General features: G+C 37.7%; 236 protein-coding genes, 5 pseudogenes and 4 riboswitches (1 of these 245 cut by a window edge). Of the genes and pseudogenes, 186 read left to right on the top strand and 55 right to left on the bottom strand.

Annotation, left to right across the window (positions count from 1 at the left end; translation table 11 throughout):
- Nucleotides 1–404: the 5' portion of a spore coat protein gene (locus AB7942_RS09235; RefSeq protein WP_369446710.1), read on the bottom strand. Its footprint begins 247 nt before the window's first position; 404 of the gene's 651 nt are visible here — the first part of the coding sequence; its start codon is at nt 402–404; its stop codon lies beyond the left edge, outside the window.
- Between the two features lie 196 nt (nt 405–600).
- Here AB7942_RS09235 and AB7942_RS09230 point away from each other — a divergent pair, with 196 nt between their 5' ends.
- The 3 genes from AB7942_RS09230 (at nt 601) to AB7942_RS09220 (ending at nt 2,734) form a co-directional block, all read left to right on the top strand.
- Nucleotides 601–1,173, top strand: a complete 573-nt coding sequence (locus AB7942_RS09230; RefSeq protein ID WP_369446604.1) for an IMEF encapsulin system ferritin-like cargo protein — start codon at nt 601–603, stop codon at nt 1,171–1,173.
- 322 nt (nt 1,174–1,495) lie between these two features.
- Entirely contained in the window at nt 1,496–2,344 is an 849-nt protein-coding gene (locus AB7942_RS09225; protein WP_168245639.1) for a family 1 encapsulin nanocompartment shell protein, read from the top strand.
- Between the two features lie 3 nt (nt 2,345–2,347).
- A complete protein-coding gene (locus tag AB7942_RS09220; protein ID WP_369446603.1) occupies nt 2,348–2,734 on the top strand; it encodes a 2Fe-2S iron-sulfur cluster-binding protein in 387 nt (128 codons plus the stop codon).
- 41 nt (nt 2,735–2,775) lie between these two features.
- Here AB7942_RS09220 and AB7942_RS09215 read toward each other — a convergent pair whose 3' ends face one another.
- Nucleotides 2,776–3,243, bottom strand: coding sequence for a hypothetical protein (locus AB7942_RS09215; RefSeq protein WP_088089541.1), 468 nt, complete (start codon nt 3,241–3,243; stop codon nt 2,776–2,778).
- 533 nt (nt 3,244–3,776) lie between these two features.
- On the opposite strand from AB7942_RS09215, the gene AB7942_RS09210 reads away from it, so the two are divergent.
- From AB7942_RS09210 to AB7942_RS09200, 3 genes are all read left to right on the top strand, one after another.
- Nucleotides 3,777–4,796 carry a polysaccharide deacetylase family protein gene (locus AB7942_RS09210; protein WP_369446602.1) on the top strand — a complete coding sequence of 340 codons (1,020 nt, stop codon included), beginning with the start codon at nt 3,777–3,779 and terminating at the stop codon, nt 4,794–4,796.
- Between the two features lie 96 nt (nt 4,797–4,892).
- Nucleotides 4,893–5,894 (top strand): AI-2E family transporter, encoded by a 1,002-nt coding sequence (locus tag AB7942_RS09205; protein ID WP_088089539.1) that lies wholly within the window; start codon nt 4,893–4,895, stop codon nt 5,892–5,894.
- 63 nt (nt 5,895–5,957) lie between these two features.
- A complete protein-coding gene (locus tag AB7942_RS09200; RefSeq protein WP_088089538.1) occupies nt 5,958–6,191 on the top strand; it encodes a group-specific protein in 234 nt (77 codons plus the stop codon).
- Between the two features lie 36 nt (nt 6,192–6,227).
- Here the strand turns inward: AB7942_RS09200 and AB7942_RS09195 are convergent, their stop codons facing one another.
- Complete coding sequence (locus tag AB7942_RS09195) at nt 6,228–6,935, bottom strand: DNA alkylation repair protein (protein WP_369446601.1); 708 nt, start codon at nt 6,933–6,935, stop codon at nt 6,228–6,230.
- Nucleotides 6,936–7,093: 158 nt separating this feature from the next.
- On the opposite strand from AB7942_RS09195, the gene AB7942_RS09190 reads away from it, so the two are divergent.
- Nucleotides 7,094–8,068: a cation diffusion facilitator family transporter gene (locus AB7942_RS09190; protein ID WP_369446600.1), complete on the top strand. Its 975-nt coding sequence runs from the start codon at nt 7,094–7,096 to the stop codon at nt 8,066–8,068.
- A gap of 113 nt (nt 8,069–8,181) precedes the next feature.
- Here the strand turns inward: AB7942_RS09190 and AB7942_RS09185 are convergent, their stop codons facing one another.
- The gene (locus AB7942_RS09185) at nt 8,182–8,694 is read right to left on the bottom strand and encodes an acyl-CoA thioesterase (protein WP_369446599.1); all 513 of its coding nucleotides are present in this window, start codon (nt 8,692–8,694) and stop codon (nt 8,182–8,184) included.
- A gap of 127 nt (nt 8,695–8,821) precedes the next feature.
- Between AB7942_RS09185 and nadE the strand changes: the two genes are divergently transcribed.
- The 7 genes and pseudogenes from nadE (at nt 8,822) to AB7942_RS09155 (ending at nt 14,749) form a co-directional block, all read left to right on the top strand.
- Nucleotides 8,822–9,643, top strand: coding sequence for an ammonia-dependent NAD(+) synthetase (gene nadE / locus AB7942_RS09180; RefSeq protein ID WP_369446598.1), 822 nt, complete (start codon nt 8,822–8,824; stop codon nt 9,641–9,643).
- A gap of 86 nt (nt 9,644–9,729) precedes the next feature.
- Nucleotides 9,730–9,962 (top strand): annotated as a pseudogene (locus AB7942_RS30535) (hypothetical protein); the annotation flags it as partial.
- Nucleotides 9,963–10,141: 179 nt separating this feature from the next.
- Nucleotides 10,142–10,972, top strand: a complete 831-nt coding sequence (locus tag AB7942_RS09175) for an amino acid ABC transporter substrate-binding protein (protein ID WP_306298972.1) — start codon at nt 10,142–10,144, stop codon at nt 10,970–10,972.
- Entirely contained in the window at nt 10,959–11,657 is a 699-nt protein-coding gene (locus AB7942_RS09170) for an amino acid ABC transporter permease (protein ID WP_369446597.1), read from the top strand. The genes AB7942_RS09175 and AB7942_RS09170 overlap by 14 nt, the downstream gene beginning before the upstream one ends.
- 15 nt (nt 11,658–11,672) lie before the next feature.
- Entirely contained in the window at nt 11,673–12,407 is a 735-nt protein-coding gene (locus AB7942_RS09165; protein WP_369446596.1) for an amino acid ABC transporter ATP-binding protein, read from the top strand.
- 267 nt (nt 12,408–12,674) lie between these two features.
- Complete coding sequence (locus tag AB7942_RS09160; RefSeq protein ID WP_369446595.1) at nt 12,675–13,217, top strand: NfeD family protein; 543 nt, start codon at nt 12,675–12,677, stop codon at nt 13,215–13,217.
- Nucleotides 13,218–13,231: 14 nt separating this feature from the next.
- Nucleotides 13,232–14,749, top strand: a complete 1,518-nt coding sequence (locus AB7942_RS09155; RefSeq protein ID WP_335399163.1) for a flotillin lipid rafts scaffold protein FloT — start codon at nt 13,232–13,234, stop codon at nt 14,747–14,749.
- Nucleotides 14,750–14,784: 35 nt separating this feature from the next.
- Here AB7942_RS09155 and AB7942_RS09150 read toward each other — a convergent pair whose 3' ends face one another.
- Entirely contained in the window at nt 14,785–16,146 is a 1,362-nt protein-coding gene (locus AB7942_RS09150; RefSeq protein ID WP_369446594.1) for a HAMP domain-containing sensor histidine kinase, read from the bottom strand.
- Nucleotides 16,147–16,494: 348 nt separating this feature from the next.
- Between AB7942_RS09150 and AB7942_RS09145 the strand changes: the two genes are divergently transcribed.
- Together AB7942_RS09145 and AB7942_RS09140 are read left to right on the top strand one after the other, a co-directional pair.
- Nucleotides 16,495–17,205 carry a response regulator transcription factor gene (locus tag AB7942_RS09145; RefSeq protein ID WP_369446593.1) on the top strand — a complete coding sequence of 237 codons (711 nt, stop codon included), beginning with the start codon at nt 16,495–16,497 and terminating at the stop codon, nt 17,203–17,205.
- On the top strand, nt 17,183–18,556 hold the full coding sequence (locus AB7942_RS09140) for a HAMP domain-containing sensor histidine kinase (RefSeq protein WP_369446591.1): 1,374 nt from the start codon (nt 17,183–17,185) through the stop codon (nt 18,554–18,556). The genes AB7942_RS09145 and AB7942_RS09140 overlap by 23 nt, the downstream gene beginning before the upstream one ends.
- A gap of 287 nt (nt 18,557–18,843) precedes the next feature.
- On the opposite strand, the gene AB7942_RS09135 is transcribed toward AB7942_RS09140, so the two are convergent.
- From AB7942_RS09135 to AB7942_RS09120, 4 genes are all read right to left on the bottom strand, one after another.
- Nucleotides 18,844–19,587 carry an ABC transporter ATP-binding protein gene (locus AB7942_RS09135; protein ID WP_369446590.1) on the bottom strand — a complete coding sequence of 248 codons (744 nt, stop codon included), beginning with the start codon at nt 19,585–19,587 and terminating at the stop codon, nt 18,844–18,846.
- The gene (locus tag AB7942_RS09130) at nt 19,584–20,282 is read right to left on the bottom strand and encodes an ABC transporter permease (protein ID WP_369446589.1); all 699 of its coding nucleotides are present in this window, start codon (nt 20,280–20,282) and stop codon (nt 19,584–19,586) included. The genes AB7942_RS09135 and AB7942_RS09130 overlap by 4 nt, the downstream gene beginning before the upstream one ends.
- 68 nt (nt 20,283–20,350) lie before the next feature.
- Nucleotides 20,351–21,217, bottom strand: coding sequence for an ABC transporter substrate-binding protein (locus AB7942_RS09125; protein ID WP_369446588.1), 867 nt, complete (start codon nt 21,215–21,217; stop codon nt 20,351–20,353).
- Nucleotides 21,211–22,158 carry a substrate-binding domain-containing protein gene (locus tag AB7942_RS09120; RefSeq protein WP_369446587.1) on the bottom strand — a complete coding sequence of 316 codons (948 nt, stop codon included), beginning with the start codon at nt 22,156–22,158 and terminating at the stop codon, nt 21,211–21,213. Before AB7942_RS09120 ends, AB7942_RS09125 begins: the two co-directional genes overlap by 7 nt.
- A gap of 229 nt (nt 22,159–22,387) precedes the next feature.
- On the opposite strand from AB7942_RS09120, the gene AB7942_RS09115 reads away from it, so the two are divergent.
- Nucleotides 22,388–23,050, top strand: a complete 663-nt coding sequence (locus AB7942_RS09115) for an FMN-dependent NADH-azoreductase (RefSeq protein WP_369446586.1) — start codon at nt 22,388–22,390, stop codon at nt 23,048–23,050.
- Between the two features lie 127 nt (nt 23,051–23,177).
- On the opposite strand, the gene AB7942_RS09110 is transcribed toward AB7942_RS09115, so the two are convergent.
- Entirely contained in the window at nt 23,178–23,960 is a 783-nt protein-coding gene (locus tag AB7942_RS09110) for an undecaprenyl-diphosphate phosphatase (protein ID WP_369446585.1), read from the bottom strand.
- 204 nt (nt 23,961–24,164) lie between these two features.
- Between AB7942_RS09110 and AB7942_RS09105 the strand changes: the two genes are divergently transcribed.
- Together AB7942_RS09105 and AB7942_RS09100 are read left to right on the top strand one after the other, a co-directional pair.
- Nucleotides 24,165–24,929, top strand: a complete 765-nt coding sequence (locus AB7942_RS09105) for a DUF4931 domain-containing protein (protein WP_369446584.1) — start codon at nt 24,165–24,167, stop codon at nt 24,927–24,929.
- Between the two features lie 132 nt (nt 24,930–25,061).
- Nucleotides 25,062–26,231, top strand: coding sequence for an FtsW/RodA/SpoVE family cell cycle protein (locus tag AB7942_RS09100; protein WP_088089520.1), 1,170 nt, complete (start codon nt 25,062–25,064; stop codon nt 26,229–26,231).
- Nucleotides 26,232–26,902: 671 nt separating this feature from the next.
- Here AB7942_RS09100 and AB7942_RS09095 read toward each other — a convergent pair.
- A complete protein-coding gene (locus AB7942_RS09095) occupies nt 26,903–27,898 on the bottom strand; it encodes an ABC transporter substrate-binding protein (protein ID WP_369446583.1) in 996 nt (331 codons plus the stop codon).
- A gap of 245 nt (nt 27,899–28,143) precedes the next feature.
- Here AB7942_RS09095 and AB7942_RS09090 point away from each other — a divergent pair, with 245 nt between their 5' ends.
- From AB7942_RS09090 to AB7942_RS09070, 5 genes are all read left to right on the top strand, one after another.
- Nucleotides 28,144–29,148 carry a FecCD family ABC transporter permease gene (locus tag AB7942_RS09090; RefSeq protein ID WP_098930884.1) on the top strand — a complete coding sequence of 335 codons (1,005 nt, stop codon included), beginning with the start codon at nt 28,144–28,146 and terminating at the stop codon, nt 29,146–29,148.
- The gene (locus AB7942_RS09085) at nt 29,145–30,200 is read left to right on the top strand and encodes a FecCD family ABC transporter permease (RefSeq protein WP_369446582.1); all 1,056 of its coding nucleotides are present in this window, start codon (nt 29,145–29,147) and stop codon (nt 30,198–30,200) included. Before AB7942_RS09090 ends, AB7942_RS09085 begins: the two co-directional genes overlap by 4 nt.
- Nucleotides 30,201–30,296: 96 nt before the next feature.
- Nucleotides 30,297–31,115: an ABC transporter ATP-binding protein gene (locus AB7942_RS09080; RefSeq protein WP_369446709.1), complete on the top strand. Its 819-nt coding sequence runs from the start codon at nt 30,297–30,299 to the stop codon at nt 31,113–31,115.
- Nucleotides 31,108–31,887, top strand: a complete 780-nt coding sequence (fhuF, locus tag AB7942_RS09075; RefSeq protein ID WP_369446581.1) for a siderophore-iron reductase FhuF — start codon at nt 31,108–31,110, stop codon at nt 31,885–31,887. The genes AB7942_RS09080 and fhuF overlap by 8 nt, the downstream gene beginning before the upstream one ends.
- Nucleotides 31,847–32,098, top strand: coding sequence for a YusU family protein (locus AB7942_RS09070; protein ID WP_098930878.1), 252 nt, complete (start codon nt 31,847–31,849; stop codon nt 32,096–32,098). Before fhuF ends, AB7942_RS09070 begins: the two co-directional genes overlap by 41 nt.
- 45 nt (nt 32,099–32,143) lie before the next feature.
- Here AB7942_RS09070 and AB7942_RS09065 read toward each other — a convergent pair whose 3' ends face one another.
- From AB7942_RS09065 to AB7942_RS09055, 3 genes are all read right to left on the bottom strand, one after another.
- The gene (locus AB7942_RS09065; protein ID WP_214715609.1) at nt 32,144–32,491 is read right to left on the bottom strand and encodes a spore coat protein; all 348 of its coding nucleotides are present in this window, start codon (nt 32,489–32,491) and stop codon (nt 32,144–32,146) included.
- A 30-nt stretch (nt 32,492–32,521) separates the two neighbouring features.
- Nucleotides 32,522–32,812: a hypothetical protein gene (locus AB7942_RS09060; RefSeq protein WP_483310857.1), complete on the bottom strand. Its 291-nt coding sequence runs from the start codon at nt 32,810–32,812 to the stop codon at nt 32,522–32,524.
- Nucleotides 32,813–32,917: 105 nt separating this feature from the next.
- Nucleotides 32,918–33,052 (bottom strand): YuzL family protein, encoded by a 135-nt coding sequence (locus AB7942_RS09055; protein WP_214715611.1) that lies wholly within the window; start codon nt 33,050–33,052, stop codon nt 32,918–32,920.
- A gap of 204 nt (nt 33,053–33,256) precedes the next feature.
- On the opposite strand from AB7942_RS09055, the gene AB7942_RS09050 reads away from it, so the two are divergent.
- The 8 genes from AB7942_RS09050 (at nt 33,257) to AB7942_RS09015 (ending at nt 41,007) form a co-directional block, all read left to right on the top strand.
- Nucleotides 33,257–35,644, top strand: coding sequence for a 3-hydroxyacyl-CoA dehydrogenase/enoyl-CoA hydratase family protein (locus AB7942_RS09050; protein ID WP_369446580.1), 2,388 nt, complete (start codon nt 33,257–33,259; stop codon nt 35,642–35,644).
- A gap of 126 nt (nt 35,645–35,770) precedes the next feature.
- Complete coding sequence (locus AB7942_RS09045) at nt 35,771–36,946, top strand: acetyl-CoA C-acetyltransferase (RefSeq protein ID WP_369446579.1); 1,176 nt, start codon at nt 35,771–35,773, stop codon at nt 36,944–36,946.
- A gap of 95 nt (nt 36,947–37,041) precedes the next feature.
- Nucleotides 37,042–38,826 (top strand): acyl-CoA dehydrogenase family protein, encoded by a 1,785-nt coding sequence (locus AB7942_RS09040; protein ID WP_369446578.1) that lies wholly within the window; start codon nt 37,042–37,044, stop codon nt 38,824–38,826.
- Nucleotides 38,827–39,019: 193 nt separating this feature from the next.
- On the top strand, nt 39,020–39,376 hold the full coding sequence (locus tag AB7942_RS09035) for an arsenate reductase family protein (RefSeq protein ID WP_369446577.1): 357 nt from the start codon (nt 39,020–39,022) through the stop codon (nt 39,374–39,376).
- 80 nt (nt 39,377–39,456) lie between these two features.
- Entirely contained in the window at nt 39,457–39,840 is a 384-nt protein-coding gene (gene gcvH / locus AB7942_RS09030; RefSeq protein WP_088089508.1) for a glycine cleavage system protein GcvH, read from the top strand.
- A gap of 108 nt (nt 39,841–39,948) precedes the next feature.
- On the top strand, nt 39,949–40,188 hold the full coding sequence (locus AB7942_RS09025) for a YusG family protein (RefSeq protein ID WP_369446576.1): 240 nt from the start codon (nt 39,949–39,951) through the stop codon (nt 40,186–40,188).
- Nucleotides 40,189–40,334: 146 nt separating this feature from the next.
- On the top strand, nt 40,335–40,691 hold the full coding sequence (locus AB7942_RS09020) for a toprim domain-containing protein (RefSeq protein WP_088089506.1): 357 nt from the start codon (nt 40,335–40,337) through the stop codon (nt 40,689–40,691).
- Between the two features lie 7 nt (nt 40,692–40,698).
- The gene (locus AB7942_RS09015) at nt 40,699–41,007 is read left to right on the top strand and encodes a thioredoxin family protein (protein ID WP_088089505.1); all 309 of its coding nucleotides are present in this window, start codon (nt 40,699–40,701) and stop codon (nt 41,005–41,007) included.
- A gap of 386 nt (nt 41,008–41,393) precedes the next feature.
- On the opposite strand, the gene AB7942_RS09010 is transcribed toward AB7942_RS09015, so the two are convergent.
- Nucleotides 41,394–42,320, bottom strand: coding sequence for a nuclease-related domain-containing protein (locus AB7942_RS09010; RefSeq protein ID WP_369446575.1), 927 nt, complete (start codon nt 42,318–42,320; stop codon nt 41,394–41,396).
- A 238-nt stretch (nt 42,321–42,558) separates the two neighbouring features.
- Between AB7942_RS09010 and AB7942_RS09005 the strand changes: the two genes are divergently transcribed.
- The 16 genes from AB7942_RS09005 (at nt 42,559) to yunB (ending at nt 57,945) form a co-directional block, all read left to right on the top strand.
- Entirely contained in the window at nt 42,559–42,918 is a 360-nt protein-coding gene (locus AB7942_RS09005) for an SCP2 sterol-binding domain-containing protein (protein ID WP_369446574.1), read from the top strand.
- Between the two features lie 79 nt (nt 42,919–42,997).
- A riboswitch (SAM riboswitch) is annotated at nt 42,998–43,108 on the top strand.
- Between the two features lie 65 nt (nt 43,109–43,173).
- On the top strand, nt 43,174–44,490 hold the full coding sequence (locus AB7942_RS09000; RefSeq protein ID WP_369446573.1) for an O-acetylhomoserine aminocarboxypropyltransferase/cysteine synthase family protein: 1,317 nt from the start codon (nt 43,174–43,176) through the stop codon (nt 44,488–44,490).
- Nucleotides 44,491–44,623: 133 nt separating this feature from the next.
- Nucleotides 44,624–44,733, top strand: a riboswitch (SAM riboswitch).
- A gap of 165 nt (nt 44,734–44,898) precedes the next feature.
- Nucleotides 44,899–45,924 carry a methionine ABC transporter ATP-binding protein gene (locus tag AB7942_RS08995; RefSeq protein ID WP_369446572.1) on the top strand — a complete coding sequence of 342 codons (1,026 nt, stop codon included), beginning with the start codon at nt 44,899–44,901 and terminating at the stop codon, nt 45,922–45,924.
- Nucleotides 45,917–46,582, top strand: coding sequence for a methionine ABC transporter permease (locus AB7942_RS08990; RefSeq protein WP_088089499.1), 666 nt, complete (start codon nt 45,917–45,919; stop codon nt 46,580–46,582). Before AB7942_RS08995 ends, AB7942_RS08990 begins: the two co-directional genes overlap by 8 nt.
- Before the next feature lie 16 nt (nt 46,583–46,598).
- Nucleotides 46,599–47,438, top strand: coding sequence for a MetQ/NlpA family ABC transporter substrate-binding protein (locus AB7942_RS08985; RefSeq protein ID WP_369446571.1), 840 nt, complete (start codon nt 46,599–46,601; stop codon nt 47,436–47,438).
- Between the two features lie 394 nt (nt 47,439–47,832).
- Complete coding sequence (sufC, locus tag AB7942_RS08980) at nt 47,833–48,618, top strand: Fe-S cluster assembly ATPase SufC (protein ID WP_088089497.1); 786 nt, start codon at nt 47,833–47,835, stop codon at nt 48,616–48,618.
- Between the two features lie 21 nt (nt 48,619–48,639).
- Nucleotides 48,640–49,950, top strand: coding sequence for a Fe-S cluster assembly protein SufD (gene sufD / locus AB7942_RS08975; protein WP_168245597.1), 1,311 nt, complete (start codon nt 48,640–48,642; stop codon nt 49,948–49,950).
- Complete coding sequence (locus tag AB7942_RS08970) at nt 49,950–51,179, top strand: cysteine desulfurase (RefSeq protein WP_369446570.1); 1,230 nt, start codon at nt 49,950–49,952, stop codon at nt 51,177–51,179. The genes sufD and AB7942_RS08970 overlap by 1 nt, the downstream gene beginning before the upstream one ends.
- Nucleotides 51,169–51,612 (top strand): Fe-S cluster assembly sulfur transfer protein SufU, encoded by a 444-nt coding sequence (gene sufU, locus AB7942_RS08965; RefSeq protein ID WP_088089494.1) that lies wholly within the window; start codon nt 51,169–51,171, stop codon nt 51,610–51,612. The genes AB7942_RS08970 and sufU overlap by 11 nt, the downstream gene beginning before the upstream one ends.
- A 91-nt stretch (nt 51,613–51,703) precedes the next feature.
- A complete protein-coding gene (sufB, locus tag AB7942_RS08960; protein WP_088089493.1) occupies nt 51,704–53,101 on the top strand; it encodes a Fe-S cluster assembly protein SufB in 1,398 nt (465 codons plus the stop codon).
- Nucleotides 53,102–53,182: 81 nt separating this feature from the next.
- The gene (locus tag AB7942_RS08955) at nt 53,183–53,500 is read left to right on the top strand and encodes a hypothetical protein (RefSeq protein WP_369446569.1); all 318 of its coding nucleotides are present in this window, start codon (nt 53,183–53,185) and stop codon (nt 53,498–53,500) included.
- Complete coding sequence (locus tag AB7942_RS08950; RefSeq protein WP_369446568.1) at nt 53,460–54,305, top strand: DUF72 domain-containing protein; 846 nt, start codon at nt 53,460–53,462, stop codon at nt 54,303–54,305. The genes AB7942_RS08955 and AB7942_RS08950 overlap by 41 nt, the downstream gene beginning before the upstream one ends.
- Nucleotides 54,306–54,344: 39 nt before the next feature.
- Nucleotides 54,345–55,172 (top strand): sulfite exporter TauE/SafE family protein, encoded by an 828-nt coding sequence (locus tag AB7942_RS08945; protein WP_369446567.1) that lies wholly within the window; start codon nt 54,345–54,347, stop codon nt 55,170–55,172.
- Between the two features lies 1 nt (nt 55,173).
- Entirely contained in the window at nt 55,174–56,526 is a 1,353-nt protein-coding gene (locus AB7942_RS08940; protein ID WP_369446566.1) for a bifunctional metallophosphatase/5'-nucleotidase, read from the top strand.
- A gap of 64 nt (nt 56,527–56,590) precedes the next feature.
- A complete protein-coding gene (locus AB7942_RS08935) occupies nt 56,591–56,893 on the top strand; it encodes a YunC family protein (RefSeq protein ID WP_088089488.1) in 303 nt (100 codons plus the stop codon).
- A 266-nt stretch (nt 56,894–57,159) separates the two neighbouring features.
- Nucleotides 57,160–57,945 carry a sporulation protein YunB gene (yunB, locus tag AB7942_RS08930; RefSeq protein WP_088089487.1) on the top strand — a complete coding sequence of 262 codons (786 nt, stop codon included), beginning with the start codon at nt 57,160–57,162 and terminating at the stop codon, nt 57,943–57,945.
- Nucleotides 57,946–57,972: 27 nt separating this feature from the next.
- Here yunB and AB7942_RS08925 read toward each other — a convergent pair whose 3' ends face one another.
- Nucleotides 57,973–58,971: a M23 family metallopeptidase gene (locus tag AB7942_RS08925; RefSeq protein WP_369446565.1), complete on the bottom strand. Its 999-nt coding sequence runs from the start codon at nt 58,969–58,971 to the stop codon at nt 57,973–57,975.
- Nucleotides 58,972–59,178: 207 nt separating this feature from the next.
- Here AB7942_RS08925 and lipA point away from each other — a divergent pair, with 207 nt between their 5' ends.
- Nucleotides 59,179–60,096: a lipoyl synthase gene (lipA, locus tag AB7942_RS08920; protein ID WP_088089486.1), complete on the top strand. Its 918-nt coding sequence runs from the start codon at nt 59,179–59,181 to the stop codon at nt 60,094–60,096.
- A 155-nt stretch (nt 60,097–60,251) separates the two neighbouring features.
- Here lipA and AB7942_RS08915 read toward each other — a convergent pair whose 3' ends face one another.
- Nucleotides 60,252–60,872 carry a YhcN/YlaJ family sporulation lipoprotein gene (locus AB7942_RS08915; RefSeq protein WP_098930835.1) on the bottom strand — a complete coding sequence of 207 codons (621 nt, stop codon included), beginning with the start codon at nt 60,870–60,872 and terminating at the stop codon, nt 60,252–60,254.
- A gap of 115 nt (nt 60,873–60,987) precedes the next feature.
- On the opposite strand from AB7942_RS08915, the gene AB7942_RS08910 reads away from it, so the two are divergent.
- Nucleotides 60,988–61,263, top strand: a complete 276-nt coding sequence (locus AB7942_RS08910) for a YutD family protein (RefSeq protein WP_066258581.1) — start codon at nt 60,988–60,990, stop codon at nt 61,261–61,263.
- 29 nt (nt 61,264–61,292) lie between these two features.
- Here the strand turns inward: AB7942_RS08910 and AB7942_RS08905 are convergent, their stop codons facing one another.
- A complete protein-coding gene (locus tag AB7942_RS08905; protein WP_088089484.1) occupies nt 61,293–61,583 on the bottom strand; it encodes a cytosolic protein in 291 nt (96 codons plus the stop codon).
- 58 nt (nt 61,584–61,641) lie between these two features.
- Nucleotides 61,642–61,908: a DUF3055 domain-containing protein gene (locus AB7942_RS08900; protein WP_369446564.1), complete on the bottom strand. Its 267-nt coding sequence runs from the start codon at nt 61,906–61,908 to the stop codon at nt 61,642–61,644.
- A 268-nt stretch (nt 61,909–62,176) separates the two neighbouring features.
- Between AB7942_RS08900 and AB7942_RS08895 the strand changes: the two genes are divergently transcribed.
- The 3 genes from AB7942_RS08895 to AB7942_RS08885 all read left to right on the top strand — a co-directional run bounded on the left by AB7942_RS08895 (nt 62,177) and on the right by AB7942_RS08885 (nt 63,812).
- Nucleotides 62,177–62,521: an EAL domain-containing protein gene (locus AB7942_RS08895; protein ID WP_369446563.1), complete on the top strand. Its 345-nt coding sequence runs from the start codon at nt 62,177–62,179 to the stop codon at nt 62,519–62,521.
- 21 nt (nt 62,522–62,542) lie between these two features.
- Nucleotides 62,543–62,980, top strand: coding sequence for a DUF86 domain-containing protein (locus tag AB7942_RS08890; protein WP_369446562.1), 438 nt, complete (start codon nt 62,543–62,545; stop codon nt 62,978–62,980).
- A gap of 67 nt (nt 62,981–63,047) precedes the next feature.
- A complete protein-coding gene (locus AB7942_RS08885) occupies nt 63,048–63,812 on the top strand; it encodes a TIGR01457 family HAD-type hydrolase (protein WP_369446561.1) in 765 nt (254 codons plus the stop codon).
- Nucleotides 63,813–63,843: 31 nt separating this feature from the next.
- On the opposite strand, the gene AB7942_RS08880 is transcribed toward AB7942_RS08885, so the two are convergent.
- Entirely contained in the window at nt 63,844–64,356 is a 513-nt protein-coding gene (locus tag AB7942_RS08880) for a phosphatidylglycerophosphatase A family protein (RefSeq protein WP_088089479.1), read from the bottom strand.
- 197 nt (nt 64,357–64,553) lie between these two features.
- Between AB7942_RS08880 and yutH the strand changes: the two genes are divergently transcribed.
- Nucleotides 64,554–65,564, top strand: coding sequence for a spore coat putative kinase YutH (gene yutH / locus AB7942_RS08875; protein WP_369446560.1), 1,011 nt, complete (start codon nt 64,554–64,556; stop codon nt 65,562–65,564).
- 73 nt (nt 65,565–65,637) lie between these two features.
- Here the strand turns inward: yutH and AB7942_RS08870 are convergent, their stop codons facing one another.
- Nucleotides 65,638–65,898, bottom strand: coding sequence for a NifU family protein (locus AB7942_RS08870; protein WP_256942591.1), 261 nt, complete (start codon nt 65,896–65,898; stop codon nt 65,638–65,640).
- Nucleotides 65,899–66,030: 132 nt separating this feature from the next.
- Between AB7942_RS08870 and AB7942_RS08865 the strand changes: the two genes are divergently transcribed.
- Nucleotides 66,031–66,357, top strand: coding sequence for a YuzD family protein (locus tag AB7942_RS08865; RefSeq protein WP_369446707.1), 327 nt, complete (start codon nt 66,031–66,033; stop codon nt 66,355–66,357).
- Nucleotides 66,358–66,582: 225 nt separating this feature from the next.
- Here AB7942_RS08865 and AB7942_RS08860 read toward each other — a convergent pair whose 3' ends face one another.
- On the bottom strand, nt 66,583–67,650 hold the full coding sequence (locus AB7942_RS08860) for an NAD(P)/FAD-dependent oxidoreductase (protein ID WP_369446559.1): 1,068 nt from the start codon (nt 67,648–67,650) through the stop codon (nt 66,583–66,585).
- A 225-nt stretch (nt 67,651–67,875) separates the two neighbouring features.
- Here AB7942_RS08860 and AB7942_RS08855 point away from each other — a divergent pair, with 225 nt between their 5' ends.
- Together AB7942_RS08855 and AB7942_RS08850 are read left to right on the top strand one after the other, a co-directional pair.
- Entirely contained in the window at nt 67,876–68,115 is a 240-nt protein-coding gene (locus tag AB7942_RS08855) for a YuzB family protein (RefSeq protein WP_088089474.1), read from the top strand.
- Between the two features lie 165 nt (nt 68,116–68,280).
- Nucleotides 68,281–68,646: a HesB/IscA family protein gene (locus AB7942_RS08850; protein ID WP_088089473.1), complete on the top strand. Its 366-nt coding sequence runs from the start codon at nt 68,281–68,283 to the stop codon at nt 68,644–68,646.
- 366 nt (nt 68,647–69,012) lie between these two features.
- On the opposite strand, the gene AB7942_RS08845 is transcribed toward AB7942_RS08850, so the two are convergent.
- Entirely contained in the window at nt 69,013–69,135 is a 123-nt protein-coding gene (locus tag AB7942_RS08845) for an anti-repressor SinI family protein (RefSeq protein WP_369446558.1), read from the bottom strand.
- 32 nt (nt 69,136–69,167) lie between these two features.
- A riboswitch (cyclic di-GMP riboswitch) is annotated at nt 69,168–69,251 on the bottom strand.
- 206 nt (nt 69,252–69,457) lie between these two features.
- Between AB7942_RS08845 and AB7942_RS08840 the strand changes: the two genes are divergently transcribed.
- Nucleotides 69,458–69,709 (top strand): YolD-like family protein, encoded by a 252-nt coding sequence (locus AB7942_RS08840; RefSeq protein WP_369446557.1) that lies wholly within the window; start codon nt 69,458–69,460, stop codon nt 69,707–69,709.
- A gap of 154 nt (nt 69,710–69,863) precedes the next feature.
- Here AB7942_RS08840 and sinI read toward each other — a convergent pair whose 3' ends face one another.
- Both sinI and AB7942_RS08830 read right to left on the bottom strand, forming a co-directional pair.
- Entirely contained in the window at nt 69,864–70,001 is a 138-nt protein-coding gene (sinI, locus tag AB7942_RS08835; protein WP_369446556.1) for a DNA-binding anti-repressor SinI, read from the bottom strand.
- A 601-nt stretch (nt 70,002–70,602) separates the two neighbouring features.
- A complete protein-coding gene (locus tag AB7942_RS08830) occupies nt 70,603–71,601 on the bottom strand; it encodes an NAD(P)/FAD-dependent oxidoreductase (protein WP_369446555.1) in 999 nt (332 codons plus the stop codon).
- Nucleotides 71,602–72,068: 467 nt separating this feature from the next.
- Between AB7942_RS08830 and AB7942_RS08825 the strand changes: the two genes are divergently transcribed.
- The 9 genes from AB7942_RS08825 (at nt 72,069) to kapD (ending at nt 78,971) form a co-directional block, all read left to right on the top strand.
- Nucleotides 72,069–73,286, top strand: coding sequence for an NAD(P)/FAD-dependent oxidoreductase (locus tag AB7942_RS08825; RefSeq protein ID WP_088089471.1), 1,218 nt, complete (start codon nt 72,069–72,071; stop codon nt 73,284–73,286).
- Between the two features lie 256 nt (nt 73,287–73,542).
- Nucleotides 73,543–74,034 carry an NUDIX domain-containing protein gene (locus tag AB7942_RS08820; protein WP_369446554.1) on the top strand — a complete coding sequence of 164 codons (492 nt, stop codon included), beginning with the start codon at nt 73,543–73,545 and terminating at the stop codon, nt 74,032–74,034.
- Nucleotides 74,035–74,191: 157 nt separating this feature from the next.
- A complete protein-coding gene (locus tag AB7942_RS08815; protein WP_168245575.1) occupies nt 74,192–74,317 on the top strand; it encodes a YuiA family protein in 126 nt (41 codons plus the stop codon).
- Between the two features lie 174 nt (nt 74,318–74,491).
- Nucleotides 74,492–74,815, top strand: a complete 324-nt coding sequence (locus tag AB7942_RS08810; RefSeq protein ID WP_369446553.1) for a YuiB family protein — start codon at nt 74,492–74,494, stop codon at nt 74,813–74,815.
- A gap of 175 nt (nt 74,816–74,990) precedes the next feature.
- On the top strand, nt 74,991–75,599 hold the full coding sequence (locus tag AB7942_RS08805; RefSeq protein WP_369446552.1) for a 3D domain-containing protein: 609 nt from the start codon (nt 74,991–74,993) through the stop codon (nt 75,597–75,599).
- A 112-nt stretch (nt 75,600–75,711) separates the two neighbouring features.
- The gene (locus AB7942_RS08800; protein WP_369446551.1) at nt 75,712–77,220 is read left to right on the top strand and encodes a leucyl aminopeptidase; all 1,509 of its coding nucleotides are present in this window, start codon (nt 75,712–75,714) and stop codon (nt 77,218–77,220) included.
- A 188-nt stretch (nt 77,221–77,408) separates the two neighbouring features.
- The gene (locus AB7942_RS08795; protein WP_369446550.1) at nt 77,409–77,645 is read left to right on the top strand and encodes a hypothetical protein; all 237 of its coding nucleotides are present in this window, start codon (nt 77,409–77,411) and stop codon (nt 77,643–77,645) included.
- Nucleotides 77,646–77,763: 118 nt separating this feature from the next.
- Nucleotides 77,764–78,147, top strand: coding sequence for a hotdog fold thioesterase (locus tag AB7942_RS08790; RefSeq protein WP_098930825.1), 384 nt, complete (start codon nt 77,764–77,766; stop codon nt 78,145–78,147).
- Nucleotides 78,148–78,347: 200 nt separating this feature from the next.
- Nucleotides 78,348–78,971, top strand: a complete 624-nt coding sequence (gene kapD, locus AB7942_RS08785; protein ID WP_088089465.1) for a 3'-5' exonuclease KapD — start codon at nt 78,348–78,350, stop codon at nt 78,969–78,971.
- Between the two features lie 39 nt (nt 78,972–79,010).
- Here kapD and kapB read toward each other — a convergent pair whose 3' ends face one another.
- On the bottom strand, nt 79,011–79,391 hold the full coding sequence (kapB, locus tag AB7942_RS08780) for a kinase-associated lipoprotein KapB (RefSeq protein ID WP_369446549.1): 381 nt from the start codon (nt 79,389–79,391) through the stop codon (nt 79,011–79,013).
- Nucleotides 79,392–79,502: 111 nt separating this feature from the next.
- On the opposite strand from kapB, the gene AB7942_RS08775 reads away from it, so the two are divergent.
- The 7 genes from AB7942_RS08775 to AB7942_RS08745 all read left to right on the top strand — a co-directional run bounded on the left by AB7942_RS08775 (nt 79,503) and on the right by AB7942_RS08745 (nt 84,112).
- Nucleotides 79,503–80,243, top strand: coding sequence for a peptidylprolyl isomerase (locus tag AB7942_RS08775; protein ID WP_369446548.1), 741 nt, complete (start codon nt 79,503–79,505; stop codon nt 80,241–80,243).
- Between the two features lie 93 nt (nt 80,244–80,336).
- Complete coding sequence (locus tag AB7942_RS08770; RefSeq protein WP_088089462.1) at nt 80,337–80,546, top strand: hypothetical protein; 210 nt, start codon at nt 80,337–80,339, stop codon at nt 80,544–80,546.
- 96 nt (nt 80,547–80,642) lie between these two features.
- On the top strand, nt 80,643–81,191 hold the full coding sequence (locus AB7942_RS08765) for a superoxide dismutase family protein (RefSeq protein WP_369446547.1): 549 nt from the start codon (nt 80,643–80,645) through the stop codon (nt 81,189–81,191).
- Nucleotides 81,192–81,346: 155 nt separating this feature from the next.
- Nucleotides 81,347–81,904, top strand: coding sequence for a hypothetical protein (locus AB7942_RS08760; protein WP_369446546.1), 558 nt, complete (start codon nt 81,347–81,349; stop codon nt 81,902–81,904).
- 140 nt (nt 81,905–82,044) lie between these two features.
- Nucleotides 82,045–83,241, top strand: coding sequence for an alanyl-tRNA editing protein (locus AB7942_RS08755; RefSeq protein WP_369446545.1), 1,197 nt, complete (start codon nt 82,045–82,047; stop codon nt 83,239–83,241).
- Nucleotides 83,242–83,414: 173 nt separating this feature from the next.
- Complete coding sequence (locus AB7942_RS08750; protein ID WP_369446544.1) at nt 83,415–83,792, top strand: PH domain-containing protein; 378 nt, start codon at nt 83,415–83,417, stop codon at nt 83,790–83,792.
- Nucleotides 83,793–83,848: 56 nt separating this feature from the next.
- A complete protein-coding gene (locus tag AB7942_RS08745; RefSeq protein ID WP_088089457.1) occupies nt 83,849–84,112 on the top strand; it encodes a DUF1871 family protein in 264 nt (87 codons plus the stop codon).
- A 181-nt stretch (nt 84,113–84,293) separates the two neighbouring features.
- Here AB7942_RS08745 and AB7942_RS08740 read toward each other — a convergent pair.
- A pseudogene (locus tag AB7942_RS08740) lies at nt 84,294–84,563 on the bottom strand (helix-turn-helix domain-containing protein); the annotation flags it as partial.
- 145 nt (nt 84,564–84,708) lie between these two features.
- On the opposite strand from AB7942_RS08740, the gene yugI reads away from it, so the two are divergent.
- The 6 genes from yugI to AB7942_RS08710 all read left to right on the top strand — a co-directional run bounded on the left by yugI (nt 84,709) and on the right by AB7942_RS08710 (nt 91,093).
- Entirely contained in the window at nt 84,709–85,116 is a 408-nt protein-coding gene (yugI, locus tag AB7942_RS08735; RefSeq protein WP_088089455.1) for a S1 domain-containing post-transcriptional regulator GSP13, read from the top strand.
- A gap of 197 nt (nt 85,117–85,313) precedes the next feature.
- Nucleotides 85,314–86,513, top strand: a complete 1,200-nt coding sequence (locus AB7942_RS08730; RefSeq protein ID WP_369446543.1) for an ornithine--oxo-acid transaminase — start codon at nt 85,314–85,316, stop codon at nt 86,511–86,513.
- Between the two features lie 25 nt (nt 86,514–86,538).
- Nucleotides 86,539–87,822 (top strand): Glu/Leu/Phe/Val family dehydrogenase, encoded by a 1,284-nt coding sequence (locus AB7942_RS08725; RefSeq protein WP_369446542.1) that lies wholly within the window; start codon nt 86,539–86,541, stop codon nt 87,820–87,822.
- A gap of 118 nt (nt 87,823–87,940) precedes the next feature.
- A complete protein-coding gene (locus tag AB7942_RS08720; RefSeq protein ID WP_369446541.1) occupies nt 87,941–89,104 on the top strand; it encodes an iron-containing alcohol dehydrogenase in 1,164 nt (387 codons plus the stop codon).
- Nucleotides 89,105–89,225: 121 nt separating this feature from the next.
- A complete protein-coding gene (locus tag AB7942_RS08715) occupies nt 89,226–90,572 on the top strand; it encodes a glucose-6-phosphate isomerase (RefSeq protein ID WP_214714966.1) in 1,347 nt (448 codons plus the stop codon).
- A 107-nt stretch (nt 90,573–90,679) separates the two neighbouring features.
- A complete protein-coding gene (locus AB7942_RS08710; RefSeq protein ID WP_369446540.1) occupies nt 90,680–91,093 on the top strand; it encodes a YugN-like family protein in 414 nt (137 codons plus the stop codon).
- 1 nt (nt 91,094) lies between these two features.
- On the opposite strand, the gene AB7942_RS08705 is transcribed toward AB7942_RS08710, so the two are convergent.
- Nucleotides 91,095–92,081 (bottom strand): potassium channel family protein, encoded by a 987-nt coding sequence (locus tag AB7942_RS08705; protein ID WP_369446539.1) that lies wholly within the window; start codon nt 92,079–92,081, stop codon nt 91,095–91,097.
- Between the two features lie 247 nt (nt 92,082–92,328).
- Between AB7942_RS08705 and AB7942_RS08700 the strand changes: the two genes are divergently transcribed.
- The 4 genes from AB7942_RS08700 (at nt 92,329) to AB7942_RS08685 (ending at nt 96,117) form a co-directional block, all read left to right on the top strand.
- Nucleotides 92,329–92,490, top strand: a complete 162-nt coding sequence (locus AB7942_RS08700; protein WP_088089448.1) for an aspartyl-phosphate phosphatase Spo0E family protein — start codon at nt 92,329–92,331, stop codon at nt 92,488–92,490.
- Between the two features lie 135 nt (nt 92,491–92,625).
- Nucleotides 92,626–94,302: a DUF6044 family protein gene (locus AB7942_RS08695; RefSeq protein WP_369446538.1), complete on the top strand. Its 1,677-nt coding sequence runs from the start codon at nt 92,626–92,628 to the stop codon at nt 94,300–94,302.
- Nucleotides 94,303–94,322: 20 nt separating this feature from the next.
- A complete protein-coding gene (locus AB7942_RS08690; protein WP_369446537.1) occupies nt 94,323–95,363 on the top strand; it encodes a glycosyltransferase family 2 protein in 1,041 nt (346 codons plus the stop codon).
- A gap of 127 nt (nt 95,364–95,490) precedes the next feature.
- Nucleotides 95,491–96,117, top strand: coding sequence for a LysE family transporter (locus tag AB7942_RS08685; protein ID WP_088089444.1), 627 nt, complete (start codon nt 95,491–95,493; stop codon nt 96,115–96,117).
- Nucleotides 96,118–96,151: 34 nt separating this feature from the next.
- Here AB7942_RS08685 and AB7942_RS08680 read toward each other — a convergent pair whose 3' ends face one another.
- Both AB7942_RS08680 and AB7942_RS08675 read right to left on the bottom strand, forming a co-directional pair.
- On the bottom strand, nt 96,152–97,507 hold the full coding sequence (locus AB7942_RS08680; protein WP_369446536.1) for an amino acid permease: 1,356 nt from the start codon (nt 97,505–97,507) through the stop codon (nt 96,152–96,154).
- A 17-nt stretch (nt 97,508–97,524) separates the two neighbouring features.
- Complete coding sequence (locus tag AB7942_RS08675; RefSeq protein ID WP_179195943.1) at nt 97,525–97,686, bottom strand: hypothetical protein; 162 nt, start codon at nt 97,684–97,686, stop codon at nt 97,525–97,527.
- A gap of 230 nt (nt 97,687–97,916) precedes the next feature.
- Between AB7942_RS08675 and AB7942_RS08670 the strand changes: the two genes are divergently transcribed.
- On the top strand, nt 97,917–98,675 hold the full coding sequence (locus tag AB7942_RS08670) for a yteA family sporulation protein (RefSeq protein WP_369446535.1): 759 nt from the start codon (nt 97,917–97,919) through the stop codon (nt 98,673–98,675).
- Between the two features lie 50 nt (nt 98,676–98,725).
- Here the strand turns inward: AB7942_RS08670 and AB7942_RS08665 are convergent, their stop codons facing one another.
- On the bottom strand, nt 98,726–98,944 hold the full coding sequence (locus tag AB7942_RS08665; protein ID WP_335711836.1) for a YozQ family protein: 219 nt from the start codon (nt 98,942–98,944) through the stop codon (nt 98,726–98,728).
- A 99-nt stretch (nt 98,945–99,043) separates the two neighbouring features.
- On the opposite strand from AB7942_RS08665, the gene AB7942_RS08660 reads away from it, so the two are divergent.
- From AB7942_RS08660 to AB7942_RS08630, 7 genes are all read left to right on the top strand, one after another.
- Nucleotides 99,044–99,184: a hypothetical protein gene (locus AB7942_RS08660; protein WP_179195942.1), complete on the top strand. Its 141-nt coding sequence runs from the start codon at nt 99,044–99,046 to the stop codon at nt 99,182–99,184.
- Between the two features lie 107 nt (nt 99,185–99,291).
- Nucleotides 99,292–100,188 carry a cation diffusion facilitator family transporter gene (locus AB7942_RS08655; protein WP_369446534.1) on the top strand — a complete coding sequence of 299 codons (897 nt, stop codon included), beginning with the start codon at nt 99,292–99,294 and terminating at the stop codon, nt 100,186–100,188.
- 226 nt (nt 100,189–100,414) lie between these two features.
- A complete protein-coding gene (locus AB7942_RS08650) occupies nt 100,415–101,353 on the top strand; it encodes a magnesium transporter CorA family protein (protein WP_088089439.1) in 939 nt (312 codons plus the stop codon).
- 168 nt (nt 101,354–101,521) lie between these two features.
- Nucleotides 101,522–102,742 (top strand): tetratricopeptide repeat protein, encoded by a 1,221-nt coding sequence (locus AB7942_RS08645; RefSeq protein WP_369446533.1) that lies wholly within the window; start codon nt 101,522–101,524, stop codon nt 102,740–102,742.
- A gap of 18 nt (nt 102,743–102,760) precedes the next feature.
- Entirely contained in the window at nt 102,761–102,910 is a 150-nt protein-coding gene (locus AB7942_RS08640; protein ID WP_335713007.1) for a hypothetical protein, read from the top strand.
- Between the two features lie 115 nt (nt 102,911–103,025).
- Nucleotides 103,026–103,187, top strand: coding sequence for a hypothetical protein (locus AB7942_RS08635; protein WP_179195941.1), 162 nt, complete (start codon nt 103,026–103,028; stop codon nt 103,185–103,187).
- A gap of 110 nt (nt 103,188–103,297) precedes the next feature.
- Nucleotides 103,298–103,696 carry a cytosolic protein gene (locus AB7942_RS08630; protein ID WP_098930793.1) on the top strand — a complete coding sequence of 133 codons (399 nt, stop codon included), beginning with the start codon at nt 103,298–103,300 and terminating at the stop codon, nt 103,694–103,696.
- A 264-nt stretch (nt 103,697–103,960) separates the two neighbouring features.
- On the opposite strand, the gene AB7942_RS08625 is transcribed toward AB7942_RS08630, so the two are convergent.
- On the bottom strand, nt 103,961–104,842 hold the full coding sequence (locus tag AB7942_RS08625; protein WP_369446706.1) for a nuclease-related domain-containing protein: 882 nt from the start codon (nt 104,840–104,842) through the stop codon (nt 103,961–103,963).
- Nucleotides 104,843–105,220: 378 nt separating this feature from the next.
- Between AB7942_RS08625 and AB7942_RS08620 the strand changes: the two genes are divergently transcribed.
- Nucleotides 105,221–106,060: a pirin family protein gene (locus AB7942_RS08620; RefSeq protein ID WP_369446532.1), complete on the top strand. Its 840-nt coding sequence runs from the start codon at nt 105,221–105,223 to the stop codon at nt 106,058–106,060.
- A 48-nt stretch (nt 106,061–106,108) separates the two neighbouring features.
- On the opposite strand, the gene AB7942_RS08615 is transcribed toward AB7942_RS08620, so the two are convergent.
- The 3 genes from AB7942_RS08615 to AB7942_RS08605 form a co-directional block, all read right to left on the bottom strand.
- Nucleotides 106,109–107,620 carry an MDR family MFS transporter gene (locus AB7942_RS08615; protein WP_369446531.1) on the bottom strand — a complete coding sequence of 504 codons (1,512 nt, stop codon included), beginning with the start codon at nt 107,618–107,620 and terminating at the stop codon, nt 106,109–106,111.
- 213 nt (nt 107,621–107,833) lie between these two features.
- Entirely contained in the window at nt 107,834–108,217 is a 384-nt protein-coding gene (locus AB7942_RS08610) for a VOC family protein (RefSeq protein ID WP_369446530.1), read from the bottom strand.
- A 27-nt stretch (nt 108,218–108,244) separates the two neighbouring features.
- On the bottom strand, nt 108,245–108,808 hold the full coding sequence (locus AB7942_RS08605) for an NAD(P)/FAD-dependent oxidoreductase (protein ID WP_369446529.1): 564 nt from the start codon (nt 108,806–108,808) through the stop codon (nt 108,245–108,247).
- Between the two features lie 263 nt (nt 108,809–109,071).
- Between AB7942_RS08605 and AB7942_RS08600 the strand changes: the two genes are divergently transcribed.
- The 6 genes from AB7942_RS08600 (at nt 109,072) to AB7942_RS08575 (ending at nt 115,106) form a co-directional block, all read left to right on the top strand.
- Nucleotides 109,072–110,649: an ABC transporter substrate-binding protein gene (locus AB7942_RS08600; RefSeq protein ID WP_369446528.1), complete on the top strand. Its 1,578-nt coding sequence runs from the start codon at nt 109,072–109,074 to the stop codon at nt 110,647–110,649.
- A gap of 162 nt (nt 110,650–110,811) precedes the next feature.
- Nucleotides 110,812–111,768, top strand: a complete 957-nt coding sequence (locus AB7942_RS08595; protein ID WP_369446527.1) for an ABC transporter permease — start codon at nt 110,812–110,814, stop codon at nt 111,766–111,768.
- Nucleotides 111,769–111,795: 27 nt separating this feature from the next.
- Nucleotides 111,796–112,626 (top strand): ABC transporter permease, encoded by an 831-nt coding sequence (locus AB7942_RS08590; protein WP_369446705.1) that lies wholly within the window; start codon nt 111,796–111,798, stop codon nt 112,624–112,626.
- A gap of 18 nt (nt 112,627–112,644) precedes the next feature.
- Nucleotides 112,645–113,649 carry an ABC transporter ATP-binding protein gene (locus tag AB7942_RS08585; RefSeq protein ID WP_369446526.1) on the top strand — a complete coding sequence of 335 codons (1,005 nt, stop codon included), beginning with the start codon at nt 112,645–112,647 and terminating at the stop codon, nt 113,647–113,649.
- Nucleotides 113,642–114,622 (top strand): ABC transporter ATP-binding protein, encoded by a 981-nt coding sequence (locus tag AB7942_RS08580; RefSeq protein ID WP_369446525.1) that lies wholly within the window; start codon nt 113,642–113,644, stop codon nt 114,620–114,622. Before AB7942_RS08585 ends, AB7942_RS08580 begins: the two co-directional genes overlap by 8 nt.
- 19 nt (nt 114,623–114,641) lie before the next feature.
- The gene (locus AB7942_RS08575) at nt 114,642–115,106 is read left to right on the top strand and encodes a hypothetical protein (RefSeq protein ID WP_142292200.1); all 465 of its coding nucleotides are present in this window, start codon (nt 114,642–114,644) and stop codon (nt 115,104–115,106) included.
- Here AB7942_RS08575 and AB7942_RS08570 read toward each other — a convergent pair.
- From AB7942_RS08570 to AB7942_RS08540, 7 genes are all read right to left on the bottom strand, one after another.
- Entirely contained in the window at nt 115,103–115,306 is a 204-nt protein-coding gene (locus tag AB7942_RS08570) for a hypothetical protein (RefSeq protein ID WP_088089425.1), read from the bottom strand. The genes AB7942_RS08575 and AB7942_RS08570 overlap by 4 nt on opposite strands.
- Nucleotides 115,307–115,389: 83 nt before the next feature.
- Nucleotides 115,390–116,586, bottom strand: coding sequence for an MFS transporter (locus AB7942_RS08565; RefSeq protein ID WP_369446524.1), 1,197 nt, complete (start codon nt 116,584–116,586; stop codon nt 115,390–115,392).
- 14 nt (nt 116,587–116,600) lie between these two features.
- The gene (locus AB7942_RS08560) at nt 116,601–117,014 is read right to left on the bottom strand and encodes a MarR family winged helix-turn-helix transcriptional regulator (RefSeq protein WP_369446523.1); all 414 of its coding nucleotides are present in this window, start codon (nt 117,012–117,014) and stop codon (nt 116,601–116,603) included.
- 296 nt (nt 117,015–117,310) lie between these two features.
- On the bottom strand, nt 117,311–120,760 hold the full coding sequence (gene metH, locus AB7942_RS08555) for a methionine synthase (protein ID WP_369446522.1): 3,450 nt from the start codon (nt 120,758–120,760) through the stop codon (nt 117,311–117,313).
- Nucleotides 120,738–122,600 carry a bifunctional homocysteine S-methyltransferase/methylenetetrahydrofolate reductase gene (locus AB7942_RS08550; protein ID WP_369446521.1) on the bottom strand — a complete coding sequence of 621 codons (1,863 nt, stop codon included), beginning with the start codon at nt 122,598–122,600 and terminating at the stop codon, nt 120,738–120,740. The genes metH and AB7942_RS08550 overlap by 23 nt, the downstream gene beginning before the upstream one ends.
- The gene (metC, locus tag AB7942_RS08545) at nt 122,597–123,790 is read right to left on the bottom strand and encodes a cystathionine beta-lyase (protein WP_369446520.1); all 1,194 of its coding nucleotides are present in this window, start codon (nt 123,788–123,790) and stop codon (nt 122,597–122,599) included. Before metC ends, AB7942_RS08550 begins: the two co-directional genes overlap by 4 nt.
- Nucleotides 123,790–124,902 (bottom strand): methionine biosynthesis PLP-dependent protein, encoded by a 1,113-nt coding sequence (locus AB7942_RS08540; protein WP_369446519.1) that lies wholly within the window; start codon nt 124,900–124,902, stop codon nt 123,790–123,792. The genes metC and AB7942_RS08540 overlap by 1 nt, the downstream gene beginning before the upstream one ends.
- 81 nt (nt 124,903–124,983) lie before the next feature.
- Nucleotides 124,984–125,098, bottom strand: a riboswitch (SAM riboswitch).
- 400 nt (nt 125,099–125,498) lie between these two features.
- On the opposite strand from AB7942_RS08540, the gene AB7942_RS08535 reads away from it, so the two are divergent.
- The 34 genes from AB7942_RS08535 to AB7942_RS08370 all read left to right on the top strand — a co-directional run bounded on the left by AB7942_RS08535 (nt 125,499) and on the right by AB7942_RS08370 (nt 159,414).
- Complete coding sequence (locus AB7942_RS08535; protein WP_369446518.1) at nt 125,499–127,436, top strand: lasso peptide isopeptide bond-forming cyclase; 1,938 nt, start codon at nt 125,499–125,501, stop codon at nt 127,434–127,436.
- Between the two features lie 16 nt (nt 127,437–127,452).
- Complete coding sequence (locus AB7942_RS08530; protein ID WP_369446517.1) at nt 127,453–127,584, top strand: paeninodin family lasso peptide; 132 nt, start codon at nt 127,453–127,455, stop codon at nt 127,582–127,584.
- A gap of 151 nt (nt 127,585–127,735) precedes the next feature.
- Complete coding sequence (locus AB7942_RS08525) at nt 127,736–128,662, top strand: aldolase (protein ID WP_369446516.1); 927 nt, start codon at nt 127,736–127,738, stop codon at nt 128,660–128,662.
- A 3-nt stretch (nt 128,663–128,665) separates the two neighbouring features.
- Nucleotides 128,666–128,962: a lasso peptide biosynthesis PqqD family chaperone gene (locus AB7942_RS08520; RefSeq protein WP_369446515.1), complete on the top strand. Its 297-nt coding sequence runs from the start codon at nt 128,666–128,668 to the stop codon at nt 128,960–128,962.
- 41 nt (nt 128,963–129,003) lie between these two features.
- Nucleotides 129,004–129,462 (top strand): lasso peptide biosynthesis B2 protein, encoded by a 459-nt coding sequence (locus tag AB7942_RS08515; RefSeq protein ID WP_369446514.1) that lies wholly within the window; start codon nt 129,004–129,006, stop codon nt 129,460–129,462.
- 11 nt (nt 129,463–129,473) lie between these two features.
- Nucleotides 129,474–130,661, top strand: a complete 1,188-nt coding sequence (locus AB7942_RS08510) for a nucleotidyltransferase domain-containing protein (RefSeq protein WP_369446513.1) — start codon at nt 129,474–129,476, stop codon at nt 130,659–130,661.
- Between the two features lie 12 nt (nt 130,662–130,673).
- Nucleotides 130,674–132,473 carry an ABC transporter ATP-binding protein gene (locus tag AB7942_RS08505; protein WP_369446512.1) on the top strand — a complete coding sequence of 600 codons (1,800 nt, stop codon included), beginning with the start codon at nt 130,674–130,676 and terminating at the stop codon, nt 132,471–132,473.
- Nucleotides 132,474–132,690: 217 nt separating this feature from the next.
- Nucleotides 132,691–133,422: a YveK family protein gene (locus tag AB7942_RS08500; protein WP_369446511.1), complete on the top strand. Its 732-nt coding sequence runs from the start codon at nt 132,691–132,693 to the stop codon at nt 133,420–133,422.
- Entirely contained in the window at nt 133,403–134,068 is a 666-nt protein-coding gene (locus AB7942_RS08495) for a CpsD/CapB family tyrosine-protein kinase (RefSeq protein ID WP_369446704.1), read from the top strand. Before AB7942_RS08500 ends, AB7942_RS08495 begins: the two co-directional genes overlap by 20 nt.
- Before the next feature lie 429 nt (nt 134,069–134,497).
- A complete protein-coding gene (locus tag AB7942_RS08490) occupies nt 134,498–136,324 on the top strand; it encodes a polysaccharide biosynthesis protein (RefSeq protein ID WP_369446510.1) in 1,827 nt (608 codons plus the stop codon).
- 13 nt (nt 136,325–136,337) lie between these two features.
- Entirely contained in the window at nt 136,338–137,216 is an 879-nt protein-coding gene (galU, locus tag AB7942_RS08485; protein ID WP_369446509.1) for a UTP--glucose-1-phosphate uridylyltransferase GalU, read from the top strand.
- 26 nt (nt 137,217–137,242) lie between these two features.
- Nucleotides 137,243–138,394, top strand: a complete 1,152-nt coding sequence (locus AB7942_RS08480) for a glycosyltransferase family 4 protein (RefSeq protein ID WP_369446508.1) — start codon at nt 137,243–137,245, stop codon at nt 138,392–138,394.
- The gene (locus AB7942_RS08475) at nt 138,379–139,545 is read left to right on the top strand and encodes a glycosyltransferase family 1 protein (protein ID WP_369446507.1); all 1,167 of its coding nucleotides are present in this window, start codon (nt 138,379–138,381) and stop codon (nt 139,543–139,545) included. The genes AB7942_RS08480 and AB7942_RS08475 overlap by 16 nt, the downstream gene beginning before the upstream one ends.
- A 12-nt stretch (nt 139,546–139,557) precedes the next feature.
- Nucleotides 139,558–140,685: a glycosyltransferase family 1 protein gene (locus tag AB7942_RS08470; RefSeq protein WP_369446506.1), complete on the top strand. Its 1,128-nt coding sequence runs from the start codon at nt 139,558–139,560 to the stop codon at nt 140,683–140,685.
- A complete protein-coding gene (locus AB7942_RS08465; protein ID WP_369446505.1) occupies nt 140,648–141,550 on the top strand; it encodes a glycosyltransferase family A protein in 903 nt (300 codons plus the stop codon). Before AB7942_RS08470 ends, AB7942_RS08465 begins: the two co-directional genes overlap by 38 nt.
- 36 nt (nt 141,551–141,586) lie before the next feature.
- The gene (locus AB7942_RS08460; protein ID WP_369446504.1) at nt 141,587–142,654 is read left to right on the top strand and encodes an EpsG family protein; all 1,068 of its coding nucleotides are present in this window, start codon (nt 141,587–141,589) and stop codon (nt 142,652–142,654) included.
- A gap of 75 nt (nt 142,655–142,729) precedes the next feature.
- On the top strand, nt 142,730–142,891 hold the full coding sequence (locus AB7942_RS08455) for a YwzD family small protein (RefSeq protein WP_369446503.1): 162 nt from the start codon (nt 142,730–142,732) through the stop codon (nt 142,889–142,891).
- Nucleotides 142,888–143,502: a sugar transferase gene (locus tag AB7942_RS08450; RefSeq protein ID WP_369446502.1), complete on the top strand. Its 615-nt coding sequence runs from the start codon at nt 142,888–142,890 to the stop codon at nt 143,500–143,502. The genes AB7942_RS08455 and AB7942_RS08450 overlap by 4 nt, the downstream gene beginning before the upstream one ends.
- On the top strand, nt 143,499–144,149 hold the full coding sequence (locus tag AB7942_RS08445; RefSeq protein WP_369446501.1) for an acetyltransferase: 651 nt from the start codon (nt 143,499–143,501) through the stop codon (nt 144,147–144,149). Before AB7942_RS08450 ends, AB7942_RS08445 begins: the two co-directional genes overlap by 4 nt.
- Before the next feature lie 48 nt (nt 144,150–144,197).
- Nucleotides 144,198–145,355: a DegT/DnrJ/EryC1/StrS family aminotransferase gene (locus AB7942_RS08440; RefSeq protein ID WP_369446703.1), complete on the top strand. Its 1,158-nt coding sequence runs from the start codon at nt 144,198–144,200 to the stop codon at nt 145,353–145,355.
- Between the two features lie 16 nt (nt 145,356–145,371).
- Nucleotides 145,372–145,713, top strand: a complete 342-nt coding sequence (locus AB7942_RS08435; RefSeq protein WP_369446500.1) for a helix-turn-helix domain-containing protein — start codon at nt 145,372–145,374, stop codon at nt 145,711–145,713.
- A gap of 29 nt (nt 145,714–145,742) precedes the next feature.
- The gene (locus tag AB7942_RS08430; protein WP_369446499.1) at nt 145,743–146,468 is read left to right on the top strand and encodes a glycosyltransferase family 32 protein; all 726 of its coding nucleotides are present in this window, start codon (nt 145,743–145,745) and stop codon (nt 146,466–146,468) included.
- Nucleotides 146,469–146,493: 25 nt separating this feature from the next.
- Nucleotides 146,494–147,141, top strand: coding sequence for an acyltransferase (locus AB7942_RS08425; protein ID WP_369446498.1), 648 nt, complete (start codon nt 146,494–146,496; stop codon nt 147,139–147,141).
- Between the two features lie 12 nt (nt 147,142–147,153).
- A complete protein-coding gene (locus tag AB7942_RS08420; protein ID WP_369446497.1) occupies nt 147,154–148,353 on the top strand; it encodes a glycosyltransferase in 1,200 nt (399 codons plus the stop codon).
- Between the two features lie 18 nt (nt 148,354–148,371).
- Nucleotides 148,372–149,424 carry a glycosyltransferase gene (locus AB7942_RS08415; protein ID WP_369446496.1) on the top strand — a complete coding sequence of 351 codons (1,053 nt, stop codon included), beginning with the start codon at nt 148,372–148,374 and terminating at the stop codon, nt 149,422–149,424.
- Nucleotides 149,421–150,581 carry a polysaccharide pyruvyl transferase family protein gene (locus tag AB7942_RS08410; protein ID WP_369446495.1) on the top strand — a complete coding sequence of 387 codons (1,161 nt, stop codon included), beginning with the start codon at nt 149,421–149,423 and terminating at the stop codon, nt 150,579–150,581. The genes AB7942_RS08415 and AB7942_RS08410 overlap by 4 nt, the downstream gene beginning before the upstream one ends.
- Before the next feature lie 12 nt (nt 150,582–150,593).
- Nucleotides 150,594–151,802 (top strand): glycosyltransferase, encoded by a 1,209-nt coding sequence (locus tag AB7942_RS08405; protein WP_369446494.1) that lies wholly within the window; start codon nt 150,594–150,596, stop codon nt 151,800–151,802.
- A complete protein-coding gene (locus AB7942_RS08400; protein ID WP_369446493.1) occupies nt 151,799–152,980 on the top strand; it encodes a glycosyltransferase in 1,182 nt (393 codons plus the stop codon). Before AB7942_RS08405 ends, AB7942_RS08400 begins: the two co-directional genes overlap by 4 nt.
- Nucleotides 152,981–153,001: 21 nt before the next feature.
- Nucleotides 153,002–154,213: a glycoside hydrolase family 88 protein gene (locus AB7942_RS08395; protein ID WP_369446492.1), complete on the top strand. Its 1,212-nt coding sequence runs from the start codon at nt 153,002–153,004 to the stop codon at nt 154,211–154,213.
- A 126-nt stretch (nt 154,214–154,339) separates the two neighbouring features.
- A complete protein-coding gene (locus tag AB7942_RS08390) occupies nt 154,340–154,996 on the top strand; it encodes an acyltransferase family protein (RefSeq protein WP_369446491.1) in 657 nt (218 codons plus the stop codon).
- Nucleotides 154,993–155,505, top strand: coding sequence for an acyltransferase family protein (locus AB7942_RS08385; RefSeq protein ID WP_369446490.1), 513 nt, complete (start codon nt 154,993–154,995; stop codon nt 155,503–155,505). The genes AB7942_RS08390 and AB7942_RS08385 overlap by 4 nt, the downstream gene beginning before the upstream one ends.
- A 95-nt stretch (nt 155,506–155,600) precedes the next feature.
- A complete protein-coding gene (locus AB7942_RS08380) occupies nt 155,601–156,620 on the top strand; it encodes a glycosyltransferase (RefSeq protein ID WP_369446489.1) in 1,020 nt (339 codons plus the stop codon).
- Between the two features lie 102 nt (nt 156,621–156,722).
- Nucleotides 156,723–157,643: an SP_1767 family glycosyltransferase gene (locus tag AB7942_RS08375; RefSeq protein WP_369446488.1), complete on the top strand. Its 921-nt coding sequence runs from the start codon at nt 156,723–156,725 to the stop codon at nt 157,641–157,643.
- Nucleotides 157,644–157,863: 220 nt separating this feature from the next.
- Complete coding sequence (locus tag AB7942_RS08370; protein WP_369446487.1) at nt 157,864–159,414, top strand: lipopolysaccharide biosynthesis protein; 1,551 nt, start codon at nt 157,864–157,866, stop codon at nt 159,412–159,414.
- Nucleotides 159,415–159,936: 522 nt separating this feature from the next.
- Here AB7942_RS08370 and AB7942_RS08365 read toward each other — a convergent pair.
- Complete coding sequence (locus tag AB7942_RS08365) at nt 159,937–162,258, bottom strand: right-handed parallel beta-helix repeat-containing protein (RefSeq protein WP_369446486.1); 2,322 nt, start codon at nt 162,256–162,258, stop codon at nt 159,937–159,939.
- 319 nt (nt 162,259–162,577) lie between these two features.
- The gene (locus AB7942_RS08360) at nt 162,578–164,698 is read right to left on the bottom strand and encodes a right-handed parallel beta-helix repeat-containing protein (protein ID WP_369446485.1); all 2,121 of its coding nucleotides are present in this window, start codon (nt 164,696–164,698) and stop codon (nt 162,578–162,580) included.
- A 281-nt stretch (nt 164,699–164,979) separates the two neighbouring features.
- On the opposite strand from AB7942_RS08360, the gene galE reads away from it, so the two are divergent.
- The 7 genes from galE (at nt 164,980) to AB7942_RS08325 (ending at nt 171,074) form a co-directional block, all read left to right on the top strand.
- Entirely contained in the window at nt 164,980–166,026 is a 1,047-nt protein-coding gene (gene galE, locus AB7942_RS08355; RefSeq protein WP_369446484.1) for a UDP-glucose 4-epimerase GalE, read from the top strand.
- Nucleotides 166,027–166,293: 267 nt separating this feature from the next.
- A complete protein-coding gene (locus AB7942_RS08350; protein ID WP_369446483.1) occupies nt 166,294–166,557 on the top strand; it encodes a hypothetical protein in 264 nt (87 codons plus the stop codon).
- Nucleotides 166,558–166,641: 84 nt separating this feature from the next.
- Nucleotides 166,642–167,427, top strand: coding sequence for a hypothetical protein (locus AB7942_RS08345; RefSeq protein WP_369446482.1), 786 nt, complete (start codon nt 166,642–166,644; stop codon nt 167,425–167,427).
- Nucleotides 167,424–167,699 (top strand): PqqD family protein, encoded by a 276-nt coding sequence (locus tag AB7942_RS08340; RefSeq protein ID WP_369446481.1) that lies wholly within the window; start codon nt 167,424–167,426, stop codon nt 167,697–167,699. Before AB7942_RS08345 ends, AB7942_RS08340 begins: the two co-directional genes overlap by 4 nt.
- Complete coding sequence (locus AB7942_RS08335; protein WP_369446480.1) at nt 167,689–168,144, top strand: signal peptidase I; 456 nt, start codon at nt 167,689–167,691, stop codon at nt 168,142–168,144. The genes AB7942_RS08340 and AB7942_RS08335 overlap by 11 nt, the downstream gene beginning before the upstream one ends.
- 19 nt (nt 168,145–168,163) lie before the next feature.
- Complete coding sequence (locus tag AB7942_RS08330) at nt 168,164–169,972, top strand: ABC transporter ATP-binding protein (protein WP_369446479.1); 1,809 nt, start codon at nt 168,164–168,166, stop codon at nt 169,970–169,972.
- A 25-nt stretch (nt 169,973–169,997) separates the two neighbouring features.
- Nucleotides 169,998–171,074, top strand: a complete 1,077-nt coding sequence (locus AB7942_RS08325) for a nucleotidyltransferase family protein (protein WP_369446702.1) — start codon at nt 169,998–170,000, stop codon at nt 171,072–171,074.
- Nucleotides 171,075–171,237: 163 nt separating this feature from the next.
- On the opposite strand, the gene AB7942_RS08320 is transcribed toward AB7942_RS08325, so the two are convergent.
- From AB7942_RS08320 to AB7942_RS08310, 3 genes are all read right to left on the bottom strand, one after another.
- Nucleotides 171,238–172,104: a metallophosphoesterase gene (locus AB7942_RS08320; protein WP_369446478.1), complete on the bottom strand. Its 867-nt coding sequence runs from the start codon at nt 172,102–172,104 to the stop codon at nt 171,238–171,240.
- A gap of 221 nt (nt 172,105–172,325) precedes the next feature.
- Nucleotides 172,326–173,030, bottom strand: a complete 705-nt coding sequence (locus tag AB7942_RS08315; RefSeq protein ID WP_369446477.1) for a DUF421 domain-containing protein — start codon at nt 173,028–173,030, stop codon at nt 172,326–172,328.
- Between the two features lie 128 nt (nt 173,031–173,158).
- Nucleotides 173,159–174,217, bottom strand: coding sequence for a lactonase family protein (locus tag AB7942_RS08310; RefSeq protein WP_369446476.1), 1,059 nt, complete (start codon nt 174,215–174,217; stop codon nt 173,159–173,161).
- 202 nt (nt 174,218–174,419) lie between these two features.
- On the opposite strand from AB7942_RS08310, the gene manA reads away from it, so the two are divergent.
- The 8 genes from manA (at nt 174,420) to AB7942_RS08270 (ending at nt 185,248) form a co-directional block, all read left to right on the top strand.
- Nucleotides 174,420–175,367, top strand: coding sequence for a mannose-6-phosphate isomerase, class I (manA, locus tag AB7942_RS08305; protein ID WP_369446701.1), 948 nt, complete (start codon nt 174,420–174,422; stop codon nt 175,365–175,367).
- 156 nt (nt 175,368–175,523) lie between these two features.
- Complete coding sequence (locus tag AB7942_RS08300; RefSeq protein ID WP_369446475.1) at nt 175,524–177,335, top strand: sensor histidine kinase; 1,812 nt, start codon at nt 175,524–175,526, stop codon at nt 177,333–177,335.
- Nucleotides 177,335–178,408, top strand: coding sequence for a response regulator (locus AB7942_RS08295; RefSeq protein WP_369446474.1), 1,074 nt, complete (start codon nt 177,335–177,337; stop codon nt 178,406–178,408). Before AB7942_RS08300 ends, AB7942_RS08295 begins: the two co-directional genes overlap by 1 nt.
- Nucleotides 178,409–178,509: 101 nt before the next feature.
- The gene (locus AB7942_RS08290; RefSeq protein WP_098930748.1) at nt 178,510–179,787 is read left to right on the top strand and encodes an ABC transporter substrate-binding protein; all 1,278 of its coding nucleotides are present in this window, start codon (nt 178,510–178,512) and stop codon (nt 179,785–179,787) included.
- Nucleotides 179,788–179,901: 114 nt separating this feature from the next.
- The gene (locus tag AB7942_RS08285) at nt 179,902–180,831 is read left to right on the top strand and encodes a carbohydrate ABC transporter permease (RefSeq protein WP_369446700.1); all 930 of its coding nucleotides are present in this window, start codon (nt 179,902–179,904) and stop codon (nt 180,829–180,831) included.
- On the top strand, nt 180,828–181,652 hold the full coding sequence (locus tag AB7942_RS08280) for a carbohydrate ABC transporter permease (protein ID WP_098930746.1): 825 nt from the start codon (nt 180,828–180,830) through the stop codon (nt 181,650–181,652). The genes AB7942_RS08285 and AB7942_RS08280 overlap by 4 nt, the downstream gene beginning before the upstream one ends.
- Nucleotides 181,653–181,886: 234 nt before the next feature.
- On the top strand, nt 181,887–183,923 hold the full coding sequence (locus tag AB7942_RS08275) for a beta-galactosidase (RefSeq protein WP_369446473.1): 2,037 nt from the start codon (nt 181,887–181,889) through the stop codon (nt 183,921–183,923).
- Complete coding sequence (locus AB7942_RS08270) at nt 183,920–185,248, top strand: glycoside hydrolase family 30 protein (RefSeq protein WP_369446472.1); 1,329 nt, start codon at nt 183,920–183,922, stop codon at nt 185,246–185,248. The genes AB7942_RS08275 and AB7942_RS08270 overlap by 4 nt, the downstream gene beginning before the upstream one ends.
- A 196-nt stretch (nt 185,249–185,444) precedes the next feature.
- Here the strand turns inward: AB7942_RS08270 and AB7942_RS08265 are convergent, their stop codons facing one another.
- Nucleotides 185,445–185,636, bottom strand: coding sequence for a hypothetical protein (locus tag AB7942_RS08265; RefSeq protein ID WP_369446471.1), 192 nt, complete (start codon nt 185,634–185,636; stop codon nt 185,445–185,447).
- A 250-nt stretch (nt 185,637–185,886) separates the two neighbouring features.
- Between AB7942_RS08265 and AB7942_RS08260 the strand changes: the two genes are divergently transcribed.
- The 4 genes from AB7942_RS08260 to AB7942_RS08245 all read left to right on the top strand — a co-directional run bounded on the left by AB7942_RS08260 (nt 185,887) and on the right by AB7942_RS08245 (nt 190,307).
- Nucleotides 185,887–186,843, top strand: coding sequence for an NAD-dependent epimerase/dehydratase family protein (locus tag AB7942_RS08260; protein ID WP_369446470.1), 957 nt, complete (start codon nt 185,887–185,889; stop codon nt 186,841–186,843).
- A gap of 53 nt (nt 186,844–186,896) precedes the next feature.
- A complete protein-coding gene (locus AB7942_RS08255; protein WP_369446469.1) occupies nt 186,897–187,868 on the top strand; it encodes an aldo/keto reductase in 972 nt (323 codons plus the stop codon).
- A gap of 78 nt (nt 187,869–187,946) precedes the next feature.
- Nucleotides 187,947–188,165 carry a helix-turn-helix domain-containing protein gene (locus tag AB7942_RS08250; RefSeq protein WP_369446468.1) on the top strand — a complete coding sequence of 73 codons (219 nt, stop codon included), beginning with the start codon at nt 187,947–187,949 and terminating at the stop codon, nt 188,163–188,165.
- Between the two features lie 171 nt (nt 188,166–188,336).
- Nucleotides 188,337–190,307: a glycoside hydrolase family 127 protein gene (locus tag AB7942_RS08245; RefSeq protein ID WP_369446467.1), complete on the top strand. Its 1,971-nt coding sequence runs from the start codon at nt 188,337–188,339 to the stop codon at nt 190,305–190,307.
- A 93-nt stretch (nt 190,308–190,400) separates the two neighbouring features.
- Here the strand turns inward: AB7942_RS08245 and AB7942_RS08240 are convergent, their stop codons facing one another.
- Complete coding sequence (locus tag AB7942_RS08240) at nt 190,401–191,318, bottom strand: ArsR/SmtB family transcription factor (RefSeq protein WP_369446466.1); 918 nt, start codon at nt 191,316–191,318, stop codon at nt 190,401–190,403.
- A 369-nt stretch (nt 191,319–191,687) separates the two neighbouring features.
- Between AB7942_RS08240 and arfA (AB7942_RS08235) the strand changes: the two genes are divergently transcribed.
- On the top strand, nt 191,688–193,196 hold the full coding sequence (gene arfA, locus AB7942_RS08235; RefSeq protein WP_369446465.1) for an arabinosylfuranosidase ArfA: 1,509 nt from the start codon (nt 191,688–191,690) through the stop codon (nt 193,194–193,196).
- Between the two features lie 251 nt (nt 193,197–193,447).
- The gene (locus AB7942_RS08230; RefSeq protein WP_369446464.1) at nt 193,448–194,728 is read left to right on the top strand and encodes a glycoside hydrolase family 27 protein; all 1,281 of its coding nucleotides are present in this window, start codon (nt 193,448–193,450) and stop codon (nt 194,726–194,728) included.
- Between the two features lie 108 nt (nt 194,729–194,836).
- Here AB7942_RS08230 and AB7942_RS08225 read toward each other — a convergent pair whose 3' ends face one another.
- Entirely contained in the window at nt 194,837–195,973 is a 1,137-nt protein-coding gene (locus AB7942_RS08225; protein ID WP_369446463.1) for a GntR family transcriptional regulator, read from the bottom strand.
- 307 nt (nt 195,974–196,280) lie between these two features.
- Here AB7942_RS08225 and AB7942_RS08220 point away from each other — a divergent pair, with 307 nt between their 5' ends.
- Nucleotides 196,281–196,493: a hypothetical protein gene (locus AB7942_RS08220; protein ID WP_369446715.1), complete on the top strand. Its 213-nt coding sequence runs from the start codon at nt 196,281–196,283 to the stop codon at nt 196,491–196,493.
- A gap of 87 nt (nt 196,494–196,580) precedes the next feature.
- A pseudogene (locus tag AB7942_RS08215) lies at nt 196,581–196,625 on the top strand (hypothetical protein); the annotation flags it as partial.
- Between the two features lie 66 nt (nt 196,626–196,691).
- Here the strand turns inward: AB7942_RS08215 and AB7942_RS08210 are convergent.
- A complete protein-coding gene (locus AB7942_RS08210) occupies nt 196,692–197,822 on the bottom strand; it encodes a GntR family transcriptional regulator (protein ID WP_369446462.1) in 1,131 nt (376 codons plus the stop codon).
- Nucleotides 197,823–198,263: 441 nt separating this feature from the next.
- On the opposite strand from AB7942_RS08210, the gene AB7942_RS08205 reads away from it, so the two are divergent.
- The 21 genes and pseudogenes from AB7942_RS08205 (at nt 198,264) to AB7942_RS08110 (ending at nt 219,972) form a co-directional block, all read left to right on the top strand.
- Nucleotides 198,264–199,604, top strand: a complete 1,341-nt coding sequence (locus AB7942_RS08205; RefSeq protein ID WP_369446461.1) for an ABC transporter substrate-binding protein — start codon at nt 198,264–198,266, stop codon at nt 199,602–199,604.
- A gap of 109 nt (nt 199,605–199,713) precedes the next feature.
- Complete coding sequence (locus tag AB7942_RS08200; RefSeq protein ID WP_369446460.1) at nt 199,714–200,649, top strand: carbohydrate ABC transporter permease; 936 nt, start codon at nt 199,714–199,716, stop codon at nt 200,647–200,649.
- 1 nt (nt 200,650) lies between these two features.
- The gene (locus AB7942_RS08195; protein ID WP_335396985.1) at nt 200,651–201,490 is read left to right on the top strand and encodes a carbohydrate ABC transporter permease; all 840 of its coding nucleotides are present in this window, start codon (nt 200,651–200,653) and stop codon (nt 201,488–201,490) included.
- Nucleotides 201,491–201,517: 27 nt separating this feature from the next.
- Complete coding sequence (locus AB7942_RS08190; RefSeq protein WP_369446459.1) at nt 201,518–202,177, top strand: YesL family protein; 660 nt, start codon at nt 201,518–201,520, stop codon at nt 202,175–202,177.
- A 191-nt stretch (nt 202,178–202,368) separates the two neighbouring features.
- Nucleotides 202,369–204,066, top strand: a complete 1,698-nt coding sequence (gene araB, locus AB7942_RS08185; protein ID WP_369446458.1) for a ribulokinase — start codon at nt 202,369–202,371, stop codon at nt 204,064–204,066.
- Nucleotides 204,060–204,755: an L-ribulose-5-phosphate 4-epimerase gene (gene araD, locus AB7942_RS08180; RefSeq protein ID WP_369446457.1), complete on the top strand. Its 696-nt coding sequence runs from the start codon at nt 204,060–204,062 to the stop codon at nt 204,753–204,755. Before araB ends, araD begins: the two co-directional genes overlap by 7 nt.
- A 111-nt stretch (nt 204,756–204,866) precedes the next feature.
- A complete protein-coding gene (gene araA, locus AB7942_RS08175; RefSeq protein ID WP_369446456.1) occupies nt 204,867–206,354 on the top strand; it encodes an L-arabinose isomerase in 1,488 nt (495 codons plus the stop codon).
- A gap of 113 nt (nt 206,355–206,467) precedes the next feature.
- Nucleotides 206,468–208,483 carry a transketolase gene (gene tkt, locus AB7942_RS08170; protein WP_369446455.1) on the top strand — a complete coding sequence of 672 codons (2,016 nt, stop codon included), beginning with the start codon at nt 206,468–206,470 and terminating at the stop codon, nt 208,481–208,483.
- A 47-nt stretch (nt 208,484–208,530) separates the two neighbouring features.
- Nucleotides 208,531–210,033: an alpha-N-arabinofuranosidase gene (locus tag AB7942_RS08165; RefSeq protein ID WP_483310852.1), complete on the top strand. Its 1,503-nt coding sequence runs from the start codon at nt 208,531–208,533 to the stop codon at nt 210,031–210,033.
- Between the two features lie 21 nt (nt 210,034–210,054).
- Complete coding sequence (locus AB7942_RS08160; protein WP_369446453.1) at nt 210,055–210,327, top strand: DUF6171 family protein; 273 nt, start codon at nt 210,055–210,057, stop codon at nt 210,325–210,327.
- Between the two features lie 86 nt (nt 210,328–210,413).
- Complete coding sequence (arfA, locus tag AB7942_RS08155; protein WP_369446452.1) at nt 210,414–211,925, top strand: arabinosylfuranosidase ArfA; 1,512 nt, start codon at nt 210,414–210,416, stop codon at nt 211,923–211,925.
- Nucleotides 211,926–212,035: 110 nt separating this feature from the next.
- Nucleotides 212,036–213,088 (top strand): aldose epimerase family protein, encoded by a 1,053-nt coding sequence (locus AB7942_RS08150; protein WP_369446451.1) that lies wholly within the window; start codon nt 212,036–212,038, stop codon nt 213,086–213,088.
- A 46-nt stretch (nt 213,089–213,134) separates the two neighbouring features.
- The gene (locus tag AB7942_RS08145) at nt 213,135–214,379 is read left to right on the top strand and encodes a sn-glycerol-1-phosphate dehydrogenase (RefSeq protein WP_369446450.1); all 1,245 of its coding nucleotides are present in this window, start codon (nt 213,135–213,137) and stop codon (nt 214,377–214,379) included.
- Nucleotides 214,380–214,398: 19 nt separating this feature from the next.
- Nucleotides 214,399–214,608 (top strand): hypothetical protein, encoded by a 210-nt coding sequence (locus tag AB7942_RS08140; protein ID WP_483310851.1) that lies wholly within the window; start codon nt 214,399–214,401, stop codon nt 214,606–214,608.
- A gap of 36 nt (nt 214,609–214,644) precedes the next feature.
- A complete protein-coding gene (locus tag AB7942_RS08135; RefSeq protein WP_369446449.1) occupies nt 214,645–215,613 on the top strand; it encodes a glycoside hydrolase family 43 protein in 969 nt (322 codons plus the stop codon).
- A gap of 193 nt (nt 215,614–215,806) precedes the next feature.
- On the top strand, nt 215,807–217,174 hold the full coding sequence (locus tag AB7942_RS08130; RefSeq protein ID WP_369446448.1) for an MATE family efflux transporter: 1,368 nt from the start codon (nt 215,807–215,809) through the stop codon (nt 217,172–217,174).
- 29 nt (nt 217,175–217,203) lie between these two features.
- A pseudogene (locus AB7942_RS30530) lies at nt 217,204–217,392 on the top strand (aldo/keto reductase); the annotation flags it as partial.
- 7 nt (nt 217,393–217,399) lie between these two features.
- On the top strand, nt 217,400–217,630 hold the full coding sequence (locus AB7942_RS30525; RefSeq protein WP_483310850.1) for an aldo/keto reductase: 231 nt from the start codon (nt 217,400–217,402) through the stop codon (nt 217,628–217,630).
- Nucleotides 217,631–217,681: 51 nt separating this feature from the next.
- On the top strand, nt 217,682–218,533 hold the full coding sequence (locus tag AB7942_RS08120) for an MBL fold metallo-hydrolase (protein ID WP_369446447.1): 852 nt from the start codon (nt 217,682–217,684) through the stop codon (nt 218,531–218,533).
- Nucleotides 218,488–218,877, top strand: a complete 390-nt coding sequence (locus AB7942_RS08115) for a hypothetical protein (protein ID WP_369446699.1) — start codon at nt 218,488–218,490, stop codon at nt 218,875–218,877. The genes AB7942_RS08120 and AB7942_RS08115 overlap by 46 nt, the downstream gene beginning before the upstream one ends.
- A gap of 147 nt (nt 218,878–219,024) precedes the next feature.
- Nucleotides 219,025–219,972, top strand: a complete 948-nt coding sequence (locus AB7942_RS08110) for an ArsR/SmtB family transcription factor (protein ID WP_335438837.1) — start codon at nt 219,025–219,027, stop codon at nt 219,970–219,972.
- Nucleotides 219,973–220,018: 46 nt separating this feature from the next.
- Here AB7942_RS08110 and AB7942_RS08105 read toward each other — a convergent pair whose 3' ends face one another.
- Nucleotides 220,019–222,574, bottom strand: a complete 2,556-nt coding sequence (locus AB7942_RS08105; protein ID WP_369446446.1) for a LamG-like jellyroll fold domain-containing protein — start codon at nt 222,572–222,574, stop codon at nt 220,019–220,021.
- A gap of 365 nt (nt 222,575–222,939) precedes the next feature.
- Between AB7942_RS08105 and AB7942_RS08100 the strand changes: the two genes are divergently transcribed.
- The 5 genes and pseudogenes from AB7942_RS08100 to AB7942_RS08080 all read left to right on the top strand — a co-directional run bounded on the left by AB7942_RS08100 (nt 222,940) and on the right by AB7942_RS08080 (nt 225,636).
- A complete protein-coding gene (locus AB7942_RS08100; RefSeq protein ID WP_369446445.1) occupies nt 222,940–223,563 on the top strand; it encodes a family 43 glycosylhydrolase in 624 nt (207 codons plus the stop codon).
- 58 nt (nt 223,564–223,621) lie between these two features.
- A pseudogene (locus AB7942_RS08095) lies at nt 223,622–223,830 on the top strand (DUF624 domain-containing protein); the annotation flags it as partial.
- A gap of 27 nt (nt 223,831–223,857) precedes the next feature.
- Nucleotides 223,858–224,244, top strand: coding sequence for a YesL family protein (locus tag AB7942_RS08090; RefSeq protein WP_369446714.1), 387 nt, complete (start codon nt 223,858–223,860; stop codon nt 224,242–224,244).
- A 278-nt stretch (nt 224,245–224,522) separates the two neighbouring features.
- Nucleotides 224,523–225,230 (top strand): DsbA family protein, encoded by a 708-nt coding sequence (locus AB7942_RS08085; protein WP_369446444.1) that lies wholly within the window; start codon nt 224,523–224,525, stop codon nt 225,228–225,230.
- A 1-nt stretch (nt 225,231) separates the two neighbouring features.
- Nucleotides 225,232–225,636 (top strand): disulfide oxidoreductase, encoded by a 405-nt coding sequence (locus AB7942_RS08080; RefSeq protein ID WP_088089384.1) that lies wholly within the window; start codon nt 225,232–225,234, stop codon nt 225,634–225,636.
- An 82-nt stretch (nt 225,637–225,718) separates the two neighbouring features.
- Here the strand turns inward: AB7942_RS08080 and AB7942_RS08075 are convergent, their stop codons facing one another.
- Nucleotides 225,719–225,805 carry a YjcZ family sporulation protein gene (locus AB7942_RS08075; protein ID WP_369446698.1) on the bottom strand — a complete coding sequence of 29 codons (87 nt, stop codon included), beginning with the start codon at nt 225,803–225,805 and terminating at the stop codon, nt 225,719–225,721.
- Nucleotides 225,806–225,991: 186 nt separating this feature from the next.
- On the opposite strand from AB7942_RS08075, the gene AB7942_RS08070 reads away from it, so the two are divergent.
- From AB7942_RS08070 to AB7942_RS08060, 3 genes are all read left to right on the top strand, one after another.
- A complete protein-coding gene (locus tag AB7942_RS08070; protein ID WP_369446713.1) occupies nt 225,992–226,219 on the top strand; it encodes a hypothetical protein in 228 nt (75 codons plus the stop codon).
- Nucleotides 226,137–226,571, top strand: a complete 435-nt coding sequence (locus tag AB7942_RS08065; RefSeq protein ID WP_369446697.1) for an AarF/ABC1/UbiB kinase family protein — start codon at nt 226,137–226,139, stop codon at nt 226,569–226,571. Before AB7942_RS08070 ends, AB7942_RS08065 begins: the two co-directional genes overlap by 83 nt.
- A gap of 133 nt (nt 226,572–226,704) precedes the next feature.
- Nucleotides 226,705–227,688 carry a 2-hydroxyacid dehydrogenase family protein gene (locus tag AB7942_RS08060; RefSeq protein WP_483310849.1) on the top strand — a complete coding sequence of 328 codons (984 nt, stop codon included), beginning with the start codon at nt 226,705–226,707 and terminating at the stop codon, nt 227,686–227,688.
- A gap of 48 nt (nt 227,689–227,736) precedes the next feature.
- On the opposite strand, the gene AB7942_RS08055 is transcribed toward AB7942_RS08060, so the two are convergent.
- The gene (locus AB7942_RS08055) at nt 227,737–229,002 is read right to left on the bottom strand and encodes an FAD-dependent oxidoreductase (protein WP_369446442.1); all 1,266 of its coding nucleotides are present in this window, start codon (nt 229,000–229,002) and stop codon (nt 227,737–227,739) included.
- Nucleotides 229,003–229,141: 139 nt separating this feature from the next.
- Complete coding sequence (locus AB7942_RS08050; protein ID WP_088089380.1) at nt 229,142–229,588, bottom strand: Dps family protein; 447 nt, start codon at nt 229,586–229,588, stop codon at nt 229,142–229,144.
- A gap of 365 nt (nt 229,589–229,953) precedes the next feature.
- Between AB7942_RS08050 and AB7942_RS08045 the strand changes: the two genes are divergently transcribed.
- On the top strand, nt 229,954–230,556 hold the full coding sequence (locus tag AB7942_RS08045) for a cell wall hydrolase (protein WP_088089379.1): 603 nt from the start codon (nt 229,954–229,956) through the stop codon (nt 230,554–230,556).
- Nucleotides 230,557–230,686: the final 130 nt, after the last annotated feature.

Below are 230,686 nucleotides of genomic sequence, written 5' to 3'. Positions count from 1 at the left end.
CCTGATTTAACACATCCAAGCATCATGCTGGAAATGCATTCATCAGTTAGCTCAGAAACGGATTGCAGCGGCTTCTTCGGCTTGGCTGGTTTTAGCCCATAAACAAAGTCATTTCCTTGGTTCATTTTATAGCTTTGGGTTCGTTTTGAAGGATCTTGTCCTGATTTGAAACATTCTAAAGTAATGTTATATTCATCCTGCATAAATTGATATTGGCGATCCAGAATATCAAGTAATTCTGAGTCTTTTACATGTTGGCGTAACATCATGTATTGGTCTAATGTCCCTATTGCTCCTGATAGTACCTCATGGACATCGAACACCTCATGGCCGCCGTGATTTAATTGTTGAGGTATATTCCCTGTATGCATGTTTTGGTGCATTTGTCCCTGTTGGTTTTGCATCATTTTTTATCTCCTCCTTAAGGTATTGGTATAACCATATTATTATGTTTCATAGAAGAAGGGTTATTCTCGTAAATACACTTATTAAGCGGTCACATGATTGTTACAAAACGCAAACTAATTAAAGCTAAATAGGTATTAAAAGCGCACGCTTGCGTCAATAATGACAGTAGTTGAGGAACTAGGGGTGCTTAATATGAAAGAGGAATTAAAGATTTTTTATCAAATTTTTACGACAACCAAAGATGCGATTGAAAAATTTATCAATATGTTGGATCCGGTCATTCAGAACGCTACCGATGACCATGAACGACTATATTATCATCATATTTTTGAAGAAGAGGAGCAGCGGCTTTCCCGATTAGTAGAGCTGATTCCGCTTATCAGTAAATTTGAAAAGGAAAAAGACGAGAAAGATTTTGCGCCGACCAATAATGAATTTAATCGGCTCTTGCAAGAGTTGAACCTCGAAAAATTCGGGTTACATAATTTTGTGGAACATCTCGATTTAGCCCTATTTCGCTTTACCGATGAGGAACGCAGCACGATGCTGAACCAATTACGGGAAGTCTCCTACCGGGATTATCAGCAAGTAAAGGCGATGTTATTGGAGATTAATAAACGTTTCGATAATGAATACATAGACCCGCATGCCCATCATGATCACGATCACGACCACTTAGACCGGTCTGGTACAACATCGGCTGCTGCCCCAGTCGTGTCTTCTGCTAAATATAAAAAGGGGTTTACTGTTGGGAGCTTAATTTAGGCAGTACTTACATAAGTAAATAGACTCAAACTCATACGATTTATGATGTTTGGCGGAATAAGTTGAGAACTTGGCGGAATCTCGAACAAGTTTGGCGGAATTCCTTCCAGGTTTGGCGGAATCCCCGCTCAAATCGGCGGAATAAACTCCGAAATCGGCGGAATCCCGCTAGGTTCCAAGTGCCAAAGCTGCGAATGACGGAATCCTTTTAAAGTTTGGCAGAATCCCCACTCCAATCGGCGGAATAAATCCCAGACTCAGCGGAATCCACACCTATAAAACCAACCAGAAAATAAATATAAAAAGAAGAGAGGATCGAAACATGAACAAATCGCAATTATTTCCGGATTCACCGATAACAGACCAAGAGTTCGCCCAATTAGACAAAACAGTCATCGAAACAGCACGCAGACAGTTGATAGGCCGTCGTTTTATCGAACTATATGGCCCGCTAGGACGTGGCATGCAAAGCATCTCAAATGACATCTTTATCGAAAACCAAGAAGCGAAAATGGACTTCCAAGGATCTTTTGATACCACATTCGAAACAAGTAAAAGGGTAAACCATACGATTCCTTTACTCTACAAGGATTTCATCCTATATTGGCGCGATATAGAACAAACCAAGGTACTCGATATTCCAATTGATTTTTCTCCAGCTGCAAATGCGGCCAGAGATGTCGCTAACCTGGAAGACCAGATGATCTTTCACGGGGCAAAAGAATTTGATATCCCTGGAATAATGAATGTCCAAGGACGGCTGACGCACTTGATTGGGGAATGGTATGAATCAGGAACCGCATTTCAGGATATTGTCGATGCAAGGAATAAACTGCTCGAAATGAACCATCATGGACCGTTTGCACTTGTCCTAGCACCAGAGCTTTATTCGCTAATACATCGTGTCCATAAAGATACCAATGTCTTAGAAATTGAACATATTCGTGAGCTTGTGACAGATGGCGTGTTCCAATCACCAGTTTTAAAAGGGAAAACGGGAGTGATCCTTAATACAGGACGAAATAACTTGGATCTTGCCGTATCAGAGGATTTTGATACAGCCTACATGGGCCAGGAAGGGATGAATCACCCTTTTCGTGTATATGAAACCGTAGTATTAAGAATCAAGCGTCCTGGTGCAATTTGCACACTAGAGGCAATAGGAGATTGACGCGTGAACATACGAGTTTTTACGGTTGGCTCACTCATTCCGGGTTCATTGGCGCCTGATCTGAATCCACCTGCAAGTCCCCTTTTTGAAAATGAAGAACCTAAACAGCCATCCGATGCGATTAGGGAAGAACCTCACTCTGAAAAAATAATTGTGCTCCAAGGCGAGAATAAATTCGAAATAACACCTGCTAATGGGAAGTTGCTTGATGTCGCTCTAAACCAAGGGAATCCCATCAAATACAAATGCCGTAAAGGAACCTGCGGACAATGTACCGTACAGGTCCTGCAAGGTCCAGGACTATCGAAGCCAAATGAACAAGAGCATATCAAGCTAGGGAACGAATTATCTAATGGCTATCGATTGGCTTGCCAAGCTGTCATCCTATAAATAGCAAAACGCGGTCCAGCACAAGGCGGACCGCGTTTTTATTAAGCAAATAATTGAACTAATTTATCTTCAACTGGGAATGGAAGCGAAACATTATGGTTTTTCAATTCTTTTACACTGATATCACGCACAAGTTTCAACGCTTCTTTTTTAAAGGAGCTTGTTACAAAACCTTCATTCACTTCACATAACTTTTGTAAATATTTCAATGTATCGTGCAACAGATATTGTTTAATATAAGTATTATTGAGCTGACAAATTAATTTGTGCTGTAAGCCTTTAATAACAGCAATTTGATCGACATGTACGATGACATTTGCACCATCTTGGTCGATAAAACCAACAGAAACATAATGACCTTTTGAGATATCAACATTCGTAAACACAGGGTTTAAATAGGTTTCACCTGATGATAACCTAATCGAATCAGCCTCAGCCGCACCGCCGATTTTACGTTGATTTGAAATAACCGTGTGAATATCCTTCAACCCATAAAGCATGTTAAACATGTTGTATCCCCCTCCAATATAATCTCTATAAGGTAATATTATAGATAATGAGAATCATTGTCAATGGGTGTCAGGCACCAAATTGTGGAGGTTGTTTGAAAAAAAATGAGTGAACGATCTTCTAAATGATGACAGATTGCCCTTCCAAAGAAATGCAAAACCTCTTGTAACAACATCACCATTCCTTAAACAGAGACCCTATTCTCCTTGAAGAATTGGGCTTTTTGTCTTTTCCGAACTTAAGTACTTATTGCCCTTGACCTAATATAAGGTAATATCCCGTCATAAATGCAGTGGCGAGTGAGAGAGCAGTAAGTGCTAATCAACATATACAGATTAAGACCACCCATCTTCATTCCTGAGGTTAGCAAAAATAAAATAGTAACAGTTAAAATGCATGAATTTAGCATGTTTTATAACGATATTCACCTATTATTAATATTGTAATATTTTCAAAGTTTGGTAACACTTTGGTCAAAATTTCGTCTATAATGGAGGAAGAAAAATAATAAACATCAAAGAGGGATTGATCGATGGGGAATCTTAAAAGCGGTTGGTCGAAGGGGACGTTAATTGCTGTCATTGCCGTTGTTTTTTTGTTTACAGGGATATTTGTTAGTAATTATTTTCAAGCAAAAGCTGCAGGCGATGAATCTAAAAATCATCAAAAAAATAAAGTTACGAATCTACCTGTGAAGAAAAATGTGTCAGCGGAGATGATTGTACGGAACACAAACGATTTAAAATTGGAAAAAGAATCAATAAGAAAGCAACAAGACAAAGCCGTGATATGGAGTAATCAGCAAGAACGAGAGACTAGTAAGGTGCCAAACAATCATACTACAAATAAAGCTGTGGCACACCCCACCACAAAAGATAAAACTACTTCTCAACCACCGACAAAGGAATCCATTGCAGCTCCGTCTAAACCAAAAAATACACAACCAAGAAATAGTGGTAAGAAAATTGTCTATTTAACATTTGATGATGGTCCAGCAGCTTTTTCCGATAAGATTATTGCGCTTCTTGAAAAGTATCAATTTAAAGCAACATTCTTTATGATTGATGGGAATATAAAGAGATATCCTGAAGCGGTTAAATTAATGACCAAGACAGGTGAAACGGTTGGACTACATAGTGTATCTCACAGTCAAAAGAAATTTTATAAATCTAAAGAATCAGTGCTTAGTGAATTAACCCAAAACCGTAACACCTTAAAGAAAGTGTCAGGTGTCGATTCTTTTATTATGAGAACGCCCTATGGCAGCGTACCAAACATGACAGACGAGTATAAAAAGGCCGTCAAGGAAAATGGGTATTTAATGTGGGACTGGAATATTGATAGTAAGGATTGGTACTATAAGGATAAACGCTATGTCAACAGCGTTATCGACCAAATAAACCAGAAGGAAGACCATAATGGACCGCTAGTAATCCTTTTACATGAGCGAAAGGAAACTCTTGCTTATTTGCCGTTACTTCTAGACTATTTAAAGAAACAAGGCTTTGAAGGTAAACCAATTGAAAATACTACTACTCCAATCCAATTTTGAGATAAGACAAATATCTGCAGATTTGGTAAACTAACCATATATTAAAAATTCTTTCATGTGATTTATAGTGAATATAATGGGGATCGATAATGGCCTATGATGAATAAACTATTGCAGAGCACCGGTTTCAAGAGAATATCAATTTTTGTCTTAATTGCCATTGCTATTTATGCAATGAAGTCAATGATTAATCTAATCTTACTTACGTTCATACTTACTTTTTTAATGGATCGGTTAGTCCAATTCATTGAAAGGAAAATTCCGCTTAACCGAAAGTTAATTGTTGTGATATCTTATGCGAGTATTGTGGGTTTGCTTTCTTATGGATTGGTCATGTATCTTCCAATGATTGCAGGCGAAATTACCGCATTAATCAAGCAATTAACCGCCTTTTATACAACTAAGCATGATAATATTGTACTGAATTATATAATGAGTCGAATGGAAGAAATAAAAATCTCAAGCTATTTAGAGCAAGGCTTTACCTTTGTATTTAAATATTTTACTGATATTAGTAAAATTGGTTTGCAAATTTTATTGGCTCTGTTAATGAGTTTGTTCTTCCTGTTGGAAAAGCCGCGTTTGATTGCCTTTACAAAGAAATTTAGAACCAGTAAAGTTTCACCTATTTATAGTGAAATTGAATTTTTTGGACGAAAATTTGTTGGAACGTTTGGTAAAGTGATTGAAGCCCAACTAATCATTGCTGTTGTGAACTGTATTTTGACAACCATCTCCTTATGGATCCTGGATTTCCCACAGCTTGGCGGGTTATCCATCTTGATTTTTATTTTGGGTCTTATTCCTGTTGCAGGTGTGATTATTTCATTAATTCCGCTTGCGATTATTGCCTATAGTATTGGCGGTTTGATCAAAGTCCTTTATGTCGGCATTGCCATTATGATTATTCATGGTATTGAGGCGTATATTCTCAATCCAAATTTAATGAGTTCAAAAACAAACCTTCCTGTTTTCTACACATTCATTGTCTTGATATTCTCCGAGCACTTTTTTGGTGTTTGGGGATTGATTGTCGGAATTCCCGTCTTTGTTTTCCTTTTGGATGTACTAGAAGTGACTGAGAATAAGAAGGCATAAAAAAAGCCCATTTTTGGGCTTTTTTGTTTATACTAAGTGTATGAACTGTTAGGAGGTGACTTTATGAGCGAATGTAAGTTAGACCATACCCATGAAGATGTAAAAAGTAAATACGTATCTCTTGCTGCTTTTTTGCCTGAAGATATGAAGCCATTATTTAATCAATTCTTTGAAAAAGAGCATACACAAGACCTTTTAAACGAGGTATTCCATTTGCTAAAAAAATACGATTTAGCTCCAGAAGATGAACAAGCTCACAGGAACAACCGCTTATATATGGTCCTTAAGAACGTATAATTAATAAGGGTGCCCCAATAATTGGGGTCCCTTATATTAACAAATACATGTTTTTCTTTTGACGCCAATTTTATCGCGGAGTTCGATTTTTTTTATATAATCAGTTGCTAATGGCACTTTACAAGCTGTTTGGCCGACATTCACATGAACATTGCCGATTTTTTCAGCTACCTTGATTGCCTCTTCATGTAGAGCAGTTAAATAGGCACCGGTACTTATGACAAATCCATTCATTACATAGCGGACCCGGTTTTTTTCTTCATGAATAGTTGTTTCCACCTGATGGAGGAGGTTGCGAATTTCCTCGATGTCGAGCTTTTCATCAGGAGTGATCGACAAATAATTGGCATACGTATTCCATCCGCAGACGGCAACCATTTCTTCTTCGGATTTTATCCATTCTCTTGCCAACTCAAGGGCAAAGTTACTTTCCGCCGCCACTCCGGCCACCGTATATTCTGCAAGCATATACCAATTTGCTTGCTTAACCCACTCTTGAAGTGTCTCTTTTTCCATCAATTTTGGATTCACAGAAAGTCCCGCTAAATACATGGCATCATGATTGCCGGTGTTATATAACGCTAGCGCTAATTCTTGATCCTTTTTCACATACTTCACTAGCTTTTTTAAATCGCCGACCTTTACCCCAAAGAAAGTTCCCTGTACGCCGTGATTGATAAAGGTTTTCTTTGTTTGTTCCGACCCCAGTTCAGCAAGCTTCCACATGATTTCATCTAATGTCATACTCTAACCTCCCAATACGCTGTTCATTTCTCTTATTTTATCATCTTTTTGGAAGAGTTTCCTTTTGTTGTCATTGTTAATCAAAGTTATTTATAATGAAATGAGTTGTTTTTGAAAATATTAAGAAAAGCAAAGTTTAACAAAGAAAAGAGGATACGATGGGCGAACTACTGCATTTATTAAAACGTGGCAATAAATCTGCCATGCTGGCGGCAATAATTAATACGATCATTTCAATTATAAAAGGTGTCGCTTTTATGTTTACAGGCAATGTGGCGATGTTCGCTGAAACGATGCACAGCCTCGGTGATGCTGCGAACCAGTTTTTTGTGTTTATCGGCTCCGCCTTAAGCAAGAAGGCACCGACTGAAAAATATCCAAATGGGTTCGGGCGCTTAGTGAATCTTGTTCTTTTGGGTGCTGTGTTAATTGTCGGAATTATGGCATTTGAAACCATAAAAGAAGGCTACCACCATGTTGTACATCCTACAGAGTCGGGCGGTTTTATCATTAATTTAGTAGTTTTAGCCGTTGCGACGCTTCTTGAAACGTTTGTATTATTTAAAGCAATGAAAGAGATTTTACATGAAATTGAGATTGAAGCAAGTGGGTTTCAAAATTTTACTAAAAGCTTTGCCAATATGGGTAGAGCTAAACCTGCGACAAAGCTTGTTTTCATGGAAGACCTTGTTGCAACCTTGGGCGGCTTGTTAGCGATTATTGCAGTCGTCATTTCTCACTTCACTGCATTCCATCAAATAGAGGGTTTGGCCTCGATGCTTATTGGTGGGATGATGCTCTTTGTTGTTGGAAGAGTCTTTTTGGATAATGCGGCAGGAGTCCTTGGTCAAGCAGATGAAGAGATGGAGAATAAAATCGGCACTCTTGTTATGGAGGACCCTGATGTCAAAGATGTTCAAGGGATAACTGTTATTAAAGAGGGTGAGGACCTGCATGTGGAGTTAGAAATCGAGGTCGATCCAAAATTAACGGTGGCCGCGGCTGATAATATTAAAGACCGTTTACACGAAAAGATTATGGCAGAAAAAGGTGTCGTCGATGTCACGATTGAGATTGATGAAGAAGATGACGTAATGAGTTGGAAGGCGCGCAGTGAATCAGCTGTAGATTAGTACATTTTAGATATTTTGATGTATTCCTCTAAAGGGAATGAAAAGGTTCGCGATTTTCGCGAACCTTATCTTTGCTTTTTTTCTATTGTCTAGCTCCAGCTCTTCCGCTGTTCTTATTCCCAAGGTTTATGTGAAGTCAGTACACTTGCCAACTCTTTACTGCTTTTTCTGTGTTCTTTCCGCTTTTCGGCTCTTTCTTTTCCTGTTTCAAATAGTTTTTTCTCTTCTTCAGTTTCAGGAATGATTCCTGGAACCTTTGTCGGTTTTCCATTGTCATCCAATGCAACAAATGTTAAAAAAGCAGTCGCGGCAATTTTTCTATTCCCGGACATCAGGTTCTCCGCAATAACTTTGACGAAAATCTCCATGGAAGAAGATCCTGTTGACGAGACAAACGTTTCGATACAAACTGAATCCTTCGGTGTAATTGGACTAAGGAAGTCGACCGAATCAATTGAAGCAGTGACACATTCCGCTCTGGAATGCCTTACTGCCGAAATAGAGGCAATCATATCAATATCACTGATTAACTTTCCGCCAAACAAGGTATTATGGTTATTTACATCATTAGGAAAAATCCGACTCGTTCTCACGACTCGAGATTCATTACACGTTTTTGCTTCCATCCAATCCCTCCAAGAACTATTTATTATAATTTACCCCAATCACTAACTTTCTTGTAGTTTTTAGTGAAATAGAGAAATTTATGGTACATTATTTAATATATCAATTGTGAGTCAGGAGGAACACTAAATGAGTTTGCAAGCACAGATCATGAAGGAGTTAAACATAAGTCCGACCATCCAACCGCAAGAAGAAATTCGGAAACGAATTGATTTTTTGAAAAATTACATAATCAAAACAAAGGCAAAGGGCTATGTTTTAGGGATTAGCGGCGGTCAAGACTCTACTCTTGCAGGCCGCCTCGCTCAACTGGCAGTTGAGGAGCTGCGCAACGAAGGACTGGATGCCTTGTTTATCGCTGTTCGTCTTCCTTACGGTGTCCAGCAAGATGAGGAAGATGCTAAGCGTTCATTAGCCTTTATCCGTGCAGATCGTGAGACAGTCTTTAATATCAAAACAGCCGTTGATGATGTACAAAAGGAATATGATACAAGTTATCAAGGGGCACCTTTAAGTGATTATCAAAAAGGAAATGTAAAAGCTAGGATGAGGATGATTGCTCAATATGCAATCGGGGGCATGGAGGGACTGCTTGTGATTGGAACGGACCATGCAGCAGAAGCAGTCACGGGTTTCTATACGAAGTATGGCGATGGCGGGGCTGACATTCTTCCGCTCAGCGGCTTAACCAAGCGGCAGGGGAAAGCCTTGTTAAAAGAGCTAGGTGCAGATGAACGTTTATATTTAAAAATACCAACGGCAGACTTACTGGACCAAAAACCTGGTCAGGCCGACGAAACAGAGTTAGGGATTACATATGATGAACTTGATGATTATCTGGAAGGAAAGCCAGTTTCAAAAGAGGCCGCAGAGAAAATTGAACATCGTTATCAGATGACTGAACATAAACGCCAACTACCAGCAACCATGTTTGACGAGTGGTGGAAATAAATAGACAAGAGATTGCTTAGCAAGCAGTCTCTTTTTTGCAGTAAAGAGTAACCATTGACACAAATTGCAGTGGGTCTTATATTATTATTTCTTCAGTATATCACCTGAAATTAGTAGTAACTGGTAGACGTATAAAGGAGATCGCTCAAGAGTTACGGATGGGATTATTGCCCTGCTGTCCACCATTTATTCGGTTTGGGTTATTATTGCCGGGACGGCTGATATCAAAACTTTCACCTACGGAATGATTTTGATAATGAGCGGAATCCTCTTTTATGGACCACTTTGGGGAAGAAAAATGCCAACAAAGGTAGAATAAGAAGAAATTTTATCAGCATAATAAATTTTTAACCTGTCAGAAGTTCTCTGATAGGTTTTTTTTTTATAAAAAAGGGTAAAATAATTTTAATTTCGTTCACATCTTTTCCTTTGACAGAAGCGAATCTGTGTAATATGATTAAATCCGATAAAAACAATCTGAATTAGGGGGTTTCACCAGTGAAAAAACTTACTATTATTTTTGCACTCTTATTAAGCTTTATGTTTGTACTAGCAGCATGCGGCAAGGATAATGCCGATAAAGATAATAAAAAAACTGATAACAAAACTGCTGAAAAAGCAGATAATGATTTATTGAAAAAGGTAAAAGATGAAGGAACACTTTTAATTGGAACAGAAGGTACATATCCTCCATTCACTTTCCATGATACTAGTGGCAATCTAACTGGATTTGATGTGGATCTTGCGACTGAGGTGGCTAAACGTATCGGGGTTAAACCTGAATTTAAAGAAACCCAGTGGGATGCGATGTTTGCTGGATTAGATGCGAAGCGTTTTGATATAATTGCTAACGAAGTTGGGATTCGTCCAGACCGTCAGGAAAAGTATGATTTCTCAGACCCATATATTACTTCAGCAGGTGTCCTGATTGCCCATAAAGATAATGATAAGGTTAAAGCATTTGAAGATATTAAAGGATTAAATGCAGCTCAATCGATGACAAGTAACTACGCAGATATGGCAAAGAAATATGGAGCTAAGATTGTTGGAGTGGATGGTTTCCAGCAAGCAGTTGAGCTCCTTGCTCAAAAACGTGTGGATGTGACCATTAACGATAAGCTTTCATTTTTAGACTATAAAAAGCAAAAGCCAGATGCGCCAATCAAGGTTGTTGCAACCGCAAATGATGCTTCTTCAAGCGGCTTTATGTTTAGAAAGAAAAGTGACACACTTGTTGACGAAGTGAATAAAGCGCTAAAAGATATCGTCGACGATGGCACTTACAAAAAAATCTCTGAGAAATGGTTTGGTGAAGATGTACTTAAATAGTATTTTTGCTGACCCAGAGAGAACGGCAAGGTTAATCGATATTGCAAAAACTTCCCTCCAGCCACTGCTGGAGGGTGCTATTATGAATACCATTCCATTAACAATCGTTTCGTTTATCATTGGGATTATTCTGGCGGTGTTAACGGCTCTTGCCCGAATTTCTCAGGTTAAATTCTTTCAAGGGATTGCCAGATTTTATGTTTCGGCGATTCGTGGAACACCATTGCTTGTTCAGTTATTTATTATTTTTTATGGACTTCCTAATATCGGAGTTACCTTAGATCCATTTATATCCGCGGTGATTGGTTTTTCTCTAAGTGTTGGGGCCTATGCTTCAGAAATCATTCGGGCAGCGATTATCTCCATTCCTAAGGGCCAGTGGGAAGCCGGTTATTCGATTGGAATGACCTATACTCAGGCGTTAAAAAGAATCATTCTTCCGCAGGCAGCAAGAGTATCCATACCGCCATTATCGAATTCATTTATTAGTCTTGTAAAAGACACTTCTCTTGCGTCAGTTGTCCTTGTAACAGAGATGTTTCGCCGGGCCCAAGAAATTGCTTCAACAACCTATGAATTTCTATTGGTATACGTAGAGGCAGCGCTTCTTTATTGGGTCATTTGCTTTTTCCTTTCGATCTTGCAAGGATACTTGGAAAAGAGAATGGACCGGTACACGTCTTAATGAGGGAGTTTTACGATGATTTCAATTAAAGGATTATATAAGCAATTTGGTCAATTAGAGGTGTTAAAAGGGATTGACCTCGTCGTTGAAAAAGGAAAAGTGGTCGTTGTCATCGGTCCATCGGGATCCGGTAAGACAACGATGCTCCGTTGTTTGAATGTGTTGGAAACTCCGACAAAAGGTGTTATTTCCATCGAAGGTCAAAGTTTGGATTTTTCTAAAGCTGTACCTAAAAAACAAATTTCCTCGTTTCGGCGCCTAACTGGAATGGTTTTTCAAAGTTATAATCTCTTTCCTCACAAAACAGCTATTCAGAATGTCAAGGAAGGGCCAATCATTGTAAAAGGCGAGGGGAAAGAGGCTGCAAGGAAAAAAGCACAAGCATTACTTGAAAAAGTGGGCCTTGGTGATAAAATTGATTACTTTCCCGCCCAGCTCTCCGGTGGTCAGCAGCAGCGTGTCGGCATTGCCCGGGCACTAGCAATGGAACCAGAGGTAATGCTCTTTGATGAGCCGACGTCCGCACTTGATCCTGAACTGGTTGGTGAAGTATTGAAGGTCATGAAGGACCTTGCTAGGGAGGGAATGACAATGATCGTTGTTACCCATGAAATGCGCTTTGCCCGCGAAGCGGCCGATGAAGTCATTTTCATGGACCAAGGTGTGATTGTCGAGAGGAACAAGCCAGAAGAAATTTTCACCAATCCAAAAGAAGAACGAACAAGGAAGTTCTTGAATATGATTCAATAAGGTGTTGTAGCCATGTGCTATGGCACTTTTTTATTTTAAAGTGAAAATGTTCATAGATTCTTCTTAATAGCACGGCAGGTCTTCGACAAGCATTATCGAAGTATAAAATAAAACCGGTAAATTTTAATAAAAAAGTGAAACTTTTCCATAATCTAACCGTATTTAAGGTAGATACATAGAAAGGATGATGCTTATGGATGAGGAGTGGTGGTTACGTAGCAAAAAATGAAAAAATGCCTTTTATATGAATGAAAAGGATTGATGCGCATGGAACCATTTAGCATTCCTTTAGAAACGATTTATTTATATGGGTTAATCATTTCCGGGGTATTAACCTTAATTTATGTCTTGTTTGCCGATGTCTTTCATTTTCATGGGTTTGGTGACGGACTCGATTTTCTTAACCCAGTCTTGATTTTCGCTTTCATAACCATCCTATCGGCAAGCGGTTATTTATTTGAGCGACTTTCTTCATTACATTATTTACTCATTTTAGGCATCTCGGCTGCTGCATCCTTGATTGTGGTGACGTTATTAAATGTCTTTGTTCTTGTCCCGCTGTCGGGTGTGGAGGAGTCACTAGTCTATAAAGAATCAGATTTGCGTGGCCGGACTGGGACAGTAATTACCACCATCCCTGTTGACGGGTATGGGGAAGTAATGATTGACAGTACAAGCGGCAGAATTGCCAAGCCAGCATCAAGCTTTGATGGGGACACGATTCCAAGCGGTACGAATGTCCTTGTGGTCCAAGTAGAAAATGGTGTCCTGCAAGTAACGGTTCATCATCAATTAGAGAGTTTTTTATAGGGAGGTTTTAGGAAATGGAATTTAACATTATCTGGGTTATTATTGGGATTGTTGCACTTATTTTTCTAGCTTTAATTGGCGTTTTTATTACCAAGTACAGAACTGCAGGGCCGGATGAGGCCTTGATTGTGACAGGAAGCTTCCTTGGCAACGGAAATGTCCATGTGGACGAATCCGGAAACAAAATCAAAATTATCCGCGGCGGCGGTACGTTTATTTTACCAGTCTTCCAACAGGCAAAACCACTCAGCTTGCTATCTAGTAAACTAGAAGTAACGACTCCAGAGGTCTATACTGAGCAAGGTGTTCCGGTCATGGCCGATGGGGTAGCGATTATTAAAATCGGCGGTTCGATTAGTGAAATTGCGACTGCTGCCGAGCAGTATCTTGGAAAGCCAAGGGAAGATCGCGAAAGTGAAGCCAGGGAAGTTCTTGAAGGCCATCTACGCTCGATCCTTGGCTCAATGACCGTAGAAGAAATCTATAAAAATCGCGATAAATTTTCACAAGAGGTTCAAAGAGTTGCCTCACAAGATCTGGCTAAAATGGGCTTAGTGATTGTCTCGTTTACGATTAAGGATGTTCGCGATAAAAATGGATATCTTGATTCCCTTGGGAAACCGCGTATCGCTCAAGTTAAACGAGATGCCGATATTGCCACAGCTGAAGCGGATAAAGAAACCCGTATTAAAAAAGCAGAGGCTTCTAAGGAAGCAAAGCGGAATGAGTTAGAGCGGGCCACAGAAATTGCTGAGGCGGAAAAAATCAATCTTTTGAAAATTGCCGAGTACCGCCGTGAACAAGATGTCGCCAAAGCACGTGCTGACCAAGCCTACGACCTAGAAAGTGCACGTTCGAAACAAGAAGTAATGGAACAAGAAATGCAAATCAAGATTATCGAAAGACAGAAACAAATTGAATTGGAAGAAAAAGAAATTCAACGTCGCGAACGTCAATACGATTCGGAAGTGAAGAAAAAGGCGGACGCCGACCGTTATTCTGTGGAACAATCGGCTGCCGCAAATAAGGCAAAAGAAATGGCAGAAGCAGAAGCAAATAAATATCGAATCGAAGCAATGGCTAAAGCGGAAGCAGAGCGGATTCGATTGGATGGTCTCGCCAAAGCGGAAGCGCAAAAGGCACAGGGTTCGACGGAAGCAGAAATTATTCGCTTAAAAGGTTTAGCAGAAGCCGAAGCCAAGGAAAAAATTGCCGAAGCATTCGAGCAATTCGGCCAAGCGGCAATCCTAGACATGATTATCAAAATGCTCCCAGAATATGCGAAGCAAGTCGCTGCCCCCTTATCCAATATTGATAAAATTACGGTTGTCGATACGGGCGGCTCTGGAGCGAATGGCGGTGCCAATAAAATCACCAGTTATGCAACTAATTTAATGGCTAGTCTTCAAGAATCATTAAAAGCATCAAGCGGGATTGATGTTAAGGAATTAATTGAAAACTACTCTGGCAAGTCGAATGTAAGAAAAAGCATTGAGGAATTGACAGATGAAGTGAAGAAAAAAGCAGAATAAGAAAAAAAATCCTTATCGATGGCGATAAGGATTTTTTATAATATGATTTCAAAGGTCGTTCCTAGATTGTGGCTGCTTGAAACTTCAATGGTTCCGCCGTGGGCCTCCACTAATTGTTTGACAATTGAGAGTCCGAGTCCGGTACCGCCGAGAGCACGCGTTCGTGATTTATCGACACGATAAAATCGCTCGAATATTCGCGGTAAATCTTCTTCGGGGATACCCTTCCCTTCATCCTGAACAATCATGTGAATCGCTCCGTCGATTCTTTTAACGACGACGTCTATTTTAGTTTTCGGCTCCGAATATTTCCGTGCATTATCAATCAGATTGAGGATCACTTGTTCAAAGCGCATCGGGTCAATTTTTGCATAAAGATGATCCGGGCATTCGAGAACGATTTCGATCTGGTACTCCAAGAAAGCCGGTGAAACTTTTTCAATGATTGTTTGAAAATAAGGTAATAGATGAACCTCTTCTTTTTCTATTGAAAAAGTATTTTCATCCATTTTTGCGAGATTAAATAATTCCTTCACTAGTTTCGATACCTTGCCAGTCTCTTCAAAAATAATTCCTAAATATTTATCTCTGTCCTCATTGTTCGTTCCTTGTCGGCGGGCAATATCTGCGTAGCCCTTAATATAAGTCAGTGGAGTACGGAGTTCGTGCGAGATGCTTGCAAGGAACTCATTCCGTTCATTTTTTAGAATTTCTAAATCACTTGCTAACACCTTAATGGATTCCCCGAGCTCTCCGATTTCATCTTTACCAACGTTTGGCAGGGAGACGGAGAAATCACCCTTGCTGATCCGTTTTGTTGCTTCACTCATTTGAATAAGCGGGTGAGTGACAAACCTGGTCAAAAAGATAATGATAATAATCATAAACAAGAGGGAAAGCAGGCCAGCAATCAGGAAATGCTGGTTAAGTCCGGAAATTAAATTTTTGATTTTTTTTGTATTTTGAAACATATAAACATAACCGTTGATTTTATTATCAACAATTACTGGGCTAATGGAAGCGATATAAGCTTCGTTTTTCCAGTCGTCTTCTAAAATCAAACCCTCGTGTGGCACACTTTTTGGCTTAATATTCATGATTTTTTTCATTTCATCTGCAACCTTATTGGACGACATATAAATCGTTCCATCTGGTTTTGTCAGAATCACCTGTGTATCGGTCTGTGCCTCCATTATGGCAATGTGCCGAATGGTTTCATCATGAAATGAAGCCTCGAGGATCTCACGGTGATTATTCCCTCGTGTCTGGAGAGAAGTTAACTCTTCATGAACCCGGGAATGAATGATATTATTATGCAAAAAAAACATCGAAATGCCTTCTAGTATAAAGATTGCAATAAAAAATAGAACGCCTATTTTAACTGATATTTTATTCATATTTCCAAGCACCTCACTCCCTAAGCATACTATAGAGTTTGCTGTACGAGCGCCTTATTTTGTAGCAAATTTAATAAAAAAAATGGACGCCCCACCGATTGGGACGTCCGAACTATATAAAAAAGAGAGGTTAAATTTGGGATGAGTAAGATGGTTTTGAACCAACTACTGCATCAATGAGGTGATAACAAAAACTTGGGATTCCTTTTAGTTATTCCCTCATTCCTAACTACACTCACATCTTACCGAGAAAGATTGAAGATGTTATGAAGAACTTGTGGTGAATTTGTGAAGTTACAAACATCACAGACTTGAAATGATATAGTTATTATGTGGGGAGTGGTAAAAATGAAGATATTATTAGTAGATGATGAACGTAGAATCATAGAGGTTCTTGAAGCCTATTTAGTAAGAGAAGGCTATGAAATTCATAGTGCCGATAATGGAATAGATGCCTTGAAAAAAGTAAAAATACTAAACCCTGATTTAATCATATTAGACTTAATGCTGCCCGATATATCAGGTGAAGAAGTTTGCCGGCTGGTCCGAAAAGAATCGGACGTGCCAATCCTGATGCTGACCGCCAAATCGGCAGAAGATGACCGCATCAACGGAATCGTGATGGGTGCGGATGATTATTTAACCAAACCGTTTAGCCCGCGGGAAGTCGTTGTTCGCGTGCAAGCTATTTTAAGGCGTGTGAAAAAGTCGGAGAAAGTAGAACGACTTGAATTCAATGGGAAAAGGCTTGTCATTGACTTAATAAAAAAGGAAGTAACCGTAAACGGAGACTATATTACCCTAACACCGATTGAATATAAGCTGTTAACCAATATGGCGGTGAATCCGGGCCGGGTCTACAGCCGGATGGATTTGCTTGAAAAGATTCAGGATGAAGGCATGTATTATGAGGGCTATGAACGCAGTGTGGATACCCATATCAAAAATCTTCGTAAAAAAATTGAGATGGATTCACGGCAGCCAGATTTTATCGTGACGGTATTCGGGATGGGTTACAAATTTGGAGGCGTATTAGATGCTGCAAACGCTCCGGTCTAAAATTCTCTTTTATTTAATACTCATCTCAATGATTGCCATCATCATTGTGAGTTTTTTTATCCAATATGGATTTGAAGAGAGTTTCAGCAGCTATTTAGATCACAATCGGGAAAAAAAGATTGATCGGATTATCACGGAAATTGAAAAGGATTATAAAAAAAATGGCCATTTCACCAGTGACCCCGTGTTTGGGCTCTTGCACGAACATGCGATGACCGATCAGCTTTACTTCCAATTGTATGATCGGCTGGGGCAATTGCAAATGGATTCCTCGAACATCCGTGGCATGTTGAATAGCTTCGGGTTAGCTGAACCTGCTCCAAATGGTGAAGAATGGCATTCCCAAACCTATACACTAAGGGTAGATGATAATATCATTGGGAAACTTGTCGCCATCTATCCGAAAGGTTTAATCGATGATGAGTATACATTTATCCAAACGATTCAATTGTACATTTATGCAGCCGTTTGTTTGACGCTCGTGCTGGCGATTATCTTTAGTATGCTTTTTTCCAAAAAACTCACTTCAGGATTACAGAAGCTATCGTTTGCGGCAAATGAGCTGCAGAATCATAATCTTGATATTCGGATTCCATTATCGGGCTTGCCCACCGAGGTAAAGGACATTGCGATTTCATTTAATAATCTTGCGGTGTCGTTGGCAAAGGAAGAAAACCTGAGAAAGCATTTTACGGGTGATCTGGCCCATGAGCTTCGCACACCGCTGGCCACATTGAGAAGTCAAATTGAAGCATTTCAGGATGGTATTTGGGAGCCGACTCCACAGCGTTTGCAGACAACCCATGAAGAGCTAATGCGGTTGGTTAGGCTCGTCAATGAACTAGAAAAGCTTCTTGCCGCTGAAAATCCGCAGATTCGACTTGAAAAAATGGAATTGGATGCAGGAAGTGTGCTGGCCGCGTTATTTGAGATTTTTCTGCCGTTGTTTACGGAGAAGGGTGTCCATCTCCATATTGAAGAACCTGTTCAGGACGAAATGTTTAAAGCAGACAGGGATCGCTTGATGCAAATCCTGTCAAACATCCTCAATAATGCCCTAAAGTATACACCGGAAGGAAAAAACGTCACCATTTCTGTCCAAACGGATATGTCTGGCTATGTCGGCTTCAAGATTCAAGATGAGGGATCAGGAATGGCTGAGGAAGATATTCCGCATATATTCGAACGCTTCTATCGCGGGGACAAATCACGAGACCGCAAAACCGGAGGAGTTGGAATTGGCCTCTCGATTGTAAAAGCCTTAATGGATGCGCATAGGGGCGTCATAAAAGTAAAAAGCAAGTTAAATAAGGGAACAAGCGTTACTTTGTGGTTTCCTCAGGAAGACTAACCCTAAATACACGAAGAAGGCCTCTGCAGTGCGCGGGGGCCTTCTGTGCAATTCACTCTTGAAAAAAAAAGGATGTGTTAAATGTCATTGTTGATTTTATGTTCAAGTTGATTGGAGCGGAAGGCGCGGAGACTCCTGCGGGAGGACGGGACAGGGGAGACCCCACAGGCGCTTAGCGCCGAGGAGGCTCTCCGGACCGCCCGCGAACCGCACGCGCCTGGAGCGGAAATCAACAGCCAAGGTTAACAGAGCCAAAAGAAAAAACAGCTCCAAACCGGAACTGTCAATTAACGTGCAACGGGGTAAAACTTTTTCCACTCATTTAGGAAGGATGCAGTGGAGGAATTCGGATGTTCTAGGACGCGTGGGGTTAGTCCTACTTGTTTCACCTCACCATTTACAATGATTGCAAGCTGTTTCGTGAGATAATTGACCTCCATCAGATCATGGCTGACAAAAACAGCCGTTGTCTTGGCATCGTCAATAATTTGCTTGAAATCTTCCATTAACCTAATTTTTGTTGGAAAATCTAAAGCGGAAAAAGGTTCATCTAAAAACAGAATCTCCGGTTCAACAATCATCGCCCGCGCTAAGTTGACCCGCTGTGCCTCGCCGCCGGATAAATATAGCGCATTTTTTTTCGCCAAATGACTGATCCCAAATAACTCCATCCAGTGCCCCACTTTTTCCTTGATTACCGATTTGGAGACTTTTCTTAAGGTTAAACCTATCGCAATGTTATGAAAAACAGTTCCATCTAACAATAAGGACTGCTGGAGAGCAATGGAGAATTTCCTTCGCAGCTCAAGCGGTGCATTCCCCTTAGGAATGGCCTGTCCTCGGTAAAGGATTTCACCACTATTTTGCTGATCAAGAAACGCCAGCAACTTTAGCAGCGTACTTTTCCCCGCACCATTTGGTCCCATGATACCGAGAAATTCCCCGGTCTGAATCTGAAATTCAGGAATATCAAGAATGATTCTATTATGGGCTTTATACGTAATGTTCTGCAGCTCAATTAAGGGGTTCATGATATTCGCTTCCTTTGCTGTAAAAATGTTAACGCTGCCGTAATCAACAGGGCAACCGATAATAATATAAACGATAGCGCTAAGGCAATATCAAAGTTCCCCTTTGAAACTTCCATCACAATCGTCGTCGTTAAAATGCGCGTGTCGCTTTGGATATTCCCGCCGACCATCATCGCAGCACCAACCTCAGCGATGACCCGGCCAAAGCCAGCCATAATTGCTGCCAATACCGCAATTTTTAATTGTTTAATGAGAATCCATAAGGTCTGTAGTTTTGTTGCTCCAAGTGCTTTAATTTGCAGAAGCATTTTTTCACTAATTTGCTGAAATGCTGTGCAGGTTAGACTGGTGACAATCGGCAAACTCACTAATATTTGTGCCATGACAATCGCTGTTGGTGAATAAAGCAGGGTAAGGTCTCCGAGCGGACCCGAGCGCCATAAAAGCATCGTAATCCAAAGTCCAGCAACAACAGGAGGCAGCCCTAAACCAATATTGATGAATAATAATAGAAGTCTGCGGCCTTTGAATCTAGTTAATCCAAGAAAAATGCCAAGCGGCAATCCTATCAAGGTACTAATCAGGATGGAAATTAGACAAACTTTAAGAGTGAGCCAGGTAATCGCAAATACTTCCTGATCACTAGAAAGGAGCATCTCTATCGCTTTTTTTAGTCCATCAATGAGTAGTTCCATTTAAAGTGCCTCCAGGATTTTCTATAGCTTTATAAACAGAAGGACCCTTAAAAAAGGGCCTTCATCTACTATTCTGTATACTTAATAAATAATGATTGACCGTATTCTTTCTTACCGAAATCTTCAATCACATCTTGTGTTTTCGCATCTACCATAAATTGTACAAATTTTTCAGCATCTTTGCTATTAATTTTGTCATGTTTTTCAGGATTTACTTGCATCACGTGGTAAATGTTCATTAAATCTTTGCCGCCTTCAACGACGATTTGAAGGGTATCCAAATTTTTCTCTTGTGCCAGCCATGTAGCGCGGTCAGTTAAGACGTAGCCTTTTTTCTCTGCGGCCACTTGTAAGGTTTGCCCCATGCCTTGTCCAGTTGAAACGTACCATTCCCCAGCCGGTTTAATGCTTGCCGCTGCCCAGATACCAAGTTCTTTTTTATGTGTGCCAGAATCGTCACCTCGTGAAACGAAAGTAGCTTTCGAATCAGACAATTTTTTGAAAGCTGCGTTAATGTCGTCACCGCTGACACCTGCTGGATTTTCCTTTGGTCCTACGAGAATAAAATCATTGTACATCACGCGTTTGTAGTTTATGGCATCACCGGCATCAACAACTGCCTTTTCAGCTGCTGGAGCATGAACAAGAAGGACATCTGCTTCCCCTTTTTTTCCCATTTCTAATGCCTGCCCTGTACCAACTGCAATGGTTTTTACTTTTACATTGTTTTCTTTTTCAAACATTGGGATCAGGACATCTAGTAAGCCGCTGTCTTGTGTGCTTGTTGTTGTGGCAAGGATCATTTCAGTTGGTGCTGCCATAGGTTCAGTCTTTTTTACTTTTTCTGCTGAATCTTTTGTGTCAGAATTTCCGCACGCGGCTAAAATTACTAGCAGCATCGCCAATAAGAATCCAAGATAACGATTTTTTAACATGTTTTTGTTTCCTCCGTTTGACTGGTTTGATAGGTGATTTTTCCTAATTCTGATATATCATATCCTTCCAAATCCGTTAAACTGTCTTTGAAACTAGCAGATTGTAAATACTGAATTAGGTCTGTTAAACTTTGTTTATTTTCAGAGGTGAAGCGGAATACAAGGTCAAAATGTTCTTTCGCTACTGGGAGGAAGTCCAATCCTAAATGGCTTGCAGCCGACTGAATTCCGAAGGTGACATCAGCCATGCCCCTGCAAATGTGCGAGGCAGCAGATAAATGATTCCACTCCTCCTTGCTATACCCGCTAATTTTACTAGGATCGATTCCATAGCTGGAAAGCTTTGAGTCAAGTAAAAATCGTGTTCCTGCCCCTTTCTGGCGATTAACAAATTGAACATCATTTCTCGTCAGGTCAGGAAAATCATGAATATTTTTCGGATTGCCTTTCGCGACAATAAAGCCTTGTTGTCTTGCCGCTAATCTAAGCACCAAAATTGATTCGTATACAAAAAGTTGATGAATGAATGGCAGATTATATTCTTGTGAGTTTGGATCGAGTAAATGAATTGCAGCAATATCACATTGGCCCCGGTATAGCATCATTAACCCTTCAAGACTGCCTATGTATGAGGGCTGGATTTGCAAGTATAATGCTGTAGCTGCTTGTTTCGCGAAATGTTCGACCAGAAAGTCGTGACTGCCTGATAATCGAATGGATTGGGACGGATTACATGGAGTCTCTGTTGGTTCAGATAGACTTTTTTTGGCGGGAGCCTTTGTGTTCTCTTTAAATCTTTCCAGCTCAGCTTGTTCAATTCTCATTTTGTTCCCAATCTTAAATGCCTGCAGATCACCTCTTTTAATTAACTCATAAACCGTATGCTTTGAGATTTGAAAGATTTGGGCCACTTCATCGGGTGTATAAGCCTTCTCACCCATATGTCACCCTCCTTTTTCCAGTTTTTATTTTATAAAAAGAATAGCATAATAAAAGTGACTTTTGTTAAGATTTGTTAAGTTTCGTTTGGGATTGTCATGAGTTGTTCAAAAAACAATCAAGTTTTCACAAGATTTTCACAAACTTCACTCATTGTTCAATCGTGAGCATAGACAAATATTGTAATATAAGGAGAGAATATTAAATTTGCGAAAAAGGGGACGGATCTAAATGTCTAAGCTTCTATATATAACAGCAAATCCAAAAAATGATAGTAAACTTTCAAAAGGAATGCAAATTGGGGAAGTATTTTTAGAAGAGTTCAAAAAGGAACAGCCTGATGTGGAAATTGAGCATATGCACTTATATAGTATGGATATCCCTGAGATTGATATGGATTTACTTTATGCACGTGCAAAACTATCATTTATGGGCTATACAAAAGATCAGCTTAAAGAAGGAGAGCGGACGAAACTAGAAAAAATGCATGCGCTGGCAGACCGTTTTATTGATGCGGATTACTATGTGTTTGTTACACCGATATGGAACCTTGGTGCACCCGCAATTTTAAAATCCTTCATGGATTGCTTATTTATTGCGGGGAAAACATTTACTTACTCTGAACACGGTGCAGAGGGACTTCTTACCGGAAGAAAGGCAATTCACATTCAAACACGCGGAGGCATTTATTCCATCGGCCGAATGGTTGATTTTGAAATGGGTGACCGTTATTTGAGTAAAGCCCTTGAATTCCTTGGCTTTGAATTAATGGAAACGGTATTTGCCGAGGGAATGGATCATAATCCAAAGATGATTCCTGAAATTATGGCAAAAGCGAAGGAACAAGCAGCAAAAGCAGCTAAAGAAATGGCGAAATTGCCAGTTTCATTATAAAAATGAGCGACTCGAGTGCTGTCGAGTCGCTTTTTCGTTGTTTTTTTATAAATATCGCATGAGTTCTCATCCTAATTGCGGAAAACCCATTTTTGTTTGCGAAACTATTTTTCTGAACCTTAACTCACTAAAATTTACCTGTAAATTGGAAAACTAACACAAGTACTCCTAATGCCCAAACATAAATTGCAAATGGTTTTAAGGAATGATTTTTCAAATAGCCAATCATCCACTTAACGGCAACATAACCGAAGGCAGCAGAAGCGACAATACCAACGAGCAATGCCGACAAGGAGATTTCTTCACCTTGACCGCTGAGTAAATCCTTCGTTTGCAGGACAATCGCGCCAGCAATGGCTGGTGTGGACAATAAGAAGGAAAAATAAGCAGCTGTTTCACGATCTAATTTTCGCCAAAGCGCCGCAACGATCGTCATCCCTGAACGAGAAATCGCAGGCATAATCGCAACGGCCTGAAAGGTACCGATAATGAGGGCATCTTTATAGCTGATATCATCCATTTTCTTGTAGCCATTTTTCGCTGAATCAGCGATCCACAGGAAGATCCCCGTAATTAAAAACTCCCAGCCAATCGTAACCCCAGTTTTCGAAATTTCATCGATATAATCTTTAAACGCAAGTCCAAAGATTACCGCTGGGATGGTACCAACAATCAACAAAAAGGTTAACTTACTAAACGGGTTTTTGATAATTTTTATAAATTCATCCTTATAAAAAACAAAAACAGCCAGCAATGTGCCGACATGAAGCATCGTATCGAGCAAGAGTCCGGCTTCCTGTAAGCCGAATAAATTTCTTCCTAAATAAAGATGGCCAGTACTGCTGATCGGCAAGAATTCGGTTAAACCTTGGATAATCCCCAGAATTAGTGCTTCTAATTTTGTTAACATAGTTACCCTCACATTCTAAAGAAATGTTAAGCCTGTACATTTAAAAGATATGCTAAAATTACCTATTTAATGAAATCGTATTCTATTTTAGGATTCCGTTTCCAATTAGGCAATGAAAATATCTAATGTCTAAACAAAATAAGTGCAATTGGATGGCATCCTCCCATAAAATAGAAATATACTCGTTCGAGAGGAGAAACGCATTTGGAAAATTCACATCTTCATTTTAATACGTCGATCGGTGTTATGAAGCCCGAAAATATTCGAAACAAAGACCAGGCCTGTCCATTTTGCGAAAGAGATCAACTAACGAACCTTATCGCTGTGGACGAACCGATTATTCTTTTGAAAAATAAATATCCTGTTTTAGAAAATACCTATCAAACGGTGTTAATTGAAACGGATGATTGTCATGGTGAATTATCGACCTACCCAAAAGAGCATTTACATAAATTGATGAGATTTGGAATCAAGCATTGGTTAGCTATGGAGGAAACTGGCCGCTATCAATCTGTGATCTTCTTCAAAAACCATGGACCTTTGTCAGGAGGTACGCTCTCCCATCCTCATATGCAAATCATTGGCTTGGATGATATTGATTATAAAGAGAAGGTAACCCATGAAATGTTTGAAGGGATTGTAATTGATGAAACAGCGGAAGCCCGGTTTACGCTGTCGACAAAGCCCCGTGTTGGATTTTATGAATTCAATATTGAAATGGATGATTCGTGTTACCAGGAAAAGTTTTCGGATTACCTGCAAACGGCTGTTCATTATATTTTGAACCATTTTCCATTCAAAGCAACGAGCTATAACTTGTTTTTTCATCATATTGAAAATAAAATCTATGCAAAGGTTGTTTCGCGCTTTGTGACCACCCCGCTTTTTATTGGATACGGCATTCCACAAGTTCCAAGTAATCTGGAATGGATGGCTATGGAATTGCAGCGGATCTACTTTAATAAATAAGAAGAAAAAACTATGGGCGCTTCCGCTTTCTAATTTATGTAAATTAAACCATTCACAGTTTAGAAGTTGTGATTTACTGATAATAAAAATATAATGAAGGAATGCAGCATTTCATAGTAAGGTGGAACTGATATGACTTCAAATAACGACAAAACTTCAAAACTTGATTACAATCTTGTTTTTATATTGATATTACTGTTTTTAGCGAGCTGTTTAGCAATTTTTAGTGCGCAGGCGAGCGGACAATACAAGGAGAATTTTTTAATCAAGCAAATTGTTTGGTACGCGGTTGGTGGAGGGATTATCACTGGGGTTATGACCCTCGATTCAGATCAACTCCGAAAGCTAACCTGGTATGCTTATGGGTTTGGAATACTTATGCTTGGATTTTTAATTGTTGCCCCGGAAAGCATCGCACCAGTTATCAATGGGGCGAAAAACTGGTTTAAGGTTCCTGGCATTGGTACCCTCCAACCATCTGAGTTTGTTAAAATCTTCATTATATTGGCTCTTGCGCGCGTGATTGAAGATCATCACCTCAAAACTCAAATAAAAACCATGCAAACGGATTTTTGGCTTTTAGTTAAGCTTGGCATTGTAACCATGGTCCCTTTAGCACTTATTATCAAGCAGGACTTAGGGACATCGCTTGTATTCTTAGCGATATTATTAGGGATGGTATTTATTTCGGGGATTTCGTGGAAGCTGCTCACACCATTGTTTGCAGTAGGTATGGCGTTAATTGGAACGATTTTTTACTTTGTATTATGGCATCCAGAAGTTTTGGAAAAGTACCTTGGGGTGGGCCAATATCAGCTTCGTCGGATTTATTCTTGGCTAGATCCTTATAGTTACCAAGGATCGGACGCCTATCAGTTGACAAAATCATTACTTGCGATCGGATCAGGCCAAACGGGCGGTAAAGGATTGGGAAACCGTGAAGTTTATTTGCCTGAAAGTCAAACGGATTTTATTTTTAGTGTCGTTGGCGAAGAATATGGCTTTATTGGGGCAAGTGTATTGATTAGTCTGTTTTTCTTATTGGTTTATCATATTACCAAGGTTGGTATGGAAACAAAGAATAATTTTTATACGTATATTTGCGTAGGGGTCATCAGCATGATCACCTTCCACGTCTTCCAAAATATTGGGATGACGATTGGCGTTCTACCGATTACAGGGATTCCTCTACCGTTTATCAGTTATGGAGGCAGCGCCTTAATGGGGAACATGTTCGGGCTCGGCTTAATTTTTTCGATTCGCTACCATTATAAAAAGTACATGTTTTCGACAACAGCTTAATATAGAAAAAAGAGCGAAGTGGGTTCGCTCTTTTTTTGTGCTTGAAATTGGTGTTTGGCGGAATAAACCCAGGATTTGGCGGAATTGCGGTTAAGTTTGGCGGATAAAATTGAGTAGTCGGCGGAATCCCGGATAAGTTTGGCGGAAAAACCAGAAAAGTTAGCGGAATCCGGCTAGGATAGGAGAACTCTACCGCATTTTATGGGGTGTCTATTCTGGCTTGGCGGAATAAACCGAGGATTTGGCGGAATTGCGGTTAAGTTTGGCGGAATAAATTGAGAAGTCGGCGGAATCCCGGATAAGTTTGGCGGAAAAACCAGAAAAGTTAGCGGAATCCCGCCAGGATAGGAGAACTATACCGCATTTTATGGGGTGTCTATTCTGGCTTGGCGGAATAAATCGGGGAGTCCGCGGAAATCCGGATAAGTTTGGCGGAATAAATTGAGAAATTCGCGGAATCCCGGATAAGTTTGGCGGAAAAACCAGAAAAGTTAGCGGAATCCCGCCAGGATAGGAGAGCTATATCACATAATTATGGGTATCTAGGCCAGGTCGGCAAAATCCCCGTTCAAATCTGCAGAAAAAATATTCAAAGTAAACAAAAAGAGCGAGGCCATGGCAAGCCTTGCTCTTTTCTAATATATAATGGGAGGGTTTTTGATAAAAATTGCTTATTTCTTTAGTAAGATTTTCTCAAGGTCATCGAGCATAATATTTGCAGCCAGAACACCGCCCGCGGTATTCCAAGTTGCGTCACTTACCTCATGAACATTTCCACTCTTCACAGCATTTAAATTTTTCCAAAGTGGATCGTTTGTCCATTCTTTTGCAGTATCTAAGGCTGCTTTATCACCTGGTGGCGCATAGGTGAAGTAGAAAAGCAGGTCTCCATCCATTTTAGGAATGACTTCTTTGCCTACCTCTACAGCGAGTAAACCAAGCTTATTATCCGGAGTGAAAAGTGCTTCCTGCTGGGCAGCACGTTTGAAGCCTAATTTATCAAAAATAACACCAGAAAAAGAATCAGTGTAATAAATACGAGATTTACCAGCCATAAAACGAACAACAGAAACCTGTTGATTTACTTTATCGCCGAGTTTTCCTTTTAAATCTGCTACATGTTGATCAAAATCACCTAAGACTTTGTTCCCTTTTTCTTCAAGGTTCAAAGCTTTTGCATATAATTTAAAGTTTTCTTGCCAATCGCCTCTAAGTGTTTCGGAAAAAACTGTAGGAGCAATTGCACTTAGTTGGTCATACACTTTTTCTTGACGCAGCTTGTTTCCAATAATCAAATCAGGTTTTAACGAGGCAATTTTCTCCACGTTTACTTCACCCTCAACTCCAACAACCTCTACGCCATCCATATCCTTTTTAATATGATCATACCATGGATCTCCAAGCCAAGATTGTACAGCCCCTACAGGTTTTATACCTAAAGCCAGAAGAGCTTCTGTTCCTTCATTTGTGAGAATAACGACTTTTTTAGGCGTACCTTTAATTGTGGTTGATCCCATCGCATGCTCAACCGTATAAGATTTTTCTGTAGTAGTTTTTGCTTCATTTTTCTTTTCAACAGTTTTTGCCTCATTACCGCCGCCGCAAGCAGCTAATAAGAAAATGGTCATAACTGAAAAAAGAGTAAGTATTGTCTTGATTGCCTTCATTGTTTATGTATCCTCCTTAGCTAATTGTTAATGATAATCATTTTCAATGACAACTTAATCATAAATTGAGTAGTACCGATATGTCAACGGTTTAATTGAAAATGATTATCAAAATTATTTACATTTTTGTGAACAGAACACGTTATAATTGAAAATGATTTTCAAAGTCATTGACAATGATTATCAATTGGAGATAGACTTAAATTAATTAATTCTAGTAAGAAGTTAGAAAGGTTTCCATAGATATGCTCTTAAAAAGTACTTCATCAAAATGGATTGGATTAATAATTGCCGTCTTGGGAATGGTGTTATTTATGTGTGCCAGTGTCATTTATGGTTATACCGATACCAGCTGGCAAACAGCAGTAGATGCCTTTACTAAAAATAACGGATCCAATGAACATATCATTATTCAAACCGTAAGGCTGCCTAGAGCGTTAATCGCCTCAGCCGTCGGCGCTAGCCTGGCCATTGCCGGTGTCCTCATGCAAACATTAACAAAGAATCCGCTTGCATCACCTGGAATATTTGGGATTAATGCAGGTGGAGGATTTGCAGTTGTCGTAGCGATGACTGTGTTTTCTGTAAATAGTTTAAATGCGTTTAGCGTTCTTGCTTTCTTAGGAGCTGCCGTTGCAGCGATAAGTGTTTACGCCATTGGTTCATTTGGACGTGAAGGTTTAACGCCAATGAAGCTCACATTAGCAGGGGCTGCGATGTCAGCGATGTTTTCCTCCTTTACTCAAGGATTACTAGTGTTGGATGAGGTCATGCTTGATCAGGTTTTGTTTTGGCTGGCAGGCTCTGTCCAGGGTCGAAAATTAGAGACGCTTGTCTCGGTTTTACCTTATATTGGGATCGGCTGGATTGGTGCCGTGTTAATTGCTGGTAAAATGAATATCCTGTCCATGGGGGAAGATGTTGCCAAGGGGCTGGGTTTAAACACAGGACTTATCAAAATCGCCATAGGCATAATTGTTATTTTACTAGCGGGCGGTTCTGTAGCTGTCGCAGGTCCAATTGGTTTTGTGGGTATTGTGGTCCCACACATTACTAGATCGATTGTTGGGATTGATCATCGTTGGGTCATCCCATTTTCAGGCGTATTAGGAGCGATCCTATTAATCGCGGCAGATATCGCCGCAAGATACATTTTCATGCCGTCTGAGGTACCTGTTGGTGTCATGACAGCCATCATTGGAACTCCATTCTTCATTTACATCGCAAGAAGGGGGTTCAATGGACGATGAGTAAATATAAAAATTTCCGCCTTTTTAATGGAAAAATGTCCTTTTTAGTTGATCGAAAAGCATCATTAACTTTTTCCATCCTACTCCTCGTTGCATTCTTTGTTTTTGTGGTTAGCACGGGAAGCGGTGAAATGAAGATTAACCCTCTTACAGTTATAAAAGTGTTATTCGGCGGCGGACCTGAGATGGAAAAGCTTATTATTACATCTTTTCGCCTCCCAAGAATTATTGTCGCCTTAATGGTTGGTATTTCACTAGCGATTGCAGGTGGTATTTTACAAGGAATGATCCGAAATCCGCTAGCTTCCCCTGATGTTTTAGGGATTACAGGTGGAGCAGCCGCTGCCGTTGTAAGTTTTTTAGCGATTTTTAGTGATAAAAATCATTCATTAACGGTAAGTATCGCATGGCTGCCATTAGCTGCTTTTATAGGTGCAACAGTGATAGGATTTTTAGTGTATTTTCTTGCTTGGAAAAATGGTGTTTCACCGATCAGGCTTGTGTTGATTGGAATTGGGATCTCAACGCTAATGCAAGCGATCACTACTTTAACCATGGTAATGGGCCCGATTTACCAGGCGAGCCAAGCTAATATATGGATTACCGGAACCGTGTACGGTTCCAATTGGAGTAATGTTGCCATCCTTGTCCCGTGGACGGTTGTCTTCGTGATAATTGCTTTGGCAGTAGCACGGACGATTAATATCCAAGAGCTCGGTGATGAGGTTGCAACTGGATTAGGCGGCAAGGTTCAAAAACAACGGTTTTTATTATTAATGATCAGCACCGCCTTGATTGGAGGTTCCGTTGCTTTTGCCGGGGGCATCGGTTTTGTCGGCTTAATGGCACCTCATATGGCGAGAAGGTTAGTGGGTTCATCGTTTGGAGCATTGCTTCCAGCGAGCGCCTTGATTGGCGGGATTCTTGTCATGATCGCTGATTTAATTGGCAGAACGTTGTTTTCACCGTTAGAAGTCCCAGCCGGAGTGTTTACCGCTGGCATCGGGGCACCGTATTTTATTTACTTACTTTTTAAAACAAGAAATCCCTAGGAAAGCGGAAGCGTCCGTTTAGCGAAGTACACTAATCGCTGGGCGCTGGAGCTAGACAAGAAGCAAACCAAAAAGTCAAAAAGGAGCTGTCAGATGATGAATGCGATTGAAACGAAGAATTTATCACTATCCTATGGGGAGACTCTCATTATTGATGAATTAGACTTGAAGATTCCAAAGGGTGAAATTACCGTGTTTATTGGCGGAAATGGCTGCGGAAAATCAACTCTGCTTCGTTCAATCGCTCGTCTCTTGAAGCCAAAGTCTGGCGCTGTCTTGCTTGAAGGGAAAGCGATTGCCAAGCTGTCGACGAAGGACATTGCGAAAAAGATGGCAATTTTACCACAATCGCCTTCAGCACCTGAAGGTCTAACCGTCCTGCAGCTCGTCAAACAAGGCCGCTATCCACACCAAACCTGGTTAAAACAATGGTCAGAGGAAGATGAGAAAAAGGTCAATGACGCCCTTAAGGCAACAAGATTAGAGGACCTGAAAGAAAGAACGGTTGATTCGCTCTCTGGCGGTCAAAGACAGCGTGCCTGGATTGCGATGACACTGGCTCAGGATACTGATGTCATTCTATTAGATGAACCGACTACCTACCTGGATATGACCCATCAAATCGAAATCCTTGATTTGCTGTTTGAACTAAATGAAAAGAAGAAGCGGACCGTTGTCATGGTACTTCACGATCTCAATCTGGCCTGCCGTTATGCCCATAATGTCGTGGCTCTCAAGGATCAGAAGGTATATGACCAAGGAAAACCGGAACATGTGATTAATTGCAGCCTTGTCAAAAATGTTTTTGGCATGGACTGTGAGGTAACAATGGACCCTCTATTTGGGACACCGCTCTGCATTCCTTATGGAAAGGGAAGATGTATCCTCGAAAAGGCGGTAGCGATGAATGGTTAAGTTATTCGTGGAAAATCAATTGGAAAAATACAGATTCAAGGCCAACTTAGAGCATTCATTCAAGGTTGCCGATCTCTTAGATGAATCGTACCTCAAGGACTTTTTGAAAAATTTAACCGATGCCATTGAGGCTCCATCTGAAAAAGTAGCTGCTTCCATTTTTATTAAACGCTATGCCTTTTTAGGCGTGATATCTCTTTATGCGATGACTGCTTTGAATAAAAAGCTAAATGTAACGTTGGATAATATAAAAATGGAGTCGGCTGTTCGAGGGAGAGATTGGCTTCCGGCGATTTCATTTAACGATGTTACTGTTCAGGACTGGGATGGCAACGACCGTTCTGAATGGCGAGCCAGCGTTTTTAAAGATCTGTTTGAAAAGAACATTTTTCCACTGATCTCACAACTGGAAAAAACAATCGGTATTTCGAAGTTAATCCTGTGGGAAAATATCGCTGTCTACTTATTTTGGCTCTATGAAACCGAACTAAAAGATTATGATCAAGTTGCAGAGGATTTTCGCTACTTAATTTTAGAAGCCGAAGGAAAGTTATTTGGTCGCTACAACTTAAATCCACTGCAAAAGTACTTTGCTGAAAAGACATATTTGGAAGAATGGGATACAGAGGTAAGAGTAAGAAAGACCTGTTGTTTTACATACCAACTGCCGGCAGGCAAGCGCTGCAAAACCTGCCCATGTACCCAAATTGTGAAGGACAGAAGGTGTCATGATGGAGAAAGCATTTGTGAAGCAGTTCGAAGCTTTGCTTGAAAAATATAGTGAACTTTTGGTTGGAGAATCCACTGATGAAACGAAGGAGAAGGTGAAGGTATGGGCATTGTATTCTCATATTGCCAAGTCGATGCCTGCTCTGGCTAAGCACTGGAATGGGCTCTACCCGGATGCTAAGGAAGAAATGATGCAGATTATTAATGAAATAAAAGTCATGAATGAACAACATCGCTCATCTTCTCAAAATTAAAATTCATACAATAACCGGAGGCGGTGATGCCTCCGGTTTTTACAATTATTGAATAGTCCCGCCACTTGGTAACTGATTCGTGTATCCTTGAAACTGTTGGTAGGACTGCTGCAGCTTTTGCTGATCAGCAGCTTCAACTGAATACCAGCCCTTTTTAAACATGAGGTCATAAAGGTTGCGCTGGCATTGTTGAGTTTCTGTAAAAACCTGCATAATGTCCTGATACAATCCTTCGTGGCTTGCTTCATGTAAGGCCATACTGTAAGCACTTGTCATATACTTTTCCGTTGTTAGTAAATCATTGATGAAATCGCGTTCGTTCATTTGCGGCGTTTTTGGTACCTGGGTCTCAGGGTTTTTAATCTTTTGTTGTTGGTTTTGATATTGATTCATTTCAACTTTCCTCCTTTGTGCGTCTTTTCTTTATTGCATATTATTGAGCGGCTGCTGTTGGTTGGCGTGCTGGCCTAGGTGACCTAGCAGTTGTTGGTAGTGGCGCTGATGCATTTGTCCCACTTTTTCTGCTTCTGCTTTTAATTCAGGGTCCTGACACTGCCCGGCAAAAAAGTGTGCTTTTTTAGCAGAGAGCAAATTCCATGACATCATATCTGTTAAATAAAGGGCATCTTTTGTTGATACAACTCCGGGTGGCTCTGGCATCCTCGTTTGTTGATTTTGCATGTTCATATTGGGCATATTCATATTTTGTTGCAGCATAATAACCCTCCTAATTCGTGTAATCTTTACGACTTTATGGTCTCTCAAACAGGAATTTTTATACAAAAAGAGAAACAGGCTGACGTGCTCAGCCTGTTTTCTTCATCCTCGTTTAAATTGATTGTTTTGGCTGTTTTTTTTGTCAACGTGAGCCTCTTCGCCGCCTGGCCCGCCATTGCCCTTCACACTTGCAGCACTAACGCCTGCTTTGGAAGGATCCTTCTTCATTTTCGCCATTGTTATCACCTCGGATATTAGGGTGCCCTTTTATAGCCAAATATTTAAAAAATTTTTTTAAAAAAAATTATAAAATTCCACGTTTATGGATTGCACAAATTTTCAAAATATTCTATAGTAAGTAATAATAAGACTCATTCATATGTGAATTTTTTTTGACAAAAAAATGAATGAGTATTCATTCAAAGTTTGAAGGGGGAGACAATGTTGAACCAATTAATTAAAAAAGCAGCTGTCCTAGGGTCCGGAGTTATGGGGTCAGGAATTGCTGCCCACCTAGCGAATATCGGTATTCCTACACTATTATTGGATATTGTGCCACGTGAAGTAACGAAAGAAGAAGAAGCAAAAGGACTGACTTTAGCGGATAAACAAGTTCGTAACCGCATCAGTGCCGCGTCCATTCAAAAATTATTGAAGCAAAAACCTGCCCCACTAGCGGTGAAAAAGAATTTGGCCCTGATTGAAGCAGGTAACCTTGAGGATGATTTAGTCAAACTGAAAGATGTGGACTGGGTCATTGAGGTGGTTGTTGAAAACCTCAACGTCAAGAAACAGGTATTTGAAAAGGTCGAACAATACCGCAAACCTGGCAGCATCATTAGTTCCAATACCTCAGGAATTTCTGTAGAAGCGATGGTTGAAGGCCGTTCTGAAGATTTCCAAAAACATTTCCTTGGCACACACTTCTTTAACCCGCCGCGCTATTTGAAATTGCTTGAAGTGATTCCTACTCAATATACGGCTCCAGAAGTACTTTCATTCATGAAAACTTTCGGTGAGGATGTCTTAGGAAAAGGTGTGGTTGTCGCCAAGGATACACCAAACTTTATCGCTAACCGGATCGGGACTTACGGACTGCTCGTAACTGTTCAGGAAATGTTGAAGGCGGGCTTAAGTGTCGGAGAAGTAGACTCCATCACAGGGCCACTCATTGGCCGGGCAAAGAGTGCAACCTTCCGAACACTAGACGTGGTTGGATTGGACACCTTCTATCATGTGGCTAATAACGTCTATGAAAAAGTCGAAGGTAAAGAAAAGGAAGTTTTCGAAATCCCTCCCTTTATAAAGGGAATGGTTGAAAAAGGCTGGCTTGGAAGCAAATCGCGTCAAGGCTTCTTTTTGAAAAAGGGGAAAGAAATTCTTGAATTGGATCCAAGCTCGTTGGAGTATGGTCCACGTAAAAAACTATCGACACCTGCGGTTGAACTTAGCAAGCAGGAAAAAGGCACAGCGAATAAATTGAAAGCGCTTGTATATGCCAATGATCGGGCTGGACAATTCTTATGGAATACAATGGCACAGTCGTTTGTATACTCCGCTCAGCTATTAGGCGAGATTGCTGACAATATCGTTTCCATCGACCGTGCAATGAAATGGGGCTTTGGCTGGGAAACAGGGCCATTCGAAACATGGGATGCGATTGGTGTAGAAAAATCCGTTCAAAAAATGAAGGAAGCCGGTCTTGAAGTTCCAGCCTGGGTAACGGAAATGTTAGAAAATGGCCATTCATCTTTCTATTTAGAAGAAAATGGCGAGTTGTTCTTCTATGATAACGGCCAATATCGATTGGTTGAACTTAATCCAAAGGCACTCGACCTGAAAAAGATTAAGAAACAAAAAGGTGTTATTAAAAAGAATAGCGGGGCAAGTCTGATTGATATCGGGGATGGCGTAGCTCTATTAGAGTTCCATTCACCTAACAATGCCATTGGTCTTGATATTGTTCAAATGATTAACTATGCCGTGGAAGAAGTTGAGAAGAACTATAAGGGGCTAGTCATCGGCAACCAAGGAAAGAACTTCTGTGTCGGAGCGAACCTAGCGATGATGCTCATGGAAGTGCAGGATGACAATATTTATGAGTTGGATATGATTGTCCGTAACCTTCATAGTGCCTTGCTGAAAGTGAAATACAGTCCTAAGCCAGTCGTTGCTGCCCCGTTTGGAATGACACTTGGAGGCGGTGCTGAGGTGTGCTTGCCGGCAGCGCACATTCAAGCTTCAGCCGAAACGTATATGGGTCTTGTTGAAGTCGGTGTCGGCTTACTTCCAGGCGGCGGCGGAAACAAAGAGCTTTATATGAAGCACTTAGAAAACCTTCCAAATGGTGTACCATTTGACCTACAGAATGTCGCTAATAAAGTGTTTGAAACGATTGCCACTGCAAAAGTTTCCACATCCGCTGAAGAAGCACGTGAAAATAATTTCTTGGATTCTTCTGATGGAATCAGCTTTAATAACGATCATCTGCTTTATGATGCGAAGCAAGCCGTGTTAGCCTTACACGAACAAGGCTATAAGCAAAAAGTACGCAGAAAGGTGCCGGTCGTTGGTGAAACTGGCTATGCGACCCTGTTACTTGGTGCCGAAGCTATGCGTTTATCTGGGTATATTTCAGAGCATGATCTGAAAATTGCCAAGAAGATTGCCTATGTGATTGCTGGCGGAAAAGTACCATTCGGGACAGAAGTAGATGAGCAATATTTATTGGATCTTGAAAGAGAAGCTTTCTTAAGCCTTATTTCGGAACCAAAATCACAGCAGCGCATGCAGCATATGCTTGTGAAGGGTAAACCATTAAGAAACTAATTTTTTAAAATAAGGGGTAAGACCCCTCTTACAAAAGGTTTCGTTTAGGTCGTTTTGAACGAGGAGATAGACCCCAATATAAAAGATTTGTATTTTTCTAATTTGAAAGAAAGTGAGGGAACTTACATGAGAGAAGCGGTAATCGTTGCCGGCGCAAGGACCCCGGTAGGTAAAGCGAAGAAAGGGACGCTTGCCCATGTTCGCCCTGATGATTTGGGCGCATTGGTTGTAAAGGAAACATTAAGGCGTGCTGGAAATTATGAAGGAAATATTGATGATTTAATCATTGGCTGTGCTATGCCTGAAGCCGAACAAGGCAACAATATGGCTCGCAATATTGGGGCATTAGCAGGTCTTCCATATACCGTTCCTGCGATCACAATCAATCGTTTCTGTTCTTCAGGATTGCAGGCAATTGCTTATGCCGCACAGGGAATCATGCTTGGCCATACCGATACAGCTATCGCGGGCGGAGCAGAATCGATGAGCATGATCCCAATGATGGGGCATGTTGTCCGTCCAAATATCAAACTAGCTGAAACGGCTCCGCAATATTATATGGGAATGGGTCACACGGCCGAGCAAGTGGCGATGAAATATGGAATTTCCCGTGATGATCAAGATTCTTTCGCGGTAAGAAGCCATCAGCGTGCCGCAAAAGCAATTGCCGAAGGGAAATTCGTCGATGAAATTGTTCCTGTCGATGTAACAATCCGGACGGTGGGTAATGACAATAAGCTTGTTGAAAAAACAATTCGATTTTCGCAGGATGAAGGCGTTCGCCCAGATACAAATTTGCAGACATTAGGTAAACTCCGCCCGGCCTTCTCAGTGTCAGGCACCGTTACAGCTGGTAATGCCTCACAAACAAGTGACGGGGCGGCGGCATTGCTTGTCATGGACCGTGAAAAGGCTGAGGCACTTGGCCTGAAGCCATTGGCAAAATTCAGATCCTTTGCTGTTGGCGGTGTTCCACCTGAAATTATGGGTGTGGGACCGGTTGTTGCGATTCCAAAGGCCGTCAAACTTGCGGGCCTAGAGTTATCGGATATTAACTTATTTGAATTGAATGAAGCCTTTGCTTCACAATCCCTACAAGTTATTCGTGAACTAGGTCTAAACGATGAAATCGTCAACGTAAATGGCGGCGCCATAGCCCTAGGACATCCGCTTGGATGTACGGGAGCAAAATTAACGCTCTCACTAATTCACGAATTAAAACGCCGTAACGAACAATTTGGTGTTGTAACGATGTGTATCGGCGGTGGAATGGGTGCAGCGGGCGTATTTGAATTACTTTAATTCATTTGGGGCTGTCCCAAGCATTCTTGAACATATACCTTTTACAAGGGGGCGGCTAGTTGCCCCCATTAATCAAAGATTAGGAGGAATAAATAATGGCAAACCAAACAGAAAAAATCATTAAAGGCGGAAGCTTTTTAATTGAAGATATTTCTTACGAGCAACTATTTACACCGGAGGATTTTACCGAAGAGCATTTGATGATTGCGAAAACAGCAGAAGATTTTGTTGAAAAAGAAGTAGTTCCTCAGCTTGAACATTTAGAAAACCATGAGTTTGACCGGACGGTGAAGCTCCTTAAAAAAGCCGGTGAACTGGGTCTGTTAGCCGTTGACGTACCGGAGGAATATGAAGGCTTAGCCCTAGATAAGATTACCTCATCGCTACTTACCGAAAAAATGGCTGGAGGCGGTGGTTTCTCTCTTTCTCACGGGGCTCACGTGGGAATTGGTTCCCTGCCAATCGTGTTGTTCGGGAATGAGGCCCAAAAACGCAGATATTTACCTGCCCTTGCATCAGGTGAAAAACTTGCCGCTTATGCCTTAACTGAACCAGGTTCTGGTTCGGATGCCCTTGGTGCCAGAACAACGGCTAAATTAAATGCTGCAGGTACTCATTACATTCTAAACGGGGAAAAGCAATGGATTACCAATGCCGGTTTTGCTGATGTATTTGTTGTATATGCAAAAATTGATGGCGAGCAATTCACTGCATTCATTGTTGACCGGGATTTCTCTGGTGTTTCAACTGGTGCAGAGGAGAAGAAAATGGGAATTAAGAGTTCTTCCACTCGGACGCTTATTTTAGAAGATGTTCCCGTTCCTGTCGAAAATTTATTAGGTGAAATTGGTAAAGGGCATGTGATTGCCTTTAACATCTTAAATATCGGGCGTTATAAGCTTGCAGTTGGCAGTGTGGGGGGTTCCAAGAAGGCCTTTGAATTAACTGTTAAATATGCAAATGGGCGTCAACAATTTAAAACACCAATTTCACAATTCAATTTAACAAAAGAAAAATTCGGAACCCTTGCCTCTAAGATTTACGCGGCAGAAAGCTCTGTTTATCGTACCATAGGTCTATACGAAGAAAACCAAGGCAAACTTTCAACTGAAGAAGAAAAGGATATTAAATTAGTGGCAAATTCAATTGCTGAATATGCGATTGAGTGTTCATTGAATAAATTCTTTGCAAGTGAAGTATTAGCCTATGTAACGGATGAAGGTGTACAAATTCATGGTGGATACGGATTTATGCAGGAGTATCCTATTGAAAGAGCGTATCGTGATGCACGTATTCAGCGTATTTTTGAAGGAACAAATGAAATTAACCGCCTTCTAGTGCCAGGCACCTTATTGAAAAAAGCTTTCAAGGGTGAGCTTCCATTATTTCAAAAGGCAGTGGCCCTTCAAGAGGAATTAATGATGTTAACACCAGAAGAACCTGGTGATGAGCCACTTGCACAGGAAAAATATCTTGTAAGAAATGCAAAAAAGATTGCCCTTTTAGCAGCTGGTTTAGCTACGCAAAAATATGGCAAAGCACTTGAAAAAGAGCAGGAAGTTTTAGCAAATATCGCGGATCTTGTTTCTAACGTGTATGCAATGGAATCCGTTGTGTTACGTACTGAAAAAGCAATTGCAAAAACTGGTTTAGATAAGAACAAGCAGAAACTTCTTTATACGCAAATTTACTGCCAAGAAGCCTTCAATGAGCTTGAGGCGATTGCCAAAGAAACATTAGTGGCTGTTGAACAAGGCGATACCCTGCGTATGATGTTGTCCTCGCTTCGTAAATTTACACGTCATACTCCAATTAATGTCATTGCGAAAAAACGTGAAGCTGCGGATGTCATTATTAAAGCCGAACGCTATCTAGTTTAATTAAATCAGGCTCCCTTTCTATTAGGAAGGGGGCTTAAATTTTTATATTAGAAAAGGAAGGAATTTTGAAAAATTAGTCGAATTTTTTTAAGTAGAACATATTTTTTGCATTAGGATTTTGAAAAACGTTATGATAATATTCAATTGACTCTAACAAGTCATTGATATTTAATAGGAAAAGGCGGTGAACTTGATGTCTCTGACGTTTTACTGGTATCCGAAATGCGGCACTTGTCGAAACGCGAAGAAATGGATGGATGCCCATCAGCTTTCCTATGAAGAAGTACATATTGTTGAACATCCTCCAAGTCGTGAGGAATTGCAGGAATTTTATCAAAAAAGCGGACTGGAATTAAAGAAATTCTTTAACACAAGCGGTATGAAATATCGTGAATTAGGGATAAAGGATAAAATGAAGTCTGCAACAGATGAAGAACTGCTAGAATTACTGGCTTCCGATGGCATGTTAATTAAACGGCCGATTTTAACAGATGGTGAACGTGTCACCGTGGGCTTTAAAGAAGAAGAGTATGAAAAAATGTGGCAGTAAGCCTGCTCTTCCTTCATTACTAATGGGAATCGATTTATTTCGATGATAGATTTTAAAAAAAACAATGGAGGTTTTTTAAGATGAGTACACCAAAAGAATTACGGTATTCAGAAGAACATGAATGGGTAAAGGTTGAAGGGGAAAAAGTGCGTGTGGGGATTACTGCTTTTGCACAACATGAATTAGGAGATATCGTTTTCGTTGAACTTCCAGAAGTTGGCGATGAGTTATCTGCGGACGAACCATTTGGAAGTGTTGAATCTGTAAAAACTGTTTCTGAGCTTTACGCTCCAGTTAGTGGTAAAGTCGTTGAAGTAAATGAAGATTTAAGTGATAGCCCTGAGTTTGTCAACGAATCTCCTTATGAAAAAGCATGGATGATTGTCATTGAATTATCAGACAGCAGTGAACTAGATAAGCTCATGACGGCTGAACAATATGAAGAAATGACTAAAGAAGGCTAATTAATCCCGAAAAAGCACCTTGTCAAGGTGCTTTTTCTCTTAATTTCCCACTTTTTCTTCTACTATTTTAGGGAACCTTATAATAAATATATTGAAGAGGGTGGGAGTATGACGTTAAAGCAGCAAAGAGTCGATGTTACCAATCGAGTGATTGGCAAAATGAATAATGGGGAAATGGAGCTGTTTCTTGATAATACACCGATTGGAAAAATGAAGCTTTCAAATCACATGCAAGTAGAATTAGAGCATCATTTTGAAGTGGATCAACAAAAGATCTATCAACATGTCACAACAACAGAAAACCCAAATGCAAAATATACAGATTGTGATGATGGAGGATGGTGTTAACTAGGTAAATTTCACGTGAATTCTGAGGCAAATCCCTATTTTTAAAATGACAATAATGATAAAGTTAACATAGGCAGAAGAATGCACACGTAATCAATATTTTAGAATATGTTAACATAAACAACTTCTAATACAGGTGATGGATGATGAATGATTCGTATGTTGACAAAGTTCTTATTGTCGAAGGAAAATCAGATAAAAATAAGGTCAAAAGAATTGTTAAGGAACCAGTAGAAATTATTTGTACCAATGGCACGATCAGTATCACAAAATTAGATGAACTAATTGAATTTCTTGAGGATAAGGATGTCTATATTCTTGTGGATGCCGACTCCTCAGGTGAAAAGCTTCGCAAACAGTTAAAACGAGAATTTCCACAAGCGGAACATTTGTATATTGACCGGATGTATCGTGAGGTGGCAACTGCGCCAGTGCACCATTTGGCAACCGTTCTAATAGGGGCGAATATCGATGTTCATACTGAATTTTTAGAAATGGGTTAAAAGATATATGAACGAATGGAATCGAACAGATTTATCTGCCTTTCTTGAAAAAAAGGCGACTGGGTTAGTCTATTTTTATACACCCATGTGCGGTACCTGTCAGGTAGCTTCAAAAATGCTGCAGGTCATTGAGCAACTAGTAGAGTTAGATATGGGAAAAATGAATTTAAATTTCTACCCAGACCTTGCTAGGGATTTTGCAATTGAAAGTGTCCCTTGCCTATTATTTGTTCAAGCCGGCAAGATAAAAGAAACCCTCTACGCTTTTCAATCAGTTCCATTTTTGCTTGAAAAAATAAAACAACATTTATCCTAAGCAGATGCGCAAAGTGCATCTGCTTTTAATTGCTTTTAACCCATAAACGATCACTGTGAAGAGTGCAGAGTGCCCATCGAGGTGAAAAAAGATCAGCAACGATCACTGTGAAGAGTGCAGAGTGCCCATCGAGGTGAAAAAAGATCAGCAACGGTCACTGTGAAGAGTGCAGAGTGCCCATCGAGGTGAAAAAAGATCAGCAACGGTCATTGTGAAGAGTGCAGAGTGCCCATCGAGGTGAAAAAAGATCAGCAACGGTCACTGTGAAGAGTGCAGAGTGCCCGTCGAGGTGAAAAAAGATCAGGAACGGTCACTGTGAAAAGTGCAGAGTGCCCGTCGAGGTGAAAAAAGATCAGCAACGGTCACTGTGAAGAGTGTCACTTGTGTTAAAAAAGTCTTTGGTCATGTAAACTAATGAAACCAAATTCCTTCTTACCCTCAACACTATAATTTTGTTTTAAAATCCTTCTAATTGTTTTTTTAGACTCAACCACCTTACACCATTCATGAACTAAATTTGTTGTAATTTTTATATTAGGAAAAAGCAGCTTAATTTCCTCCACAACACGTAAAACGGCATGATCAATCACTTCGTGACAACCGCAATCCTCACACACAAGTTTATTATTTACAACAGTAGTCTTCAATGAGAGGCAGACCCGACAAATGTTACCTTTTTTTAATTTACCGTAGTCATATGGAGGTAACCTATCATAAGGTAATTCAATTTGATGCATCGAAACCAGTTGGTCAGCTAGCTTTTTGTGCATCCCATTTAATGTTGACGGTCTCCTATTTAAATTGTGCATAAAGCGAGGGAGCTGATTTGGGTAGATAATGGGTTCATTAAGTGGAGCTTTATAACAGGTAAAATGGGGGTTGATAAAAATTACATAAGCCTCAATAGGGATTCGATACCCAAGGCTTTCTAACAGCTGGCGGAGTAGGGATTCGCTTCGTTGTAGTTGGTGCAGGGGATTTTTGTATTCCTTTTTGGGTAGAGCATAGAATCGGTCACCTTCAAAATAAAAGTCACCTTCATAATTTTTTACTTCAAAAAGATAGAGGGGGTCTTGAGTAATCATCACTGTATCAAGTTGGAATTTACCATTATTAGTTTCCAGTAACAGGTCGTTTAGAATATAACTTGGACACTGAAGCTTCTCTGTCAATGAGTCAAACATAACTTCACCTTCAAATCCTTTCACAAGGTTACGAAAGCGAATTTTATCCTTTTCAGCTAATTTCATTCGCGAGTTTAGAAATCTTAAAATTTTAATTTCATCTGCTTCAATACGGTCTTTAAAACTCATAATCCACATCCTTTCGATTTCGAATCTAACTTCATTTTACAAAATGCTGCCCACAAACTTGATGTAATGTATGAATAATTTTCAACACTTTTCAAAAAATTCTCTCCATCCGACATATTTCTCAGGAAATCTCCGTAAATCCCCTCCAAAAGGTTGATAATTGTCGACCACTTTAAAGAGGATTTCATGCCCCGCTCCTGTATATTTAATATAAGAGAGCAGACCGGAGTGGTGGATTATGATAGAGATGCTGAAAAACTTTCAATTAGCAATCAAACAGCAAAGGCATGTTCTGCCGTTACTAGAACATATCGATTTGCGAGTGAATTTGGTTTGTGAACAAAATACTTTTCAGATTATCATAAAGAATGGAGAAATTTTCATACTTCATGATAGCGAAGAGACACGAACGATATCCGAAATCCGCGGTGACCTTAAGGCAATGAAACAACTACTTGAAGGGAAGGAACGGTTAAGGGCCCTTGAACATAACGGCCAATTAAGTATTTCCGCTCCAATTCGTACCACATTATTGATAGAATCCATCTTCTATTTGACAAAGGCACAGGAAAATTTTTCAAAAATCACAAATTTCTAATCATAGCTATTGACTCGGAATTGAACTTACTGTAAAGTTTTAGGTGAATAATCAAATAATAAAGAAAATTCAATAAACATACTTATCGAGAGTGGCGGAGGGACTGACCCTATGAAGCCCGGCAACCGGTTTATAACACAATCACACGGTGCTAAATCCAGCAGAGCGGCGATGCTCTGAGAGATGAGGAGAGAGACCCCCTCTTCTTTGAAGCGGGGGTTTTGTTTGTTGAATTGCAAAAAAGGAGGAAGTAGTATGGGTGAAAATCAGAAGAAGTATCGTTTTGAAACATTGAGTGTTCATGGTGGATTGTCTCCGGATCCGGTAACGGGGGCACGTGCCGTTCCGATTTATCAAAACAACGCCTATCAATTTAAGAATACAGAGCATGCGGCAAACCTATTTAGCTTAGCGGAACCTGGTTACATATACACACGCATTCACAACCCTACTACTACCGTTTTTGAAGAAAGAGTAGCATTATTGGAAGGCGGCGTTGGTGCCCTAGCAGTTGCTAGCGGTATGGCAGCGATTACCCTCGCCATTTTAAATATTGCTGAAGCTGGCGATGAAATCGTATCGGCATCAAATCTCTATGGCGGAACATATAATCTTTTTGCAGTGACTCTTCCAAAATACGGGATTAAAGTGAAATTTGTTGACCCTGAAAATCCGGAAAACTTCCGTACGGCCATTACCGACAAAACAAAGGCTGTTTTCGCTGAAACGATTGGTAACCCAAGCCTTCGTGTACTTGATATTGAAAAAGTTGCCGATATTGCCCATGCCGCAGGTGTTCCATTAATTATTGATAACACCTTTGCCACTCCATATCTGTGCCGGCCAATTGAATATGGTGCCGATATTGTGATTCATTCTGCCACCAAATGGCTCTTAGGAAATGGAACAACTACAGGTGGAGTTATAGTCGATGGTGGGAAGTTCGATTGGAATTCACCGCGTTTCCCTGGTTTTACGACGCCAGATGCCAGCTACCATGACCTGGTTTATGCCGAAGCCTTAGGTGCGATCGCCTTTATTATCAAAGCCCGTGTCCAATTGCTGCGTGACTTAGGACCGGCATTAAGTCCGCAAAATTCCTTCCAGTTTATCCTTGGTCTTGAAACACTGCATGTTCGGATGAAGGAACATGTGGCTAATACAAAAGAAGTGGTGGAATATTTAACCAATCACCCTGCTGTGGAATGGGTATCTTATCCAGGACACCCATCCCACCCAGATTATGAATTAGCCACAAAGTACTTGCCAAAAGGTGCAGGTTCCATGGTTGTCTTCGGGATTAAAGGCGGTAAAGAAGCAGGAGCCAAAGTAATCGATTCGATTACTCTATGGGCGCATGTTGCAAACGTTGGCGATGCAAAAAGTTTAATTATTCACCCAGCAAGCACCACCCATCAGCAATTAGATGCTGATGGCCTGAAAGCTGCAGGTGTAACAGAGGATTTGATTCGCCTTTCAATCGGTATCGAGAATGTTGAGGATTTAATCGAAGATCTCGAATCAGCTATTTTGGCTGCTACTGGTGTAATCTCATTCAAGGTAAATGCATAAAAGTTACCAAAACTTATTTTTCCGAATATGAAGTTATTTTCATTGACACCCCTTTTTATCCATGATACGATAACTTTTGTAATATAATTACTTAAACAAATTAACGTTTTAATTGAATATAGGATACTTGATGCTCTTATCAAGAGAGGTGGAGGGATGTGCCCGATGAAGCCCGGCAACCGTCAATATTTATTATTGAAATGGTGCCAATTCACACAAAGCGATTGCTTTGGGAGATGGGAGAAAGGATTATTTTTAATGATGCCTTTCTGCCTGCGCAGAAAGGCTTTTATTTTGTTAAAACAGAATCTTTTTGTTAAAAAAGTCAAATCCTATATTAATAAGCGGTATATTACAATACAAATCTTTCAGAATGTTAAGTAAATTGGATAAGAAGCAGGTGATTCAATGATATCAATAAAAAATGTCCAGAAGATTTTCCCTTCTAAACAGGGGCAGCTAAGAGCCGTCGATGATGTCAACCTGGATATACAAGAGGGAGAAATATTCGGAGTGATTGGATACAGTGGTGCTGGTAAAAGTACCTTAATCCGAATGTTAAATGGATTAGAGCTGCCAACCGACGGAACTGTAACAGTAGCTGGCCGCGTTATTTCGAAGATTAAAGGCAGTGAGCTTCGAAAAGCACGCCAGGAAATCAGCATGATTTTTCAGCATTTTAACTTACTGTGGTCGAGGACGGTAAGTGAAAATATTGCGTTTCCACTTGAAATTGCAGGTGTAAATGGTTCACAAAGGAAAAAAAGAGTGGACGAACTAATTAAACTAGTAGGCCTTGAAGGAAGAGAAAATGCCTACCCATCCCAATTAAGCGGCGGACAAAAGCAGCGTGTGGGGATTGCTAGGGCACTCGCTAACAATCCAAAGGTGCTCCTATGCGATGAAGCGACTTCAGCACTAGACCCGCAAACAACTGATTCTATCTTGGAATTGTTAGTCGATATTAATAAAAGACTGGGTCTGACAATTGTTTTAATCACCCATGAAATGCATGTCATCCGGAAGATTTGTCACCAGGTTGCGGTCATGGAAAACGGTAGGGTTGTAGAGATTGGTCCGGTTTTAGATGTATTTAAAAATCCAGAACAGCCAATTACAAAGCGCTTTGTGCAGCAGGTGACGGAACCGGAAGAAACGAAGGAAACGATTGAACATTTACTTGAACGCTATCCGCATGGAAAAGTGGTTCAACTTTCATTTGTAGGGGAAACAACAGAACAACCATTAATCACAAACATCATCCGAGACTTTGATGTTATCGTAAATATTCTTCAGGGGAAAATTTCCCACACGCAAACTGGATCATACGGAACATTATTTATCCACTTGGATGGGCAATCTAGCGAAATACAGAAAGCCATTGATTATATTCACTCACAGCAAGTAGGCGTGGAGGTGATCAGTAATGGCTAACCTTATGGAAATGGTAAATTGGGAACAATTATTAGAAGCAACACGTGAAACGATTTATATGACTTCCATTTCAGTGTTTGCAACCTTTATTTTAGGATTATTCCTTGGTCTGTTGTTGTTTTTAACAGATAAAGGTAATATCTGGGCTAATCGAGCTGTTAATGTTATTATTGCTGGCTTTGTTAATATTTTCAGATCAATCCCCTTTATTATCTTAATTGTTTTATTAATTCCTTTTACAAAATTATTGCTTGGGACTATGCTCGGTGCGAATGCGGCACTACCAGCCCTAATTATTGGAGCAGCTCCTTTTTATGCACGAATGGTAGAAATAGCCCTTAGGGAAATCGATAAAGGTGTTATTGAGGCATCGCAATCGATGGGAGCAACACATGTTCATATCATTTTTAAAGTATTAATACCGGAATCTTTGCCGGCATTAATTTCAGGGATTACAGTCACAGCCATTTCTCTAGTCAGCTTTACAGCAATGGCCGGAGTCATTGGGGCTGGCGGACTTGGACATTTTGCTTACCTTGAAGGTTTTCAGCGTAATCGACCGATTGTCACCTTAGTTGCAACGATTGCGATATTAATTTTAGTTTTTATTATCCAATTTATTGGAGATTATTTTACAAAGAAAACAGATAAACGATAACAGGAGGGGTTAATTAATGAAAAAGGTATTTAGTTTGATTGTAATTTCGCTATTAGCATTTGCCCTAACAGCGTGCGCTGGTGCTAAAAACGATACAGGTGAAAAAGAAGGAAATGATGGTAACAAGAAATTAGTCGTTGGTGCATCTGCTGTACCGCATGCAGAAGTGCTAGAAGCGGCAAAACCTTTATTAAAGAAAAAAGGCATTGATCTAGAAGTAAAAGTTTTTCAAGATTATATCCTACCAAACGTAGCGTTAAGGGATAAAGAACTCGACGCTAATTATTTTCAAACACCAGGGTATTTAGACCTACAAATGAAAGAAAATAAGGATTTTGATTTTGTGAGTGTTGGGGAAATTCATAAGGAACCAATCGGAATTTATTCTAAAAAATATAAAAGTTTAAAAGACCTTCCAAAAGGTGCAAAAATTATTATGAGTGATTCACTAAGTGACCATGGACGTATTTTACCTATTTTTGAAAAAGAAGGTTTAATTAAGCTTAAAGAAGGCGTTGGCGCAAATGCAAGAGTAGAGGATATTGTCGAAAATCCAAAGAATCTTGATTTCTCAACTTTAATTGAAGCAAAATTATTAGCTTCTTCTTTCGAAAGCGGTGAAGGCGATGCGGTTGTCATTAATACGAACTACGCATTAGAAGGCGGTATTGACATCGGAAAGTATGGAATCGCATTTGAAGGCGATGACGTTGTTCCGGCAAACCTTGTTGTCGTTCGTTCTAAGGACAAAGACAAAGAAACTATCAAAACACTTGTCGAAGTCCTTCATTCTAAAGAAATCCAAGACTTCATTCTTGAAAAATACAAAGGTGCCGTTGTACCAGTTTCTGAATAAGGTTATAAATGGGAAAAAAGTCAGTGTAGAAACACTGGCTTTTTCTCTGTAGTTGTGTCTAAAGATGGCATACATTTAAACAATGACGATGGGTAAAAATAGAGAGAACATTAGACCTGAATTCGCTTGGAAATGCTAAAAAAATGAGGTATGATTTTAATCGAGTGTCATTTCCATTAATAATAATATACTGAATTATCATTCACAACACTCTAAATCCTCTTTTCATTCTCATTTGGTACAAGCTTAATGAAAATAGATGGACTGTTTTTACTGTTTAAGAGTTGCTAATACATTTCATTTGTTATAAGATTGGAATGAGAATAAAATGAGAATAGAGTTATAGAATAACTCAATCTACAAGAAACAACACTTTCTTTTCGGAGGTATAGATATGGCTGGATCAACTTTAACGATCAAAGATTTACATGTAGCAATTGATGGGAAAGAAATTTTAAAAGGTGTGAACCTTGAAATAAAGGGTGGAGAAATCCACGCAATCATGGGTCCAAACGGTACGGGTAAATCTACTTTATCTTCTGCTATTATGGGTCATCCAAAATATGAAGTGACAAGCGGAACAATCACTTTAGATGGACAAAATGTCCTGGATATGGAAGTAGATGAGCGTGCACGAGCTGGTCTATTCCTGGCAATGCAATACCCTAGTGAAATTAACGGCGTTACCAATGCTGATTTTTTACGTTCAGCACTTAATAGCCGTCTTGGTGAAGGAAATGAAATTTCATTAATGAAATTCATCCGTAAAATGGATAAGCAAATGGAATACCTTGAAATGGACCTTGATATGGCACAACGCTATTTAAACGAAGGCTTCTCCGGCGGTGAGAAAAAACGTAACGAAATCCTGCAATTAATGATGTTAGAACCGAAAATTGCAATCTTAGATGAAATTGACTCCGGACTAGATATCGATGCCTTGAAGGTAGTATCAAAAGGGATCAATCAAATGCGCGGCGAAGATTTTGGCTGCTTAGTTATTACACATTATCAACGACTTTTAAACTATATCACTCCAGACCATGTGCATGTGATGATGCAAGGCCGTGTTGTAAAATCCGGTGGAGCTGAATTGGCACAACGCTTAGAAGCTGAAGGATATGACTGGATCAAACAAGAGCTAGGAATTGAAGATGAAACAGTTGGGCAAGAAGCGTAAGAGAGGGTTAGGAGGATTACAATGACAACTGAAACCAAATTACCATTTGACAAGGACAATGTTCGCTCCTTTTCAAAAGAAACGAGCGAGCCTGCTTGGTTTGAAGAACTACGTCTAAAAGCATTAGCTGAGTTCGATCAGCTGCCAATGCCAAGACCAGACAAAACAAAGATTGATAAGTGGAACTTCACCCAATTCTCACAACATACTGTAAAAAGTGCTCCCTATACTTCACTTGCTGAATTGCCAGAAGAAGTAAAAGCACTGATTGATGTGGATGCAGAGAATAATAATTTATATATTCAACGAAATCAAACTCCAGCCTTTTTATCTTTATCTGAAGAGCTAAAGAGTCAAGGCGTTATTTTTACAGATATTTTTACAGCTGCTAAAGAACATGGTGACTTATTGAAAAAGTATTATATGACACAAGCCATCAATGCCGATGAACATCGCTTAACCGCTCTAAATGCTGCACTAGTTAATGGCGGAGTTTTCTTATATATTCCAAAAAATGTAGAAGTCTCTGAACCAATCCATGCCATTTATGTGCATGATAATGATCAGGCGAACTTGTTTAATCATGTCATTGTCGTCGCTGAGGACAATAGCAAAGTAACCTACGTTGAAAACTACATTTCGACGATGGAAGTATCAACTACTGTTGCAAATATCTTGACGGAAGTCATTGTAAATACAAACGCGAAAGTTCAGTTTGGCGCAGTTGATACGCTTGCAAAAGGAATCACAACCTATGTAAATCGTCGTGGTGTTGTCGGAAGAGATGCACGAATTGAATGGGCATTAGGTTTAATGAATGAAGGAAATACAATTTCAGATAACACAACTAATTTGATCGGTGATGGCTCCTACGGTGATACAAAAACAGTCGTTGTTGGGCGTGGCGAGCAAACGCAAAACTTTACCACAAAGGTTGTACACTTTGGAAGAAATAGTGAAGGTTATATCCTAAAGCATGGTGTCATGAAGGACAGTGCTACCTCCATTTTTAATGGTATCGGAAAAATAGAACATGGTGCTTCTAAATCAAATGCGGAACAAGAATCACGCGTACTTATGCTAAGTGAAAAAGCACGCGGTGATGCTAACCCAATTCTTCTGATTGATGAAGATGATGTAACGGCAGGCCACGCTGCTTCTGTCGGACGTGTTGACCCTGTTCAGCTTTACTACTTGATGAGCCGCGGAATTCGTAAAGAAGAAGCAGAGCGCTTAGTTATTCATGGTTTCCTTGCACCGGTTGTGAATCAACTTCCAATTGAAGGAGTAAAGAAACAGTTAACTGAGGTAATTGAAAGGAAAGTACGCTAATGAATGTCCAGGATATTCGTGCACAATTTCCAATCTTAGATCAAGAGGTCAATGGGAAGCCATTGGTATACTTGGATAGTTCTGCAACATCTCAAAAGCCGCTCCAAGTAATCGAGGCAATTGAAAAATATTATCGTGAAATCAATTCCAATGTCCATCGTGGTGTGCATACACTAGGAACAAGAGCAACAGATGCTTACGAAGGTGCAAGGGAAAAGGTTCGTAAGTTCATCAATGCCAAGTCCATTCAAGAAGTAATTTTTACCCGTGGAACGACAACGTCTTTGAATATTGTGGCTGCAAGCTATGCGGCAGCGAATTTAAAAGCAGGCGATGAAATCGTTATAACCTATATGGAGCACCATAGTAATATCATTCCGTGGCAGCAAGTGGCCAGACGGACTGGAGCACAGTTGAAATACATTCCACTTCAAGAAGATGGAACGATTTTACTCGATGATGCACGTGCGGCGATTACAGCAAATACCAAGGTTGTATCTGTCATGCAAGTATCAAACGTACTTGGCGTCATCAATCCGGTCAAAGAAATTGGTCAAATTGCACACGAGAATGGTGCCATCATGGTTGTAGACGGAGCGCAAAGTGCTCCGCATATGAAAATTGATGTTCAAGATTTAGATTGTGATTTTCTAGCTTTTTCAGGACATAAAATGTGCGGACCGACCGGTATTGGTGTTCTTTATGGAAAAAAACATCTACTCGAAAACATGGAGCCAATCGAATTCGGCGGCGAAATGATTGATTTCGTGCAATTGTACGAATCAACTTGGAAAGAGCTGCCTTGGAAGTTTGAAGGCGGTACTCCAATCATTGCAGGCGCCATTGGTCTTGGGGCTGCTATCGACTTTTTAAATGAAGTAGGCTTAAACCAAATTGCCGAACATGAACATAAACTTGCAGCATATGCTTTGGAAAAAATGTCTGCTGTAGACGGAATGACTATTTACGGTCCACTTGATGCAGCGAAGCGGGCAGGGCTAATCACTTTTAATTTAAGTGATGTTCATCCCCATGATGTAGCAACGGTACTTGATGCAGAAGGTATTGCTGTTCGTGCCGGACATCATTGCGCTCAGCCGCTAATGAGATGGCTTAAAGCCTCCGCGACTGCACGTGCAAGTTTCTACTTGTATAATACGGAAGATGATATAGATAAACTTGTTGAAGGACTTGTTAAAACAAAGGAGTATTTCAGCGATGTCTTCTAATAATTTAGATACACTTTACCGTCAGGTGATTATGGATCATTATAAAAATCCCCGTAATCGCGGTGTTTTAGAGGATGGCAGCCATACTATTAATATGAATAACCCTACCTGTGGTGACCGTATTCAATTAACCCTAAAAGTGGAGAATGGAATTGTGGTCGACGCAAAGCAAGAAGGGGAAGGCTGTTCGATTTCAATGTCATCTGCTTCGATGATGACGCAGGCGATTAAGGGGAAAAAAATCGAAGAAGCTTTAAAATTAGCAAAGATCTTTTCTGATATGATGCAGGGGATCGAATACGACGATGACGATCTTGATTTAGGTGATATTGAAGCACTTCAGGGCGTTTGTAAGTTTCCAGCCCGCATCAAATGTGCCACATTAGCGTGGAAGGCCATGGAAAAAGGTTTGAAAGAAGAGGAACAAGCATAAAATTAAGAAAACGCGGGTGGGAGAGGGCAATGTCCAGCTCCAGCGCCTAACTAAGGCGCTTCCGCTTTTCTAAGAATGGAGGAACACGACGATGGCGAAAAAAATGCCGGAAATCGGTGATTATAAATATGGATTTGCCGATAAAGACGTTTCTATATTCCGATCAAAACGTGGTTTAACATCTGATATAGTCAAAGAAATATCTAAATTGAAGAATGAGCCACAATGGATGTTAGACTTCCGTTTGAAGTCGCTTGAGCATTTTTACAAAATGCCTATGCCACAATGGGGCGGGGATATGGCTTCTTTAAATTTTGATGAAATTACTTATTATGTAAAACCATCCGAAAAATCAGAGAAGTCATGGGATGAAGTGCCAGAAGAAATCAAGGCAACTTTTGATAAGCTCGGAATTCCAGAAGCTGAACAAAAGTACCTTGCTGGGGTATCCGCTCAGTACGAATCTGAAGTCGTTTACCACAACATGAAGGTAGAACTAGAAGACTTAGGGATCGTCTTTAAGGATACAGATTCTGCTTTAAGGGAAAATGAAGATATTTTCCGCGAACACTTTGGAAAAACAATTCCGCCAACCGATAACAAGTTTTCTGCACTTAATTCTGCTGTATGGTCAGGCGGCTCGTTTATCTATGTGCCACCTGGTGTGAAAGTAGATACGCCATTACAGGCTTACTTCCGTATTAACTCTGAAAACATGGGTCAATTTGAACGGACATTAATCGTTGTTGATGAAGGCGCACACGTGCATTACGTTGAGGGTTGTACAGCACCAGTCTATACAACAAACTCCCTGCACAGTGCCGTTGTTGAGATTGTTATTAAAAAAGATGCCTACTGCCGTTATACAACGATCCAAAACTGGGCTAATAACGTCTTCAACCTTGTAACAAAGCGTGCGGTTTGTGATGCTAATGCGACAATGGAATGGATTGATGGTAACATCGGTTCGAAATTAACGATGAAGTATCCTGCCGTTATTTTAAAAGGCGAAGGTGCTCGTGGTATGACGCTTTCGATTGCAATTGCCGGAAAAGGTCAGCACCAGGATGCAGGAGCGAAAATGATTCATTTAGCTCCAAATACATCTTCAACGATCGTTTCTAAATCAATTTCTAAGCATGGCGGTAAAGTAACCTATCGCGGCCAAGTTCACTTCGGACGTAAGGCAGATGGGGCACGTTCTAATATCGAATGTGATACATTAATTATGGATAACAAGTCGACATCAGATACAATCCCATATAATGAAATCTTAAACGATAACATCTCGCTCGAGCATGAAGCAAAGGTTTCTAAAGTTTCTGAAGAGCAGCTCTTCTACTTGATGAGCCGTGGTATTTCTCAACAGGAAGCTACAGAAATGATCGTTATGGGCTTTATCGAGCCATTTACGAAAGAATTACCAATGGAATACGCCGTTGAAATGAACCGTCTCATTAAGTTCGAGATGGAAGGATCTATCGGATAATATTTTTTATAAAATTTACCCGCTTTGCCGCAATGGCAGGCGGGTTTTTGCGTATGGATTTGCTGAAGTCGCCATTAACTTGTGGATAAGGTGCTCCAACTTGCGGATAGATGTGTCCAACTTGCGGATAAGGTGAGCCAACTTGCGGATGGGGTGAGCCAACTTGCGGATAGGATGCGCCAACTTGCGGATAGGTGTGTCCAACTTGCGGATAAGCGTGTCCAACTGGCGAATAGCCCCACTTTACTGGCGACTGCCCCATTTGCCATGAAATTGTTGTTTGCACCTAAATATCTTCTACCCTTTTTCTCAAATCGAAAAATGGTTATGCTATTATTAATAGTTGGAGGTGAGTTTTTTGATCTACATCGGTGTAACCGGCTGGGGCGACCACGATAGCTTATATCCAGGCCAAATTTCGTCAAGGGACAAGCTAAAGGCATATGCAGGCCACTTTCCAATCGTAGAAGTAGATTCAGCCTTTTATGCGATTCAGCCTAAAAGGAATGCTGAGAAGTGGGTCAATGAAACACCGGCCGGCTTCCAATTTATTGTGAAAACCTACCAGGGAATGACAGGACATATGCGAGGGGAAATTCCGTTTGAAAATAAACAGGCGATGTTCAGAGCTTTCAAAGAGTCGCTCGAACCATACATAGAAACAAATAAACTAGCGATGGCCCTCTTTCAATTTCCACCATGGTTTACATGTACTCGCGAAAATGTCGAATACTTAAGATGGTGCAAGCATGAGATGGGTGACCTACCTTGCGCATTAGAATTTAGACATCAGTCGTGGTTCGCTCCCCAGTATCGTCAAAAAACACTTGATTTTATGATAAAAGAAAAATGGATCCATAGTATTTGTGATGAACCACAATCTGGAGTTGGTTCCATCCCAACTGTATTAGAGACGACAACCCCCGATAAGGTTCTTGTAAGGTTTCACGGTCGTAATGTCCATGGCTGGCAAAAACGAATCGGAGAGGATTGGCGTGAGGTCCGTTATCTTTACCGCTATAACCAAAAGGAGCTAGAAGAATGGGCAGATTCCATTCAAAAATTAGCACAGGAATCAAGAGATGTTTATCTCCTTTTTAACAACAACTCTGGTGGAGATGCGGCAGACAATGCCAAGGAAATGGTCAACCTTTTACAAATTGAATATCAGGGACTTGCTCCACGCCAGCTAGATTTATTATAAAAGGGATACAAAACAGCGAGAGGTTAGGAGAAAGAAAACATGGAATGGATTATTCTAGTAGTGATTGGACTTATTGCGAGTTCGTTAGGCTCGCTAATAGGATTAGGCGGCGGAATTATTATTGTTCCCTCGTTGCTTTATTTATCAACCCTATCAGCCTTTGGACATATAACACCTCAGGTTGCGGTAGGGACATCACTGTTTACGATGATTTTTACAGGTCTATCATCTACATTAGCTTATATGAAACACAAAACAGTTGATTATAAAAGCGGCCTGATTTTTCTAATCGGAAGTGGTCCAGGGAGTATTCTGGGCGCATGGGTAACTGAAGGCTTACATATGAAGACGTTCAATATCTTTTTCGGACTATTTATTATTTTTATTTCGATTATTTTATTACTAAAGGACAAATTAAAGCCCATTCCTTATCGGAAAGATCGGGGAATTATCCGCACTTTTATTGATAATGCAGGTAAAACCTTTGAATACGGATATAACCCAATAATAGGAGTCCTGATTGCTTTTGTAGTTGGCTTTTTATCGGGAGTTTTTGGTGTTGGCGGCGGGTCCTTAATGGTTCCGACCATGATTTTGGTGTTTTTCTTTCCACCACATGTGGCAACGGCCACGTCGATGTTTATGATTTTACCAACATCCTTGCTGAGCTCGATTACACATATTACTTTAGGAAATGTGGACTGGCTTTATGCTTTAGCATTGGTTCCTGGGGCTTGGATTGGAGCTAACGTGGGTGTCTTTTTAAACACAAAGCTTAAGAGTAAAACAATTGTATTAATTTTACGAACCATTCTTGTCATTGTTGGAGTTAGGTTAATTTATCAAGGGATTTTTGGGCAGGTCTAGGATGGAAACCATACATATTTATCATACAAATGATGTCCACAGTCACTTAGAAAATTGGCCCCGAATTAAGCAGTTCCTAGCAATAAAACATGATAGGCATCACCAAAAAGATGAGGATGTACTTCTATTTGATATCGGTGATTTTATAGATCGCTGGCACCCTTTCACAGAAGCGACAAGAGGGAAAGGGAATATTGATCTGTTAAATGAGAGTCACTATACCGCTGTAACGATCGGAAACAATGAAGGGGTTAACCTCCCATATGACAACTTAAATGAGCTCTATGAAAACGCTCAGTTTGATGTTCTGTTAGCGAACCTTTATCAACAAGATGGAGGCTTTCCTAGCTGGGTAAAGCCATATAAGATTTATCATTCGAAAAAGGGCACAAGGGTGGGTGTCATCGGTTTAACGGCACCGTTTGCCCATCTATATGGTTTACTGGGCTGGAAGGTGACAGAGCCGATTGAAGAGTTGAAAATATGGATTGGAAAAGTAAAAGCAGAATCAGACGTAATCATTTTACTTTCCCATCTCGGTCTTAATGTGGACGAATCCATAGCAGCTGAATTTCCTGATATTGATGTCATATTAGGTTCACATACCCATCACTTCCTGGAAAAAGGAAAGCTAGTGGAGGAGACCCTCCTTGGGGCGGCAGGTAAGTATGGATATTTTGTTGGCCACGTTACTCTCAAAGTGGATGAACAAAAAGAGATTACCGCTAAGAGGGCCATTTTATATGACAGTAAGGATCTGCCGAAAGCTAAAAATGAGCAGGAGCAAATCGATGCTTATTTTACAAGAGGAAAAGCCGATTTAAATCAAAAAGTAACCACCTTAGCTAAGCCTCTAATTAATGATCTTTTTCATGAAACGGAGTTTTCATTTATGCTTTGCAGGGCATTAAGAGAATGGTGTAACACTGATTGTGCCATGATTAACGCAGGGCTATTGTTAGGGCCTTTATCGGGTGATGTTACGGTTTACGATTTGCTGAAGATTTGTCCACATCCAATAAATCCGTGTGTGGTTGAACTAACTGGAAAAGAATTAGAAGAGGTTTATTGGCAGACAAAAGATGAAGGCTTAATCCATAAGCATATCAAAGGACTTGGATTCAGAGGAACTCTTTTAGGGATATTTGTCTTTGACCGAATTAGTTTTCATGGAGACGTCATGTTTATTAATGGGACGGAAGTCGATTATGAAAGAAATTATACGTTAGCCCTGCCTGATATGTTTACGTTTGGCCACTTTTTCAAAGACATTCTTCCGCAAAAAGAAAAGAAGTATTTCTTGCCAGAATTCCTAAGGGATTTATTAAAAAGGAAGTTACAAATACAGTCATAGAATGGGCTACACGCTTTTTCATAACCTGTCATAAAGTGATAGAGAGGAAAGGAGTGTGGACCATTTGATTGATCTTTCACCAATTGAAATAAACGGCCATACCTTTTTGGCAGTTTCGGTTTTACTTCCAAAAACAACCTTGCTTGCTGTATCAAGCGATAAGGGATATATCATGTGCGGTGCCTTGGATGTGGGTTTATTAAATGATAAATTAAAGGACCGCAAGATTATTGCCGGCCGTGCTGTGGGAGTAAGAACCATTGAACAGCTCCTAAATGCACCGTTAGAGTCGGTAACATGGGAGGCAGAGGCGTTAGGTATTCACCAAGGAATGATTGGGAAGGAAGCCTTGTTAAAAATGATTTAAAAAGCTTGCTCCATGCGGGCTTTTTTTTATATTTGGCACTATTAAACTTGGCTGTTGGTCTCTGCTCCAGGCGCGTGCGGTTCGCGGGCGGTCCAGGGAGCCTCCTCGGCGCTAAGCGCCTCTGGGGACTCCCCTGCCCCGTCCTCACGCAGGAGTCTTCGCGCCTTCCGCTCCAATCAACATGGTGTAAAAATGGTTACTTCCGCTTTTTTGTAGGGCTAGTTCTCCTTTTCAAAGCATACATATAGCTTGAAGGGGTGATTTTTTTGGCGAAGTTTCGCAGACGGCTTCCGAGGAAGGGACCGTTGCCTTTCCGTTATGTCATGCTATTGACGTTTGTCTTTTTTCTATTTTCAACTGCCACCGGCTTATGGCTCGTGAATAAGGGGATTGAGCCGACATTAATGAGAATTGCTACTTCCGAAACCCGAAATATTGCTTCCCTTGTTATTAATAAGGCGATTACAAAACGGACAACAGACACAGGTGAAGACAATGACGTAATTGTGATCTTACCAAGTGAAAATGGCAAGGCCTCCAACGTTAAACTCAATACAGTTTATATAAACCGGGTCTTAGCGGAAACAACCGCTCAAATTCAAAAAAACCTGAAGGCAGCTAAAAAAGGTGATCTTGCCTCGTTAGAGCAGTTAACTGATGTTGAAATTGAAACGCATAATTCGGAAAAGGAAGACGGAATTATTTGGTATGTCCCTCTAGGGCAAGCAACAAATATCTCCTTATTAGGAAATTTTGGTCCGAAGATCCCCGTAAAGTTTCATGCCATTGGCGAAGTGGAACCAGATGTTAAAATTGAGACAAAAGATATGGGAATCAATAATACTTGGGTCGATGTTTCTATTCATATCGAAGTGTCTGTCCAGATTATTACCCCGTTTGCTACTAAAATAACAAAGCTTACTCAAAGTATTCCGGTTGACGGATCACTCATACAAGGAGATGTCCCGCAATTCTACAATAGTGGCGGCGGAGTAACTCCATCAATACAGCTTCCAGATAAACAGTCGGACTCCAAAAAATCGGGGAACTAAAAATAGGACTATCCACCATGGACAGTCCTATTTTTTTCGAGCATTCATCCGCTCTATCCGCTTCCACTTAGCTAAATGAGGATAGGGATCAAAAGACCATTCAGTTACACCGTTGTCTTTGTACATCCCGTAATGTAAATGTGGAGGGAATTTTCCTGAGGTTCCTGGAGGGCCGTACCCAGAGCTCCCTACACCGCCAATAATCATTCCTGGCTCAACAATTTGGCCGACCTTTAAATCCTTAGCAAAACCGCTGAGATGGGCAAAATAATGATAGGTATTATTAATATCACGAATGCCGATTCTCCATCCTCCAAACTTATTCCAGCCCTTCATTTCAATAATGCCATAGTTTGTCGCACGAACCGGAACACCGTAGCCAGCAAAAATATCGGTACCTTCATGACTCCTTCGTCCACCCCACCCGCGGGCAGATCCCCAGGTGCTCCGGTAGCTGTGATTGCTGCGGATCGGTACGGGGAATACTTGTGCATCTAGATCAATCCGACCAAAATGTCGATATATTTTTGCTTTTCCAGCAATGATACTAACGGTTTTATCACGATGATAATAATTCCATAAGCCGATTTTTATATTATCATGATCAATTCCGTATGAAAGTAGATAATTGGCAAACGTATAAAGGACGTCCTCATCATTCTTAAGACTCGCTTTTCCATCCCCATCCCCATCCACACCTTTTCCATCAAAAAACTGGATGATTGCGGGGTTTTTTTCCAAAGGATTTGGATTGGTTAATCCAGCCCATTCTTCTGGACGAAAATAGATGCCGATTACGCTATCTGGTTTAGGTAAGTCTCTGCGGACCTGGCGGATGCTTCTTTCATATTGATCAATAGCCGCTAAATAATACCAAGGAATTTGGGTAACCGTTTCAACCTTCTTATAAAGCTTCATTCTTTCTTGATATGGATCAGTTTCGTTTGTTTTTGCTTGAGCCTCCCTGACCGTGAATGAAGTGGTAAATAATAAAAGAAAGGTTCCGATGATTAGAACAGCCCGCACAAGAATCCTCCTTCCGAGTAATGTACAAGGTTAGTTTATGTTTTCTAAACCATTTCATTATGGTTAATAAATGGTAAACGAGATTTTAGCTGAATCAAGATGGTTTGAACTAGATAATTTAAACCGATTTGCTTGTCGATATTATTTCAGTATGTTAAAGTGACAACATATAGAAACATATATATCGTTTCAAGGGGTGTGCTGAACGTGAGTAAGAAAGAAGAAATTCTAAGAAAACCGGAATGGTTAAAAATAAAACTAAATACAAACGAGTCCTATACGGGCTTGAAAAAAATGATGCGTGAAAAGAATCTGCACACAGTTTGTGAAGAAGCACGCTGTCCTAATATTCATGAATGCTGGGCAGAAAGACGTACGGCTACCTTCATGATTCTTGGGGATACTTGTACTCGTGCCTGCCGCTTTTGTGCGGTTAAAACGGGTTTACCTACAGAGCTTGATTGGCAAGAACCAGAACGAGTGGCAGACTCTGTTCAATTGATGAACTTAAAACATGTGGTTGTAACAGCGGTAGCCCGTGATGATCTCAGGGATGGCGGGGCAGCCATTTTTGCGGAAACGGTTCGTGCGATTCGCCGGAAAAATCCATTTACAAGTATTGAAGTTCTGCCTTCCGATATGGGCGGAAAAGAAGAAAATTTACGTGTATTAATGGATGCTAAACCTGATATCTTAAACCATAACATTGAGACGGTTAGACGGATGACACCTAGAGTTAGAGCCCGGGCTAAATATGACCGTTCCCTTGAGTTTCTTCGTCGGGCAAAAGAAATGCAGCCTAATATTCCAACAAAATCCAGCTTGATGGTTGGCTTAGGGGAAACGAAGGAAGAAATAATCGAAGTTATGGATGATTTAAGAGCAAATCAAATCGATATTATGACGATTGGCCAATATTTACAGCCGACAAAAGGTCATTTGAAGGTTGAGAAATATTATAGCCCTGATGAATTTAAAGAATTACAACAAATTGCAATTAGTAAAGGCTTTAGCCATTGTGAAGCAGGCCCGCTTGTCCGCTCATCCTATCATGCAGATGAGCAAGTTAATGCTGCAGCAAAACACAAGCAAATCCTTGGTGAACAAGAAGCACAACAAGCTTAAAACCAAAGAGTTCAGTCAAAGTGACTGAACTCTTTAATTTATTTGGGAATATGACTGTCTAGCTCCAGCAGCCAATTCGTCCTGAAGGTTAAAAAGCAACCTTCATGCCGGCTCGTCTTATGCCTGTCGCCCCTGTGCAAGGCGCTTCCGCTTTTCTATTTGTCGTCAGGAGTTAGTCCATTCTCGTCCTCACTTGCGTTCATTCGCTGCCCTTGTGGGGATTTTTTCATTTGCTTAATTAGCCCATTAACCAAATTCCGGGCGTTCCGGCTTGTGGAGTCAAGGTTTGCGAGATTTTCTACATCCCTCATTAGTACTTTATTGTCTGTAACAAAGACATGGTAATATCTTGGAACGACAGACATCGCCGTTTTCTTGACTTGGTCTGCCGTCAAATTGCGATCTTTTGAATCTGTATCATATGCAATTAATACTTCTTGGTCTGTGACAAGTGTAGCGACATCATTTACATTGGGGATTTCAGTACTGTATTTACTGATGATATTTGCCACCTGTTCACGGTCTAAGGCTGTATAGTGGTCATTAGCCGTATTATCATTCATCAGCGGACTCTTTTGGTGACGGACAAAGCCATAATTGTTACTAACGTTACGGACACCGCGGCTAGCCCCTTCATTGTATAGCTCATGTCTTTTATTGTTAACATTAATGGTATTGCCGCTTTCCTCATACACATCACGGTTGGCCATATCCTTAGAGCATCCTGTAACAGCTGTCATTGTACATAATCCCAAGATTATGACTAATTTTTTCAATTTCAACACCTCCTTTTATTAGAATGGCCATTTAGAGGATTTTTTTTCTTAGTAATTGATGGGGAATCGGTTATAATGGTTATTAGGAATTAGCTGGCAAAAGAGGTGAAATATCATGATTATAATGAATAACACTGTTTATGAAATGGTCCAAGAACATAGAAACGGCTTTAATGAGGAAGCCCTTAAAGCAAGGTTTAGTGATATTTTAACAAGGTATGATTATGTTGTTGGCGATTGGGGTTATGGTCAACTTCGGTTAAAGGGCTTTTTCGACGACCAAAACCAAAAAGCCACCTTTGATACAAAAATTAGTACACTAAGTGAATACCTGTATGAATACTGCAATTTTGGCTGTGCATATTTTGTCTTGAAAAAAGTAAAGAAGTAAAAGAAGGGTCAGCTAAACTGGCCCTTCTTTTACGTTGTCTCCATATAGGGTGGCTGTTCATCTTTCTCAGGGTCATCATGTGTTGGATGTGCTCCGTCCATCTGCCGTGGAAGATCTTGATGCAGTGTTTTATTTTCGTAATTAAAGGCGCTGTATGGCCGTTGCCCATCTGTCCAAGGTGTGCTTTTGTTTTGAACCGGTTCGTTTTCACGGATTGGAGAACCATAAGGACCTTCAGGATATTCTTCTGCGGTAAGAAAGTTTCTTCGTGCTTCAACATTAGATAGTTCCGTATATTTTTCATCATCGTTTTTTGTCATGTTTGCGCCCCCTTTTACTACTATTATTTTCAAAGGGAGTGTAATTCATGACTACACATTAAATTAATTCCATTAAAAAGGACCTTAATTCCTCTGCATCATCATCATTCAACTGAAAAGCGTACTCTAGATAGCCTTCCTCTTGCAAATCGTCTAAGCCGATGATAGCAAAACGGCTCCCTTGCATATCAAGAACCAGATGTTTCCCGAAATGGCGGTCACTTTGAACAATCGCTAAATCAAAGCGTTGATTTTCACCAACAAAGCTGACAAATCTTGTTTTTGTATCTTCTGTATCATCGTATAAGAAAAAGCGTTCTTTCATCTAACCGTCTCCTTAATAAAAAATACGTATTTTCGACATCTTCTATATAGTAACAAATAAAGTGAATGTAGTGGAGTAAAGAATTTTCCTAAATTTTCATAAGTTTTTAGGAATCGAAAAACACGAACGATGTCAAATTATGTTACAATTAATCTGAATTCTCAAAAGTTGACACCTGAGAGGAATGATTGAATGTTCCGTCGTTACATGGAAAAGGTCAAAAATGTAATGCAAAGGGGAAAGATTTTATTACTTCTTTCGTCCATACGTGTTTATCCTCCTCAATTTATTCTACGAAACCCTGCGTTTAATGGGGTTTAATATTGCCAAGGACGATACTGGTGCCGGGTATTCTAGTTTGAGTATTATTAGTGAAATCATGCCGGATATTATTAAAATAGATCGTTCCGTTATTCAAAATATTGATAAAAATTCGGTGAAAGAATCGATGTTACAGGGCTTAATGCTAATCGCACGAGAAGCGGGATCCCTAGTGGTCGCAGAAGGCATCGAAAACGAAGAGGAAGCATCCGTGCTAAAGAGAAATAATGTTGACTTAGCGCAAGGATTCTTTTATGCACGTCCAGCAGCGCTTGTAAAATGTAGCATATAGAAAAATGGAGGTAGTGAAACGATGTATTTTGTTGACAGAGAAAAAATTGAGGAAATCTTAAAATATTTAGAAACACAAATACAACTCTTCTTAAGTCAAAAGGAGTGGTCCACGCCGCTTGAAAAGGCAGCACTAGAGCGTTTAAACCAGATGATGATTGAGTCGGTTTTGGATGTCGGAAATTCGATGATTGATGGGTTTATTATGCGGGACCCAGGCAGTTACGATGACATCATTGATATTTTAATGGATGAAAAGGTGATTTCAGCTGAAACGGGGAAATCTTTAAAAATACTGATTCAGTATCGAAAAATACTTGTCCAAGCTTATACGGATGTTAATCACCGGGAACTTCAAGAGGTCTTTTCAAAACACTTACATGAACTGGTTAATTTTGCAGCTAATGTCCGTAATTATCTTACCAATGAATTAGGTCCAGTTTCGGCGTTTAAGAACTAATAATTAGACCGTTTTTCGCGGTCTTTTTGTTTTATTTGGTCATAATAGATTTTAGGAGTGATGAATCTTGAAAAAGTATCAAGGCTATTTAATTGATTTAGATGGAACGATGTACAAAGGGACAGAGCGAATTGAAGCAGCTTCCGATTTTGTGAAAAAACTTCGCGATCAACAAATACCGTATTTATTTGTGACGAACAACTCATCAAGAACACCGGCACAGGTGGCTGAGAAGTTGACCCAGTTTGATATTCCCGCGGAAAAGAAGCAGGTCTTTACAACCAGCCAAGCGACGGCTAATTATATCTATGAACGAAAAAATGATGCTTCTGTTTATGTGATTGGGGAAGAAGGCATTCAGACAGCCATAGAAGAGAAGGGATTAAACTTTGGAGGAGAAGATGCCGATTTTGTGGTAGTGGGAATTGATCGAGAGATTAGTTATGAAAAATTGGCTGTGGCTTGTTTGGCCGTTCGAAATGGAGCAATATTCATTTCGACAAATGGCGATATTGCCATACCTACAGAAAGAGGCTTGCTTCCAGGAAATGGTTCACTTACATCAGTTATTACGGTTTCCACACAAACACAGCCAATTTTTATCGGCAAACCTGAAGCAATCATAATGGACCAGGCCTTAAAGGTACTAGGAACACCAAAAGAAAAGACATTGATGGTTGGCGATTACTATGATACGGATATCTTAGCAGGTATGAATGCAGGCATGGATACCTTATTAGTTCATACGGGTGTAACGACAAAAGAACTGCTTTCCGGCTATGACCGAAAGCCAACCTATACCGTTGATTCATTAGATCAATGGGAGATGTGAAAAAGGATGGGGCAACCCATCCTTTTCTAATCTATTTTTTCTCTTTTTCCTCGCGTGCCGCCCGGTGTGCGAGTCTGCTCGATGCGGCCGCTGCAATCGCACCAACAATATCATCTAAAAAGGTATGGCACTCTCCCGTTGATTTATCATTTAAATGCGCTAAAATCCCTGGCTTTAACTTATCGATGTAACCGTAATTTGTAAAACCGATTGACCCGTATACATTTACAATGGAAAAGGCTAGAATTTCATCCACACCATAGAGGCTTTCATCTGTTCCAATGATGGATTGAAGAGGCTCTTCAAGCATTCCTTTTTCAGCAAGTATATCCAGCTGTATTCCTGTTAAAATTGCGTTCTGTACCTCACGTTTTGAAAGAACGCGTTCCACGTTCGCTAAACAATCTTCCATTTTCAAATTTTCGTGATACTTTTCCTGTAAAAAGAATACTAAATCAGCGATGTCCTGTACTTCAACGCCTCTTTCTTTCAGCCATCTGCGTGCAGTTACTTCGGTTAGATTTACGTTTTTGTCGTCTGCCATTCCTCTGATCACCTTTTCTATGGATTTTCACTAAATATATACTTTATTATTCTAACTTATGCAAATTCACCTTAAAAAAGAGCATGGATAAAGCCTTATATTCTCCATCATTTTTCTTCGTTATTCAGAAACAAGTTTTTTAAGCTAAATACATATACATGAGGTAAGAAAAGGGAAAGAAATGAGGTGGGACCTTAATGCTTCAGAAAATGCTGGAAAATCAATATGGCATTACGGTGGATGAATATGTAAAATTAGATACTTACGATGCGTTAAGAGGAAATGGCTGGCTCTACTTAATCTCCAAACCAACTGGCAAGGAAGAAGAGGATCTTGCCGAGCTTGAAAAAATATCTCAGCATTTAAGAAATTATGGTGATCAAAATGTCCCCGTCTTTTTGCAATCGAAAGAAGGTCATCTAATTACGACATGGGAACAAAATAAATATTGTGTCTTGGCCAATCGACAAACAGAAGCGCATCGAAAAATAAAATTGGGGAGGAAATTGGCTAGATTCCATGAGCGTGGGAGAAGGGTTACCTTTCAAATAGAGAGGTCCAGCAGGATTGGCCAATGGAAGTCATTATGGGAAAAGCGGCTTGAGCAAATGGAAAAGGTTTGGAATGGGTTGCTTTTTCAAACACCTGAAGATGAGTTTCAACGAATGTTTATTGATTCCTTCCCCTATTATCTAGGGTTAACGGAGAATGCTATTCAATATTTAGTGGATACCGAAATCGATGATGAACCATTGGAAACAGATAGCGGCACTGTTTGTCATGAACGTTTTACCCAAAAAACATGGGGACCACTCAATAATTATATGATTAAAAATCCATTCGATTGGGTCTTTGACCATCGCAGCCGTGACCTAGCTGAATGGACAAGAGAAAGATACCTTCACAATTTCCAAACCTATGATGTGGAATTAAAACGATTTTTTGAAGAGTACCAAAGTATTTCTCCATTGTCGCCTTTTACCTGGCGATTATTATATTCGCGCTTAATTTTTCCACTTCATTACTTTGAATGCATCGAGAGTTATTATATAACCACATCTGAACAGGATAAAAAAGTATTGGAGGAGAAGTTAACCAGAATTTTACGGCAGTCTGGCGAATATGAACGGTTTTTGGCTGGTTTTTATCAACTAACGGATGCGCCCATTAAGTCTTTAAAACTCCCGCTATTGGAATGGCTTTATTAATAATTAATTACATGTATCACGAAAAAAGCGATTGCCTCGGAAGGCAATCGCTTTTTTAATTAAGGCTTATTATTTAAAATACTTGCTCTACTTCAACAATACCAGGAACTTCTTCTAAAAGAGCTCTTTCAATACCAGCCTTAAGTGTGATTGTTGAACTTGGGCAGCTTCCACATGCACCTAACAGGCGAAGTTTTACAATGCCTTCTTCCACATCTACTAATTCACAATCTCCGCCATCGCGAAGAAGAAATGGACGTAATTTATCTAATACTTCTTGAACTTGCTCAATAATTTCTTGTTCTGCCAAATGAATCGACTCCCTTCCTATAATTTATATTATAATGTCATCGGCGTTAAAAATCCATTATCAGAAATTAGGAAAACACACATTTAAAGACATTTACTTTGTTTGTATAGTATAAATAAGATAGTCAATCTTAAAGAAAAAGGCAGGAATCATATGATGAATAGTCACGAAGTAGAAATTGTTGTTTATGGTGCGGAACAATTATGCCCAAGTTGTGTAAATTTACCTTCTTCCAAAGAAACGTTTGAATGGCTGGAATCAGCTATTGCTAGGAAATTTCCGGATCAACCTTTTAAAATGACCTACGTTGATATTTACCAGCCCACTGGGGAGATTAAACAACTCGATTTTGCCAAAAAAGTGGTCGAAGAGGATATGTTTTACCCGGTAGTTGTCATTAAAGAAAAAGTCGTTGGCGAAGGGAACCCGCGCCTAAAAACTATTTTTTCAGAACTAGAGAAATATGGGTATAAAGCAATTTAATGAGAAGAAGCATTCCAACGACATCGGAATGCTTCTTCTTGTTATAGGATCATAATTTATTTCTTTGAACCTGTATTACTGTCTAGCTTCAGCGCCCAGCGGCTAGTGTACTTCGCGCTCCTCCCTACGATAAGTCAACATCGGTTCGCTTACGCTCACCGTGTTTCCTTTATCTCAGTCGAAGTGCTCCAGTCCATACGCCGCAAAACGGGCGCTTCCGCTTTCTTATCCATTATGATACTTGTACATCCAAAGAATACCGGTTTTTAGCATGCGGGCGACGCGTCCTGTAATGGCACGGTCTGCCATCATTCCAAAACCATGCTTTTTACCCAAGGAGCCAAGGATACCCTTTAATTTAATTTGCGGGAAGGAAGTAGGAGGTTCTTCACCTTTCCAACGTCTTTTTAAGACTTCAACAATTTGTTCAGCCTGTCCCTCTGCTAATTGAGCACTTGGTGCATGGGGGAGACTTGCACAATCACCGAGTATAAAAACATGTTCATCATTTGGTAAATGATGAATTGGGGTAAGGACTAGTCTGCCCATTCCGTCTTTTTCCCCGTCCATATCGCGGACAATTTTATTGGCTTGAATCCCTGCCGTCCAAACAATCACATCGCAATGAATAGGCTGATCGTGATTGTATAATACATTTTCTTCTACCTTGGTAATATTGGAACCGTTGATAATTTCAACATTGTTTTTCACAAACCAATTTTCAACATATTTGCTTAAACGTTCTGGGAAAGAGGAAAGAATATGTTTTCCACGATCAAATAATTTGATGTTTAGATCTTCACGGCTTTCACTTAATTCACTTGCTAACTCAACACCGCTAAGACCTGCTCCCACAATACCCACAACCGAGCCAGGTCCCAAATTGTTTAAGACGGAGTAAGTAAGGCGGGACTTTTCGATACTCTGTATACTGTAAGTGAACTGATCTGCACCGGGAACATCATGGTACTTGTCCTCACAGCCAAGACCGATAATTAAATCATCGTAGGCGACGGGTTCTGCATCTTTCATTACGATTCTTCTGCTCATTGTATCAACGGCGATTACTTCACCATATTTAACTTCTAATCGAGGGTGTTCCGGAAAAGCAACACGGACTTCTTTGTCTGAAATCGTTCCTGCGGCTAATGCGTAGTACTCCGTTTTTAAGCAATGGTAGGGTACACGGTCCACAAGAGTAATCTTTACGTCCTCTGGTAAATGGTTGGGAAGAAGTTCGTTTAAAACTTTCATCCCACCGTATCCACCACCTAAAATTACAAGGTTTTTCATTATTATTTCCCCTTTGATTATCCGGTTTTTATATTAATAAATTGGCTGAGTGTAATATAAAAAAGTAGTATAATTCTTTCGTTTCTTTACCAAATACGAGTATATCTAAAATGTGTCGAAATAACAACATTATTCATGATTTTCTTGACATCAGCAGGGTAAACATGGTAATTGACGAAGTAAATGAAATAGAGTAGGATAAGTAGTTGTGGAGAGGTGAAGGCAATGATTCAACCCATCATTGAATTTTGTATTAGCAATCTTGCTAATGGTGCACAAAAAGCACTTGAAAAATTAGAAAAAGATCCTAACTTGGATATTATTGAATATGGATGTCTTGGATATTGTGGAAAATGTGCAACTACATTATATGCTCTTGTAAATGGCGAAGTGGTAACGGGAAAAACAGCCGATGAGTTGGTAGATAACATTTATCAATATCTAGAAGAAAATCCAATGTTTTAAGAAAAGCGGAAGCGCTTAGCTCAACATTATGAATAAAATATGGGAGCAATGCCGCTCCCTTATTTTTTATTATTCCATATATTAGTTAATAGGATTCAATTAGTTGAGTAGTTAACAATCTGTGTATATAATTTAATAAAAGCCTCATTTAGGGAGGGATATACAATGAGTAATGAAGTGGTTATTTTAACAGAAGCAGCGTCACTCCATATTAAAGAAATGATGAAGCATAACGAAGAAGAAGGTGCACTGTTACGAGTCAGCGTAAAAGGCGGTGGCTGCAGCGGTTTATCTTATGGTATGGGCTTTGAGCATACAGTAAACGAAGAGGATCTCACCTTTGAACAATTCGGGATTCAAGTGCTGGTCGATAAAGAGAGTGCTGCTATTTTACAAGGAACGAAGATTGATTTTAAAGAATCCATGATGGGCGGCGGCTTTACGATTGACAATCCGAATGCCATTGCATCATGCGGCTGCGGTTCTTCGTTTAGAACGGCTACGGCAACAGGTACACCAGAAGAATGCTAGGCGGTATATCAACGATTTGAGCCGTTTTGATGCTCGGGATATTAGTCCGGTAATCGAATCGGAAACAAGGGCGAAGGGTTGCGGATAACGTCGAAAAACGGTTCGTACAAAACCCCGTAATTAAACAAATGCACCCCTGAGATTTGCGAATCAGGGGTGAAAATAACGGCCTTCTTAGCGGTGGGATGTCTAATCATATACCGTTAGGGAGGCTTTTTATTATGGCATTACAAAATAAATATTCGCATTCGGGCGTATCGAGTGATTTTTTAATCATTTCTTGCGCAACAAGCTGGTAACTTAAACTGGTGAACAGTTGACTCATATAATGAAGTATATAGAGGCAAAAAAAAAGACCATTCAGGTCTAAGATGATACTTTTAGGAAATTTCTAATTTCATCAACAGAAATTCCTAAATTTCGAGCTTCCAAAATGAGGTCTACCCATTCTTTATCTAGTTCTTTTTCACTTAACAGAGCGGTTTTCATATACTATGTATCCTCCTAAAATACTAATTATTTTAGGCAGCTCAGCCATCATTGTTAAGTACTTTAGACCTGGAGCTTTGCGTCCCAACCTTTCGATAGGTTTGCCTTTATCTAATTAAAGTTTTAAATTTCATAGTAACATCTTACTATGTGGATTTTATAAATGGAATCAAAATATTTCCAATTATTTCGACAGTTTATAACACAATTCGTTATTACGAAAAAATTGTGAAGACGACGTCATCATAACAGGTGGTGTTTTTATTTTCCATTTTTATAGAGCTCTTATTCGTGTGTAATAAGAACGAAGGAGTTGACCGTAATGACGATAAGAGATCGCGGTTTAATTAAATGGAATGCAGCGTCCTTTATGCCGCAAGTATTCGAAGAGCAACGAGCCGTGTTTAAGGACCAAGAGCACCAGCCAAGGCCGTTGCTAAGCGAATTCGATATGGAGGAATTTGACCAATGCATAGCCTACCCGATGGAGTACAAATTAGCGGTGAGGCTAACGGTATGGGCCGACGGCTTTTCTTCGGATTATACCGCATTGATCCGATTACACATCGTCTGAGGGTGAAAAGTTAAGCCTGGCGTATTCGAGCGAGTGGCATTCGAAGATGTTACCGGGGTAAATAGCTGATATCCGAGCAATAAGGCGTTATATTCATATGGATTGAATGCAGTGCCCAGGCACTTGTAGATTAAAAAAAGACCGTTGATTCGGTCTATGAAGAATGTTTTAGTAACTCTCTAATTTCATCAACAGAAATCCCTAATTTTCTGGCTTCTAATATTAGTTCTAACCATACTGTATCTAGTTCTTCATTATCCAGATCTTTTTTATCTAACACAACAGTTACCATATTACCATGTATCCTCCTCATTAAAAAAAATAAAGTCTATAGAGAAATATTGCTTGTTAATTAATTAGAATACGAGATATTAATCTAATTTAAGTAGTTTTGACACACACTTATCACAAGTTACCTCGTCCAAGTCAACAAATTTAATTTTTCTAAGTGTTTTCTTTTTAATAACGATTTCAGAATTAAATACTAGACCACAAGCACAATTATTTAAATCTTTAACAATATGAATTTTATTTGTTTCATTAATAAGAGGATATAACACAACTTTCTCCTTACAGTACTTGTTTGTTCTTCATTAAGAACTATACTTTAATTATTGGGTTTTGTAAATATCATTATGGTTAAATATACCTAAATAGGGATATTTTTATTTATTACATTAATCCTATTAGCCAAAGCTTTGCATCGAGTTGAAACGAGGAAAATTAACTGGCAGGTGCTGGTCGGTGTCACGTACAACGAGTTTGTCGTCCATGACTTCGAAAAGTTGCAAATGTTAGTTGTGGCCGGGAGTATTTTCCGTGGGCTACGGGAACAGGTACACCAGAAGAATGCTAAAAATATAAGAAAAGCGTCCGCAGAGGGACGCTTTTTTCTATGTATTGAACATTGATGAACTGTGTAAAGGCTGGATTTTTGCTTTTGGATCAATGAAGGCTTTGGCATTATTAACGGCAGTTGGTGCTTCACCAAAGCCACAAGCAATTAATTTCACTTTTCCGTCATAGGTGCAAATATCGCCCGCAGCATAAATGCCAGGTATGTTGGTTTCCATTTTCGAATTAACGACAATGGAATTCTTTTCGATTTCTAGACCCCATTCCTTAATTGGTCCAAGGGATGAGACAAAACCATAGTTACAAATAACAGCATCCACATCGAGTGTAACTTTCTCTTCACCATTAACCGTTTCAAGAACTACCTGCTTAATTCCACTTTCATCGCCAATAAGTTCGGCAGGAACATAAGGTGTCTTCACATCTACTTTTGAGTTATACAAGTTTTCGACACTATGTTCGTGAGCACGGAATTTATCCCTGCGGTGAACAATAGATACTTTCTCAGCAATAGGCTCAAGCATTAGTGCCCAGTCAACGGCAGAATCTCCACCACCAAAAACAACAACTTTTTGGCCTGCAAACTGATTTAGATCCTCAATAAAGTAGTAGAGATTTTTCCGTTCATATTGGGCAGCACTTTCTAGCTCTAAACGACGCGGTTGGAAAGCACCATTTCCAGCGGTAATAATAATCGTTTTTGAATAATGGACTTCCTTATTTGTTGTTAATTTGAACGTACCATCTTCTTGTTTTTCTAACTTTTCAACAGATTGCTCAAGTGCAACGGTAGGTTCGAATTTGCGCATCTGTTCTTTTAAGTTATTTATCAATTCTTGTGCACGAATTTTTGGAAAACCTGCCACATCATAAATATATTTTTCCGGGTAAAGCGCTGATAATTGACCGCCTAGCTGTGGCAAGCTCTCAATGATTTTCACGGATGCTTGTCTCATTCCTCCGTAAAAGGCGGTAAATAAACCGGTAGGGCCGCCACCGATGATTGTAATGTCATAAACTTTTTGATTCTCTTGCACTCCGTATCCCCCCAACTTGTAGTTAGAAACTCTACTCACTATAATATCATAAAATAAAAAATTCTCACATCATTATAGAGGTAATATTCGCAATAGAAACAATAGTTAAAAAAAAGACTAAAAGAGTAAGAGGAGATGCAATTCCTTATCTTTTAAAGTTAATTAATTTATAAAAATTGCTTGATAATCCTGTGAAAGTAGCATAAGATGTATTGAGGATAGATTGTTAAATTTTTGTGTCACAAAAAGCACATTTTTATGACAATCATGGAAAAAATATTTACTTTCTTAGCGTAATAAATCTCTGCGAAAATCGATATCCAGACCAAGCAGTTCGTTTTTTTTAGACTCATACGTGAATTATATCACATACATTTTTCTGTTATTCAAAATAAAAATGATTAAAGCAGTGGAAGCTAAGAAAAAAAGAGTTTATTCAAAAAAAATAAAAGGTGGAAGTGATCACTTTGAGAAAGCCTAAAATTGTTATTCTCGGTGCTGGTTATGGTGGACTAATGACAACAGTTCGCTTACAAAAATTAATCGGCGTTAATGAAGCGGATATTGTATTAGTGAATAAAAATGACTACCATTATGAAACCACATGGCTCCATGAAGCTTCTGCAGGTACGTTACATCATGATCGTGTACGTTATGATATCCGTGATGTGATTGATCGCAGTAAAGTGGATTTTGTTCAAGATACAGTAGTAGAAATAAACAAAGAAGAAAAAAAGGTTATTTTAGAAAAAGGTGAAGTCAACTATGACTACCTTGTTATTGCCCTTGGCGGTGAGCCAGAAACGTTTGGTATTAAAGGATTAAAAGAATTTGCATTTGGAATCTCTAATGTAAATTCTTCACGTCAATTGCGCGAACATATTGAATACCAATTTGCCACCTACAATATGGAAGAAGTGAAGAACGACAATCGTTTGTCTATTGTTGTTGGTGGTGCTGGATTTACAGGAATTGAGTTTTTAGGTGAATTAACAAACAGAATACCGGAATTGTGCCATGAATATGATGTGGATTTCCATAAGGTAAAAATTATTTGTGTTGAAGCTGCACCAACCGTACTCCCTGGTTTTGACCCAGAATTAGTGAATTACGCCGTTTCACAATTGGAACGAAAAGGTGTCGAATTCTTAATTGGAACTGCGATTAAGGAATGCACGGAAGAAGGAATTTTTGTAGCAAAAGGTGATGAGGAACCGCGTGAGATTAAGGCTGGTACCGTCGTTTGGGCTGCTGGAATTCGTGGGAACTCGATTGTTGAAAAATCAGGTTTCGAAGCCATGCGAGGCAGGGTAAAAGTTCAGCCGGACCTTCGTGTTCCTGGCTTTGAGGATGTCTTCATGATTGGTGACAGCTCCCTCATGATTAATGAGGAGATTAATCGTCCTTATCCTCCGACCGCTCAAATTGCTATGCAGCAAGGCGAAGTTTGTGCCCGTAATATAGCGGCCCTAGTTCGCAATAAAGCTGAGTTAGAAACTTTTACGTTTGACAATAAAGGGACTGTTTGCTCCCTTGGTGAAGATGATGCGATCGGTGTTGTTTTTGGCAAAAAAATAACTGGTGCCAAGGCATCCTTCATGAAAAAAGTAGTCGATAATCGCTCTTTATACATGATTGGCGGCGCAGGTCTTGTATTGAAAAAAGGGAAGTTTAATGTATTTTAAAAAGAAAAGCAAAAGCGCCCGTTTTGCGGCGTATGGACTGGAGCGCTTTGACTGAGATAAAGGAAACACTGAGAGCGTTAGCGCATTCGTGCTTAACTTATCGTAGGGAGAAGAGCGAAGTCCACTAGCCGCAGGGCGCTGCAGCTAGACAGTTATCAAAGTTCAATGATAATAAATTTTAATGAAAAAGGGACAGAGAAATCTGTCCCTTTTTGATATGATTGAACAAATGAATTCTTTGTTAGGGGGAGTTTGGGTGAGCAATCGTGAAAAACGCGGGAAGGTTTGGTTGGCTGTTGCTGGGGTGGTAAAGTCTAAAGCTGGACAATGGCTTGTCGTGAAGAAAAGATATGGCGGTTTAAAAGGACAATGGTCATTGCCAGCAGGCTTTGTTGAGATGGGGGAAACTGCGGATGAAGCAGTCATTCGGGAAGTCAAGGAAGAAACCGGTATTCACTGTCAGGTCAAGGGGTTCATGGGATTGAGAACGGGTGTTATTAAAGGTGAAATCAGTGATAATTTACTCCATTTCCTGCTTGAACCGATAGAAGAGGGTGAGGTGATCCACCAGGAAAACGAACTCTTTGAAGCGAGATTTATGTCTCCAGAAGAACTGCTGCTCGAGAAAGACGCATCGATTATTCTCCAATACCTGATAAAAAATGATGTTTCCTTTTTGAAACCAAGTATTAGTGACCTGAATCCTGGGGATCAATTCGGGTATACAGCCTATAAATTATTTTTATAATTTTTAGAAAATTTAAGGAACACTTAGTAAATGAAAGAATACTTAATGTGTATCCGTTTTCTTGGGGTAATTCGCTCAAATTCTGACCTTTCCATTTTAGCTAATCCTTGATATATTATCAGAAAATTAAGTTAATTTTTTAAGGAGATGATGGACAATGACAGTTAAGAGTTTGGATTCCAAAACCTGTGATTATTGCTCTGGAAAAGGCTATTTTCAACTAGTACTAGGCGGATCAGAAACCTGTACGTGCTGCAATGGAACAGGCAAGAAAAAAGAATAAGGCTTTTTACCTTTTCTGTACCGGTTGAAAAACGAGCCATAACCGCTTCTTCGAAACTTTCGAGGGGCTTTTTTTTCGTAAGGAAAGTATTGCCTTACAAAAATAATTCGTTTATATTGACTCCCTTTTCGACATTAAGTACACTAAATGTTGATGTATAAGGGGGAATCTCGGATGCAAATGAGCATTGTGGTCTTAATCATTTCGATTTTATTATTCTTTGTTTTATTTTTTGGAATTGGATTTATCTTAAATATGCTTCTAAGAATGTCATGGGTTATGGCAGTAGTTTATCCGATTGTGGCAATTTTTATTGTAGATAAAGTAAGGTTTAGTGAATATTTTACAAATAGTAAAATGGCCTTTAACGATTTGGGCCATAGGTTTACTTCGCTAGCAACTGCAGATATTCTTATCTTAATAAGTGGACTTGCTGGTGCAGTCGCAGCTGGTTTTACAATCAAGCTTTTACGAAAAAATGGATACCAAATGTTTTAAGACTTTTAATAAATGAATACCAGATGATTTAAGACTTTTACCTCTAGGTAAGGGTCTTTTTTGGGGAACAAGGATATAAGGAATAGAAAAATCAGTTCTAAAAATTTTCCTCCGCCTTTTTTGAATAATTTCCTCTAGCTTGGGAATGAATATTTTGGGAGGAGTGAAAATTTTTATGAATAAAATGAAAAATTGGACTAGGCGTTTTGCGATGGTGTGTCTTTTCTTGATGGCAATATTAGCGACCTTCCAATCTATTTCCGGAGTAAATGCCGAGTTGCTCATTAAGCAATTTGCATCGGTTATCTCAACCACTGAAACCGTTGCTGGAACCTCACGTTCCTTAGAAGACGAAATTGATTGGTCAAAATATCCTAAGCTAACTGTTACAGCCACTGGTTATACTGCGGGAGTAGAATCAACAGGAAAGAGTAAAGGTCATCCTGAATACGGGATTACCTACTCAGGAGTAAAAGTTAAACGTGATTTATTTTCAACGATCGCAGCAGATTTATCTGTTTTTCCGATTGGAACGATTCTCTTTATCCCTGGATACGGATATGGAGTTGTAGCTGATAAAGGCGGGGCTATTAAAGGGAATGAACTAGACCTTTATTATGAAACGGTAGAGGATGTTTATAATAAATGGGGGAAAAAGAAGTTAGATATTTATGTCGTCGAAAAAGGTAATGGGAAACTGACAGAGCATACACTTAAATCATTAAATGAAGATAAATCGATGCAAGTTTTTCGCGGGCAGTACATTAGCTCGGAGAAACGATAGAAGCAGGCTGCTGGCCTGTTTTTTATTTTAATATAATTTCAAGATAATTAGTTAGTCGAAATAAACGTTTATTCGTTATAATAAAAATACAATATTATGGAGGTGAAGTAGTTTGTTTGATGTTAAAAAGGAAATAGACCTCTCTACTGAGCACGAGGGTTTAATCATTGGTCTTTTTGATAAACCAGAAAAATTTTCAGGATTATTGACAAGTCTTGATCAGCGGTTCGAAGGCCAGCTTACAAACCTAGTAAAATCGGGTGATATATCGGCCAAGTTAAAAAGTATCAGTAAAGTACATAGCTTTGGAAAAATCGGTGCAAAACGAATTTGGTTTGTTGGTCTAGGGAAAGAAAAGGATTTAACCTTCGATAAACTAAAAGAAGCGTTTGGCAGGCTTTTTAAGGAAATCCAAAAGAGTAAACTTGAGGAAACCGCTGTTTATTTAGATTCCTTTACAGCAGTGGAAGTAAATGGTTTAGATGCCTCACATGCGTTGAGTGAAGCACTTTCTCTTTCCACTTACCAATTTGAAGGCTACAAACAAAAATCGAACATGCCTGAGAAAAAACTCGAGCATGTGACGATTTATTGTGATACTTATGAGGAAGATGAAGTCGAAGCATCACTAACTGTAGGGTTTGCGTTTGGAGAAGCAACGAATTCGGCGAGAACACTTGTTAACCTCCCAGGCAATATGTTGACAGCAACAGATATGGCTAATTATGCCAAAGACCTTGCTGTAAGGTATGATTTCGAAGTGGAAATCTTAGATAAAGCAGAGATCGAAAAGCTCGGTATGGGAGCCTTCCTTGCAGTTAACCAAGGGTCAACAGAGCCGCCAAAAATGATTGTCCTGAAATATCAAGGAAAAGACGAATGGAAAGATGTCATCGGCCTCGTCGGAAAAGGGATTACCTTTGATACAGGCGGTTACTCTATTAAAACAAAAGCTGGAATTGTTGGGATGAAAACGGACATGGGCGGAGCAGCTGCAGTGCTAGGGGCAATGGAAATCATCGGTGAGACCCAGCCAGAGCAAAACGTGGTCGCGGTCATTCCATCCACAGATAATATGATTAACGGTCATGCCTTTAAACCTGATGACGTCATTACCTCGATGAGCGGTAAAACCATTGAGGTTTTAAATACAGATGCAGAAGGACGCCTTGTGTTAGCTGATGCAGTTACCTATGCCAAGCAACATGGCGCAGATTACCTGGTAGATGTGGCCACTTTAACCGGTGGAGTGATAACAGCTCTTGGCCTCCATACTACTGGAGCAATGACTAACTATGAGCAATTATTAGAACAGGTAATGGAAGCTTCGGTGGAAGCGGGTGAGCAGATGTGGCAGCTGCCATTATTTGAAACGGAGATCGAGCGGGTAAGAAACAGTAAAGTCGCCGATTTAAATAATTCCCCAGGCAGTGAAGGCCATGCGCTTGTTGCTGGGGCGTTTATCGGTGAATTTGCCGAAGGAACACCGTGGGTACACTTAGATATCGCAGGGACGGCAACCTCTTCCAAGGCATATGATTTAGGTCCAGCCGGGGCAACAGGAGTCATGACCCGGACACTTGCCTTATTTGTGGAACGGTTTGAACCAATTGAGAAATAATTACTGGTACTGTCCTCATGAACACTTCATGAGGACAGTTTTTGCTTTCTGATACAGATATTTGTCCTCATGAGCGCCTTACTAAGGAAATCCAATATGAATCTCGGGGGCTCTTTTGCCCACTCCAAACCCCTACACTTCGCATATGAAATAGTGTAGGCAAGTATAGAGGAGAGGAGGTTTGCTACATGTACCCTTATTATCGGAACCCACAGCAGGGACAGGATCATAGATTTATTGGTTTTGGTTTTGGTTTGCCATTGATTGGGGGCTTTCTAGGTGGACTTTTAGGAGGAGCATTAATTAGCCGGCCATTTTATGGAGGTTACGGATATCCAGGCTTTTATCCGCCACCCCCACCTCCACCGCCGGTAGGCTACCCAGGAGCATTTTATCCAGGCTATGGTGCCCCGTATTATTATTAAATGAGAAAAAACAGCTCTTGGGCTGTTTTTTTAATTAGAAAACTATAATTAAAAGGAAAATTAATAAATTAAGCGAATAGATTAAATAGACAACATTTTACATATTGGAGGAATAGAAATGATTGAAAACACATTACTTAAATCTCTCGGGATTGAGCTTACCAAAATCGAAAAAGGGAAGGTCATTGCGACAATGCCCGTGGATGAACGGACCCGCCAGCCATTTGGATTACTGCACGGAGGAGCATCTGTTGCTTTAGCAGAAACGGTTGCCAGTGTAGGGGCGTATGAGCTGGTTGATAAAGAAGTAGAGGCTGTTGCGGGGCAAGAGATTAATGCCAATCATGTCCGTCCCAAAACGGAAGGGGTTGTAACTGCAGTAGGTACTGTACTTCATCAAGGGAAATCAACTCAGGTATGGGATATTAAAATTACCGACGAGCAAGACCGCCTTGTTTGTGTGTCTAGGTGTACGATGGCGGTTATTAAGTTAAAAAGATAAAAACATAAAAACATGTATGCCAGGTTTCTAAATAAGGATGGAGTCATTCCCGTTCTTTTTTATATTGATGAAAAATTTAAAAAATTAACTTTAATTTCATGTTATAATGTAAGAAATAAAAAAATAGAAAAAAAGCACAATTTTTTGTACAGGTTTCTTTATATAATGTATTAAGAAGAAACGTAAAGGTGGTGAAATTGATGAGAGCAAGGCGGCAATATTTGTTTATCGATTTTGAGTTTACAATGCCTGAACGAAATGTACGAATGAAGGACTTTTATGCAGAAATTATCGAGGTTGGAATAGTTGCGGTCGTTGATGACCAAGTGACGGAACAGTTTTCTTCCTTTGTGACTCCACTTAAATTCCCAAAACTTACGGAACGCTGTAAATCCTTTTTACATATTTCCCAGCAGCAAGTAGACAAGGGTTTATCTATTTTTGAACTTGTAAAAAAATTAGAGGAGTTCAATAAGCATAATTATGAAACAACCATTGTTACGTGGGGAAATATGGATATGAAGGTCCTTCGGCATAATTGCTTAAAGGCAGGGGTTGCTTTTCCGCTCAAGGCTGCTGAATTAGATCTTTCCATGGAATATAAACGCTTTTTTGGTGACCAAAATCAAACGGGCCTCTGGAAAGCTGTACAGGAATATGGGAAAGAAGGGACAGGCAGGCATCACCGAGCACTTGATGATGCGTTGACTACCTTTAATATATTCAAGCTCGTTGAAAAGGATAAACGTTATTTAGAAAAACCAGAACCAACGACAATTGGTGATCGGATTGATTTCTCAAAGTTATTAAGTGAATTCGCATAAAAGGCCAAATCATTCAAACTGATTTGGCCTTTAGCATTTTTATAATTTATAATCTTTTTCTAGCGATTCTAATGCCTTTAAGCTCATCTCAGCCCATTCTGAAGTTGTCTCTGCTAGTTCCTTTTTCATAATGGCTACGGCCTCTTTTAAGGACTCCATATAGTCTGGAACTTCATTTTCGAAGATCTTAACCATTTTGTATGGAATATTCGCTTGCTCACGATAGCTGAGCGCTTTTCTCTCATGAAAAATAAGTACATCAGCATCTTTCGGATTATGTAAATCTCCTTGCATCGGATGTTTAAGTACTGCGAGGATTCTTACTAAATAATGCTGTGGGCGTACTTCTGTTATTTCTCCGATATATTTTCCTGTTTTATAAATGGCTGTTACGAATTCACCGATTTGTAATTCTGACACAACAAACACCCCTTTCGCTTTTCCTCTTTCATTTTAATATGAAACATAGTAAATTAAAAACATTGTGAGGAAATTATTTCGGTTAAAGTGAAAAAAATGGAGGAATGATATATGAGAAAGAATTTGCAAATCTTGTTTACATTATTGACAATTGTTTTAGTACTGGCCGCATGTGGGACAAGCACAAAGAAAGAGGAATCCACACCGAAAACGACGACACCAAAAACGGAACAGAAGGAAGGGGACCAACAAGTGACAAATGAAGGCTTTCCTCAACTTTCAACCGAGGTTTCCGATGATGAAAAGCTCGTTGAATTGGAAACGTCGATGGGAACCATTAAAATCAAATTATTCCCTGAGTATGCACCAAAAGCGGTTGAAAACTTTGTAAAACATAGTGAAGAAGGTTATTATGATGGACTAATTTTTCACAGGGTCATAAAGGATTTCATGATTCAGGGCGGGGATCCGAACGGGAACGGAACAGGCGGAGAGAGCATTTATGGGAAGCCTTTTGAAGATGAGTTTTCAAAGAATCTTTATAATCTCCGCGGTGCCTTATCCATGGCTAATTCGGGCAGCAACACAAATGGGAGTCAGTTTTTTATTGTGCAAAGCTCTTCACATGATCCAGCAATGAAAGAACAAATGGAAAAGGCTGGTTATCCAAAAGAAATTATTGAAGCTTATAATAAAAACGGCGGTACACCATGGCTGGATCATCGTCATACGGTTTTTGGCCAGGTGATTGATGGCATGGATATCGTTGATAAAATTGCCAACACCCCAGTTGGTGCCCAAGATAAACCCAAAAAAGATGTTATTATTAAAGAGATTAAGGTTTTACAATAAAGAAATTGTTATCGGATTGAAAAGTGGATTGAAACGTTTTTTGTTGCTATAATTAATTTTTAGAGCAGTTCCTTGATAGAAAGGAAGAAGAAAATGTTTCAACCATTGGTACTTTCCTTATTTTTATACTTTCCAGAAGATAAATCAGAATATATTCCTGCTGCCATTACATTTGTGATTTTTTTAATTGGAGCCTTTCTTACGATGCGAATAATTATTTCAGTCTCGAAACGGGAGGCCCAAAAAGCAAAAGAATTAGAAGAACAATTAAAAAATCAACATCCTCCACAAAGGAACAGTTAACAAATAGCTGTTCCTTTTTCCTTTATCCGTTCATTGGATAAAGGAGGGGCAGATTGTCCATACTAAGGGCAAATTGGCTAGTGTGGGGGTATACATATGAAGAAAAGCTGGTTGATCATTCCGCTGCTCATTCTTACAGGTTGTACTGAAAAGGAAATTAGAAAAATTGATGTGGAAATGTATAATACGGTGGGAGATTCGCTTGGTAAAATTAAGGTAGCTGAGCAAGCTAGTGGTGTGAAATTATCAGTGGATTTAAAGGGCCTTCCAGCTGGGGAACATGCGATTCATATTCATGACAGTGGGAAATGTGTGGCTCCAGATTTTAAATCTGCAGGAGACCATTTTAACCCTGAAAATAAGGAACATGGGCTACTCCACCCTAAAGGTGCCCATGCAGGGGATCTGCCTAATTTAATCGTCGAGGATGATGGGTCAGTTAAGGCAGACTTAATGGCACCCAATGTCACCTTAAAAGATGGAAAAACTTCATTGTTTACAAAAGAAGGAACCACGATTGTGGTTGATGAAGGAAAAGATGATGGCATGACACCACCTGCAGGAGATTCTGGTAAACGGATTGCTTGCGGTGAAATTACTAAAAATAAAAAAGCAGGTCAAAAGAATGCACAGGATGAGAAATAATAAAATTTTAATGGCTATCACCGAAATGTGATAGTCTTTTTTTTTCATCATCATGTTTTTTATTTTAAGAAATGTTCTTCTATATAGGTAGTAATCTAAACTTATCCTAAAAGTGGACATACACTAGCATGGAGACAGTTTAGGAGGCGAAAATAATGGAAAAAAGGCAATACTTTGGAGGATTTCCGGGACAACCTGGTTACCAACAAATGGGCTACCCACAAATGGGAGGATATCAACAATCAGGCTATCCACAAATGGGAGGATTCCAACAACATGGCTATCCACAAATGGGGGGATACCAACAACCGGGCTACCCGCAGATGGGAGGATACCAGCAACCGGGCTATCCACATATGATGGGTGGACAACATCACGGATTCCCGCAAATGATGGGAGGACAACAAACAGGATTCCCTCAAGGCATGGGCGGATTACCGCAAATGATGGGAGGACAACAAACAGGATCTCCTCAAGGCATGGGAGGGTTCCCACAAATGATGGGAGGACAACAAACAGGATCTCCTCAAGGCATGGGAGGGTTCCCGCAAATGATGGGAGGACAACAAACAGGATCCCCTCAAGGCATGGGCGGATTACCGCAACTGATGGGCGGACAACAGCATACGGGGTTCTCTCAAGGCATGGGCGGCTCCCAGCAAAGTGTACAAAAACCACCAACTAAACCCACGCAGCGTAAAGAAAAGAAATAACAAGTAAGAAATAATATGGTTAGAGAAAACTGTTCCTTCATAACCGAGGGGACAGTTTTCTTATAACTTGATTTATTTTCCTTTTTTCATGACAATGTGTTTATAAATAAATGTTAAATACATAGGAGTGCACAACAAAAATGGAGAATAAATTGTATTACCAGGACGCATATATAAAAGCCTTTACAGCGTTGGTGTTAAAACAAGAGCAAGACTCAACTGGAAATTGGTACGTGGTTTTGAATCAGACCGCTTTTTATCCAACTGGTGGCGGACAGCCACACGACTTAGGAACCCTTGCTGATCAAAACGTAATAAATGTTGAAGAAATCGACGGGGAAATTCGTCATAATCTTGTGGGGCCATTACAAGGGATAGGGCAGGAAGTATCTGGTATCATTGCTTGGGAAAGACGCCATGATCATATGCAGCAGCACGCTGGACAGCATATTTTATCTGCGGCCTTTGACCAGTTATTCGAGTTCAAGACCGTCGGATTCCATTTGGGTGCGGAATTGCTCACGATTGATTTAGAGACAGAAAATCTGACCCAGCACCAAGTTCAAAAAGCAGAAGAACTTGCGAATCAGATCATCCTTGAAAACAGGCCGATCGAGATTAAATGGGTGTCTGAAGAAGAGTTGTCTCAATTTACACTACGAAAAGAAACCAAGGTCAAAGAGGATATTCGCCTTGTTATTATTCCAGACTTTGATTATAACGGCTGCGGTGGCACGCATCCAAAGGCAACTGGTGAGGTTAGCGCAATAAAAGTATTGGATTGGGAAAGGCAAAAGAAAAAAGTTCGAGTCCAATTTGTTTGTGGAAACCGAGTGCTTAAGCAGCTTGGTCAAAAACAAAAGGTGCTGCTAGAATTAACAAAGATTCTTAATGCACCAGAAAAAGAAATGGAACAAGCTGCCCTTCGTCTCCTTGAAAATAATAAAACGTTAGAAAAAGCCCTGGAACAAACTCAGGAAAACCTTCTCCATTTTGAGGCGCAAGACTTACTTGGAAAAAGTAATCCGAATGAGCAGAAACTCATAAGTGAAGTATTTCAAAACAGATCGCTTCAAGATCTGCAAAAGCTTGCCCGAATCATCACTGCGGAAGATGAAACAGCAATCGTTTACTTTGTTTCACAAACTGAAAATCGACTGCAGCTAGTTTGTGCGCGGGGGGCATCTGGAACGGAAAGTATGAAGAAAGTAATCGCCAAGGGGCTTCCCCTTATAAATGGAAAGGGCGGTGGAAGTGATTCCTTTGCCCAGGGTGGCGGTGAAGCCCTGATGTCAGGGGAGCAAATGCTGCAGCATATATTGGAAACAGCACAATAGTCCCACATCGCACAATAGGCCTCCATTCCAAGGAGGCCCAATGCAATCAAGGCTATTACACCTCCCTATTTAAAAAGTATACAGGGTTGACCCCAGGGCAATATAAAAGTGCCTATTTAACCAAAGGTAAGGGTGGACTTGAAGTAAATTATTAGTCTGAAAGGGTGAAGTTAGTGGGGTTTTTAGATGGATTGATGGGTAACGCATCAGAGGTAAATGCCGCCGATGTACAGCAGGAATTTGGAAAAGTGCTTTCACCGAATGAGCGTATTGATAAAGCGTACAAGTTAATTCGTGACATGTTTATTTTTACCAATAAACGTTTGATTTTAGTGGATAAACAGGGGCTAACGGGTAAAAAGGTTGAATACCATTCCATTCCCTATAAAAGCATTACACATTTCAGCATTGAAACTGCGGGTAACTTTGATTTAGATGCGGAACTGAAAATATGGATTTCTGGAAATGCCCTGCCTTTGCAAAAACAATTTAACAAGAACTTGAACATCTACGAGCTTCAAAGTGTTCTAGCTGAGTATGTTCTTAAGTAAGTGAAACGGTGTATTATGGTATACTATTTAAAAGCAAAAATTAGGAGTAAAAGCATATGAGAAAAGAGCTTCAAATAAATTTGCAATATGTTGACGTATTAAATGAGTGGGACCCATTCCAATTGTCCAACGGAGGATATGAAACAGAAATCGCTGATACGATCCAAGCAATTCATGAACTTGATGCCTCGGATGAGTTGGCCAAAAAAATACAAAGCATTTATGAATTTTCATTTGAAAAGGTAATCCCAATGGAAAAATGTCTGAAAGTAGCAAAAGAATTACTAGCTATTAAAGCAACTGATTCTTGTTCCATTTAGCAGTTTAGGAAAAAAAAAGGGACATACCATTATTGGATGTCCACTTCAAAAAAGGGGGGAATACTAGAAAGCCTTATGATATAAAGGTTTTCCAGTATTCCCTTTTTTTATACAGTCGTGAAAAGAAAAAACGGATTATTTTACTATAAGGATCATTGCATCAAAAAAATGGTTGAATATGTTATTGTTTTAATAACTCTGCAGCTGGGAGATCTAAAACAGTAGATAACTTTAACAGTGTCTGCGTACTTGGAATTTGTTCACCAGATTCGTATTTCTCAATTGTGTGTGATCCAACTCTGATTTTTTGTGCCAGCTCCTCTTGAGACATGTTGAGCATTTCGCGGGCATTTTTAATGGTTTGGCCGATTGTATTCATTTGGTTCACCTCTCCTTTAAAAATAGATTTCCTCACTATTAGTGTATCACGTTTGGTATATCTTTCTCCTGCACAACTTGAACATTATGTTAAGATTTTTGAATGAGCCCTTTTATATTTAATATTTTAATCTTTTTTGATTAAAGGCATTCTTTGTGATATAATATTATAATGCATATATAATGGATAAAATAATTAATCACTTAGGAGTGTTTTCATGTCAGAAAAGATCGAAACTGGAAGTATATTAGCAGGTAAAGTTACAGGAATTCAACCATACGGTGCGTTTGTTGCGCTTGATGATAATACCCAAGGCCTTGTGCATATTTCTGAAATTACACATGGTTACGTGAAAGATATTAATGACCACCTTAAAGTAGGCGATGAAATTAAGGTTAAAGTATTATCTGTAGATGAAGGTGCAGGCAAGATTGGTCTGTCCATCCGTGCTACTGAAGAGGCACCTGTTCAACAACAGGCTGCTCCAAAAGCAAAGAAGCCTCGTAAACGCCAAGCAGCTGCGATTATTCCAGAAGTGGAAGGTCAACAAGGCTTTAACACATTAAAAGATAAGCTTCAAGAATGGATTGACCAGTCTCAACGTGAAGATTTAATTAAAAAATAAATTTTAAAAAAAGCCTAGTCCAAATGCTATGATTTTAGCAGTGGACTAGGCCTTTTTTTTTATGCACAAAAATTATACAAAAAATATAGCCTTTTTCATAAATAAAAGTTTTGATGAAGTGTTCATTCTTTTTTCAAGCTCGGCTACAATAGAACTATATATACATATCCCAGCTTTGAAATGGAGGAAATTTCATTATGACAACAAACGTTAATTCGAATGAATTAATCGCAAAAACGGAGAAATACGGTGCGAATAACTATCATCCCTTGCCAATTGTCATCACTCGTGCAGAGGGTGTTTGGGTAGAAGATCCTGAAGGCAATAAATATATGGACATGCTTAGTGCTTATTCTGCGGTAAACCAAGGGCATCGTCACCCACGAATTATTCAAGCGTTAAAGGATCAAGCAGATAAGGTTACGTTAACTTCGCGTGCTTTTCATAATGACCAGCTGGGCCCATGGTATGAAAAAGTTTGTCAATTAACGAATAAAGAAATGGTGCTGCCAATGAACACAGGGGCGGAAGCAGTCGAAACGGCTGTGAAAACGGCGCGACGTTGGAGCTATGATGTTAAAGGTGTGGCAGAGAACCAAGCAGAAATTATTGCATGTATTGGAAACTTTCACGGCAGGACCATGACGGCAGTCTCCTTATCATCTGATGATGAATATAAACGCGGATTTGGACCAATGCTGCCAGGAATCAACCTTATTCCTTATGGTGATTTGGAGGCATTAAAAGCTGCGATTACGCCTAATACTGCAGCGTTTTTAATTGAACCCATTCAAGGTGAAGCTGGGATTGTCATTCCGCCGGAAGGCTTTATGAAGGCGGCCTTTGATTTATGTAAGGAAAATAAAATTCTGTTTATTGCTGATGAAATTCAAGCAGGTTTGGCCCGAACAGGTAAAATGTTCGCCTGCGAGTGGGAAGGAATCGAGCCTGACATGTATATCCTCGGTAAAGCACTTGGCGGCGGCGTGTTCCCCATTTCGTGTGTTGTTGCTAATAAAGATATTTTGGGTGTTTTTAATCCAGGATCGCACGGTTCTACCTTTGGTGGGAATCCGATGGCATGTGCGGTTTCGATTGCTGCACTTGATGTGCTAACGGATGAAAAACTTGCTGAAAAATCCCTTGATCTTGGTGATTATTTTCTCAGTAAATTAAAAGAAATTAATAATCCGTTAATCAAAGATGTTCGCGGCCGCGGCTTATTTATTGGTGTTGAACTAACGGCACCGGCCCGCAAATATTGTGAACAATTAAAGGACCAAGGTCTACTGTGTAAGGAGACACATGACACGGTGATTCGTTTTGCGCCGCCGCTGGTTATCAATAAAGAAGAATTGAATTGGGCGATAGAGAGGATTAACAACGTTCTAGGATAATGGACTACTAACTAGGGGTGCCAAAATGGGGATTTATGATGTAACGAGTAGTGAAGATGAAAAGGATATAGAGAAATTGAACCTACTCACATCAACACAGATTGTTATTCATGATGCATTAAAAAAAATAGGCTATAACCAAGAAATGTACGAATTATTAAAAGAACCGTTAAAAATGTCCGATGTCAGAATTCCTGTTCGGATGGATGATGGTTCTACAAAAATTTTTAGCGGGTTTAGGGCACAGCATAATGATGCGGTTGGACCGACCATGGGTGGTGTCCGCTTTCATCCTCAAGTGACTGCTAATGAAGTAAAGGCATTATCGATGTGGATGAGTTTAAAATGCGGAATTGCTGACTTGCCTTTTGGCGGGGGAAAAGGAGCGATTCTTTGTAACCCCCGAACGATGTCATTCGGTGAGCTTGAGCGATTGAGCAGAGGTTATGTGCGTGCGATCAGTCAAATTGTCGGACCTACAAAGGATATTCCGGCACCCGATATATATACAAATTCTCAGATTATGGCTTGGATGATGGATGAATACAGCCGTCTTCGCCAATTTGGCTCTTCCGGTTTTATTACAGGCAAGCCACTTGTACTTGGAGGTTCTGAAGGGCGGGAAAAGGCTGGGGCAAAGGGAGTAACCATTTGTATTGAAGAAGCGGCCAAAAAACGCGGAATGAAGGTAAAGGGAGCCCGAGTGATTGTCCAAGGATTTGGGAATGCTGGCAGCTATATCGCTAAATTTATGCATGATGCGGGAGCAATCGTGGTTGGAATATCCGATGTGTATGGTGCCCTCTATAACCCTGATGGTTTAAATATTAATTATCTCTTGGACCGCCGAGACAGCTTTGGTACGGTGACTTCGCTTTTTGAGGGGACAATCACCAACAAAGAATTACTAGAGCAGGAATGTGATGTGTTGGTCCCTGCAGCGATTTCAAATCAGATTACAGCTGAAAATGCCTCTAACATCAAAGCAGGAATTGTCGTAGAAGCGGCTAATGGACCGACGACGCTGGAGGCGACGAATATTCTTACAGACCGGGGGATTCTGCTCGTTCCAGATGTATTGGCCGGTGCAGGGGGTGTCACAGTCTCCTATTTTGAATGGGTTCAAAATAAGCAGGGGTTATATTGGAGTGAAGATGAGGTGGAAGTTAAATTACGTTCCAAGCTTATCAAATCGTTTCATGATATTTATCATCTTTCGCAAACTAGCAACGTCAATATGCGATTAGCCGCATATATGGTTGGTGTAAGAAAAATGGCGGAGGCCTCCCTGTTTAGAGGATGGGTATAAAAAAAATCCTTGCATTATTCAATATGCAAGGATTTTTTTGTCTAGATCTTAGCTAGTTTTTTTTGCAAATTGAACCATAATAACTAATAATGAAAAAGGTAAAGGATGGTGTTTTATTTTGGAAAATTTTACATTTTTGAATCCAACCAAATTAATTTTTGGAAAAGGTGAGTTGGAACAATTAAAAACAGAAGTACCTCGTTATGGTAAAAAGGTTTTGCTGGTCTATGGCGGCGGCAGTATCAAACGAAGTGGCTTGTATGAAAATGTTATTAGCCTATTATCTGAAATCGGTGCTGAGGTTTTTGAACTCCCGGGAGTGGAACCGAATCCACGGATAACTACCGCACGAAAAGGGGTAGAAATTTGTAAACAAGAAGGGATTGAATTCTTGTTGGCAGTTGGCGGCGGCAGTGTCATTGATTGTACAAAGCTAATTGCAGCGGGAGCGAAGTATGATGGGGATGCCTGGGATATAGTCATTAAAAAGGCGTTTGCAGTAGATGCACTGCCTTTTGGAACCGTCTTGACACTTGCGGCAACAGGCTCAGAAATGAATCCAGGTTCCGTCATTACTAATTGGGAAACAAATGAAAAATATGGCTGGGGAAGTCCAGTAACTTACCCTAAATTCTCAATATTAGACCCAGTTAATACTTTTACGGTTCCTAGAAATCAAACGATTTATGGAATGGTCGATATGATGTCACATGTCCTTGAACACTATTTTCACTTAGAAGAAAATACAGACTTTCAAGATCGCATGTGTGAATCACTACTTATTACTGTAATGGAAACCGCGCCAAAATTGCTCTCAGACCTAGAAAATTATCAACACCGGGCAACGATCCTTTATTGCGGTACAATGGCACTCAATGGCATCTTGAATATGGGATATCGCGGCGATTGGGCTACTCACAATCTTGAACACGCTGTATCAGCAGTCTATGATATCCCACATGGCGGCGGTCTTGCCATCCTATTCCCGCACTGGATGCGCCATAATTTAGCGGTGAAGCCGGAACGTTTTAAGCAGCTTGCTGTTCGGGTGTTTGGGGTTAATCCTGAAGGCAGGAGTGTCGAAGAGGCAGGGCTTGAAGGCATTCAAAAGTTACGTGAATTCTGGAATAGTATCGAAGCACCTTCACGGTTAGCCGATTATGACATTGACGATTCGAAGCTTGAGTTAATGGCGGACAGAGCGATGGAAAACGGAGAATTTGGAAACTTTACTAGGTTAAACCGTGAGGATGTAACGGCCATTTATCGTGCATCACTATAATATATCGATTGTGAAGAAATTTGTCGAAATTGGGTGCGCTTACACGAAGTGACCTTCCTTGATAATCATCTCATCATTCGATAAAGTGGTTAGTGAAAAATAAATTTCTGGAGGATCATGCATGACACACGTTCGTTTTGATTACTCAAAAGCATTAAGCTTTTTCGGAGAACATGAACTTACATATTTACGAGATGCTGTAAAAGTTGCTCATCATTCTCTACATGAGCAAACAGGCGCAGGAAGTGACTTTTTAGGGTGGATTGAACTCCCAACCAACTATGATAAGGAAGAGTTTTCACGCATTCAAAAATCAGCTGAAAAAATCAAAGCTGATTCTGATGTACTTCTTGTCATTGGAATCGGTGGTTCATACCTTGGAGCAAGAGCTGCGATCGAAATGCTCCAGCATAGTTTTTACAATGCATTGTCAAAAGAAAAACGAAAGACACCTCAAGTAATATTTGTTGGTAATAATATCAGTTCTACTTACATGAGAGATCTAATCGACGTCCTCGATGGAAAGGACTTCTCTATTAATGTTATTTCCAAATCGGGCACCACAACCGAACCAGCAATTGCTTTCCGGATTTTCCGTAAGCTTCTTGAAGAAAAATATGGTCAAGATGAGGCACGCAAACGAATCTATGCGACAACGGACAAAGCAAGAGGTGCTCTAAAAACTTTAGCAACAGAAGAGGGCTACGAGACATTTGTAATCGCCGATGATATTGGCGGCCGTTATTCTGTCCTAACAGCAGTAGGGCTGCTTCCGATAGCAGTAAGCGGGGCAAACCTTGAAAAAATTATGGAGGGCGCAGCGCAAGCACAAACCGACTTTGGTCATTCTGAACTCGAAGATAATGCCGCCTACCAATACGCGGTCGTTAGAAATGTGCTGTATAATAAAGGCAAGACGATTGAAATGCTGATTAATTATGAGCCAGGACTACAGTATTTTTCAGAGTGGTGGAAGCAGTTATTTGGAGAAAGTGAAGGGAAAGACCAAAAAGGTATTTATCCATCTTCAGCAAATTTTTCAACGGATCTTCACTCTCTTGGACAATATGTTCAAGAAGGTCGTCGTGATTTATTTGAAACCATTATTAAGGTCGACAAGCCGCGCCACGAGTTGAAAATTGAAGCTGTCGAGAATGACTTAGATGGGCTGAATTACCTTGCTGGTCAAACGGTTGACTTTGTTAATAATAAGGCATTTCAAGGGACCATGCTTGCCCACACAGATGGCGGCGTGCCGAACTTAATTGTTAACATTCCAGCAATGGATGAGTATACATTAGGCTACCTTGTTTATTTCTTTGAAAAGGCCTGCGCGATGAGCGGCTACTTACTGGGTGTAAATCCTTTCGATCAGCCAGGGGTAGAAGCCTATAAAGTAAATATGTTTGCCCTTCTAGGAAAACCGGGATATGAAGAGAAAAAGGCTGAATTGGAAAAACGATTATAATAAACCTGAAAGAGAACTGATAGTAAATAAATCAGTTCTCTTTTTTTTATTGAAATTTACCTGATTTGGAGAAACTATTTGTATCGATAATTAGGGGGTAAATTTTTATGATTGAGGTACCATCAGAGGTAGAAGGTAAGCAGTTTGATTTGTATAAGCTTGAAAAAAAGTTAAAACCAATCGGCTATACGATTGGCGGGAACTGGGATTATGATCATGGTGCATTTGATTATAAAATTAATGGTGGTGAAGAAGAAGGCTATCAGTTCTTGCGCTTGCCCTTTCAAGCAGTCGACGGGCAGCTTGATGCTAATAATTGTACCGTTAAGCTAGGGAGACCGTTTCTATTGTCGCACCTATTTGAGGCGGAACTAGATGACGAAGCAGGAACAGGCACCTTTTCTGGAACCATCAATCAGTTTCAGGAGCCTGTTGATAAGGATGCTAGCTTTCCTCAAGCATATATCGATGAGGGGAAATCATTGGTAAAGGAATTGGAAATGCTGCTCCTAGCTGATTAGGCTATTTAAAAATTAACAGTTGATCATTTTCTTCGATTGGCAAGGAGTGGGATGGATTCAGCAAGGTTTCATCCCCTCTTTGAATCCCAATCAGAAGGAAGCCCTTTTTTAAAAGGATATGGCAAACATCGCTGAAGGGCTTTCCAATCTCCTGCTCCTCGGCTCGATAGGAGGACAATCGACTTTCCTGTAACTCATGAACAATGTTTGATAAGAGTCCATTCCCATTTGAGTGCAGGCTGTTAACCATAAAAACACTTGTCAGTTTATTGGATTGTATGACTTCGTCGGCACCAGCTCTATAGGCGTTGACCACTTGCTCTGCCGTTAATATTTCAACGATACATTTTACTTGAGCACATATCCCTTTTATCGTTAGTAAGGTAAGAATACTGTTCATATCTGCTTGGAGTTCATCGTTTCCTCTATCAGCAGTAATCAGCACCTTCTTCGCTCGATTGATATCACTTTTGATGATCGTTTCATCGACATGGCCTTTCCCTTGGATAAAGTGGACAAACCGTGATTTCACTGGGTTTGATTCAAGTGTTTCATCTATTAAAACAATCATTTGTGCGTATTTCGTGTGAGTAAGCTTACTTATTAACTCTTTCGACCGTTCATTCCAACCGATAATGATGATATGGCCCTCGCCTTTAAAAGGAATTCTCCCTTCGGAAAAGGCATCTTGTTTCGTAACGGCAGCGGCTGCCAATGTTCCAAAATAGGAGGAAACAAATCCAACACCTAACAGTATTAAAATTAACGCTGTTAGTCTTCCTAAGAAGGAATGTGGTACATAATCGCCATATCCGACTGTTGATGCAGTAATAATGGCCCACCAAATGCCATCAAAAATGGTGGGAAACGTATCAGGCTCTAAAAAATGAATGGATATTCCAAATGAGAGAAACACTAGCAACGCAATTAATAGAATTCGAACGAGGAGCGGTAAACGCAAGAAACTGATATATACTCTGTTCGGCACGAATGTCACCTCTTTTCTCGTGATCTAGCTCCATCACTTAGATTTGTTGCTGAAACAGTTATTCCTTTTCCTATTATTGACGAAAAAGAATCGATCTAATAGGACTACTTGATAATTTTAAAAATAGGTCAATGTTCACAAAGGATACGAATATTTTTCTCTAATCTACTTGTATTTAATGGTTAAAACTTATAAATTATGGTTATTAACATTAATATAGTTACAACATAGAAAGAGGGTTGGTTTCATGGGGATTGGTTTAAATACGCTACTATCAAAAATTGAAAAAACAAGGTCAGAAATGGTTGAATTAGCGCATCTTTACGGTTATTCTAATCCAAATGTAGTACAATGCAGCCAGAAACTCGATTCTCTATTAAATGTCTATTATAATTTTCGAGAACATTAATTCATGTCCACAATATAAAACCTTCCGGTAAACCCGGAAGGTTTATTTTTGTCAAATGGGAATAATATTTTCCCAATAGGCAAACTTAAAAACGGAATTGTCCTTTTTAAGTTTTGACCTATGAGGTGAAGAAGAGTGCTTATTGAAACCAAAAAAGAGCAAAGATTCATCATCATTGCCCTCCTTGTAATAGCTGCCTATCTTTCTCCACTTTTTATTCTCCAGGAAAATGCACATATTCGTGTTCATGATAATCTTGATTCGAACCTGGCATGGTATAAGGTTTTAACGAGAAGTGGAGAAATGTTCGGCCCTGTTAATGCGACCATTCCCCAAATCATCAATGGACAATTATCGAGAAATGCCTTTGGGACCGAATACAGTATCATTGTCTGGCTTTACGCCCTTTTTCCAACAATGATCGCCTATGGTTTAAGCCAAGCCCTCACAAGAATCGTAGCTTTTTTTGGCATGTATTGGCTCTTAAAAAAACACTTTTTACCTGGGGAGAAGTGGCTGTTTTTACAAATTGGAACCGCTCTTGCCTTTGCCTTGACGCCTTTTTGGCCGTCTGGAATGTTGAGTACGTTGGGGATGCCGCTTGCACTTTGGGCACTTCTTAACATTCGTAACGGTGAGGGAGCATGGACGGATTATTTGGTGCTCACCCTCTTACCATTTTATGCAAGCATTGTTTTAGGATTTTTCTTTTTTTTAACGGCCATGGGGTTCTTTTGGTTAACTGATTGTTTAAGAGGGAAGGGATGGAATCTTCGCTTTTTGGCAGCCATTATTTATATGACAGTTATTTTTATGTTAGTTGAATATCGGCTCATTTTTTCTTTTCTATTAATCGATGAACCGAATAGTCGGGATGAATATTTTAATCCAACCTTGCCTTTTTGGAGGTCGGTTAGGCTTACCATAAAAAATTATCTGCTCGGACACACCCATGTGATGACGGTTCATACGCTATTTATTTTACCTGCAACCATTACCGCCATATGGTTTGTCTTCAGAAAAAAGCTTTGGAGGCAGGAAAGCCTATTTGTCTTTTTATTCTCACTAAATATTGTGCTATCGATCTGGTATGCTTTTTGGTTTTATGAGGGATGGGCACCTATAGTCAAGCGATTCCATTTTTTGGCTACCTTTAATTTCGCCCGCTATCATTTTTTACGGCCGATGGTTATTTATGCAGGCTTTGCCCTTGCATTAAAAGTCCTTTCACTTCAAGGAGAGAGCTGGGTTAGAACAGCTAAGTGGTATGCCGTCTTGCAACTTCTCTTTTTGGGACTATTTAATGATGAAATCATTTATCGGGAAAAGCCTTCTGTCAAAGCATTTTTTGCTGAGGAAATGTTCCATGAAATAGAGGAATATATCGCACTTCCAAAGGAAGAATATCGTGTTGCCAGTATAGGAATACACCCAGCCATCTCTCAATATAACGGGTTTTACACACTGGATACCTATAATAATTTTTATCCATTAACCTATAAACATCAGTTTAGGAAAATAATTGAAAGGGAATTGGCTAAAAATAAAAAGGTTCGCACCTATTTTGATAAATGGGGCGGCCGTTGTTACCTCTTTACCGCACAGCTTGGAAAACATTATATGATCAAAAAAGATTCTAAACGACATTTGAAACATTTAGAACTGAATACGGGTGTCTTTAAAAAAATGGGAGGCCGATTTATTTTTTCGGCGCTGCCTATCGATAACGCGAAGGAAAATCAATTATTGCTAATGAAAGTATTCGAATCGAAAACATCAGCATGGAAAATTTATCTATACAAGACTTTGTAGACAGCGGGGGTTTTAAACAGATGATGGAACCAGTTCTTACAATTGTTGTGCCTTGCTATAACGAGGAGGAGGTTTTACCTTTGACCATTGCTGAGCTTCAGCAATTGGTGAAAGAGCTGATTAACGATAAGCTTGTTTCTAAACAAAGCAAAATCTTGTTTGTCGATGATGGAAGTCAGGATCGAACATGGGAATTGATTTATAAAGAGGGATTAAGAAATGAATTTGTACGGGGCTTAAAATTATCCAGAAATGTAGGTCACCAAAATGCATTACTTGCTGGTTTATTTACAGCAAAGGATCTTTCTGATTGCGTTGTATCCATTGATGCAGATTTACAGGATGATATCAATGTAATCCGTGAGTTTGTCCTGAAATTTCATAAAGGGTGTGAAATTGTTTACGGTGTTAGGAAGGGGCGTGACACGGATACTCTCTTCAAACGAAGTACTGCCCAAGGATTTTATAAGGTCATGGAAAAGATGGGAGTTGACCTCGTTTATAATCATGCCGATTTCCGATTAATGAGTAAAAGAGCAGTGCAAGAATTAGAACGATTTAGCGAAGTCAATTTATTTTTACGAGGGATTGTTCCTCTTCTCGGCTTTCGCACGGATGTAGTTTATTATGACAGGCTAGAGAGACAAGCTGGTGAAACAAAGTATCCTTTAAAAAAGATGCTAGCCTTTGCTTTTGATGGAATTACCTCCTTTTCTGTTTCGCCTATTCGCTTTGTGTTAATCATCGGTTTGGTTTCATTTTTCTTTAGTCTAATCTTTGGAGTCTATTTTTTAACGCTAAAGTTTTTTGGGAATACCGAGACGGGCTGGACGTCACTGATTACTTCGATTTGGCTTATTGGCGGCTTGCAGTTAATTGCGATCGGATTAATAGGCGAGTATGTTGGGAAAATCTATAAAGAATCAAAACAGCGTCCAAAGTATATTGTTGATATCGATTCATTTAATCTGGCAAAAACAAGGCACCATTTGCTTAATCCAACAGTAGAGGATGAGTTTTATAATCTTGACCTTAGACAAATATCTGAAACCAACAACTAACTCAAACAGCGTGATAGTTTTCCTGAAGTATTAGTAAGCTCATTTTATTTTTTTGTCGTACAAACCTATTTCTCTGAATAAAAATGGATAGACAAGCTTCTACTCATTTATTAGGGGAGAGATATGGATGAATGTATTTTTGAGCTACATACTTTTAGGATTGTCACTAGCGGCTCCTATTGGACCAATTAATGCCGCGCAAATAGACAGAGGCATAAGAAACGGATTTATGAACTCGTGGCTTATTGGAGTAGGGGCAGTTGTCGCAGATGGCATATATATGTTTGTTGTTTACATAGGAGTTGTCCAATTTCTTGAGACTGCATTTATGCAAACCTTTCTCTGGTTTTTTGGTTGTTTTGTACTGATGTATACTGGCATAGAAACCTTTATGAATGCAGGCAAGATAAATTTAGAGCATTCCAGAGGGAAGGAACCGCTGATCAAATCTTTTTTTTCTGGGTTCCTAATGTCGATATCCAATCCGTTAACCATTCTTTTTTGGTTAGGTATTTATGGGTCTGTACTTGCCAAAACTGCTGCAACCTATAATACTGGTCAATTGGTGATTTATAGCAGTGCAATTTTTATTGGACTCTTAATCTGGGATATTGCGATGGCAAGTGTCGCTAGCAGCTTCAGACAATTTTTAACAGCCCATTTACTTGTAGTCATTTCCTGCCTATCTGGTCTTTCATTGATTGGCTTTGGGATTTATTTTGGCATGCAAGCCTTTAATATTTTACTTGGATAACAAAAAAATCCAACGAATAAACTCGCTGGATTTTTTATGCGGTTGGCCAAGGGTTCAGTACTTTTTTCTTAGACTTTTTCCATTTGAACGACATGATTAAGGTAATTGCTCCAATAATCACAAGAAAGGCTAAACTAATAAAAAAGCCGGGCCTGCTTGTTTTGTGAAAAAGTGTTCCACTGACAGCAATTAAAATAAATAGAGCACCAATTGAATACATTATTTTTTCCTTCAGCTTTAACTCTAAGATTTTTCTTGAGGATGCAAGGATAAAGAGCCAATTATAAAGTAGCATTAATGCTGCTCCTGTTGTCACCCACTCATAAATTTGATCTGGCAGTACCAGCGCGGATACAATCGAAGCAGTAATTCCAAGCATTGTAACTAGCAGGGCAGGGAGGGGAACCTTTAATTTTCCCTGTTTTGAAAAACTTTCAGGTGCATCGCCTTCTTCTCCAAGGGTAACAAGAACGCTTGTAACTCCATAAAGAGATGCTGCCATTGTCGAAAACCCTGCAATAATTAATGTTGCATTAAATAAATGCGGAACAAAAGTTAGATGATAAGCATCTAAGGCAACCACAAATGTACTTTCCTTTGTATTAAATTGATTCCATGAAACGATGATGACCGCTAGGCCGATGGAAATTACATAAATAACCATCAGCGTAAACAACATCACTTTTCCTGCTTTTGGAGCTTCCTTTGGATCTTTTAAATTTGTTGCCATTAAACCTAAGATTTCAATGCCCCCGAAGGCATAGAAAGCAAATATTACTGCTGACCACAATCCTTTAAAGCCATGTGGAATGATTTCGCTTCTACTATTCGGGTACTGAATCGGGCGATCTCCATTAATGACCCCAAAAATTGCTAGCAAAGCTATAACGATAAACATTAGTATTGCTGAGATTTTTAAGATGGCAAGAATATTTTCGAGCTTGTTTAAAACTTTTACCCCGATTAATATAACGGCTAATCCTAGAACAGCATAGATTGTGGCGAAAATCCATAAAGGTATTTTTGGAAGCCAAAAACGAGAAAAAATGGAGAGGGCTGTCATTTGGCTTCCCATAATTAGCACCTCTGAGGACCAGTAAACCCAGCCGCTGCTAAATCCTGCCCATCTTCCATAGGCTTTCTTCGCATACGACCTGAAGCCGCCTTGTAGTGGCTCTTTGGAGGTCATCTTTGACAAAGCATCATAGACAAAATAAGTACCAAGTGCAGCAATGAAAAAGGCAACTAAAATAGAGGGGCCAGTCATCTTAATTGCTAAACCAGAGCCAAGGAAAAAGCCTGTCCCAATTGTACAACCCACTCCAAATAAAGAAAGCTGCCACCATTTCATATCGTTTTTTTCGCCCGCACCGGCTTTAGATTTACTCATTGAAATTCTCCTTTTAACTAAATATCACGTCCGGTTGCTCCTGGCGATTTGTCGGTATTATCTTGATTATTATATTCTGGATCATTAAGGCCTGGCTTTTGCGTTTTGTTACCGCCTAAATATACTGCTTGATGTTCCTTTTGTTCTTGTCTGAATTTATCAAAGTTTTCATTAACCACATAATCTCCTCATTTCTCCTATTTGATATTTATTAAGATACTCGCCTGTTCAATTCTTATTCAGTTAATAATCGATGCATTAGTTAGGTTTTTGATGGAATTAAATTTTCATTACATAATCAACCACGAAAAAAATGAAAATAAAGGAGAACGAAAAAAATAAAAACAATAAATGGTGAAATAGATCGAGTAATAAATAATTGCGCTTTTCATTGAAAGGGGTTTATCACATGTTATCGACACAGCAGCTAGCTGAGTTACGGTTACAGTTGTTACAGGAAAAGAGTGAAGTGGAAGGGCATTTAGAACAAAATGATCATTTTGGTTTAGAAAGAGGTCATTTTCATGAGTCAATGGGGGAGTTATCCAGCATTGATAACCATCCAGCCGATGAAGGAACCGAATTATATGAACGGGAGAAAGATATTGCTTTAAATGAACATTATCAATTTGAACTAAGAAATATAAATCATGCCTTAGATGCGATGGAAAATGGAACCTATGGAAACTGTGAGGTATGCGGAAAGGAAATACCGTTAGAACGTTTAGAGGCCTTGCCAAATACAACCTATTGTATCGAGCACAGCCCCGATCAGGTTACTTCACACAAACGACCAGTTGAAGAAGGCGTCTTGATGCCGCCATTTGGTAAGTTTGATATGGATGAAAAGGATGAAAATGTTGGTTACGATGCGGAAGATTCATGGCAGGAGGTTGCAGCCTGGGGAACATCCGAAACTCCATCCGATTTAGCCTTCCCACAGGATAGTTATGGTGATATCTATTCTGAAGCAGACGAAAACATTGGCTATGTCGAGGACTATGAAAATTTTGTTGGAAATGACATGTATAGAAATGAAATCAAGGTTTATCCAAACCCTCAGCATGAAAAATATGAAGATGCCCTTGATGAGGAAGGAATCATGACAAGCTTTGGGGATTTACCTGCATTTGAACACGACCCTTACGTTGATCATGATGATAAATGATGGATAAAAAAAAGAAAACAGCTTTCAAGTGAGAGCTGTTTTCTCTAATTTTATTGTTTATCATAGCCTTTTTGTGGAATGGGGATATCCTTACCATTTACATCATCAATCACTGCGCCGATTTCACCTTCAGTATACGTGTCACTAGCTTGCTCATGTGTAGTGGCAAGCCCGGCAGAAAGTTCATCCGATTCTTGATAATAACTTGGATGATAGAAACTACCTGCCAATTCTTTCTTTGGATTAGCTTTCTGATTCTTATTGTCCATCTTAATTCCTCCCTTTTCGTGTTTGATACAAGGGTATTTTTTTCTTTTTTTGACAGGATTACTCCCAATAAAAAATAAATCTCAAATGGAGGTTACATTATGAACGAAAAAAATGAATTCCCATCTCGGGAAGAGTTAGACGAAGCTTTTCATTTTCTGCATGACCAAATCAATAAAATTTCTGTTGTTGAAGAGATCGAAATGGTAAAAGAGGAAAATCAAGGTGAAGAAGGATTATGATTTTGCATATGCCCAACATAGATTAAAGCAGGCAAGACTTTTTCTCTAGACCCATCTAGGTTACGTTTGCTATGATTTCTAGTGGGAATTTTAAAGGTGGTTTACTTATGGAGATGAGAGAAACTCTGGCTAAAAAAGTAGCCTGGATCAGTGTAATCAGTAACATTATTCTTACATTTGGAAAAATAGTCATTGGTTGGTATGGACATAGTGACGCGGTCTTTGCAGATGGAATCCACTCAGCCGCAGATGTTTTTGCATCTGTCATTGTGCTGTTAGTGATAAAAATTGCTAATAAGCCTGCCGATAATGAACATCCTTATGGACATGGGAAGGCCGAAGTCATTGTTTCAGGCATTATTGGTATATTGCTTTTTCTCGTCGCTATTTATGTGGTTTACGAAGGCATCAGCGGTTTCTTTCATGAAGTGGAATCACCCAGCTTACTGGCGATGTGGGTCGCCGTATTTTCGTATGTAACCAAGATTATTTTATATCGCAGTTCATTAAAGGTTGCGAAACAGAATAAGAGTAAGGCAATTGAAGCTATTGCCTTAGACCATAAAGCAGATATTGTCGCATCAATTGCTGCTGCAATAGGGGTTCTCCTTTCCATCGCAGGGAACCGATTCGATATCCATTTTTTACTATACGGGGATAAGGCAGCTAGTATTTTTGTCGCTTACTTAATTTTTAAAATAGCGAAGGAAATGTTAACAGAGGCATTTGACATCTTACTCGAACGTAATATTAATACAGAGACACTTCAGGAATACATCGCTGTTGTTAACGAGTTCCAAGAGGTAAAACGCATTGACCGAATTAGAGCAAGGGAATTGGGTCATTATGTATTGGTGGATTTACGGATAGCAATCGATCACTATAAAACGATCAAGCAAGGGCATGACCTCGCGAAATTAATTAAACAAAAATTAATGGATAAATTTGACAATATTCAGGAAGTTTTAATTCATTTAAACCCTTATTTTGAGGAAGATGAATAATTCCAAAAAAACTCCTTTGTACTTTCGATGATTAGGGTTTATGATAAGAAAGGATATATAAAAGGTTAGAAGGAGTTGATATTTTTGAGTTATTCCGTAGACCCGGACCCAAGTAGGCGAGGGGAAGTCAATGTTATCTTTGAATGGATTGAATTGAATATCAAGAATATCAACTCTAGAAAAGGTTGTTGGCTTCCTCAAACAAAATGAGTGAGGAGGTTAAGTCATGCTGGAAATATTTAAAAGCACGGAGACAAAAGTTTTAGAACAAGTAGATGTCATCTCAAAAGGCTGCTGGGTCAATATGTATGCCCCAACACAAGAAGAAATTAATAAGGTATCCATGGATGCACAAGTGGATGTTGATATCATCAAAGATGCCCTGGATGATGAAGAACGCCCGAGGATTGAACGTGATGATGGCCGAGTCTATATTATTGTTGACTTTCCCTATATCGTTCATGATGAAGATGGTTTTGCTGGTTATGAAACCATTCCAATCGGTATTATTCTTACGGACGAATGTATCATTACCGTTTCCTTAAAAGATACACCGATTTTAGAAGAATTTCGGAAAAACAGAGTGAAAGAGTTTTTTACGTTTAAAAAGACACGCTTTGCTTTGCAAATTCTATTTGTCATCTCTTCTTATTATCTTCGGTACTTAAAGCAAATTAACAAGAAAACAAATGAAATTGAACGTGTCGTTCATCAATCGTTGAAAAATAAAGAGCTATTCGCCTTCTTGGCTTTAGAGAAAAGTTTGGTTTATTTTACGACCTCGTTAAAGTCAAATAAGGTTGTCCTCGATAAAATTTTGCGTTTTAACTATTTAAAAATGTATGAAGAAGACAAGGACTTATTAGAAGATGTTATTATTGAAAAAACACAGGCGATTGAAATGGCTGAAACCTATCGCTCGATCTTAACGGGTATGATGAATGCTTTTGCATCGATTATTTCGAATAACTTAAACATTGTAATGAAGTTCTTAACTTCCATTACAATTATTTTATCCTTCCCAACGATGGTAGCGAGCTTTTATGGGATGAACGTTGATATCCCTTTCCAGCATGCTACTCATTCCTATGCAATACCACTAGTAATCTCTGCTTTTTTAACAAGTTTAACAGCCTTCGTTTTTTGGAAAAAGAAATATTTTTAGATTTGCCAGTCCTTCGGAGGGCTGGTTTTTTTGTATATTGTAAAAATTTTCCCAAGTTTTAAGTGGTTCTAAAATTTTTATTTTTTTTAATAATCTGAAAAGTATATGTATGAAATACTCATATTGTTGTAAAATAGTGAAAAAAGGAAAGGCACGCTGGGTGGCATTATGGAATTTGGAGCCCTGATTAAATTCTATCGAACTCAAAGAGGAATGACACAAGCAGAGCTTTCCAAAGGGATTTGCTCTGTCCCGCATTTAAGTAAAATTGAGAACAATTCAAAAGAAGCAAACGAAGAAACAATTTCCCTGTTACTCAAGCGGCTAAACATAAGCCTAGAAGAAATGGAGGAAAAAGAAGAAGAAATAAAGATTTTACTAAGAAGGCTAGACGGTAAGATTAATTTTTATCTAAGGGATGAAATAGAAGAAAATTATCAGAAACTAGTGAAAATGGAACACCTCATCCCATTCTCCAAATATATGTATATCTACGAGCTATATAAATTTAGATATCTTATATTTAAGGGACTTGTTGAAGATGCAGAGCATCAAAGAGCTCTTTTATATAAGCAAAAGAAAAATTTTTCCCAACATGAAGATTATTTATTTCGATACTATCATGCGATATTCTTAATGTGGAAGGGTCAATATCAAAATGCGGATGAAATCCTTGATGTTTTACATACAGAAAATAATAATGAAGCATCAAGTGGGGAATTTCTCTATCATCGATCACTTGTAAAAAGCTCACTTGAGCAATCAGGACATGCTATCCATTTTGGTAAGATGGCCCTGCAAATATTCATGAATCAGCATAACTTCATCCGAATTCTCCACACACTTATGCTGCTCGGGATTAATTATACCCACTCCAATATATATGAGGAAGCCCAGGAGTGTTTTCAGCACATAATCCGCAACGCAGAATTATTAAAGAAAGTTAAATTACTTCCCCAGATCTATCATAATATGGGCCATTTGCAATTTAAAATGAAGAATGCAAAGGAAGCTCTGTACTATTATCAAAAAAGTTTGGACTTGCAGCCAAACAAAAATCAGCACTATCTAGTCACATTACATGCGATTGGGGAGCTGCACCATTCACTTAACTCCATCGAAAAAGCAAAAGATTGCTTCCAAGAAGTTAACTTATTGTCAAAAGAGCTGGGGGTTAAAAAATATAGACTCTTGGCGGAATTTTATCTCCTCCACATGACCTCGCCAGCAAAAGCGTTTAAATATTTGGAATCTAAGGTAATTCCCTATTTTGAAGAGGAAAATGAACATAGTGATGACCTAACCTGTTTTTATAAAATGCTTGCAGATTATTACAATCAAAAGGGTCTGATTATTGATGCGGTTACTTATTTAAATAAAATAACTTAAATCGAAGGAGGCATTTATATGAAAAAGTTTGTTGTCATAATGTTTTCAATCTCACTGATTGCTCTTTTTACTTCACCTAAGGATGTGAAAGTGTCAACGTCAAGCAGTGACGTGGCCTATTCAACTGGTGGACCTGCATATCATCCCATTCAACCGCCAATTGGCTGATCGTTATCAAAAAACCCTGAACTGATCAGGGTTTTTTTTTTTTGAGGATTGGAATGTTAAATAAAATTAAGGCAGACAATACTAGGAAAATATTATTATGAAAGAGGTGATAAAAATGAAAAAAGAAAAATCTCCAAGTGAGAAAAATGAAGGGAAATCAGTTGACGAACTTTATGGACTGGAACCGAAAATGAGTTTACAGTCAGTTAATTTCGCTCCAAGTGAAAATACACTCTTAAATGAACATTTTGAAGGGGAAGAGAAACAGTGTGATTAATGATGTCACCTTTTTATCTATTTTTAGCTGATTAGGAATGAAACGTGCTTGAATTAGGGCATGCTATTGACATGTGTTTTTTATTACGGAAAAGAATGAAGGAGGAAAACATGAAATCATTTGTTGTCGGATTCCATCAAGAAGATAATGTAGATAGCATGCAGATCCAAAAACTTAGTCAAGAAGATTTTACGAAAGCCACGGAAGGCGGAACAAGGCATTTATTTGAGCTCGACACAAACATTGGTCTATTTGTGTTTTTTGATGCAGAGGATGAGGACGGGGACCTCTCTTATATGGTATTGCATTATGAGGAAGACAATGAAGACCCAGTTGGCTGCTATTCCTTCCAATTGAAGGACTTTTACGAATTTATGGCGCTATTCTTAAATGACATGGAGTTTAATGAGGAACCAGACGATGAGGACGAGGAAGAATATGGCCCGATTCATCATTTAGCCCATCTTCTCTTCCATGTAGTCGAAGAAGGCAAGGATCTCGAGGTATAACGAGGGGGCATTTTCTGAAAAAAATGCTCACTTTCCTCAATATTATGGTAAAGGACACCTAATTTAGGTGTCCTTTATTGGTTTTGATCGATATTTTCCTTTATTGGGTTAATTCAAGTGTTGAATTTTTGATTTATGGGCGAATCTCTGCGTTCAATGGGCGAATCTACAGAATTAATGAGCGAATTTAGGCGTTTAATGGGCGAATTTCGCAACTTTATGAGCGAATCATTTTTACCCTGTTAATAAATTTGAAATTAAAACTCACTCTGGGAAGCTCTTTGGAGCATAGGACCAGGATCTGTACTTTCCAAGGCATTGCAGATTACAAGATTGCAGTATTCTTTTTGCTACATCCCGTGATTTTATATGAGCAAATTCCCGAAACTGCTTATTTGTTATCGTGGGACCAAACAGCAGAAAATAATCGTTCAGTGCGTTAATATGTGCATCCTTTGAAAAAGTATCGCAGGCAGGACAGTACCATTTTTGGTTCTTACGGACAAGGGAATGATTAGAGTGGATAGGACAGTGGACACCCGTTAACAGGTCACATTTCTGAATACCATATTTATTCAATACATAGCTTGTTGGAATGGTATTCTTTTTCACGAGGAGACGGCAAAGCTTACGGATGTCTTTAGCGGACAGTAGCGGTTCCGGATATTGTTTCTCTAAAAGGGTAATTTTGTTTAAGAAGACGTCGGCCTTACATACTCGAGGTTTAACTTTGTGGGCATTTTTTCCTGTAACAGCATATGTAGTATTGCTATTACTAATCACCACTAAATATTCAACTGGAACTGGAGGGAAATGATGTTCAGCAAGAAGTTTCTGTAAGTATTTTTGATGTCTTTCTCCCTGAGCAATCGGATAACCGTATCCTTTTTCAATACCATTGTTGATTTGAATAAACTGTTCATTTTCAGTATCAAATATTAACTTTCCGGCCATGTTTTTTACATCGATTGCTAGGGCAAATACAGGTGCTAGAAGAAGGGTATCGATTTGGCAGTTGTAGTTACCATCAGGTAGGTTTAAATCGTGGAGGATCATATATTTCTGCTGTGGAAGGTCACGATAATAGTAATCGAGCGATTTCTCACCAAGGTAGCCGGCCTGCCTCCTTCCTAGCTCTTCTAAAATTTGTTGGTACTTTTGGTGACTGTATGGAGTCGCCGCAGTAAAGCTTCTAATATAAGCATAATTAATGGTTTTGTCCGTTCTTTTATTAGCAAAATTAACACTCCTCTCAATTTATGAATGAATTCTAGTAGAAGTATAGAAATTCCTGCCGAATTTTATCGATTTTTGTAAAATATTTATCTAAATATATTTCAATGAGTGATTTTCGGAGTTCAATGAGCGAATCCCCGTATTTAATGAGCGAATTTCTAGTTTTAATGGGCCAATCCCGGTATTCAATGGGCGAATCTCTTTTTTTGCACATAACAATCCTTAAATTTGATAAAACATCTCGATCACGATACCATTATCATAATTTACAAAGGGAGGGTACAAAGGATGAGTGGAATTTTCCAAAGGGGTATTGACCGTGTTTGGACGGTACAGCATCACCAGAATAGTCCGATACATACAGCGGGAATGGTTTTGGATCCAAATCAAATGAAAGAGTCAGATCCATTTCTATTTCTAGCAGAAGATTTTTTTAAAAAAGGTACCTTTGATTTCCACCCGCATCGTGGGATTGAAACAGTGACTTATGTGATTGAGGGAAAACTTGAGCATCAGGATAATAAAGCGGGACGGGGGGAGCTTGAGCCTGGTGATGTCCAGTGGATGACAGCCGGAAAAGGCGTGATCCATATCGAAGACCCGGCTGAAGGAGAGACTGTTCATTCCTTGCAGCTATGGGTGAACCTGCCGCGTGAGCACAAAATGGCAGAACCGCGTTATCAAAATCTCCGTGCCAAAGACATGCCAGTGCGCGAAGAGGATGGGGTATTAATCAGAATCTTTTCCGGTTCATCAGGCGGCATCCAATCGACAACGAAAAATTATGTTCCGGTGACAATGGTTGAAATCAACTTACAACCAGGAGCAACCGTTACCCAGGATCTTCCGGGAGACTACAATGGCTTCATGTATGTTTTAGAAGGAAAAGGTCAGTTTGGAAAAAGTAAGACAGAGGCCGAAAAAGGCCATGTGCTTCTGCTAGGAATAGGCGATGCGGGGCAAACCAGTGAAGTTACTATTACCGCCAGGGAATCTCTTCGCGTGTTGTTATATGCAGGAAAACCACTGAATGAGCCAATCGTTGCGAGGGGACCTTTTGTCATGAATACCGAAGAAGAAATCCGCCAGGCCTATCGCGATTATATGGACGGGAAGTTTGCAGAATAAGATAACAAAAATAAGCACTTGGGATAAAATCTCCCAAGTGCTTAACTATTATCCTTTTATCTGTTTCTTACTGACTTCTACCCGGGCATTACCCATGAAAAAGATTGTAATCGCCGCAATTGCAATGGGAATCAATGTTAGTAAAAAGGTATGTGTGATTGAATCCGACATCGCATGAACAATTTTATCTAAAATAAAATCGGGAATTTTTGAGCGTTCACTCGCTTGGAAAATTTGGCGTGGATCGCCCATTTTAAAATCTCCTGCACCCTGAATGCCTTTAAACGCATCCTTCAATTTATCCGTAAACAAATTGTTTTGCAGGCTTCCAAAGATCGTTACCCCAAGTGTCATTCCAAATGACCGTAAAAATGAGTTTGTTGAGTTGGCTGTTCCGCGGTATTGCGGCTCCAAATTATGCATGGAAGCAGTTGGTAATAAAGAAAAGGAAAAACCAACCCCGAAGCCAACCAAAATCATATAAATCGTCAGCAAGGAACGAGCTGTATCAACAGTCAAGGTGCCTAGGAAATACATGCCAAGAACATATGAAATAATCGATACAATCATCAAATTGCGGTAGGAGGTTTTCGTCACGAAAATACCGCCCACCGAACTCCCTGCAACAGACCCGAGCATCATTGGTGTTAAAATCAATCCAGCATTCTTAGCTGACCCACCATAAACCGCTTGAACGAAGATCGGTATAAACACGGTTAAAATAATAAACGTACCGCCGTATAAAAAGGACAAAATTTGCGAGGTGGCAAACAAGCGCCTTTTGAAGAGCCAAAGCGGTAAAATCGGTTCAGCAGCCTTTATTTCAGCAATGAAAAAGGCCACAAAAAAGACGAAGAAGCCTGCAAACAAAGCGATGATTGGAGTAGAATCCCAAGCATATTCTTTCCCGCCTAGCTCAAGGGCAAACATTAAGCTCACCACCGAAATGACCAGTGTTATCGCCCCAAGCCAATCAACCCTTTGCTTGGAATGCTGTAATGATTCATGATAATAACGAACAATTAAGTAAATCGATACAATTCCAATTGGCACATTCACATAGAAAACCCAGTGCCAACTAATATAATCAGTTATGTATGCCCCAAGTAACGGCCCTAAGACGCTGGATGCGCCAAAAACTGCCCCCAACAAACCGGTCATTTTCCCGCGGTTTTCAGGTGGAAAAATATCAAAAACAATCGTAAAAGCAATCGGCATCAGGGCTCCGCCGCCGATCCCCTGAATGGCACGGAAAATACTTAATTGAACGATGCTCTGGGCAATACCGCATAATGCCGAGCCAATCAGAAAGACGATGAGTCCAAAAATAAAAAAGCGTTTCCGTCCGTACATATCGGAAAGCTTACCGAAAATAGGCATTCCTGCCATTACCGCTACCATATAGGCAGAGGTGACCCAAATAAATTTATCAAAGCCGCCGAGGTCTGCAACAATTGTAGCCATCGCCGTAGCTACGATCGTATTGTCCATAGCTGCCATTAAAATTGCTAACAGTAAACCAGCAACGACTGGTTTAAGATTCGTATCTTTTTTAATCATAAAATTTCCCCTTACTCTAGAAAATGATAAGTAATGAAACCGCTCATTGTAAGTATTTTGAAATATTTAGTTAGATTACCAAGGCTAATGATAATCAAGTTAAACCAATTTTAAAAGGCAGGGTTTTGCCTGTCAATTTTTATGTGAAAACCATCTTGTACTCACAATGAAGAAAAGGGACCCAGCTGCTGAGTCCCTCTCTTTTATTTAAACTTAACGTTGGAAAAACTCGACTTTTTCACCATCGGGTCCTTGCACAAAGAAATTACGATATCCATTCGGAAGTGTCACGATCTCATCACTAATGAAAACAACGTTGACGCCCTTTAAACGGTTGAATTCCTCTTCTATATTGTCCACTAAAAAGGCGATGTGATTAACTTTCCCTTCAGTTGGAAGGTCGGAATTTCCACCATACACTAATTCTAATTCTGTTTCGTCTGACCCATTGAACCCAAGGAAGGCTAAATTTATCGTACCGTTTGCAATCGTAAATTGGTCTTTTAACTCCATCCCAACCACTTTTTGATAAAAAAGAAGTGAGGCATTAAGGTCATTTACCATTACGCCGACATGGTCCATTTTCTTTACTGCCATCTGGCTTCCCCCTTTATGTACCCTTTTTTAAGCTTTTAAAACATCATGGTCAACATAACGTTCCCCGTTTATTTCACTAATAACATTAATCGCCACCTTGGCACCGTCGCCAGCAGTAATAATGGTATGCATACTCACACCGGCAACTGTTCCTGCTGCCCAAATGCCGTCAATATTTGTTTTTCCAGCAGCATCCACGTCAAAAATAGTCTTGATTCTTGGCTCTGTACCTGGCTTTGTTTGTAATCCCGCTGTTTCAGCTAGATCAACAGACATACCAGTGGCAAGGATAACATGTTTAGCCTCATATTCCCCTTGATCGCTTTTAACTATTAAACCGCTTTCAGTTTTACTGATATTTGAAACCGTAGCTTGGACAATTTCTGCACCGAATTTGCTGGCTTGTTTCTTACCAGTTTCAACTAGGTCAGGTCCAGTAATTTCTGCAACACCATAATGGTTCTCAATCCAAGCACGCTTGGTCACACTTTTATCATTATCAATAACCAATGTTTTCTTACCAGCTTTGGCTGTAAATAGGGCTGCACTTGCTCCTGTAGGCCCAGCACCAACAATTAGAACGTCAATCATATCAATAACCTCCATTTTTTTTAAAAATTAAAGCTAGATTAAGCTTAGCGTAATTAGAAACTTATGTAAAATGAACTGCCCGTCAATATTATTATATATTTGAATTCCTCAATTTAAAAAATTACCGCAGAATAAGGAGAAAATAAGAAATTGAAAGGGATATTATTTACTATTATTATACTATCGTGTAAAATTATTGTTTGTAATACATATAAGATTAGTAGGAATTCAAATTAAAAGTATTAGCGTAGGGGGAAGACAAATTGGTTCGTAAAAATGTTAATATTCTTGTAGCCATCTTATTAAGTATCTTTCTAGTTCTTGCCGGCTGTTCTTCAAAATCGTTAGATAAGTCAAGCTCTAAAAATGAAGCTACCAACAAACCGGATACCTTTATATATGGAATTGACGGAGATCCTGGGAACGCCGTTAACGTAATCACTACCGGTGACCGTTATGGTTTAATGGAAATTAAAACCCTTTATTCTCCATTATATATGTATAACGGTAAAGATAATATTAAGTACTTCTTGGCGGAAAGCATGACACCATCAGATGATTTCTTAACGTATACAGCAAAATTAAGAAAAGACGTAAAGTGGCATGATGGTCAGCCATTTACTGCCGATGATGTTGTATTCACTTATGAGCAAATGTTAAAAGAGGAAAATGGTGGTTGGGCAAGAAGCCAGCTATTATTTAATAATCAACCAGTTAAAGTTGAAAAAGTAGATGATTTTACAGTTAAATTCACCTTACCAACAGTTAGCATGGGTGCAGTGGAAGCATTGGGTAACATTTTCATCATGCCGAAACATGTTTACGAAGGGGAAACAAACATTGCGAACAGCTCAAAAAATGCTACTCCAGTGGGGACTGGTCCTTACAAATTAAAAGAATATAAAGCTGGGGAAAGTGTTACTTTTGAAAAGAATGATGATTATTTCTTAGGTGCACCAAAGATTGCAAAGGTTGTTTACCGTATTATTATGGATCCAAATACAGCTACAATGGCTCTCCAAAAAGGAGAAATTAACGCTTTAGCCATTCAGCCTTCAGATTCAGGCAAGTTTAAGGATTCAAATGTAACCATTAAACCGTACGATGAAGGACGAATTGGTTACTTAGCATTTAACTTAAGCTCAAAAGCAGTACAGAAAAAAGAGGTAAGACAGGCAATTGCTTTCGGATTAAATCGTGATGAAATCAATACAGCAAGTTATGTATCTACCGATTATTCTATGCCTGCCTATTCTTTCTTACCAAAGAAAGCAACCTATTTTACTGACAATGTAGAAAAACATAAATTTGATACAAAAAAAGCGAAAGACTTACTTTCAAAAGCAGGAGCTTCTAATCTAAAATTAAAACTTGCTTTTATTGCTAATAATCCAATCCAGCAGAAGCAAGCCGCTGTCATCCAACAAAACTTAAAAGCTGCAGGCGTTTCCGTTGAGTTGGTAGGAATGGATGCTACTGCGTTAAGCAAGAAGCTTCAAAGCGTTCAAACTGATTTTGATATGTATCTTAGCGGCTACATCATGGGAATTGATCCAGACACCTTTAATTCCTTATTTGTAAAGAATGGTGAAGCAAACTACATGCATTACAGCAATACCAAAGTAGATGAGTTATTTAATCAAGGTCGTGTAGAGAAAGACGATGCGAAGCGTAAAGTTATTTATGAAGAAATTCAAAAACTTATTATCGAAGATGCTGCCTTCTATCCTCTAACAGAAAACAAACGAATCCTTGCAATTGATTCTAGAATCAAAGGCATCGAAGAAGCTGGATTAGTACCAGTTTACACGTTTGAGGATATGTCGAAGCTATCCTATTAAATAAATAGCTCATTAAGAAGATATAGATAAAGATAAACAGTCCGCTGTTTATCTTTATTTTTTAGTACCAAAAGTAATTGAATGGAAGAGAAATTGTGTGCTAGTATTCGTTTCCGATTAGACTCAAAGTCAATATGAGAAACGTAAGGAGTGGGGTTATTTTTGTTAAAGTATATTTTTAAACGGATTTTACAGGCGATCCCTTTGCTATTCATTATTTCAATCATTTGTTTTACGCTTATCCAATTGGCTCCATATGATGCGGTGGATGCAATGACGACACCGAACATGACGAATAAAACCGTTGAACTGATAAAAGCCAGATATGGATTAGACAAGCCTGCCTATTTGCAATACTTTTATTGGGTTAAAGGGATTATAAGCGGCGAATGGGGATATTCCATTGTCACGCATGAAAGTATAACAAATGACCTTTCAGCTAGAATACCAAATACTATTCTCCTAGTTTTGCCCGCTTACATCCTTGCCTTGTTTTTTTCCATTCTTCTTGGATTAATTGCCGGTGCTAAGAAGGGGAAATTAGCGGATAAAGTCATTGATGGTTTAAGTTCATTTGGGATTGCCATTCCTAGCTTTTGGATGGCGATGATTCTTGTGTTCATTTTTGGCCACCGTCTGAATATCTTCCCAATCCTTGGGATGCACACCATTGGAAATGAAGAATCTTTTTCCGATCTTCTAAGTCATATGATCCTACCTTGTACGGTTTTAATGCTTTCATTCATGCCAGAGCTTGTTCGCTATGTCCGTTCATCTACAATTGGCCAGCTTTCCGAAGATTATGTTATGGTTCAACAGGCATATGGGTCCAATTCAACTTCTATTTTATTTAGGCATGTACTTAGGAACGTCCTACTTCCTATCATTACTATTGTGGGAATGAGCCTTCCAATGTTAGTAACTGGAGCAGTCGTAACGGAGACAGTTTTCGGCTGGCCGGGAATTGGAACGTATTTTGTAAAAGCAATTCAAGGGTTTGATTATCCAGTTGTCATGGCCATCATGCTGCTATCAGCAAGCCTTGTCATCATTGGGAATTTGGTTTCAGACATTTTATATAGAATTGTCGACCCAAGAATTAAGGGAATGGGGGAATAGAAGTTGGCCGGTAAGAAAAATAGAAGAATGCAACAGTTTAAAAAAGAACTTAAACGCAATAAAACGGCGGCTATTGCCCTAATTTTCCTTACTCTTATCTTATTTATATCTATCTTCGCCTTTTTGTCTCCGTATCCACCTGATAAGGTCGATGTTACAAGTGTTCTTGAAGGACCAAGTGCGAAGCATTGGTTTGGAACCGACGAGCTTGGTAGAGATTATCTAACAAGAGCCTTATATGGTGGGCGAATTTCCCTCACAGTTGGGATTTTAGCCATGCTTATTTCAACTTGTATTGGAGTATTAATAGGGACAATAAGCGGCTATTTTGGTGGCCGTGTTGATAACTTTTTAATGAGAACCGTCGATGTGATTTCTTCCATTCCATGGATGATTCTTGTGACAGTTGTAAGTATTTATCTTACACCAGGTTTAAAAGCTATTATTCTTGTTATTGGTCTTTTTACATGGATGAGCACGGCTAGGTTAGTTCGTGCTGAAACCCTTTCGATAAAAGAAAGAGAATATGTTTTATATGCTAAATCATCAGGACAATCATTGAAAAAAGTAATTTTGAAGCATATTATTCCAGCCGTTTTTCCTACTATCATCGTGGCATCTACCGTAAGTATTGCCAATGCAATATTAATGGAATCAGCCTTAAGCTTTCTTGGGCTCGGGATTCAACAGCCATTATCTTCATGGGGAAGCATGCTTCAAAATGCACAAGGAAATTTAGGCAATGCACCATATATGGCAATACTACCTGGACTTCTCATTGTACTAACCGTTTATTCTTTTAATAGACTAGGTGATATTCTTCGGGTAGTAGTCGAGCCAAAGACGAGTGGGAAATAATTAGGAGGCCTAGCTGTAATGAGCAATAACGTAAAGGATAAAAATAGTTTACTAGATGTTAAAAACCTCCGTACAAGCTTTTACAATGGCAACTCGAAAACGGAGGTGGTCCGTGGCATAGACTTTACTGTTCAAAAGGGCGAAATATTAGGGATTGTCGGTGAATCAGGGAGCGGAAAAAGTATCTTGGTTAAATCGATTCTAGGCATTATTCCGAGTAATGCAAAAGTCGATGCAGGAGAAATCATTTTAGATGGGAAGAATTTCGAAAGCCTATCTAAAAAAGAAAAAAGGGCCATAAGGGGTCGCGATATCGCGATGATTTTTCAAGATCCAATGACAGCTCTCAATCCATTAAAAAAAGCAGGAGATCATCTTGTTGAATTACTAATAAGAGTTAGAGGTATGAACAGGAAAGAAGCTAGGCTCGAGGCTGTTGAACTGCTGAGAATGGTAGGAATTCCTTCTCCTGAAACAAGGGTTAATCAATACCCCCATGAATTTTCAGGTGGAATGAGACAAAGGGTATTAATTGCTATGGCTTTAGCTTGCAATCCGAAGCTATTAATTGCTGATGAACCAACGACAGCTCTGGATGTAACGATCCAGGCTCAAATTCTAGAATTGTTAAAAAAGCTGCAGCAAGAAAACGATATGTCGGTAGTGTTTATTACACATGATCTTGGCGTCGTAGCGACTATTTGCAGCCGCATTTTGGTTATGTATGCAGGTATGGTGATGGAAGAGGGGCTAGTGCATGAAATCTTTTATTCACCCAAACATCCGTATACTAAAGCGTTATTGAACTCCATTCCAAGGGTGGACGGAGAAAAAACGAGATTAAAGTCTATAAAAGGTGCCGCCCCGTCGCTTCAGAGTATGAAGAGTGGTTGTCCATTTGCTGAACGTTGCGAGTATGCGATGGATAAATGTTTCATCGAGGTACCGGAATACAAAAACTTCTCAGCAACACAGAAAAGTATGTGCTTCTTAACAGTGGAAGGAGATCATCTAGATGACTGAGACAAAGCAAATACTCATTGAAGTTAAAAATCTAAAGAAATACTTCCCATTAAAAAATTCTATGTTCAGCAAAAATAAACAAGTTGTAAAGGCTGTCGATGATATCTCGTTTCATATTTATAAAGGGGAAACGTTTGGTCTTGTTGGAGAATCGGGGTGTGGTAAATCCACATTGGGCAGAACCCTTAATCGTTTGTACGACCCCACTGCGGGAGAAATTCTTTTTGATGGTAAAGATATTGCCAACTTAAAGAACAAAGAACTTCAACCGTATCGAAAAAGAATGCAAATGATTTTTCAGGATCCGTATTCATCACTAAACCCCTATATGAATGTGGAAGAAATCATTGATGAACCGTTAGAGATTCATACCGCATTATCGAAAAATGAAAGAAGAGAAGTCATTATCGATATGCTTGAAAAAGTAGGCCTGAAAAAGGATGACTTAGAAAAATTTCCGCATGAATTTAGCGGTGGTCAGCGTCAAAGAATTGGTATTGCACGTGCGTTAGCGATCAATCCTGATTTCATTCTTTGCGATGAAGCCATATCTGCACTGGATGTTTCCATTCAAGCACAAGTAATAAATATGTTAGAAGATTTACAGAGTGAGATGAAGCTGACTTATTTGTTTGTGGCACATGATTTATCAATGGTTCGCCACATCTCAGACCGGGTCGGTGTGATGTATCTTGGCAAATTGGTCGAGATATCAAAGAGTGATGAGCTATACAAGAAACCGTTGCATCCATATACGCAAGCATTATTATCTGCAATTCCAATACCGGATCCAATCAAAGCACAGAATAGCAAGCGAGAAATTATTACAGGGGAGCTACCAAGCCCAATTGAGATGGAAACTGGCTGTCGCTTCCGATCGCGCTGTCCATTTGCTAAACCAATCTGTGCAGAAGTAGATCCGCTTCTAAAAGAAGTTGATGGTGAGCATCTAGTTGCCTGCCATTTATATTAAAAAGAGGGTGATGGATAAAATGGAAAAGGTAAAGTTAGCGTTAAATTATGCACTAATGCTTGAAATGATGAAAGCAAAAGGATTTAATAATCCAACTATCGTTGCCCTTTTAAATGAAGGAAATGAAGAATTACTTGAGAGTATCGGTGAAGGTATTCCTTCATGGAAATCAATGGTTGACTATTATCACGGAAATAAACAGAAATGCCATCAGGCCATCAAGTCTGGGTATGAATTTTCTTTTTTGACGAAAGGCGCACTTAAATCCTTGTTAGCCATTAAGTTTGGAATGAAGGAAGGCGAAGATTTCGTTGATAATGGAGAGTTTCTAGATACTGTTAAAATGCCTGCCGATAATCTTCAGACACTCCGAAACATGATAGCGAAAAACTGGACAGTCGTCTTGCAAGAAGAAGACAAGGGCCAAGACATGTATCAGCTTAAAATTGAGTTAACGTATAAACCGAATTTCAAGTTAAATTAACTGACTAGATAAAAAGAACCATCATTTCCGTCCTGGGATTGATGGTTCTTGTGTTTAAATTGATATAAATGGTCCTTTTTCGTTTTAGTTCTTCTCGTCCTCATGTCTGTAAAAACAAATGGGCTACGCTTTTTTTCTGGATTGATTCTGCTTTCACGAGTCAGCTTTTCGCGCAATTTCTTGGCTTTAGATTTTGCCATAACAATCACTCCTCTAATAATAATTTGAATACCATTATATAACAAATACTGACTATTAGAGAAGAGGTGATTGCTGATTCTTTTTATTGTTTTAGACTTTTTAGTTCTGGCACGGATGCTTGTTTCCGCGTATGAAGAAAGTAATAAAGAACAATACCCAAAAGAATATAGAATGAACATAAGAAGTAGAGCGAACTATAATCCATTTTTGCGGCCGCTAAGCCTAAAAGAAACGAGCCTAATGCAATACCAATATCATAGATTGATAGGAAAGTAGCTGTAGCTAACCCTCGTTTTCTAGGCGCAGCATCTTGAATGGCGATGGTCTGGAAGGTTGGAAAAAGTGTTCCCCAGCCTAAACCAATCATTCCTGCTGAAAGGAGAAAGCTGACCGCGCTGCCGCTTTGACTTAAAATAAACATCCCAATGGCAAACAATACGATGGATGGATAGACAATCACATTGGGACCATGCTGGTCTAACCATTTTCCAGTAAAAGGTCTTGAAATCAATAAAACAATCGCATAGACGACAAAGAAAAGACTAGAAATCTCGGTAAGGTGTATTTCAGTGGCAAATACAGATACGAAAGAAAGAAGCGCTGAATAAACGATGGCAAGAAAGCAGCCGACAATTGCGATAGGAATGGCGGAAACTTCGAAAAAGCTTCGAAATGAAAACGCAGAATGGACGACCATTTGGTCTGCTTGCCCCATTTCTTTAACCTTTACGCTTAAACCTGTAATCAGGGCCCCAATCGCGACAATGACACTGACGATAAACAGGGTTTTTGCTCCCCATTGCTGAATGGCCGTTAAGCCGATAAATGGCCCTAGCACCATCGCCATATTCGTCGACATAATAAAATAGCCCATGCCTTCACCACGGCGTGAAGTCGGGATGAGATCTGCCACGATTGCGCCTGCAGCGGTTGTTGCCATGCCAAAACCAATTCCGTGTAATAACCGAATGAAAAGAAAACCAATGATTGTTTTTGGAAAAAAGTATAACAGGGAGGCGCCTGAGAAAATTATCAGTGCGGTAAGCAGCACCTTTTTGTGACCAGCTTTTTCAAGCCATTGACCGGCCAGAGGACGGGAGATAATCGCTGAAAATAAAAAGACCGTTGTCATCAATCCCGCTTCTGATGCATTGCTATGGAACTCCTGTATCGCATAAATAGGAAGTGTGACGAGTAAAACATAAAAGGTTAAAAATAGAAAGAAGTTACTTAAAGAAATACTTATAAAACTTTTCGTCCATAATTTAGGTTTATTCATATGATCCGCTCCTTTTATAAAAGCTGTTGCAACCAGCTTTTTTGCAAATTTAAAAGCTCCTCCTGTGATGTTTCTGGGAAATGCTTCAATATTGACTGATTCGTTTCAAAGACTCTTCTTTCCCATTCGGGGAACATCTTTAACGCCACATCTGTTAATTGAATCAGTTTCTCACGTTTGTCTTTACCGGGGACCTGACGTACGTATCCTTGTTTAACAAGCCGTTGAATGGTACGGGTCATTGGAGGTGCCTCAACAAATAAGTAATCACAAAGTTCTTTTTGGCTTAAAGAGACTTTGGTTTTTAAAACAAAAATGACAGACCATTGTGACCCGTATAACCCTAATGGTTTTAATGCTTCATTGAGTGTATTGGTAAGATGGCGTGATAGCTGATGCAGCGTATGGAATAATTCATGGCTATTCATTTATGTAGGTCACCTCAAAAATTACTAATTAGTTACCTAGGTAACTATAGTAGATTTGTTGGAAAATGTCAAGAAAGGTTCACAGATTTAAGGTTGTAAATCCGGTTCGCGGAATAAATACAAAGTAGGCGGAATCATGTTTTGGTTTGGCGGAAATCCACACACATTGGCGGAATCCCAAACAAGTTTGGTGGAATTCAATCCCCTTTTGGCGGAATAACGACAAGAGGTGCTCTCGGAAAAAGAAAAATTCCGCGGAATGACGAACTTATTCCGCGGAATCTCATAAAAAATCCTTATCTTAACACATTAAAATACCTTGCTTCCGGATGAGCAAATACGATTGCAGAGACAGATGCTTCAGGCTCCATCATACAGCCATCTGTTAACTGAATCCCGATTTCCTCCGGTTGAATTAACTTAAATAGTTTTTTCTGATCCTCTAATTCAGGACAAGCAGGGTAGCCGAACGAAAAACGCTGACCTGGATATTTGGCCGCAAATCGGTCTTGCATGCTGAAATCCAGTGGATCTGGGAAGCCCCAACGGTCACGCATTTGGCGGTGAATTAATTCAGCGAAGCCTTCCGCCGTTTCAAGTGCCAATGATTGAAGTGCATGGCATTCCAAAAAGCGTCCTTCCGCTTTAAATTGATCTGCCTTTTCACGAATTCCTCTACCAGCCGTAACGGTGAAGAAGCCTACATAGTCCTTTTCACCGCTATCAACTGACTTTAGAAAATCAGCTAAGCAAAGACCTGGTGCTGATTCCTGACGTGGGAAATCGAACGTTTCCAAAATTTGATCAGGATTTTCCGGATGAAAAATAATAACCTTATTCCCATCGGATTGTGCTGGGAAAAATTGATAAACAGCGGCAGGCGTAATCCAATTGTTTGCACTAGCATTTGCTAGTAATTGATCCACGACTTCTTTTACCTTAACAGCCTTTTCATCCTTCTCAGCTATCAACTTCGCAATTTTCCCTTTTACACCTAGATGGTGGCCAATCAACATTTGCATATTGATATAGGGCTCGATATGTGAAAGTGAATACGATTTAAGGATATGCCTCTTTGTGTCCATTGGTGTAAAGACGGGAACCTGGGTCGATACTGCCGGTTTCGGTTTTACAGCAACAGAAACAGTCGAGGGGCGCTCAAACTCCCTAGGAATAGCTAAAGAGGCTAATTTTTCATTTTTCGCAAGCATTAATTTCTGAACTTCCTCTTCCGAATTCAATTGATTCGCAAGGGCTAAACCATTCATTGCATCCTTTGCATAAAGGACAAGGCCGTCATATTCTTTGGCAATCTTCGTATCTGTGAATTTCCGAGAAAGAGCCGCACCGCCAACGAGGATAGGTACTGCTATACCGGAATCCTTCATATCCTGTGCTGTTAACACCATTTGCTGCGCAGATTTCACCAGCAAACCCGATAAACCAACCATGTCTGGTTTTTCTCTAAGAATGGCTTGAACTAAGTCAGTTGGATTCACCTTAATCCCAAGGTCGATGACTTCATAGCCATTATTGCTAAGAATAATATCGACGAGGTTTTTACCGATATCATGGACATCGCCTTTTACGGTAGCTAAAATGATTTTCCCTTTTGTAGCAGAAACATCGCCTTTTTCCATATGAGGTTCTAAATGCGAAACGGCTGCTTTCATTACTTCAGCACTTTGGAGCACCTCAGCAACGATGAGCTGGTTGTCGTTAAAGAGGCGGCCAACCTCTTTCATCCCATCCATTAATGGTCCATTAATAATATCAAGCGGGGCAGGATATGTTTCAAGCGCTAGATCTAGATCCGGCAGCAAGCCTTCTTTTGTCCCTTCAACCACATAATAGGCGAGTCTCTCTTCTAAGGTCATATTTGGAACGGTTGTTTTCGGTTCTTTCTTTTTGCCACGGTAAAATTCAGTGAATGTAGCGAGCGACTCATCTGTTGTATCAAACAAGAGGGCCTCCGCCAATTGAACTTCTTCTTTTGAAATAGATGCAAACCGTTCTAGTTTTTCTGTATTAACAATAGCATAATCAAGTCCAGCCTGGGTGCAGTGGTAAAGGAAGACAGAGTTTAGAATTTCTCTACCGACAGGAGGGAGCCCGAAGGAGACATTACTAATTCCAAGAATCGTTTGTACTTCTGGGAACTGTTCCTTAATTAACCGGATGCCTTCAACTGTTGCCTTGGCGGAACCAATATATTGTTCATCTCCCGTACCAACTGGAAAAACAAGCGGATCAAAAATGAGATCCTGTGGCTTCAGGTGATATTTGTTCACTAATAAATCATAAGAGCGTTTAGCAATGGCCAGCTTTTGCTGTGCAGTTACTCCCATGCCTTCCTCATCAATGGTTCCAACGACGACCGCAGCACCATAGCGATGGATTAATGGGACAACTGCCTCAAATCGTTCCTCACCATCTTCAAGATTAATGGAATTGATAATCGCTTTTCCTTGTGAATATTTAAGGGCTCTTTCGATGACCTTTTCGTCGGTTGAATCGATCACTAGGGGAGCTTTTACTTTCTTAACCACTTCTTTAATAAAGTTTTCCATATCAACGATTTCTTCACGGTCAGGGTCGGCAAGGCAAAGATCAATGACATGCGCGCCGCCTTTGACTTGGGCTCGGGCAATCTCTGATGCTTCCTCAAATTTTCCCTCGGTAATTAACCGTTTGAATTTACGTGAGCCAATTACATTCGTCCGTTCGCCGACCATGATGGGTCTTAACGTTGGATCGTCATAGATGAATGGTTCAATCCCGGAAACCATATGAACTGAGGTTTGTTTAAATTCTCTTGGTTGGTAGGCTTTCATCGCATCGGCAATCGCCTTAATATGGTCTGGAGTCGTCCCACAACAGCCACCAACAATATTAAGCCAGCCATGGGCGGCAAAATCAGACAGCTTTTTTGCTAAAGTCTCTGGTGTTTCATGATAATGACCTTCTTCATCAGGCAAACCTGCATTTGGATAACAGCTGACGGCTGTCGATGCTAGATTTGCTAATGAGCGGACATGGTCCTGCATGAATTCTGGCCCTGTTGCACAGTTAAGTCCAACAGCAATGGGATTCATATGTTCGACGGATATGAAAAACGATTCAATCGACTGCCCAGCGAGTGTAGTACCCATTGGTTCGATTGTCCCCGAAATAAACAACGGCAGTGTTTTGCCGGTTTTTTCAAACGCCCTTTCGATACCAACATAGCCTGCTTTTACATTCAACATATCCTGACTCGTTTCAAGAAGCAGTAAATCGACACCGCCATCAATTAGGCCGATGGCTTGTTCCTCGTATGCGGCTGCAAGTGCATCAAAAGTAGTTCCACCTGTTACACTTAAGGTTTTTGTTGTTGGGCCCATTGAGCCCGCCACATAACGCGGCCACTCATCAGTTGAAACTTTGTAAGCTTCTTTCACAGCAAGAAAGGCAGCTATTTTATTAATTTCATAGGCTTTAAAACCAAGTTCATATTCATCGAGAACCAGGCTTGCCGCCCCAAATGTATTGGTTTCAATGATATCTGCCCCGGCCTCTAAGTATTCACGATGAATATTAGCAATGACGGATGGAGCCGTTAAATTCAAGTGCTCGTTACAGCCTTCATACTGCTCACCGCCAAAATCTTCAGCAGTAAGATTTGCTTCTTGGATCATTGTACCCATTGCCCCGTCCATGACGAGGATTCGTTTTTTGAGTTGTTCAGAAAATGGTGTTTTCGGCATAGTTGTTCCCCCTCAATTCACTGGCACGCTGATGAGTATATAACGCTAATTCAGCAGTTAATTCATAACGTAAAAATGGTGTAATCAAATAAATACCGTTAAATAAATCTAAGGCTGCATCGATTAGTGACTTAGTAATGGCAATTCCTTCTCGGGCAGCTTGAAGCGGTTGATCATTCAGTTGGGCCATCCGCTGGCGGATCGTATCGGCAATCTTAATACCAGGTACTTCATTATGGAGGAACTCAGCGTTCTTGCTGCTAGTTAGTGGCATTAAGCCAATATAGATTGGAGCATCAAGATGCTTTGTATGTTCATAAACTTCGAGTAATTTTTCCTCTGAAAAAACCGGTTGGGAGATAAAGTAATCTGCCCCATAATGAACTTTTTTCTCAAGTCTCTTCACGGCTTTCTCCAGTGAGCGGACATTGGGATTAAAGGCTGCCGCAATGCTAAAGTCTGTCTTTTGCCCCAGATCTTTCCCTGAAAAAGACAATCCTTCATTCAACTGCTTAATCATTTGAATAAGTTCAAAGGAGGACACATCGTAAACAGATGATGCACCTGGAAAATCGCCTACTCTTGCAGGATCACCAGTAATAGCAAGAACATCATTCATCCCAAGTGTATGCAGACCCATTAAATGCGATTGCAAGCCGATAATATTGCGGTCACGGCACGCAATATGAATGAGCGGACGCATTCCTATGTCCTGTTTCACTAAATAGCCCAGCGATTCGTTGGAAATTCGGACGGTTGCTAGTGAATTATCAGCTAAGGTAATCGAATCGATTCCCGCTTCTTTTAAGGCTTTAGCTCCTTGGAAAAACTTTGTTGTATCTAGTTTTCTAGGTGGATCTAATTCAACGATAACCGATGGTCTCTCTTTCACGAGTTCCTGCAGGGGAGTAAACTCCCTTTTTGGCGCAAGCGATTCAACGATTATCTTCTTTGGCTCTAATTTTACTACTTTTTCAGTAATTGGAACACTATTCTTTAGTTCAGAAGCATAGGCTTTGATATGTTCAGGTGTGGTACCACAGCAGCCCCCAAGCAACCGAACCCCTTGATTTCGGAACGCTTTAGCTGAGTTCCGAAAATAATCTGGATCTCCTTCATAATGAAACTTTCCGTCTGTATAAGTTGGAAGGCTGGCATTTGGATAGGCAGAAAGATAGGCATGCTTCGGAAGTTCAATCTGTTCAAGTGCTAGGAGCATATGATGGGGGCCTAGTCGGCAATTAAGACCAACGACATCCGCCCCAAGTCCTTCAAGTCTTTTTAAGGCGTCATTTACTGGCGTACGATCCTGTAAAAATCCAGGCTCCTGAAGGGAAACTTGTGCAATAATCGGAATCTTCGTTTCCTTCCTCGCAATGGTTAGAATGGTTTCAAGTTCCTCCAGGTCGTAAAAGGTTTCAAGTAAAATTCCATCCACCCCTTCGAGAAGGAGGCAATAAAGCTGTTCGCGAAAGCTCCGTTTTATTTCTTCTATTGTAATAGAGTTCGTTTTAATCCCGCGGTTTCCACCCATTGTTCCAAGCACATAAGCGTTATTTTGAGCTGCCTGTTTGGCGTGACGGACTGCGGCACTATTAATCTCTTTAACTGAATCTTCTAATCCATAGCGCTGCAATTTTAAATAGTTAGCAGCATAGGAATTGGTTTGGATGACATCGGCTCCGGCGTCAATGTATGCCTGATGGATATTTTGGATTTGTTCCGGCTGAGATAAATTCAACTCCTCAGAGCATGAATCGACTCCGTAGGAATAAAGCAGTGTACCCATCGCTCCATCCGCTATTAAAATTTGATTTTTTAATTTTTCTAAAAGACTCATGATGTTTCTCCTCGTTGAAATACCAACTGACTTTGTTCAACCTGCTTAAATGCTTGTGAAAAATCCTTCATTAAATCATCAGGATTTTCAAGTCCGACCGATAAGCGAACCAGACTATTTGTAATCCCGCGCTTCTCCCGCGCTTCTTGAGGCATTGCTGCATGGGACATTTTTGCTGGATAGGAAAGAATCGATTCTACCGCTCCGAGACTGACAGCAAATACAGGAATTTTTACATTGGCAAGAAAGGTGCGAAGTGCATCTTCATTAGCCAATTCAAACGATAAGACCGCTCCTGGACCAGCTGCTTGCGCTTTCTGAATTTGATATTGTGGGTGATTTTCCAACCCTGGGTAATGAACCTTTTCAACAAGCGGATGCGCATCTAAAAATTCCGCTAGTTTAATAGCCGATTTTTGTGATTGTTCCAGTCGGACGTGCAGCGTTTTGATCCCTCTTAATACGAGCCATGCATCTTGAACACCCAAAATCGCCCCAAACCCATTTTGCAAGAAACCTAATCTTTTCGCCAAGTTTTCGTCTTTGACGACAGCAAGTCCGGCAACGACATCACTATGGCCCGATAAAAATTTCGTCGCGCTATGGAGCACGACATCGGCACCTAACTCCAATGGCCTTTGGTGGGAAGGGGTAAGGAAGGTGTTATCGACAAATGTTAACGCACCCGTTTCCTTAGCTAAATTGCTAATCGCCTTAATGTCCGTCACTTTCATTAATGGATTCGATGGTGTTTCCACATAGAACGCTTTTGTATTTGCCTGAATGGCTTGTTTTACTTCATTTAAATTCGTCATATCGACGAAGGTATGTTCAATTCCGAGCCGCGTGAGAACCTCTGTGACCATCCGAAATGTACCGCCGTAGACATCTTCCGTAATGACAATATGATCACCTGCAGATAGCAGGAGAAATGCCGTCGAAATGGCGGCCATACCAGATGAGAAGGCAAAGCCTTTTAACCCGCCTTCAAGTTCAGCAATGACATCTTCAAGTGCTTCCCTTGTCGGATTTAAACTGCGGCCATAATCGTACTTGCCAAATTGATCGAAATCAGATTGGTGAAAGGTCGATGCATGCTGTATGGGTACACTAACCGCTCCTGTTGTAGGATCAATTTTGTGCTTATTATGAAGGAGCCTGGTTTCAAATGTGTATTCTTCGTGTGCCATTATGCAATCACTCCTTCTTGAACACGGGCAAAAGCATTTTCCAAATCTTCAATGATGTCTTGTGAATCCTCAAGTCCAACGGAGAAACGCAATAAACGATTGCAAACGCCTGCTTGAATGCGAATCTCTTCTGGGATATCCATATGTGTTTGCGTTGCTGGATAAGTAATGAAGCTTTCTGTTCCACCTAAGCTTTCTGCAAAACTGATTAAATTTAAATTCTGTAAAAATGGATTCACCCATGCTTCGTCCTTAATTCTAAAGGAAACCATTCCGCCGCGTCCTGGGTAGAGAACATCTGTGACAGCATCATGCTGGGATAGAAATTCGACAATATTCTTTGCATTTTTTTCATGTCGTTCCATTCGTAGTGATAAAGTTTTCATACCACGCATTAATAACCAGGAATCGAATGGGCTCAGCACTGCTCCAGCACCATTATGATGGAATGCCAATGCTTCACAAAGCTCTTTTCCTTTAGCGACAATAAGTCCGGCTAGAACATCATTATGGCCACCTAAGTATTTCGTCGCACTATGGATAACAATATCAGCACCAAGTATTATCGGCTGTTGTAACAGTGGAGTATAGAAAGTGTTATCCACAATTAGCAATAGTCCATGTTCCTTGGCAATCTTTGAAACAGCGGCAATATCGGATTCCTGCATAAGCGGATTGGTTGGTGTCTCAAGGAAGATGGCCTTTGTTTGCGGCGTAATTTTCTTTTCAATCTCTTCCGGACAACAGGTATTAACATATTGACTTTTCAAGCCCCATTTTTGATAGCCTTTTTCTAATAAACGGTAGGTACCGCCGTATAAATCCTCACTTACCAGCCATTCATCACCAGATTGAAATAAAGCAAGTATGGTTAGAATTGCTGCCATACCAGAGCTGCAGGCAAATCCTTGATCACCGCACTCTAAATCAGCAATTGTTTTTTCTAAGAGCTGGCGCGTAGGATTCCCTGTTCGGGTATAGTCAAACCCAGTTGATTGGCCAATTCCCTCATGGCGGAATGCCGTTGAGAAGTATACAGGCGGATTTACGGTGCCAGTTGCTGTTTCACTACGATTTCCAATTTGGGCAAGTTTCGTATCAATTTTGTACATAATGCACTCTCCTTGTTTTATAAAAATAAAAAAAGCCTTCTATAAGAAGAAGACTTTTGTCAGATTACACATTTGTCATTCTTCTTATCTCGCAAATTAGAGAATAATTTGCAGGACTTAGCACCTTTTCAATAGCGAGCCATTGATGGTTGCTGAGGTGTCTTCGGGCCATTCCCTCAACCTCTCTTGATAAGAAAGTAATATTTAGATTATTTATAAAATTTACTACAATTCCATGGGAGTGTCAATTACTTTTTATAAAACCTTATTATAATGAGGAAATTAGAGTTAAATATCCGATCATTAAAATATAATCATTCTTTATGAAAAATAGTTGACACTGATAGTATGAGGATATATTATAAATTTATCACATGTTCGTAATAAAGAACTTATATAGAGTATTATATAGGTAATAAGTTATAAAACTAATTAGATTCAGACCATTTTATTAAAATAATACTATAAATAGGGGACTTTAAATTCGATTGAATTTCCTTATAGTTAAGTACGGGCTCGGTGTTCTTTTTAGTGAACTGATAAAAGAATCTTAAAATAATAGATAATAATAATTTGTAGCCAGGCAGGAGGAAAAGATGAGCGCGATAGCCGGAATTTATCATTTAAATGATGAACCTATCAATCTAGAGCACGGAAATCGAATAATGAAAGAATTAGAAAAATATCCGGCTGATGATATTCAAACCTGTCATAGTGACAAAGTCTTCCTTGGCTGCCATGCTCAATGGATTACACCTGAGTCAGTAGGTGAAAAACTTCCATACTATGATCATGAACGAAAGTTAGCGATTACTGCTGATGCTATTATTGATAATCGAGACGAATTATTTGAGAGATTACAAGTTGATAAAAGGAAAAGAAAAGATATTACTGATAGTGAACTAATCTTACTTTCTTATCATAAATGGGGAGAAGAGTCTCCGAAATATTTAGTAGGTGATTTTGCCTTTATGATTTGGGATGAGAGGAAACGAAAACTTTTTGGGGCGAGGGATTTCTCTGGAGTTCGAACCCTATACTTTCTACGCAATCGACAAAAATTTGCATTTTGTACTGTCATACACCCTTTATTTTCTTTACCTTATATTGAAAAGGTAATGAACGAACAATGGCTCGCACAATTTCTGGCCATATCGGGACCTGTAGGTGAAGTAGATACATCTCTTACTCCATATAAAGATATAGAACAATTACCTCCCTCACATTGCATAACGATAGTTGGAGATAAGATAAATATTACAAGATATTGTAAATTAACATTGAGTGAACCACTAAAACTAAAGTCAAACGGAGAGTATGTAGAAGCTTTTCAAGAGGTATTTCAAAAAGCTGTAAAATCATGTTTGCGAACTTACCTTGGGGTTGGATCACAATTGAGCGGAGGGTTAGATTCTGGTTCAGTTGTTAGCTTTGCTAAAAAAACTTTAGGAACGGAAAAACCATTACATACTTTCAGTTATATCCCAGCCAAGGATTTTATAGATTATACACATAAGTATTTAATGCCTGATGAAAGACCATTAATTCAGTCAACCGTAAATTACGTAGGTGGAATCAAGGATCACTATTTAGATTTTGAAGGCAAAAATTCTTATTCTGATATCGATGACTTTATAGATATTTTAGAGATGCCATACAAATTCTTTCATAATTCATTTTGGAGAAAAGGAATGTATGAGAAGGCCCAAGAGGAAGGGATAGGAGTATTGTTAATTGGTGGGAGAGGTAACTTAAGCATATCTTGGGGACCTGCCTTAGAATATTACGCTATCCTTTTAAAGAAAATGAAGTGGATTCGTCTTATCCATGAGCTAAACCAATATAGTAAAAAAACGGGAGGACCAAGGTTAAGTAGGCTTCCTGAGTTAACCAGAATAGCGTTTCCGTTTATTGATCGAGTCTTTCCAGAAGAGACAATATATACAGAACCCCAAATAATAAACAAAGAGTTTGCTATCCGGACGAACGTTTATAACAAACTTAAAGACTATGGTATTGATCAAACAGGGTGGTTCTCCACAAAAAATGTGTACGAACAAAGAGTTAGACACTTTGAAGATGTTTTTCATTGGAATTCGACTAATACACTCTCTGCTAAATTATCTTTACGTTATGCAGTACAGGAACGGGATCCCACTAATGATTTAAGAGTAGTCCGTTTTTGTTTATCAGTACCAGAGGAACAATTTGTTCAGAATGGTTTAGATCGAGCTCTTGTCAGGAATTCCACAGAGAATTATTTACCTGATAATGTTAGGCTAAATCAAAGTATACGAGGTGTACAGGGGGCAGATTGGGTTCATCGGATGGTTCCATACTGGGACAACTTTAAAGATGAGCTTCGACAACTTAGTACAGATAAAAGAATTATAGAATACTTAAATAGCGAAGTGATAAAGACAGCTATGTTAAAAGTTGAAGAAGGAGCTCGGCCAGAATTTGCTACTGATTATAATTATAGAATTTCGATGCATAGTTTAATTCTTTATCGATATCTTAATCAATTTGCTTGAAAGGGGGTGAGAATATATGAAAAAGGATTGGCAAAAACCTGTATTAGAAGTGCTTGATGTAAGTATGACACTGGCTAATACTAACAACCATACTCAACTGGATAGAGATTATCCGGCTGGTACAAAAGATGGTAAAATATGGAGTTGATATAGATTACCGATTGTTCAAATCTGCTTGGATTTCGTACATATGGAACCACGTAGATTGTGGTAATCATTAGATTTACATGTAAAAGCCCTTATACGTGAATTAGAGTATAAGGGCTTTTAAATAACCATGAAATATTGGAGTGGAAATAATGTTAGGAGTTAAACAAAAACTAATTTATAAAGCTTTTGGCTTAACAGTAGCAAGTGATCTTTATTTTCCTGAATTAGTTATGATGAGTGAACAATTGGAATTGATAGATATTGAGATAAAAATTGATGATATAACTAATTTATATTTTGAGCTATCCGATGGACCAAATAAATTTGTGGTCAATGAGAATTTAGTTATGTTTCAAATTTCGGATATTGCAACATTTAGTATACAAGATGGAAAAAAAATAACTGTTTCACCTATGAAAGACGCGGATGAAGATCAAATCCGACTTCTTATACTTGGCACTTGTATGTGTTCGATTTTAATGCAAAGAAAAATATTGCCGTTACACGGCAGTTCAATAGCCATTAATGGCAAGGCATATGCCTTTATTGGAGATTCAGGTGCAGGTAAATCTACACTGGCCTCCGCATTCTTAAGCGAAGGTTTTAATATTTTAAGTGATGATATTATTGCTGTATCATTTTCAAAAGATGGCTTTCCAATCGTTACTCCATCTTATCCGCAGCAAAAGCTATGGCAGGATAGTCTAAATAATTTTGGAATGGAGGCAAATAATTTCCGCTCGATTTTTGGTAGAGAAACGAAATACAGTGTTCCAGTTACCTCAGGATACGTTTCAACCCAACTACCACTTGCTGGTATCTTTGAATTAGTTATATCTGAAAATAAAGATACTAAACTTCGTAAAATTGAAAATCTTGAAAGATTTTCTACACTATTTACTCATACATTCCGAAATTTCCTACTTAGAGATTTAGGGCTAATGGACTGGCATTTCCATACAACTGCAGGAATCCTTAATAAAATAGATATATATCAATTGCAACGGCCTATTTATGGATTTAGTGCAACTCAATTAGTATCGATAATATTAAATGCCGTAAATAAAGGAGATTAAGTAATGATTAAAAATAAAGGAATTTCATTAAATAAAATTGTTGTCCAAGTTAAAGGAAATATCGTTAGTGATATGGGTGGAGAAAAAGTAATGTTAAGTGTTAAAAATGGAAAGTACTACAATTTAGGTGAAATTGGTGGAGAGATTTGGGATTTAATTGAAGAAAAGATTCCTGTTAATCAATTAATATCACTATTAAAATCAAAATATAATGTTGTCCAAACCGAGTGTGAAGAACAAGTCATTTCATTTTTATACCATTTAGTTGAAGAGGGTTTAATTGAAATATCAGACAATTAATCTAATAACCTATAATTTATGAATAAGTAGGGAACTTTCAAATGAAAATATTTAAAAGGGTAAGATACTTTTTGTTTTTTGATACAAAAACAAAGCTACTATTGGTGGAGGCATTTATTTTCCTTGGCTGGGCACGTGTTCTTAAAAGCATGTCATTTTCAAAAGTTGCTTCTTCTTTAGGTGAGCAAATGAATGAAACATCATTAAATATAGATGATCTAAATAGAAAACTTCTTAAGCAAATTTCACAAGCAGTTAATATGATGAGTAGGTATACTCTTTGGGAAAGTATGTGTCTAGTTAAGGCAATTGCAGCAATGAAGATGTTGGAAAGACGTAATATAGAAAGTACGATTTATTTAGGAACAGCCAAGGATGAAACAGGAAAAATGATTGCTCATGCATGGCTGCGCAGTGGCCCATTGTATTTAACAGGAGCTGAAGAAATGGAACGGTTTGTTGTTGTTAGCAAATTTGCCAAAAAAGTAATTAAGAAATAAAGGGGAAAGTCATGGAAAATAATTTCAGTCTCGATCTTGCTCTAATCCCTAAAGAATTAAAATTAATTCTAGAAATAATAAAGATAGAAGATGTTGAGAGATTTCAGGCTAACTCAAGTGACTGGTTTAAAGATATTGATTGGAAGCTTTTTCTTGAATTAGCTATACATCATCGGGTATATCCGATATTATCTTTGAAAATAAAAAAATTTGATGTAAATTTAATTCCCCCAAATGTCATTCAAATTTTAAATCTAACATATAGGAAGAATACGTTACAAATGCTACATCTTAGCAGTGTAATGGTGGAGATATGTAAAATATTTAATGACAATCAGATAAAACTACTAGTTTTAAAAGGCCCCATTCTTGGAGAAGACCTTTACGGAGATGTTTCCAAACGGACTTCGGGTGACCTAGATGTTCTGATTCCAATAGATGATTTAGCTAAGGTAGAGGAACTTTTAATACAGTTAGGATATGAAAAAGATGATTATATCCAAACGGTATTAAATGATTGGACATGGAGGCATCATCATGTAACATATTTCCATCCTCAAAAGAACATCAAATTAGAAATTCATTGGAGACTAAATCCTGGCCCGGGAAAAGAACCGCCTTTTATAGAATTATGGAAACGAAAAAGAGTAAGTGCATTAACAAGTTATCCTGTCTATTATTTAGGGAGAGAGGATTTATTTTTATTTCTAGTTTCACATGGTGCACGACATGGTTGGTCACGCCTACGTTGGTTAATTGATATAAAGCAACTTGTTAAACAAAATATAAATTGGGTAAGTTTAGCAAAATTATTGAAAAAGCATCAGTTCCTTAATGTAGCAGGTCAGGCAATTGTTTTGTGTTCCCAACTATTAAGCATTTCAATTACAAAAGAAATGAAACCATTAATAAAAGGGAAACATCCCAAAATGTTAGCTCAGGCAGCAATCTTTTATTTGGAAAGGATGGTTAATTTACACACTGATCCTGTTCCAGCGGATATTTCCAAGTATCATAAACGTCATTTAACTTCCTTAATGTCAAGGCAGCAAAGAATTTTCTTTATTATTAGTTTTTTGTATCCTTACCCTGAGGATGCTGAGACTCTTCCATTACCCGAATACCTTCACTTTTTATATTTTCCTTTACGTCCCTTTTTATGGGCTTGGAGGAAAACAAAGAGCCATGCGATATCTTAGGAGGATATGGAAATGAATCATGTGTTATATTTTGCGAAACAAATACATTCTTTTTCTGGACGAATTCTTTATATCAATCTTATAGGCATGGTCTTAATTAGTTTATTTGAGGGTGTAGGAATTTTAATGCTTATCCCGTTGATAAATCTCACAGGGGTATTAGATGTAAACTCCCAGTCTGCTGAAATACTATCCTGGATGTCTTCTGTAATTCATAAATTTCCAAAAATATTGAGTTTGTCCTTAATACTTGTGTTTTATTTCCTAATAATATTGTCTCAAAGTTATTTAGAGAGAAAACAAACAGTCTTAAATGTTAAAATTCAACAAGGCTTTATTCGTTATTTGCGTGAGGAAACCTATAAAACATTATTACAATCAAATTGGACCTTTTTTTTAAACAAAAGAAAATCAGATATTATCAATTTAATGACGGCAGAAATTACACGTGTAAGTGGCGGAACAAATTTGTTCTTACAGCTTTTAACTTCACTGGTATTTACCTTGATACAGTTAGGGATTGCCTTTTGGTTATCAACCAAACTGACTATATTTGTCCTGTTCTTTGGTGTAGCAATTTTCCTTTTTACTAAAAAATTTATAAAAAAATCAAATTCATTAGGTAATGAAACCTATGAAATATCCCAAATGTTTTTAGCAGGTATTACAGATCAATTTAATGGCATAAAGGACATTAAAAGTAATATGCTTGAGGAGTCCCATTTATTGTGGTTCCGAAGCATTAGTAAAAGAATGGAACATAATATAGTAAAGTTAATAGAATTGAATACCATTTCACAATTTACATATAAGGTAGCTTCAGCATTCCTTATAGCAATCTTTATGTTCTTTTCTATAAAAATGTTACAAGCTCAACCAGCAGAGCTAATCTTAATAATTATGATTTTTTCAAGATTATGGCCACGGTTTAGTGGAATTCAATCTAATTTAGAACAATTAGGATCAATCTCACCTGCCTTTACGGCATTGATAGATTTACAAAAGCAATCTAAGGATGCAAAAGAACTAGATGTAGGAGACTTTTATAATGTAAAACCAATTCTTATTAATACAGGGTTAGAGTGCAGGAATGTTAATTTTCGGTATAATCAGAGGGAGCCTAACTATGCTTTACAAAATATTAATTTTCAAGTACCTGTAAATAGAATGACAGCGATTGTCGGCAGGTCAGGTGCTGGCAAGAGTACATTAATAGATATAATTATGGGGTTAAATCGCCCTGAGACTGGCCAAGTTTTAATCGATGGGAATGCTCTCACTGGTGCTAATTTACTTTCTTTTAGGAAATCAATCAGCTATGTACCACAGGATCCCTTTCTGTTTAATGCTACAATACGAGAAAATTTATTGATTATTGATCAGAATGCAAGTGAAGAAAAAATTTGGGAGGCACTAGAATTCTCAGCAGCGGCTGATTTTGTAAAAAATCTACCTAATGGACTTGATACGCTCATTGGTGATCGAGGGATAAGGATTTCGGGAGGAGAACGACAAAGGTTAGTTCTAGCTCGAGCCATATTACGTAAACCATCTATTCTTGTATTAGATGAGGCAACAAGTGCCTTAGACACTGAAAACGAGTCTAAGATACAAGAGGCTCTAGATAGACTCAAAGGAACAATGACTGTTATAGTCATCGCCCATCGACTTTCAACCATAAGAAATGCTGATCAGGTAATTGTATTAGAACAAGGAGAAATCATACAACAAGGACAATTTAGCCAACTAGCAAATGAAAAAAGAGGAATGTTTAGAAGCTTACTAAAAAAACAAATGGGAGTTAGTGTTTGATGGTAATTTAGGCATCTTAATACAATTCAAAGTTATTGAATATCATTAAATTTATAATTGACATGTTCTTAATAAGGAACTAATATAATGACTATAGAGTTATTATTTAGATTTTTTTATATTAATTCAAAGAAGTAAAGAGATATAAAATATATTTTTTGTATTATTGTTCTATATTCAGAACATGATTGACATGTCCTACAAAAAAGGTGGTTTAATGAATAGCTTAAATGAAAGTAATGGTGACAGAAAAAAAGCAAAGGAAATTAATTTAAAAGAGTTATTTGCAGTAATAAAAAGGCGTTTTTGGATCATTGCATTGGTTTCAGTTTTAGCTGGAATAGTGGGAGTGCTTTTAAATAATACCTCCGTAACTCCAATGTATATGTCCTCTTCAAGAATTATCATCGGGGCAGATGAAGAATCAAGGAAAACCCTACAGGTTATTGTGAAAGACTCGGTTATTTTAGAAAAAGTTGTAAAAAAACTAAGGCTAACGAGATCTGCGGAAGCCCTAGCAGGACAAATTACTGTTGCGAGCGTTGAAACGTCTCAGGTAGTGAGTATTAGTGTGGTAGATCCTGATCCAAGTCAGGCAGCAAAAATAGCTGATACGACTGCTCAAATTTTCAGGGATGAGGTACCGAATATAGTTGGTAAAGATTATGTTCGCTTATTATCAAAAGCTAAAGTTAATACAATATCTATTAATCCTAAAAATAATAATAAAATCCTATTTTTAATTATTGGTGGTTTAGCAATTGGCATCGGGATAGCATTTTTATTGGAGTCTTTAGATGACAAAATAAGAAAAGAAAACGATATCGAATCCTTACTTGGTCTTCCTGTATTAGGGAGAATCCCAAAAGTAAACAAAAGAATGGTAAAGAAGAAAACAAAAAGTATGAAGTTTGAACTTGAAACTAGGAGTGAGAATATTGATCTTTAATAAATTTAGAAGAAAGTCATCAATAAAGAAAAAAACGATCATTACATACTCTCATCCCGAATCAATAATATCTGAACAGTTCAGAATGATTCATACTAATATTAAGTTCATGATGTCCGAGCTGCAAAGTCGCACTTTTTTAATTACTTCATCCAGTGATGGAGAAGGGAAATCTATGGTTGCAACAAACCTTGCTGTCTCAATGGCTCAGCAGAAGAAAAAAGTTCTCTTAATAGATGCTAATTTAAGACGGCCGGCTTTACATTCCTTCTTCAAAACAGCCAATGCGGAGGGATTAACGGATGTTCTGACAGGTAGATTATCCTTTTCTGAGGCTGTTTATCATACTGAAGTTTGGAGGCTAGATCTCTTATCAAGCGGTGTGGTTCCATTTAATCCAGTTGAATTAATTGGTTCACAGATGATGCAGGATCTCCTTAAAAAGGCAGAACAAAATTACGATGTTATTATAATAGATTCTAATTCAGTGCTAGAGGTTACAGATACTAAGCTACTTGCAAACCAATGTGATGGAGTCATACTAGTAATTCAAAATGGTAAAACGAAATTAGAAAAAGCGGCCGAAGCAAAAAAAGTACTTAAGTATGCCAAAGCAAAGGTTGTAGGAGCAGTTTTAAATCAATAGTCCTATTAAATTAGAAATTTTTTTAATAATCTTGTTCGTTATTAGAAACAAAAATGTATTTTTTATCGTTGAGTGAAATTTGGAGATGTCTCCTTTCCAATATCAATGGAGGCACTCGGTCATACTGTGGGTCAGGGAACCTTAGACGCTAGTCGTCGATAGTATGATGTGAGGAGGGGTTAGATGCCCCACATTAAATAAAATGGTTAAGTATGTGTTCTTTTGAACAAAGTACATTTACTTAACCATTTTAAATTGAAGGAGTTATGACATGAATATTGATCGCTTCCCCAAATCAATTAAAAAAGCAGTTAGGTATATTAAGCAAGAGGCAACAAAAGATCAATTAGAAGATATTAAGAGACTAATAGATAATGCGATCAAGCAAAGACATCGTAGAGTCAATTGAATTTGGAAAGGAGAAAAATTATGACTTACCGACAACGAATGTCTTTCTTTATCTTTGTTGATTCATGTATCGTTTTAACGGCTATTTTTGGTAGTTGTTTTTTAGTGGATGGAACCATCAAGGTTATTACCTTTCATATTGTGTTAAGTTCAATTGTCATTTTATTAAGTCATTATTTGCTGTCATTTAAATTTCATCTATATAAAAAAGCTTGGGAATATGCCAGTGTGGGAGAATTGTTAAGCATTTTAAAAATAGTGTCAATTTCAATCTTTGTTGCAGCAGTTGTCCAACAAATAATTGTTCAGGAAATATATGTCCGTCTTTTGGCAGTAACGTGGTTACTGAATATGTCTTTCATTGGAGGTTCACGTTTCTGCTGGCGAATGCTAAGGGATTCACAGCTTAATAAAATGGTTAATAAAAAACGAACGCTCATCGTAGGTGCCGGATCAGCAGGAACCATGGTTGCAAGGCAATTATTAAAAAATAATGAGGCGGATTTATTGCCAGTGGCATTTATCGATGATGATGTAAAAAAGCATAAGCTTGATATTTTAGGAATCCCCGTGGTTGGAGGTATCAACAAAATCGAGTCGGTAGTTTCGAAAAATGATATTGAAAATATAGTGATTGCCATTCCATCACTTTGTAAAAAAAAGTTGAATACTATTTTTCTGGAATGTGCCAAAACAAATGCTAAAACACAAATTTTACCTTTGCTGGAAGACTTAATGACAGGGAAAGTGTCAGTAAGTCAATTTCGTGATGTACAAGTAGAGGATTTACTTGGAAGAGAACCAGTTGAACTAGATATGAATAGTATTTCAGATAATATCACGAATAAGGTCGTTTTGGTTACTGGTGCAGGAGGGTCGATTGGATCGGAAATTTGCCGGCAAATATCGATTTTTAATCCAAAGAAACTTATTTTATTAGGACATGGTGAAAATAGTATATATTCGATAGAAATGGAATTAAAGGAAGCGAATAAACATACTGAAATTGAATTCATTCCAGTGATTGCGGATATACAAGATGAGAAGAAATTGATGTCGGTTATGAGTACATACCAACCTGATATTGTCTATCATGCGGCGGCTCATAAGCATGTACCTTTAATGGAGGCTAACCCAGAAGAGGCGGTCAAGAATAACATCATTGGAACAATGAATGTTGCAAATGCTGCCAGCTGGACTGGAGTGAAGACCTTCGTGATGATCTCAACAGATAAAGCAGTGAATCCAACCAGTGTAATGGGAGCAGCAAAAAAGCTTGCCGAAATGATTATCCAACATATGGACAATGAATGTAATACCAAATTTGTTGCCGTTCGTTTTGGTAATGTATTAGGAAGCAGAGGCAGTGTGATTCCGCTATTTAAAAAGCAAATTGAAAAAGGCGGTCCTGTGACAGTTACCCACCCTGAAATGGTTCGTTACTTTATGACGATCCCAGAAGCATCAAGGTTAGTACTTCAAGCAGGGGCCCTAGCAAGTGGAGGAGAAATTTTCGTATTAGACATGGGAGACCCTGTAAAAATTGTTGATTTAGCTAAAAACCTCATCAAACTCTCAGGCAATACTATTGAGGAAATTGGCATTGAATTTTCAGGAATAAGACCTGGAGAAAAGCTATTTGAAGAATTACTAAAAGAAGAAGAGGTTCATGAGCAACAAATTTATCCAAAGATTTATATTGGAAAAACGTCTGACCTATTAATTCAAGAAATAGAGGAAATTGTTCTAACATACTCTAGCCTAAATAAAGACGAAATTAGGGAAAGGCTAATTGATCTTGCGAATTATAAAGTAATGCCAAAATCAAAATTATCAGTCTCAGTTTAAAGGAGTTAATAAAATGAAAGTTAGAAAAGCGATTATACCAGCAGCTGGACTTGGAACAAGATTTCTTCCAGCGACAAAAGCAATGCCAAAAGAAATGCTGCCTATCGTTGATAAGCCAACTATTCAATATATAGTAGAAGAAGCCGTTGAATCAGGGATTGAAGACATTATTATCGTAACTGGTAAAGGGAAAAGAGCAATAGAAGACCATTTTGATAATTCTTTCGAATTAGAACAAAACTTATTGGAAAAAGGAAAGCTAGAGCTCTTAAATGAAGTGCAAAAGTCTTCGAAAATGGTAGATATTCATTATATCCGTCAAAAAGAACCGAAAGGATTAGGTCATGCGATTTGGTGTGCTCGCAAGTTTATCGGTGATGAACCATTTGCTGTACTGCTTGGCGATGATATTGTTCAAGCTCAAACACCTTGTTTAAAGCAGTTAATTGACCAGTATGAAAGATATAATGCATCCATTCTTGGGGTACAAACAGTTCATGACAATGAAGTATCTAGGTATGGAATTGTGGATGGGAAGAATATTAATAATCGATTCTACAGTGTAAATAGCTTAGTAGAAAAACCTAAACAGGATGAGGCTCCATCGAACCTCGCTATCCTTGGCCGATATATTCTTAGTCCTAGAATTTTTGACATATTAAGTGAACAACAACCTGGCGCCGGTGGGGAAATACAACTAACAGATGCTATCGCTGCTTTAAATCAACATGAAGCTGTATATGCCTATGATTTTGAGGGAGTACGCTACGATGTAGGTGAAAAAATGGGCTTCATTCAAACAAGTATTGAATTAGCTTTACAGCGTGAAGATTTAAGGACACAGTTATTAGACTACATTTCATCTGTTCTTGAAAAAGAGCTGATTAGGTAGTTCGATAAAAAAGGATGGAAGATAAAATGCAAAAGAGGGTTCTGTTCTGTGCAACAGTGGATTATCACTTTAAAGCTTTTCATTTACCATATTTAAAATGGTTTAAAGAACAGGGATGGGAAGTACATGTTGCAGCATCTGGTGAATTGAAACTTCCTTATGTGGATAAGAAATTTACTATTCCCGTTCAAAGATCACCTTTTCATAAAATGAATCTAAAAGCTTATGATGAGCTGAAAAAAATTATCGAGGATCACCAATATAGTATTATTCACTGTCATACCCCTATGGGCGGAGTCCTTACCAGGTTAGCAGCAAGGAATACAAGAAAGCATGGAACAAAAGTCATGTACACAGCACATGGCTTTCATTTCTGTAAAGGAGCACCATTAGTAAACTGGCTTCTTTATTATCCAATAGAAAAAGTCCTGTCTACTTTAACAGATTGTCTTATCACGATTAATCAAGAAGATTATATTTTAGCAAAGTCTCATCGATTTAAGGCGGAATTAATCAAACAAGTGCACGGTGTTGGTGTGAATACTGAAATTTTTAAACCTGTGGAAGACTCACAAAAAAATAGATTAAGAGAATCATTAGGCTATAAGCCTAATGATTTTTTAATGTTTTATGCCGCTGAATTTAATAAAAACAAAAACCAGAAATTGCTAATCGAATCCTTAGCTCTCGTTAAAGATGAGGTTCCAAATGCAAAACTTTTATTAGCGGGAGAAGGGCTTTTATTAGGAGAATGCCAAGAACTTGCTCGAAAATTTAAGGTTGATGACATGATTGATTTCCTTGGGTTTAGAAATGATATCGAAGATCTGCTAAAAATGAGTGATATAGCCGTTGCATCTAGTCTTAGAGAAGGCCTTCCAGTAAATATAATGGAAGCCATGGCCTGCGGCCTGCCAGTAATTGCAAATAATAACAGGGGGCACAGGGAATTAGTACAGAATGACAAAAATGGTTGGCTCATTGAGAATCAGTCAGCTGATTTTGCAAAAAAAATTAAGCTAATAGCACATAATAGGGAATTGAAAAATGAACTAGGCTTAAATGGACGTAAACAGATCATGTCGAATTTTAGTATCCAAAAGGTTTTAGATGAGAAAAGTGATATTTACCGAAGTTATATGAATGAAATGGAGGATATAATGTGGGCAGTCCATTAAGGATCTTGCATATTGTTGTCAATATGAACCGAGGTGGTGCAGAAACATTAATTATGAATCTGTATCGAAATATAGATAGGTCTAAGGTTCAATTTGACTTTTTAACATGTAAAGAGGGGGTATTTGATAAAGAAATCAATGAGTTGGGTGGCAGGGTACATCGCATTCCGTATATAAATGATGTTGGTCATTTTCAATATATAAAACATTTAAATAAATTTTTTAACATTAACAAACAATATAAGATTGTACATTCCCACATGGATAAGATGAGTGGAATCGTCCTAAGGGCTGCAAAAAAGGCTGGAATTCCATATAGAATCTCACATAGTCATAACACTAATAGTGAGGGTGGATTATTCGCGAAATGTTATAAGTGGTACGCGGGAGGTTTTATTAAGAAGTGTGCATCCGATTTAATTGCCTGCTCTACCGATGCTTCTAACTGGTTATTTGGTCCAAAAACTGTTGATGCATTGATATTAAAAAATGGCATTGATTATGAAAAGTTTAAATACTCAACCGAGGTAAGTAAACTTGTGCGTGAGGAATTAAAGTTAGATCAAGATGATTTAATAGTGGGCCACGTAGGAAGATTTTGCCATCAAAAAAACCATGAGTTTTTGTTGGACATTTTCTCCGAAATAATAAAAATTAACGCTAATTCTTATCTCCTCTTAGTTGGAGATGGTCCATTAAAGACTAGCATTGAAAAAAAAGCAGTGCAGAAGGGTCTGCTCGATAAAGTAAAGTTCTTAGGTTTAAGAAGTGACATAAACAGGTTATTACAAGCTTTTGATGTGATGTTATTTCCATCTCTCCACGAAGGATTGCCAGTTACCCTAATTGAGGCTCAGGGAGCGGGTTTACCATGTGTAATTTCTGATGTCATAACAGATGAAGTAGATATTGGAGCTAATTTAATAAGCTATGGAAATATTAATAATCCCACAAAATTATGGGCAGAGAAAGTTATGTCTTTAAAAAAGTGTTACAAAGATACCTCCAGTTTTATTAAAGATAAAGGATTTGATATTAGACAAACTGCTACATGGCTTCAAGATTATTATATGCATCTTATACCGATCGAGGATAATGAAAAGACTACGTCTGATTTTCAAATTGTATCCTATAAAGGTGTTCAGGGTTAGGAGTATTAAAAAATGTCTAAGATATCATGTTGTATAAGATTAGGAGAGGTTCCTCTTCATCTTTATAATATTACTGCTGGATTTCAAATCCTTAAAAGGAATGGAATTATTGACTTAAAGGTAGAGAAATTAAATACGAAAGAAAAATTACCCTACAATATGATGGAAGTAATTATAAATAATCAATACCGTGTTTTATATGATGTAAATGATGGATACGATAATCTTTTAACCGAAAATCAAGACTACGTTGAATTTATGAATAACCTTTTAGCGAATTTCGATTTTTATTTCAAAAGAAGCTTTAGTAACAAATATAATGAAAAATTAAATATCAACAATAAAATGTTTCCACTTGGGTTAAACTATATGGTTACTATCCCTGGGAATATTTCACATTCACCTACGAGGCAAGATCCTAAAAAGGAAAAGATTAAAAAAATTGTTCGAATGTTACCTTTCTCTGAATATTATAATGGCCAATACTATGTAGAATCTTTTGAGGAAATTCCCATTAGAGATACTAATGCAAAGATTCTTTTTATGGCAAGACTATGGGATGTAAATGGTGACACAAATAATGGAATCTCTTTAGAAAAAAAAGATGAACGTATGTTTATTAATGAACTTCGAGTAAAGTGTATTAGATTGTGCAGACAAGAATTTGGTGACAAATTTTTTGGCGGAATATCACCAACAAGGTTTTCATTTGAAAATTATCCAGATGTCATAATAAATGATAAAGCGATTACGAAGCGGAACAATTATATAAAAAAAGTAAAAGAATCTTCAATTTGTGTTGCAACAATGGGATTACATGAATCTATTGGTTGGAAATTCACAGAATATATTGCAGCAAGTAAGGCAATTGTAACGGAAGAATTGCACTATGAAGTACCAGGAAATCTTTTGAATGAAAATAATTACCTTACTTTTAGGACCGCGGAAGAATGTGTTGAACAAATATTTAAGTTATTAAACAATGATGATTTAAGATATCAAATGATGATAAATAACTTTAATTACTATCATCAGTTCGTGAGGCCTGATAGATTGGTGCTAAATAGTATTATGACTGTATTTAATAAAGGAGGTAATAAGCATGAAGCCAACCCTAACCATATTTACACCTACATATAATCGTGCTTATACTCTGCATTTGTGCTATGAAAGTTTAAAAAGGCAGACTTCTAAAGATTTTATCTGGTTAATAATTGACGATGGATCAACTGATAATACAAGACAATTAGTTGAAAAATGGGAGTCAGAGAACGTTGTTCCATTACGTTATTACTTTCAACAAAATCAGGGAATGCACGGTGCACATAATATTGCATACGAATTAATTGATACAGAACTTAATGTATGCATTGATTCTGATGATTATATGCCTGATGATGCTGTTGAAAAAATAACTTTGTATTGGAAAAAATTTGGCGGGGACAATTATGCAGGAATGATAGGATTAGATGCTAGTCCTGATGGAAAAGTAATTGGCACGAAAATGCCAAAGGATATAAAAGAATCAAGATTATCACATTTATATGCTAAATATAAAGTGAAGGGTGATAAGAAACTAGTCTATCGCTCAGAATTAACGAGAAAAACACCACCCTATCCAATTTTTCCTGGTGAAAAATATTGTCCGCTAAGTTATAAATACATTCTTATTGATCAAGAATATCCATTACTCGTTCTCAATGAAATCCTCTGTTATGTTGAGTATTTAGAGGATGGTTCAAGCATGAATATAATCAAACAATACAAAAAAAATCCAAGAAGTTTTTCTTTCTTTAGAAAGGTGGCAATGAGATATGCTCCTTCATTCAAAGAAAGATTCAGAGAATCTATCCATTATGTATCAAGCAATATAATGATAAGAAATACAAAATATTTAAAAGAGTCTCCTAATAAATTTACAACACTTCTTGCAACTCCACTTGGAATTGCTTTATATTTTTATATTTTAAATACAGGGAAGAAAACGATTTTAAAAAGTAGTTAGAGTAAAGAAGTGAATTAGTGAAAGGGTAAAAAGCCTATGGAAATTTTATGGATTAATCTTATTGTCGTATATTTTTCTTCATACTTTGGAAGATATTTTGCTGCTCCACTAGACATAAAAATTCCATATGTTAAGCCAAATAAACTACTTATTTTCATCTCTGGTACTTCATTAGTTTTTGTGTCGGGCCTTAGAAATAATATTGGTGATACATTTTTTTATATGTATAGTTATAAAATTAATGAGTATACTCTCCAAACTATTAAATATAAGGGTGATTTTGGATTTAATGTATTACAAGCACTTTTGCAGAGAATCTCACATGATCCTCAAATATTAATATTCACTGTAGCTTTAATCACGAATATGTTGATAGTGCTAGTTTTATATAAATATTCTCGAATGGTTGAATTGAGTTTATTTACTTACATTGCAGCTGGAATGTATACCGTATCTATGAATGGGATTAGACAGTATTTAGCTGCAGCAATTATATTTGCTGCAACGAGATATATCCTTAATGGAAATTGGAAGTTGTTTTTAATAGTAGTTTTATTGGGCTCAACTATACACCAAACTGCATTAATTTTTATTCCAATTTATTTCATCGTAAGAAGGGAAGCATGGTCAAAAGTTACTTTTGCCCTTTTAGGTGTAGCTGTCTTACTTGCAGCGGGATTTAATCAGTTCTCAGATCTTTTATTTAACGCACTTGACGATACCCAATATGGTCACTATAGTAATTTTTCCGAGGGTGGGGCAAGTATGATGAGAGTGGCTGTAACTGGAGCGCCTTTGATTGTTGCCTTTTTTGGTAGGAATAAGCTAAGAGAATTATGGCCCAAAAGCGATTATATCGTTAATCTAACCTTATTAGGATTAGTCTTCATGGTCATTTCCTCTCAGAATTGGATTTTTGCAAGATTTAATATTTACTTTGGGCTTTATAGCTTAATATTAATTTCATGGATTATAAAACTTTTTTCTAAAAGGGACAGAAGATTTATTTATTATGGGCTATTGTGTTGCTACCTAATTTACTTTTATTATGAAAATGTTCTATCACTTAATATCATTTATAAAAGTGATTATATAAATCTATAGGGCCCTATTTATTTCTAAAAAATAATCTCCCCTTCAAATTATAATAGCTAAGGTTTTTAAAGAGAGGTTAAAAAAGTGAAAATATCTGAAACGTTAACACAGCAGAAATTCCAGGATATATTAGTAGATATTTACTTAAAGGGTCAAAAATCGGAAAATATTAACCTCATAGAATTAATTGAAGAAATTAAACAGCAAGTTATTTCAGTTATACAAGCAAGGGATGGCCAGTTATGAAGCGACCATTTGATTTCCTAGTTTCATTGGTTTTATTTACAAGTCTTTTCCCAATCTTCTTTATACTTGCATTCTTGGTTAAATTAAAATTGGGATCTCCTATTATTTTTAAGCAGCTTCGTCCAGGGTTGAATGGTAAGCCCTTTAATCTTTATAAACTTCGAACAATGACAGATCAAAGTGATGGTGATGGTGAATTACTGCCAGATTTTCTAAGGATTACCCCCTTAGGGAAATTTCTTAGAAAATATAGTTTGGATGAATATCCACAACTATTGAATGTAATAAAAGGTGACATAAGTTTAGTAGGTCCCAGACCTTTATTAATGGAGTATCTTCCTCTATATACAAAGGAACAATCTAAGCGTCATCAAGTAAAACCTGGTATTACCGGATGGGCACAAATAAATGGACGCAATGCAATAACTTGGGAAGAAAAATTTGAATTAGATGTCTGGTATGTAAATAATCGTTCCTTTCTACTTGATATGAAAATCTTATTTTTAACAGTCTATAAAGTAGCGGTTTCTGAAGGAATCAACCAACCAGGTCAAGTCACGATGGAAAGCTTTAAAGGCTCAAATTCGACTGTAGAAAGGGGACATGGATGAAAATCGCAGTGGTTGGCTGTGGTGGTCACAGTAAGGTGGTATCCGATATAATTTTGTCTAATCAAGGATATGAAATAGTGGGATTTTTAGATGACAAATACGACAATGTAAGTCTTATAGACAATACTTATTGTGGCCCTATTTCATCAGCAAAAAGATTAGTTGAATACTTTATTGATGTTATGTTCGTTATAACGGTCGGGAATAATAAAATTCGCCAATCCATTGCAAAGCAACTAAATCTTGCAGATGAATCTTTTCCTGCTTTGATTCACCGTTCTGCCATAATCAGTCCTAGTTCAAAGATAGGACATGGGACCGTTGTTATGCCTAACTCGGTAATTAACGCCGAAACGATAATAGGCAATCATTCTATTATCAATACAAGTTCCGTTATCGAGCACGATAGTATTGTTGGAGATTTTGCACACATTTCTCCAGGTGTCATACTAACCGGAAACGTCCAAATCGGAGACGGAGTACATATTGGTGCGGGATCCACAATTATCCCAAATATTAAGATTGGGGATTGGAGTATTATCGGTGCAGGGGCAACAGTTATTAATGATATACCGTCTTATTCTACAGCTGTTGGTGTACCTGCAAAGGTTAAAAAAGATAATCAAATGAGTTCGGAGGTGAACTAATTGTTAAATACAACACTTAAGAAGAGAATTTATCTTTCGTCACCCCATATGAGCGGGAATGAGATTAAATATATAAAGGAAGCATTTGATACTAATTGGATTGCACCACTTGGGCCCAATGTGGATGCCTTTGAAAAAGAAATAGCTAATTATGTAGGAGCCAATGAAGCTGTGGCCGTTAGTTCAGGAACTGCAGCCATTCATTTGGCTCTTTCCTTATTAGATGTAAAAAAAGGTGACGGAGTTTTTTGTTCAAGTCTCACCTTTATTGCTAGTGCGAACCCTATTATTTATCAAGGTGCAGAGCCAGTTTTTATTGACTCGGAACCAGAAACATGGAATATGTCTCCTTTAGCATTAGAAAAGGCATTTAAAGAAGCTTCAAATGTAGGAAAACTCCCAAAAGCAGTTATTGTTGTGAACTTATATGGGCAAAGTGCAAAAATGGATGAAATTGTTTCTATATGTAATCATTACGATGTTCCTATCATTGAAGATGCAGCAGAGTCCCTTGGTTCGACATATAAAGGTAAGGCAAGTGGAATATTTGGGAAATTTGGAATCTATTCTTTTAATGGCAATAAAATTATTACTACTTCAGGTGGCGGCATGTTAGTTTCAAACGACATAGCAGCATTAAAAAAAGCTCGCTTTCTGGCAACTCAAGCTCGAGATCCTGCACCACATTACCAGCATAGTTATATCGGATTTAATTATCGAATGAGTAACATTTTAGCAGGTGTAGGAAGAGCTCAATTAGAGGTATTACCTGAACGAGTGGAAGCAAGAAGAAATGTTTTTAATCAATATTATCATGAATTAGCCCATCTTCCAGGGATTCAATTCATGCCTGAATTAGAGAATACTTTCTCTAATCGTTGGCTGACAGCTATTACAGTAAACGAGGAAGAAGCAGGAGTTTCAGTTGGAGACTTGATAAAAAACCTTGCAGAAGAGAACATTGAAGCGCGCCCAGTATGGAAGCCACTTCATCTCCAACCGGTTTTCAAAGGTGTTAAATATTTTCAACACAGTGAGAATGAGAATATCTCTGAATGTCTTTTTTATAATGGTCTATGTCTACCCTCTGGATCAAATATGACAGAAGAAGACCAAATTAGAATTATTAATTCTATTAAGAAGATGTTGGCTAAAGTAAATAGAATGAATATACGTATAAATACAGAAGAAAATCTTAGAAGATAAAACGGGGTAGTTGCCAATGATAGGAAGAAATATATATGAAATCCGAATGAAAAAAGGTCTTACATTATCAGAGTTAGCAGAACGTGCCAGCATCTCAAAGTCCTACCTAAGTAATATTGAGCGAAATCTAAACCAAAATCCCTCAATCCAGGTTATTAATAAAATTGCGCATGTTTTAAATATTGATCTGAAGGTACTACTTAAGACAGAAGCAACTGACGAATATCACCAGCAACAAGATAAAGAATGGATTGAAATTATAAATGAATTAAAAAAATCAGGAATTGAAAAACAAGAATATAAAACCTTAATAGAGTTTATCAAGTGGCAGAATCAAAATTTGGAAACAAAAAAATAAAGTTTCTAAACAAAAATTGAGGTAATTATATGTATAAAATACCTAAAATCATTCATTACTGTTGGTTTGGAGGAAAAGAAAAACCAGAATTAGTAAGAAAATGTATTGAAAGCTGGAAAAATAATTTAAGAGATTATGAAATTTTAGAATGGAATGAAACCAACTTTGATATAAATTCAAATACCTATGTGAAAGAGGCATATAAATCTGGAAAGTTTGCTTTCGTCAGCGATTATGTAAGAGTATTTGTTTTGTATAACTTTGGGGGAATTTACTTAGATACTGATGTCGAAGTTTTTAAACCATTTGACAATCTATTGCTTCATGATTCATTTTGGGGGTTTGAACAAGAGGATTTTATAGCTACTAGCACTATTGGAGCTGCAAAAGGGAATAACTTGATAAGGTTATTTTTGGAATCATATAAAAATAAGAAATATATACTAGAAGATGGTACTCATAATGATTTAACCAATGTAGCAGTTATTACCAAAATTTTAAAAAGTGTTGGTTTGGAACCAAATGGTCAATATCAAGAGATTAAAGGACTTGGTGTCTTTTATCCTCAAACCTATTTTTCTCCATATGATTATATTAATTGCCGGAATTTTATCTCGGAGAATACTTATGCGATGCACCACTTTTATAAAAGCTGGCTGCCACTGAGGGCAAAAATAAAAGGTCAAATAAAATTGTATCTGTCTAAAATAATAGGCGGAAATAATATTGCAAGGTTAAGGAAAATTAATCGCTGAAATTTATCCTTAAGGAGAATTCCCCATGGTACTTAAGAAGATAATTACTGCTCTTTTTTCTGAATGTAAAAACCGAGGAATTTATTTAACATTTATTATGAATTTATCCCATTTAATAGGAGTATTAAGGGGATTTTTTTATAAGCTAATTTATTTTAGAAATATAAAATCATCCATTTTCTCATTACAAGCAAACAGCAGAATAGAAATTTTTAATAAAAGTTCTATCATAAATATCGGAAAATTTGTGTTTATTAGAAAAAACGCAAGCATCCGGATTGATTTTAATGGAGAGCTAAATATTGATGAGAATGTATTCATTAATGATAATTGCAATATAAACTGTGTCAAACGAATATCGATTGGAAAAAATACAAAAATTGCCCCGAATGTATGTATTAATGACCATGACCATAATTATAAAAAAAGTGGTGGTGACCATCTGTTAAAAGGAGAGGTTTCCATTGGTGACAATGTATGGATCGGTTCCAATGTAGTTATCTTAAGAGATACACATATAGGGGATAATGTGGTAATTGGAGCTGGGAGTGTTGTAAAAGGAACTGTACCGGCAAACACATTATTTTTTAACAAAAGAGAGAACGGTTCTCTTTCATTAAATCGAACAAATAATGTAGTTAAAATTAATAACTTAGAAAATATGAAAGCTTAATGTGAGGAAGATATGAAAAAAAATATTTTAATTTCAGTTTATAATATGGAAATCGGTGGAATTGAAAGAAGCCTAATTAACATGTTAGAAAGTTTCGATTATGAGAAATACAATGTAGATTTATTAATCTTCCATCATGTTGGTGACTTTATGAAATTAATACCGAAAAGAGTAAATATTTTACCCGAAGTTGAAAAATTTACCGTATTCCGAAAACCTGTTATTCAATGTTTGAAAGATGGACATTACTCTTTAGCCATTATGAGAATAATAGCTAAATATGTAGCGGAAATAAAATCGAAGACTTGGAAATTAACAGAAGGCGCAGGCTATATTCAAATGCAACTTTCACTTAAATATTCTTCTTATTTTATACCAAGAATAGAAAAAGAATACGATGTGGCGATAAGTTATGCATGGCCGCATGACATTATAGCCAACAAAGTTAATGCCCAAAAAAAGATTGCATGGATTCATACGGACTACAGTAAATTAGAAATTGATAATAGATTGGACCTAAATGTATGGAATAAATTCGACGCTATTGCATCTGTTTCTGATGCATGTGCGGCATCTTTCCTGTCAACCTATCCTTCATTAAAAGAAAAAGTGATAGTTATTGAAAATTTAACTTCACCTACCTTTATCAAGAAAATGGCAGAGGAAATTAAAATTTTTAATAGTTGCAAGGATCAATCCTTTAACATTGTTTCTGTTGGGAGATTATCCTATGTAAAGGGTTTTGATTTAGCAATTAGTGCTCTGAGAATGTTACATGATAAAGGTCTAACGAATATTAAATGGCATGTGATTGGGTATGGAGGCTTCGAAACTGATTTGAAAGAATTAATTGCAAAAAACAACTTAGAAAATAGCTTTATTCTTTTAGGAAAACAGACAAATCCATATCCATATATAAAAGATTGTGATTTATATGTGCAGCCATCCAGGTATGAAGGAAAGGCAGTAACCGTTTCAGAAGCTAAGATACTTGGAAAACCCATTCTTATTACCAGCTATCCAACAGCAAGCAGTCAAATTGAAAATAGTGTAGAAGGTATTATTTGTGATTTGAGTGTAGATGGAATAGTAAATGGAATAGAAGGATTTTACCATAGCGAAGAGCTAAGAAACTCATTCATTCGTAATATTAAAGAAAGAGATTTTAGCAATAATTATGAATTAGAAAAGCTTTACAAAATTGTGGGTTAAGAAAGGAGTGATTTGATAATGGGTATTAATGTAAGTATTATCGTACCAGTTTATAATGCAGAGAAATATATTGCTCATTGTATCGAATCACTCATAAACCAGAAACTAGAGGTATGTGAGTTTATATTTATAAACGATGGTTCTTCTGACAACAGTGTAGCTATTATCAACGACTATAAAAAATCAGATAATCGGATCAAGTTATTTAATCAAGAAAATCAAGGGGTAAGTGCTGCGAGAAATGCGGGGCTTAATGCAGCTGTCGGAGATTATATTGGCTTTGTAGATGCTGACGATTTTGTTGAAAAAGAAATGTATAAAGTATTGTATGATTTGGCGATACAAGGGAATTGCGACATAGTTATATCTAATTTTCAAAGTAAGATGGAAGGACATCATGTCATTAGCAATTATCATTTTCCAAAAAATATTAATTTGAATGCAGAATATGTTCAACAAACTCTTATTCCTTATTTTCTTAAAAAAGATGATTTGAATACTGTTTGCACAAAGATTTATAAAAGAGATCTAATAACACATGCGAATGCCCTCTTTCCACAGAATTTAGCGTTAGGCGAAGATGGACTATTTAATATGCAGTGTTTCAGTTTTGCGAAGGCAGTAAGATTTATAGATTATGCCGGGTATCATTATAGAGAAGTTGAGGGAAGCGCAACAAGGAATATAGCTAAAAAAGATTACTTCAGCCAAGCCTTAGAAGTTTACAATAGAATGTTACCAGAAGAATTTGTTACAAATATGGATTTACAAACAATTAAGAAACTGCAATCTATAAAACTAATGGATTGCGTTATGGCCTATCTTTATATTTATTTTAAACCAACCAAAGAATTGAGCTTTATTAAAAGATATCAATACATAAAAAATATGATTAACAATCAGTTTGTTAGAGAAGCACTACCTAGGTATAAAATGGAAATGTCACCCAAATCCGGAAGGTATGAAAAAATAGTCATTAGTATGATCGAAAGAAGGTCAATTCTGGGCCTATACTGTGCAACAGCATACAGTCGATTTCGTAATAGATGTATTGGAGGAGAAGTAGGATGAAAGTAATGATGTTTGCTCATGGAGGCAGTTTAAATAGAGGATGTGAAGCAATTGTTCGCTCATCTACTAATATCATAAAGGAAAAAGTGAACAAAGCTCAAGTATACTTAGTTTCTAGCAGACCAGAAACAGATAAAATAATCCCCAAACTAGATAAGATTTTTAATGGGTCTGATTCACAAATAAAAAAGTTTTCATATGATTGGTTAATATCTTCTTTAAATGTGAAATTTTTAAATAATGAATCGTATGCATTTAGTATAATTCACAAAAACATTATTAAACGTATTAAGGATGCAGAGATTTGTCTGTCCATTGGCGGTGATAATTATTGTTATGGAGAGCAGCCATGGTTGTATGAGATAGATAGAAAAGTTAAAGCACAGGGGAAAAAGTTGGTTTTGTGGGGTTGTTCGATTGGTGAGGAAGACTTGTCAGAAAGAAAATTCGAAGACCTTAAATTATTTGATTTAATTTTAGCTCGTGAATCACTTACTTATAACTTTCTGAAAAGTAGAGGTCTAAATAATATCAGATTAGTTGCCGATCCAGCCTTTACGATGGAGAAGGAAGAGTTAGAATTGCCTATAGGATGGCAAGAAGGAAATACTGTTGGATTAAATTTTAGTCCACTTGTATGGAAAAGAAACAAGAATTCCCAAGTGGCCGTAAGAGAACTTATTAATCATATATTAGCAAGTACAGATATGACCATAGCCCTTACCCCTCATGTTATAGACCACGGAAATAACGATTTTGAAATCCTATATAAATATTATGAAGAATACAAACACACAGGAAGAGTCCTCATCTTACCGGATAATTTAAATGCCATTCAATACAAAGGCTATATTAGTAGGATGAGATTTTTTATTGGTGCAAGGACTCATGCAACAATTGCTGCTTACTCAAATTGTGTCCCAACAATGGTTTTAGGTTATAGCATAAAATCAAAAGGAATATCAAAAGACCTATTTGGTGAGGAAAAATTAGTGTTGGGAATTGAAGAAATTTCTAATAGCAACAAGCTGAAAAATGGCTTTGACGAAATGGTACGGGATGAGGAAATAATTAAACAGCAGCTACAACAATCTTTACCAAAAATAAAGAAAATGTCTTATAAGGCAGTAGATTATTTAAAAGAGCTTGTAAGATAAACGAGGTATATTATGGAGAAAAGAAATTTGCTATTTGTAATACCAAGCTTATCAGCTGGTGGTGGAGAAAAGAGCCTAGTCAATCTATTATCTCAGATTGATTTTACTCAATATGATGTAGATCTGTTTATGCTAAACCATGATGGTTTATTTATGGATTTTATTCCAACAGACGTTAGGGTTTTGCCTCTACCTGAAACCTATCAATTATTTTCAAAGAATATAACAAAAGCTGTAAAGGAACTATTAATGAAAGGAAAATTATCACTTGCTTATAACAGAGTTATTTTTACATTAAAAAATAAATATAAAAAAAATGTCTCCACTAGAGAGCAGTATACATGGAGGCATTTGGAAAAATCCTTAGGTAGGCTGGAGAAAAATTATGATGTGGCGATTGGTTTTTTAGAAAAAACCTCAACTTATTTTTGTGTTGATAAAGTGAATGCTGCAAAGAAAATAGGATGGGTTCATATTGATTACGATAAATTGGGTATGGACCCTAAGTTTGATATTCGATATTTTCAGAGACTTAATAATATAGTTACAGTGTCTGAGGAATGTGCAAACATTTTTAAAAACAGATTCCCAAGTGAAAAAAATAAAGTGGAGATTGTCTATAATATAGTATCTCCTACGATGATTCATAAAATGGCAGTTCAAGATAGTCGAGATTTATATAACAAAAATAATAATGAAATTATTATTCTGTCAATTGGCAGGTTGCATTTTCAAAAAGGGTTTGAATTAGCAATTGAAGCTTGTAAGATATTGGTAGATAAAGGATACAATATTAAGTGGAATATCATTGGGGAAGGTGAAGAACGGAAAAAACTAGAATCAATTATTAAACTAAATAAATTAGAAGACCATTTTAATTTATTGGGATTAAAGGCTAATCCATATCCCTATTTAAAGCAAGCTGATATTTACGCGCAAACATCCAGGTTTGAGGGGAAATCCATTGCGATTGATGAGGCGAAGATATTGAATAAACCGATTATTGTTACAAACTTTAGTACTGCCAAAGACCAGATTACAAATGGAATAGATGGGGTAATTGCTGAAATGAATTCAAATTCTGTGGCTGAGCATATTGAGAAATTAATTCAGGACGAAGGTTTAAGGAAAAAATTAATCAATAATCTGTCCCAGCTTAAATTAGGTACTGAGGGAGAAATAAACAAGTTGTATGGGATCTTTAGTGGGTTAGATATATGAAAAAAACAATCTTATTTGTTATGAATAAACTTGTATGTGGTGGAGCCGAAAAATCACTTATTTCGTTATTAGAAACAATTGATTACTCACAATATGAAGTGGATTTACTGCTATTTAAACAAGAGGGTTTATTTTTAAATAAGGTACCTAAACAAGTAAAAATTCTTGAAGAACCATTTGGATATAAGTATTTTGATATGCCGATAAAGACAGCGATTATTGATAATCTTACAAAAGGAAGACTGGATATCGCTTTTTCAAGGATATTAGCAGGATATATTTTTAAAAGTGAAAAAAATAATGCGAGATGTGAACAAAGAGTGTGGAAATATATTTCAAAATCCTTAAAACCAATGAATAAAAGGTATGATATTGCTATCGGATTTCTTGAAAAGAATCCGATATATTTTTGTATTGAAAAGGTGGATGCAGGAAAGAAAATTGGGTTTATTCATTCGGATTATGACATGTTAGGAATGGATCCTAAAATAGATAAAAACTATTTTGAAAAACTAAATAAAATACTTACAGTCTCTGAAGAGAGTGCTAATATTCTAAAAAGAAGATTTTCAAATCTAACCTCAAAAATACAGGTTATGCATAATATCGTGTCTCCTAGAATGATTAAAAAAATGTCTGGAGAAAATGCCAATATAAAGTCAAACAGCATAACAATATCTTCAGTGGGAAGGCTTACTTATGCAAAAGGCTATGATATGGCTATTGAAGCTTGTGAAACGTTAATTAGAAATGGCTATGATATTCAATGGTTTATTATCGGAGAAGGAGAAGAGAGACAAAGATTAGAACAAATAATAAAAAATAAAGGTTTGGAGAGAAATTTTATTTTATTAGGAATAAAACAAAATCCATATCCTTACATGAGGGAAGCTGACATTTTTGTTCAGTCATCCCGCTTCGAAGGAAAATCTATTGCAATAGATGAAGCTAAAATTCTTCAAAAACCGATAGTGGTAACAAATTTTAATACAGCAAAAGATCAAATAACTAATATGGTAAATGGATTAATTGTTGATATGGATTCCCAATCAATTTATGAGGGGATTAAAACAATAATAAACAATGAGGAATTAAGGGAAAGGTTAATTAGTAATTTAGCAAATGAGAATTTAGGTACTGAGTCTGAGATTACAAAATTATATGAAATAATAAATTAGTAATTATGAAAGGTGACCAATGTGATAATTAAAATTGTTTCTATAGTAATGCTTAGTTTTACAGCATTAATAGTATTAATTGATATAATACCCACTTTTAAAGACTGGATGAAAAGGATTAAATTAGGAAGATTTGAAGAAAAGCAATTATGGATTAAATCTCTAACAGAAAAGGGAGTAAAATGGTTAATAAAGACTCCCAAAATTAAGGTGACCGATAATACAAGATTTATTTTACTGGATATTTTAAAAGGTAATTATAGTAAAAGTACCATACAACATTGGCAGGAAGCATCTCTTGTATTAGGGATTACAGAATATTTAAAGTACAAAGAGGATAATAAGGCTAAAAAGGAATTATTAAATTTTTTAAATTCAAAATTTGATAGCACCGGAAAATGGTTACATGAACCCCAAAATGTAGATGCTGCAATATTGGCTTATGCAATTATGAAGATTGACTTCATTGATATTAATAAGTATCAAAAAGCGCTTGATTTTATTTGGGAGATAATTAGAGACCATATTGGTGAGGATGGTACAGTTAAATATAGAAAATCCATGAAAAGTTACAGATATGTAGATACAATAGGATTTATTTGTCCGTTTTTAATTGCTTATGGGGTTAAATATGATAAAAAAGAATGTATTAATTTGGCTGTGAATCAGATAATGGAGTATGAAAAATACGGGATGTTAGAAAACAATTGGATTCCAAGCCATGCATATAAAATAGAAAATAAACTACCACAAGGTATATATGGATGGGGAAGAGGGCTTGGATGGTTTTCTATTGGTTTAATCGATGCATGGAATGAACTACCACATTCTCATAAATATAAAGCTTTATTAGAAAAAAGCGTAATAAAATTTGCAAAATCTGTACTAGATTTTCAACAGGAAAATGGAAGTTGGAACTGGCAAATAGGTAGAAATGAATGCAGACCAGACTCATCAGCGACAGCAACATTAGGGTGGTTTTTATTAAATGCATCAAGAATAAACAGTATTTCAAAAGAATGTCTTGATGGTACAGACAAGACTTTAAAATATTTAAAGAGAGTAACGAGAAGAAATGGTGAAGTGGATTTTTCCCAAGGAGATACTAAAGATATTGGAGTATATTCTACTTTATTTAACATTTTACCTTTTACTCAAGGGTTTTGTATTAGAATGATAAACTTATATGAAAATCAAAAAATAATGAAAATTTCTGTTAAAAAGAGTAGTTAATTTATTTAATGAAAGATTTTTTAATATTTAGCAGTGCAATTGATATGGATCACTGTCCTATTGAAGTTACAATACAATTTTTGTTATTAAAATAACTTTCTACAAGGATAATGGATGTAGGGGATTATGGTAAAACGTTATAACCATTTAGATTCACTTAGGGGAATTGCTGCAATAATGGTTCTTATAGGACATTATTTGTCTTTATTTCCTTATTTGAGAAGTAATTTAATGCACTCAGAATTTGGAAGTTTTATTTCTATTATTTGGAATGGTCATTCAGCAGTAATTCTATTCTTTTTACTTAGTGGTTTTGTATTATCTTTACCTTTTTACTCAGCTGATAAAATTGAATATCACAGGTATCTTATAAAAAGGGTTTGCAGAATTTACATCCCATACGTGGTTACCATCTTCCAAGCAATAACATTAAAAATCATTTTACACTCTAAAATTGGAAGTATTCCAGGCTTGGTGGATTGGGCTGTGTGGAATGTTAAAACTTCTTTTAATGCAATTATGAATCATTTAACTTTCTTAGGAGAATATAATTCTAATACATTTGTAATGGTTATATGGTCATTAGTTCATGAAATGCGAATATCCATTATATTTCCTTTTGTTGTTTTAATGCTCCATAGGCTCGATTGGAAATTAAGCACTTTATTATCTTTGGTTTTATCAGCAGTTAGTTTTATATTAATAAAAGTTATTCCTACTCAATTTAATATCCAGTGTCTACAAATTATTTTATTACTTTGCATTACACTTCAATTTTTATGATAGGTGCTTTACTTGCAAAACACAGAGAATATTTGATTTACGAGTTTAGGAATTTAAAAGTAAATTATCTTTTATTATTTATCGGATTTTTATTTTTTAATTATCCACGTATACCTTTTATGCTACCTTCTAAGATAATTGGGGATATTGATTATATTTTATATCAAATTGTAATAGATTGGATAATAACAATTGGTGCAGCTATATTTATTGTTTTCTCTCTTAGTTCTGAAACTTTTTCTAAAATATTACTAAAAAATCCAATTCATTTTATTGGTAAAATTTCATACAGTCTTTACTTAATTCATCCAGTTGTATTACTAGTAATAGTTCATCTTGTATTTAATAGATTATCGATACCATTAATCTTATTAATTTCATTATTAATTACGTTATTATCTTCCTTGTTAAGTTATAAGTACATTGAAAAACCTTCAATCGAACTTGGAAAATACTTAACAAAACAACGGAGCAGAAATTCTAATATTAAACAAAATACTCCTGCTTAATTGTAGGGATTTTGATTAGGAAGAATTATCTAATATTCTAATAAAATGTTTTAATGAATAAATTTGCTATTTTCTTTTTGGAGAGGAGAATAAAATTGCTTAATAAAACTCCAGTAATATCAATAATAGTTCCTGTCTATAATGTGGAAAAATATCTAAGTAAATGTCTTAACTCTATATTAAATCAATCATTTTCGGAATTTGAGTTAATTCTAGTGAATGATGGGTCCTTAGATAATTGTGGGGAAATTTGTGAAGAGTATTCTAAGTTTGATGAGAGAATTAAAGTCATTCATAAAAAAAACGGAGGATTGAGTAGTGCAAGAAATACAGGAATCAATATAGCTTTAGGTAAATATATTGTTTTTATTGATCCTGATGATCAGATTTGTGAAGATTATTTTACTAAGTTGTATAGCATTGCGGAACAAAATCAATGTGATGCTGTAATCAGCGGATATAAAACAGTGCCAACAAATAAAGTCATTTATCCTAATTTTAAATTAAATACTGTTTTAACTGGAAAAGAATTAATATTAAGTTCACCAAACATACATTCAAATAATGATCTCTGCTTTGTATGGAGAAATATTTACAAATTAAAATTAATTAAAGAAAAAAACATCCGATTCAATGAACAAGTTTTTATTGGTGAAGATGTTATTTTTAATTTAGAATACTTTCTAGAATCGAAAAGAGTATATGTAATGCCAGAAAGTTTATATTTATATACAGTAGATAATCTAGAAAGTCTGATGAGAGCAGCATATAAACCGAAGTTAGAAAGCAGCTTAGTACTTCAATATAAAATTAGGAAACAATTATCAAAAAAATTTGGGTTATTAAAATACAATCATTATAAAAGGGATATGGCAAATTACTATATAAATAATATATTGAGATTAATAATAAATAATTTAAAAGGTCGTAAGGGTATCGTAACACATATTGAAATAAATCGTATTGTAAATTATCAAATGATTACTGATAGTCTTAATGAAATTGGATATTTTTATAAATGTAATAATATTAAAGAGTATTTATATTTTTTAGCACTGAAATTCAAGATTTACCCAATTTTAATGGAAAACTTTAAAAAAGAATTGAAACTGTGAATATTTAACATTATATATTTCTAAAATAAATGAATAATAATAGTGTTTATTTTCAAATAAAGGATTTTGAGAATATAAACTTTTGATGGAAAAGAGGCTTTAGTGAAGGTGGTAAAAAAATTATTAGTTTTTCTTTGGAATAAATTAATCGATTTTAGAAACTTTTGTATTATTCAAACTCTTATTATTAAAGATAATTGTGTTAGACATTTATATAAAACACCTTCTATTAAATCTATTGATGAAACATTAGAAGAAATAATTAATAAGAAAGCTTCAGTGTGTAGATACGGGGATGGTGAATTTAAATTAATAAAAAATAAAAGTATAACATTTCAAGAAGGAGATGTCCTTTTATCCAATAGATTAAAAGAAATATTATTAAAAAATGAAGATAATTTTTTAGTTTGTCTTCCAGATATCTTTAAAGATTTGTCTTATTTATCAGATGAACCAAAGTCTTACTGGCGTATTCACAATGCAAAGTATAGAGTTTCTTGGTATGAATTTTTAGATAAAAACAAAGTTTATTACAATTCCTTTATTTCACGGTTTTATTATCCTTTTAAAGACAAGTCGAAATGTAGTAATTGGTTATCAAAATTAAAATTGTTATGGGAAGGAAAAGAAGTTGTTATTATAGAAGGTAGTAAAAGTAGGTTAGGGATAGGCAATGATTTATTTGATAATACAAGTTCCATCGAAAGAATTTTAGTACCTGAAGAAAATGCATTTTTTAAATATAATCAAATTCTAGAAGAAGCAAAAAAAATTGATAAATCTAAATTGATCCTTTTGGCAATCGGCCCTACTGCTACCGTTTTAGCATATGATCTTTATAATCTAGGTTATCAGGCAATTGATATTGGCCATGTAGATATTGAATATGAATGGTATTTGAGGAAAGCCAAAAATAAAATTGGTGTTGAAAATAAATATGTATGTGAAGCCGGTGCAGGAAAAGGTGTTGGCGAAATAAAAGATAAAAAATACCTCAGTCAAATTAGAGCAGTTATTAGTTAAAAGCGGTTCGGCGAGATTTATTTTAGAAGTTATATTTAGTGATTATAGATAAATTATATAATGTTATAAAAAAGGTATTTGTACATTTAAGTACAAATATCTTTTTTACAGCAATTTGCATTATCCTAGAGATTATAAATAATTTTTAATAATTTTCTAAAATTAAATATTATTTGAAACTTCAATATTAATCGAAATTCATTTAATGTAGGAGAAAAATATGAGAGTAAAAAATTCAATATATAATATTTTAGCTGGTATAGGTAGTCAAATTATTATTACCTTATTGAGCTTTATATCTAGGAGTGTGTTTGTTAATTATTTAGGTGCTGAATATTTAGGGGTTAATGGTCTTTTTTCTAATATATTAGGAATGCTATCTTTAGCTGAGGCAGGAATTGGATCAGCTATTATATATAATCTTTATAAACCGGTAGCAGAAGGAAACAAGGAAAGAATTAATATTCTAATGCAATTTTATAAAAAGGCATATATGGTAATTGCATTAGTCGTATTATTACTCGGTTTGTCACTACTACCTTTTCTTAAGTACTTTATAAAAGATTCAACTGTCGATAATATTGGATTAATTTATGTGATTTTTTTATTAAATACAGCATCATCATATTTGTTTTCATACAAAATTTCTTTCTTAAATGTATGTCAAAAAGGTTATATTGTAACTGGAGTTTATTCCTTATCATCCATTTTAGCCACATGTATTAAGATTGGAATTTTATATGCTACAAATAATTATATTCTATATTTAGTAATAGATATATTAATTACGATAATAACGTCGATAATTTTAACATTTATTGCAAACAAAATGTACCCTCTATTAAGAAATAAGGGTTCAGGGAAACTAGATGAAGAAACGCGAAGTAATATTGTAAAAAATGTAAAAGCTTTAATATTACACAACATTGGCGGATATGCTGTATTTGGTACAGATAATATCGTGATTGCTTCATTTGTGAGTGTAAAAGCAGTTGGATTATATTCCAATTATTATATGTTAATAAATATTTGCAGGACTTTTATAAATCAGTTTTTTGATAACATTACCCACAGTGTAGGAAACCTAGTAGCGGAGGAAAATGAAGAAAAATTATTTACAATCTTTAAAGTTACCATGCTTATAAATTTTTGGATTTACTCATTCTTTACAATCTTTCTATATATAATAATGGAACCTTTTATTACTTTTTGGTTAGGATCGGACTTTATTATGGGTAAGAGCATATTGATAATTTTAATGATTAACTTTTTCGTTTCAGGAATGCGCCGCTCCATATCTATTGTAAAGACTACTTCTGGAATTTTTCAGGAAGATAGATTTGCTCCTTTTTTTGAAGCGGCTATAAATCTTGGTGCTTCCATTATTTTGGTTAATTACATTGGGATTACAGGTGTTTTTATTGGAACTTTAATAAGTACCTTATTTGTTCCATTTTGGATTGCTCCATACTTGGTTTACAAAAAAGTATTCAAAAGGTCCGTTTTTTATTATTTTCTAAAATATACTTATTTCGTTTTAATTGGATTAGGAACTTGTTTGCTTACAAATTTAATATGTAATTTTCTTTTCAGTGACGGGATATTGTCATTATTATTAAAGGGAACAGTTTGCTTTATAATACCTAACACAATCTATATTGCTATCTTTCACAGAACAAATGAGTTTAAATATATATCGGATATATTTAAGAGTATTTTGGAAAAATTATTAAAACAATCAAGGTTTAAAAAAGGTCGATTATCAGCATAGTATATCTCTTATTTTTAAGGTAATTTTTCTTTTTTTTAATGTAATTTTTAGCATCTATTTCTTATTTATTCAGGAAAACTTCATATTTGAGTAAATTAGGTTAATGGATATACTAATTTTCATGTAAAAAATCGAGGGGATTATTCATGGCTGCAGAGATACTATTGTTATAATATCGTGAGATTTTGCTATTATTTTGTCATATTCGGACTAACAATCTCTTTTGGTAGGATAAAAATCCTATTCTTCTTAGTGATTTCAGGTTAATTATTATGTGAAAAAAACTAAGCTTTACCAATGCTCCTTTTAAATTCTATAAAAGATATATTTTTTTATAACTAAAATTATTACATACTTTCCTTTAATGAGGATTAAATCAATAGCAAATATTTCAATAGAAAATATTCAATGAATATAATGTTTTAAGTTGAAATTTTTAAAAATTCCCCCTTTTTAAAGATTTTAACCTAAACAAAAAACTCCTGCTTTTATGCAGAAGCTTTATTTATTATATTTAACTTTTTATAGCTTTGTTACTGTTACTTTTAAATTAATACCTACAGAATTCTTTATGACTATAGAATTTTGATCTATTATCATTACGTTAGGAAGTAGAATCTCAGCTGCAGTGGAAACGCAGAGAACATTTGGGTCTAATGTGTTCAAATTATGAGTAACTATTGCTGAATATTTATCGCCATCTGGTTGAAGTGAAATATTTTGTTTAAATTGGTAATCAGGATCATAACCGATATAAATTCCTGAATCCTCAGCAGGAAGAAAGATGTTAATAAATTTATTATAAGCTGATATGAATTTACTTATATGAATTTTATTACTATAGTAGTTGAGTCGTAGTGGAGCAGATCCTTTATATTCAATAGTACACCGCTTTAATATAAGCTGGTTAGCTGCAACACCGCTTCCGGATTTTAACAAGTAGGAGAAATTAGGATTGGTAATTTCTATATTACAACGTTCTGCCTTAAAAGTGCTGTTTAATCGGTTCGTGTCTGAGGTAAATAAGCTAGTAATTGTATTAATCACAATATCGCAATCCTCTACCGATATAAAGGGATTTTGATTGTCTACATTTGTAATTCCTACCGCAACAGAAGTGTCGATTAACTTTGACTTTGAAACTGTAACTAATCGCGCTTTACCATTAAATAGATGATTTCTAATTACACTATTTTTAAAGTTGCACATTTGGAATAATACTTTTTCCGCAAGAGTTTGGTAGTTGAGAGTTTGAATACGTACGGTTATATTGTCAAAGGTACACCCTTCGAATTGGTATACTGTAGATGTAATCTCAATTAGAGTTGTCGATTTAAACGTGCATCCTTCGATTTTATTTGCTTGTATATTTACTGTGGCAGATGGAGGAGTGGTGAATTTAATGTGATTATTGATAAAACTGCAACCCTCACCAGTAACAATAAGATTTGGATTTACAAAATTATTTTCTGCTAATAATATTTCATAGGTAGAGTTATTTATGTTCATTGATCCACTATGAAAACTGTTTCCTATTATCTTGACATGTGCAGATTCAAAATTTGAAGTCATCAGGCCAATATTATTAAGACAGTTATAAATAAAATTTCCCTTTACAGTAGCATGTAATACTGAATATAGATTAATAGCTATATTATCAATATTATAAATATGATTATGCTCAATTTGGATAGAATAGCAACCAGCTAAAATACCATGGTAACTGCCATAAATCAAGTTATTCCTAATAATACAGTTATCTCCGTAAGAATCTTCCTGATTAATAGAATATCTTGTCGGATCATTAAAAATTGGCTTTCCATCTAGAAATCTTACTGTGCCTTTGCCATTATCTCTAATTAAATTATGCTGAATTACATTATAGCTTCCACCTAAAGATATTCCGCCTCGATGTCCATTATATATTTCATTGTGTTCCACAAGATTATGGTGAGGAATACTTCCCCATCTGATAGTGATTTGAATATATTTAGAAGTGTTAGTTTCATTATAAAATAACAATCTAAATTTTTTCGCCCCTACAGGAACAGAAATATCGGTATATATTTTTCTTTTTTTCATTACTCCTATAAAGGAGTCGTTCTGACCGTAGAAAAATATGTCAAAATCTTTGGAAACAAGATTAGTAAGTCGGGTATAACCCGCCCCAGTCAGCATGATTGAATCATATTTAATATCTTGAGGTAGATCTATATATCTTGTTATTACAGTGTTGGTTGATGCAACTGGCTGACCTGTTGAATAATCTAGTGCATTTAATGTAAGTCCCTGATTAAACTCAGCATATCCAGCAATTGACTCACTGGTAATTGTAATATTATCTCCCATATAATCTCTTACCACACAGTTTTTTATAGAACTAAAGCTTGTACCTTTTGAAAATTTCACACCATAGGTGCTTTCCATAGCTACTTCAGATGGATTGGAAAAACTTCGATCATCTCTACAACCTACTATCGTTCCACCTGTCAAATGGGCATCCGTTGCATTTTCAAATACTATACTGTTTCCGCCAAATTTATAGAAGTCTGTTGTAGTACGGTTGTCAAAAGGCGATTTTCGATCAGAATTATAAATTACTTTTAAAGTGGAACCATTTAAGTTGAATGTCATATTACTAAGCATTTTTATTTCTCTTGGATAACATAACGCATATTGGCCTTTAGGCAATAATACACCATCATAACCATTGCTAAATGCGTATTGTATAGCATTGTTTATTCCTTGAATGTTCGTATCTGCCATTAAAAAGTCTGCATCAGTATAAGGTTTTCTCGGAAACCCTTGCTTGATATTCCATCTATCAAGTTCAATAAGATACATCTTTTCGCACTTCCTTTCGAATTAGCCCGAGTTTTTTGAAATAGAATTTAGATTAAATTTTGAAAAACTAAATGTCGGGTATTAAATATAATATGGTTCAGCCTTTTTTGTGATTGGACAAGTTTACTATACTTAGATATTTTATGTTTATTTACGTAAAAGGAATGATTAATAGTGGGGATCTATTATATAAGCAAAAAAGTATTAATTGTGTAAGCTTGGGTCCTATGATGGTTATATTCTTAATTACACGAAGTAGGTAAGAAGATATCAGGTTCAATAAAAAATAAAGCCCGTCTCGGCTGAGAGGGCTTACTTATTACTCGTGATCGTTTTTTCTTTTAATATCATTTGTCTTCAATTCCAACTTCCCATGAAAGATCTTATTATTTTCAATTAAATATGAAGGAGCATTTTTACCAGCATTGACTGTGGAGATACTGATTACTCCTTTTTCGCTTGATTTTAAGGTATTTCTTGTTATGGTTAAATTGGAAACAATTGAAGGGTTATCCCTTTTCCAATAATCTCCCACTTGAATAATAGCATTTGTTTTATATGGGAAAGTACCTGTTTCAATCGTGTTATTTTCTAGTACTATTGTTTTACCTGCTTGGATAGAGACACCAGGACTGTTATCTCCTAGTACCTTTATGGTTGAATTCTTTAATAAAATTTTATCTGGTATTCCGAGCACTTTATTCGTTTCAAATCCTCCTTTGAATGAAGTGAAACTGCAATTATTGAATTCGTAATGACCAGAATTATTAACAGCCACTCCGTTATTGCCTTTGGCTGCCTCAAATTCACAGTTTTTATAAGTTCCCCTTGGCAATTGGGTTCGTGTATATCCAATAACTTTTAAATGATCAAAGGTACTTCCATCTGCTGCATTTCCTCCAAAACTATCTAAAGCAGCTTGGCCAATAATGGCTACATTTTTCAAGTGAATCGGATTTCGATTAACACCAAATTGAGTGTGTTCGTTCTTCGTGTTTTTTACAGTAATATTGGAGACCTCAATACCAAATGGAGTGGAACTAGCTAAATTGACTAATGTATCCTTAAATTCCATGTCATTTATTTTAATATTTTTTCCAAGGAAGGCAGCCATTCCGCCTTCCATTGTATTAGAGTCGAATGCGGCATCGTTGTATACATAAATTCTTGCATCTTTAAATGTATTGTTCTTTACCTTCGCATATTTGAAAGGTTCTGAAATAGCCAATCCGATTGTTTTAGAAGAGAAAGAATTGTCTTCCACTATCGCATTTCTACCATCATATAAAATTAAGTCATAGGCCTGGTTGTTATAAAATTTATTTCCTTTGATTTTGATATGATTATTTAACATGTATCCTGCTTCAACATCAATTCCTGATTGAGGAGCCGTCCCTTTCATATCATGAATCTTGTTATTTACGATAGTGGTATTTAGAGCTCCGCCAATTGTAATGCCTTGTCGACGATTAAATGCAAACTCAGAATTTTTGACCATTACATTTTTAGAAACACCTTGCATCCAAAATTCAATATATACATTATTTGGAACATAAGACGTATTAAATACTGCATTAAAATAAGCTGCATTTTTGGGAATATCCATTAAACCCCAGCCAACCGGTGTGTTCATTTCTTTTGAATTCAAGCTCGTTAAAAAGGTCCCATCTGATTTATAAAAGAATGCAGTATAGTCTTTTGTAGGCATATTTTGTTGGTGAAGGAATTGGAAGGTATTTTGTATGTTAAAATACCGGTCTGTTAGCGGGATCTTTTCCAACCTCATTTTAGTAGAGTCGTTAACCAACTTGCCATAAGAATTAACCGATCCAGTAACAAAACTCTTCGCATAAAATTCTTTGATGAGTTTACCCATTAAACCTATAGCTAAGCCATCTCCCGTAAAGTTTACAGATTTAATTCCATCAATGGTTACATTACTTGCACCACTAGTTACAATACCGTACCCGCCTTCATGCGTTGATTTTACCGTATTATAATCGTGAGTTAAACTATCTCCTTTGAAAGTTCCGCCTTTTATAGTAACATTGTGAACCCCGGGTCCGATATAAAGTAGAATATAGCCTTTATTACTGTTCGTCTCTTTTTGTAGAACAGAACCTTTTCCTAATTCAAAAACCATATTACTTACCATATTGATTTGTCCATCTTTTGAAATCAAGTAACTACCATCCGGAACAACAAATGTAGTGTATCCTTGTTGATGAGCCCATTTCAGAGCTTGATTCAATCCTTTAGTTGTGTCCCTGGCGTGTGTAGTATCGTTATAAATCCCCCAACGGTCTAGTTCTAGAGTATATTTGGCACTCATTTTTGTATTTTCTGCATGAGCATTGACAAAAGAGTTAGAAAAATTAACAGGGGATAATAAAATAAGCAAAGGCAGTGTTATTACGAGCGTAAAAAACCATTTTTTCAAGTTATTCATCCTTTTCTACTTTATCCTATTATTTAGTCACAAAATAATTATTCCCGAATTTAACTAATAAAATAAGCAATCCTTTTAGAGATGTACTGGGGGAAACATCTTAAGTTAATTGTTATTTTCTTCGGATTTTGTCGAATGGATATTCTTTAAAAAGAACGATAATTGAATTATAATATTCAGATAGGGAGTTAAAATTTATGGGATTTAAAAACCGTAAATTTTTTTTGATTCATAGTTCTTTATAATGAACTGTTTAGGGAGGAATTTTGTCTATGTCTATATTAGTTACAGGCGGCGCAGGATATATTGGATCTCATACTTGTATAGAATTGTTGAATGCAGGACATGAAATTGTTGTGTTGGACAATTTCTTGAATAGTAAACCAGAATCATTAAAACGGATATCTGAAATAACGGGAAAGAACTTTAAATTCTATGATGTGGATCTACTCGATTACTCTGCAATAGAGTCTGTGTTTCTTGAAAATGGTATTGTGGCAGTGATTCATTTTGCTGGATTAAAAGCAGTTGGAGAATCGGTATCTATGCCATTACGGTATTATAACAACAATATAGTAGGAACATTAAATTTATGTCGAGTTATGGAGAAATATGGGGTATATAACTTAGTATTTAGTTCTTCAGCAACCGTATACGGATTTCAAGAACAGGTACCTCTAAGTGAAGATTTACCACTTCAAGCAACAAACCCTTATGGGCGCACAAAACTTATGATTGAGGAAATTTTACAAGATTTATATGCTTCCAACCAAAACTGGAGTATTGCCCTGTTGCGTTATTTTAATCCAGTTGGTGCACACTGCAGTGGGCAAATTGGAGAAGATCCTAATGGTATTCCTAACAATCTGGTTCCCTATATTACGCAAGTAGCTGTTGGGACATTACCTGAACTTAAAGTATTTGGTGGTGACTATCAAACACATGATGGTACAGGAGTTAGAGATTATATTCATGTGGTAGATCTTGCAGAGGGTCATTTAAAAGCTCTGGTAAACGTTATGGGGAATTCAGGAATAAAGGCATATAATCTAGGAACTGGTATAGGATACAGCGTATTAGATATGATTCGTGCCTTTGAACAAGTAATTGGGCGTCCAATACCATATAGAATTGTAAACCGAAGACCTGGAGATGTTTCTATTAGTTTTGCCGATGCTTCCAAGGCAAATGAAGAACTAAATTGGAATGCCAATAAAGGTCTTGATGAGATGTGTAGAGATTCATGGCGATGGCAAGTTAATTATCCTAATGGATTTGAGAAAGAGTACGAGAAAATAAGTGCTGTTAATCAATTATAAAATTATTATATTAATTTTGACCGGTATTTAAATAATGGATTGTAACCCAAAGAGGTATTTATTTGGTAGTCGCATAAACGTTTTATCAACGAATAAGTTAATAGAGCATCACATTTTTGTCGAATTTTTGTTCTTTTAACAGAACGTTTATTGGATTATAATTTTATATAAAGATATTTCTATATTATAAAATGAAAATTGACAAGTTTTTTTGGGTTTAATGTTCAATATAGTGAACGATATTTGATAGGTAAGGAGGTGATATAAGTGATTAAAGAAACAGTTTATTCTAGACCAATCGTCTTAAGCCATCAACCAATACGTTTTGAAACAGCCCAGAGTTGGAATCCAGGTAAGGGTAAACACGACCATAAGGGAACAGGCAATGATGGAATTAACTTCCCAGTAGACACAAATCCAAATCCACAACCTTGTGGAGCGGGAACCGCCGGCAATGGAAATAAAAATGGCAATGGAAACGGAAATGGTAATATCGGGGTAGGTCAGTGTAATCCAAATGTTAACCCTTAATTTCACAGAGGCGGAAGGCCAAAGGGAATATCTCCATTGGCTTCCCTTCCTAATCAATATCGACTTATCCTATAGGAGGCCAATATGAACGAAATAAAAACAAAAATTGGCGACCATTTCATACATATAATCTGTGAATCTGTAAATCTAAAGAAAATGTTTGAAAAAAATTATCACTCCCACATTTATGCTGATAATACGCAGCCAGATCTAGTCATCAAAATTGAAGAAGGCTACGGTGTTTCATTTCAAGATTATGATGTAGAAATCACTAAAAATCACAACCATATCCTTTACCGTCGAGCTGATTACTTAATAGAGGTTGATACTGATTTTAAGTCTGCGACTATATCTGTTTACAATGATTTCGCCTTAAAACACGCATTAACAAATTTATACAGTGCATTCATCGTTTATCATAATTGGGGTCTCTTGATCCACTCCTCATGTGCAATAGAACATGGTAAAGCCCATATTTTTGCTGGTCAATCGGGGGCAGGTAAATCAACAGCAGCCAAACTATCGTATCCAAGACCACTTCTTTCAGATGAGGCTACACTTGTGAAAATTACTTCCAATGAAGTTATTGTATATAATTCACCATTTCGTAGTGAAATCCAAGTGGATTTTTTTGATAGAAATGTAGAATTAGCTAGTGTTCAATTGCTTTACCAAGCCCTTCAAAATAAAAGAACCAGATCTATTAAATCGGATGCACTACTTCATTTAATGGATAAAGTCTTCTTTTGGCCCCATAGTGTTGAAGAGACGAAAACCATAATGAGGTTAATGACCAAATTGGTGAAGAATGTACCTGTTTATGAACTGCATTTTCAAAAAAATAATACATTTTGGGAGTTAATATCATGATGACTCATTATATTCAAAAAGGAAATTATGAAGCTACCGAGCTTGATGGAGAATGGATTGTCTTGAATACAGACCAATATAGCATCACGAAATTAAATGATGAGGGTGGATATTGCTGGTCCTTGCTTAATAAGGTTCAAACAGTTGATTCCCTAACTCAATCTTTGTTGGAGAAGTTTTCAACAACTGAAAATGTGCGGCAAGTAAAAAAAGACATGGAAGAATTTCTAGCCAATCTCGTTCAGTGCGGGCTGATTGAACATGTTGATTGACAATCATACTTTTGCACTTCTTAAACGTACTATCAACAAGGATGGCTGGTTGGAGCTGCCGGCATATGGGAATAGTATGTTTCCTTTTATTCAACAAGGTAATCTTTGTAGGTTTATCCCATGTCCATCTTCACAATTAAAGAAGGGCGATGTGATTCTGTTCTATTCGCAAACAAGTCAATTAATTGCCCATCGATTTGTGAGCGTAAAAAATATAGATAACCAACGGTTTTTCCTATTTAAGGGTGATACAAACCTTGGCTATGATCAACTTATAAGAGAAGAGTATATCCTTGGTAAATTAACAAGTGTGCAAAAAAAACAACTGACTATAAACCCGCATCATTTTCTTGCTCGCTGTTGGGGAAAAATGATTCTTACCTTTCCTATACTATCAGGCATGCTTAGAAAATTTTTAAATAGGAAATTCAAATTACAATTCTAATAAAATTTGGAGTGTCCATATGATGAAGGAACGGATTGATTCTTTAATTAAGCAATATTTTACCATGAAAGATCTTCGCAGGACCTTTTCCTTTGTTATGCCTTTTATTATGAAACGTTGGAAGGCTTATATTGTCATTCTTCTATTATTAGGATTGGACATTTACTTAACGATCGCTTTTGCAAAGTACTATGGTCAGATTACTGATGCAGCTATTCATGGTGGCTATCAACAGATTTTATCATTTATTCCATATGGAGCATTGCTTATTTTATTGAGTATCGTCTCAAGTGTTTCTTATACATACTTTAATATGATTGCGACGAATGGGGTAAAAATGGATATTAAAAACCATTTTTTTCACCATGTATTAAGACTGCCAGCTGCAGATACATCAAATATTCGCTCCGGTGAATTAATGTCCCATTTTTCTAATGATATTCATGGTGTCGATGGGGTGATCGGCAGTAATCTTATTAGTCTAGTTAGACTGCCGATTATCTATATTGTCGTCTTTTTTTATTTGGTAAATATTAATCTGACACTATGCTTGGTGAGCCTTATCATTGCCCCAATCGCTGCATTATCTGGTGTCGCATTTGGCTTGTTACTTCGGAAAAATGGTAGATTGATACACCGATTAGTAGGAAATATTAATAGCCACCTAAATGAGACGTTTCATGGCTTTACGGTTATTCGTTCGTTTACACTTGAGAAACTTCAATATAATAAGTACGCCAAACAAAATAAGGAATTATTTCAATTGGAGCTTGAAAATGCAAAACTTCAAAGCTGGTATAATACGGGTGGTCAAATCTTAGGTTCTATCACTTTTATGATTAACCTGTCTGTTGGAGCTCTTTTCGTATCCAAAGGGGTACTAACTGTTGGAGCTTTGTTAACGTTTCTTAACTTGGTTGGTCACTTATTTTATCCAATCACGGGAATGGCCAGTCTATGGGCTGGCTTTCAAAGATCTGTAGCTGCACTAGAAAGAGTTCTGGCTGTTCTCGAAACACCAGCTGATCTAAAAGAATTACCTTCTTTTGATCCAACCATGAAACTGGTTGATTCCATTCAGTTTCATAACGTTACCTTTAGTTATGTGGAAAATAAAAAGGTGTTTGAACATTTTCATTTTGAGATTCCCGCTGGAAAAGTCGTGGCCCTTGTTGGTCCTAGTGGAGCCGGTAAGAGTACATTGTTTAATCTCTTACAGGGGTTTTATAAGCCGCAATCAGGAGAAATCCAAATAGCTGGTCAATCTATAAAAGAATTTACAGCTTCAGAGTTAAGGAGTTCAATCGCACATGTCCCTCAAGAAACCTTTTTATTTGCAGGAACTGTTCGAGAAAACTTTTTGATTGCCCGTCCCAATGTGACGGAGAAAGAAATGGTAGATGCGGCAATCAGCGCTGAGATTCATGACTTCATTCTCACGCTTCCTAACGGATATGAGACCCAAATTGGCGAAAATGGGATGAAGTTATCTGGAGGCCAGAAACAAAGAGTCGCGATTGCCCGTGCTATTCTAAAAGATTCGCCCATTCTTTTACTGGACGAAGCTACTTCAGCTTTGGATGGAGAAACAGAATATTACGTAAAAGAAGCATTGGATGAATTGATGAAGGGTAGAACGACGATTGTAATTGCCCACCGGTTGTCCACAATCCAAAACGCTGATGTCATTATGGTAATGAATAATGGGAAAATTGTTCAGCAAGGAACACATGAAGAGTTATTGGGACAAAAGGGTTTATACCGGAAACTCAACGAAACATCCTTTCGTTCAAATAAAGGAACACCTTTGTCGTTAGTTTCAAAATAATAAAGAGGAGATGAGGCAAGTGAGTATGGAGCTAGTCAAATTTTTATATGATGATAAAAATCCACTGCCTCAGGATGAAAGTTTTTATCATCAAGCCTTACAAGATATTGAATATGACGGAATACAATCTCAAATATACTTCCTTTTAAAGCAGCAAGCTAGGATCGATCAAACGCCTGCTTTTTTTCAATATCGTCTTAAGGAAGAATATGATAAAGGATTATATCAAAACCTTTTTATTAAAAATCAAACGGACCAAGTATTAAGGGTATTTGAGGATCAGGGAATTGATGTCATCCCGCTTAAAGGTGTTTATTTTGCAGAGAATTTTTTCGGTCAGATTGGTGCCCGTGCTACTTCTGATATCGATTTGTTAGTGAAAGATCATGACCTTGAAAGTTCCATCCGTTCTATAAAATCATTGGGTTTTTCAGTAGAAGAAGAGAAAATACCAGGTCATTTTCATTGCAGCTTTAGCAAGGCATTGCCTTACACAGGAACACCATTGGTAGTTGAATTACATTGGAATTTTGTAAGAGAAAATACATCAAAGTTCAATATAAATGACATTTGGGCTCAATCCCTTCCAGTTGGCCGCTCAATGCATGTTAAAGAATTGTCCCCCAGCCATACCTTTTACATGATTTGTTTGCATGGTTGGAGGCATAATTTGGATTCAATGAAATATTTTATAGACATCATCCAAGTGATTTACAAATACAGGGAAGAGCTCAATTATGAACAAATTTTTAGGCTGGCAGCTTCCCATCAGACCTTAAAAAGAATGATTCGAACATTGTCGATTGTTTATCAGCAATTTCCTCATTTAAATGATATAAAAAAGGTTCCTTTTAAAATTAAAAAAACACAATGGGAATACCGTCCCCCAAAAAGTGTTAAGCAATATATCGATTTTATCGATTATCAATTTTTTAGTTTTGATACTGTTAAACATAGTCTAATTGAGCTTGTTAACTGGGTTTGGCCATCTCAATACGAAGTATCATCACAAATTGAAAATGATTCAAATGGTATCAATATGTACTACTCGTTATATAAAAAGAGAGTAGCTAGTATGTTTAAGTCCCTTTTCCACCATTAAAATCCCACCTGTTCTGCGACAGGTGGGATTTTAATGGTGAGGCTTATGCTCTACACTTCCATAAGGAAGGGACAATTTCAGTTAATTCCAAGATGACTGAAATGATTAAGCCTGCGATTTAGAATTGTGGCGGGTATAAACTGAAGGAAATATAAAAATGCTATTAGGATAAATGAAACACGGTGATTTCTGGTCTGCAAAAAAAGCGAATAGCTACTTTGGTTGTACCAATTCCTCGATTAACATACAAAGGCATTTTTTTTTCGCCAACCTGGTAGAGACCATCCATATATTTCTTCGCTAATATTTGTCTTATTATGGGCCCGTAAATGGGTAAACGGACTTGACCCCCATGTGAGTGACCTGAAAACTGTGCGCTAATTGGATACTTACTGCTCTCATCTGCTATATCGGGTTCATGTGCAAGTAATAACACACAATCATCTTCCGATAGTCCTTCAACTGCTTTTCCGATATTTGGCTCACCGTACATAACATCATCAATACCGGCAATATAAAGACGTTGCTGGTTATATTCAATAAAATCGTGGTTATTTTCTAGTACCTTGAATTGAGAGTTTTCTAGTACATCTCTAATTGTATCTTTTGTAATAAAATCATGGTTACCTATTACTGCCCATTTTCCTCCACGAAGTTCCTTCAATTCTTGGAGTACTGGCATGGCCAGCTCTGGTTCCTTATTTCCAATCTGAATGAGATCACCCGTAAAGAAAATGATATCTGGATTTAAATTATTAATCATACTTACAACCGATTTTAATTCCTCAACTCCATAGTGAAAACCCAAATGAATATCACTGAATTGGACTATTTTCCAACCTTTAAACTCTTTAGGAAGCTTTTTTACTTTAAGCTGAACCTCTTTTATATGATACCAAAATCTCTCTACCTTAAATGAGTAGGTACCAATAATCATTCCCGTTGCCAATAGGCCTAAATATAATTTTCCTGCTTTTTTTATTAAAGTACGCCGATTAATAGGTTTAGATTTAGTGAGAAATTCAGTCATTAGAAACTCCCTTTTTGACGGACATGCTATTTTACTCGATTGCCTTTTTTCTATAAATTTCTAAAACATTTGTGCGGGGTTAGGATAGTTATGTGCAAATCTAAGTACTTATTTTTTATGGTTATTTTCGTTCTTTACCAAGAACATTATAAATTATGTAGTGCGAATATTCAATATTGATGATTTTCATGTAGGTTATAAACATGTAAATTAAACGTTTTTTATTTATACAAAAAAACTTGTAAATTTTCCTTCCTATCAAAGGTAGCCAGTAATATGTTTTGTACTTTTATTTGATACTTGGATTGAAGAGTGTTATGGAGCCATTCTTCATTCTTGTTTAAATGTTTCAATTCGGCGAAATCAATCTTTCCTTCTTTAATTACCGTCCTAGGAAGATCAAAGGGCTCAATTTTCTTTTGATAATTTGCAGGTGTCAGTGCTTCATATTTTGGGTCCAAAAAAATCGAGATTTTCCCATCGGACTCCCAAAGCGCCAAAGCCACTTTTTTTATATCCGCAACTTTTTCTTTTCTTAACTCAGCTAATAAATGATCAATGGATATTCTAGCCTTCTTTAGTCCCTTGTAATTGATTTCGCCATCTTTTATCAGTGGAAATGGGGCGGGGTCTAGGAATTTTTCGATGCGACTCGATTTTAAGCTGATGAACAATCCTCCTGTATACAAAACCACCAATACAACGGTCGTAATCATCGAACCTTTCATGCCAAGTTTTTCATCTGATAATGGATGAGCAATGATGTTTCCTAGCACTAAGGCGATAACAAAATCCAATAATCTTAATTGGGAAATTGCACGTTGCCCCATGATTTTCGCGACAATAAGCAAAAAGAAAAATCCGATAACTGCTCTTAATATCCACTCAATTGAACTAAGGGTTTCTTGACTATGAAAGAAACTCATAAAGACACATCCTTTATCTTAAGAACATCCTCCTTAGTATTGTCACGGATTGTAAATTTTTTTCGCCCTAGTTCTCCAATTTATAAAAAAATAAGCCAGGATAGCGCATCGCTTTCCCGGCTTTGATTTTAAACATGTAAGAATTTGATACAAACTGGGTATGGCACGACAATATCAGACTCAATAAGAGTTAATTTTCCCGATTCCTCGTCCCTCGCAAACAAAACAAGATTACTGGACTCCTGATTGGATGCAACGATGAATTTCTCCGTTGGGTCGAACATAAAATCCCTCGGCCAATCTCCTTCAGTAGATGTGTGCTCAACAAAGCTAAGCTCTCCAGTTTCTACATCAACACGAAACACAGCAATGCTGTTGTGGCCTCGATTGCCCGCATATACAAAACGTCCGTCCGATGAAATATGAATCGCACTGCCTTGATTATTTTCAGAAAAATCAGCGGGAAGTGTGGAAATATATTGTTTTTCTGTAAAATGGCCATTCTCCGGGTGATAGGTTAATACAATGACCTCTGAACTAAATTCGGTCATGAGATAAGCAAATTTCCCATTAGGATGAAAAACCAAATGCCTTGGTCCGCTTCCAGCTTTTAAAGGAAGCAGATTCGCTTTGGTAAGTGTGCCGTCACTGGCGATAGCATAGGTGATAAGTGCATCAATACCCAATTCAACAACGGCCAGATAATTCTCATCAGGGGTGACTCCGGCATAATGGGTATGCGGTTTTTCCTGTCTTGGATCTGGGCCAGAACCTTCATGTTTAATGATTGATGCAGCCGGTTGAACCGAACCATCCTCCTCGTTAATTAAGTAGGATTCTACGGATCCTTTATGGTAATTTGCACTGAATGCATAGCGGTTTTTGCTGTCTACACTCACATGACAGGGTGATGAGCCTGGAAGCATCTGACGATTTTGCTCCGTTAATGTGCCATCTCCCTCTATTGAAAAAGCAACGACACCACCTTCTTCCCCTTTTTTTGCAACGGAATATAGATAGCGATTGTCCTTACTGATCGTTAGGTATGTAGGATTTTCTAACTGTGCCGCATAGTTAATATCTGCTATTCTTCCCTCGGTAGTATCAAGTGTGAAGGAATAGATTCCTTTACTGTCTCCCTTCGTGTATGTTCCAATATAACCGATATATTTTTGGTTGTTTGTCATTTGATCTCTCCTTAAAAAATGTAGTCTGTTTATTCTATCAAAATTTCCAATGATTACTCAAACAATGCAATCCTTGGATGAATGCTGTGATTAGAAATAATTAAAGGAAACAGCCGTAAATTAATAGCTTTCCATAAAAAAATGATTATGATAAATTTGAAAGGGGAAAATTCCAATAGACATATGAACTACGGAGGGAATTATATTGCAGCCATTATTTTTAAAACCCGTTTTTAAAGAACGAATTTGGGGTGGCACCGCCTTACAAAAAGAATTTGGTTACTCGATACCAAACGATAAAACAGGGGAATGCTGGGCAATTTCTGCACATCCAAACGGTCCATCGATGATAGAAAACGGACCATTTGCTGGAAAAACTCTGGACGTACTTTGGAAAGAACAACCTGAACTTTTTGGAAATCCAACGGAAGAGGTTTTCCCTCTATTAACAAAAATATTGGATGCGAACATGGATTTGTCCGTTCAAGTTCATCCAGATGATACCTATGCAAAAATCCATGAAAACGGGGAGCTTGGGAAAACAGAATGCTGGTATATCATTGATTGTAAAGAGGATGCGGACATGATTTTTGGCCATAACGCCAAGACAAAAGAAGAATTGATCCAGCAAACGAAGGAAGGGCGATGGGAAGATCTGCTTCGCAGAGTAAAAATCAAACCTGGCGATTTTTTCTATGTACCTAGTGGGACCATCCATGCTCTGTGTGAAGGAACCCTGGTATTAGAAACACAACAAAGCTCGGATACTACATACCGCGTCTATGATTATGACCGCAGAGATGCCGAAGGAAACTTAAGAGACCTCCATTTGGAGAAAGCGATTGATGTTACTACAGTTCCACATCAAGGCAACGTAACTGTCCCTAAACTAGAAACAAAGGAAAATGCAGGGATTACAACTTATGTTGAATCTGATTTTTTCTCCGTTTATAAGTGGGAAGTAAACGGGAAAGCAACGTTTGATTCGGATAATCATTACTTGCTATTGAGTGTGATAAAGGGCGAAGGAACACTTAATCATCAAGGAGAATCCTATCAATTGGACAAGGGCACCCACCTTATCATCCCGGTTGGGTTTGGGGAATTCGAGATAGCTGGAGATTGCCAATTAATTGTCTCACATGCATAAAAAAAGACAGAAGGAGCATTAAGTTTGAAGCTCCTTCTGTCTTTTTTTTGTTGTTTAGTACACCTGGTTTTAAAATACTTTTGACAATCCTCTATTAGAAAGTTAAGTTGGTCATATAAAACAAGTTATAAATTTATTGAAAAGGAAAGAAAATGAATGCTGAAATTTATGAAGGCACTAAATGCTTTTTGGATGTACATACATCAAAATCTTTTTCGTAAAATAGCAAGTAATATCCGCTATAAACTTATGCTCCTAATGCTTTCTGTCATGATTTTACCATTACTAATTCTGATCATTTTTTCAATAAATGTTTCACAAAGTAATTTTGAAAAGGAAGTAGTAAATTCAAATGAGGCGAGAATCAATTTAGCAGGTAAATATTTGGATGAAAAGTTAACAGAAAGTGACAATATTTTGTTTGCAAGTTTAATAGATGAAAAATTAATACCAAGTATTAGTCAGATTAATGATGAAAATATTCCTTTAAATTTTAGTACGCTGGCTTATATCCAGGATAAGTTATTTTCTATTTACTATGGGAATAAACATGTGAATGCTGTTTCGATATATGCCAAAGAAAGCCAGACAGTCTACTCCTTAAAAGAGGCAGATTTTAAAGTATCCAAGATTAATCAACTAAACGGGACTGCTTGGAGTAATTTAGGGGTTCGTCCGAATTATAGTTTTGAAAGCAAACTGCCGAATCAAGGTTTTTCCCTTACAAGAAGTATCATAAGATTTGAGAATCGAAAAATTGTTGGTGGAATATCTTTGGAAATGAATTGGAATGTAATCGATAGCGTTATTGAGATGCTAGAATCAGAACCGGAAAGTTCTGTTTTTGTGATAGACCGTCAGGGGCATATTCTTTACAATCCTAATCTAGGTAAAAAAACTTCCGTGGATTTTCACAAAATCATCAAACAAATGAATGATAGTAAGAAAAATATATCCTATCTAAAAATGAACAAAGGTTATGTTTTTTTTAAGAGGGCTTTCAACAATAAAGTAGCTATTGTAAAAGTTGTTCCTGAAAGCATGCTTTTGAATGGAGTCACGAAAACGCTTATCGTTGGAATAATTATTAGTGCTCTTTCGATCCTGCTTACGGTTATTTTATCGATTTTTATATCAGTTAGAACGACAAAGCCGATCATTCAGTTAGTACATGCTATGAATGAAGTAGGAGAAAACAACCTTAATGTTAGTATTGAAACAGAGCGAATAGATGAAATTGGATTGCTCGAAAAACGATTTTCATCGATGGTTTACCGAATTAATGAGTTAATTAATAAAGAGTACAAAAGTGAGATAGAAACACGAAACGCACAATTTATGGCATTGCAGGCACAGATCAATCCTCACTTTCTATACAACACCCTTCAGCTGGTAGGCGGAATGGCAGTGACTCATAAAGCCGAGGAGATTTATTCTGTTATAAGTGCATTGAGTGATATGTTTCGCTATATAACAGGAAAGCAAGGAAACATGGTTTTAATTGACCGTGAGATAGAACATATTAAAAATTATCTATATATTCAGAATATGCGTTTTGAGGGGAAGGTACAAACTGATTTATATATTGAAGAAGGTACAGAGGGTTACACGATTCCAATGTTAACGATTCAGCCAATTGTAGAGAATGTTTTTAATCATGGATTTGAACAAAAAAAGGGATTATGGAAACTATCGATTGATGTTCAAAAAGTTTTTGACGATATTGAAATTACCATTACGGATAATGGTGTTGGAATTCCTGAGGAAAAATTAGTTGACCTTATCGAGCAAATGAAAGGAATTCCCTATTCTTTAAATACAAAAGGAAGTATAGGTATTAAAAACGTTGCTGCAAGGATACGATTGTATTTCGGTGAGGATTACGGTCTTGATATTTCAAGTACCGTCGGAAATGGGACAATAGTGGTAATTAGGATTCCCGCTAAGATAACAATGGAGGGTAATTAATGATTAAAATATTAATTGTTGACGATGAAAAATGGACAAGAGAAACGATTAAGCAATTTGGAAAATGGGACCAATATGGTATTGAAATAATTGGGGAAGCTGGGGATGGACAAGAGGGATTAAGGTTAATTGAACAGAGGTCTCCTGATATTGTCATCACGGATATGAAGATGCCTGGAGTTGACGGTATGGAGCTGCTTCAAATCATGGCAGACCGTTTCCCACAGGTTCAACTTATTGTGGCAAGTGGGTATGACGATTTTAATTTTATGCGTCAGGCAATCCGTTCGAGGGTTAATGAATATTTACTGAAACCAATCAATGCAGAAGAATTAAATCTAGCGTTAGAAAAGTGTATCAACGAAATTAAAAGTTCTTCACAGACACAATTTTATAAGCCAATATCTTTTTCTAGCAAAGATATCTCCGCCTTAATTATGGAATACAAAAAAACAATTACCTCATTTTTGCAAGAATTAAATATTGACGGCTTTGAAAATGTCATTCACCGTTATTTTAATGAATTTAAAAAAGTGACTGGGGTTGACAGCAATGTAATTGCAAAGATTGAGCATGAATTTATTCTTACTTTAGAAGAACTAATGATAAAAAATAATTTTAATGTTCACGAGGTTTTTGAAAATAATGGGGAGCTAAATAGTGAATTTGACCTTTCCCTTGATAGAGTAATGAAGAAGCAACAGGATTTAGGAAAACGCTATATCGAGTATATGATTGATATAAATAAGCGGAAGAGCAAGTTAAACTTGGAGGAAATTAAAGAATATATAGAACGGAACTTTGCAGATATCGATATATCTTTAGAAGTCTTAGCTAACAAGTTTTTTGTAAGTAAAGAATACTTGAGTAAAACATTTAAAAATGTTTATGGATGCAATATCACCGAATTTATCGTCAGCCGTCGTATGGAATATGCAAAAAAATTACTACAAGGTAAGGAGTTTCAAATCAAGAGTATTGCCCAGATGGTTGGTTATGAAGATATCTCTTACTTCTATCGGGTCTTCAAGAAATATTTCAAAACTTCACCAGGTGAAATGAGACAAGGTTAAAAAAGTCCAAATGTAAGCGCTAATATTTTCAATATTTAAATTCTATGGGAGCGATTAATATAAAAGTATGCTTTAAATATTATTCAGGGGGGTCACAAAAAATGAAGAAAGCGTTATCATCTTTGCTAATCTTTATTCTAGCTATCGGTTTGTTAGCAGGTTGTAATTCTAAGGAAACAGCTTCTGACGAAAGTGGATCAAAGGCCGAAAAAAATGTTGAACTGAAAGTATTTATTGGACAACCACGTTTTAAGCAGCAGTACCAAACATACTTGGATCAATTTGTAGCCAAAGAGAAAAAGGAAAAAGGTATTAATGTAGAAATCAAATTGGAATTACCAAGTGTAAATCAGGCAGCACAATTATTAAAAACAAGGATGGCATCTGGTGATAGCCCTGACGTGTTTGCTCTGCATGCAATCAATGATATACCTATTTACGATAAAGCAGGTTATCTTGAGGATTTATCAAATGAACCTTTCGTAGACAAAGTGTTTGATACGGTCAAACCAGCGATAACAAGTAATGGTAAGGTTGTAGCGGTTCCTTTGGAGACACTTCAATGGGGATATCTTTACAACAAGAAAATCTTTAAAGACTTAAATATAAAATTACCACAAACATATTCGGAAATGGAACAAGTTGTTAAAACGCTAAAGCAAAAAAATGTAACTCCATTTTTGTTAACTTATAAAGATGCGTATATTCCTCAATTATTTTTACCGCTAGCAGTAGGTGCAGCTCAAGCGAAGGACAATCCTGACTTTATTAAGGAAATGAATGAAGGAAAAGGCTCTTTCTCCGCGTTAAAAGATATGTTTAAAATTATGGATTTATCTAACGCTAATGGCACAAAACGTGCCTTTGAGAACGGACAAGATCAAGGAGCGGCAGACTTTGCTAACGGTAAAGCTGCGATGTGGATCCAAGGTCCATGGATGGCAGATTCGATTTTAAAAACAAACAAGGACTTTGAATTTGGCGTTGCTCCACTTCCAGTCAATGATGATTCAGCAACGACACAAATAAACCTTTCTACATCAACATCTCTTGCAGTATCAAAAATGAGCAAACATAAAGATGTCGCAAAGGATTTAATCAATTATATTTTGGATGATAAAGATTCTAGTGAATTTTATAAAAGCCTTGGGTTTAATGCTGTCTCTAGCAAACATACCTTTGAACCATTTCCTTGGTTAAAGGATTCAACTGAATATGTATCTCAAGGAAAGGCTTACCAAGATCCTCCGATTCCGATTGCTGTAAAAGACGAGTCACAGAAATTACTACAAAGTTATTTTGCAGGGGATGCATCTCAGAAGGATGTCATCAAAGGCTTGGACCGTGCTTGGGACCAATTCAACCAAAATAATAAATAAATTTTAAATTCAGTGAATGATAAAGGCAGCTTACAGCTGTCTTTATCATTATCCAAAACAACAATGTCAGTGAGGTGTTAGGTAATGTCGCAGTTAAATAAGCAAAGTGGTGAAATGGTTATTGAACAAGTACAACCTAAAGTAAGCTCTAAAAGAGCTTTAAATCTAAAAGAACATAAAGGTTCCATTAGTTTAATCCTATTTGTTCTACCTGCATTTCTATTTTATTCTGTATTCTTGTTGATTCCAATGATTGGAGCGGGATTCTATAGTTTTACAGATTGGACTGCTCTATCTCAAACCTATAACTTTGTTGGAATAAGCAATTATATTGAAGCTTTTAAAGATGACCCTGCATTTCGCCATTCTTTTTTCTTCACTTTAAAATATACAGCGTTCATGTTTGTTTTTCAGAACGTGATTGCGTTGCTTCTTGCCTTATTCATTGAAACTAGAGTTAGAACAAAAGCTTTTTTTCGAACCATCTTTTTTATGCCTAATATGTTGAGTTTGATTATTAGTGCATTCATGTTTTCATTTATTTTTACCAACGTCCTACCGGAATTATCCAAAAAGGCTGTTTTATCATTTCTTGATCAGGGATGGATTGGTGATGCCAACGTTTCCTTCTACTCCATTCTTATCGTGTCCTTATGGCATGGGATTGGCTATATGATGGTTATCTATATGGCTGCACTCCAAGGAGTTCCGCAACACCTAAAAGAGGCTGCTATGATTGATGGTGCAAATCCAATTCAAAGACTTTTCCACGTGACGATTCCGATGATCATGCATGCAATAACGATTTGCGCTTTCTTAACATTAAATGGTGCATTTAAAGTTTTTGATGTAGTTTATGCGCTTACTGCAGGCGGGCCTGGAAGATCGACACAGGTTATGGCGCTGAATATTTATGAAGAAGCCTTTTCCAATAATTTTCGATATGGCTATGCGAATGCTAAAGCAATGATTCTCTTCTTGATTGTGTTGGTTATCACGCTGATTCAAGTGAAAGTGTTGAAAAAGAAAGAGGTGGAAGCATAATGCAAAAGAAACTGGTTTCTATTGGTACAACTTTAGTTTTGGCAATTTTTGCGGCGATTTCATTTTTTCCAATATACATGGCTGTCATCAATTCATTTAAATCACAAGGGGAGATTTTTACATCTGTTATGAAGCTCCCTACAAAATTACATTTTGAAAATTATACAGGAATATTCGAAGAGTTAGATTTATTCAATAGTGCTTGGAATACCATAATTGTTACCGTTATCGGGCTGGCAGGAATTGTTATTTGCGGTTCATTAGCTGGATATAAACTAGCAAGAACAAAGGGTAAGTTGAGCAATTTCTTGTTTACCTTATTCCTAGCATCAATGCTTGTTCCATTTCACTCCATAATGATCACGCTAACAAAAGTAGCAAAGGGGTTGTCCGTACAGGGATCAACATTCGGATTGGGCCTTATTTATATTGGCCTCGGGGTTAACATGGCGATATTTCTATATCATGGATTTGTTAAAACGATTCCGAAAGAACTTGAGGAAGCAGCAAGAATTGATGGTTGCAATGACTTCCAAATATTCACAAAAATTATATTTCCTCTTTTAAAACCTATTACTGCAACCATCCTTATTTTAGATGTCCTATGGTTATGGAACGATTTCTTATTGCCAATGATTATGCTTACCGATGTAAATAATTATACATTAATGTTATCGGTAAACATGTTATTCGGTCAATATAACAGTGATTGGCCAAAAATTCTTTCAGGCCTTATTATTACGGCCCTTCCTGTAATTGTCTTTTATGCCATATTCCAAAAATACATTCTTAAGGGAATAGCCGATGGAGCAATTAAATAGCTGTGTTAATGCTAAATGTTGATTTTTCACACTCTGTTGATTGGAGCGGAATGCGCGAGACTCCTGCGGGAGTACGGGGCAGGGGAGACCCCACAGGCGCTTTGCGCCGAGGAGGCTCCCCGGGACGCCCGCGAACCGCACGCGCATGGAGCGGAAATCAACAGACAAGTTTAACATAGCCATATAAATTAACGAAGCAAATGATTAATAGATTAACTGGAAGGGGTTTACCTAATGCAACAATTGTTATACGGAGTAGCATATTACGATGAATATATGCCCTACGATCGTTTAGATAAAGATATTCAGATGATGAAGGATGCTGGAATCAATGTTGTTCGGATTGCCGAATCGACCTGGAGTACCCATGAACCACAAAACGGGGTTTTCGATTTTACATCAGTGGATCGGGTTCTTGATGCGATGCACAATGCTGGAATCAAAGTTATTGTGGGAACACCAACCTATGCTGTTCCCACCTGGATGGTCAAAGAACACCCAGATGTGTTAGCAGTAACCCAAAATGGACCTGGCCGATATGGCGCTCGCCAGATTATGGATATTACCAATCCTAGCTATCTTTTTTATTCAGAAAGAATCATCCGAAAGTTGATTGGTCATGTAAAAGATCATCCTGCGGTAATTGGTTACCAAACAGATAATGAAACGAAGCATTATAATACAGCAGGACCGAATGTCCAACTATTATTCGTAAAATATATGAAGGAAAAATTCAAGACAATTGAGAGTCTAAATGAGAAATTTGGTCTCGATTATTGGAGCAACCGGATAAACAGCTGGGAGGACTTTCCCTCCGTTGTCGGAACTATTAATGGCAGCCTTGGATCGGAGTTTTCTAAGTTTCAACGAAAGCTAGTCACTGATTTCCTAAGTTGGCAAGTATCCATTGTCAATGAATATAAGCGTTCCAGTCAGTTTGTCACACAAAATTTTGACTTTGAATGGAGAGGATACTCCTACGGAATCCAACCGAATGTAGATCACTTTGAAGCTTCAAGAGCCTTCGATGTAACCGGAGTGGATATTTATCATCCTTCACAAGACGATCTAACAGGAATTGAAATTTCCTTTGGGGGCGATGTTGCCAGATCCACAAAGGGAAAGAATTATCTAGTAATAGAAACAGAGGCTCAAGCTTTTACTAACTGGACTCCATACCCTGGTCAACTTAGATTGCAGGCATTTAGTCATCTTGCTTCTGGGGCAAATATGGTAGCTTACTGGCATTGGCATTCCATCCATAACTCTTTTGAAACATATTGGAAAGGTTTATTAAGTCATGATTTTGAACCCAATCCTGTATACAATGAAGCGAAGACAATTGGAAAGGATTTCGAAAGACTTTCTCCATATCTAGTTAACTTGAAGAAAAAAAATAAAGTTGCGATTCTAGTTAGCAATGAGTCGTTAACCGCCTTAAATTGGTTTAAATTTAATCAATCAACCTCTAAGAACTACAATGACATTGTTCGACTGATGTATGATGAATTATACAAAATGAATATTGGCTGCGATTTTGTGAATCCCACTAGTGAAAATCTTGGGGACTATTCGATGTTAGTGGTTCCCGCATTGTATACTGCATCCAATAATCTATTAGAACGATTAAACGAATTTGTTAAAAACGGCGGACATATTGTTTATACCTTTAAGAGTGGTTTTACGGATGAAAATGTTAAGGTAAGAACTTCACATCAACCAGGCATCATAAATGAAGCTTGTGGTATTTATTACAATATGTTTGTTGAGCCGAAAAATGTTTCACTAAGAAATGATCCTTTTCAGGTAGGCGAAGAAAATAATTTTGTGGAAACATGGATGGAGCTAATTACACCAACAACCGCAGAAGTTCTTGCTTATTATGACCACCCACAATGGGGTACATATGCAGCCATCACTGAAAATCAATACGGTATGGGTAGTGCAACCTACATTGGTTGTATACCAAGTGCAGCCATAATGAAAAAGGTGCTAGAACAGGCTGTTAAAAAGGCAAGCTTATGGGGAGTAGACCAAGATTTAGCCTTTCCATTAATCATTAAATCTGGAATCAATCAAAATGGCAAGATGCTTCATTATTACTTTAATTATTCTGATGAAACGAAAGTCTTTAAGTATCCCCATAACGAAGGTTTAGAACTGTTGACAGAAAGAGCAGTGAATATAGGTCAAACAATGGATTTAGAACCTTGGGGAGTTATTATTATCGAGGAAGTCCAAGTACCGGAAGAAAGGAAATTACTAAAATGAATAACAAGCAAATTCATTGGTTTTCAACAACAAAGCTAGGTGGTTGGAAAGAGACGACGGTTTTTCAAACCGAATCAGGTTCACTCAATTTGACTTTGACGGATCAGATTGGCCGGACTATAGACGGATTTGGCGGCTGCTTTAATGAACTGGGGTTAACCGCTCTCCAACACCTGACAGAAGAAGACAGAAATAAAGTGTATGATGCATTGTTTGATCCAAATGGTGAATGTAAGTTCGAAATCTGCAGGCTTCCAATTGGGGCAAGTGACTACGCACTAGAATGGTATAGTCACAACGAAGTAGATAATGATTATCATATGGAGCATTTTAGCATCGAAAGGGATCAAAAGTATTTGATCCCATTTATAAAAGAAGCATTGAAACGTAATCCTAACATGAAATTGTTCGCATCCCCATGGAGCCCTCCAACATGGATGAAGTTCCCTAAAGCATACAACTATGGAAAACTGCGTTGGGAAAAGGAAGTTTTGGAGGCGTATGCTTTATACTTTGTAAAGTTTGTGGAGGCCTATAAACAAGAGGGTATTAAGATTGACCAAATCCATGTCCAAAATGAAGTGGTTGCTGATCAGAAATTCCCTTCATGTGTTTGGACCGGCGAACAGCTTCGTGAATTCATTTCTGACTATTTAGGTCCAGCTTTTGAACGACATGGACTAGACACGGAAATATGGCTAGGAACCATTAATGGAATTGTCAATGAATTATTTCAAAAGTCAGCATCTGATTATGATCAACTGGCAAATACGGTCCTAAGTGACCCTGAGGCTTATAAATACATTAAAGGTGTCGGCTATCAATGGGCAGGAAAGTATGCAATTCAGCAAACAGTCCAAAGCTATCCAGAACTACGTTACATGCAGACAGAAAATGAATGTGGCGATGGAAAAAACACGTGGGAATATGCTCAATACGTCTATAATTTGTTTCGACATTACTTCGTGAATGGTGCAAACTCTTATGTTTATTGGAACATGGTCTTGGAACCGTTTGGCCGAAGCACTTGGGGATGGGAACAAAATTCTATGATTACCGTAGATCCTGAAACAAAGGAAGTCATTTGTAATCCAGAGTTTTATGTGATGAAGCATTTCTCTCATTTTATTAAACCTGGTGCGGTTAGGATTGAAACAAATGGTCCATGGACTGGAAATGCAGTTGCATTTAGAAATCCGGATGGCTCAAGAATAGTTGTTATTTCAAATCCGTTTGAAAATCAACGTGAACTTTGTATCGGAGAAGGAATTGAAAAATATAATGTTACATTAGAGCCTTCTTCCTTTAATACATTTGTATTGTAATTAATGGCGAGAACCTCGGCATGATTTATTATTAAAATGGTAAAAAATAATCAAAGAAAATTCACTAATCGCGACTCTGTGAGAGAGATAAAAACAAGGTAGCTCGGTTACCTTGTTTTTATCTTTAATAAGGGACTTCAAAATATTTGCCCAACGGTATGGTTGTAGGTTCTTTGTATGCTTGTCCATACAAGTGTTAAGACGGCTTGACAGAGTGGATCTTGGTAAATACTCGGTTACTTAAAAAGTAAATACTGTAGGAGCCTAGACTAAAAACAAAGAAAAAGGTAATCGGCCATGTAAAAAGTATAGGAGCCATTAATCCAATAAAAAGTAACGCTGTAACCACTTCAAGTACGCGAAAGAAGTTACCGTCATATCTCATCATAATTTTCACCAATTTCCCATATTTTTTGGTAGTACGATAAGTCAAACATAGATTTTTTATAAAAGAATTCATATTAACCTAGCAATTTTATAAGGCAAAATTGGAATAAATAAATTAATCTTTTTCTTCTTTTCTATTATTTAATTTTAAATGAAAACGTGTTATTGTGGAAGTGGGCCGTACAACTTTTTTATTACAAAATTAGGAAAATGATAAATCCTTTGAAATTAGTCGATAGGAGGAGAAAGCTTTGCGGATTGTCATTATTGGTGGAAGCGGTCACATTGGGACTTATCTTATTCCAAGGCTTGTAAGCGCAGGACACGAAGTAATAAACATTAGCCGGGGAAAGAGTTCTCCATACCATTCCAGTCAAGTATGGAATGGTGTACAACAAGTGGTTTTAAATCGAAGTGAGGAAGAAAAGAGCGGCCAGTTTGGCAAAAAGGTCCTTGAGCTCTATCCCGATGTTGTCATCGATTTAATTTGTTTTTCTCTTGAAAGTGCGAAACAAATAGTAGAATCACTTGAAGGGAAAATCAAGCACTTTATTAGTTGTGGAACAATATGGGTTCATGGCCATAGCAAGGAAGTACCTGTAACAGAAGATCAATCACGTAGTCCATTTGGTGACTATGGGATACAGAAGGCTGAAATTGAATCCTATTTACTGGAAAAAGCAAGGCAAGATGGTTTTCCAGCTACTGTCCTTCATCCAGGCCATATCGTGGGCCCTGGCTGGGTGCCGTTAAATCCGGCTGGACACTTTAATCCACAAGTGTTTGTCAAATTAGCGAATAGGGAAGAGGTTTGTTTACCTAATTTCGGCTTGGAAACGGTTCACCATGTGCACGCCGACGATGTAGCACAGTCTTTCGCAAAAGCAGTTGAAAATTGGAATGCTTCGATTGGAGAAAACTTTCATGTCGTCTCGCCAGCTGCATTAACATTGCGAGGATACGCAGAAGAAGCAGCATCCTGGTTTGGTCAATCAGCAAACCTAAATTATTTACCTTGGAATGAATGGCGTCTTACTGTAGAGGAGAATGAGGCAAATGCGACATGGGATCACATCGCTCATAGTCCAAACTGTAGTATTGAAAAGGCGAAGCGTCTTTTGAATTATCAGCCTCGTTACAGTTCCTTAGAAGCTGTTCGTGAATCAGTCATGTGGCTAATTAATCAAGGAGTCGTCAAGATAAATTAATACATTGGATCAATGTCAGTATATTTTTTACTTACAGTTGTGGAGGGATACTAATGAATTATCGATTACTTGGAAAAACAGGCTTAAAAGTTTCTGAAATAGGATATGGAGCTTGGGGGATTGGGAACACAGGATGGCTTGGTGCAAAAGATGATGAGTCCTTAAAGGCGCTGCACAAATCAATTGACTTAGGTCTAAATTTTATTGATACCGCATTAGGTTATGGAAACGGTCACAGCGAGCGTTTAGTGGGACAAGTAATGAGAGAACGTCAAGAAACTATCTATGTATCTACCAAAATACCACCTAAAAATAGAATTTGGCCTGCTCAGCCAGGTGTTATTTCAGCCGAAGCATTCCCTAAGGAATATATTATTACTTGTACAGAGGAAAGTTTACGAAATCTTGGAATAGAAACGATAGATGTTCAACAGTTTCATGTTTGGTCAGATGATTGGGTAAATCAAGGAGATTGGCTTGAAGCAATAGAACAGCTAAAGAAACAAGGGAAAATCAAATATTTTGGCGTTTCAATTAATGACCATCAGCCTGAAAATGCGATCAAGCTCATTGAGACAGGTCTTGTTGACACGGTTCAAGTAATCTATAACATTTTTGACCAAGGCCCAGAAGATGCCCTATTGCCAGCTTGTGAGAAACATAAAGTTGGAGTTATAGTTCGTGTACCTTTAGATGAAGGCGGTCTCACCGGTAGAATTACCCCAGAAAGCCAATTTGAAGAGGGGGACTTTAGAAATAATTATTTTAAGAATGAAAGGAAACTAGAGGTCTACAACCGTGTCCAAAGTATCGTCACAGATTTGAATATTTCGGTCGATGATATGGCTGAAACAGCATTAAGATATATTCTAAGCCATAGTGCTGTATCAACAGTAATTCCTGGAATGCGTTCCATAAGAAATGTGGAAAGAAACTGTAAGGTTCGAGACGGAAAGGGGCTTTCTATAGAAGCTGTTGAAAAATTAAAATCCCATCGTTGGGTTCGTAATTTTTATCAAGCTTAATAATATAAGAGAGATATTAAATTATATGAGATCCATCATTCATTTGGATGTTGTGCAAAACGATGGATCCGTAATCATTTGTCCGAGGATGTAAGTTTAGTCAGAATTTCTGACCATCTACAATTTAGTCTTAACTATTTTAGCCAATTATTTAAGCAGGTAACAGGTGAGACCTTTATTTCTTATACTACTACTCAAAGATTTGAGCGGTCCAAGGAATTATTAAGAGATAATAGATTGAAAATTTCGGAAATAGCAAATCAAGTAGGATATACAGATGGTTCCGCTAGCTGTTAAAGCAGACGGTGAAACTCCCTATATTTGGCCAAACAAGACATTTGTAAACTTGTAATTAGGCCCAGCAAGCAAATACCATCAATTTAGACTGTTATTAACTTATTAATCTCTTAATATATTAAAGGGAAAAAATAATCATAGTATATTCTTGATACCAGGAGGAACGGAAAAGTGGAAAAAACTGTATTTAAAACTAAAACTCTGCCACTAAACAAGGTTAAAATTAATGATCCATTCTGGTCTTATTACATTAACTTAGTCAGGGATGTTGTTGTTCCCTATCAATGGGACGCCCTTAATGACCGAATTGCGGATGCAGAACCAAGCTGCGCGATAAAAAATTTTCAAATCGCAGCTGGTGAAGAAGTGGGAGAATTCCATGGGATGGTCTTCCAAGATAGTGATGTGGCTAAATGGCTTGAAGCGGTTGGGTACTTGCTTTCAGTAGAACGAGACGAAGAACTTGAAAAAATTGCCGATGGAATAATTGATATTATTGCAAAAGCCCAATTAGAGGATGGATATTTAAACACCTATTATACATTAAAAGAGCCTGGTAAACGGTGGACAGACCTTAGTGAATGTCATGAATTGTATTGTGCCGGTCATATGATTGAAGCTGCTGTTGCTTATTATCAAGCAACGGGAAAAAGAAAAATACTGGATGTGGTGATTAAATTTGCTGATCATATAGATGATGTTTTTGGCACAGAACCTGGAAAGCTTCGTGGTTATGATGGACATCAAGAAATTGAATTGGCGCTGATAAAACTATACGAAGTGACCTCAAACGAAAAATATTTACGATTAAGCCAATATTTCTTAGAGGAAAGAGGGAGAAAGCCACATTTCTATGATGAGGAATTCGAAAAAAGAGGTGGTACCCATCATTGGCCAGATTCTTGGATGATCCGAAATAAGGAGTACAGCCAAGCCCATAAGCCTGTTAATGAACAAAATAAGGCTGTAGGCCACGCAGTCAGATTCGTTTATATGTGTACTGGAATGGCCCATCTGGCTGCTGAAACCGGTAATCGTGACATGTATGAGGCTAGTAAAAGGCTTTGGAACAATATGGTTTCAAAGAATATGTATATCACTGGAGGAATTGGTTCCCAAAGTCATGGAGAAGCCTTTTCAACTGATTATGACCTTCCAAATGATACGGTTTATGCGGAGACTTGTGCTTCTATTGGGTTAATTTTCTTTGCGCAACGAATGCTGCATGTAGAACCAAATAGTCAGTATGCTGATGTAATGGAAAGAGCTTTATATAATACCGTACTAGCAGGTATGGGGCACGATGGAAAAAGCTTTTTCTATGTGAATCCACTTGAAGTTGAGCCACATGCCTGTGAATCCAATCATATTTACCACCATGTGAAACCTACTCGTCAAGGATGGTTTGGCTGTGCCTGCTGCCCGCCGAACGTAGCGAGGCTGCTTGCTTCTTTAGGACAATATGTTTATTCTGTTCGTGAAAATACAGTCTATACCCATTTATATATAAGTGGTCAGGCAGAAATTGAACTGGACGGTAATCGGCGTTTAATCTTGGAACAAGAAACAAATTATCCATGGAGCGGCAATATTCAATTTACCATTAGGGCGGATCAAGAATCTGAACTTACTCTTGCGCTGCGTATCCCGGATTGGTGTGAGAACGCAGAAATCTCCATAAATGGTGAACTGCGGTCAGTATGTGGTCTTATGATCGACGGGTATGCAATGGTAAAGGGTACCTGGAAAACAGGTGACCAAATCAATTTGGTTCTTTCTATGCCGATTGTACGTATGAAAGGACATCCACTAGTACGTCAAACGGCAGGAAAAGTTGCCCTTCAAAGAGGTCCACTAGTATATTGCTTAGAAGAGGCAGACAATGGTTCAAATCTACATCAACTGTTATTACCTTCAGATGGAAGGCTTGAAGTAGAGGAAGAAAACCTGCTTGGCGGAATGAAGGTGATTACAGGAGAGGCAATTAAACGGAAAACAGAAAATTGGGGTCAAGCTTTGTATAGACGTAACGTAAATGTAGAAGCAGAATCAGTATCTATAAAGTTTATTCCGTATTTTGCTTGGGCTAATCGTGGATTAGGTGAGATGCAAGTGTGGGTTAACGAAAAAGAAACACTTTAGGATATAGACCTTGAGGGTACTTTACCTTCGAGGTCTTTCAATTTCATTCTTTCGTTTAATATAGAGGAAAAGTCCACAAATATGTGGACCATTTTATTCAGCTCTTACATCATATATTATGCTTGCGATAATGTCCTGATTATAATTTCCAAAATTCTTACCGTAAATGGTTAAACCACCAATATCGCTTTTATTATCTAAACCTAGTTTTAATTTAATTTCAGATTTTCTGTTTAGACCAATATCTTCAAGAGTGACATCCGAAATACGAAAGCCATCGATAAATGTTCCATTTTTATTGATGCGAAGAAGCTTAAGCAAGCCATATTGATTTAATTCTGTAGGCCACCAGTCGGGATTATAAATGCCTTTTACTCCTCCAAAGTCACCTGGTGACGTCCAAAAACCTAATTCAATATCATTAATATAAAAGTAAATGTCAGATGGCCAGTCGTTATTGTAGCTTGGGGCTTCGGAACTTAATTCAAAACTAAACTTCAATTCTTTAAATTCCTGATTCGCTTTAAGATAATTAGGTATTCGATATTCAAGAAATCCTCTATTTAGCCAGATAATACCTGCATTTATATGCTGGGGATCAGCAAAATAACGCGGGTCATCAAATTCTCCAATGATGGTATCTTTTGTTGCCAGACCACAAGTAGGCTCCGAATGAAAATTACAGTAATGTCCCACTTCTATATGGTATTCATAAAAATTCTCCACGGCTGTTTTATTTTGCAATTCAACCGTTAATAAATCCTCATTTATATAACAAATTTTTTGATTCCCATGTTTGCCTACAGCAGTAGTTATTGCAATTAACCCACTTTCCTCTAACTTTTTAATGTGCATGGTTATTGCACCGTTAGATAGCTTTAATTTTTGGGCAATATCATTTAAATTAAGACTTCCATGATTAGATAATAGAGTTAAAATTTCTATGCGTATTTCGGAACTCAAAGCTTTAAAAATATTTATTCCAGATTGCAATTCTTTGATATGAATCATAATACTCCCCCCTTTAATACAATTTATTTTAAATAAGCATAAAATAAAATAAGGAAAATGAAAAGGGGAATGAAGAAAATAAATAATCATAAACAAAGGAAATATATTAATAGATTTTAAAGTATAAAAAGAAATAGGAGTGTTTATATGAAATGTTTATTTTATTAAGAAAACGAATACATTTTATATTGACATAAAACAGCTAGGTTATTATTATATAAATATGTAAAATAATTTAATTTTTCATAAAATAAAACTTTCTCTCCTTCCTGAAAACTAAAAAACTACCTTGGATATCAAAGAGGAAGTAACGATTTATTTTTTGGACAATTAGATAGAAAGATAAAATACATATTTGAGAGGATGAAGATGATGACTCAAAAGGCAAAAATGATACTTGAAAAGGATTTTAAAATTTCGGAGATTGATAATCGTATATATGGTTCTTTTATCGAACACCTTGGACGTGCTGTGTATGGCGGGATCTATGAGCCAGGTCACCCTCAAGCAGATGAAAATGGATTTAGACAAGATGTTATTGAAATGGTAAAAGAGCTACAGGTTCCGATTGTCCGCTACCCAGGAGGGAACTTTGTTTCAGGTTATAACTGGGAGGATGGCGTAGGACCAGTTGAGAATCGCCCTCGTCGACTAGAATTAGCTTGGCGTACTACTGAAACTAATGAAATCGGTACCAATGAGTTTATGAAGTGGGCAAAGTTAGTAAATGCTGATGTAAACATGGCAGTGAATTTAGGAACGCGCGGGATTGATGCAGCTAGAAATCTTGTAGAATATTGCAATCATCCAAGTGGTTCTTATTATAGTGATCTACGTATTTCACATGGTTACAAGGAGCCACATAAAATTAAAACATGGTGCTTAGGAAACGAAATGGACGGCCCATGGCAAATTGGTCATAAGACAGCAGCAGAATATGGTCGGGTTGCACAAGAGGCAGCAAAGGTTATGAAGTGGGTTGATCCAACTATTGAACTAGTTGCATGTGGAAGCTCTCACAGAAATATGCCAACGTTTGCTGAATGGGAAGCTACCGTTCTGGACCACACCTACGATCATGTTGAATTTATCTCGCTCCATCAATACTATGGAAATAGAGACAATGAAATTTCAAACTACTTAGCACTTTCTCTTGAAATGGATGACTTTATACGCTCTGTTATTTCTATCGCTGATTATATTAAAGCGAAAAAGCGCGGGAAGAAGAATATAAATCTATCATTTGATGAATGGAATGTTTGGTACCACTCCAATGAGGCAGATAAATTAATTGAGCCATGGAGCATTGCACCTCCACAACTTGAAGACCATTATAATTTTGAGGATGCTCTATTGGTTGGTTGTATGCTTATAACGATGTTAAAACATGCTGACCGCTTAAAAATTGCATGTCTTGCTCAATTGGTAAACGTCATTGCACCAATTATGGCTGAAGATAATGGAGAAGCTTGGAAACAAACTATTTTCTATCCATACATGCATACATCTGTATATGGCCGTGGAGTTTCCTTAAATCCAATTATTTCTAGTCCAAAATACGATAGTAAAGATTTCACTGATGTTCCTTATCTGGAGTCAACAGCAGTTTATAATGAAGAAAACGAACTATTAACAATCTTTGCTGTAAACCGCCATCTAGAAGAAGGGTTACACTTAGAATGCGATATTCGTAACTTTGAAGGATACAAGGTAGTTGAACATATTGTTCTTGAGAACGATGATTTAAAACAAACTAATTCAGTTAAAGGTACACTAGTTGCTCCTCATTCAAACGGCAATGCCACTAGTGAAGGCGGCTTAGTTACTGCAGTGTTACCAAAATTATCTTGGAATGTTATCCGCTTAGCTAAAAAATAATTTTTAAACAAAACTATATCTTGCTTATGCAAGATATAGTTTCTCTATATTCAAAAATTAATAATGAGCGCTTGTTATATGTTGGTAAATAGTTAAATATGAAAGAACGTGTGGTGCATTTAAATGACTGAAATTATTGAAGGTAAAGAAGGGGAAAATTGCCTAGAAACTTAGTAAATGACCCTTATTAAGGTCCAAAAGCAACAAAGTTTACGAAAAGAGCCTTAAAAAAGAAGGAGCTGGGAATACTCATGAAGCATCATACCTTGGTAAAAACACCTCCACTAGGATGGAATAGCTGGGATTGTTATGGAGCAACGGTAAGGGAAGAGGAAGTAAAAGGTAATGCTGAATATATGGCAGAGTATTTAAAGGCATATGGCTGGGAATATGTTGTAGTAGATATACAGTGGTATGAACCAGGTGCGAAGTCTTCTGTCTATAGACCATTTGTACCTCTAGAAATGGATGAATACTCAAGGTTAATGCCGGCAGTTAATCGGTTTCCATCTGCTAAGGATGGAAAGGGCTTCAAGGCATTGGCCGATTATGTCCATAGCCTAGGATTAAAATTTGGCATTCATATCATGCGTGGTATACCGCGGCAAGCGGTTCATGCAAATACACCGATTCTTGGAACAGATAAAAGAGCAAGAGACATAGCCCATCCTAATTCCATTTGCCCTTGGAACACTGACATGTATGGGGTTGATGCATCTAAAGAAGGTGCACAAGAATACTATAATACATTGTTTAACTTGTACGCAGACTGGGGAGTTGATTTTGTAAAGGTCGATGATATTGCAGCATCAAGGCTATATCATTTTCATAAAGATGAGATTGAACTTATTCGTAGGGCAATCGATCAGTGCGGCAGGGAGGTTGTTCTAAGTCTGTCACCGGGTCCGGCTCCTCTAGAATATGCAGAAGTTTTAAAAGTAAATGCGAATATGTGGAGAATGACAGATGACTATTGGGATCATTGGGAACTTTTAAAAGATATGTTTGAACGGTGTGAAAAGTGGAATGTGCACACTGGACCTGGGCATTGGCCGGATTGTGATATGTTACCATTGGGGCATATTGGCATACGTTCAGTTGATGGTGGCGGCGAAGACCGTTGGACTCGATTCACCAAGGAAGAGCAAGTAACAATGATGACTTTATGGTCGATCTTCCATTCCCCACTTATGTTTGGGGGAGAGCTACGCGATAACGATCAATGGACTCTTTCCTTGCTAACAAATAAAGAAGTACTGCATGTAAATCAACATAGCCACAGCAATCGCCTCATCTATCGTAACGAAGACAAGATTGTCTGGACGGCAAAAGATGACGATGGTAATACCTTTGTTGCATTGTTTAACATAGGTGAAAGCGAGCTTGAAGTAGGTTTTACATGGAGTCAATTGGGGCTGCAGTCAGAAAAAAGAGTGAAAGATATTTGGTCAGGGATAGATAAAGGTAGATTTAATCATGAATATAAACAAATATTACCTCCTCATGGTTCTATTCTCTTAAGACTCTATTAATAATTAGTAAGCTAATAAAGACCCCTAATTTGGTACAAATCCATTAATTAGGGGTTTAAAGTGTAAATTATTTAAAAAGGCACATCTTATGAAAGTACATACAAACAATTACAAATCCTCTATTTTTTCATTATTTACTGGTCCTGTTGAATTTCTTATCACCAATTCTGGTTCGTAAATCGTGGAATGCTTATTACCTTCTGTATTTTGGCTTTCTACAGCAGCGACGATCCATTTTGCTGCTTCAATTCCCATTTGCATTTTAGGGTGGGATACGGAAGTCAGCTTTGTTTCCGTTGCCTCCGCTAGATAAGAATCATCGTAACCTACAATTGAAATGTCTTCAGGAACCTTTAAATTTAAGTCTCTTAATATGTTTAATATAAATAATGCAACCTGGTCATTATAGCAAATGATTCCCGTTGGCCTTGAGTCATTTGAAGTTAATAAGTCTTCCAGTTTTCTTCGCAAGTAATCCAGTTCTCCAGTGGAAAAAGTAAGAATCAAATCAGGTGACAAGGAGAGATTATTCTCCCTATATGCCTGAATATAGCCTTGCATTCTGTGTCCTCCCTGTAGGTCGTCCGATTTAAAGATACCCAATATTTTTTTATGCCCAAGCTTGATTAGATGCTCAGTTGCAATAAACCCTCCCTTATCATCATTAACCATTAGATGTGGAGGATTTAACTGTGGATAAAATTGGTTAATCATTAAATAGGGGATTTTTAACTGTTCTAATTCCAAATAATAATTAATATTAGGATTAAAGCTGCTGCTTCTTGTAGGTTCAATGATAAGACCATCAACATTTCTGCTTAGCATACTTTGCAAACATTGTTTCTCTTTTTCAAGGTTATTATCTGTACATGAAAAGGTTAAGGAATAACCTTTTTCTGCTAAATAGGATTCTATTCCTTTAATAATGGATGGAAAAATATAATCAGAAATATAGGTTGTAATAACACCAATGTTTTTACTATTCGCAGCTCTGCTTAGTTTTGGGCTTGGGTCTTGGGTATCGATTATTCGATTAGAGCAAAATGTACCTGCGCCCTGTTCTCTATATAACCATCCTTCATGTACCAAATCCCCTACAGCTTGGCGGACCGTATGTCGACTAACACTGAACATTTTTACCAGTTCATTTTCCGAATATATTTTTTCCCCAGGTTTGATTTCTCCGTTCGTGATCCATTCCTTTATCGTGTCTTTCAGTAAAAGCTGCTTAGTTTTCTTTTGCATAACCTACCACGCTTTCAACACTTAATAACTTATGCGTACAAATTCATTTTTAATTTTAATTATACATCATTACAGTAAAAAGTATATAAAATCTAATGTTCACTAGATAATTAAAGATGATCCTTAAATTACTTCTCTAGTTTGGAATGTTAATTTAACCTGTTATATAGGTCGTTTCATTACAGTCATAAACAATCTTTTCCTTAGTGTGTGAAATATTATAAATTTAGGTTCGATTTTGATATTTATCAGTAAGTTTTTGCATGCTAAAATCACGTTATAAAGCTTAAAAAATGAAGGAATAAGCTTGTTTTTTTATGATATTACTTTTATGCAAGAAAGGAAAGTATCTTTGGAAATTAAAACTGTTTTTAAAAGAAAGGATGAGGGACTAGTGAAAGTAGCAATGAGGGGAACAACACCAGTCAAGCACGTTTTAGTAGAAGATCATTTCTGGAAAAAGTATAAACAGATTGTTGCAAATGGGGTTATCCCCTTATCGATGGAAAGCATTAAATGATGAACTTCCAAATACGGAACCAAGTCATGCGATAGAAAATTTTAGAATAGCAGCGGGAGAGTTGCTGTTCCTTACTATGCCTGGTGCAACCGCGAAACAGGGGAAATGCGTGTTTGGATCTATGAATCTTAAAAGTTAATGAAAAAACCTCCATTCATGAATGGAGGTTTTAAAGTTATTCGTAAATCCTTGAAAAAGTCATGAAACAATACATTCATTTTTTATAGAAGAAGTAGAATCTCTTACCACCAATTCAGGTTCATAAACGATGGACTGTAGATGGTTACCATCATAGTTTTTATTTTCAACAGCTGAAACAATCCATTTAGCAGCCTGAATACCCAACTCAATTTTTGGATGGGTAACACTTGTAAGTTCTGTTGCTTCAGCTAAAAACGAATCATCAAATCCTATAATTGATATGTCTTCAGGTGCATTTAGGTCTAACTCTCTAAGACAATTTAACACGGAAATTGCTATTTGATCATTATAACAAATGATTCCAGTAGGCATTACATCAGAAGTCAATAACAGTTGTTTTACTTTTTCAATTAAAGTTTCATTCTGTTCCTCTGTAAAATAATTAATCATCAACTCGGGTGATAATGGAATGTTATTTTCTCTATGAGCCTCAATAAACCCCTGCATACGATAAACTCCTTGCAGATCATCTGCTTTAAAAATGCCAATAATTTTTTGATGACCGAGTTTAATTAAATGTTCTGCAGCTAAAAGTCCGCCCTTTTGATCGTTAACAATGATATGAGGCGGGACCAATTGAGGATAGAATTGGTTAATCATTAAGTATGGTATGTTATTTTGTTCCAGTTCCAAGAAAAAATTAATATTAGGATTGAAGCTGCCGCTTTTAGTAGGTTCTACAATAAGCCCGTCTATATTTCTGCTAAGCATGCTTTGCAGACATTGCTTTTCTTTCTCAATATCATTATCTGTACAAGCAAAGGTTAATGAATACCCTTGTTCAGTTAAATACGATTCAATTCCTTTAATGATAGAGGGGAAAATATAATCAGAAATGTAGGTGGTAATTACACCGATATTTTTACTATTAGTATTTTGGATTTTATTTTCGGGGAGTTTTTGATGCGATTTTTGACCTGAACAAAAGGTCCCAGCACCTTGCTCTCTATATAACCATCCCTCATGAACCAAGTCACCGATGGCTTGTCTAACGGTATGTCTGCTTACACCAAACTTTTTGACAAGTTCATTTTCAGAATATATCTTCTCGCCTGGCATCACTTGACCACTTGTGATCCATTCAGTGATTTTTTCTTTAACCATATTATATTTTGTTTTTTGCGCCAACTAATGCCACCTCCTTGTCCTGTACGAACAATCACACACTTGTCCTTACAAGTATCTTGTGAGAATAATATTATCAAAAAAACAATCAATTTACCATTGATAAAATTAGAAAAATATCAATATTTTTTTATAAATTTGGAAAATCTACTTTAGATATTAATTATTCGGTCAAAAATCGTCAGTTTATTCTAAAAATTTTATTGACATGTACGAACGAGCGAATTATTATAAAGGCAAGGAATACGCTTTCATTTTTCTTTCTAAACACAAATATAATAAGATAAGGAGGAAATTGGTAGATAAGTTGCATCATATACGTACAAATTTGAGACAACTAAGAATTCTTTTTATCTGTAATTCGTATTTTCCAATTTAAAACGATTTTGCTTTTAGAACATGTAAGTCCTGAGATTAAAATTAATTTAACTTGAGGTGTATACAATGAAAAAAGAGTTTGCTAGTCCTCGTAAATTACTTTCTGTACTATTAATATTTTTCCTTGTTTCATCTTTAGCTCTCGCAGGTTGTAGTTCGAAGAATTCATCTGCCGAGACTAAAACAAAAGATGGAAAAACAAAATATACCATGTGGACCTTCGTACAGGTACATGCTGATTATTGGAAAGATGCAGCAGAAACTTGGAACAAAAATCACCCTAAACAACAAATTGAATTAAAAATCAACGTTTTACCTTTCGATCAAATGAACCAAAAGTTACAAGTGGCATTGAACTCAGGCAATGGCGGTCCAGATATTGCCGATGTTGAAATTGGTCAATTCGCTAAGTATACAAAATCTAACAACCCTCCTTTTAAAGACATGACGAAAGAAGTTGAACCTTTCGTACCGAACCTAGTGAAATCACGTACTGATAACTACACTGTTGATGGTAAAATCTATGGTTTAGATTACCATGTAGGAACTACTCTTGTTTATTACAATATGGATATTATGAATAAAGCTGGTATTGATCCTGCAACAATAAAAACATGGGATGATTATATTAACGCTGGAAAAGTTGTGAAAGAAAAAACTGGAAAGTATATGACTTCAGCTGAAACAAGTGCTGGATTTGTTTTTACGTCCATGGTAGCTCAACAAAAATCTGATTTGGTGAAGGATGGTAAATCTAACCTTAGTGCACCAGAAAATGTAAAGGCCCTTCAAACAATTCAAAGTATGCTTAAAACTGGAATTGCGAAAACGGCTGAGGGTGGACACCAAGATAATGAAGAATACTATGCTGCCTTCAACAAAGGTGAATATGCATCTGTTGTAATGCCAGCATGGTACATGAGCCGTATGGTTGGTTTCATGCCTAAGCTTAAAGGGAAAATTCAAATAACTGGTCTTCCAATCTTTAAAGAGGGTGATTTACGCTCTGCTGGACTAGGTGGAACCGCAACTGTTGTAACAAATCAAGCTCATGACACTGCGTTAGCTAAAAAATTCGTGGTAGAGTCAAAAGCAGGAAAAGAAGGTTCTATTAAAACTTGGACAATTCTTGGTTTTGACCCAATTCGTTCAGATGTTTGGACAAGTGATGAATTAGCTGCACCAAATAAATTTACTGATTACTTTGGAACAGATATTTTCAAGCAAATGGCTGCATTCAAAGATGAAGTTGGTGGATTGAGCGTTACTAACAATAGTTACCCTATTATTAACGATGAATTCCTAACAAACGGTTTGCCTAAAATTATGAAAAAACAGGCTAATGTAGAGGATACTCTAAAAGCACTTGATGCAGCAGCAGATAAACGGATTGCTGCAGGAAAATAATAATCATTATTAATCGGAAGGAGGAGGGAGGCTTTCCCTCCTCCTTCCGTAACGTTAATAAGACACAAATTAGACATGCGTCAATTGATCTTTTAAGGAGTGAATTAGTATGTCCTCGAGTATAGTACAAATTGATAAAAATCCGCAGATTTCAACAGAAACAAAGAAAAAAATTAACATGCAAAAGGTTGCTCCCTATATTTTTGTCTCACCGTTCATTATTATCTTTGCCCTCTTTTCTTTATATCCATTTATCAATTCTATCATTATGAGTTTTCAAAGAATTGAAGGCATGAATGAGACAACATTTATAGGTTTACAAAACTATCGACGTTTGATTACTGACCCGGTATTCTACAAGGCACTATGGAATGTTGCAAGATATACGTTTTGGACCATTCTTATCTTAATTCCATTACCACTGCTTCTTGCCGTTGTTATGAATCATGAAAACACAAAATTTAAATCTCTGTTTAGATCGGTATTTTTTCTGCCAGTTTTAACTTCGACAGTTATTGTCGGACTAGTATTTAAATTTGCATTCAGTAAAGAAGCTTCTGGTGTATTCAACAGCTGGCTCGATCACTTCAACATTGGACCTATTGATTGGTTAAATGGTTCAGGCACTGGTATGTTTGCTCTAGTACTTGTTTGTGTATGGCGTTGGATGGGTGTTAATATGATCTACTTTTTATCCGGACTCCAAAGTATACCGAAGGACCTTTATGAATGTGCTGAAATTGATGGTGCAAATACATGGGTTAAATTTAAACATATCACACTGCCGATGGTAAAACCGATCACAACTTATGTTTTAACAATCTCAATTCTAGGAGGATTCTCTCTCTTTAATGAAACTTATGTTTACTGGGGGGCTGCATCGCCAGATAATATTGGTACAACGTTTTTAACCTACATTTATAAATCAGCTTTTAGTGATGGAGACTTGGGTTATGCATGTACGTTGGGTGTCGCCATGTTTGTTATTGTGGTTGTGATCAATTTAATTCAAGTTTCAGTTAGAGGCTTATTTAAGGAGGATTAATATGAAAACCAGAAAAAGAATCTCTTCTATTATCACAACAGTAGTGCTAGCCATTGTTGGATTTCTTATCCTAATCCCTTTTTGGTTTTTATTGATTTCTTCATTTAAAAACTCTGCCGATATATTTGGACAAGGTTTGAATATTCATTTGGATTTTTCAAAAATGACCATTAGTAATTACGGAAAGCTGTTAACAAACAACGACGGAATCTTTTTAACATGGTTTAAGAATAGTGCATTAATCACAATTGTTCAGACAGTGGCCGTACTGGCGTTTTGTTCAATGGTTGGGTATGGGTTGGCTCAATATCGCTTTAAAGGAAGAAATTTCATTTTTATGCTTGTCTTGATCATGTTAATGGTACCTGGAGATATTTTGTTAATTCCAATGTACAAATTAATGACCAATTTAGGTTTAATGGACACTTTTGCAGGGGTTATTTTACCTGGTATCATACCGCCTGCGACCGTTTTCTTTTTTAGACAATATGCGATTGGGATCCCTCATGACTTTGCAGAGGCTGCTAGAATCGATGGAGCAGGCGAGTTTCGTATCTTTTTCCAAATTTATGCTCCAATGATGAAACCTGCTTTTGGAGCTATGACGATAATGACATCAATGGGAGCTTGGAATAGTTTCCTTTGGCCATTAATTGTCATGAGATCAGATGAAAACCTTGTTATACCTGCTGGATTGCTGACAGCCATGACGCCTTACGGAAACAATTACGATATTGTGTTCTCAGGGTCAATGATGTCAATTATTCCAATCATTATTCTTTTCTTATTCAATCAAAAGTCATTTATTTCTGGTATGACAATCGGCGGGGTAAAAGGTTAATTTTAGTATTAGAAGAGGTGTTAATGCATGAATAACAAAAACTTATTCGTTAAAACTACTAATATGATTTGGACATTATTTGTAATCGGCCTTTGCGCTTTGGTAACGAGTAGTTTACTTGTTTTTCTTATCCTAAGTGTGAAATTAAATACTATAACACTTGTGTTTTATTTAATTGGTTTGTTACTAGTTGGTCCGACTATGGGGGCTATTTTTCAGGCCGTCTTTCAAACATTAAATGAAACAGACAGTAAGGTAATTAAAACTTATTTTCATTTCTATTTGAGCGGTTTTAAGTTCTCCTTGTTGTTATGGCTGCCTTATTATTTCTTAATGATCATTTTGTGTGCAGATCTCTATTTTGTATCTTTAAACGGTAAGGGAACCATATTAATACCTCTTTTATTACTAATAGTCGTCTTATCAATGATAAGTTACGTGTATGCCCTAATTCTCTATAGCAAATTTGTGATGAAAATAAAGGATATTATAAGATTTTCCTTGTTTTTATTAGTCAATCGGCCATTAAAATCATTAATCATCATATTCTTGCTTCTAGCACTTTACCAATTTTATAAACACTTCGGTAATTTTGCTATATTCTGGGGATTCCCGTTATTTTCAATGCTTTCGTTTCTGTTTTTACGCAAATTGTTAATACAGATTGAAATAAAATATGTTAACTAGTATTTAGATTGGTAAAGTACACGCCATTCAAAAAGAATACTGAAATTTTTTTATCAATTAATTATTGGAAATCAATTAGAATAGTGCTAGAATCATAATTATGGTTATACGTACAAGTTTGGTTTTGTGGATGCTTGTAAGTATGAGTGAGAATTTTTGTAGCGAATTCTTAGGTGAAAGGTGATATTTATATGGTTAAATATTCGATTGGCGTAGATTACGGTACACAATCAGGAAGAGCGGTACTTGTTGAAGTAGGAACAGGCCGAGAAGTGGCCACAGCTGTAAAACCATACACACATGGGGTAATGGATGAATTCCTCCCAAATGGAACGACCAAATTAGAGCATGACTGGGCCCTGCAGCATCCTGCAGATTATCTTGAAGTATTACAGGTAACCATACCTGAAGTATTAAAAAGCGCACAAGTTTCAGCAGACGATGTGATCGGCTTAGGAATTGACTTTACTGCTTGTACGGTCCTTCCGATTGATGCAAATGGAACACCATTATGCTTTAAAGATGAATTTATTAATCACCCACATAGTTATGTAAAGCTTTGGAAGCATCATGCCGCACAAGATGAAGCCAATCGCTTAAACGAAATTGCCGAAGAACGCGGCGAAAAGTTTTTACAGCGTTATGGCGGGAAAATTTCTTCGGAATGGTTATTTCCAAAAGTATGGCAGATTCTAAATGAGGCTCCTGAAATTTATGAAGCGACAGATCTAATATTAGAGGCAACTGACTGGGTAATTTCAGAATTAACAGGAGAAATCAATTGCAACAGTTGTACAGCTGGATACAAAGCGATTTGGCATAAACAAGACGGATACCCGTCCAATGAATTCTTCAAAGCGCTAGATCCTCGTTTGGAAAATGTAGTCGAAGAAAAACTTTCTACTAAAATTGTTCCTATTGGATCAAAAGCAGGTGAAATTACTGAAAAGGCGGCTAAACTTACAGGTCTAAAACCTGGTACTGCCGTAGCTGTTGCAAACGTAGATGCTCACGTTGCTGTTCCAGCCGTAGGTATTACTGAACCAGGTAAATTGTTGATGATTATGGGAACCTCTACTTGCCACATTCTATTGGGAGAAGAAGAAAAGATTGTTCCAGGTATGTGTGGTGTTGTTGAGGATGGCGTAATCCCTGGATTTATGGGCTATGAAGCAGGTCAATCCTGTGTTGGTGACCACTTCGAATGGTTTACAGAAAACTGTGTGCCTGTAAGCTACCACGAGGAAGCAAAAGAAAGAGGAATTAACATCCACCAATTATTAACGGAAAGAGCAAGTCAGTTACAAGTTGGTGAAAGCGGTCTCCTTGCTTTAGATTGGTGGAACGGTAACCGTTCCACCCTTGTCGATGCCGACCTTACTGGTGTCCTTCTTGGTGCAACTCTATTAACCAAGCCGGAAGAAATTTATCGTGCATTGATTGAAGCCACTGCATATGGTACTCGAATGATTGTAGAGACGTTCCGTAAATATGGTGTACCAGTAAATGAAGTATATGCAGCTGGTGGTATTGCTGAGAAAAATACGATGATGATGCAAATATATGCGGATGTATTAAATATGGATATTAAAATCTCAGCTTCTTCACAAACTCCAGCCCTAGGCTCAGCGATGTTTGGTGCTGTTGCAGCAGGAAAAGAGCGCGGCGGATATGACAGCATTACAGATGCAGCCAAGGATATGGGCAGAGTAAAGGATTATGTTTATCAGCCAATTAACGATCAAGCTCAGGTGTACGATCAACTCTTTACTGAATATGCACGCCTATACGACTACTTTGGCCGCGGCGAAAACAATGTGATGAAAACCTTGAAAAAGATTAAAAAAGATAGCTCCTTAGGGAAGAAGGAGGAAGAAACAGTATGTTAGAGCGTTTGAAAAGAGAGGTTCTGGAAGCTAACTTAGCTCTTCCAGAACACGGATTAGTTACGTTTACTTGGGGAAATGTGAGCGGAATTGACCGTGAAACAGGCCTTGTTGTGATTAAACCAAGTGGTGTACCGTACGATGAGCTGCAAATCGATGATCTTGTTGTATTAGATTTAGATGGAAACATCGTGGAAGGAAGCTTAAGACCTTCTTCCGATACACCAACACATCTTGCATTGTATCAGGCATTCCCGCAAATTGGTGGAATTGTTCATACTCACTCCCCAGGAGCAACAAGCTGGGCTCAAGCAGGACGTCCAATTCCAGCACTTGGGACGACACATGCGGATTATTTTTACGGAGAAATTCCTTGTACACGTACCCTATCCCAAGAGGAAACTGATCGTGGATATGAGCTTGAAACAGGCAATGTGATAATTGAAACCTTCGAAAAAGGAGGACTTGACCCTGTTGCATTGCCTGGAATTTTATTATCAGGTCATGCTCCATTTAGCTGGGGAAAAAATGCGGATCAAGCGGTTCATAACGCCGTTGTATTAGAAGAAGTAGCCAAAATGGCGTTAAATACTTTTATGCTCAACCCGCAAATTAAGCCGATCGACCAATTCTTGCTTGATAAACATTATCTTCGCAAGCATGGTGCTAACGCTTATTACGGACAGAAGTAGTCTAATAGTTTACTAAATGCCGTAATCTTTTATAACTTGTACGGATGACTGGTTGTAAAGTACAAATTTAATAAATTACTATAATAATATCTATACCTAGGAGGAATTACAGTGTTAACTACAAAAGCCTATGAATTCTGGTTTGTAACAGGAAGTCAATTATTATACGGAGAAGATGTACTTTGCCAAGTGGAAGAAAACTCAAAAACCATTGTAAATGGATTGGATAGTGATCCTGCTGTTGCTTATAAATTAATTTTTAAATCAGTAGTAAAAGATTCAGATTCAATCCGCAAATTGATCCTAGAAGCAAATGCGGATGAAAATTGTGCGGGAATCATTACTTGGATGCACACATTCTCACCATCAAAAATGTGGATTGCAGGCCTTTCTTCACTACAAAAGCCTTATCTTCATTTAGCTACACAATTTAACCGTGATATCCCTTGGGATTCAATAGATATGGATTTCATGAACTTGAACCAAGCAGCACATGGTGACCGCGAACATGGTTTCATTGCAGCACGTATGAATGTAAAGCGTAAAGTTGTCGTGGGCCATTGGGAAAACCAAGAAGTAAGAGAGCGTGTTGGCGGGTGGATGAGAACAGCGGCTGCATTCCAAGAAAGCAAATCTCTTAAAGTTGCAAGATTTGGCGATAACATGCGCCAAGTAGCGGTAACAGAGGGTGATAAGGTAGAAGCGCAAATCAAGTTTGGCTGGACAGTAAACGGTTATGGTGTAGGCGACCTTGTTCAACGCATGAATGATGTGACAGAAAAAGAAATCGACCAGTTAATGGCTGAATATGAACAGCAATATGATATTACTCCTGAAGGTCTTACTGATGGTCCGGTTCGCGATTCCATCCGTTATCAAATAAGAATCGAACTTGGTATGAAGGCATTTTTAACGGAAGGCGGCTACACTGCATTCACAACTACTTTTGAGGATTTACATGGCATCCGACAGCTTCCTGGTTTAGCGGTGCAGCGTTTAATGGAACAAGGATATGGTTTTGCTGGTGAAGGCGACTGGAAAACGGCAGCTCTTGTAAGACTGATGAAAATTATTGCAGGTAATGAAGGAACATCCTTCATGGAAGATTATACGTATCATTTTGAGCCAGGGAATGAAATGGTTCTTGGTTCTCACATGCTTGAAGTTTGCCCAACCATCTCTGCCACTCGTCCGAAAATCGAGGTTCATCCACTTGGAATCGGCGGTAAAGAGGACCCTGCACGAATTGTATTTGATGGAAAAGGCGGCTGCTCAGCATTGAATGCAACCATCGTGGATCTTGGACATCGTTTCCGTCTTCTTGTGAATGAAGTAGATGCGGTAAAGCTAGAAAAGGATATGCCAAAGCTTCCCGTTGCACGCGTATTATGGAAGACTCAGCCATCTTTAAGTCAAGCAGTTGAAAACTGGATCCAAGCTGGCGGAGCGCACCATACTGGCTTCTCTTATAAGGTAACAACTGAGCAGCTTAGAGACTTTGCGGAACTAGCTGGAATTGAGTTCCTTGTTATTAATAACGACACAGACACTCATGCATTCAACAACGAAATCCGTTGGAATGACGTTATTTTCCGTTAATAAATCACGTTAATTAAGTAACCTTTAAACTATAATCAACAGGGCTATTAGAAAAAAATAGCCCTTATACGAAGTTGATACAAACATTTCTATTGTTATAAGGGGAGATACTTTTGAGTAAAACAGTTGATAAATTACAAGTAGAACAACTTGCGGTCAATACGATTAGGACACTTGCGATTGATGCGATTGAAAAAGCAAAATCTGGTCATCCGGGAATGCCGATGGGTATGGCACCGGCTGGACATGTATTATGGTCTAAAGTCATGAATCATAACCCTGCAAACCCAACATGGTTTAACCGTGACCGCTTTGTTCTTTCTGCAGGACATGGATCGATGTTGTTATACAGCTTATTGCATTTGAGTGGATATGACGTGTCACTCGAAGATTTAAAAGAGTTTAGACAATGGGGAAGCAAAACCCCGGGACATCCTGAATTTGGACATACAGCAGGTGTAGATGCAACGACCGGTCCTTTAGGTCAAGGTGTTGCTATGGGTGTAGGAATGGCGATGGCTGAAGCACATTTATCTTCTGTTTATAATCAAGACAACTTCCCGCTGATTGACCATTATACATATGCAATTTGCGGGGATGGCGACTTAATGGAAGGTGTTTCTGCTGAGGCAGCTTCATTGGCCGGTCACCTGCAATTAGGAAAATTAATATTAATTTATGATTCTAATAATATAACACTTGATGGTGAAGCTAATCTTTCATTTTCTGAAAATGTAGCTCAACGGTTTGAAGCATATGGTTGGCAAGTTCTTCGTGTGGAAGAAGAAAATAACTTAAGTGCGATTGAACAGGCTTTAGTGGAAGCTAAACAAGCGTTGAACAAACCAACCTTAATTGAAGTGAAGACAACGCTAGGCTACGGAAGCCCTAACAAAGGCGGAAAAGGCGGGCATCAAGGTACCCATGGTTCACCGCTTGGTGCAGAGGAAGCTAAACTGACAAAAGAATTTTACGGTTGGCCGCAAGAAGACTTCTTTGTACCAGAGGAAGTAAAGGAGTATTGGCAGGAAGTTAAAACTAGAGGTATCCAAGCTAATCACCTATGGGATCAATTGTTTAATGAGTATAAGCAAACCTACCCTGAATTAGCTGAACGACTTGAAAGAGAACTGAAAGGTGAACTTCCAGAAGATTGGGATCAAGAAGTACCAGTCTATGAGAAAGGTACATCGCTTTCAACGCGTGTGGCTTCAGGACAAGTGTTAAATGCACTTGCAAGAAAAGTTCCAAATTTAATTGGCGGTTCTGCTGACTTGGAATCTTCCACTATGACCCATATGAAGGACTTAGGCAGATTCTCACCGGGCCATTATGAAGGTCGCAACGTCTATTTTGGAGTTCGAGAGTTTGCGATGGGATCCATTGTAAATGGTATGGCCCTGCATGGCGGTATTAAGCCGTTCGGTTCAACTTTCTTTGTATTCTCAGACTATCTTCGTCCAGCAATTCGGTTATCAGCACTAATGAATTTACCAGTTGTATACGTGTTTACTCACGATAGCATTTTTGTCGGTGAAGATGGACCAACACATGAACCAATCGAACAATTATCTGCACTCCGTGGCATTCCGAATGTAACCGTGTTACGTCCAGCGGATGCCAATGAAACGGCAGCAGCCTGGAAATATGCTGTAACAAATCAAAATGGTCCTGTTGCTCTAGTTTTAACTAGACAAAATCTGACTGTTAACACGGATGCAGATACGGCCAATGAACAAGTAACTAAAGGTGCGTATATTGCGGCAGACTGTGCAGTTAAAACGCCTGTTGTTCAGCTGATTGCTACTGGATCTGAATTAAATCTTGCTTTAGATGTCAAAGAAGGTTTAGAAAAAGAAGGAATCAGTACGCGTGTCATCAGCATGCCGTCATGGGAGCTATTTGATCGGCAAACTCCTGAATACCAAACATCCATCCTTAGAAATGACATTAAACTTAATGTGGCGATTGAATTAGCTTCACTACAAGGCTGGGCACAATATGTCGGCAGAGAAGGACTTGTCATTGGAATTCGTACATTTGGGGCATCTGCACCAGGAGACCGGATTGCTAAAGAATACGGATTTACACCAGAGAGCATCATTACTAAGATTAAAGATCGTCTATAAAAAAAGAGTAGTTAACGTAGTTGCTTTAAAATACTAATAACTCAAAAATGGAGGCGTTTTTGGTGGCTAATAATGTAATTATCAACGCAGATATCCAAAAAGGGAAAATCAATAAAAATATCTATGGTCATTTTGCCGAACACCTTGGAAGATGTATTTATGAAGGGATTTGGGTTGGTGAGGATTCTTCAGTCCCAAATACAAAAGGAATTCGGAATGACGTATTAGCAGCATTAAAAAACATCAAAGTACCAGTCCTTCGTTGGCCGGGCGGCTGTTTTGCCGATGAATATCACTGGAAAGATGGTATTGGTCCTAAGGAAAACCGCAAACGCATGGTTAATACCCATTGGGGCGGTGTTGTAGAAAACAACCATTTCGGTACACACGAATTTATGCTTCTATGTGAATTGTTAGAGTGTGAGCCATATATTTGCGGGAACGTTGGAAGCGGAACGGTTCAAGAAATGTCTGAGTGGGTTGAATACATGACCTTTGAAGGCGAATCACCAATGGCCAACTGGCGCCGTGAAAATGGCCGTGAAGAGCCATGGAAATTAACGTATTTCGGTGTAGGTAACGAAAACTGGGGCTGCGGCGGAAACATGCGTCCTGAATATTATGCTGATCTATATCGTAGATACCAAACCTATGTAAGAAATTATGGAAATAACAAAGTTTATAAAATTGCCGGCGGCGCTAATGTCGATGACTATAACTGGACAGAAGTGTTAATGAAAAATGCCCACTGGCTAATGGATGGACTAAGCCTTCACTATTACACCATTCCAGGAGACTTCTGGTTAGGAAAAGGCTCTGCCATTGATTTCCCTGAAGATGAATGGTTCATTACTATGAAAAAAGCTCTTCATATGGATGAGTTAATAACTAAACACAGCACGATTATGGATAAGTACGATCCACAAAAACGCATTGGCATGATCATTGATGAGTGGGGTACATGGTTTGACGTGGAGCCAGGTACAAATCCAGGCTTCTTATACCAGCAAAATACGATTCGTGATGCATTAGTGGCTGGATTACATTTTAACATTTTCCATAACCACGCCGATCGTGTCCAAATGACAAACATTGCCCAAACCGTAAACGTACTTCAAGCGATGATTCTAACGGAAGGCGAGCAAATGATCCTTACTCCAACCTATCATGTGTTTGATATGTACAAGGTTCACCAGGATGCCGAGCTTTTAGCAGTTGATTCTTCATTTGGAACTTATGAATGCAATGGTGAAACATTACCTCAGGTAACTGTATCTGCATCTAAAAACGCTGAAGGTAAGATCCATGTCAGCTTATGTAATATCGATCACCAAAATGGGGCTGAATTAGATTTAGATCTACGCGGCGTTAATGCGGCAAATACAAAGGTGTCAGGCACCATCATCACGGCTGATACTATGAATGCTCATAACACATTTGAACAGCCGGAGGTTGTTAAACCAGCTGAATTTACTGGTGTAACATTTGAAAATAATAAATTGGCAATCAAGCTTCCAGCTATGTCTGTTGTGACATTAGTAATTGAATAAAAGGAACAGGGGGGAATTACAGTGAAGGAAAAAAGTCTGTGCAAAGGCTGTGTGGAAAGTGTATTGGTAACAGAAGAGGTCATTCAAGAATTAGTAAAAGAAGCTGAAGAGGATTCATCTGTTATGGTTTCTGACGAGATCTACCAAGTAAGATTAAAGACTTGTGAAAGCTGTCCTTCCCTCCAATATGGTACCACTTGTGCTCATAGCGGAAGTATCGTCCGCTATCGAGCAAAGTTTAAAAACAAGAGCTGTCCTTTTGCAGGTAAGCCAAAATGGGAAAAGGTCAGTTAACGGTTATTTGAAATCTACTAGCGATTCATTTTATTAGTTTTCCGATTACAAGACTATCAACTAATGCCTAAGGAGGAAAAATGAACATGACGAGTAACAAGGCAAAAATGATTTTAGAAAAGGACTTCAAAGTTTCTGAGATTGATAATCGTATATATGGTTCTTTTATTGAACATTTGGGACGTGCCGTTTATGGCGGAATTTATGAACCAGGTCATCCTCAAGCAGATGAAAATGGCTTTCGTCAAGACGTTATTGAAATGGTAAAAGAACTACAAGTGCCACTTGTCCGTTATCCAGGTGGGAACTTTGTTTCTGGATACAATTGGGAAGATGGGGTTGGACCTGTCGAAAGCCGCCCGCGTCGATTAGAATTAGCATGGCGTACAACGGAAACTAACGAAATGGGTACCAATGAGTTAATGAAATGGGCCCAGCTCGTAAACGCTGATGTAAACATGGCCGTTAACCTTGGAACACGCGGTATTGATGCTGCTCGTAACTTAGTTGAGTACTGTAACCATCCTGGCGGTTCTTACTATAGTGATTTGCGAATTTCCCATGGCGTAAAAGATCCTTATAACATTAAGACGTGGTGCTTAGGAAACGAAATGGACGGTCCATGGCAGATTGGTCACAAGACTGCTGCTGAATATGGCCGACTTGCTCAAGAAGCAGCAAAAGTAATGAAATGGGTTGATCCGACAATCGAGCTAGTTGCGTGTGGAAGCTCAAACAGAAATATGCCGACTTTTGCAGATTGGGAAGCAACTGTACTCGATCACACTTATGATCATGTTGAATTTATTTCACTTCATCAATATTACGGCAACCGTGATAATGAAATTTCAAACTATTTAGCCCTTTCCTTAGAAATGGATGATTTCATTAAATCTGTCATTTCCATTGCTGACTACATTAAAGCAAAAAAACGCGGCAAAAAGAATATTAACCTTTCGTTTGACGAGTGGAATGTTTGGTATCACAGCAATGAGCAGGATAAACAAATTGAACCATGGAGTATTGCACCGCCGCAATTAGAAGATCTTTATAACTTCGAAGATGCCTTGCTAGTAGGCTGTATGCTTATTACGCTGCTAAAGCATGCGGATCGAGTGAAAATTGCTTGCCTTGCTCAATTAGTAAACGTTATTGCGCCAATTATGACGGAAGATAACGGACCGGCTTGGAAGCAAACTATTTTCTATCCATATATGCATACTTCCGTTTTCGGCCGTGGGGTATCGTTAAATCCAATCATCTCAAGTCCTAAGTATGACAGTAAGGATTTCACGGATGTTCCTTATTTAGAGTCAACGGCTGTTTATAATGAAGAGCAAGAAACATTAACCATCTTTGCTGTAAACCGTCACCTGCAAGAAGGGTTAGACCTAGAAGTGGATATCCGTAACTTCGAAGGCTACGAAGTAGTCGAGCATATTATTCTTGAAAATGATGATATCAAGCAAACTAATTCAGCTAAAGGAACACCTGTTGCACCTCATTCAAACGGAAATGCTAAGACCGAGAATGGCGGCGTAGCTGCTGTACTTCCGAAATTATCTTGGAATGTAATCCGTTTAGCTAAACGCAAGTAATTCATGTATTCCATTTCCTTTTAATCGCCCTGATTGAAAGGAGATGGAACTATTTTTGTATATGGATGTTATCGGGTGCGAGCGAAACTAGAGGACGGAAGGGCGATTATATGAAGGTTATACAAGAAGAGTTTGGTCAAATAAACAATCAAACTGTCAATTCATTTACACTTGTAAATAACCATGGTTTGGAGCTGACATGCATTAATTATGGTTGTGTAATTACTAAAATTATCACTCCTGACAATAAAGGGAATTTTGAAAATATCGTTTTGGGATACGACACGTTGGAGGAATATCAAGATGGCAGTTATTTTTTTGGAACGGTTGTAGGACGTGTAGCGGGCCGGATAAAGGGTGGATCATTTGAGCTTGACGGAAACATATATACCTTGGCCAAAAACGAAAACAACAACCATCTTCATGGGGGGAATCAAGGGTTTGATAAGGTCATTTGGGATGCCTCTGTTACAGAGAATGACGAAGAAGTAAGTATTCAGTTTTCATACCTTAGCCCTGATGGGGAAGAAGGTTACCCTGGAAATTTAAACGTAAAGGTAACCTATACAGTTAATAATCATAATGAACTAACCATTCAATATTCTGGGTTGTCGGATGAAAAAACACTATTAAATCTGACTAATCATTCCTATTTTAACCTAAGTGGAAATATTAAAAGGGATATTCTCAACCATTCTCTATCTATTAAGTGTAATAAATTCCTAGAATTAAATGATGAATTGCTTCCAACCGGAGTTCTACTGGACGTTGAAGGCACACCATTAGATTTTACTAGTGGTAGATTCATTCAATCCGGGGTTGACTCTGATCATCCTCAAAATAAATTAGCCGGTCAAGGATATGATCATCCCTTTTTACTATCATCAAACCATGACCAGGAAATCATCCTTAAAGATTCCGAGAGCGGCCGTACATTGATAATTGAAACAGACGAGCCTGGAGTGGTCATATACTCCGGAAACCAAATGAAATCACATGGTGAGATTTACGGAGTTCCATCCCGTAAATACCTTGGCATTTGTTTAGAAACCCAGGGGCTGCCCGATGCCATTCACCATCCTGACTTTCCTTCATGGGTCTTAGAAAAAGACCAAGCGTACTCATCTGTAACGAAGTATAAATTCGGAGTTGCGACTTATTGAGTAAAAAGAGAATTAGGAAATTATTGAAGGGACAGGAGGAACAATAATGGAAAGAATAATAACTGAAATTGTGAATCTAGCCAACAGTTGTGACTGCGGTAATCATCATAATCAGATTCCGATTGAGACCATTTTAGTAGGAAACAATGTATTAGGGGAAGCAACTGCTTATTTACAAAGAAAATCTTTTAAAAAGGCAGTGATCCTTGCGGACGAGAATACTTTCCGTGCTGCTGGAGAAGAACTAACCAAGCATTTATCAACAACAGGGGTTGGCTATTCTAGTTGTTTGCTGCAGCCTGACGAGAATAATGATGTAGTCGCAGACGAAAAGTCTTTAGTGCAAGCATTATTAGATACTCCACAAGATACTGATGTAATTATAGCTGTAGGTTCTGGCACTATCCATGATATCGCTCGGTTTACAAGTACTAAAATGAAAATTCCGTTCATTTCTGTTCCTACTGCTCCTTCTGTTGATGGATTTACATCAATGGGAGCACCAATAATTGTGAGAGGAATGAAGAAAACCTTTCAAATGTTGGCACCTATTGCGGTTTTTGCGGATTTAAACGTATTACAAAATGCACCAAAGAAAATGATTGCAGCAGGATTTGGAGATATGTTAGCCAAATATACATCGCTTGCAGATTGGAAATTTGGGCACCTTGCTTACGGTGAGCCATATTGTCCTCTTGTTGCAAAAATTACAAGGGAAGCACTAGAGATATGCGTTGAAAAAGCAGATAAACTTGCCGCTACAGATGAAGAAGGCATCCGTATTCTCATTGAGGCTCTCATTAAATCTGGTTTAGCTATGCTTTTATTTGGCCAATCCCATCCTGCTTCCGGAGGAGAACATCACCTTTCACACTACTGGGAGATGGAGTTTCTGCGACAAAACCGCCCGCAAGTCCTTCATGGGGCAAAGGTAGGGGTGGCGGTTTCTCTCCTAGCCGATGTATATGAAAGGGACTTTATCCAGCTAATTTCGGAATCTAAAAACTTAGAGAATAATATTAAAACGACTGAAGATGATAGTATCGTTAAAAATATGAAGGATAACCTTCAAGAAATTAAAGCTGCATACGCGGCAATTCCAGCAGCTTCTCAAGTACGTCAGCTTATCGAACAAGTTGGTGGCGAAACATTGCCGGGACAACTTGGAATTGACGACGATCTAGTAGTGCGAAGTTTAACTGAAGCTCATCAGCTAAGAGATCGTTTCACAGCTCTAAAGTTTCTCAATGAGGTAGTCAAAGTCGATCATCAAATTAAAGTCAGAAATTAAAAGGGAAAGGTGATTAATTATGCACCAAGTTGATACTTTAAATAACCCGATTGTCGTTACGGTCTCTGAAGACGGAAGTCAAGATACCCTTATCTATCATGCGCGTAACTATCGGGATATTGAGGGCGACCCGATATGGGATACAAACCGCCATACCCGCGCTCAAGTGTTTACTTGGAATGAAGATGGTACTCCAAACTTTGGCGTTCCAGTAGCAGATGCAAAATAACTAGAAAAGCTGACATCTTGGTTTGAGGGGGAGATTATGATGGTAAAAGTAACAATCGAAGAAGCCAAAACATCAAAGGATCTGATTATCGAGCAAAGAGCCGATCCATGGGTATATAAACATACGGACGGATATTATTACTTTACTGCATCTGTTCCTGAATATGATCGCATCGAGGTTAGACGTTCAAAAACAATCCAAGGTATAACAGAGGCAGAAACTGCGGTTGCTTGGAGGAAGCATGAAACAGGACCAATGAGTGCGCTGATTTGGGCACCAGAGATTCATTACATCAATGGCAGCTGGTATATCTATTACGCTGCTGCGCCGTCACAGGAAATTATCGATGGACTTTTCCAACATCGTATGTTCGTAATTGAAAATAAATCTGCTAACCCATTAGAAGGAACATGGGAAGAAAAGAGTCAAATTAACACAGATTGGGAATCGTTTGCATTAGATGCTACTTCTTTTGAACATAATGGCCAGCAATATCTTGTCTGGGCTCAAAAGGACCCTAACATCAGAGGTAATTCCAATCTTTATATTGCCCCATTAGAAAATCCTTGGACCATTAAAGGTCCGCAAGTGATGATTGCAAAACCGGAATATGATTGGGAAACGATTGGATTCTGGGTAAATGAAGGGCCGGCTGTACTGAGGAGAAATGGTAGGATTTTTATTTCCTACTCCGGAAGTGCAACCGATGAGAGTTATTGCATGGGCCTTTTGACTGCTGATGAATCAAGCGATATTATGGACCCGAATTCGTGGAGTAAATCAGAAGCACCGATTTTTAAAACAAATTATGAAACAGGCCAATACGGTCCAGGGCATAACAGTTTCACCGTTTCTGAAGATGGAAGCAAGGATATTCTTGTTTATCACGTAAGAAACTATACAGAAATTGTTGGAGACCCGCTCTATGATCCAAATCGCCATACATGTGCGAAAGAGATTACCTGGAATTCTGCTGGTACTCCAAACTTTGGTGTTCCTCGTTAACCATGGTTCAGGAATAATTCATCATAACGATAGAAAAGGATTCATATCTTCTCTTGATAGGAATCCTTTTCTGTAAAGGCATAAGCGGCCGGGCACTCTGATGGGCTCACAGTTCCCATGCAGGCTACTCTTCAAAGTTCAACTAAGAGTTATATGCATATATGCACTAAAATTTTACAAGGTGGACAGAACAATGGCAATTTCAATTGATCAACGTAACATGACGTTAAGAGCCATCACGTGGCCTATTTTCATAGAGTTATTCTTGCAAACCATTATGGGCAGTACCGACACGATTATGCTCTCGCATATTTCTGATAAAGCAGTAGCAGCTGTTGGGCTTGCCAACCAGCTTGTCTTTTTTACAATACTTATCTTCAGTTTTACTGCTACAGGTACGGCCGTGCTTGTTTCACAATATTTAGGTGCCGGGATGAGAGAAGATGCAAAGAATGCATCCGCCATTTCCATATCGATTAATTTGGTTCTTGGCTTACTAGTCAGTTTGTTAATGATCACCTTTAAGGGTCCGCTCTTAGCGTTGTTCAATCTTAAAGCAGATATTGCGGAAATAGGATATGAGTATTTATCAATCGTGGGCGGGACCTTGTTCTTGCAAGCCGTTCTCATTACGGTTTCATCTATTTTAAGAGCACATGGTTTTACAAGAGAAGCGATGTTTGTATCGGTGATGATGAATGTGATTCACTTAGTAGGTAATAGTATTGTGATTTTCGGATTATTTGGACTCCCTGTACTTGGAGTAAAAGGGGTAGCGATTTCAACAGCCATAAGCAGAGCAGCGGCTTTAATTATTGCGTTTGTATTCCTGTACAGACGGCTCCCTAACGCGATTAAAAAAGTAGATTATTTTAATCTCCAATTATCGCAAATTAAAAAAATCTTAAAAATTGGTATTCCGGCTGCCAGTGAACAAATCAGTTACAATACGAGTCAAATGGCGATGACCGCTATTACAGCGATTATCGGAGCTGCGGCTCTATCCACTCGAGTATATACTTGGAACATCATGTCGTTCATCATGTTATTTGGCTTAGCAATGGGGCAGGGAACACAAATTCTAATTGGATATCGAGTGGGAGCAGGAGATTTTGAAGGAGCGTATCGTCAATTATTAAAAAGCTTAAAATCAAGCTTTGTTATAACGATTTTTATATCTATTTTAGTGGCGATTTTTAGAGAAGATATCATGCGTATTTTCACAGATGATAAAGAAATTATCCATACAGGCGGTAACTTATTACTATTATGCATAATCCTTGAACCGGGCCGAACCTTCAACATTTTAGTCGTCAACTCACTGCGGGCAACTGGTGATGCCGCTTTTTCAGTGAAAATAGGCGTACTGTCGATGTGGGGAATTGCGGTGCCTATTTCCTATTTCTTAGGAATTCATTTGGGATTAGGCTTAGCAGGGATCTGGATCGCATTCATAGTAGATGAATGGCAAAGAGGAATTATCATGTTTTTCAGATGGAGAAGCAGGGCATGGGAGAAAAAGGTATTGGTTGTTAAATCGGGAACAGTAACTGCTAGTTAATATCATGTAAAGTGAAGGAGATTTGGGCAATGAAATATCGAAGACTTGGAAACAGCGGATTAAAGATCAGTGAAATTGGTTTGGGAAGCTGGTTAACATATGGAAAAGCAGTTACTGACAATACAGCGCATGATTGCATTCATAAAGCATACGAATTAGGAATCAATTTTTTCGATACGGCTAACGCCTATGAAGGCGGGAAGTTTTCAGAAATGATGTCCTTGAATGTGTAGAAAAATTAAACATGTGGCGAAGGAGTTAGGCGTAACATTAAATCAGATTGCACTTGCTTGGATTCTTCGTCATCCTACTATTAGTTCAGCTATTATTGGAGCCAGTCGTCCGCATCAAATTGAGGAAAACGTAAAAGCGGTTGATATAGTATTAACTCAGGATGTTTTGGGAGAAATCGAAAGCATCCTTGAAGAGGTAAAAGATTTTGCTCCATTAAGGTAGTGGACATCGTATTAGTATGAAACTAATTTAATAGGAATTTGGGTGGAATCTATGTCAGCTATTTATAAAAGTGGTGAATGGTTAATTAATGAGGTAAGACGGACAAAACTTTATGCTGAATCCATTTCCTTTTGGAATTTAGGACAGGCGGGGATCCTCCTAAAAGGAACACAAGCGGATGGGCTTATTTGTATTGACCCTTATTTAACAAGAAGTATTGAGGAAAGCGATCCTGGGACTGAATTCAAGAGAGCATTTTCACCGGTTGTTGCACCTGAGATGCTCGATGACTTGGACGGTGTGTTAGTTACGCATGGACATGATGACCATCTTGATTTATCAAGCATAAAGGAGATATCAAGGGTGTCGGATGATACTAAGTTTGCAATCCCGGCGCCACTTGTCTCTTTAGTTCAAGAACATGTCGCAAATAAAAATATACAATCGGCCAAAGATAGTGAACCCTTTATGATCAAAGGATTTAAGATTACGCCCGTTCCTGCTGCCCACACTGAATATGAAACCGATTCTCTAGGAAATCATTTATCATTGGGGTATTTCATTGAGGTAAATGGAATTCGTCTATTTCACAGCGGGGATACAGTTGTTACACCTCAATTGATTGAAACAGTAAAAGAATTTAAGCCTCATGTTGCTTTCTTGCCGATAAATGGAGGAGACTATTTCCGAAGTTCACGGGGTATTATTGGAAATATGAGTTTCAGAGAAGCAGCCGACTTTTCAGCAGCGGTTGGTGTAGACCTGATTATTCCGATTCATTATGATATGTTTCCCAATAACCGGGAGAATCCTGCTTATTTTGTTGATTATTTATTTCATCACTATCCTAACAAAAAATTCCATATGATGGTTCCGGGAGAAAGATTTATTTATCATCAATAAATATTAGAAAATGTAGTGTAACACCGGAAAAAGTAAGGTCTAACCCGTTTGTTTGGGAAAACGCAGGGAAAGTCGCGCTAAAAAGAGGTCCGATTGTCTACTGTCTTGAAGAAATTGATAACGGTAAACTATTATCTTCTATTTCTATTCCTAGGGAAGCAAAACCAGAGGTTAGTCCTAATGGATTCATGGAAGATGGTTTAAATGTAATTACAATTGAAGGAGACCGGGTCGTTGAAGAAAGTTGGAAGGGAGGAATCTACTCTTCTGAAGAGCCAGTTAGAAAAAAGGTTTCGATACAAGCAGTCCCTTACTATTATTGGGGAAATGGCTGTTTGGATTAGGGAAAACTAATAATCTCATAAACTGTTAGCAGAAGAGTGTGCAGCGTATGCATGCTCTTTTTCTTTGCTATTGTAAATACGGGAAATTAGTAGTAATCTAATAGTTGTTAATAAATTTATTAATGATTATTAAGGTGGAATAAATACATGAATTTAGATATATCTGAACAATCACTTCCCGTTTTTGAAGCGCTTGCCAGTAAGGTAAGAATGAAAATTATTCACCTTTTGGCGGAACAGCCTCGAAATGTAAAGGAACTCGCACAAAGCTTAGAGCTCACCAGCGCCATCATGACTATGCATGTAAAGAAATTAGAGAAAGCGGGAATCATCCAGTCGGAATTAGTCTCTGGTAAAGGCGGATTACAAAAAAAGTGCTATCTAGTGACTGAAAAAATGGAAGTATTATTTCCTTCAAAGGAACGTGAACTAAAGAAATTTCATGAAACAGAAGTGTCAGTTGGTCACTATACTGATTTTTCCATCGAACCAACCTGTGGAATTGCAACCACTGACACGATTATTGGAGAATTTGATGATCCAAGATATTTTCTCCAAACTGAAAGAATGAATGCCAAGATTTTGTGGTTTGGGAAAGGGTATGTGGAATATAAGCTGCCAAATTTTCTGCTGGGCAATCAAGACCCAAGCGAACTTGAAATATCTTTAGAGCTATCATCTGAAGCTCCATTTACGAACAGTAATTGGCCGTCGGATATCCATTTTTACCTAAATAATGTCGTATTGGGGAAATGGACTAGTCCCGGAGATTTCGGCGATAGCAGGGGGAAATTCACACCTGACTGGTGGCCGAGTGAAGTCAATCAATATGGATTGCTTAAACGGCTCCGCATAACATCAGACGGTACCTTTATTGATGGGTTAAAGATATCAGATGTTAGTCTTGATGATGTTAGCATTCGTGAGAAGCAATGGACGTTTCGGATTGCCGTCCTTGAAGAGAGCCAAAATGTCGGCGGGGTTACTCTATTTGGAACAGGCTTTGGCAATTATAATCAAGATATGCGTTTCCGCCTCTATTACAATGATAGTGAATTAACCAAAGAAGAGACAGAAAAACTTTCATACCAATAAAAAAATCGTATGGATACTGGATATCCATACGATTTTTTTTGAAAAACTATTGAGCTAATTTTGTCACCTGTGCAGGAGTAAGGGCCCCATTATAAACCTTCAATTCATCCATTAAGCCTTTGAATGGGGTATCCCACCAGTTGACTCCTAGGCTGAAGCTGGCATTGTTTGTCGTAAAAATATTCGAGAAGTTTGTACCTGTAAACTTTTCAACACCGTTCACGTACACCTTAATCGTTCCGTTATCAACAGTAAATGCTATATGTGTCCATTCACCGGTCTTAATCGTTAACCCTGAAGAAGCATCGTACCATTTGGCACTGCCAGACCAGACCATCGTGTTCCCGCCAGCTGGACCATTTGGAACAAGGCTGACCCAGCTATTAGGGTCTGTAGCACCAAAGAAGGTGGTTGTATACATGGTTAATTGTTCAGGTTTTAACCATAGTGATACAGAATATTGGTTGCTTGAGATTAATCCGTTTGGTAAGCGAATACCAGAGGCACCATTAAAGACGGCTGCTTCGCCGCTTTTACCAGCAGCGTAAGAAATAGTCCCGCCCGTATTATCAATTCGATTACCAGTAATGCTTCCTGGCCCAAATGTACCCGTTTTCTCATTCAGGTTATTTTCAAAGGAATATTGAGCTGCTAAGCCAGCCTCTTGATATGGCAGTACCTTAATCGTAAAGACTTTTTTGTCGGTTACATCCCCTTTGGTAATCGTTGCCGTAAGTGTAGCTGTAACAGGTTCTGAACCTGCTTCTGGACGAGTAATAACCCCTGTATTCGTTACAACATTTGCATTTGTAGTTTCCCAAGAGATCGTTGTGTGGCGAGTACCTTCAGTTGATAGTGATAAATTCGAAATTACATTTTCTGTATCACCAAGATCCAGGTCCTTAACCACTGCTGTTACAACTTCCTGATCAGTTTTATATGCTAGTCTACTTCCCCAAACAGAAATTCCTTCGTTTGAAAGGGCAGTAAATGTCATCACATTACTCTTTGAAACAGGATTCCACTCTCTGACGAACACTCCGTTATAGGTATGCCCATCGATAGTTAATTCGGCTTGGTTATGGCTGGTTTTCTTCCATGTACCAGTTACATCACCAGTAATTGTACCATCCTCATTTAATCGAGTGTAAACAGATTTATTAATCGCTGCTGAATAATCTTTTCCTTGGTTAATAAATTGATAGTCGCCAATTAGGTCTTGTCTATTCACCTTGTCTAACGTTTCACCTGTGTAGCGGTACGGCGCAACCACTGGCCAGCCGTCTTTATTCATAAACATCTGGTGAACACGGACTTCATGATACTCTCCTGATTGTGGGAAGCGGCTGTGGAAAACCAAGAACTGCTGTCCAGTTTTCGGTTCTAAGTAAACAGAGTTGTGTCCAGGAGAAAGATAACCTATACCGATTCCTGTTCCAGGGTCGCCAACTTTTCGTTCAAATAAGAAGTTCCCCATGATTTTATTTCCATAAGGGGTATTTGCGACATCACTTGGTAAAACGGCATTTTGTCCGGAGGCATCTACATAAGGACCATCTGGGCTCTTAGAACGGAACTGTCTCATGTTATAGCCGCCGTCAGCCCCTAACCAGCCGTACGTTACATATAAATAATAATAGTCAGTGTTCTTATCATAGACAACATAAGGACCTTCACCGGATTTATAATAGCCACCAGCTATTTTTGTTCCAAAATAACGGTCAACTAGACGCCCGTCAGCGGTTTTTCCATCTTTTCCAGGGTAAATTGCCTTACCAGTTTTTTCGTCAATCTGAAGGACATAAATTCCGCCAGACCAAGATCCATAAGTCATCCATAGTTTGCCATCCTTGTCATAAAACACAGTGGAATCAATCGCATTTGGATAATTATAATTATTGTAAGATCCATTCGTAGTAAACCAATCATCTCTTGGTCCTTCTAAGGTACCATTGTTAACAAGCTGGCCAATGTTTGTATTGGTCCATTTTTTATTAACATTACTGTTGGCATCCTTCGCATCATTTTTCGTAAAACCAGAATATACGATGGTGTCCACGTATTTATAAGGACCTTCAATATTCTGTGATACGGCAAAACCAATCGCAGAACGGATATAAGTAGAGGAAGCGCTATAATAAATCATATAGGCACCCTTTGTTCCGTCCTCATTAACATAGTTTTTGTTATAGAAAACATCTGGGGCCCAGACCGCAAAGCCGCCTTTACTGTCAGAATCGTTTTCACCGGCCCATTTAAAAGAACCAGCCAGATTCTTTGATAAATCACCATATATCGCATTATTAGGTGTTGTATACCCATTCGTAAAGGTTTGCCAATGAATCAAATCGGTTGATTTAGCTGCCTCAATATGGGAGCCGAAGACATAAAAGGTATCACCATCTTTTACAATGGAAGGGTCATGTACAGATACATTTTGAAAATTTGGATCCTCACCTGGATAGTCAAGGTTTGGCTTATTGCTATTTTCACTCGGCTGGGCAGTAGATTGCGCAGTTGTTTCCCCAAATACAGCACTTGGGATGATTAATAAAAGCGTTAAGAACATAAAGGTAAATTTTTGAAGCATGCGTTTCCTCATTAAAATTTCTCCCTTCTTTATGTACGATAAAAGAAATACTGCCCAAAATTACTTCTGGCAATCACCACCATTTAGTAGATTGATAACTTGTTTAACCGCTTACAAATATCATTAATATTAATATAAATATTAATGAATTAACATTACTATAAATTAATAAATTACTCATGGGTATATTCTCTTATTTTGATTCAATAGAAAATAAAATCTAATTGGAAAAGGAAGGAAATTTTAAGTTGTTTGATGTAGAAATTTTTAAGTAGATTAGTCATAAACTCTTCATATTATTTAGTTGATTTATTAACATTATTATTAATTATATAATTAATATATTAATAAATCGCTAGGAAGGGGAATAACTACTTATGGCTAGGGCAGAACACTTTGGCGGAGTTAATTTTTACGATATAGATTGGAATTTGAACGGGGATTTATGGGCGCATGACCCGGTAATCGCTATGGAAGATTCCCGCTGGTATGTATTTCATACAGGAAGCGGAATCCAAATTAAATCCTCAGAGGATGGCGTGAAATGGAAGCAAGAGGGTCCTGTTTTCACCTCTTTACCAGAATGGGCTAAAGAGTATGTACCTGAAAAGGACGAAGATAGTATTTGGGCACCGGACATTTACTTCCATAATGATGTTTATTATATTTATTACTCTGTCTCTACATTTGGAAAAAATACTTCCGCAATCGGACTGGTAACCAATACAACTCTTAATCCTGAAAATCCTGATTACGAGTGGAAGGACAGAGGACATGTCATCCATTCTACCGAAGCTGATAATTTTAATGCTATTGATGCGAATTTAATATTTGACGAAGATGGCCAGCCATGGTTGAATTTTGGCTCCTTTTGGTCCGGCATTAAGCTGATTGAGGAGAATCGCATGGCTGAAACGGATTGCCGTGACAATATTAAAAGTATGTCAATGGTATTTGGAGCAATTGAGAGCGGAAAAAAAATGAAGAAAATCATTTTATAACAAATTTCACAAAATCTTAGGGACTTTATTTTATAACTTTCAGAAATTTGGTGAAAAAATGAACATTTTAGATAGTAGATTTTACGCAGTAGTTGATAGAATTTCTAATCTTTTTATCCTTAATCTTTTTTGGATTATCTCTTGCCTTCCAATCGTAACGATTGCACCAGCTACTTCTGCGATGTATAGCGTTTAAGACAATGGAAATTAAATCAAGATACAAGTGTGGTAAGAAATTACTTTCGATATTTTAAAGAAAATTTTAAGCAGAGTTTTTTAATAGGAATCATTTGGATGTTAATGGCTGTATTACTTTATTTTAACTATTTCTATCTAAATCATGATCAATCTGGTTTGAAGTTTCTGCTCATGGGACCACTTGTAATAGTAAGTTTATTGTTTTTAATTATTTCTACATTTCTGTTTCCGGTAATGACTCATTATAATACTACTTGGAAAGTGGCAATTAAAAGTTCCTTTTTTGTGGCGATAGCAAATTTCCCTTCTACAATACTCATTCTTGGTGTTCTTGCATTTCTTACTGTTATTTTAATATATTTGCCAGCAATGTCTTTAATCATTTATAGTGTTGGAGCATATATAAATTTTTCTCTGTGTAATCGTGTTTTTCAAAGAAATGAACAATTTGCAATCAATAAAAATGAAATTTCGGAAAATTAAGTAATAGAAGAAATAATTAAATAGTAACTTTTTGAAAGAATTAGCATTCGTCACATTCTATGGACGAATGCTTTTGTATTTCTTATTCGTATTAATTGTAATACTCTTCCTAAACTACTCAAAATTAATCGGCTTTAAGAAGTAACAAGACTTTCTAGTTGCATTACAGAATAAGTTTAGTAAAATTTAATATATCATGGATTAAAACTCATATGTATAGTTAACATATCATTAACTTAATTTTTTGGTTTGCATTAGGTCATTAAAAGGAGATTATTATGGCAAAAAACAAAAACAATAAGAAAAATCAAGCAAGATCATCGTCAACTACATTCACCTTTTGGGTCGTCGGATTGGTAGCGGTTTTCATTTTGGCTTTCATTTTCTTAGGAAATCATTCAAAAAAACAAGAAGAAACAAAAGGAACTGAAATTGATTATAGCAATCAGCCATTCCTTGGAGAGAAATCAGCACCCGTCTCGATTATAGAATTTGGCGATTATAAATGCCCTAATTGTAAAAATTTTGACAAGAATGTGGTACCAATCATCCAACAGGAATTGGTTGATACCGGCAAGGCAAAATTTTATTTCATGAATGATTCGTTCATCAATGTGGACTCTACCCGTTCAGCTAAGTTTGCTGAATCAGTTTTTCAAGAGCTAGGTAATGAAACGTTTTGGAAATTCCATGACCTATTATTCGAAAAGCAGCCTGAAGATACCAAATATGAAAAAGTGGATCTTTTTACTGAAGATTTCCTAGTTGATACATTGAAGGAAGTAGCTAGCGATCGTGACGTCGATAAGGTTGTGAAAAACTTTCAGGACAAGAAGTCTGATAAGGCTTGGGACAAGGATATGGATTACGCTGAAAAACTAGGTGTTACTGGAACCCCAACTATATTTGTTAATGGAGAAAAGTTCGAGGGACAAACTATTGATGACCTAAAAGAAATGGTAGCGAAAGCCGCAAAAGGTGAATAGTATGAATAAATCCTTACTTCTCTCCTGGATTGCTGCCATCATAGCTACACTTGGCAGTTTATATTTTAGTGAGGTTATGCATTTCATTCCTTGTACACTTTGCTGGTACCAAAGGATCTTTATGTACCCGCTGGCAATCATCTTAGGGGTTGCCGTCTACCGGAATGATAAAGGAATATTTAGATATGCGCTGCCATTGTCAATTATCGGGATGCTGATCGCAGGATACCATACGTTATTACAAAAAATCCCCTATTTACAACAGTTTGAAATGTGTACTAGCGGAGTGCCTTGCTCAAAGGATTATATTAACTGGCTTGGCTTTATTACCATTCCGTTGTTGGCATTGATTGCTTTTACGATTATTACTGTAAGCTTAATTATTTTAGCTCGCAGCAAAAAGTAGATCCTTACTTCCATAAAAAAGAGCGGTGAAACCAATGGTTTCCCGCTCTTTCTGCTTTAGAGCCTCTAAAGTGTCTACTAAATTAGAACATAAAAGATGCTCCAACAATGATTAATAAAATAAACAACACAACAATTAACGCGAAGCTGTTATTTCCGCCATGTCCCATAGAAATCACCTCCCTTAGTTGTTTAATAACAATGTATGCATTAAGCATTGCTAGTGAAATGGACAAACGTTGACTATTAGAAAAAGGAATGAAATTCATACTTCAAGAGGTCATAAAATCGACATATGTATAATCTGTGAAGGGTATTGTTGGTATGAATAGTATGATTTATCCTACAGAGGAGAGGTGAGTGATGATGATGAATCATGGAAAGGTTTTTGGAACGACGAGTATGGTTTATCGGAACTGGAGGATTCAGTTGCCCCAGTAGATTCAGAGATTGCGATTAAAAGAATCGAAGAAGAGATGTCCGGTAAGGTTTCCAATCTGTTTGCTTCCTTTACTCAAGCACCCCTTCCGAGATTTTCCTGGCGTTACGACACCAAAGGTCTATTGGGATCTATCGACGAGTAAGGTTCTCATTATGGAATTTATTGATGGTGTAAAAATCAATGAGATTGATAAACTAGATGGAGCACTTATTAATAAGAAGAAACTAGCTTCTATCCTATATTTGTCATATTTAAAGCAATTGTTGGAGGATGGGTTCTTTCATGCCGATCCACACCCTGGCAATCTATTAGTGAAAAAGGATGGGACCCTTTGCTATATTGATTTTGGGATGGTTGGCAATATTTCAACTAACATGAAGGATAATATGGTTAAGCTGGCACAGGTAAAAAAAGAGGAAGACCACACCCGAATTTCAGAAAGTCGAAAGATTAAAAGAATTGTGTCCAATAAAGGGCTGACTCTAAGCGTATAACTTAGAGTCAGCCCTATTTTTACATACACTTGTAATAAAATTAATATTTTCCTTTATATTATTATAGTATAATTAATTACAGTTATTTGCATTCATGGAAAATACCATTATATATCTGAAGAGGTGTAAGGCAATGGCAAAAATTTTAGTAGCAGGTGAGATTCCCCAAAAAGGGTTAGAACTATTATCGAAGGATCACTTAGTTGAAGTATTTACAGGAGAGAAATTGATTACTGAAGCAGAATTAAAAGAGCGCATCAAAGATAAGGATGCCCTACTAAGTTTATTATCTACCTCTGTAACGAAGGAAGTAATTGACCAAGCACCCCATTTAAAAATCATTGCGAACTATGGAGCGGGATTTAATAATATTGATTTTGATTATGCAGCTTCCATAGGAATACCAACCACCAATACACCAATAGCATCGACAGCTGCTACCGCTGACCTAACGTTTTCCCTTTTATTAGCATCAGCAAGAAGAGTGGTTGAAGGAGATGAAGTATGCCGTACTGTTGGCTTCAATGGATGGGCTCCTCTTTATTTTCGCGGTCGTGAAGTATCTGGAAAAACAATCGGGATTGTCGGATTTGGTCAAATTGGCCAAGCTGTTGCGAAAAGAGCCGCTGCTTTTGACATGAAGGTTCTATATACGAGTCCAAGTCGAAAAAGTCCTCAAGTTGAGAATGCACTAAACGCGACATATGTATCTTTTGAAGAATTAGTTGCTGAATCTGATTTCATTACCATTAATTGTTCCTATAATCCAACCATGAAACACATGTTTAGCACAAGACAATTTGAAATGATGAAATCAACGGCTTATTTAATTAACTGTGCACGAGGACCCATTGTTGATGAAGCCGCACTTATAAAAGCGTTAGAAGAGAAACAGATTGAAGGAGCAGGGATTGACGTATTTGAATTTGAACCTGAAATTAGTGAGGGATTGAAAAATCTGAAAAACGTTGTATTAACTCCACACATCGGTAATGCTACCTTTGAAGCACGAGATGCCATGGCGAATATGGCAGCGGGAAACATTGTTAAGGTATTAAACGGCGAAGCACCCTCTTATGTTATAAATGGAGTTGTTAAAGAAACAATTCTAGTCTAATTATATCAGGTAAAAAAAGACGGCAGCCGCCGTCTTTTTTTTGAACGATTAACTATATTGCGGTCGAAGTTTCGTGCGTTTATTGACGTGCTGCTCGGCACTTAAAGCCGCAATCGCCCCATCAGCTGCTGAAATAACTGCCTGTTTAATTGGTGTTCTTCTTGCGTCACCGCCCGCAAAGACGCCGTCAATATTGGTGCGCAGGTACTCATCTACGATCACATAGCCTTCTTCATCGCGCATAACTGCCCCTTTTAAGAAGTCCGTTCCTGGCATCATCCCGCCGAGGTATAAGAATATTCCATCGACATCCCATACCTGTTCCTCCTTTTTATCAGTAAGGACGACAATTTTCTCAACACTATCAGTCCCAATAATTTCTCTTACACGGTGACGTTTATAAATTTCAACTTTTGAGTTATTTTCTAATTGAGAAAGATCCACGTCCCCTTTTAGTTCAGTTGGAATTAACAATTTCACTGTTTTACAATACTTGGCCAATGTTTCGGCCTCGTGGATCGCTTCATCATTATCACCAACAACCGCGACAACTCGGTCTTGATAAAAGGCGGCATCGCAGGTTGAACAATAGCTTACACCCCGTCCAGTAAATTCCTCTTCGCCTTTAATCTTGCCAGAAGGAGCTTTTGCGCCAACGCCAATGAAGACACTTTTAGCTTTGATCGTTCCTTCAGCTAATTCAATTTTTTTGATTTCATCTGAAAAATCAACCGATAGAACGGTGGAACGAACAAAGTCCGCGCCAAAATCCTTTGCTTGTGCTTGCATTCTTGTTAACAGTTCAAGCCCTGTAACTTCTTCGCGCACACCTGGGTAGTTCGCAATTTTATGAGTAATTGCTAGGGTGCCTGCTTTTGGAGCTTTATCAATGACAAGTGTTTTTAATTTCCCACGTGCAGCATAAACAGCAGCAGAAGCACCTGCGGGTCCGCCTCCGATGGTGACAAAATCATATACGTCTTCAAGAATTTTTTCATTAACTGGTTGGAAAATAGTATCTGAACTTTCTTCGCTGGTTTCTGGTTTTGAATTGCTTACCGCGGAAGCAGAGTCTTCGGATAATCCAAGCAGCTTATTGAATTTTTTCTCTTGAAAGCCGAGGACCAGCTTTCCATTAATGAGTGTTGCAGGAGTTCCATAAATTTTACGTTCCTTTAGTTGATCAAAATATTCCTTATGTATGGAAGCATTTCGCTCTTCATATGCAAAGCCTTGATCTTTTAGGAATGTTTTTACTTTTTCACAATATGGGCAGCCGGTGCTGCTATAAACGATAATTTCAGGTGCTGACATTTAGGAAACCTCCAATTTATAAGTATCTTTAATTTAATAATAGTAGAAATCTTAAATGAAAGTCAATACTTTTTAATAATTATTATAAATAACAAAACAGTCCAACAAATTGTTGGACTGTTTGCTTCTCATATGAAAATTAAATGGATCTGCCTAAGAATGCAGTTAGCATCCATACATGCTTCTCAAGGCCCGAATGAATCGCAAGCAGCATGTCTCCTGTTGTTTCATCGTTCTTCTCATCCGCAAAGCTCATGCCTTCCTTAAGCTCGCCAATGATAATAGAGAAGTCATTGATGACTGATTCAACCATTTCATCTGCAGTTTCATTACCTGTTGCTTCCTTAATAGATGAAATTTCTAAGTACTCTTTCAACGTAGCTGCCGGTTTTCCACCGATTGCTAGCAATCGTTCAGCTAATTCGTCAACATGCAGGCCAGCTTCATTATAAAACTCTTCAAATTTGACATGTAATGTGAAAAATTGTCCACCTTTTACATACCAATGATAGTTATGTAACTTCGTATACAAGACAGACCAGTTTGCAATTTGTTTGTTAAGTATGCTGACTAACTGATTTTCCATATAAAATAGCCTCCTTTTATTAACCTCTCTTATATTATTACCAAAGTTAGGTGTGAAATCCTGCATGAATTCAAGGGATATAATGTCAATTTGGTGAATAACCGTTGTTAAATCGGACATTATGCCCTTTTATGAATGTTACATGCCTGAAACAGATTGTAATAATAAATCCTATCATATCCATTAAGTCCATTTAGTGGAAAGTATTAAAAAATAGAAGATTATTCCATTTAGTAGAGAAATACCTTCATGGTGGGCGCTGACTTAGCCAAAAATGCCTTACCACTTTTTGGTTAATGAATTGGAATGTTACACCTGTTAGCCTTAATAGTAGAGAAGCGCACACAAAAATTGGAGGTATTAATATGAATAAACTTAAAAAGCTAATAATTGCTACCGGCCTAATCTTATCAATGTCAGCCTTTACGTTAAATGGAACAACAGAAGCGGCAACAACCACGCATAAAGTACAATCGGGTGAAACCTATTGGAAAATTGCAGCGAAGTACGGTGTACCTGTTAATAGTCTATTAAAAGCAAACAATAAAACTGGCAGTCTTTTATATGCAGGAACAAATCTAGTAATCCCGAACTCTGCTATTACAGCAGCAGAAAAAGACTTGATTGCTAGACTAGTCCGTGCTGAGGCAGTAGGTGAGCCGTATGCTGGTAAAGTAGCAGTAGCAACGGTTATTCTTAACCGAGTAGCCAGCCCTGATTTCCCGAACACCGTTAATGGAGTAGTATATCAGAAGTCTAATGGCTATTATGCATTTACGCCTGTCAAAAATGGTACGATTAACCAAGCGGCTGATGCTGCTTCGAAAAGAGCTGTAAATGAAGCACTTGCTTTCAGAGGGCAAGGCAAAGGATCATTATTCTTCTATAATCCAAAAACAGCAGTAAGTAAGTGGGTCTTTTCACGTGAAGTAACGGTTACGATCGGAAACCATCGTTTCGCGAAGTAATTATTAAAACTAGCTTTCCCAAAAAATAATTGTTTACACAAAAGCAGTGGATTTGATGTGACCCCCAAAAGTTAGAGTTTTATATTAAACAGCTAATTGGCTGGTATGGATTCGGTATTGAACCGGACTC

It is taken from the genome of Neobacillus sp. BF23-41 (assembly GCF_041106275.1).
Note: the sequence above shows the minus strand (reverse complement) of the source record. Positions and strands in the feature narration are given on the sequence as shown.

Excerpts from the sequence above, each read along its gene's own strand:
- AB7942_RS09230 (WP_369446604.1), top strand. The coding sequence starts at position 601 with ATGAAAGAGGAATTAAAGATTTTTTATCAAATTTTTACGACAACCAAA.
- AB7942_RS09225 (WP_168245639.1), top strand. The coding sequence starts at position 1,496 with ATGAACAAATCGCAATTATTTCCGGATTCACCGATAACAGACCAAGAG.
- AB7942_RS09215 (WP_088089541.1), bottom strand. The coding sequence starts at position 3,243 with ATGTTTAACATGCTTTATGGGTTGAAGGATATTCACACGGTTATTTCA.
- AB7942_RS09210 (WP_369446602.1), top strand. The coding sequence starts at position 3,777 with ATGGGGAATCTTAAAAGCGGTTGGTCGAAGGGGACGTTAATTGCTGTC.
- AB7942_RS09205 (WP_088089539.1), top strand. The coding sequence starts at position 4,893 with ATGATGAATAAACTATTGCAGAGCACCGGTTTCAAGAGAATATCAATT.
- AB7942_RS09200 (WP_088089538.1), top strand. The coding sequence starts at position 5,958 with ATGAGCGAATGTAAGTTAGACCATACCCATGAAGATGTAAAAAGTAAA.
- AB7942_RS09195 (WP_369446601.1), bottom strand. The coding sequence starts at position 6,935 with ATGACATTAGATGAAATCATGTGGAAGCTTGCTGAACTGGGGTCGGAA.
- AB7942_RS09190 (WP_369446600.1), top strand. The coding sequence starts at position 7,094 with ATGGGCGAACTACTGCATTTATTAAAACGTGGCAATAAATCTGCCATG.
- AB7942_RS09185 (WP_369446599.1), bottom strand. The coding sequence starts at position 8,694 with ATGGAAGCAAAAACGTGTAATGAATCTCGAGTCGTGAGAACGAGTCGG.
- nadE (WP_369446598.1), top strand. The coding sequence starts at position 8,822 with ATGAGTTTGCAAGCACAGATCATGAAGGAGTTAAACATAAGTCCGACC.
- AB7942_RS09170 (WP_369446597.1), top strand. The coding sequence starts at position 10,959 with ATGTACTTAAATAGTATTTTTGCTGACCCAGAGAGAACGGCAAGGTTA.
- AB7942_RS09165 (WP_369446596.1), top strand. The coding sequence starts at position 11,673 with ATGATTTCAATTAAAGGATTATATAAGCAATTTGGTCAATTAGAGGTG.
- AB7942_RS09160 (WP_369446595.1), top strand. The coding sequence starts at position 12,675 with ATGGAACCATTTAGCATTCCTTTAGAAACGATTTATTTATATGGGTTA.
- AB7942_RS09155 (WP_335399163.1), top strand. The coding sequence starts at position 13,232 with ATGGAATTTAACATTATCTGGGTTATTATTGGGATTGTTGCACTTATT.
- AB7942_RS09150 (WP_369446594.1), bottom strand. The coding sequence starts at position 16,146 with ATGAATAAAATATCAGTTAAAATAGGCGTTCTATTTTTTATTGCAATC.
- AB7942_RS09145 (WP_369446593.1), top strand. The coding sequence starts at position 16,495 with ATGAAGATATTATTAGTAGATGATGAACGTAGAATCATAGAGGTTCTT.
- AB7942_RS09140 (WP_369446591.1), top strand. The coding sequence starts at position 17,183 with ATGCTGCAAACGCTCCGGTCTAAAATTCTCTTTTATTTAATACTCATC.
- AB7942_RS09135 (WP_369446590.1), bottom strand. The coding sequence starts at position 19,587 with ATGAACCCCTTAATTGAGCTGCAGAACATTACGTATAAAGCCCATAAT.
- AB7942_RS09130 (WP_369446589.1), bottom strand. The coding sequence starts at position 20,282 with ATGGAACTACTCATTGATGGACTAAAAAAAGCGATAGAGATGCTCCTT.
- AB7942_RS09125 (WP_369446588.1), bottom strand. The coding sequence starts at position 21,217 with ATGTTAAAAAATCGTTATCTTGGATTCTTATTGGCGATGCTGCTAGTA.
- AB7942_RS09120 (WP_369446587.1), bottom strand. The coding sequence starts at position 22,158 with ATGGGTGAGAAGGCTTATACACCCGATGAAGTGGCCCAAATCTTTCAA.
- AB7942_RS09115 (WP_369446586.1), top strand. The coding sequence starts at position 22,388 with ATGTCTAAGCTTCTATATATAACAGCAAATCCAAAAAATGATAGTAAA.
- AB7942_RS09110 (WP_369446585.1), bottom strand. The coding sequence starts at position 23,960 with ATGTTAACAAAATTAGAAGCACTAATTCTGGGGATTATCCAAGGTTTA.
- AB7942_RS09100 (WP_088089520.1), top strand. The coding sequence starts at position 25,062 with ATGACTTCAAATAACGACAAAACTTCAAAACTTGATTACAATCTTGTT.
- AB7942_RS09095 (WP_369446583.1), bottom strand. The coding sequence starts at position 27,898 with ATGAAGGCAATCAAGACAATACTTACTCTTTTTTCAGTTATGACCATT.
- AB7942_RS09090 (WP_098930884.1), top strand. The coding sequence starts at position 28,144 with ATGCTCTTAAAAAGTACTTCATCAAAATGGATTGGATTAATAATTGCC.
- AB7942_RS09085 (WP_369446582.1), top strand. The coding sequence starts at position 29,145 with ATGAGTAAATATAAAAATTTCCGCCTTTTTAATGGAAAAATGTCCTTT.
- AB7942_RS09080 (WP_369446709.1), top strand. The coding sequence starts at position 30,297 with ATGAATGCGATTGAAACGAAGAATTTATCACTATCCTATGGGGAGACT.
- fhuF (WP_369446581.1), top strand. The coding sequence starts at position 31,108 with ATGGTTAAGTTATTCGTGGAAAATCAATTGGAAAAATACAGATTCAAG.
- AB7942_RS09070 (WP_098930878.1), top strand. The coding sequence starts at position 31,847 with ATGGAGAAAGCATTTGTGAAGCAGTTCGAAGCTTTGCTTGAAAAATAT.
- AB7942_RS09065 (WP_214715609.1), bottom strand. The coding sequence starts at position 32,491 with ATGAATCAATATCAAAACCAACAACAAAAGATTAAAAACCCTGAGACC.
- AB7942_RS09055 (WP_214715611.1), bottom strand. The coding sequence starts at position 33,052 with ATGGCGAAAATGAAGAAGGATCCTTCCAAAGCAGGCGTTAGTGCTGCA.
- AB7942_RS09050 (WP_369446580.1), top strand. The coding sequence starts at position 33,257 with ATGTTGAACCAATTAATTAAAAAAGCAGCTGTCCTAGGGTCCGGAGTT.
- AB7942_RS09045 (WP_369446579.1), top strand. The coding sequence starts at position 35,771 with ATGAGAGAAGCGGTAATCGTTGCCGGCGCAAGGACCCCGGTAGGTAAA.
- AB7942_RS09040 (WP_369446578.1), top strand. The coding sequence starts at position 37,042 with ATGGCAAACCAAACAGAAAAAATCATTAAAGGCGGAAGCTTTTTAATT.
- AB7942_RS09035 (WP_369446577.1), top strand. The coding sequence starts at position 39,020 with ATGTCTCTGACGTTTTACTGGTATCCGAAATGCGGCACTTGTCGAAAC.
- gcvH (WP_088089508.1), top strand. The coding sequence starts at position 39,457 with ATGAGTACACCAAAAGAATTACGGTATTCAGAAGAACATGAATGGGTA.
- AB7942_RS09025 (WP_369446576.1), top strand. The coding sequence starts at position 39,949 with ATGACGTTAAAGCAGCAAAGAGTCGATGTTACCAATCGAGTGATTGGC.
- AB7942_RS09020 (WP_088089506.1), top strand. The coding sequence starts at position 40,335 with ATGAATGATTCGTATGTTGACAAAGTTCTTATTGTCGAAGGAAAATCA.
- AB7942_RS09015 (WP_088089505.1), top strand. The coding sequence starts at position 40,699 with ATGAACGAATGGAATCGAACAGATTTATCTGCCTTTCTTGAAAAAAAG.
- AB7942_RS09010 (WP_369446575.1), bottom strand. The coding sequence starts at position 42,320 with ATGAGTTTTAAAGACCGTATTGAAGCAGATGAAATTAAAATTTTAAGA.
- AB7942_RS09005 (WP_369446574.1), top strand. The coding sequence starts at position 42,559 with ATGATAGAGATGCTGAAAAACTTTCAATTAGCAATCAAACAGCAAAGG.
- AB7942_RS09000 (WP_369446573.1), top strand. The coding sequence starts at position 43,174 with ATGGGTGAAAATCAGAAGAAGTATCGTTTTGAAACATTGAGTGTTCAT.
- AB7942_RS08995 (WP_369446572.1), top strand. The coding sequence starts at position 44,899 with ATGATATCAATAAAAAATGTCCAGAAGATTTTCCCTTCTAAACAGGGG.
- AB7942_RS08990 (WP_088089499.1), top strand. The coding sequence starts at position 45,917 with ATGGCTAACCTTATGGAAATGGTAAATTGGGAACAATTATTAGAAGCA.
- AB7942_RS08985 (WP_369446571.1), top strand. The coding sequence starts at position 46,599 with ATGAAAAAGGTATTTAGTTTGATTGTAATTTCGCTATTAGCATTTGCC.
- sufC (WP_088089497.1), top strand. The coding sequence starts at position 47,833 with ATGGCTGGATCAACTTTAACGATCAAAGATTTACATGTAGCAATTGAT.
- sufD (WP_168245597.1), top strand. The coding sequence starts at position 48,640 with ATGACAACTGAAACCAAATTACCATTTGACAAGGACAATGTTCGCTCC.
- AB7942_RS08970 (WP_369446570.1), top strand. The coding sequence starts at position 49,950 with ATGAATGTCCAGGATATTCGTGCACAATTTCCAATCTTAGATCAAGAG.
- sufU (WP_088089494.1), top strand. The coding sequence starts at position 51,169 with ATGTCTTCTAATAATTTAGATACACTTTACCGTCAGGTGATTATGGAT.
- sufB (WP_088089493.1), top strand. The coding sequence starts at position 51,704 with ATGGCGAAAAAAATGCCGGAAATCGGTGATTATAAATATGGATTTGCC.
- AB7942_RS08945 (WP_369446567.1), top strand. The coding sequence starts at position 54,345 with ATGGAATGGATTATTCTAGTAGTGATTGGACTTATTGCGAGTTCGTTA.
- AB7942_RS08940 (WP_369446566.1), top strand. The coding sequence starts at position 55,174 with ATGGAAACCATACATATTTATCATACAAATGATGTCCACAGTCACTTA.
- AB7942_RS08910 (WP_066258581.1), top strand. The coding sequence starts at position 60,988 with ATGATTATAATGAATAACACTGTTTATGAAATGGTCCAAGAACATAGA.
- AB7942_RS08905 (WP_088089484.1), bottom strand. The coding sequence starts at position 61,583 with ATGACAAAAAACGATGATGAAAAATATACGGAACTATCTAATGTTGAA.
- AB7942_RS08900 (WP_369446564.1), bottom strand. The coding sequence starts at position 61,908 with ATGAAAGAACGCTTTTTCTTATACGATGATACAGAAGATACAAAAACA.
- AB7942_RS08890 (WP_369446562.1), top strand. The coding sequence starts at position 62,543 with ATGTATTTTGTTGACAGAGAAAAAATTGAGGAAATCTTAAAATATTTA.
- AB7942_RS08880 (WP_088089479.1), bottom strand. The coding sequence starts at position 64,356 with ATGGCAGACGACAAAAACGTAAATCTAACCGAAGTAACTGCACGCAGA.
- yutH (WP_369446560.1), top strand. The coding sequence starts at position 64,554 with ATGCTTCAGAAAATGCTGGAAAATCAATATGGCATTACGGTGGATGAA.
- AB7942_RS08865 (WP_369446707.1), top strand. The coding sequence starts at position 66,031 with ATGAATAGTCACGAAGTAGAAATTGTTGTTTATGGTGCGGAACAATTA.
- AB7942_RS08860 (WP_369446559.1), bottom strand. The coding sequence starts at position 67,650 with ATGAAAAACCTTGTAATTTTAGGTGGTGGATACGGTGGGATGAAAGTT.
- AB7942_RS08855 (WP_088089474.1), top strand. The coding sequence starts at position 67,876 with ATGATTCAACCCATCATTGAATTTTGTATTAGCAATCTTGCTAATGGT.
- AB7942_RS08850 (WP_088089473.1), top strand. The coding sequence starts at position 68,281 with ATGAGTAATGAAGTGGTTATTTTAACAGAAGCAGCGTCACTCCATATT.
- AB7942_RS08845 (WP_369446558.1), bottom strand. The coding sequence starts at position 69,135 with ATGAAAACCGCTCTGTTAAGTGAAAAAGAACTAGATAAAGAATGGGTA.
- AB7942_RS08840 (WP_369446557.1), top strand. The coding sequence starts at position 69,458 with ATGACGATAAGAGATCGCGGTTTAATTAAATGGAATGCAGCGTCCTTT.
- sinI (WP_369446556.1), bottom strand. The coding sequence starts at position 70,001 with ATGGTAACTGTTGTGTTAGATAAAAAAGATCTGGATAATGAAGAACTA.
- AB7942_RS08815 (WP_168245575.1), top strand. The coding sequence starts at position 74,192 with ATGACAGTTAAGAGTTTGGATTCCAAAACCTGTGATTATTGCTCTGGA.
- AB7942_RS08810 (WP_369446553.1), top strand. The coding sequence starts at position 74,492 with ATGCAAATGAGCATTGTGGTCTTAATCATTTCGATTTTATTATTCTTT.
- AB7942_RS08805 (WP_369446552.1), top strand. The coding sequence starts at position 74,991 with ATGAATAAAATGAAAAATTGGACTAGGCGTTTTGCGATGGTGTGTCTT.
- AB7942_RS08795 (WP_369446550.1), top strand. The coding sequence starts at position 77,409 with ATGTACCCTTATTATCGGAACCCACAGCAGGGACAGGATCATAGATTT.
- AB7942_RS08790 (WP_098930825.1), top strand. The coding sequence starts at position 77,764 with ATGATTGAAAACACATTACTTAAATCTCTCGGGATTGAGCTTACCAAA.
- kapD (WP_088089465.1), top strand. The coding sequence starts at position 78,348 with ATGAGAGCAAGGCGGCAATATTTGTTTATCGATTTTGAGTTTACAATG.
- AB7942_RS08775 (WP_369446548.1), top strand. The coding sequence starts at position 79,503 with ATGAGAAAGAATTTGCAAATCTTGTTTACATTATTGACAATTGTTTTA.
- AB7942_RS08770 (WP_088089462.1), top strand. The coding sequence starts at position 80,337 with ATGTTTCAACCATTGGTACTTTCCTTATTTTTATACTTTCCAGAAGAT.
- AB7942_RS08765 (WP_369446547.1), top strand. The coding sequence starts at position 80,643 with ATGAAGAAAAGCTGGTTGATCATTCCGCTGCTCATTCTTACAGGTTGT.
- AB7942_RS08760 (WP_369446546.1), top strand. The coding sequence starts at position 81,347 with ATGGAAAAAAGGCAATACTTTGGAGGATTTCCGGGACAACCTGGTTAC.
- AB7942_RS08755 (WP_369446545.1), top strand. The coding sequence starts at position 82,045 with ATGGAGAATAAATTGTATTACCAGGACGCATATATAAAAGCCTTTACA.
- AB7942_RS08745 (WP_088089457.1), top strand. The coding sequence starts at position 83,849 with ATGAGAAAAGAGCTTCAAATAAATTTGCAATATGTTGACGTATTAAAT.
- yugI (WP_088089455.1), top strand. The coding sequence starts at position 84,709 with ATGTCAGAAAAGATCGAAACTGGAAGTATATTAGCAGGTAAAGTTACA.
- AB7942_RS08730 (WP_369446543.1), top strand. The coding sequence starts at position 85,314 with ATGACAACAAACGTTAATTCGAATGAATTAATCGCAAAAACGGAGAAA.
- AB7942_RS08725 (WP_369446542.1), top strand. The coding sequence starts at position 86,539 with ATGGGGATTTATGATGTAACGAGTAGTGAAGATGAAAAGGATATAGAG.
- AB7942_RS08715 (WP_214714966.1), top strand. The coding sequence starts at position 89,226 with ATGACACACGTTCGTTTTGATTACTCAAAAGCATTAAGCTTTTTCGGA.
- AB7942_RS08710 (WP_369446540.1), top strand. The coding sequence starts at position 90,680 with ATGATTGAGGTACCATCAGAGGTAGAAGGTAAGCAGTTTGATTTGTAT.
- AB7942_RS08700 (WP_088089448.1), top strand. The coding sequence starts at position 92,329 with ATGGGGATTGGTTTAAATACGCTACTATCAAAAATTGAAAAAACAAGG.
- AB7942_RS08690 (WP_369446537.1), top strand. The coding sequence starts at position 94,323 with ATGATGGAACCAGTTCTTACAATTGTTGTGCCTTGCTATAACGAGGAG.
- AB7942_RS08685 (WP_088089444.1), top strand. The coding sequence starts at position 95,491 with ATGAATGTATTTTTGAGCTACATACTTTTAGGATTGTCACTAGCGGCT.
- AB7942_RS08680 (WP_369446536.1), bottom strand. The coding sequence starts at position 97,507 with ATGAGTAAATCTAAAGCCGGTGCGGGCGAAAAAAACGATATGAAATGG.
- AB7942_RS08670 (WP_369446535.1), top strand. The coding sequence starts at position 97,917 with ATGTTATCGACACAGCAGCTAGCTGAGTTACGGTTACAGTTGTTACAG.
- AB7942_RS08665 (WP_335711836.1), bottom strand. The coding sequence starts at position 98,944 with ATGGACAATAAGAATCAGAAAGCTAATCCAAAGAAAGAATTGGCAGGT.
- AB7942_RS08660 (WP_179195942.1), top strand. The coding sequence starts at position 99,044 with ATGAACGAAAAAAATGAATTCCCATCTCGGGAAGAGTTAGACGAAGCT.
- AB7942_RS08655 (WP_369446534.1), top strand. The coding sequence starts at position 99,292 with ATGGAGATGAGAGAAACTCTGGCTAAAAAAGTAGCCTGGATCAGTGTA.
- AB7942_RS08650 (WP_088089439.1), top strand. The coding sequence starts at position 100,415 with ATGCTGGAAATATTTAAAAGCACGGAGACAAAAGTTTTAGAACAAGTA.
- AB7942_RS08645 (WP_369446533.1), top strand. The coding sequence starts at position 101,522 with ATGGAATTTGGAGCCCTGATTAAATTCTATCGAACTCAAAGAGGAATG.
- AB7942_RS08640 (WP_335713007.1), top strand. The coding sequence starts at position 102,761 with ATGAAAAAGTTTGTTGTCATAATGTTTTCAATCTCACTGATTGCTCTT.
- AB7942_RS08635 (WP_179195941.1), top strand. The coding sequence starts at position 103,026 with ATGAAAAAAGAAAAATCTCCAAGTGAGAAAAATGAAGGGAAATCAGTT.
- AB7942_RS08630 (WP_098930793.1), top strand. The coding sequence starts at position 103,298 with ATGAAATCATTTGTTGTCGGATTCCATCAAGAAGATAATGTAGATAGC.
- AB7942_RS08620 (WP_369446532.1), top strand. The coding sequence starts at position 105,221 with ATGAGTGGAATTTTCCAAAGGGGTATTGACCGTGTTTGGACGGTACAG.
- AB7942_RS08615 (WP_369446531.1), bottom strand. The coding sequence starts at position 107,620 with ATGATTAAAAAAGATACGAATCTTAAACCAGTCGTTGCTGGTTTACTG.
- AB7942_RS08610 (WP_369446530.1), bottom strand. The coding sequence starts at position 108,217 with ATGGCAGTAAAGAAAATGGACCATGTCGGCGTAATGGTAAATGACCTT.
- AB7942_RS08605 (WP_369446529.1), bottom strand. The coding sequence starts at position 108,808 with ATGATTGACGTTCTAATTGTTGGTGCTGGGCCTACAGGAGCAAGTGCA.
- AB7942_RS08590 (WP_369446705.1), top strand. The coding sequence starts at position 111,796 with ATGCAACAGTTTAAAAAAGAACTTAAACGCAATAAAACGGCGGCTATT.
- AB7942_RS08585 (WP_369446526.1), top strand. The coding sequence starts at position 112,645 with ATGAGCAATAACGTAAAGGATAAAAATAGTTTACTAGATGTTAAAAAC.
- AB7942_RS08580 (WP_369446525.1), top strand. The coding sequence starts at position 113,642 with ATGACTGAGACAAAGCAAATACTCATTGAAGTTAAAAATCTAAAGAAA.
- AB7942_RS08575 (WP_142292200.1), top strand. The coding sequence starts at position 114,642 with ATGGAAAAGGTAAAGTTAGCGTTAAATTATGCACTAATGCTTGAAATG.
- AB7942_RS08570 (WP_088089425.1), bottom strand. The coding sequence starts at position 115,306 with ATGGCAAAATCTAAAGCCAAGAAATTGCGCGAAAAGCTGACTCGTGAA.
- AB7942_RS08565 (WP_369446524.1), bottom strand. The coding sequence starts at position 116,586 with ATGAATAAACCTAAATTATGGACGAAAAGTTTTATAAGTATTTCTTTA.
- AB7942_RS08560 (WP_369446523.1), bottom strand. The coding sequence starts at position 117,014 with ATGAATAGCCATGAATTATTCCATACGCTGCATCAGCTATCACGCCAT.
- metH (WP_369446522.1), bottom strand. The coding sequence starts at position 120,760 with ATGCCGAAAACACCATTTTCTGAACAACTCAAAAAACGAATCCTCGTC.
- AB7942_RS08550 (WP_369446521.1), bottom strand. The coding sequence starts at position 122,600 with ATGAGTCTTTTAGAAAAATTAAAAAATCAAATTTTAATAGCGGATGGA.
- metC (WP_369446520.1), bottom strand. The coding sequence starts at position 123,790 with ATGGCACACGAAGAATACACATTTGAAACCAGGCTCCTTCATAATAAG.
- AB7942_RS08540 (WP_369446519.1), bottom strand. The coding sequence starts at position 124,902 with ATGTACAAAATTGATACGAAACTTGCCCAAATTGGAAATCGTAGTGAA.
- AB7942_RS08535 (WP_369446518.1), top strand. The coding sequence starts at position 125,499 with ATGAGCGCGATAGCCGGAATTTATCATTTAAATGATGAACCTATCAAT.
- AB7942_RS08530 (WP_369446517.1), top strand. The coding sequence starts at position 127,453 with ATGAAAAAGGATTGGCAAAAACCTGTATTAGAAGTGCTTGATGTAAGT.
- AB7942_RS08525 (WP_369446516.1), top strand. The coding sequence starts at position 127,736 with ATGTTAGGAGTTAAACAAAAACTAATTTATAAAGCTTTTGGCTTAACA.
- AB7942_RS08520 (WP_369446515.1), top strand. The coding sequence starts at position 128,666 with ATGATTAAAAATAAAGGAATTTCATTAAATAAAATTGTTGTCCAAGTT.
- AB7942_RS08515 (WP_369446514.1), top strand. The coding sequence starts at position 129,004 with ATGAAAATATTTAAAAGGGTAAGATACTTTTTGTTTTTTGATACAAAA.
- AB7942_RS08510 (WP_369446513.1), top strand. The coding sequence starts at position 129,474 with ATGGAAAATAATTTCAGTCTCGATCTTGCTCTAATCCCTAAAGAATTA.
- AB7942_RS08505 (WP_369446512.1), top strand. The coding sequence starts at position 130,674 with ATGAATCATGTGTTATATTTTGCGAAACAAATACATTCTTTTTCTGGA.
- AB7942_RS08500 (WP_369446511.1), top strand. The coding sequence starts at position 132,691 with ATGAATAGCTTAAATGAAAGTAATGGTGACAGAAAAAAAGCAAAGGAA.
- AB7942_RS08490 (WP_369446510.1), top strand. The coding sequence starts at position 134,498 with ATGACTTACCGACAACGAATGTCTTTCTTTATCTTTGTTGATTCATGT.
- galU (WP_369446509.1), top strand. The coding sequence starts at position 136,338 with ATGAAAGTTAGAAAAGCGATTATACCAGCAGCTGGACTTGGAACAAGA.
- AB7942_RS08480 (WP_369446508.1), top strand. The coding sequence starts at position 137,243 with ATGCAAAAGAGGGTTCTGTTCTGTGCAACAGTGGATTATCACTTTAAA.
- AB7942_RS08470 (WP_369446506.1), top strand. The coding sequence starts at position 139,558 with ATGTCTAAGATATCATGTTGTATAAGATTAGGAGAGGTTCCTCTTCAT.
- AB7942_RS08465 (WP_369446505.1), top strand. The coding sequence starts at position 140,648 with ATGAAGCCAACCCTAACCATATTTACACCTACATATAATCGTGCTTAT.
- AB7942_RS08460 (WP_369446504.1), top strand. The coding sequence starts at position 141,587 with ATGGAAATTTTATGGATTAATCTTATTGTCGTATATTTTTCTTCATAC.
- AB7942_RS08450 (WP_369446502.1), top strand. The coding sequence starts at position 142,888 with ATGAAGCGACCATTTGATTTCCTAGTTTCATTGGTTTTATTTACAAGT.
- AB7942_RS08445 (WP_369446501.1), top strand. The coding sequence starts at position 143,499 with ATGAAAATCGCAGTGGTTGGCTGTGGTGGTCACAGTAAGGTGGTATCC.
- AB7942_RS08440 (WP_369446703.1), top strand. The coding sequence starts at position 144,198 with ATGAGCGGGAATGAGATTAAATATATAAAGGAAGCATTTGATACTAAT.
- AB7942_RS08435 (WP_369446500.1), top strand. The coding sequence starts at position 145,372 with ATGATAGGAAGAAATATATATGAAATCCGAATGAAAAAAGGTCTTACA.
- AB7942_RS08430 (WP_369446499.1), top strand. The coding sequence starts at position 145,743 with ATGTATAAAATACCTAAAATCATTCATTACTGTTGGTTTGGAGGAAAA.
- AB7942_RS08425 (WP_369446498.1), top strand. The coding sequence starts at position 146,494 with ATGGTACTTAAGAAGATAATTACTGCTCTTTTTTCTGAATGTAAAAAC.
- AB7942_RS08420 (WP_369446497.1), top strand. The coding sequence starts at position 147,154 with ATGAAAAAAAATATTTTAATTTCAGTTTATAATATGGAAATCGGTGGA.
- AB7942_RS08415 (WP_369446496.1), top strand. The coding sequence starts at position 148,372 with ATGGGTATTAATGTAAGTATTATCGTACCAGTTTATAATGCAGAGAAA.
- AB7942_RS08410 (WP_369446495.1), top strand. The coding sequence starts at position 149,421 with ATGAAAGTAATGATGTTTGCTCATGGAGGCAGTTTAAATAGAGGATGT.
- AB7942_RS08405 (WP_369446494.1), top strand. The coding sequence starts at position 150,594 with ATGGAGAAAAGAAATTTGCTATTTGTAATACCAAGCTTATCAGCTGGT.
- AB7942_RS08400 (WP_369446493.1), top strand. The coding sequence starts at position 151,799 with ATGAAAAAAACAATCTTATTTGTTATGAATAAACTTGTATGTGGTGGA.
- AB7942_RS08390 (WP_369446491.1), top strand. The coding sequence starts at position 154,340 with ATGGTAAAACGTTATAACCATTTAGATTCACTTAGGGGAATTGCTGCA.
- AB7942_RS08385 (WP_369446490.1), top strand. The coding sequence starts at position 154,993 with ATGATAGGTGCTTTACTTGCAAAACACAGAGAATATTTGATTTACGAG.
- AB7942_RS08370 (WP_369446487.1), top strand. The coding sequence starts at position 157,864 with ATGAGAGTAAAAAATTCAATATATAATATTTTAGCTGGTATAGGTAGT.
- AB7942_RS08365 (WP_369446486.1), bottom strand. The coding sequence starts at position 162,258 with ATGTATCTTATTGAACTTGATAGATGGAATATCAAGCAAGGGTTTCCG.
- galE (WP_369446484.1), top strand. The coding sequence starts at position 164,980 with ATGTCTATATTAGTTACAGGCGGCGCAGGATATATTGGATCTCATACT.
- AB7942_RS08345 (WP_369446482.1), top strand. The coding sequence starts at position 166,642 with ATGAACGAAATAAAAACAAAAATTGGCGACCATTTCATACATATAATC.
- AB7942_RS08340 (WP_369446481.1), top strand. The coding sequence starts at position 167,424 with ATGATGACTCATTATATTCAAAAAGGAAATTATGAAGCTACCGAGCTT.
- AB7942_RS08335 (WP_369446480.1), top strand. The coding sequence starts at position 167,689 with ATGTTGATTGACAATCATACTTTTGCACTTCTTAAACGTACTATCAAC.
- AB7942_RS08330 (WP_369446479.1), top strand. The coding sequence starts at position 168,164 with ATGATGAAGGAACGGATTGATTCTTTAATTAAGCAATATTTTACCATG.
- AB7942_RS08325 (WP_369446702.1), top strand. The coding sequence starts at position 169,998 with ATGGAGCTAGTCAAATTTTTATATGATGATAAAAATCCACTGCCTCAG.
- AB7942_RS08320 (WP_369446478.1), bottom strand. The coding sequence starts at position 172,104 with ATGACTGAATTTCTCACTAAATCTAAACCTATTAATCGGCGTACTTTA.
- AB7942_RS08315 (WP_369446477.1), bottom strand. The coding sequence starts at position 173,030 with ATGAGTTTCTTTCATAGTCAAGAAACCCTTAGTTCAATTGAGTGGATA.
- AB7942_RS08310 (WP_369446476.1), bottom strand. The coding sequence starts at position 174,217 with ATGACAAACAACCAAAAATATATCGGTTATATTGGAACATACACGAAG.
- AB7942_RS08300 (WP_369446475.1), top strand. The coding sequence starts at position 175,524 with ATGCTGAAATTTATGAAGGCACTAAATGCTTTTTGGATGTACATACAT.
- AB7942_RS08295 (WP_369446474.1), top strand. The coding sequence starts at position 177,335 with ATGATTAAAATATTAATTGTTGACGATGAAAAATGGACAAGAGAAACG.
- AB7942_RS08290 (WP_098930748.1), top strand. The coding sequence starts at position 178,510 with ATGAAGAAAGCGTTATCATCTTTGCTAATCTTTATTCTAGCTATCGGT.
- AB7942_RS08285 (WP_369446700.1), top strand. The coding sequence starts at position 179,902 with ATGGTTATTGAACAAGTACAACCTAAAGTAAGCTCTAAAAGAGCTTTA.
- AB7942_RS08275 (WP_369446473.1), top strand. The coding sequence starts at position 181,887 with ATGCAACAATTGTTATACGGAGTAGCATATTACGATGAATATATGCCC.
- AB7942_RS08270 (WP_369446472.1), top strand. The coding sequence starts at position 183,920 with ATGAATAACAAGCAAATTCATTGGTTTTCAACAACAAAGCTAGGTGGT.
- AB7942_RS08265 (WP_369446471.1), bottom strand. The coding sequence starts at position 185,636 with ATGATGAGATATGACGGTAACTTCTTTCGCGTACTTGAAGTGGTTACA.
- AB7942_RS08255 (WP_369446469.1), top strand. The coding sequence starts at position 186,897 with ATGAATTATCGATTACTTGGAAAAACAGGCTTAAAAGTTTCTGAAATA.
- AB7942_RS08240 (WP_369446466.1), bottom strand. The coding sequence starts at position 191,318 with ATGATTCATATCAAAGAATTGCAATCTGGAATAAATATTTTTAAAGCT.
- arfA (WP_369446465.1), top strand. The coding sequence starts at position 191,688 with ATGATGACTCAAAAGGCAAAAATGATACTTGAAAAGGATTTTAAAATT.
- AB7942_RS08230 (WP_369446464.1), top strand. The coding sequence starts at position 193,448 with ATGAAGCATCATACCTTGGTAAAAACACCTCCACTAGGATGGAATAGC.
- AB7942_RS08225 (WP_369446463.1), bottom strand. The coding sequence starts at position 195,973 with ATGCAAAAGAAAACTAAGCAGCTTTTACTGAAAGACACGATAAAGGAA.
- AB7942_RS08205 (WP_369446461.1), top strand. The coding sequence starts at position 198,264 with ATGAAAAAAGAGTTTGCTAGTCCTCGTAAATTACTTTCTGTACTATTA.
- AB7942_RS08200 (WP_369446460.1), top strand. The coding sequence starts at position 199,714 with ATGTCCTCGAGTATAGTACAAATTGATAAAAATCCGCAGATTTCAACA.
- AB7942_RS08195 (WP_335396985.1), top strand. The coding sequence starts at position 200,651 with ATGAAAACCAGAAAAAGAATCTCTTCTATTATCACAACAGTAGTGCTA.
- AB7942_RS08190 (WP_369446459.1), top strand. The coding sequence starts at position 201,518 with ATGAATAACAAAAACTTATTCGTTAAAACTACTAATATGATTTGGACA.
- araB (WP_369446458.1), top strand. The coding sequence starts at position 202,369 with ATGGTTAAATATTCGATTGGCGTAGATTACGGTACACAATCAGGAAGA.
- araD (WP_369446457.1), top strand. The coding sequence starts at position 204,060 with ATGTTAGAGCGTTTGAAAAGAGAGGTTCTGGAAGCTAACTTAGCTCTT.
- AB7942_RS08165 (WP_483310852.1), top strand. The coding sequence starts at position 208,531 with ATGGAGGCGTTTTTGGTGGCTAATAATGTAATTATCAACGCAGATATC.
- arfA (WP_369446452.1), top strand. The coding sequence starts at position 210,414 with ATGACGAGTAACAAGGCAAAAATGATTTTAGAAAAGGACTTCAAAGTT.
- AB7942_RS08150 (WP_369446451.1), top strand. The coding sequence starts at position 212,036 with ATGAAGGTTATACAAGAAGAGTTTGGTCAAATAAACAATCAAACTGTC.
- AB7942_RS08145 (WP_369446450.1), top strand. The coding sequence starts at position 213,135 with ATGGAAAGAATAATAACTGAAATTGTGAATCTAGCCAACAGTTGTGAC.
- AB7942_RS08140 (WP_483310851.1), top strand. The coding sequence starts at position 214,399 with ATGCACCAAGTTGATACTTTAAATAACCCGATTGTCGTTACGGTCTCT.
- AB7942_RS08135 (WP_369446449.1), top strand. The coding sequence starts at position 214,645 with ATGATGGTAAAAGTAACAATCGAAGAAGCCAAAACATCAAAGGATCTG.
- AB7942_RS08130 (WP_369446448.1), top strand. The coding sequence starts at position 215,807 with ATGGCAATTTCAATTGATCAACGTAACATGACGTTAAGAGCCATCACG.
- AB7942_RS30525 (WP_483310850.1), top strand. The coding sequence starts at position 217,400 with ATGTGTAGAAAAATTAAACATGTGGCGAAGGAGTTAGGCGTAACATTA.
- AB7942_RS08120 (WP_369446447.1), top strand. The coding sequence starts at position 217,682 with ATGTCAGCTATTTATAAAAGTGGTGAATGGTTAATTAATGAGGTAAGA.
- AB7942_RS08110 (WP_335438837.1), top strand. The coding sequence starts at position 219,025 with ATGAATTTAGATATATCTGAACAATCACTTCCCGTTTTTGAAGCGCTT.
- AB7942_RS08105 (WP_369446446.1), bottom strand. The coding sequence starts at position 222,574 with ATGAGGAAACGCATGCTTCAAAAATTTACCTTTATGTTCTTAACGCTT.
- AB7942_RS08100 (WP_369446445.1), top strand. The coding sequence starts at position 222,940 with ATGGCTAGGGCAGAACACTTTGGCGGAGTTAATTTTTACGATATAGAT.
- AB7942_RS08090 (WP_369446714.1), top strand. The coding sequence starts at position 223,858 with ATGTTAATGGCTGTATTACTTTATTTTAACTATTTCTATCTAAATCAT.
- AB7942_RS08085 (WP_369446444.1), top strand. The coding sequence starts at position 224,523 with ATGGCAAAAAACAAAAACAATAAGAAAAATCAAGCAAGATCATCGTCA.
- AB7942_RS08080 (WP_088089384.1), top strand. The coding sequence starts at position 225,232 with ATGAATAAATCCTTACTTCTCTCCTGGATTGCTGCCATCATAGCTACA.
- AB7942_RS08075 (WP_369446698.1), bottom strand. The coding sequence starts at position 225,805 with ATGGGACATGGCGGAAATAACAGCTTCGCGTTAATTGTTGTGTTGTTT.
- AB7942_RS08060 (WP_483310849.1), top strand. The coding sequence starts at position 226,705 with ATGGCAAAAATTTTAGTAGCAGGTGAGATTCCCCAAAAAGGGTTAGAA.
- AB7942_RS08055 (WP_369446442.1), bottom strand. The coding sequence starts at position 229,002 with ATGTCAGCACCTGAAATTATCGTTTATAGCAGCACCGGCTGCCCATAT.
- AB7942_RS08050 (WP_088089380.1), bottom strand. The coding sequence starts at position 229,588 with ATGGAAAATCAGTTAGTCAGCATACTTAACAAACAAATTGCAAACTGG.
- AB7942_RS08045 (WP_088089379.1), top strand. The coding sequence starts at position 229,954 with ATGAATAAACTTAAAAAGCTAATAATTGCTACCGGCCTAATCTTATCA.